The organism is Kutzneria sp. CA-103260 (assembly GCF_018263855.1).
Lineage (GTDB): Bacteria > Actinomycetota > Actinomycetes > Mycobacteriales > Pseudonocardiaceae > Kutzneria.
In genome coordinates this window covers 5,785,735-6,016,420 of the sequence record NZ_CP073318.1, presented here as the reverse complement: position 1 = coordinate 6,016,420, position 230,686 = coordinate 5,785,735, and the positions used below count along the sequence as shown (strand labels likewise).

202 protein-coding genes and 1 tRNA gene (2 of these 203 running past the window's edge) are annotated in these 230,686 nt (G+C 69.6%); 102 read left to right on the top strand and 101 right to left on the bottom strand.

The features are described 5' to 3' along the window. A protein-coding gene (locus tag JJ691_RS26270) for an ATP-binding protein (RefSeq protein WP_211762310.1) crosses the window boundary here: on the bottom strand, positions 1–175 show its 5' end (the start). The gene continues 2,099 nt to the left of window position 1, outside the view; only the first 175 of its 2,274 coding nucleotides appear in the window; it begins with the start codon at positions 173–175; its stop codon lies off the left edge, out of view. 268 nt (positions 176–443) lie between these two features. Here JJ691_RS26270 and JJ691_RS26265 point away from each other — a divergent pair, with 268 nt between their 5' ends. The 3 genes from JJ691_RS26265 to JJ691_RS26255 all read left to right on the top strand — a co-directional run bounded on the left by JJ691_RS26265 (position 444) and on the right by JJ691_RS26255 (position 4,941). Continuing rightward, on the top strand, positions 444–2,879 hold the full coding sequence (locus tag JJ691_RS26265; RefSeq protein WP_211762309.1) for a penicillin acylase family protein: 2,436 nt from the start codon (positions 444–446) through the stop codon (positions 2,877–2,879). A gap of 21 nt (positions 2,880–2,900) precedes the next feature. Next, on the top strand, positions 2,901–3,965 hold the full coding sequence (locus JJ691_RS26260) for an alpha/beta hydrolase (RefSeq protein WP_211762308.1): 1,065 nt from the start codon (positions 2,901–2,903) through the stop codon (positions 3,963–3,965). A gap of 139 nt (positions 3,966–4,104) precedes the next feature. Next, entirely contained in the window at positions 4,105–4,941 is an 837-nt protein-coding gene (locus JJ691_RS26255) for an SDR family NAD(P)-dependent oxidoreductase (RefSeq protein ID WP_249227020.1), read from the top strand. A gap of 537 nt (positions 4,942–5,478) precedes the next feature. Here the strand turns inward: JJ691_RS26255 and JJ691_RS26250 are convergent. The 17 genes from JJ691_RS26250 to JJ691_RS26170 all read right to left on the bottom strand — a co-directional run bounded on the left by JJ691_RS26250 (position 5,479) and on the right by JJ691_RS26170 (position 23,870). Next, a complete protein-coding gene (locus JJ691_RS26250) occupies positions 5,479–6,564 on the bottom strand; it encodes an NADH:flavin oxidoreductase/NADH oxidase (RefSeq protein WP_249227019.1) in 1,086 nt (361 codons plus the stop codon). Further along, complete coding sequence (locus JJ691_RS26245; RefSeq protein WP_211762306.1) at positions 6,561–7,427, bottom strand: hypothetical protein; 867 nt, start codon at positions 7,425–7,427, stop codon at positions 6,561–6,563. The genes JJ691_RS26250 and JJ691_RS26245 overlap by 4 nt, the downstream gene beginning before the upstream one ends. 197 nt (positions 7,428–7,624) lie before the next feature. Next, complete coding sequence (locus JJ691_RS26240; RefSeq protein ID WP_211762305.1) at positions 7,625–8,395, bottom strand: thioesterase II family protein; 771 nt, start codon at positions 8,393–8,395, stop codon at positions 7,625–7,627. 12 nt (positions 8,396–8,407) lie between these two features. Then, entirely contained in the window at positions 8,408–10,141 is a 1,734-nt protein-coding gene (locus JJ691_RS26235; protein ID WP_211762304.1) for a non-ribosomal peptide synthetase, read from the bottom strand. Between the two features lies 1 nt (position 10,142). Then, a complete protein-coding gene (locus JJ691_RS26230) occupies positions 10,143–11,168 on the bottom strand; it encodes a TauD/TfdA family dioxygenase (protein ID WP_211762303.1) in 1,026 nt (341 codons plus the stop codon). A 40-nt stretch (positions 11,169–11,208) separates the two neighbouring features. Beyond that, positions 11,209–11,445, bottom strand: a complete 237-nt coding sequence (locus JJ691_RS26225; protein WP_211771720.1) for an MbtH family protein — start codon at positions 11,443–11,445, stop codon at positions 11,209–11,211. A gap of 43 nt (positions 11,446–11,488) precedes the next feature. After that, the gene (locus JJ691_RS26220) at positions 11,489–12,274 is read right to left on the bottom strand and encodes a siderophore-interacting protein (protein WP_211762302.1); all 786 of its coding nucleotides are present in this window, start codon (positions 12,272–12,274) and stop codon (positions 11,489–11,491) included. A 63-nt stretch (positions 12,275–12,337) separates the two neighbouring features. Continuing rightward, complete coding sequence (locus JJ691_RS26215) at positions 12,338–13,408, bottom strand: proline racemase family protein (protein ID WP_211762301.1); 1,071 nt, start codon at positions 13,406–13,408, stop codon at positions 12,338–12,340. 228 nt (positions 13,409–13,636) lie between these two features. Then, positions 13,637–14,722 carry a thioesterase domain-containing protein gene (locus JJ691_RS26210; RefSeq protein ID WP_211762300.1) on the bottom strand — a complete coding sequence of 362 codons (1,086 nt, stop codon included), beginning with the start codon at positions 14,720–14,722 and terminating at the stop codon, positions 13,637–13,639. Between the two features lie 65 nt (positions 14,723–14,787). Continuing rightward, positions 14,788–16,650, bottom strand: coding sequence for a condensation domain-containing protein (locus tag JJ691_RS26205; protein WP_211762299.1), 1,863 nt, complete (start codon positions 16,648–16,650; stop codon positions 14,788–14,790). Next, positions 16,643–17,416 (bottom strand): thioesterase II family protein, encoded by a 774-nt coding sequence (locus JJ691_RS26200; RefSeq protein ID WP_211762298.1) that lies wholly within the window; start codon positions 17,414–17,416, stop codon positions 16,643–16,645. Before JJ691_RS26200 ends, JJ691_RS26205 begins: the two co-directional genes overlap by 8 nt. Positions 17,417–17,467: 51 nt before the next feature. Further along, positions 17,468–18,697, bottom strand: coding sequence for a cytochrome P450 (locus JJ691_RS26195; protein ID WP_211762297.1), 1,230 nt, complete (start codon positions 18,695–18,697; stop codon positions 17,468–17,470). Further along, on the bottom strand, positions 18,690–19,508 hold the full coding sequence (locus JJ691_RS26190) for a PhzF family phenazine biosynthesis protein (RefSeq protein ID WP_211762296.1): 819 nt from the start codon (positions 19,506–19,508) through the stop codon (positions 18,690–18,692). The genes JJ691_RS26195 and JJ691_RS26190 overlap by 8 nt, the downstream gene beginning before the upstream one ends. Beyond that, the gene (locus tag JJ691_RS26185; RefSeq protein ID WP_211762295.1) at positions 19,508–20,356 is read right to left on the bottom strand and encodes an aspartyl/asparaginyl beta-hydroxylase domain-containing protein; all 849 of its coding nucleotides are present in this window, start codon (positions 20,354–20,356) and stop codon (positions 19,508–19,510) included. The genes JJ691_RS26190 and JJ691_RS26185 overlap by 1 nt, the downstream gene beginning before the upstream one ends. A 256-nt stretch (positions 20,357–20,612) precedes the next feature. After that, positions 20,613–21,326 (bottom strand): HAD family hydrolase, encoded by a 714-nt coding sequence (locus JJ691_RS26180; RefSeq protein WP_211762294.1) that lies wholly within the window; start codon positions 21,324–21,326, stop codon positions 20,613–20,615. Continuing rightward, positions 21,323–22,342 carry a tRNA pseudouridine(13) synthase TruD gene (gene truD, locus JJ691_RS26175; RefSeq protein WP_211762293.1) on the bottom strand — a complete coding sequence of 340 codons (1,020 nt, stop codon included), beginning with the start codon at positions 22,340–22,342 and terminating at the stop codon, positions 21,323–21,325. Before truD ends, JJ691_RS26180 begins: the two co-directional genes overlap by 4 nt. Next, positions 22,329–23,870 (bottom strand): GMC family oxidoreductase, encoded by a 1,542-nt coding sequence (locus JJ691_RS26170; protein ID WP_211762292.1) that lies wholly within the window; start codon positions 23,868–23,870, stop codon positions 22,329–22,331. Before JJ691_RS26170 ends, truD begins: the two co-directional genes overlap by 14 nt. 1,080 nt (positions 23,871–24,950) lie before the next feature. Here JJ691_RS26170 and JJ691_RS26165 point away from each other — a divergent pair. The 11 genes from JJ691_RS26165 to JJ691_RS26115 all read left to right on the top strand — a co-directional run bounded on the left by JJ691_RS26165 (position 24,951) and on the right by JJ691_RS26115 (position 43,274). Beyond that, positions 24,951–27,344: a non-ribosomal peptide synthetase gene (locus JJ691_RS26165; RefSeq protein ID WP_211762291.1), complete on the top strand. Its 2,394-nt coding sequence runs from the start codon at positions 24,951–24,953 to the stop codon at positions 27,342–27,344. 3 nt (positions 27,345–27,347) lie between these two features. Next, positions 27,348–28,151: a DUF6202 family protein gene (locus JJ691_RS26160; RefSeq protein ID WP_211762290.1), complete on the top strand. Its 804-nt coding sequence runs from the start codon at positions 27,348–27,350 to the stop codon at positions 28,149–28,151. After that, on the top strand, positions 28,148–29,311 hold the full coding sequence (locus JJ691_RS26155; protein WP_211762289.1) for a DUF6421 family protein: 1,164 nt from the start codon (positions 28,148–28,150) through the stop codon (positions 29,309–29,311). The genes JJ691_RS26160 and JJ691_RS26155 overlap by 4 nt, the downstream gene beginning before the upstream one ends. 48 nt (positions 29,312–29,359) lie before the next feature. Further along, positions 29,360–30,664 carry an aminotransferase family protein gene (locus tag JJ691_RS26150; RefSeq protein WP_211762288.1) on the top strand — a complete coding sequence of 435 codons (1,305 nt, stop codon included), beginning with the start codon at positions 29,360–29,362 and terminating at the stop codon, positions 30,662–30,664. A gap of 61 nt (positions 30,665–30,725) precedes the next feature. After that, a complete protein-coding gene (locus JJ691_RS26145) occupies positions 30,726–31,331 on the top strand; it encodes an FkbM family methyltransferase (protein WP_211762287.1) in 606 nt (201 codons plus the stop codon). Position 31,332: 1 nt separating this feature from the next. Beyond that, on the top strand, positions 31,333–34,569 hold the full coding sequence (locus JJ691_RS26140; protein ID WP_211762286.1) for a non-ribosomal peptide synthetase: 3,237 nt from the start codon (positions 31,333–31,335) through the stop codon (positions 34,567–34,569). Beyond that, positions 34,566–35,354, top strand: a complete 789-nt coding sequence (locus JJ691_RS26135; RefSeq protein WP_211762285.1) for an FkbM family methyltransferase — start codon at positions 34,566–34,568, stop codon at positions 35,352–35,354. Before JJ691_RS26140 ends, JJ691_RS26135 begins: the two co-directional genes overlap by 4 nt. 104 nt (positions 35,355–35,458) lie before the next feature. After that, positions 35,459–36,787, top strand: a complete 1,329-nt coding sequence (locus JJ691_RS26130) for an MFS transporter (protein ID WP_256449305.1) — start codon at positions 35,459–35,461, stop codon at positions 36,785–36,787. Between the two features lie 39 nt (positions 36,788–36,826). Continuing rightward, positions 36,827–41,374, top strand: a complete 4,548-nt coding sequence (locus JJ691_RS26125) for a non-ribosomal peptide synthetase (RefSeq protein WP_211762283.1) — start codon at positions 36,827–36,829, stop codon at positions 41,372–41,374. Positions 41,375–41,426: 52 nt separating this feature from the next. Continuing rightward, on the top strand, positions 41,427–42,632 hold the full coding sequence (locus JJ691_RS26120; RefSeq protein WP_211762282.1) for a cytochrome P450: 1,206 nt from the start codon (positions 41,427–41,429) through the stop codon (positions 42,630–42,632). A 51-nt stretch (positions 42,633–42,683) separates the two neighbouring features. After that, entirely contained in the window at positions 42,684–43,274 is a 591-nt protein-coding gene (locus JJ691_RS26115) for a DinB family protein (RefSeq protein ID WP_211762281.1), read from the top strand. On the opposite strand, the gene JJ691_RS26110 is transcribed toward JJ691_RS26115, so the two are convergent. After that, the gene (locus JJ691_RS26110; RefSeq protein ID WP_211762280.1) at positions 43,223–43,996 is read right to left on the bottom strand and encodes a hypothetical protein; all 774 of its coding nucleotides are present in this window, start codon (positions 43,994–43,996) and stop codon (positions 43,223–43,225) included. The genes JJ691_RS26115 and JJ691_RS26110 overlap by 52 nt on opposite strands. Positions 43,997–44,244: 248 nt before the next feature. Then, positions 44,245–44,320: transfer RNA gene (locus JJ691_RS26105), tRNA-Leu, on the bottom strand. Positions 44,321–44,486: 166 nt separating this feature from the next. Between JJ691_RS26105 and JJ691_RS26100 the strand changes: the two genes are divergently transcribed. Then, a complete protein-coding gene (locus JJ691_RS26100) occupies positions 44,487–45,098 on the top strand; it encodes an ANTAR domain-containing response regulator (RefSeq protein ID WP_211762279.1) in 612 nt (203 codons plus the stop codon). Here the strand turns inward: JJ691_RS26100 and JJ691_RS26095 are convergent. After that, positions 45,091–46,527 (bottom strand): hypothetical protein, encoded by a 1,437-nt coding sequence (locus JJ691_RS26095; protein WP_211762278.1) that lies wholly within the window; start codon positions 46,525–46,527, stop codon positions 45,091–45,093. The two genes, JJ691_RS26100 and JJ691_RS26095, sit on opposite strands and share 8 nt — an antisense overlap. Before the next feature lie 627 nt (positions 46,528–47,154). Between JJ691_RS26095 and JJ691_RS26090 the strand changes: the two genes are divergently transcribed. The 5 genes from JJ691_RS26090 (at position 47,155) to JJ691_RS26070 (ending at position 52,655) form a co-directional block, all read left to right on the top strand. After that, positions 47,155–48,375, top strand: coding sequence for a branched-chain amino acid ABC transporter substrate-binding protein (locus tag JJ691_RS26090; RefSeq protein ID WP_249227018.1), 1,221 nt, complete (start codon positions 47,155–47,157; stop codon positions 48,373–48,375). 86 nt (positions 48,376–48,461) lie between these two features. Continuing rightward, entirely contained in the window at positions 48,462–49,379 is a 918-nt protein-coding gene (locus tag JJ691_RS26085) for a branched-chain amino acid ABC transporter permease (protein ID WP_249227017.1), read from the top strand. Beyond that, positions 49,376–51,091: a branched-chain amino acid ABC transporter permease gene (locus tag JJ691_RS26080; protein ID WP_211762277.1), complete on the top strand. Its 1,716-nt coding sequence runs from the start codon at positions 49,376–49,378 to the stop codon at positions 51,089–51,091. Before JJ691_RS26085 ends, JJ691_RS26080 begins: the two co-directional genes overlap by 4 nt. Then, positions 51,088–51,900, top strand: a complete 813-nt coding sequence (locus JJ691_RS26075; protein ID WP_211762276.1) for an ABC transporter ATP-binding protein — start codon at positions 51,088–51,090, stop codon at positions 51,898–51,900. The genes JJ691_RS26080 and JJ691_RS26075 overlap by 4 nt, the downstream gene beginning before the upstream one ends. Further along, positions 51,897–52,655: an ABC transporter ATP-binding protein gene (locus JJ691_RS26070; RefSeq protein WP_249227016.1), complete on the top strand. Its 759-nt coding sequence runs from the start codon at positions 51,897–51,899 to the stop codon at positions 52,653–52,655. The genes JJ691_RS26075 and JJ691_RS26070 overlap by 4 nt, the downstream gene beginning before the upstream one ends. Positions 52,656–52,750: 95 nt before the next feature. Here the strand turns inward: JJ691_RS26070 and JJ691_RS26065 are convergent, their stop codons facing one another. Then, positions 52,751–53,149: a hotdog fold thioesterase gene (locus tag JJ691_RS26065; protein ID WP_211771716.1), complete on the bottom strand. Its 399-nt coding sequence runs from the start codon at positions 53,147–53,149 to the stop codon at positions 52,751–52,753. 80 nt (positions 53,150–53,229) lie between these two features. Here JJ691_RS26065 and polA point away from each other — a divergent pair, with 80 nt between their 5' ends. Continuing rightward, positions 53,230–55,932, top strand: coding sequence for a DNA polymerase I (gene polA, locus JJ691_RS26060; RefSeq protein ID WP_249227015.1), 2,703 nt, complete (start codon positions 53,230–53,232; stop codon positions 55,930–55,932). Between the two features lie 58 nt (positions 55,933–55,990). On the opposite strand, the gene JJ691_RS26055 is transcribed toward polA, so the two are convergent. Continuing rightward, positions 55,991–57,328, bottom strand: a complete 1,338-nt coding sequence (locus tag JJ691_RS26055; RefSeq protein WP_211762274.1) for an aminotransferase-like domain-containing protein — start codon at positions 57,326–57,328, stop codon at positions 55,991–55,993. Positions 57,329–57,390: 62 nt separating this feature from the next. Between JJ691_RS26055 and JJ691_RS26050 the strand changes: the two genes are divergently transcribed. Next, positions 57,391–58,002, top strand: coding sequence for a DJ-1/PfpI family protein (locus JJ691_RS26050; protein WP_211762273.1), 612 nt, complete (start codon positions 57,391–57,393; stop codon positions 58,000–58,002). 41 nt (positions 58,003–58,043) lie between these two features. Here the strand turns inward: JJ691_RS26050 and JJ691_RS26045 are convergent, their stop codons facing one another. The 5 genes from JJ691_RS26045 to JJ691_RS26025 all read right to left on the bottom strand — a co-directional run bounded on the left by JJ691_RS26045 (position 58,044) and on the right by JJ691_RS26025 (position 63,089). Beyond that, the gene (locus JJ691_RS26045) at positions 58,044–58,634 is read right to left on the bottom strand and encodes a TetR/AcrR family transcriptional regulator (RefSeq protein ID WP_211762272.1); all 591 of its coding nucleotides are present in this window, start codon (positions 58,632–58,634) and stop codon (positions 58,044–58,046) included. Further along, positions 58,631–60,559: a YhgE/Pip domain-containing protein gene (locus tag JJ691_RS26040; protein ID WP_211762271.1), complete on the bottom strand. Its 1,929-nt coding sequence runs from the start codon at positions 60,557–60,559 to the stop codon at positions 58,631–58,633. Before JJ691_RS26040 ends, JJ691_RS26045 begins: the two co-directional genes overlap by 4 nt. Then, positions 60,556–61,218 carry a hypothetical protein gene (locus tag JJ691_RS26035; RefSeq protein WP_211762270.1) on the bottom strand — a complete coding sequence of 221 codons (663 nt, stop codon included), beginning with the start codon at positions 61,216–61,218 and terminating at the stop codon, positions 60,556–60,558. Before JJ691_RS26035 ends, JJ691_RS26040 begins: the two co-directional genes overlap by 4 nt. Positions 61,219–61,326: 108 nt before the next feature. After that, positions 61,327–62,316: a GNAT family N-acetyltransferase gene (locus tag JJ691_RS26030; RefSeq protein ID WP_249227014.1), complete on the bottom strand. Its 990-nt coding sequence runs from the start codon at positions 62,314–62,316 to the stop codon at positions 61,327–61,329. Continuing rightward, complete coding sequence (locus JJ691_RS26025; RefSeq protein ID WP_211762269.1) at positions 62,250–63,089, bottom strand: class I SAM-dependent methyltransferase; 840 nt, start codon at positions 63,087–63,089, stop codon at positions 62,250–62,252. Before JJ691_RS26025 ends, JJ691_RS26030 begins: the two co-directional genes overlap by 67 nt. Positions 63,090–63,281: 192 nt before the next feature. Between JJ691_RS26025 and rpsA the strand changes: the two genes are divergently transcribed. Together rpsA and coaE are read left to right on the top strand one after the other, a co-directional pair. Continuing rightward, the gene (rpsA, locus tag JJ691_RS26020; RefSeq protein ID WP_211762268.1) at positions 63,282–64,751 is read left to right on the top strand and encodes a 30S ribosomal protein S1; all 1,470 of its coding nucleotides are present in this window, start codon (positions 63,282–63,284) and stop codon (positions 64,749–64,751) included. 135 nt (positions 64,752–64,886) lie between these two features. Then, positions 64,887–66,077 (top strand): dephospho-CoA kinase, encoded by a 1,191-nt coding sequence (coaE, locus tag JJ691_RS26015; RefSeq protein ID WP_211762267.1) that lies wholly within the window; start codon positions 64,887–64,889, stop codon positions 66,075–66,077. Between the two features lie 163 nt (positions 66,078–66,240). On the opposite strand, the gene JJ691_RS26010 is transcribed toward coaE, so the two are convergent. The 3 genes from JJ691_RS26010 to JJ691_RS26000 all read right to left on the bottom strand — a co-directional run bounded on the left by JJ691_RS26010 (position 66,241) and on the right by JJ691_RS26000 (position 68,182). Continuing rightward, positions 66,241–66,759 (bottom strand): DUF402 domain-containing protein, encoded by a 519-nt coding sequence (locus tag JJ691_RS26010; RefSeq protein WP_211762266.1) that lies wholly within the window; start codon positions 66,757–66,759, stop codon positions 66,241–66,243. Between the two features lie 140 nt (positions 66,760–66,899). Further along, entirely contained in the window at positions 66,900–67,448 is a 549-nt protein-coding gene (locus JJ691_RS26005) for a DUF402 domain-containing protein (RefSeq protein WP_211762265.1), read from the bottom strand. An 83-nt stretch (positions 67,449–67,531) separates the two neighbouring features. Then, positions 67,532–68,182: a DUF4232 domain-containing protein gene (locus JJ691_RS26000; RefSeq protein ID WP_211762264.1), complete on the bottom strand. Its 651-nt coding sequence runs from the start codon at positions 68,180–68,182 to the stop codon at positions 67,532–67,534. A 338-nt stretch (positions 68,183–68,520) separates the two neighbouring features. Here JJ691_RS26000 and uvrB point away from each other — a divergent pair, with 338 nt between their 5' ends. After that, the gene (gene uvrB / locus JJ691_RS25995; protein WP_442912428.1) at positions 68,521–70,668 is read left to right on the top strand and encodes an excinuclease ABC subunit UvrB; all 2,148 of its coding nucleotides are present in this window, start codon (positions 68,521–68,523) and stop codon (positions 70,666–70,668) included. A 55-nt stretch (positions 70,669–70,723) separates the two neighbouring features. On the opposite strand, the gene JJ691_RS25990 is transcribed toward uvrB, so the two are convergent. After that, positions 70,724–71,554, bottom strand: coding sequence for an MmyB family transcriptional regulator (locus JJ691_RS25990; RefSeq protein WP_211762262.1), 831 nt, complete (start codon positions 71,552–71,554; stop codon positions 70,724–70,726). 134 nt (positions 71,555–71,688) lie between these two features. On the opposite strand from JJ691_RS25990, the gene JJ691_RS25985 reads away from it, so the two are divergent. After that, on the top strand, positions 71,689–71,895 hold the full coding sequence (locus tag JJ691_RS25985; protein WP_211762261.1) for a tautomerase family protein: 207 nt from the start codon (positions 71,689–71,691) through the stop codon (positions 71,893–71,895). A gap of 1 nt (position 71,896) precedes the next feature. Here JJ691_RS25985 and JJ691_RS25980 read toward each other — a convergent pair whose 3' ends face one another. Together JJ691_RS25980 and JJ691_RS25975 are read right to left on the bottom strand one after the other, a co-directional pair. Further along, entirely contained in the window at positions 71,897–72,427 is a 531-nt protein-coding gene (locus JJ691_RS25980) for an RDD family protein (RefSeq protein WP_211762260.1), read from the bottom strand. A gap of 297 nt (positions 72,428–72,724) precedes the next feature. Beyond that, positions 72,725–73,468 carry a pyrimidine reductase family protein gene (locus tag JJ691_RS25975; RefSeq protein ID WP_211771714.1) on the bottom strand — a complete coding sequence of 248 codons (744 nt, stop codon included), beginning with the start codon at positions 73,466–73,468 and terminating at the stop codon, positions 72,725–72,727. 39 nt (positions 73,469–73,507) lie between these two features. Between JJ691_RS25975 and zapE the strand changes: the two genes are divergently transcribed. Continuing rightward, a complete protein-coding gene (gene zapE / locus JJ691_RS25970) occupies positions 73,508–74,530 on the top strand; it encodes a cell division protein ZapE (RefSeq protein ID WP_211762259.1) in 1,023 nt (340 codons plus the stop codon). Here zapE and JJ691_RS25965 read toward each other — a convergent pair. Then, the gene (locus JJ691_RS25965; protein ID WP_249227013.1) at positions 74,520–75,050 is read right to left on the bottom strand and encodes a PaaI family thioesterase; all 531 of its coding nucleotides are present in this window, start codon (positions 75,048–75,050) and stop codon (positions 74,520–74,522) included. The two genes, zapE and JJ691_RS25965, sit on opposite strands and share 11 nt — an antisense overlap. A 13-nt stretch (positions 75,051–75,063) precedes the next feature. Continuing rightward, positions 75,064–75,735, bottom strand: a complete 672-nt coding sequence (locus tag JJ691_RS25960) for a TetR/AcrR family transcriptional regulator (RefSeq protein ID WP_211762258.1) — start codon at positions 75,733–75,735, stop codon at positions 75,064–75,066. A gap of 51 nt (positions 75,736–75,786) precedes the next feature. On the opposite strand from JJ691_RS25960, the gene JJ691_RS25955 reads away from it, so the two are divergent. From JJ691_RS25955 to JJ691_RS25945, 3 genes are all read left to right on the top strand, one after another. Next, complete coding sequence (locus tag JJ691_RS25955) at positions 75,787–76,743, top strand: quinone oxidoreductase family protein (protein ID WP_211762257.1); 957 nt, start codon at positions 75,787–75,789, stop codon at positions 76,741–76,743. A 57-nt stretch (positions 76,744–76,800) separates the two neighbouring features. Then, the gene (locus JJ691_RS25950; protein ID WP_211762256.1) at positions 76,801–78,435 is read left to right on the top strand and encodes an ABC-F family ATP-binding cassette domain-containing protein; all 1,635 of its coding nucleotides are present in this window, start codon (positions 76,801–76,803) and stop codon (positions 78,433–78,435) included. Between the two features lie 108 nt (positions 78,436–78,543). Then, positions 78,544–79,380 carry a glutamate ABC transporter substrate-binding protein gene (locus JJ691_RS25945; RefSeq protein ID WP_211762255.1) on the top strand — a complete coding sequence of 279 codons (837 nt, stop codon included), beginning with the start codon at positions 78,544–78,546 and terminating at the stop codon, positions 79,378–79,380. A 74-nt stretch (positions 79,381–79,454) separates the two neighbouring features. Here JJ691_RS25945 and JJ691_RS25940 read toward each other — a convergent pair whose 3' ends face one another. Next, complete coding sequence (locus JJ691_RS25940; protein WP_249228272.1) at positions 79,455–80,945, bottom strand: glycoside hydrolase family 30 protein; 1,491 nt, start codon at positions 80,943–80,945, stop codon at positions 79,455–79,457. 154 nt (positions 80,946–81,099) lie between these two features. Continuing rightward, positions 81,100–81,435: a winged helix-turn-helix transcriptional regulator gene (locus JJ691_RS25935; RefSeq protein WP_211762253.1), complete on the bottom strand. Its 336-nt coding sequence runs from the start codon at positions 81,433–81,435 to the stop codon at positions 81,100–81,102. 63 nt (positions 81,436–81,498) lie between these two features. Here JJ691_RS25935 and JJ691_RS25930 point away from each other — a divergent pair, with 63 nt between their 5' ends. Continuing rightward, positions 81,499–82,218 (top strand): SDR family NAD(P)-dependent oxidoreductase, encoded by a 720-nt coding sequence (locus JJ691_RS25930; protein WP_211762252.1) that lies wholly within the window; start codon positions 81,499–81,501, stop codon positions 82,216–82,218. Here JJ691_RS25930 and JJ691_RS25925 read toward each other — a convergent pair. Together JJ691_RS25925 and rocD are read right to left on the bottom strand one after the other, a co-directional pair. Beyond that, positions 82,215–83,039, bottom strand: a complete 825-nt coding sequence (locus tag JJ691_RS25925; protein WP_211762251.1) for a GNAT family N-acetyltransferase — start codon at positions 83,037–83,039, stop codon at positions 82,215–82,217. The genes JJ691_RS25930 and JJ691_RS25925 overlap by 4 nt on opposite strands. A gap of 43 nt (positions 83,040–83,082) precedes the next feature. Then, entirely contained in the window at positions 83,083–84,306 is a 1,224-nt protein-coding gene (gene rocD / locus JJ691_RS25920; protein ID WP_211762250.1) for an ornithine--oxo-acid transaminase, read from the bottom strand. Between the two features lie 279 nt (positions 84,307–84,585). Between rocD and JJ691_RS25915 the strand changes: the two genes are divergently transcribed. Further along, on the top strand, positions 84,586–85,674 hold the full coding sequence (locus JJ691_RS25915; protein ID WP_249227012.1) for a lactonase family protein: 1,089 nt from the start codon (positions 84,586–84,588) through the stop codon (positions 85,672–85,674). A gap of 132 nt (positions 85,675–85,806) precedes the next feature. On the opposite strand, the gene JJ691_RS25910 is transcribed toward JJ691_RS25915, so the two are convergent. From JJ691_RS25910 to JJ691_RS25860, 11 genes are all read right to left on the bottom strand, one after another. Then, positions 85,807–86,430, bottom strand: a complete 624-nt coding sequence (locus JJ691_RS25910; RefSeq protein ID WP_211762249.1) for a maleylpyruvate isomerase N-terminal domain-containing protein — start codon at positions 86,428–86,430, stop codon at positions 85,807–85,809. After that, positions 86,427–87,203: a methylenetetrahydrofolate reductase gene (locus JJ691_RS25905; protein WP_211762248.1), complete on the bottom strand. Its 777-nt coding sequence runs from the start codon at positions 87,201–87,203 to the stop codon at positions 86,427–86,429. The genes JJ691_RS25910 and JJ691_RS25905 overlap by 4 nt, the downstream gene beginning before the upstream one ends. Before the next feature lie 3 nt (positions 87,204–87,206). Then, the gene (locus JJ691_RS25900) at positions 87,207–88,910 is read right to left on the bottom strand and encodes an SDR family oxidoreductase (RefSeq protein ID WP_211762247.1); all 1,704 of its coding nucleotides are present in this window, start codon (positions 88,908–88,910) and stop codon (positions 87,207–87,209) included. Beyond that, complete coding sequence (locus JJ691_RS25895) at positions 88,907–89,830, bottom strand: PDR/VanB family oxidoreductase (protein ID WP_211762246.1); 924 nt, start codon at positions 89,828–89,830, stop codon at positions 88,907–88,909. Before JJ691_RS25895 ends, JJ691_RS25900 begins: the two co-directional genes overlap by 4 nt. Continuing rightward, complete coding sequence (locus JJ691_RS25890) at positions 89,830–90,696, bottom strand: metal-dependent hydrolase (RefSeq protein WP_211762245.1); 867 nt, start codon at positions 90,694–90,696, stop codon at positions 89,830–89,832. Before JJ691_RS25890 ends, JJ691_RS25895 begins: the two co-directional genes overlap by 1 nt. A 152-nt stretch (positions 90,697–90,848) precedes the next feature. Beyond that, positions 90,849–91,943 (bottom strand): S53 family peptidase, encoded by a 1,095-nt coding sequence (locus JJ691_RS25885; RefSeq protein ID WP_211762244.1) that lies wholly within the window; start codon positions 91,941–91,943, stop codon positions 90,849–90,851. Then, complete coding sequence (locus JJ691_RS25880; protein WP_211762243.1) at positions 91,940–93,697, bottom strand: hypothetical protein; 1,758 nt, start codon at positions 93,695–93,697, stop codon at positions 91,940–91,942. Before JJ691_RS25880 ends, JJ691_RS25885 begins: the two co-directional genes overlap by 4 nt. Positions 93,698–93,887: 190 nt before the next feature. Beyond that, positions 93,888–94,880 (bottom strand): TIGR03842 family LLM class F420-dependent oxidoreductase, encoded by a 993-nt coding sequence (locus tag JJ691_RS25875; RefSeq protein ID WP_211762242.1) that lies wholly within the window; start codon positions 94,878–94,880, stop codon positions 93,888–93,890. 11 nt (positions 94,881–94,891) lie between these two features. Then, positions 94,892–96,280: a dihydropyrimidinase gene (hydA, locus tag JJ691_RS25870; RefSeq protein WP_211762241.1), complete on the bottom strand. Its 1,389-nt coding sequence runs from the start codon at positions 96,278–96,280 to the stop codon at positions 94,892–94,894. Next, complete coding sequence (locus JJ691_RS25865; protein ID WP_211762240.1) at positions 96,277–97,119, bottom strand: nitrilase-related carbon-nitrogen hydrolase; 843 nt, start codon at positions 97,117–97,119, stop codon at positions 96,277–96,279. The genes hydA and JJ691_RS25865 overlap by 4 nt, the downstream gene beginning before the upstream one ends. A 14-nt stretch (positions 97,120–97,133) precedes the next feature. Continuing rightward, positions 97,134–98,663, bottom strand: a complete 1,530-nt coding sequence (locus tag JJ691_RS25860; RefSeq protein WP_211762239.1) for an NCS1 family nucleobase:cation symporter-1 — start codon at positions 98,661–98,663, stop codon at positions 97,134–97,136. 148 nt (positions 98,664–98,811) lie between these two features. Between JJ691_RS25860 and JJ691_RS25855 the strand changes: the two genes are divergently transcribed. The 5 genes from JJ691_RS25855 (at position 98,812) to JJ691_RS25835 (ending at position 103,130) form a co-directional block, all read left to right on the top strand. Then, positions 98,812–99,609, top strand: coding sequence for an alpha/beta hydrolase (locus JJ691_RS25855; protein WP_211762238.1), 798 nt, complete (start codon positions 98,812–98,814; stop codon positions 99,607–99,609). A 229-nt stretch (positions 99,610–99,838) separates the two neighbouring features. Then, positions 99,839–100,240 (top strand): hypothetical protein, encoded by a 402-nt coding sequence (locus JJ691_RS25850; protein ID WP_211762237.1) that lies wholly within the window; start codon positions 99,839–99,841, stop codon positions 100,238–100,240. Then, on the top strand, positions 100,233–100,802 hold the full coding sequence (locus tag JJ691_RS25845; RefSeq protein WP_211762236.1) for a hypothetical protein: 570 nt from the start codon (positions 100,233–100,235) through the stop codon (positions 100,800–100,802). The genes JJ691_RS25850 and JJ691_RS25845 overlap by 8 nt, the downstream gene beginning before the upstream one ends. Continuing rightward, positions 100,795–101,961, top strand: coding sequence for an MAB_1171c family putative transporter (locus tag JJ691_RS25840; protein ID WP_211762235.1), 1,167 nt, complete (start codon positions 100,795–100,797; stop codon positions 101,959–101,961). Before JJ691_RS25845 ends, JJ691_RS25840 begins: the two co-directional genes overlap by 8 nt. Positions 101,962–102,062: 101 nt before the next feature. Then, positions 102,063–103,130, top strand: coding sequence for a HesA/MoeB/ThiF family protein (locus JJ691_RS25835; protein WP_211762234.1), 1,068 nt, complete (start codon positions 102,063–102,065; stop codon positions 103,128–103,130). Positions 103,131–103,158: 28 nt separating this feature from the next. On the opposite strand, the gene JJ691_RS25830 is transcribed toward JJ691_RS25835, so the two are convergent. Further along, positions 103,159–104,748: a PucR family transcriptional regulator gene (locus JJ691_RS25830; RefSeq protein ID WP_211771711.1), complete on the bottom strand. Its 1,590-nt coding sequence runs from the start codon at positions 104,746–104,748 to the stop codon at positions 103,159–103,161. Between the two features lie 133 nt (positions 104,749–104,881). Between JJ691_RS25830 and JJ691_RS25825 the strand changes: the two genes are divergently transcribed. The 5 genes from JJ691_RS25825 (at position 104,882) to JJ691_RS25805 (ending at position 110,893) form a co-directional block, all read left to right on the top strand. Beyond that, positions 104,882–106,189, top strand: a complete 1,308-nt coding sequence (locus JJ691_RS25825; protein WP_211762233.1) for an aspartate aminotransferase family protein — start codon at positions 104,882–104,884, stop codon at positions 106,187–106,189. Beyond that, entirely contained in the window at positions 106,186–107,673 is a 1,488-nt protein-coding gene (locus JJ691_RS25820; protein WP_211762232.1) for a CoA-acylating methylmalonate-semialdehyde dehydrogenase, read from the top strand. Before JJ691_RS25825 ends, JJ691_RS25820 begins: the two co-directional genes overlap by 4 nt. A gap of 272 nt (positions 107,674–107,945) precedes the next feature. Further along, the gene (locus JJ691_RS25815) at positions 107,946–108,260 is read left to right on the top strand and encodes an ArsR/SmtB family transcription factor (RefSeq protein ID WP_211762231.1); all 315 of its coding nucleotides are present in this window, start codon (positions 107,946–107,948) and stop codon (positions 108,258–108,260) included. Further along, complete coding sequence (locus JJ691_RS25810; protein WP_211762230.1) at positions 108,257–108,718, top strand: SRPBCC family protein; 462 nt, start codon at positions 108,257–108,259, stop codon at positions 108,716–108,718. Before JJ691_RS25815 ends, JJ691_RS25810 begins: the two co-directional genes overlap by 4 nt. Before the next feature lie 105 nt (positions 108,719–108,823). Beyond that, positions 108,824–110,893 (top strand): S9 family peptidase, encoded by a 2,070-nt coding sequence (locus JJ691_RS25805; RefSeq protein WP_211762229.1) that lies wholly within the window; start codon positions 108,824–108,826, stop codon positions 110,891–110,893. A 95-nt stretch (positions 110,894–110,988) separates the two neighbouring features. On the opposite strand, the gene JJ691_RS25800 is transcribed toward JJ691_RS25805, so the two are convergent. Then, the gene (locus tag JJ691_RS25800; RefSeq protein ID WP_211762228.1) at positions 110,989–111,780 is read right to left on the bottom strand and encodes an SDR family oxidoreductase; all 792 of its coding nucleotides are present in this window, start codon (positions 111,778–111,780) and stop codon (positions 110,989–110,991) included. Between the two features lie 83 nt (positions 111,781–111,863). Here JJ691_RS25800 and JJ691_RS25795 point away from each other — a divergent pair, with 83 nt between their 5' ends. From JJ691_RS25795 to JJ691_RS25780, 4 genes are all read left to right on the top strand, one after another. Continuing rightward, a complete protein-coding gene (locus JJ691_RS25795; RefSeq protein WP_211762227.1) occupies positions 111,864–112,628 on the top strand; it encodes an SDR family oxidoreductase in 765 nt (254 codons plus the stop codon). A gap of 68 nt (positions 112,629–112,696) precedes the next feature. Then, positions 112,697–113,647 carry an LLM class F420-dependent oxidoreductase gene (locus tag JJ691_RS25790; protein ID WP_211762226.1) on the top strand — a complete coding sequence of 317 codons (951 nt, stop codon included), beginning with the start codon at positions 112,697–112,699 and terminating at the stop codon, positions 113,645–113,647. 16 nt (positions 113,648–113,663) lie between these two features. Further along, positions 113,664–114,263, top strand: coding sequence for a TetR/AcrR family transcriptional regulator (locus JJ691_RS25785; RefSeq protein WP_249227011.1), 600 nt, complete (start codon positions 113,664–113,666; stop codon positions 114,261–114,263). Between the two features lie 64 nt (positions 114,264–114,327). Continuing rightward, a complete protein-coding gene (locus tag JJ691_RS25780; protein WP_211762225.1) occupies positions 114,328–114,963 on the top strand; it encodes a response regulator transcription factor in 636 nt (211 codons plus the stop codon). A gap of 211 nt (positions 114,964–115,174) precedes the next feature. On the opposite strand, the gene JJ691_RS25775 is transcribed toward JJ691_RS25780, so the two are convergent. After that, the gene (locus tag JJ691_RS25775; RefSeq protein WP_211762224.1) at positions 115,175–117,625 is read right to left on the bottom strand and encodes a GcvT family protein; all 2,451 of its coding nucleotides are present in this window, start codon (positions 117,623–117,625) and stop codon (positions 115,175–115,177) included. Positions 117,626–117,676: 51 nt separating this feature from the next. Between JJ691_RS25775 and JJ691_RS25770 the strand changes: the two genes are divergently transcribed. Further along, complete coding sequence (locus tag JJ691_RS25770; protein WP_211762223.1) at positions 117,677–118,612, top strand: choline/ethanolamine kinase family protein; 936 nt, start codon at positions 117,677–117,679, stop codon at positions 118,610–118,612. 2 nt (positions 118,613–118,614) lie between these two features. Beyond that, entirely contained in the window at positions 118,615–120,126 is a 1,512-nt protein-coding gene (locus JJ691_RS25765; protein WP_211762222.1) for an amino acid permease, read from the top strand. Positions 120,127–120,303: 177 nt separating this feature from the next. Here JJ691_RS25765 and JJ691_RS25760 read toward each other — a convergent pair whose 3' ends face one another. Continuing rightward, complete coding sequence (locus JJ691_RS25760; protein WP_211762221.1) at positions 120,304–120,909, bottom strand: TetR/AcrR family transcriptional regulator; 606 nt, start codon at positions 120,907–120,909, stop codon at positions 120,304–120,306. A 59-nt stretch (positions 120,910–120,968) separates the two neighbouring features. Between JJ691_RS25760 and JJ691_RS25755 the strand changes: the two genes are divergently transcribed. Further along, a complete protein-coding gene (locus JJ691_RS25755; RefSeq protein WP_211762220.1) occupies positions 120,969–121,979 on the top strand; it encodes a hypothetical protein in 1,011 nt (336 codons plus the stop codon). 10 nt (positions 121,980–121,989) lie between these two features. On the opposite strand, the gene JJ691_RS25750 is transcribed toward JJ691_RS25755, so the two are convergent. After that, on the bottom strand, positions 121,990–122,208 hold the full coding sequence (locus JJ691_RS25750) for a cold-shock protein (RefSeq protein ID WP_211762219.1): 219 nt from the start codon (positions 122,206–122,208) through the stop codon (positions 121,990–121,992). Between the two features lie 137 nt (positions 122,209–122,345). On the opposite strand from JJ691_RS25750, the gene JJ691_RS25745 reads away from it, so the two are divergent. Continuing rightward, positions 122,346–123,671, top strand: a complete 1,326-nt coding sequence (locus JJ691_RS25745; protein WP_211762218.1) for a glycoside hydrolase family 27 protein — start codon at positions 122,346–122,348, stop codon at positions 123,669–123,671. Between the two features lie 126 nt (positions 123,672–123,797). On the opposite strand, the gene JJ691_RS25740 is transcribed toward JJ691_RS25745, so the two are convergent. Both JJ691_RS25740 and JJ691_RS25735 read right to left on the bottom strand, forming a co-directional pair. Further along, on the bottom strand, positions 123,798–125,150 hold the full coding sequence (locus JJ691_RS25740; RefSeq protein ID WP_249227010.1) for a ricin-type beta-trefoil lectin domain protein: 1,353 nt from the start codon (positions 125,148–125,150) through the stop codon (positions 123,798–123,800). 276 nt (positions 125,151–125,426) lie between these two features. After that, positions 125,427–127,265 (bottom strand): ricin-type beta-trefoil lectin domain protein, encoded by a 1,839-nt coding sequence (locus JJ691_RS25735; RefSeq protein WP_249227009.1) that lies wholly within the window; start codon positions 127,263–127,265, stop codon positions 125,427–125,429. A 352-nt stretch (positions 127,266–127,617) separates the two neighbouring features. On the opposite strand from JJ691_RS25735, the gene cspE reads away from it, so the two are divergent. Next, entirely contained in the window at positions 127,618–127,821 is a 204-nt protein-coding gene (cspE, locus tag JJ691_RS25730; RefSeq protein ID WP_211762217.1) for a transcription antiterminator/RNA stability regulator CspE, read from the top strand. Positions 127,822–128,044: 223 nt separating this feature from the next. On the opposite strand, the gene JJ691_RS25725 is transcribed toward cspE, so the two are convergent. The 7 genes from JJ691_RS25725 to JJ691_RS25695 all read right to left on the bottom strand — a co-directional run bounded on the left by JJ691_RS25725 (position 128,045) and on the right by JJ691_RS25695 (position 134,227). Next, positions 128,045–128,839, bottom strand: a complete 795-nt coding sequence (locus tag JJ691_RS25725; protein ID WP_211762216.1) for an IclR family transcriptional regulator domain-containing protein — start codon at positions 128,837–128,839, stop codon at positions 128,045–128,047. Continuing rightward, the gene (gene pcaDC, locus JJ691_RS52475) at positions 128,836–129,921 is read right to left on the bottom strand and encodes a bifunctional 3-oxoadipate enol-lactonase/4-carboxymuconolactone decarboxylase PcaDC (RefSeq protein ID WP_211762215.1); all 1,086 of its coding nucleotides are present in this window, start codon (positions 129,919–129,921) and stop codon (positions 128,836–128,838) included. Before pcaDC ends, JJ691_RS25725 begins: the two co-directional genes overlap by 4 nt. Before the next feature lie 7 nt (positions 129,922–129,928). Further along, positions 129,929–130,483: a protocatechuate 3,4-dioxygenase subunit alpha gene (gene pcaG / locus JJ691_RS25715; protein WP_211762214.1), complete on the bottom strand. Its 555-nt coding sequence runs from the start codon at positions 130,481–130,483 to the stop codon at positions 129,929–129,931. 229 nt (positions 130,484–130,712) lie between these two features. Next, positions 130,713–131,426: a protocatechuate 3,4-dioxygenase subunit beta gene (gene pcaH, locus JJ691_RS25710; RefSeq protein ID WP_249227008.1), complete on the bottom strand. Its 714-nt coding sequence runs from the start codon at positions 131,424–131,426 to the stop codon at positions 130,713–130,715. A gap of 11 nt (positions 131,427–131,437) precedes the next feature. Then, on the bottom strand, positions 131,438–132,619 hold the full coding sequence (locus JJ691_RS25705) for a thiolase family protein (RefSeq protein WP_211762213.1): 1,182 nt from the start codon (positions 132,617–132,619) through the stop codon (positions 131,438–131,440). After that, positions 132,616–133,344 (bottom strand): CoA-transferase subunit beta, encoded by a 729-nt coding sequence (locus JJ691_RS25700; protein ID WP_211771706.1) that lies wholly within the window; start codon positions 133,342–133,344, stop codon positions 132,616–132,618. The genes JJ691_RS25705 and JJ691_RS25700 overlap by 4 nt, the downstream gene beginning before the upstream one ends. A gap of 85 nt (positions 133,345–133,429) precedes the next feature. Further along, positions 133,430–134,227 (bottom strand): CoA transferase subunit A, encoded by a 798-nt coding sequence (locus tag JJ691_RS25695; RefSeq protein ID WP_211762212.1) that lies wholly within the window; start codon positions 134,225–134,227, stop codon positions 133,430–133,432. 145 nt (positions 134,228–134,372) lie between these two features. Here JJ691_RS25695 and JJ691_RS25690 point away from each other — a divergent pair, with 145 nt between their 5' ends. From JJ691_RS25690 to JJ691_RS25680, 3 genes are all read left to right on the top strand, one after another. Then, positions 134,373–135,158, top strand: coding sequence for an ESX secretion-associated protein EspG (locus JJ691_RS25690; RefSeq protein WP_211762211.1), 786 nt, complete (start codon positions 134,373–134,375; stop codon positions 135,156–135,158). A gap of 22 nt (positions 135,159–135,180) precedes the next feature. Continuing rightward, positions 135,181–135,630 carry a GNAT family N-acetyltransferase gene (locus JJ691_RS25685; protein ID WP_211762210.1) on the top strand — a complete coding sequence of 150 codons (450 nt, stop codon included), beginning with the start codon at positions 135,181–135,183 and terminating at the stop codon, positions 135,628–135,630. A gap of 306 nt (positions 135,631–135,936) precedes the next feature. Continuing rightward, positions 135,937–138,186 (top strand): alpha-galactosidase, encoded by a 2,250-nt coding sequence (locus JJ691_RS25680; protein WP_211762209.1) that lies wholly within the window; start codon positions 135,937–135,939, stop codon positions 138,184–138,186. Positions 138,187–138,270: 84 nt separating this feature from the next. Here the strand turns inward: JJ691_RS25680 and JJ691_RS25675 are convergent, their stop codons facing one another. Continuing rightward, positions 138,271–138,795, bottom strand: coding sequence for a PadR family transcriptional regulator (locus tag JJ691_RS25675; protein ID WP_211762208.1), 525 nt, complete (start codon positions 138,793–138,795; stop codon positions 138,271–138,273). 156 nt (positions 138,796–138,951) lie between these two features. Here JJ691_RS25675 and JJ691_RS25670 point away from each other — a divergent pair, with 156 nt between their 5' ends. Next, on the top strand, positions 138,952–139,506 hold the full coding sequence (locus tag JJ691_RS25670) for a hypothetical protein (RefSeq protein ID WP_211762207.1): 555 nt from the start codon (positions 138,952–138,954) through the stop codon (positions 139,504–139,506). A gap of 213 nt (positions 139,507–139,719) precedes the next feature. Here JJ691_RS25670 and JJ691_RS25665 read toward each other — a convergent pair whose 3' ends face one another. The 8 genes from JJ691_RS25665 to JJ691_RS25630 form a co-directional block, all read right to left on the bottom strand. After that, a complete protein-coding gene (locus JJ691_RS25665) occupies positions 139,720–140,541 on the bottom strand; it encodes a MerR family transcriptional regulator (protein WP_211762206.1) in 822 nt (273 codons plus the stop codon). 21 nt (positions 140,542–140,562) lie between these two features. Further along, on the bottom strand, positions 140,563–141,360 hold the full coding sequence (locus JJ691_RS25660) for an enoyl-CoA hydratase (protein ID WP_211762205.1): 798 nt from the start codon (positions 141,358–141,360) through the stop codon (positions 140,563–140,565). A 41-nt stretch (positions 141,361–141,401) separates the two neighbouring features. Continuing rightward, complete coding sequence (locus JJ691_RS25655) at positions 141,402–141,797, bottom strand: DUF5684 domain-containing protein (RefSeq protein ID WP_211762204.1); 396 nt, start codon at positions 141,795–141,797, stop codon at positions 141,402–141,404. Positions 141,798–141,901: 104 nt separating this feature from the next. Further along, positions 141,902–142,354, bottom strand: coding sequence for a MaoC family dehydratase (locus JJ691_RS25650; RefSeq protein ID WP_211762203.1), 453 nt, complete (start codon positions 142,352–142,354; stop codon positions 141,902–141,904). Positions 142,355–142,368: 14 nt separating this feature from the next. Further along, the gene (locus JJ691_RS25645) at positions 142,369–143,460 is read right to left on the bottom strand and encodes an acyl-CoA dehydrogenase family protein (protein ID WP_211762202.1); all 1,092 of its coding nucleotides are present in this window, start codon (positions 143,458–143,460) and stop codon (positions 142,369–142,371) included. Beyond that, a complete protein-coding gene (locus tag JJ691_RS25640; RefSeq protein ID WP_211762201.1) occupies positions 143,457–144,629 on the bottom strand; it encodes an acyl-CoA dehydrogenase family protein in 1,173 nt (390 codons plus the stop codon). Before JJ691_RS25640 ends, JJ691_RS25645 begins: the two co-directional genes overlap by 4 nt. Continuing rightward, a complete protein-coding gene (fabG, locus tag JJ691_RS25635) occupies positions 144,622–145,383 on the bottom strand; it encodes a 3-oxoacyl-ACP reductase FabG (RefSeq protein ID WP_211762200.1) in 762 nt (253 codons plus the stop codon). Before fabG ends, JJ691_RS25640 begins: the two co-directional genes overlap by 8 nt. 110 nt (positions 145,384–145,493) lie before the next feature. Then, the gene (locus tag JJ691_RS25630; RefSeq protein ID WP_211762199.1) at positions 145,494–147,290 is read right to left on the bottom strand and encodes an FAD/NAD(P)-binding protein; all 1,797 of its coding nucleotides are present in this window, start codon (positions 147,288–147,290) and stop codon (positions 145,494–145,496) included. Positions 147,291–147,432: 142 nt separating this feature from the next. On the opposite strand from JJ691_RS25630, the gene JJ691_RS25625 reads away from it, so the two are divergent. Continuing rightward, entirely contained in the window at positions 147,433–148,035 is a 603-nt protein-coding gene (locus JJ691_RS25625) for a GNAT family N-acetyltransferase (RefSeq protein ID WP_211762198.1), read from the top strand. On the opposite strand, the gene JJ691_RS25620 is transcribed toward JJ691_RS25625, so the two are convergent. The 3 genes from JJ691_RS25620 to JJ691_RS25610 are packed head-to-tail and all read right to left on the bottom strand — an operon-like array spanning position 148,023 to position 150,154. Then, a complete protein-coding gene (locus JJ691_RS25620) occupies positions 148,023–148,388 on the bottom strand; it encodes a hypothetical protein (protein WP_211762197.1) in 366 nt (121 codons plus the stop codon). The two genes, JJ691_RS25625 and JJ691_RS25620, sit on opposite strands and share 13 nt — an antisense overlap. A gap of 11 nt (positions 148,389–148,399) precedes the next feature. Continuing rightward, on the bottom strand, positions 148,400–149,200 hold the full coding sequence (locus JJ691_RS25615) for a slipin family protein (RefSeq protein WP_442912427.1): 801 nt from the start codon (positions 149,198–149,200) through the stop codon (positions 148,400–148,402). A 30-nt stretch (positions 149,201–149,230) separates the two neighbouring features. Then, a complete protein-coding gene (locus tag JJ691_RS25610) occupies positions 149,231–150,154 on the bottom strand; it encodes an alpha/beta fold hydrolase (protein ID WP_249227007.1) in 924 nt (307 codons plus the stop codon). 103 nt (positions 150,155–150,257) lie between these two features. On the opposite strand from JJ691_RS25610, the gene JJ691_RS25605 reads away from it, so the two are divergent. Continuing rightward, positions 150,258–151,028, top strand: coding sequence for a crotonase/enoyl-CoA hydratase family protein (locus tag JJ691_RS25605; protein WP_211762195.1), 771 nt, complete (start codon positions 150,258–150,260; stop codon positions 151,026–151,028). A gap of 283 nt (positions 151,029–151,311) precedes the next feature. Here the strand turns inward: JJ691_RS25605 and JJ691_RS25595 are convergent, their stop codons facing one another. Then, positions 151,312–151,878 (bottom strand): TetR family transcriptional regulator, encoded by a 567-nt coding sequence (locus JJ691_RS25595; protein ID WP_211762194.1) that lies wholly within the window; start codon positions 151,876–151,878, stop codon positions 151,312–151,314. A 96-nt stretch (positions 151,879–151,974) separates the two neighbouring features. Between JJ691_RS25595 and JJ691_RS25590 the strand changes: the two genes are divergently transcribed. After that, positions 151,975–152,739 carry an SDR family NAD(P)-dependent oxidoreductase gene (locus JJ691_RS25590; RefSeq protein WP_211762193.1) on the top strand — a complete coding sequence of 255 codons (765 nt, stop codon included), beginning with the start codon at positions 151,975–151,977 and terminating at the stop codon, positions 152,737–152,739. A gap of 612 nt (positions 152,740–153,351) precedes the next feature. Here the strand turns inward: JJ691_RS25590 and JJ691_RS25585 are convergent. Further along, positions 153,352–154,626, bottom strand: coding sequence for an ISL3 family transposase (locus tag JJ691_RS25585; protein WP_211762192.1), 1,275 nt, complete (start codon positions 154,624–154,626; stop codon positions 153,352–153,354). 143 nt (positions 154,627–154,769) lie between these two features. Next, positions 154,770–156,245 carry a glycoside hydrolase family 3 protein gene (locus JJ691_RS25580; protein WP_249227006.1) on the bottom strand — a complete coding sequence of 492 codons (1,476 nt, stop codon included), beginning with the start codon at positions 156,243–156,245 and terminating at the stop codon, positions 154,770–154,772. 132 nt (positions 156,246–156,377) lie between these two features. On the opposite strand from JJ691_RS25580, the gene JJ691_RS25575 reads away from it, so the two are divergent. Both JJ691_RS25575 and JJ691_RS25570 read left to right on the top strand, forming a co-directional pair. After that, complete coding sequence (locus tag JJ691_RS25575; RefSeq protein ID WP_249228270.1) at positions 156,378–157,286, top strand: class A beta-lactamase-related serine hydrolase; 909 nt, start codon at positions 156,378–156,380, stop codon at positions 157,284–157,286. A 94-nt stretch (positions 157,287–157,380) separates the two neighbouring features. Continuing rightward, positions 157,381–158,988, top strand: coding sequence for a GMC oxidoreductase (locus JJ691_RS25570; protein WP_211762191.1), 1,608 nt, complete (start codon positions 157,381–157,383; stop codon positions 158,986–158,988). 157 nt (positions 158,989–159,145) lie between these two features. Here JJ691_RS25570 and JJ691_RS25565 read toward each other — a convergent pair whose 3' ends face one another. From JJ691_RS25565 to JJ691_RS25550, 4 genes are all read right to left on the bottom strand, one after another. Beyond that, entirely contained in the window at positions 159,146–159,658 is a 513-nt protein-coding gene (locus JJ691_RS25565; RefSeq protein ID WP_211762190.1) for an RICIN domain-containing protein, read from the bottom strand. Between the two features lie 299 nt (positions 159,659–159,957). Continuing rightward, positions 159,958–160,911, bottom strand: coding sequence for a LysR family transcriptional regulator (locus JJ691_RS25560; RefSeq protein ID WP_211762189.1), 954 nt, complete (start codon positions 160,909–160,911; stop codon positions 159,958–159,960). A gap of 13 nt (positions 160,912–160,924) precedes the next feature. Next, on the bottom strand, positions 160,925–162,442 hold the full coding sequence (locus JJ691_RS25555; RefSeq protein WP_211762188.1) for an MFS transporter: 1,518 nt from the start codon (positions 162,440–162,442) through the stop codon (positions 160,925–160,927). Next, positions 162,439–163,041: a flavodoxin family protein gene (locus JJ691_RS25550; RefSeq protein WP_249227005.1), complete on the bottom strand. Its 603-nt coding sequence runs from the start codon at positions 163,039–163,041 to the stop codon at positions 162,439–162,441. The genes JJ691_RS25555 and JJ691_RS25550 overlap by 4 nt, the downstream gene beginning before the upstream one ends. A gap of 321 nt (positions 163,042–163,362) precedes the next feature. Here JJ691_RS25550 and JJ691_RS25545 point away from each other — a divergent pair, with 321 nt between their 5' ends. The 13 genes from JJ691_RS25545 (at position 163,363) to JJ691_RS25485 (ending at position 179,584) form a co-directional block, all read left to right on the top strand. Then, positions 163,363–164,166, top strand: coding sequence for a 2-amino-3,7-dideoxy-D-threo-hept-6-ulosonate synthase (locus JJ691_RS25545; RefSeq protein WP_211762187.1), 804 nt, complete (start codon positions 163,363–163,365; stop codon positions 164,164–164,166). Beyond that, a complete protein-coding gene (locus JJ691_RS25540) occupies positions 164,163–165,245 on the top strand; it encodes a 3-dehydroquinate synthase II family protein (protein WP_211762186.1) in 1,083 nt (360 codons plus the stop codon). Before JJ691_RS25545 ends, JJ691_RS25540 begins: the two co-directional genes overlap by 4 nt. A gap of 3 nt (positions 165,246–165,248) precedes the next feature. Beyond that, complete coding sequence (locus JJ691_RS25535) at positions 165,249–166,613, top strand: class I adenylate-forming enzyme family protein (protein ID WP_211762185.1); 1,365 nt, start codon at positions 165,249–165,251, stop codon at positions 166,611–166,613. A gap of 30 nt (positions 166,614–166,643) precedes the next feature. Beyond that, positions 166,644–166,922, top strand: coding sequence for an acyl carrier protein (locus JJ691_RS25530; protein ID WP_211762184.1), 279 nt, complete (start codon positions 166,644–166,646; stop codon positions 166,920–166,922). Continuing rightward, a complete protein-coding gene (locus tag JJ691_RS25525; RefSeq protein WP_211762183.1) occupies positions 166,919–167,164 on the top strand; it encodes a phosphopantetheine-binding protein in 246 nt (81 codons plus the stop codon). Before JJ691_RS25530 ends, JJ691_RS25525 begins: the two co-directional genes overlap by 4 nt. Beyond that, positions 167,161–168,279, top strand: coding sequence for a beta-ketoacyl-[acyl-carrier-protein] synthase family protein (locus tag JJ691_RS25520; RefSeq protein ID WP_211762182.1), 1,119 nt, complete (start codon positions 167,161–167,163; stop codon positions 168,277–168,279). The genes JJ691_RS25525 and JJ691_RS25520 overlap by 4 nt, the downstream gene beginning before the upstream one ends. Beyond that, entirely contained in the window at positions 168,276–168,776 is a 501-nt protein-coding gene (locus JJ691_RS25515; RefSeq protein ID WP_211762181.1) for a hypothetical protein, read from the top strand. Before JJ691_RS25520 ends, JJ691_RS25515 begins: the two co-directional genes overlap by 4 nt. Then, a complete protein-coding gene (locus tag JJ691_RS25510; RefSeq protein ID WP_211762180.1) occupies positions 168,773–170,437 on the top strand; it encodes a class I adenylate-forming enzyme family protein in 1,665 nt (554 codons plus the stop codon). The genes JJ691_RS25515 and JJ691_RS25510 overlap by 4 nt, the downstream gene beginning before the upstream one ends. Position 170,438: 1 nt before the next feature. Further along, the gene (locus JJ691_RS25505; RefSeq protein WP_249227004.1) at positions 170,439–170,936 is read left to right on the top strand and encodes a hypothetical protein; all 498 of its coding nucleotides are present in this window, start codon (positions 170,439–170,441) and stop codon (positions 170,934–170,936) included. Positions 170,937–170,938: 2 nt separating this feature from the next. After that, the gene (locus JJ691_RS25500; protein ID WP_211762179.1) at positions 170,939–171,859 is read left to right on the top strand and encodes an NAD-dependent epimerase/dehydratase family protein; all 921 of its coding nucleotides are present in this window, start codon (positions 170,939–170,941) and stop codon (positions 171,857–171,859) included. Next, positions 171,856–173,727 (top strand): FAD/NAD(P)-binding protein, encoded by a 1,872-nt coding sequence (locus JJ691_RS25495; protein ID WP_249227003.1) that lies wholly within the window; start codon positions 171,856–171,858, stop codon positions 173,725–173,727. Before JJ691_RS25500 ends, JJ691_RS25495 begins: the two co-directional genes overlap by 4 nt. Beyond that, positions 173,724–175,061, top strand: a complete 1,338-nt coding sequence (gene pcaB, locus JJ691_RS25490; RefSeq protein WP_211762178.1) for a 3-carboxy-cis,cis-muconate cycloisomerase — start codon at positions 173,724–173,726, stop codon at positions 175,059–175,061. The genes JJ691_RS25495 and pcaB overlap by 4 nt, the downstream gene beginning before the upstream one ends. 485 nt (positions 175,062–175,546) lie before the next feature. Continuing rightward, complete coding sequence (locus JJ691_RS25485) at positions 175,547–179,584, top strand: carboxypeptidase regulatory-like domain-containing protein (protein ID WP_211762177.1); 4,038 nt, start codon at positions 175,547–175,549, stop codon at positions 179,582–179,584. A gap of 82 nt (positions 179,585–179,666) precedes the next feature. Here the strand turns inward: JJ691_RS25485 and JJ691_RS25480 are convergent, their stop codons facing one another. Next, the gene (locus JJ691_RS25480) at positions 179,667–180,470 is read right to left on the bottom strand and encodes a lysozyme (protein ID WP_211762176.1); all 804 of its coding nucleotides are present in this window, start codon (positions 180,468–180,470) and stop codon (positions 179,667–179,669) included. A gap of 169 nt (positions 180,471–180,639) precedes the next feature. On the opposite strand from JJ691_RS25480, the gene JJ691_RS25475 reads away from it, so the two are divergent. After that, positions 180,640–180,843 (top strand): hypothetical protein, encoded by a 204-nt coding sequence (locus JJ691_RS25475; RefSeq protein ID WP_211762175.1) that lies wholly within the window; start codon positions 180,640–180,642, stop codon positions 180,841–180,843. A gap of 7 nt (positions 180,844–180,850) precedes the next feature. Here the strand turns inward: JJ691_RS25475 and JJ691_RS25470 are convergent, their stop codons facing one another. Continuing rightward, positions 180,851–181,579 carry an SDR family oxidoreductase gene (locus tag JJ691_RS25470; RefSeq protein WP_211762174.1) on the bottom strand — a complete coding sequence of 243 codons (729 nt, stop codon included), beginning with the start codon at positions 181,577–181,579 and terminating at the stop codon, positions 180,851–180,853. Positions 181,580–181,644: 65 nt separating this feature from the next. Here JJ691_RS25470 and JJ691_RS25465 point away from each other — a divergent pair, with 65 nt between their 5' ends. From JJ691_RS25465 to JJ691_RS25455, 3 genes are read left to right on the top strand one after another with little or no spacing between them, the layout of a single operon-like run. After that, positions 181,645–182,412, top strand: a complete 768-nt coding sequence (locus tag JJ691_RS25465; RefSeq protein WP_211762173.1) for a helix-turn-helix transcriptional regulator — start codon at positions 181,645–181,647, stop codon at positions 182,410–182,412. Positions 182,413–182,444: 32 nt separating this feature from the next. Further along, entirely contained in the window at positions 182,445–183,404 is a 960-nt protein-coding gene (locus tag JJ691_RS25460) for an aldo/keto reductase (protein WP_211762172.1), read from the top strand. Beyond that, positions 183,404–184,003 carry a TetR family transcriptional regulator gene (locus JJ691_RS25455; protein ID WP_211762171.1) on the top strand — a complete coding sequence of 200 codons (600 nt, stop codon included), beginning with the start codon at positions 183,404–183,406 and terminating at the stop codon, positions 184,001–184,003. The genes JJ691_RS25460 and JJ691_RS25455 overlap by 1 nt, the downstream gene beginning before the upstream one ends. A gap of 57 nt (positions 184,004–184,060) precedes the next feature. Here the strand turns inward: JJ691_RS25455 and JJ691_RS25450 are convergent, their stop codons facing one another. Beyond that, positions 184,061–188,065 carry a discoidin domain-containing protein gene (locus tag JJ691_RS25450; RefSeq protein WP_211762170.1) on the bottom strand — a complete coding sequence of 1,335 codons (4,005 nt, stop codon included), beginning with the start codon at positions 188,063–188,065 and terminating at the stop codon, positions 184,061–184,063. 200 nt (positions 188,066–188,265) lie between these two features. On the opposite strand from JJ691_RS25450, the gene JJ691_RS25445 reads away from it, so the two are divergent. Further along, positions 188,266–189,144, top strand: a complete 879-nt coding sequence (locus JJ691_RS25445) for a patatin-like phospholipase family protein (protein ID WP_211762169.1) — start codon at positions 188,266–188,268, stop codon at positions 189,142–189,144. Here JJ691_RS25445 and JJ691_RS25440 read toward each other — a convergent pair. From JJ691_RS25440 to JJ691_RS25420, 5 genes are all read right to left on the bottom strand, one after another. Further along, the gene (locus JJ691_RS25440) at positions 189,105–189,680 is read right to left on the bottom strand and encodes an AAA family ATPase (RefSeq protein WP_211762168.1); all 576 of its coding nucleotides are present in this window, start codon (positions 189,678–189,680) and stop codon (positions 189,105–189,107) included. The two genes, JJ691_RS25445 and JJ691_RS25440, sit on opposite strands and share 40 nt — an antisense overlap. 36 nt (positions 189,681–189,716) lie before the next feature. After that, complete coding sequence (locus tag JJ691_RS25435) at positions 189,717–191,003, bottom strand: alkaline phosphatase family protein (protein ID WP_249227002.1); 1,287 nt, start codon at positions 191,001–191,003, stop codon at positions 189,717–189,719. Positions 191,004–191,124: 121 nt separating this feature from the next. Continuing rightward, entirely contained in the window at positions 191,125–192,969 is a 1,845-nt protein-coding gene (locus tag JJ691_RS25430; protein WP_211762167.1) for a glycosyltransferase family 39 protein, read from the bottom strand. A 41-nt stretch (positions 192,970–193,010) separates the two neighbouring features. After that, positions 193,011–194,498 (bottom strand): sensor histidine kinase, encoded by a 1,488-nt coding sequence (locus JJ691_RS25425; protein ID WP_211762166.1) that lies wholly within the window; start codon positions 194,496–194,498, stop codon positions 193,011–193,013. Then, positions 194,476–195,192, bottom strand: a complete 717-nt coding sequence (locus JJ691_RS25420) for a response regulator transcription factor (RefSeq protein ID WP_211762165.1) — start codon at positions 195,190–195,192, stop codon at positions 194,476–194,478. Before JJ691_RS25420 ends, JJ691_RS25425 begins: the two co-directional genes overlap by 23 nt. 155 nt (positions 195,193–195,347) lie before the next feature. Here JJ691_RS25420 and JJ691_RS25415 point away from each other — a divergent pair, with 155 nt between their 5' ends. Next, on the top strand, positions 195,348–195,998 hold the full coding sequence (locus tag JJ691_RS25415) for a DUF5666 domain-containing protein (RefSeq protein WP_211762164.1): 651 nt from the start codon (positions 195,348–195,350) through the stop codon (positions 195,996–195,998). A gap of 145 nt (positions 195,999–196,143) precedes the next feature. On the opposite strand, the gene JJ691_RS25410 is transcribed toward JJ691_RS25415, so the two are convergent. Continuing rightward, a complete protein-coding gene (locus JJ691_RS25410) occupies positions 196,144–197,634 on the bottom strand; it encodes a DUF7405 family protein (protein WP_211762163.1) in 1,491 nt (496 codons plus the stop codon). Positions 197,635–197,901: 267 nt separating this feature from the next. Between JJ691_RS25410 and JJ691_RS25405 the strand changes: the two genes are divergently transcribed. The 7 genes from JJ691_RS25405 to JJ691_RS25375 all read left to right on the top strand — a co-directional run bounded on the left by JJ691_RS25405 (position 197,902) and on the right by JJ691_RS25375 (position 204,184). Continuing rightward, complete coding sequence (locus JJ691_RS25405; RefSeq protein WP_211762162.1) at positions 197,902–198,486, top strand: hypothetical protein; 585 nt, start codon at positions 197,902–197,904, stop codon at positions 198,484–198,486. A 125-nt stretch (positions 198,487–198,611) separates the two neighbouring features. Further along, entirely contained in the window at positions 198,612–199,823 is a 1,212-nt protein-coding gene (locus JJ691_RS25400) for an FGGY family carbohydrate kinase (protein ID WP_211762161.1), read from the top strand. Between the two features lie 44 nt (positions 199,824–199,867). After that, entirely contained in the window at positions 199,868–200,359 is a 492-nt protein-coding gene (locus tag JJ691_RS25395; protein WP_442912426.1) for a GtrA family protein, read from the top strand. 78 nt (positions 200,360–200,437) lie between these two features. Then, positions 200,438–201,622, top strand: a complete 1,185-nt coding sequence (locus tag JJ691_RS25390; RefSeq protein ID WP_211762159.1) for an alginate lyase family protein — start codon at positions 200,438–200,440, stop codon at positions 201,620–201,622. 163 nt (positions 201,623–201,785) lie between these two features. Continuing rightward, positions 201,786–202,535, top strand: a complete 750-nt coding sequence (locus JJ691_RS25385) for a class I SAM-dependent methyltransferase (RefSeq protein WP_211762158.1) — start codon at positions 201,786–201,788, stop codon at positions 202,533–202,535. Next, the gene (locus JJ691_RS25380; protein ID WP_211762157.1) at positions 202,532–203,437 is read left to right on the top strand and encodes a DUF4037 domain-containing protein; all 906 of its coding nucleotides are present in this window, start codon (positions 202,532–202,534) and stop codon (positions 203,435–203,437) included. The genes JJ691_RS25385 and JJ691_RS25380 overlap by 4 nt, the downstream gene beginning before the upstream one ends. A 3-nt stretch (positions 203,438–203,440) precedes the next feature. After that, positions 203,441–204,184, top strand: a complete 744-nt coding sequence (locus JJ691_RS25375; RefSeq protein WP_211762156.1) for an SDR family NAD(P)-dependent oxidoreductase — start codon at positions 203,441–203,443, stop codon at positions 204,182–204,184. Between the two features lie 31 nt (positions 204,185–204,215). Here the strand turns inward: JJ691_RS25375 and JJ691_RS25370 are convergent, their stop codons facing one another. From JJ691_RS25370 to JJ691_RS25350, 5 genes are all read right to left on the bottom strand, one after another. Further along, positions 204,216–205,097: a hypothetical protein gene (locus JJ691_RS25370; protein WP_211762155.1), complete on the bottom strand. Its 882-nt coding sequence runs from the start codon at positions 205,095–205,097 to the stop codon at positions 204,216–204,218. Next, positions 205,094–205,996 carry a sensor histidine kinase gene (locus tag JJ691_RS25365; RefSeq protein WP_211762154.1) on the bottom strand — a complete coding sequence of 301 codons (903 nt, stop codon included), beginning with the start codon at positions 205,994–205,996 and terminating at the stop codon, positions 205,094–205,096. The genes JJ691_RS25370 and JJ691_RS25365 overlap by 4 nt, the downstream gene beginning before the upstream one ends. Positions 205,997–206,011: 15 nt before the next feature. Further along, positions 206,012–206,470 (bottom strand): DUF6328 family protein, encoded by a 459-nt coding sequence (locus JJ691_RS25360; RefSeq protein WP_249227001.1) that lies wholly within the window; start codon positions 206,468–206,470, stop codon positions 206,012–206,014. A 21-nt stretch (positions 206,471–206,491) separates the two neighbouring features. Beyond that, positions 206,492–206,893 carry a DUF6292 family protein gene (locus JJ691_RS25355; RefSeq protein WP_211762152.1) on the bottom strand — a complete coding sequence of 134 codons (402 nt, stop codon included), beginning with the start codon at positions 206,891–206,893 and terminating at the stop codon, positions 206,492–206,494. Between the two features lie 79 nt (positions 206,894–206,972). Next, on the bottom strand, positions 206,973–207,401 hold the full coding sequence (locus tag JJ691_RS25350) for an ATP-binding protein (RefSeq protein ID WP_211762151.1): 429 nt from the start codon (positions 207,399–207,401) through the stop codon (positions 206,973–206,975). A gap of 111 nt (positions 207,402–207,512) precedes the next feature. On the opposite strand from JJ691_RS25350, the gene JJ691_RS25345 reads away from it, so the two are divergent. Further along, positions 207,513–207,779, top strand: coding sequence for a DUF3040 domain-containing protein (locus tag JJ691_RS25345; RefSeq protein ID WP_211762150.1), 267 nt, complete (start codon positions 207,513–207,515; stop codon positions 207,777–207,779). 48 nt (positions 207,780–207,827) lie between these two features. On the opposite strand, the gene JJ691_RS25340 is transcribed toward JJ691_RS25345, so the two are convergent. After that, entirely contained in the window at positions 207,828–208,271 is a 444-nt protein-coding gene (locus JJ691_RS25340) for a YdeI/OmpD-associated family protein (RefSeq protein ID WP_211762149.1), read from the bottom strand. Between the two features lie 17 nt (positions 208,272–208,288). Between JJ691_RS25340 and JJ691_RS25335 the strand changes: the two genes are divergently transcribed. Continuing rightward, positions 208,289–209,029 carry a nucleotidyltransferase domain-containing protein gene (locus JJ691_RS25335; RefSeq protein WP_249227000.1) on the top strand — a complete coding sequence of 247 codons (741 nt, stop codon included), beginning with the start codon at positions 208,289–208,291 and terminating at the stop codon, positions 209,027–209,029. Between the two features lie 121 nt (positions 209,030–209,150). Here JJ691_RS25335 and JJ691_RS25330 read toward each other — a convergent pair whose 3' ends face one another. Continuing rightward, positions 209,151–210,119, bottom strand: coding sequence for a helix-turn-helix domain-containing protein (locus JJ691_RS25330; protein WP_211762148.1), 969 nt, complete (start codon positions 210,117–210,119; stop codon positions 209,151–209,153). Positions 210,120–210,274: 155 nt separating this feature from the next. Between JJ691_RS25330 and JJ691_RS25325 the strand changes: the two genes are divergently transcribed. From JJ691_RS25325 to JJ691_RS25270, 12 genes are all read left to right on the top strand, one after another. Further along, positions 210,275–211,363, top strand: coding sequence for a mandelate racemase/muconate lactonizing enzyme family protein (locus tag JJ691_RS25325; RefSeq protein ID WP_211762147.1), 1,089 nt, complete (start codon positions 210,275–210,277; stop codon positions 211,361–211,363). 54 nt (positions 211,364–211,417) lie between these two features. Continuing rightward, complete coding sequence (locus tag JJ691_RS25320) at positions 211,418–213,478, top strand: fibronectin type III domain-containing protein (RefSeq protein WP_211771195.1); 2,061 nt, start codon at positions 211,418–211,420, stop codon at positions 213,476–213,478. 21 nt (positions 213,479–213,499) lie between these two features. Further along, positions 213,500–214,438 (top strand): carbohydrate ABC transporter permease, encoded by a 939-nt coding sequence (locus JJ691_RS25315; protein WP_211771194.1) that lies wholly within the window; start codon positions 213,500–213,502, stop codon positions 214,436–214,438. 14 nt (positions 214,439–214,452) lie between these two features. Further along, positions 214,453–215,349 (top strand): carbohydrate ABC transporter permease, encoded by an 897-nt coding sequence (locus JJ691_RS25310; RefSeq protein ID WP_211771193.1) that lies wholly within the window; start codon positions 214,453–214,455, stop codon positions 215,347–215,349. Further along, positions 215,349–217,709 carry a glycoside hydrolase family 95 protein gene (locus JJ691_RS25305; protein WP_211771192.1) on the top strand — a complete coding sequence of 787 codons (2,361 nt, stop codon included), beginning with the start codon at positions 215,349–215,351 and terminating at the stop codon, positions 217,707–217,709. The genes JJ691_RS25310 and JJ691_RS25305 overlap by 1 nt, the downstream gene beginning before the upstream one ends. Then, positions 217,703–218,674: an acetylxylan esterase gene (locus JJ691_RS25300; protein ID WP_211771191.1), complete on the top strand. Its 972-nt coding sequence runs from the start codon at positions 217,703–217,705 to the stop codon at positions 218,672–218,674. Before JJ691_RS25305 ends, JJ691_RS25300 begins: the two co-directional genes overlap by 7 nt. Before the next feature lie 3 nt (positions 218,675–218,677). Further along, the gene (locus tag JJ691_RS25295) at positions 218,678–220,039 is read left to right on the top strand and encodes an ABC transporter substrate-binding protein (protein WP_211771190.1); all 1,362 of its coding nucleotides are present in this window, start codon (positions 218,678–218,680) and stop codon (positions 220,037–220,039) included. 52 nt (positions 220,040–220,091) lie between these two features. Further along, entirely contained in the window at positions 220,092–222,209 is a 2,118-nt protein-coding gene (locus tag JJ691_RS25290; protein WP_211771189.1) for an alpha-galactosidase, read from the top strand. 43 nt (positions 222,210–222,252) lie between these two features. Next, positions 222,253–222,930, top strand: coding sequence for a GntR family transcriptional regulator (locus JJ691_RS25285; RefSeq protein ID WP_211771188.1), 678 nt, complete (start codon positions 222,253–222,255; stop codon positions 222,928–222,930). Between the two features lie 68 nt (positions 222,931–222,998). After that, positions 222,999–226,238, top strand: coding sequence for a S8 family peptidase (locus JJ691_RS25280; RefSeq protein WP_211771187.1), 3,240 nt, complete (start codon positions 222,999–223,001; stop codon positions 226,236–226,238). A 106-nt stretch (positions 226,239–226,344) separates the two neighbouring features. Next, the gene (locus tag JJ691_RS25275; RefSeq protein ID WP_211771186.1) at positions 226,345–227,793 is read left to right on the top strand and encodes an aldehyde dehydrogenase family protein; all 1,449 of its coding nucleotides are present in this window, start codon (positions 226,345–226,347) and stop codon (positions 227,791–227,793) included. A gap of 271 nt (positions 227,794–228,064) precedes the next feature. Further along, positions 228,065–228,907 carry an MFS transporter gene (locus JJ691_RS25270; RefSeq protein WP_211771185.1) on the top strand — a complete coding sequence of 281 codons (843 nt, stop codon included), beginning with the start codon at positions 228,065–228,067 and terminating at the stop codon, positions 228,905–228,907. Here the strand turns inward: JJ691_RS25270 and trpC are convergent. Continuing rightward, complete coding sequence (gene trpC, locus JJ691_RS25265) at positions 228,885–229,664, bottom strand: indole-3-glycerol phosphate synthase TrpC (protein WP_211771184.1); 780 nt, start codon at positions 229,662–229,664, stop codon at positions 228,885–228,887. The two genes, JJ691_RS25270 and trpC, sit on opposite strands and share 23 nt — an antisense overlap. A 75-nt stretch (positions 229,665–229,739) precedes the next feature. On the opposite strand from trpC, the gene JJ691_RS25260 reads away from it, so the two are divergent. Then, positions 229,740–230,570: an oxidoreductase gene (locus JJ691_RS25260; RefSeq protein WP_211771183.1), complete on the top strand. Its 831-nt coding sequence runs from the start codon at positions 229,740–229,742 to the stop codon at positions 230,568–230,570. Beyond that, on the top strand, positions 230,570–230,686 hold the start of the coding sequence (locus tag JJ691_RS25255) for an aldo/keto reductase (protein ID WP_211771182.1). It continues 711 nt past the right edge of the window; the window shows 117 of its 828 coding nt (coding positions 1–117); it begins with the start codon at positions 230,570–230,572; the stop codon falls past the right edge of the window. Before JJ691_RS25260 ends, JJ691_RS25255 begins: the two co-directional genes overlap by 1 nt.

The window sequence follows — 230,686 nt, the reverse complement described above, 5'->3', positions numbered from 1 at the left end:
GACCCAGCGCGTCGGCCACCAGCCGCACGGTGGCCATGCGGGCCTCGGCGCGTTCGGCGGTCTCGAACCGGCGAATGGTGCGCACGGACAGCTTCGCGCGCTCAGCCAGCTCCTCCTGGGTGAACTCGGCCTCGATCCGGTGTCGTCGCAGCAACTCGGCGAACCGTCCCGGCATGCCGAGCCTCCCCCGTGCGCCAGCCGCCCCCGCCCACCCGGTGGCGCTCCCCAACCCCAGGGTACTGGGCCGAACGCAGGACAAATAGGCCTCCAACTGGTCACAGCGCCAGCCAGTGCGGGGCACCGGCCATCTTTGACCGGTTCATGACCTGGCCTGCCACCGGTGCCGAAGCTGAGCATTCGTTGGCTGGGCGCGGTGACCCACGCCCAGCCAACGGTCTTGACACAGCAGAAAGGAACGCTCGATGCCGCCAAGCAGGAGACGGATGGCGGGGCTTCCGGTGGCGGCTGCCGCGATGGCGGTCGCGCTGAGCACGGTGGCGGCCACCACGATCGTGTTGCCAGCGGCCGCCGTGACCGCGCCGGACAAGCCGACGATCCGCTACACCGAGTACGGCATCCCGCACATCATCGCGTCGAACCTCACCGATCTGGGCACCGGTTACGGGTACGCCGCGGCCAAGGACAACATCTGCACGCTGGCCGACGCCTATCTGACGGTCAACGCGCAGCGGTCCCGGTACTTCGGGGCGGACGGCAAGGCCAGCCCGGGGGAGAACCAGAACACCACCACCAATCTCAACAGCGACCTGTACTTCCAGCGGATGAACGACAACAAGGTGGTCGAGAAGCTGATCGACCTACCGGCGCCCAACGGGCCGGAGCCGGAGGTCAAGCAGGCCATCAGCGGCTACGTCAAGGGGTACAACCGCTATCTGGCTGAGACCGGGGTGGCCAACATCTCCGATCCGGCCTGCCGCGGCGCCGCCTGGGTCCGGCCGATCACCGAGCTGGACGTCTACCGGCACGCGCACGCCGAGATCATCATGGGCAGCACGGACCCGCTGCTGGACGGTGAGGTCAACGCGACCGCGCCCGGCGCCTCGGCCACCGCGCCCCAGGCCCGCTCGTCCGACGAGGTCGCCGGCAAGATCGCCGACGCGATGGCGCACGCCCGCCAGCAGAGCATGGGCAGCAACGCACTGGCGGTGGGGTCCGACGGCGTCTCCGGCGGCACCGGGATGCTGCTGGCCAACCCGCACTTCCCGTGGCAGGGCAAGAACCGGATGTGGGAGAGCCAGCTGACCATCCCCGGTCGGCTCAACGTGGCCGGCGCCAGCCTGCTCGGTTTCCCCGCGATCAACATCGGGCACAACGACGACGTCGCCTGGAGCCACACGGTGGCCACGGTCGCGCCGTTCGGGCTGTTCGACGTCCAGGTCGACCCGCTGCACCCGACCAAGTACCTGGTGGACGGCACCTGGCAGGACATGACCTCCCAGCAGGTCAGCGTCGACGTGCTGAACCAGGACGGCTCCATCGGCAAGGTCGCCAGGACGCTGTGGTCCACCCGCTACGGACCGATCACCACCTCGCTGCAGGGCGTCCCGCTGCCCTGGGTGGTCAGCGCGCACGCCGTGCGTGACGCGAACATGGACAACCTGCGGGCGATGAACACCTGGCTGCACCTGGACCAGGCCAAGGACGTCAACGACGTGGTCACCACCCTGGAGACCACGCAGGGCGTGCCGTTCTTCAACACCATCGCCACCGACCGCACGGGGCACGCGCTGTACGCGGACATCCAGTCCGCCCCCGACATCACCGACGACCACGCGAACTCGTGCCTGACCGCGACCGGCCAGGCGCTGTTCTACCACCTGCGGCTGCCCAACGTGCCGCCGATCTCCATCTTCGACGGCAAGCGCAGTGAGTGCGACTGGCCCAACGACCCCAACGCGGTCGCGCCGGGTCTGCTCGACCCGCACAAGCAGCCGCGGCTGATCCGCTCGGACTTCGTCAACAACGCCAACGACAGCCCGTGGCTGGCCAACCCCGACCAGCCGGTGACCTACCCCAGGGTGATGGGCGACACCGGCGCCCCCCGATCGCTGCGCACCCAGCAGTTGATCCTGACCGCGCAGAGCCGGATCAATGGCACGGATGGCCTGCCCGGCAAGGGGTTCACGCCGGAGAACATGCGGCAGGCGCTGTTCTCCGACCACAGCCGGGCGGCCGACCTGGCGCTCAATGCCACGGTGCAGATGTGCCAGGGCCTGCCCTTCGGGACGGTCCTGGTGAACAACCAGCTGGTGTACGTCGGGGACGCCTGTCCGATCCTGGCCGGGTGGCAGAACCACAGCTTCACCAACGACAGCAAGGGTTCCTGGCTGTTCGAGAACTACTGGTTCTACCTGCTCGGCGGGGGCGCCGCCGACGGCGTGCCGTGGAAGGTCGCGTTCGACCCGAACGACCCGCTGCACACGCCCAACTCGTTGGACACCGGCAATTCCCGGGTCGGCAACGCCTTGGGGCAGGCGGTCCTCGCGCTGCGCAACGCGGGTGTCCCGCTGGACGCCAAGCTGTCGGATGTGCAGAAGATCACCCGAAACGGCGAGCAGATCCCGATCCACGGCTCGCTCGGCGAACTCGGCGTGCTGAACGTCATCGTTCCCGGCAACGGCGCCGGTGGCCAACTGGACGTGCTGTTCGGGTCCAGCTTCATCCAGCAGGTCGAATTCACCGCGGATGGCCCGCCGCAGGCGTCTTCGCTGTTGACCTACTCCCAGTCGGTCAACCCCAACTCACCGCACTATGCCGACCAGACCAAGATGTTCTCGGCTGGCCAGTGGGCGACCGACCGGTACACCGAAGACCAGATCGCGGCGTCGCCGGTGCTGGAGATCAAGGTTCTCAACTGACATGACCAGGAAAGGAACTCGATGACGACCACAGCAAACCGCTGGCGACCAGCGGTGGCACTGCTGGCCGCGATCACGTCGGTGTTGGTGACCGCAGGCCCGGCCGCCGCAGCACCGGGGCCGCCTACGCTGGCCGACAGCAACGGGCTGACCCAGGTCGGCACGTCGACCGGCACCTCGACCAACTTCGTGATCACCGTGACCACGCCGGAGGTGTCGGGCCAGCACCACATCAAGATCATCCTGCCCGGCGACTACTACGCCGATCCGACCAAGCGCTACCCGGTGCTGTACTTCCTGCACGGCTCGCCGGACGATCCGGCGCAGCAGAACTACCCGGCGCTGACCATGTCCAACAAGATGATCACCGTCATCCCCGACGGCGGCGCGCGCAGCTGGTATGACAACTGGCTCAACCAGAACACCGTGCTCGGCGCCCAGAACTGGGAGAACTTCCATCTCAACCAGGTGGTTCCGTTCATCGACGGCAACCTGCGCACCATCGCCACCAAGAAGGCACGCGCGATCGCCGGCGTGTCGATGGGCGGGTTCGGAGCCTTCCACTACGCGATGGACCGCCCCGATCTGTTCAGCCAGACCGCGTCCCTGTCCGGGGACATCGACTTGTCCGTGGACTCGATGGACCTTCGGCTGGCCGTGGTCGCCTCCCTCGTTGACGCGCTCGGCGTGATCTGCTCAGCCGCCAGCGGCGACTGCTCCGGTGACAAGTACAAGCCCGCCGTGGACAGCGATGCCCTGTGGGGCACGCCCTACCCGGTGTTCAACGGCGACCGACGGTGGAACGAGGTGGATCCGTCACAGCACATGGACAAGCTGTCCGGCATCGGAATCTCGTTCTATGTCGGCAACGGCGGCGGCCAGGCCACCAACCCCGAGTTCTGGCTGGAGGGCGCGGCCACGCACGTCAAGGACCACTTGGACGCGCTGCACATGCCCTACTACTTCGTGGACTACGGCGACGGCTCCGCCTGGGGCAACCAGTGCGACGGCGGCCACGACGGCGGCTGCTGGGAGCAGGACCTGCTTGACCTGATTCCGAGGCTGGAGCGGGCGTTCGCCGCCTGACCTGTATTCCCCACCCCGGGGCGTCGACCGCGGCTGGTCGGCGCCCCGCTCTCGTCCTCGCCGACGGCGCCAACATCACTGGTGTCACCGGTGTTGACGCCAGTGGACCGGATCGTCAGTCTGCTGGGGACCGTCGAGGATGGGAACCAATGACCGTCGCACCCAGAACGACCGTCCGCCGCATGCTCGGCCGCCTGCCGTGGCTCGACCCGGACCGCCTCCATTGCCGGCCAGGACCGCATTCGTCACGGGCGCGAGCTCTGGCATCGGGCGCGCCCTCGCTGTCGAGTTGTGCGCCCGTGGGTACGACGTGTTCCTCGCCGCCCGCAGGACTGCCGTACTGGACGAACTTCGCACCGAACTCGCCGGCGTGTACCCCCAGCGGAAAGTCGCATTCACGAGTCTCGATGTCACCGACCACGCAGCGGTGGTCAGCGCCCTTGACGACGCGGCGGCCCAGCTGGGTGGGCTCGGCATCGCCTTTGCCAACGCGGGAGCGGACACCGAGGGCGATATCGGCTCCGGACACTTTTCCAGCCACCGCGATGTCATAGCGGTCAACCTCATAGGCGCGATGGCCACCATCGACGCCGCGACCGCCCTCTTCCGCACGCAAGGCGGTGGTCAGATCGTCGGCATCTCGTCTGTGGCGGCATCCGCCGGTCTGCCTGGCGGTGCACCGTATTGCGCATCGAAAGCCGGGCTGACGACCTACCTGCAGGCGCTGCGCGCCGAAACATGGAAGAGCGACATCACTGTCACCACCATTGTGCCGGGCTACATCGACACTCCGCTCAACGAGGCCATGGGAGGCAGGCGACCCTTCCTGATAGACACCCGCGCCGGAGTCAGGAAGATCATGGACCGGGTCGAATCCGGTGCCCACACTGCGGCCGTGCCGCGTTTCCGGTGGGCGCTCGTCGCCGGCCTGCTGCGCATTGCTCCGGACTGGATGATCGCCAGATCCACAATGTGACCCGAGCACGCCGCAGGCCGAGCATCGGCGCCCCGGCCTCATCGAGGATTTCCCAGCCGCCGCCGGTCCGAGAGCGGTCCCGACCGCCGGTTCCCCGCGGCGGCCGTCCACACGCCACTGCGGTCCGCGCTTGCCGCGACCACCCCGATCCGCATATGTCAGAGCCTCGAAGTTGGCTCCTGTAGCGCGCTTCTCGTCGGTAATATCGTGGACTTGCGGTCAGAGAGCAACCAGCTACGTTGGATCAACGGTATCTACGCGTTGGCACTTCTTGACGTTTGTCGCCAAATGGCCAACCTTGTGACAAGGCGCCAACGCCGGGCGAACGATCTGCGCGGGCGACCTGTTTCTTCGACAGGAACGCCTCCTCCGCCCCCTGTGGATCAGGTGCCATCGGATGGACCGGTCCGTAGCGCGGCACGAGCGCCGACCACGCACCGCGGACTGTCCATGCCGTAGCAAATCCGGCTACTGCGTGAAGATCGTTAGATCATCACGCAGCTCGGCCAGACGTCACCCGCCATTCGCCACCTCTGATCAGAAGGCGTCGGCGTACTGGTCCGGCCAGTGTGGCTGCCCGCCGAGCTTGGCCAGCGCCCGGCGCGGCCAGTACGGGTCGCGCAGCAGTTCCTGCCCGATCAGCACCAGGTCGGCCTGGCCGTCGGAGATGATGCACTCGGCCTGCTCGGGCTCGGTGATCCGGCCGACCGCGCCGGTGGGCACCCCAGCGTCGCGGCGCACCCGCTCTGCCAGCGGAACCTGGTAGCCGGGGCCGATCGGGCCCCACATGTCGGTGGTTGGGGTCGCGCCGCCCGACGAGCAGTCGATCAGGTCGACCCCGGCCGCGACCAGTTCACGGGCCAACTCGACGGTGTCGGTGACATCCCAGCCGTCGTCGACCCAGTCGGTGGCGGAGACCCGGGCCAGCACCGGCACGTCGGGGCCGACGGCGGCGCGGACCGCCGTCGCGACCGCGACGGCCAGGCGCATCCGCGCGGGGCGGCCGCCGCCCCAGCCGTCGGTGCGGTGGTTGGTCAGCGGGGAGTAGAACTCGTGCAGCAGGTAGCCGTGCGCCGCATGGATCTCCACGGCCTGGAAACCGGCGTCGAGCGCGTACTCGGCGGCCTGGGCGAACGCGGCGATCACCGCGGCGATGCCGGCCTCGTCGAGGGCCTTCGGCGTGCGGTACGCCGGCACGAAGGGCTGCTTACCCGGCCCGACCGGCTGCCAGCCGCCGTCGGCGTCGGGCACCCCGCCCCGCTTCTGCGTGAATGGCCAGTACGTGGACGCCTTGAACCCGGCGTGGGCCAGCTGGATCGCGGGCACCGCCCCCTGTGCGGCGGTGAACGCGGTGATCGGCCGCCACGCATCCACATGCGCCGGTGACCAGATGCCGGTATCGCGTGGTGAGATCCGGCCCTCCGACAGCACCGCGCTGGCCTCGGTTATGACCAGCCCGGCACCGCCGACGGCGCGGGCGCCCAGGTGGGTCAGGTGCCAGTCGGTCGGCAGGCCGTCCGGCCCGGCGGAGTACTGGCACATCGGCGACATCGCGATGCGGTTGGGTAGCGTCACGCCGCGCAGTTCGAGGGGCTTGCCGAGTGCCGGCACGGACCAGGTCATGATTGTTCCGGGATGTAGTAGGGGCGGTTGTGCGCGGCGACTGGCGGCGACTGAACGCTCCAGACGCCGACGGCGGAAGCGCCGTCGAGCAGCGCGGCCAAGTCGACGCAGGCGGGAGCGCCAGGGTCGACGAGCTCGACGGTGACGCGGTCCGCCGTGTCGGGATCGAGCAGGCGGAGCCGGTGGGGTTGGTAGACGTTCAGGGAGCCGGCGAGCAGGCGTCCGGCGGGTTCGGTGCCGTAGCCCGTGATCGGGGCGTGGTTGACTTCTGCTGCGGGGAGCCCGTCCAGCCGGGCGTTCAGAACAAGGATCGGATCGCCCGGCGCGCCGATGCTGCCATCTGCGGTGAAATCCGCGTCGAAGCACGTGATCTGCCAGCTTTCGCCTTCTGGTCCGTTAGGCGATGGCATGGCGGCGGTGAAGCGGGCTGGGCGCTTTGGCTCGGCGAACAGTTTGGTGCCCGCCTCGATGGCGATCTGGTTGTCGCAAAGCACGTGGATACGGCCGATGCCGAGCAACTTGGACTGGTCGACCCCGCGGGCGTAGTCGGCGTAGGTCAGCGCAGCCAGACGGTGCTCCTCGCTGCGCGGGTAAGCGATGATGCTGATCTCGATCTCCTCGGTGATGCCCGAGCCGCCCGCGTACTGGGCGAAGTAGAGCTGGTAATTGATCGAGACGCAGGCTCGGCCGTCGAACAACGCTGAGGTGAGTCGCGGGTGGACACGGCCCAGTATCTTCTCCGCCGGTTCGGGGTCAACCAGGTAGTCGATTCCGACGGTGTGCAGTGCGCCATAGTGGAACGGCAGCAGGAAAGGTTCCGTGATCGGCGGTAGAGGCAGATTCGGTGAACTGGCATCGGTCACGGGTAGGTTCCCTTCGCTAGGATTCAATCAGCCTGATGGATGAGCGTGAAACATCATGTCGGTGTGTAGGTACGGCGGGGCCCGTGCGGCGTGGACGATTTAATGTGGCCGGTCGGCTTGTGGGAGTTCCTTACGTGGCCGTCGGCCAGGTCTAGCTTGTTCCCCGCCTGAACACCTCTTGGACACGTCAAATCGCACTATCGTGCAATGGCGGTTATGTGCGAAGGAAGGTTCCGCCACACGTCAGGGGTGTAGAAGTGGCCGCCGGGCAGCGAGTCGTGTCGGTAGGGCCCCAGTGCCAGCTCTCGCCATTGGGCGGGGGCGGTGGCCTCGATCACCTGGTCGTCGACACCGGAGAGGACCTGCAGCGGCATGCTGACACCAGCGGCGCCGCCGTAGTGGAAAGTATCACGCACGGCGATGTCGGCGCGCATGATCTCGATCGCCATCTCCAGCACGTCTGGATCGCTCAGCACCTGCTCGGTGACCAGTCCGTGCGCGCGGATCCAGGAGAGCAGCTCGTCGTCGGAGTCATGGCATGCCGGGAACATGTCCCGCGGCGTCAGGCCGCGCGCTGGAGCGTTGCACGAGGACACGACCAGCGCGTCCGGGACCGACCTGCCCTGTGCCTCCAGCCGGCTCGCCACCTCGAAGGCCATCCAGCCGCCCATGCTGTGTCCGAAGAGGACGTACGGCTGGTCGCTGACCGCTGAGACGACCGCGCGGGTGGCGTCCTCCGCCAGCTCGTCCCAGGTCGTGGCGAACTTCTCCCGGAAGCGGCCGTCCCGGCCGGGGTAGCAGATCAGCGCCAGGTCCACGTCCGGCGCAACCACCTCGGCCCACGGGTGGTACGGCCCGGTGCCGCCGCCGCAGAAACCCAGGCACACCAACGTTGTGGTCGCGCCGTCGAGTTGTTTCGGCCGAATCACAGCGGTGTTCCGCCGTGCTGATCCCAGTCGGGTCGACATGTGCTGTCCTTTCTACCGGCCGCCGGCCGAGTGCACACCGGCGTGTACCGCCTTGACGAACTCCGCGAAGTCGCGAAGCAGCGGATGCCGGTACATGTCCCGGATGGACAGTGTGACTCCCAGCTCCTTCTTGACGCGGGCCACGACCCGGATGGCCATCAACGAATGGGCGCCCAGCGCGAAGAAGTCGTCGTCAGCGAACACCCTGTCCTGACCGAGGACTGCCGCCCACACGTCGGCGACGAGTTCCTCGTACTCGCCTGCCGGGAGCTGCCCGTCCGCTCGTGCGGCACTGTCATGGGGATCAGGGAGGAGGGAGAGGTCGAGCTTCCCGTTGACGTTCAACGGGAAGGCGGCGATCGGAATGAACCGGACCGGGACCATGTGGGCCGGCAGGTGTGCGGCCACGTGGTCGCGCAACTCGTCGAGATCCGGGTCGCCCACGCAGTACGCCACGAGGTCGTCGGCCCGCACGACCACGACGGCGGCACACCCCTCGCGATATCGGGCGATGGTCGCCTCGACTTCGCCCGGCTCCACCCGGAATCCGCGCACCTTGACCTGGCGATCGGCCCGCCCGACGAACTCGAGCGTGCCGTCCGGTCGCCACCGGGCCTCGTCACCCGTGCGATACATCCGCCGCCCGGCACCGGCGAAGGGGTCGGCGACGAAGCGCTGCGCGGTCAGGCCGGGGCGGTTCACGTACCCGCGTGCGACCCCGGGACCCGAGATGTAGACCTCGCCGGTGACTCCCACGGGCACCTCGGCCAGGCGGCCGTCCAGCACGTGGATCTCAACGGAGGGGAGCGGCCGCCCGATGTGCGGCTCGGTGCCCTCGACCGGCCCAGCGGTGGAGTCCACCGTGCACTCGGTCGGACCGTAGAGGTTGAACGCTTCGACGCGTCCGGACTGCCTGGCCTTGTCGAGCCGCTGCCACAGCGCGGTGGGCACGGGTTCGCCGCCCAGGAACAGACGCAGCGCCGATGTCGTGACTCCCTGCTCCACCGCCTCCCAGTGCGACGGAGTGGCGTCGATGTCGGTGATCGCGTACTTCGACAGCGCGGCGCCGAACCGGGCGGGATCGCGCCGCTGTTCCTCGTCGAGGAGGACGACCGTGTCGCCGCGGCACACCCTGACCCACTGCTGGACCGACGCGTCGAACGACGCGCTCGCGTTCCACCCGACAACGCGGTGGCTGTCCGCGTACGCCCCGATCGCCTCAAGTCTGTGGACCAGAGACGCCACCGCGCCTCTCGTCACGATCACGCCCTTGGGCGTGCCGGTCGAGCCAGAGGTGTACATGACGTAGGCGGCGTCAGTGGATGTCACGGGCACTGGCACGGCAGCGGCCCCCGTGGCAGCGGGCGTGATCACCTCGACGTTCGCGATTCCGGCGGGCAGAGCGTCCGCCGCGATCACCAGCCGCAGTCCGGAGTCCCGCATCATGAAGGCGAGCCGCTCATCGGGGTACTGCGGGTCGAGGGGGACGTACGCCGCGCCCGCGCTCCACACGGCGAGCAGAGCGACGACGAGGTCCACTCCTCGCTCCAGGCTCACGCCCACGTGGTCGCCACGGCGCACGCCGCGGGCGCTCAGCGCACCGGCCAGTGCCGCGATCCTCTCGGCGAGGCTCGCGAACGTGACGGACGTTTCCGGAGATCGGACGGCGATCAGGTCCGGTGCCACCGCGACCGACCGCTGGAACCGGACCAGCAGGTCGTCGCCTTGTGTGTGGGGAGTGTTCATCTCAGACGAACCTCGCTTCGGCCGGCACGGTCGGCTGGCAGTCCCGTACGGACACCGGATCGCCCATCGCGACGACGATGCGCCGGTCACCGCGGAACGGCTCCCTGCCATGTGCGGCAAGGATGTTGTCGACGACCATCACGTCCCCCGGTTGCCAGGACCGTCGCATGGTCGCGTCCACGTACGCCGCGTCGATGGCGGCGAGATCCTCCTTGGTGACCGGTTCGCCGTCGCCGAAGGACGTTTCGAACGGGAGTCCGTCCTGGCCGAACTCGTCCACGAGGGACTCGCGGATCTCCTCGTCGAGCGACCACGAGTTCCAGAACGCGAGGTGGTTGAACCAGACCTCGTCGCCGGTGCGGGGATGGGTGATCAGCCCGGCGCGGACCTGGCTGGTGCTCAGATGCTCGCCGGACCAGCGCGTGGCGATCAGGTTCTCGGCACAGTACTCCTCGACCTGCGCGCTGTGGTCAGCGGCGAAGGCGGTGCGCCAGTCCAGCGAGACCAGGTCCGAATAGTTGCGCCGCAGCGCCCAGCCCGAGGAGCGCATGCGCCGTACGAGGTGTTCCGGCATGTCGCGCAGCACCGCCCTGCAGTCCGCGACCGGGGTCGCGCCGCCCTCCGCGGGTGCGGTGAGGCAGCAGAACACCAGGGTTCCCGGGAAGTCGAGGGTGTAGCTGTTCTCGTTGTGCATCCGGATGGGCTGGGCAGGCGGCAGGTCGGTCGAGGAGAACACGTCGTCGCCGTAGCTGCGCCTCGGCGTGGCCTTCTCGCGGTACGGGGTGCGCCGCTGGATCAGGTGATCGCGGACGGCGCCGAAGTCCTGTACGTCGCGCACTGGCAGGCCGCGCAGGTACAGCACCCCGTGCGACCGTGTCTCAGCACGGAGGTCGTCGTCGGCCCAGCGCAGCCAGTCCAGCGCGTCGGCGAGCGTGGGCAGCTCAGGGGTGACGATCATGGGCGGCGCCCCGGCCTCGAGCTGGACGTCGATTTTGTTCGTGACCTCGTGGTCGGTGGCATTCTTCATCTGACGTCGAACCTTCCCCCGCGGTGAAACCCGCGTTCCGTCAAACTGCCGGCCCGGTTTCCCGGTCGTCGTCACGCAAGGCGTGGATCAGTGATTTCGGCCGCAGGTCGGTCCAGTTCCGCTCGACGTAGCCGAGGCAGGCCTCCCGTGCGTCCGGTCCGTGGACCACGTTCCAACCGGCTGGAACATCGGCGAACACCGGCCACAGCGAGTGCTGCCCCTCGGCGTTGGCCAGCACGGTGAAACGACCGTTCGGATCTTCAAAAGGATTCGTCAACTCACCCACCCCATCGACCGCCGGACTCGCCGGCTGCTCCACATCACCGAGAAGCCTGAGGCAGGCGTTGTTCCTGCTCGGCCTCGACCGCCTCGTTCCACGCCCGTTTCGACGCTCGCCAGCCCTCGTCGTCCTTGCCCTGGCGCCAGTAGCCCGAGACGGACAGCCTTGTCCGCTCAACCTGCCGTTCCACGCGTAGGTAGCCGCGCAGTTCCTTCACGAAGCCCGCTTCTCCGTGCACGAACACCTGCACGTCTCCCGGCAGGACCTCCTGTGATCGCACAGCTTTCACCAAGGCGTCGCCGACAGGCAGATCGCGCCGATGCACCCAGGTGATCGCCGTGTGGGCGTTGGTGCGCAACGGCGTCTCGTCCTCCGGTCCGTCGACCTCCACGAAGACCATCGCGATCGCCTCCGCGGGCATCGCCTCGAGCGCTGCGGCGATGGCGGGCAGTGCGCTCTCGTCGCCGGCCAGGAGGTGCCAATCCGCTTCAGGATCGGGGAAGTATCCGCCACCCGGTCCGAGGAACTGGATCGCATCGCCCGGTGCCGCGCGAAGCGCCCAGGGTGCCGCCAGACCCCTGTCGCCGTGCACGGCGACATCGATCCACAGCTCCACTGCCTCGGAGTCCCATCGGCGCACGGTGTACGTGCGCCTGCGGGGTCGTTCGGCGTCGCTGGTGGGGAAGAGCAGCTTGATGTACTGATCGGTCGCGCTGACGGGGACGAACGCGCGCAGTCCCGCACCTCCCAGCACCACCCGGATCATGTTCCGGGTGAGCTGTTCGGTGCGGAGCACCGTTCCCGTGATCGGCATCTTGTCAGCCATCGTGTTCGCTCCCCAGCTCAGGCGCACGCTTCCGCAACCGCGTGGCAAAGGTGAAGTACTCGGTTACGAGACGGAACTGGTTCCCCACACGTCGCCGACCGCGTATCCACGTGGGAAGGGGTCATCGGGGTGCAGGACGTGCTGGTTGATTCCGGTGATCCAGGCCTGCCCGGCGATGGACGGCACGACAGCGTCGTGGCCGGCGAACCGGACGCGCTCGTGCAGCAGGCCTTCGAACGTCGTGCCCAGGACACCTTGGTGGACGAACGGAACGCCGAGCGCGAGTTCGCCCCGTGCGTGGAGGCAGGCCATGCGGGCCGAAGTGCCGGTGCCGCAAGGAGAACGGTCCAGGGCGCCGCGCCACGTCTCCGGCCGCGCGATGTCCAGTTCGCCGGTGGGCATGACGACGCTGTTCTGTGCGGAGACGCCTGGTGAGTCCGCGGGTCCGTGCAGCATCGCGAGCGAGATCTGGCCGAGGTTCGGATCGTCGGGATGGTGCACCTCGACCTGTGCCCTGGCGGCGGCCAGCAGGGCTGCGCCGGCGCGGACGATCGTCGGCGCGTTCTCCGCTCCCAGCTTGACACCCATGGCGGAAGCCGGCACCAGAACGTAGAACTGGCCGCCGAACGCCACGTCGGCGAGGACGGTGCCGTACTCGGGCATCTCGAGCGGGGTGTCGAGGGCGACCACCCACGACGGCACGTTGCGGACCCTGACTCGCGTCACCTTGCCGCCGGAAACGGATGCGGTGGCCTCGACCAAGCCCGCCGCCGTGTCGATCCGCACCACTGTCTCGGGGCCTCGCATCGGCAACGCGCCCGTTTCGAGCAGGGCGGTCACCGCACAGATCGTGTTGCTGCCAGACATCGGCCGGAAGCCGCCCTGCTCGAGGATGATCAGCGCGACGTCGGCGGTATCGGTGACCGGTGGCAACACCAGGACGCCGCACATCGCCGGATGCCCGCGCGGTTCGCGCAGCAGCAGCATCCGCAGGTCGTCCATGTGCTCGGTACACCACCGCAACCGCTCTGACATCGTCGTGCCGCGCACCTGGAGGTGACTGCCCAGCAGAATCCGGCCGGGCTCTCCCTCGGCGTGAGCATCGACCGACGTGATGATGAGCGTTCCGCTCACGCGGCGCCTCCTGAGTTCGAACGCGTGGTCAAACAGGGCTCAACGGGTTCCCGTCAAAGCTCCGCGAAGGCACGGTCGGTGATGACCGCGTTGTCGAGCTCCGTGACTTGAAGCTGCGGCCGGTGCCGCAAGTCCTTCGCCGATGTCGAGAAGTGAGACGCGTGCTCGGACATGGAGCGCCTCCCGATGTTGTCCCGTAGGAGTGATGTCAATGACCAAGGCCCGAGATCAGATCGAGGTGGGCACAGCGGAGTTGAGCGCGTTGAGTGCGTGGGCGATGTCCTCGCGGAGGAACTCCCGTGCTTTTCGCGTCAGGTCGATGCTCCGGTGGTCGCAGTCCTGCCTGCGCACGAGCGTTTCCGCCGGTATGTACTGAGACCAGAAGCTCTCGTAGACGTTGGTCGCGGTCTGGGGGTCGGAAAGCCTCGCCAGGCCCGCGGGTCCGCAGTCGAACGCCTGGCTCTCGTAGAAAACCGCGTGACCGGTGAACCGGCCCGCTGGGCGGTACTTGTAGGCGGCGAGGACGTTCAGCGCGTGGACCTCCGCCTGCCGCATGAACAGTTCGTCCGAAAAGGACTCGGGGATCTCGCCGGATTCGCGCAACGCCTGCACGCACTGGTCGAGACGGTCCGGTGTGAAGTCGACCTCGCTCACCTTGCACAGCTCGCGCACGTGGTCCTGCACGAAGTACGCCTTGTCCTGCTGGATCTCCCGCATGAGGGGTGGCTCGAACAGCCCCAGAAAGGCGACGTGATCACCACGCTCCTGCCAGATCCTGGCCATCTCGAAGGCGATGTTGCCACTGGTGCACACGCCGACCACGAAATACGGTGGCCGGACACCGAGCTCGTCGAGGTCCGCCACGTGCCTGGCGGCCATTGCCTCGACCGTGGACAGCGGTTCCTCTTCCATGTCCATGCCGATCGAGCGCACGGCCACGATCGGCACTCCGAGATCGGCGGTGAGCATTCGGTCGGAATAGGTCAGTTCCCCTTCGACGGTGTAGAGGTACACGAGCGGGATCGGTCCCGCCGGTGAACCCGGAACACGGAAGGGTTTCTGCGGAGCGGCACTGGCCTGCCTGGCTTCCCGGACGTGGCGCGCGAGTGCCTCGACGGTCGGTGCCGCGGCGAAGTGATCGGCGGTCACCCGCACGCCGAACTCGCGCTCGACGTCCGCCAGCATGGTCCGTGCCGCCGCGGCGTCGCCGCCCAGTGCGAAGAAGTCGTTCTCGATGGGAACCTGCCTGACGCCGAGGATCTCTTTCCACAGGAGGGCCAGGTAGAACTCGTAGTGTTCTCGGTATCGAGCCATTCGGTCTCCCCAGATCGTGGCTTCGGCATTCAGTGGTGGTCGGAGACCCGGAGGTCGAACGAAGGTCAGGTTCTGGGCGGCTCAGGCACCTCGGCACTGTTTCCAGACGCGACCTGTGCGCCTGGGGTGCGCTGTTCGGCGATGATCTCGCGAACTCGGGCGACTGTCGGGTCGAAGTAGAAGGTCCTGACCCTCAGCGTCACCTGGTACTCGGCCCGGATCCGGCTCACGAGCTCGATCGCCAGCAACGAATGTCCACCGAGGTCGAAGAAGTCGTCGTCGACCGCCACGGCATCGACGCCCAGCACGTCGGCGAACATGGTGCACAGGGATTCGTCCAAGGACATCGCCCGGTCCGCGACGCCGACGACGTCGATCTTCGCGTCCGGATCGGACGTCGTGGAATCCAGCACCTCCACCAGCCGCGTGGACAGCGTCGCGATCGTCTCCCTATCGAACAGGTCGGCCGCGTACTGGACGACACCCAGCAGAGAGCCGTCATCCGATGACGGGCGGAAGCGCACCGCCAGGTCGAACCTCGATGTCGAGGCGTTTCCCACGGAGTACCTCGTCATGCTCACCCCGGCGAGGTCCGGTGTGGGACTGTCGGCATCCATCGTCAGGAACACCTGGAACAAGGGGTGGCGCGCCAGTGAGCGCGGCGGTTTGAGCGCCGCCACCACCCGTTCGAACGGAACGTCCTGGTTCTCGAAGGCCTGGTCGTGGGTGCTGCGCACACGGGCCAGCAACTCCCTGAAGGTCGGCTCGCCGGAAGTGTTGACACGCAACACGATCAGGTTGATGAAGCAGCCGATCAGGTCGTCGAGAAGTGGATTCGATCGTCCGGTGGCGGCCGTGCCGACCGGGATGTCGCATCCTGCCCCGGAAGTGCTCAGGAGCACCGTCAGCGCGGCGTGGAGGACCATGAACGGGGTCATGCCCTCAGCTTGCGCCAGCGACTGCACGCGCGAGAACACTTCCGCTGGGACGGTGAAAGGGACGGTGCCGCCGCGAGCGCCGGCGACCGCGGGGCGCGGGCGGTCCCACGGGAGCTCCAACTGCTCGGGAACGCCCGACAGGATCTCGCGCCACGTCTCGGTCTGGGCGACCATGACGCTGGCCGGATCATCTTCGCGTCCCAGGTGTTCTCGTTGCCACTGAGCGAAGTCGGCGAACTGAACGGGGAGTGGCACGAAGTCCGGGGTCTTGCCCGCGAGGCGCGCCGCGTAGGCCCGGCTCAGGTCCCGGCACAACGGTCCGAGCGACCACGGGTCCGAAATGATGTGGTGGGTCACTAACACGAAGACGTGCTCGTCCGCCGAGATCGACAACACCTCGGCGTGAACCGGGATCTCGGTCGACAGGTCGAACTGGGCTTCGTGGGCCTGCTTCACCCGCAGATCCAGTTCATCGGGCTGGATGCGCGAGCGCACCAGGCGGAACGAGACCTCGTCAGGCGGGTGGATGTGCTGGAAAGGCTTGCCCTTGATGTCCGGGAAGGTCGTCCGCAGACTCTCATGCCGCAGCACGACGTCGGCGAGTGCCAGCTCGAGGGCGTGGAGATCCAGGCGCCCCCGCACGCGCAGCGTGAGAAGGGGCAGGTTGTATCGCGAGCTGGGGCCTTCCACCTGGTCGCTGGCCCACAGCCGTTGCTGGGCGAACGACAGCGGCACGTGCTCAGGCCGCACCACGGGCCGCAGCATCGCGCGTGCAGGCTGGTCAGGCGGTGATACGGGGGAGTGCTCGCGCGGTTGCGTGCCAGCCCACGCCTTCTCAACGAAGTCGACGCACTCTGCCCGCTTCGACGGGCCGAAGGCGATCTCCCAGCCGTCAGGCGACTGGATCTCCGCGGGCCACAGCGAGTACTGACCGCCGGGGTTGGCGAGCACGACGTAGCTTCCGTCCCGATCCTGAAACGGGTCAGACATGGGACGTCCCTTCGCGCTCGTAGTGTCGGGCGAGCGCCGAACCGGTGACCGCACGGATCTTCGAGAGGACTTCGCTCAACTGGTCGACGAGGTAGAAGTGGCCTCCGTCGAACACCGCCACCTCGGACGGGCCGGATGTCATGTCACACCACAGATCCAGTTCGGACCTGTGCACGGACGGGTCGCTGTTCCCGCCGAGCACGAGGAAGGGAATGTCCAGAAGTGGCCGCGGCGGGCAGTGGTACGTCTCGGCCGCCGCGAAGTCGGCCCGCAGGATCGGCAGCAGGAACGACCGCATGTCGGGAAAGTCGAGCAGGCCGTCGGACACCCCGCCGAGCGCGATGACCGAATCGAGGAACTCCTCGTCGGACAGCTCGTACGACTGGGACGTGCGCGGGTGCGACTGTGGCGCCGGCGACCCGGAGACGATGAGCAGAACCGGCGGGCGTCCGGCCGCGGTCAGCCGGTGGGCGAGTTCGAACGCGACGAGGGCGCCCAGGCTGTGCCCGAACAATGCCAGCGGTGCGGCCGTCGCGCGCAGAGCCGGCTCCAGCAGACCGTCGGCGAGGTCCGAGATCGAGTTCATGAGCGGTTCCGCGACACGCCGCCCGTGACCGGGCAGGGCAGCCGGGTTGACGGCGACGTCCTCGCCCAGTGCCCGCTGCCAGCTCGAGAAGAACGAGACGTCGCCACCACCGGGGGGAAGGCAGAGCAACATGAGGCGCGGGTCGGCGACCGCGTGAGCGGTCGGGAACCAGACCGACATGTACTTCCTCCAATGTGTCTCGACGGCTCGGCAGGTTTCTCTGCGGAGTGCTCAGCTGCCCAGCGCGATCGGCAGGTGCTTGATCCCGGCAACGAAGTTGGAGAGGAGCCGGTCCGGGGGACCGGCGGGCCGGATGTCGGCGAACGCCTGGCTGATGCTGCCGAGAACGTGCTTCATCTGAATGCGTGCGAGAGCGGCGGCGACGCACACGTGTGGGCCGTGGCCGAACGACAGGTGAGCGTTACCGGTTCGACGGATGTCGAACTCGTCCGGTGCGTCGAACGCCTCCGGGTCGCGGTTCGCGGAGGGGTAGAAGAAGACGACCTTGTCGCCCGCGCTGATCGCCACCTCACCGAGCGTGGTGTCGACAGTCGCGGTCCGCCGGAAGTGGATCACCGGTGGCGCATAGCGGAGGCACTCCTCGACCGCGGTGTCGATCAGCTGCGGCTCGGCTCGGAGCAGTGCGTACTGGTTGGGATGGTCCATGAAAGCGATGAGCGCACCGGGGAGCGCGCTTCGTGTCGTGTCGTTGCCCGCCACGGCGAGCAGGAAGAAGAAGTTCTCGAACTCGGCGTCTGTGAGCCGCCGGCCTTCCACCTCGGTGTGCACGAGCGCGGACAAGAGGTCATCGCCGGGATTGCGACGGCGGTACTCGGCCAGTGATCGCGCGTACTCCATCATGTCGGTCAGCTCGGACGGGCGGCGTTGGTCGACCAGCGCCGGAGGGGCGTCTGGCTGGACGTACTCGTCGTCGTGGTAGCCGATGATGCGGTTGGCCCAGTCGAAGAAGAACTTGCGATCTGTGGCCGGGACGCCCAGCACGTGGGTCAGCGTGGAGAGGGACACCTCGTCGGTCAGTTCGGTGACCACGTCGCACACTTCACGCCCACGCAGCGGTTCCAGCAGCGTGGCCACCCGATCCGCGACGAACCGGTCGAACCCGGCCAGGTTGGCCGGGCTGAAGGTGCGGCTGACGACCTTGCGGTACTTGTTGTGCGTCGGCGGGTCCATGTTGAGCAGCATCGACCGCAGGTAGGGGAGGTCGGCCGGGTCCGGGTCGCGCAGCTGCGTCCCGCCTAGGCTCGCGGAGTAGATGTCCGGGTTCCGGCAGACGAACCGGGCGTCGCCGTACCGCATGACCGCCCAGAACCCCGGCCCTGCGGGCGAGGTCGGCAACGGGGGTTCGTCCTGCCAGGAGATCGGCTCCTCGATCCGCATCTTGGCGTAGGTGTCGTAAGGGATGCCGGAGGCGTAGGCCTGCGGGTTGTAGATGTCAGGCATCGGCTGAGTGCGGGTCGAAGGAGATGGTGCCGGACAGGTAGGAGCGGGTGTGGCCCGCGATGGCGACGCGGTCACCATCGAGGGCGCAGGACGCCTCGATGACGTGCGGCCGGCCGAGCCGCCGGGAGTACTGCCGGGAGGTCAGCTCCTTCTTGCCCAGCCGGTCCGCCCAGAACGGGATGAGCAGGCAGTGCGCGGACCCGGTGAACGCGTCCTCGTAGATCGCCTGCTTGGGCGCGAAGAACCGGGACGAGAAGTCGTGGCCCACCCCTGGCGCTGTCACGGTGACCGCCCGCCGGTCCAGTCCGATCAGCACACCCTGGTCCGGCACGGTCGCCCGCATCTCTTCTTCGGTGTCGTAGAGCGCCACGTAGTCCATTCCCGCGTACACGGCCTCCGGCGCGATCGAGAGACCGTCGAGCAGGCGGGCGGGTGGCTCGATCTGCTCCACCGGCATCGCCGGGAAACCCAGTGCCAGCTGGCCGTCGTCGAGGCGGCTGACCCGCAGCGGACCCTTGCCGGAGTGGAAGACCACTTCGGACAGTCCAGGCCGGAGTTCGTGGAAGACCACGTGCGCGGAGGCCAGCGTCGCGTGCCCGCAGAGTTCGGCCTCCATCGACGGTGTGAACCAGCGGATATCGTAGTCGTCCCCGCGCGGGACGAGGAACGCCGTCTCCGGGAGGTTGTTCTCCAGGGCGATCGACTGCATGAGGTCCTCGCTCAGCCACTCCTCGAGCGGGCAGACCGCGGCCGGGTTGCCGTAGAAGACGCGTTCGGTGAACGCGTCGACCTGGTAGATCGGCGTCTCCATCACGCGGCCGGGCGGGTGTGGAGGAAGTAGGCGCGCATCGGCTCGATCGCCTTGAGGACATCCGGGTCACCCGAACGTTCCGCGGCCGCCTCGAACAGGCTGAAGACGTCCGTCGGCTCGATGTCCCTGGTGAACAGGGCGGTGATGGCGATCTTGAGGAACTCGCGGTGGGTCACGTGCGTCATCAGCGCGCCCGCGGCGACGTACGCCTCGGACTCGGCGGGAGTCATCGGTGGCCGGGAGACGGTGCGGTCCGCCGGGATCCCGGTGACCGCCGGGTCATCGGCCAGGATCTTGCCGATCGAGTCGGCCTTGAAGTCGAGGACGAGGTGGACGCGGTCGCGGTCCCAGCCGGAGAACGCGCTGTGCGGTTTGGTCGCGTCGAGGAACCAGATCTCGCCTAAGTTCATGTGGTAGATGACGTTCTCGTGCGAGTTCAGGCACGAGTCGTCGGTCTCCAGCGGAAGGTGGATCCGGATGAGGTCGGACTCCAGCTCCAGGTAGTCCCGGTGCGGGACGAGCACGCTGCCGGGGGTCAGCCGGGCGATGCGCCCGAAGCGCAGCAGTGAGACGTCGAACAGGCGGTTGACGAGCTCCTCGACGTAGGGCAGTTGCTTCCCGAGGTCGGTCAGCACCGCGGGCCCGTCGTAGGCGTCGAGGCTGGTGTGCAGACCGTCTCCTGAGCCGTTCCAGGCAGCACAGCTCCGCCAGTGACCGCAGGCGAACTCACCGTAGGTGTTGGTGTAAGGAAACGACTCCATCGTGGCGAGGTCGCGCGCGAGCGCCTCAGTGTCCACGGTGTAGGTCGACAACATGCGGGTGCCGGACGCGGCTGTGGCCCGAACCATGCTTCCCCCCAAATCTCAAACAATACGCCGATTGATTGAAGAGACGGCCATCTGTTCGATTGGAACATGTCCTTCGTGGACCCGTCAAGAACTGCATCTGAACCTTGAAGAAGTTCAGTCACGCATTTTTTGACGCGCGAAAGTAGGTGGGGAAGTGTTGACTTCTCCCGCCTCTGCTTTTTCATTTTTCGAGGCGGTGCGTGCGGGATGAGACCGCACGCACCGCCCCTCGAACCGGGCCTTCGAGCCATCGGGGTTACTTGCTTTCCTGGCAAGTCCCGTTCGGTGTTCTCGATCTAGCCCCGGGCCGTCTACTGCCGGCGGGTCGCGGTACCTCGGCCCAGCGCTCGGCCACCAGGTCGGCGTCGCGCAGACGATGTCGCTCGTGCGTGGTGCACAGGGCGACGCACCGCATACCTGCCGCTCGCGCGGCAGCGATTCCCGTCGGTGAGTCTTCGATGACCAGGCAGTCATCCGGTGTGGCACCCAACTCGGTGGCGGCGTGCAGGAACAGGTCCGGCGCGGGCTTGGCCGCGATGCCCGCGCCCGTGGTGAACATCGGGCCGGGAAACCGTGCCTGCAGGTCCGATCCCGCCAGTACCGCGCCGAGCAGGTGGGGATTCATTGACGTGGCCGCGCAGATGTCCGCAGAAGTGGCTGCGGCGGCTATGAACTCCCAGGCTCCCGGAATGTACCGCACTCCACGACTGAGAAGTTCCTTCATGAGTTCGTGGCGTTCGCCGGCCAGTTCGAAGGGATCGTCGTCCAGTTCATAGTGGTCGACGATAACTGAAATGGCCTGAGCATCCCCCAAGCCGGTGATCAGGTGTTTCAGTGCACTTCGGTCGTAGGTGTGCCCGCGTCGTGATAGCAGGATTTCCTGCGCTTTGTCCCACGTTGGCTCGGTGTCCAGGATAACGCCTTCGACGTCGAAAATCACCACCGACGCCTCCGTGACCGCGACGGTCATGAGACCTGCGCGGCGAGCTGCCTAATGGCCGCCGTCGCGTACGAACCCGACGGCAGGAAGAAGCTGAGCTCGACGCGCTTGCGTCCGGGGAAGTACTCGTCGTCCGCGCGGCCGTCCACCTCGATCACCGTCTGGGCCACGGTCGCTCGCACCGACGCCGAGCGCGCCGGCGCGCCGCCGTCGAACCTGTACTTCGTGGTCGGCAGCTCGTAGGCCTTGGCCAGGACGCGCGCCGCGTCCGCGGACTTGGTGACGTAGGTGAAGTCGATCCCGTCGACGGTGATCCGGCGGACATCGGCGCCGGCGGTCGCCGTCGCGAGCTCGGCGAGGTTCTCGTTCCAGGCGAAGGAGGCGTGTGCGGCCGGGTAGAAGGACGTCACCCGTTCGTCGAGCTGGAAGAAGAAGTCGCGGCTCGGTCCCGGCCAGTCCGCGGCGAGCTCGCTCTCCGGGGAGTTCAGCTCGATCAGAATCTTCCTGGCGTCGTCCCAGCGGTCCTCGAGCATGGCCGCGCCGACCAGGTGCGTGAGGTGCGGGCCGTTGGGAACGCCGAACCGCTGGGTGTCGAAGTAGTTCAGGAACATGAAGTTGATCTTCTTGCGACCGAAGAACCCGGTGAAGTGCTCGGGTTCGATGTTGCGCAGCACAACTTTGAAGCTGTTGCCCTCCATCTGACCGACTCGCAGCGATGTGTTGGTGAACCCGTAGTGCTGCGTGGTGTACCAACGGCCGCCGGTGCCCGCGTCCGCTTCGTCGGACGTGGGGATCGGAATGGCCACCGGAGCCGAGATGAGCTGTTCGGTGACGCCGTCCTCGTCCTTGAGCCCGCAGTACCCGATTGAGCCCTCGGTGACGCCGGCCGCGGCCGCGATCGCTCTGACGACCTCCATCGTGGTGTAACCACACTTGCGCAGCAGGAACAACCGATGGGTCGCCGACTCCCTCGGGGTCTGGCGCACCGCCACGCTCTCGCGAACGAGGAAGTCGTCCGGGATGTGCTTCACCTCAAACTCGTTCAACGACCGACTCCATTCGAGCGGTTCCGGCAAGCAGCCTGGCTACGCGCTCACCGATCATCATGCAGGTCAGGTTGGTGTTGGCTCGGACAGAAGACGGGATGATGGACGCGTCCGCCACGCGCAGTCCCTCGGTGCCGAAGACCCGGCACGCGCTGTCGACGACGCCGGAGCCGGGATCGGCCGACATCGCCGCGGTGCCAGTGGGGTGATGGGCGGTCTGCACTTGGTGCGCGACGTACCGATCTACGCTCGCGTCGTCCGCGAACGTGAGCTCGTCGGCCCCAAGCACGCGCTGCACGTGCCCGCGCATCTCCTCGTCGGCCGCGATGCGGTGTGCCAGTCGCAGTCCCTCGCGAAGCCGGATCCGGTCGGATGCCGCCGCCAGGTAGTCGAGCCGGATCTCCGGAGGCCGGACTGGGTCACGGCTGGTGAGGCGCACGGTTCCGCGCGAATCCGGTCGCATGAGGTTGGCCGTGATCACAAAAGCGTGCGAGCTCTCGCACAAGTGCGCGAGGTGCGGTGCGTAGGCGCTCATCTCGACGTGGTTGAGCAGACAGAGCTGCATGTCGTTGGTCGGTCCCCAGCCGTCGGAGGTGTACCGGAGGACCGCCTCGGCACATGGTGCGGAGGTGTCGACGGCACCGGATGCCGGCGCGCACAGGAGCGGGACCTGCGAGTGGTCGGCGAGGTTGGCTCCGACGGCGGGCAGATCGGCGACCACGTCGATGCCCAGAGCGCGAAGGTCCGCTGCCGGTCCGATGCCTGACCTCAGCAAGACGGCCGGGGTGCCCACCGCGCCTGCGGCGACCGTCACCTCGTCGGCTCCGATCCGGTGGGCGCGTCCCTCGGCGATGATCTGCACGCCCACCACCCGGTCCCCGGCGAACAGGAGCGAGTCGACGGTGGCCTGCGCCATGATCGTGAGGTTGGGCCGGAGTCGAGCGGGCTCTAGGAACGCGGTCGCGGCGGAGACCCTCTCAAGGGAGGCGCCGAGGTTCAGGGGCAGGGCGCCGACTCCGCTGGTGCCAGGTTCGTTGTGGTCGTCGACTCGGTCGTGGCCCGCCCGCACACACGCCGAAAGAAAGCTGCGGGACAGCGACGTCATCTGCTCGACGGGTGTCCTGGCCACCGGTAACGCGCCGGACCGGCCATGGTGGTACTCGACGTGATCGGCATCGGTTTCGATGGCGGTGAAGGCATCGAGAACGTGGTCCCATGACCAGGTCTGCGCACCGGATGGCCAGTCGTCGAAGTCACCCGGCTCCGGCCGGAGCGCGATGCAGGTGTTGATAGCCGAACAACCACCCACGATCTTGCCGCGTGGCAGCCACAAATTCCGGTCACCGGGTCCGCGGAGGGTGTACCCCCAGTCGTGCGAGCCCAATGCGGGTGTTCGTCCGTTGCGCAGTTCTGGCGGGAGAGAGCGGGCGTGGTAGTCGGGGCCGGCCTCGACGAGCAGGACACTGCGGTCGGTGAGACAGGCCAGGCGGGCGGCCAGTACCGCGCCGCTCGATCCAGCGCCCACCACGACGTGGTCGTAGTGGGTTTGACGACTTGGCGTCACTCGTATCCCCCCAAGATTCGCACAGATCATTTCCTGACACCCCGGCCCACGCCTATCGTCGGCGTTGCCGTGGACAGCGGTCGCCGTAGTGCAACAAACAGGGCCTTGACGTAAAGAAATACCTGCTGACCAGCTTGGGTCAGCGGAACCTGAATGTCTCAGCAACGCCCATGCCGGTATTCGCGAACGCGTTGAGTGCGAACCTGTCCGGCCACTATCCCGCTGGTTCAGACACGGAGAAGGCCAGATCCGGCCGGTGAAACAGGAAGATCATCTCTGTGATGAGACCGATGATCGAGAAGTTCGGCATGGCAGTGCAGGGCACGCCAGCAGGGGGTGGTTACCACGCCCGTTTGATCCCCCCAGCTGACGACGTTGACGTCGAGCGTCCACATCGGTCATAGGCCGATCATGCACCAGACTCGGTGCTGAGTCCAGCCCTGATTTCACGGTTGGCCACGCTGCTGTCGCAGCAGGCGGTTCGGTGCTCTGCCAGGGAAGTCTGGTAACGGCTGGACAAGTCCGCAGACGCCAGGTATAACGATTATGGCTACGTTGTCGATCAGAGCGGACACTGAGTTCGCATCCAGGCCGCACTCCAGTTTGGAGTTGCGAAGTCGGACAGGGTTGTCCGGATTCGAGGAAGTTTTGACGACCGGGGGGGTCAGTCTTGAACTGCCTGTTGATGAGAGCGCCACGAGTTCTGCCCGGCCATGCTCCGGGAAGCGCGTCGTGCTGACGGGCTCGCTGCCTCGCTGACGATGGAGGCGGTTGCTCGGTGTGTGGTAACCGCACGCCTTGAGCTGCGCGTTTCCCCGGCGGCGTGACCGCCCTCGAAATGGTTCGGCGTGGGCATCGCCCTGTGGGAGCCGGGTCGAGACTCCGTGCGCCGAACGCGTTCGCTTCCTCTGTGCAGGTTTGGCTGACTTGTTTCGTTCAGGCGCGCGGTCCTCTACGAGAGTCGGGCTTTCTGCTGCGCAGCGGAGTACTTCCGCGATGAATTCATCTGGCAGTGAGCCGTGCACTTAGCCAAAGGATGACGAAATGATCATCACTGAAGACGCCGCGAGCGTCGCCGTGCCATCGGCGCTCCCGGCCGGTGCGGTGTGCAATCGCGCAGGCAACTGTGTCAACGCGCACCGGACGCGTGCACTTGCCGCTGACCTGTCCGCTCAGATCGCCCCTGACGCGGACAGTTTTGTTGTTGCGGCCGCTCTGGTCCTCGCGAGCAAGTACTCCGGTGGAAGATCTTTCCGCATGGGTGTTCTCCGCAGCGGATCCATCTCGTCCATCACGGCTGAGATGCCGGCCGACCTGTCGCTTGAGCAGCATCGCGGCACCGTGGCCGTGGAACTCGCCAAGCTGTCTGACGCCACGAGCGCGCCCCATGACGCCAAATTCAACTACTCCTACGGCGAACCCGCCGGCCCAGCTGCGGGTGACCTGACGATCTCGAAAGTGAAGACGTCGACCGGCATCACGTTGCGCGCTGATTTCCATGAGCACGTGCACACCGCGGACTTCGTCGAGCGTCTGTTGTGCCATCTTGAGAACCTGCTGCGGATCGACGTCCTGCAGCCGGCCACGACGATCGGCGAAGCGCAACTGTTGTCCGCCGCCGAACGAGGTCAGTGGACAGCCATCAACGACACCCGCGCACCCTACCCGCGTGACGCTTCGATCTTCGAGCTCTTCGCCGGTGTGGCCATGCGGCGAGCTGAATGCGTCGCGGTGAGCCACGACGACGGGTCGCTCACCTACGTCCAGCTGCTGTCGCGGGCCGTCGAGGTGGCGAGTGCGCTGCTCGCCAGGGGGGTGCAACCCGGTGACCGCGTTGCGCTCCAGCTTCGCAAGTCACCGTCGATGATCGCGGCACTTCTCGGCGTACTGCGGCTCGGTGCGGTGTTTGTCCCGATCGACCTCGGGGTTCCCACCGCCCGGCGGGACCTGCTGGTCGACGACAGCGGCGCGGTCATCCTGCTGGTGGACGACCCGGCGGTGACGGCGCCCGTCCCGACTCTCGATATCAGCACACTCGAGCCGCCGCAGGCCGAGCTGCCCACTCTCGCCGTCCGACCGGAGGACGCCGCCTACGTGATGTACACGTCCGGCACGACAGGGCGGCCGAAGGGAGTTGTGGTCAGTCACCGCGCTGTGGTGAGGTTGGTCCGGAACACCGGCTACGTCGACCTGACGCCCGAGACCACCATCCTGCAGACGGGCGCGATCGCGTTCGACGCCACGACGTTCGAATTCTGGGGTGCACTGCTCAACGGTGGCGAGCTCGTGCTCCCGTCGGACCACACAGTGCTCGGCGCGGCGGAACTCGCCGCGGCGATCACGCGTCACGGGGTCAACACGCTCTTTCTCACCACGGCATTGTTCAACCAGTTGGTCGAGGAGGATGCGTCGGTTCTTGACGGCTGTCAGGTGCTCTTCGGCGGTGAGTTCGCGTCCGCGCGGCACGTCGCCACGGCGGTACAGGCCTGCCCTCGGAGCAGTTTCACGCACGTCTACGGCCCGACGGAGAACACGACCTTCTCGGTCGCGTACCGCGTCACCCACGCCCACGCCCACACCGAGCGTGTGCCGATCGGCAGGCCGATCGCGAACTCCACGGCCTGGGTGCTCGACCAGGACGGCAGTCCGCAACCGGTCGGTGTTCCGGGCGAGCTGCACGTCGGAGGAGACGGCCTGTGTACCGGCTACTTGAACCACTCGGAGCTCGATGCCGCCGCATTCACCGGAGCGGTGGGAAATCCTGGGCGCCTGTATCGCACCGGCGACATCGCGCTGCTCAACGCCGAAGGACAGCTGGAGTTCCTGGGTCGGCGGGATGATCAGGTGAAGGTGCGTGGCCATCGGGTGGAGCTCGGGGAGATCGAGCACCAGCTGGCCCGGCTGCCTGGCGTCCGAAGCGTGGTCGTGTTGGCGCGCAGGGACGAGGACGCGACCACGAGCCTGTGCGCGTTCTTTACCGCGGACAGCCGGTTGGACGTGCCGGCCATTCGCGCGGACTTGCACCTGGAGCTTCCCGACTACCTGGTTCCCGCGTACTTCCAGCAGGTCGACGAGTTGCCGTTGACCGTCAACCTGAAGGTCGACCGGCCCGCTCTGATGGCATGTTGGCCGACCTCGGGCGATTCGGCGGACGCACCGGGGGCCCAGCCTCTCCCACCCGTTGAGGCCGCCGTCGCGAAGATCTTCGCCGACGTGCTCGGTGTCCGCGTCGCGACCGCGGACGCGGACTTCTTCGATCTTGGCGGTAACTCCCTGCGGCTGATGCGACTGCGTAACCGCCTGCGTACCGAGCTCGGCGTGCAGGCTGCCATGAGCCAGATGTTCGGCGCCCCGACGGTGCGCGGTATCGCGGCCATCGTGGCGGAGGCACGAACCAGCGTGACTCTCCCGTCCACTTCCCCAACCCCAGCAAGGTAGTCGATGAGCACCTACACCATGTCGTTCGAGGACCGCATCACCCAGATCATCGCCGATGCGGGCCTGGTCCGCCCGGACAATCGGTTCTTCGCCGACGCCCGGTCCGTCGAGCGCGTGGAACCAGTCGCTGGACTGCGCATCGCGTTGCAGTGGCAGGCGATGACCCGCGCGTTCATGTTCACCACCGTCGCCAGCCTCGGTTTGCTGGCCCGCGAGTTCAGCACCGGTACCGAGCCCGACCGCGAGGTGCTGGGCGCATACCAGACCGCCTACCAGGTCATCGGTGATGACATGGCCAACCTCGCCCCCGAGTTCGCCGCGGTCTCGCCCAAGGGGGCGGACGGTGTGCACTACGTTTGGTGGGCGGACTCGATCGTCGCACCGCTCGCGAACGCTGTTTCGCCGGCCGAGGCCACGGCCGCGGCCGCTACGACCGACGGGGTTGCCGCACTGATCGCGAACATGCGGCGGCTCGCCGAGGAGCCGCTCGGTGCCGCTGTGCAACTGCGTGTGGTCGAGGCGATCGCGCTTGACATCGCCGTCGCTTTCCGCCGCGTCTACACCAAGGTCGACCTGGGGGACACCAAACTGTACGGAGATCCGGGCGCACTGGACTGGATCGACTCCCACATCAAGGCCGAGACCTCGCACGCCAGCTCGGTGAGTGACCATGAGACCGGCATGACCGCCATGGTGGTCACCGAGGATCAGCGAGCGGAGTTCGAGCGGCTGGCGCTGGAGTACACCGGAAACTGGGCCAGGGCGCTCAATGACTTCGACTCCGCACTGGTGGGTGCGCTCAGGTGAGCGCGCGAACGGCCACTACTCAGGCCGACCCCAGCGGGGCCGCTTCGTTCGACGTTGACCGGATCGTCGACGAGGTGAACCGGTTACGTGAGCGGGTGCACGGGCAACGGAGCGATTTCCGCGAGCCGGGTTTCCTCGCCGATCTCGCCGATCAGCTGGCCGGTTCACCCGCGCTCGCGGCGCGCCCGGTGGTGCGGGCGCTCGTCGACGACCTGAGGGAATTCACCCTGGGTGGGCGGCTGTCGCGAACGAAGGCGTTGGTCAACGCCTCAGCCGAGAACACCATCTTCGGGTTGTTCGATGCGTCTTACTTCCCGTCGTTGTCCTTGGAGTACCTGACTTATCGCACGCTGCACACCGACTCGCGCCTGGCCGAGCACTACCCGAGCCCGACTATGCCGGTCGTCATCGAACGGATGTCCACCGGGTTCGCCGCACGGACCGTGGTCGCACTTTTCCCGGAAAACCACCTCGACGGCTCGCAGGAGCCTGAGGACCTGGTCTTCTACTTCATCGACAAGTTCGTCGAACGGCACCTGCGGATCACCCGCAAGCTGCTCGCCGAGATCGTCGACCCTGAGGCGTTCCCGCTCGTCCGCGTCGCGGACGAGACCGCCCTGGAGGCGGCGTCGGCGTGGTGGGTGCACCTGCACGAGTACCACCATCGCCAGGGCGACATGCCGATTCCCGAGTACCTGCCGGCCAAGAAGTCGAAGGCGCTGGCAGGGCTGGAGGAGTTGCGCACGGACGTTTCGTCCATGCTGGCGTGCCTCGACGACGACCGACTCGACCCGCGGATGTCCGCGCTGGCCTACCAGTTCGTCCTCGCCGAGCGCCTGCTGCGGTACTCGGTTGAGGGGAAGGCTCGGCCGAACTACGACGCTGTCGCCTCCCAGCTGTTGTTCACCTATCTGATCGAAGCGGGTGGAATCGCGGTGATCGACGGCCGAATCCACCTCAGGCCGGAGCTGCCCGACGTGCTTCGCGCCTTCCTCAAGGAGATCACCGACGTCGAGCGTCTCGTCCACGCGCACCCGGTGGAACACGTGAAGGCCCAACTCCTCGCCCTTGCCAACCGGTACACCGACTTCGACGCCGAAACCGGGGACTACCGGCACATCCCGTTCTTCGCCGACGCCAAACGTCGCCTGGGCATCTGACCCGAGTCCGGCCGACCGGCGCGCCCACCACTACGCCAGGAGATCTGTATGAGCTCTGCAACGCCCACCAGCACCTTCTGGCGGCCGTGGACGCCGGTCGCCGCGGCGACCGACCCCGTGGTCATGGTCGAAGGGCGCGGCACTCGGGTACGGGACGCGGACGGAACCTGGTACGTGGACGGGATCTCCGGGATGATGAACGCCTCCTGCGGGCACGGCCACCCGCGCCTGCTGCAGGCCGCGGCCCGGCAGCTCGAACAGCTGGCGCACTTCGAACTGAGCGCGTTCACGCACCCCGCCGCGGAGGCACTGGCGGCCGGGCTCGCCCGGCTGCTCCCCGGCGACCTGGGGGAGACGTTCCTGGTCAACAGCGGTTCCGAAGCGACAGAGGCCGCGATGCGGATCGTGAGCCAGTACTGGCGCAACATGGGCGCCCCGCGCGACCGGGTGATCACCTTCCAGGCCGGCTACCACGGCTCGACCGCCTTGGCCCAGAAGCTGTCAGGGCTGCCGTCGAACGCCAGCGACTGGGCCGCACCGTTTCCCATCGACCACGTGCGGCTCCCGGTACCGCCACGCGAGCTGCGTTCGGCCGGGGGCGCGGAGGCCTTGGCCGGCGCGTTCGCCACGGCCCTCGCCGCCGGCCCACCCGCCGCGGCCGTGATGGTCGAGCCACTGCTCAACGTCGGCGGCGGCATCGTGTTGCCCGCGGGCTTCCTCACCGAGCTGCGGCGGTTGTGCGACCAGTACGGCACGCTGCTCGTCCTGGACGAGGTGTTCTGCGGATTCGGGCGCACCGGGCGGATGTTCGGGTTTGACCACGACGGAGTCACCCCGGACCTGGTGACCATGAGCAAGGGGATCAGCGGCGGGTACGTGCCGCTCGCGGCGGTGTCGACAACCCCCGAGATCAAGGGCTCCTTCCGCCACGAACCAATGATCGGCGGACTGCGCTACGGGCACACCACCAGTGGTCACGCTGTCGCTTGTGCCGTCGCCGCGGAGACACTCGAGGTCATCGCGGACGAGGGCCTCGTGGGCAACGCGAAAGTGCGCGGCAGCGAGCTCCTGTCGGGTCTACGGGAGCTGGAGGACCACCCGTCGGTGATCGACGTCCGCGGGCTGGGGCTGGTGGCCACGATCGAGGTGGACGAGCAGGAGACGGCGTCCGCCGTGGTCGCCGAGGCGCGCCGCGGCGGGCTGATCATCCGCTCCCAGGGCACCGCGATCATGGTCATGCCGCCGCTCATCACCACCGCCGCCGACGTGGCGGAGACCGTGCAGCTGATGGCGCAGGCATTGGCTCGTGTCACCTCGTCCGCGGATCACCGCCTCCACGCGGTTCATCAGTGACCTGGACACCGGAGCACCGGTGGCAGCAGTGGTTCCGAAACGTCCCGACAGGACAGTTGTGATGACTCCGTTGGTGGAGCTCGATTCGCCAGACTTCCCGCCGTTCAGCGAAACCCCGCTGTCGCCGCGAGCCAGGGGGTCAGCGTTGTTCTACGACGTCGATGTGCTGGTCGACGTTGGGGCCAACGGCGGCCAGCACACGGCGTGGGCACGTGAGTGCGGATTCGACGGCCGCGGCATCTCGTTCGAGCCGGCGCCCGAGCCGTTCCGCGCGCTCGCGGAGGCCGCCCGGCCGGACGATCGCTGGGAGTGCCACAACCTCGCTCTCGGCCCGGAGGACGGTGAGATCGACCTACACGTGTCCCGCAGTTCGCTCGGCACGTCGGTGTTCGAACCGAACGACAGCCATGCTCATGCGTGGCCCTCCGACGTCGTCGAGGACGTCGTGCGAGTGCCGATGCGCTCGCTGTGGCCCGAACTCGGCCGCGACCAACTCTTGCTGGTCAGCGTTTACCACAACGCTCCGGTCTTCGCGGACGTGCTGCCGTTCCTGGCCGAACGGGGATTCTCCGTGGTCGCCTCAGAACAGAACGGCGGTGACGACGACCAGACCGGGCAGATGCTCATGATCGACGGCATTTTCCGCAGGACACCGGAGGGCAGCTGAGTTGACTACCGGCCGATCGTCGCTCGACGAATTTCCGTTGCTGGTCCAGCAGCAGAACGCCACCGACCGTCCCGTGGACCCGGACCTGGTCATCACCGACCTGGTGGACGCGGCAGCCCTGCGTCATCCGGACCAACCCGCGCTGCGCACCTCCGACGGAGTGGCGGTCACGTATCGTGAGCTGCGCAACCAGAGCAAGCGCATGGCCGCGTGGCTTCGTGCCGCCGGGGTCGGACGTGGCGACGCCGTGGCCGTTCTGGCCGACCACGAGCCGCGGACGATCGCCGCCATCCTGGCGGTCGCGCGGTGCGGAGCCTTCTACGTTCCGCTGGACAGCCGGTGGCCGACCAGCCGCGGGGCCGGAGTCCTCGCCGCATTGCCGGTTGCCGCGCTGGTCGTTTCACCCGTGTATCAGGAGCTCGGCGAGGAGATTGCCCAGGCGGTCACGGGCCTGGACCAGGTGCTGATCATCGGAGAGTCCACGGAGGACACGGGCGGCACGGTGACCGAGCCGCCGGCGGCCGCACTGCCCACTGACCTCCTGTATGCCATCACCACGTCCGGCTCGACCGGAACACCCAAGGTGGTGGGTGTGCGGCACTCCAGCGTGGTGAACCTCGTGCATTGGTTCAACGAGCGTCACGGAGTGAGCCCGGGAGATCTGCTGCTGCAGGTCACCGCCTACACATTCGACCTGTCCGTCTACGACATCTTCGGGGTGCTGGCGGCCGGCGCGTGCCTGCTCCTGTTGCCAGATCGGCGGCTGGCGGAACCGGACGCCATCGCTGGCGCGCTGCTTGCGCACCCGGTCACCCTGTGGAACTCGGCTCCTTCGATGCTCATGTCAGTGCTGCCGTTGGTGCACGGCCGCACGGGTGGAGACCGGCGCAACCTGCGCCGGGTGTTCCTGAGCGGGGACTGGGTGCCGCTGAGCGCTCACGGTGCCCTGGCCGGCGAGTTCCCCGAGGCGACGCTGGTGGCGCTCGGAGGTCCGACCGAGACCACGGTCTGGACCAACGACTTCGTCGTGTCCGAAGTCGATCCGCGGTGGCCCAGCGTTCCCTACGGCCATCCGATCAGCAACGTCCGCTGCTACGTCCTGCGGGAGGACGGCACTCCCTGTGACGTCGGAGAGCAGGGCGAGCTCTACGTCGGTGGTGCCTGCGTCGCCGCGGGATATCTCAACGACCCGGAGCTGACCGCGGAGCGCTTTCTGCCCGATCCCTGGTCCCCGGAGCTGGACGGTCGCATGTACAGAACCGGCGACCGGGTGCGGTGGACGGCGGACGGCTGGATGGAGTTCCTGGGCCGGTTGGACAACCAGGCGAAAGTCGCCGGCTACCGGATCGAACTCGGCGAGATCGAGTACGCGGCGCGTTCGCTGCCCGGCGTCGACGAGGCGTTCGCCGTGGTCGTGGACGGGCAACGGAACCGGGAGCTGGGGCTGGTGGTGCGTGGCGACGCCCGGTTGACAGAAGCCGGGATCCGAGCCGGCCTCGTGGGCGAGCTGCCGTCGTACATGCTGCCGAGCGTCGTGGCTTTCCTCGAGCACGTGCCGTTGACGGCCTCTGGCAAGGCTGACCGCGCGGCACTGGGTGCATTGCTGGCGCGGGGGTCGAGCGGACTCGCGGACGGCGACGCTGCCATCGGACCGCTGTCCGACGCGGCGGAGATGGCGCGGTTGTGGACACGGGTTCTGGGGCGTGCGGTCGGGGTGCACGACCACTTCCTCGAAGCCGGCGGTACCTCTCTGGTGGCCATGCAGCTCATCGGAGCCATGCACAAGGACTACGGCGTTCGCGTGTCCACCGAGTCCCTGTACCGGGCGGGGACTCCGAGCGCGCTGGCCGCTGAGGTTCTCGGACTGACCAACGGGCACGGCACGGATCCGTCCTGGCAGCAGACCGCCGCCGGAGCTCGGGTGCCGCTCTCGGTCCAGCAGCAGGTGATCCTGTTCCTCGAGACGCTGGCGCCGGGCACGGTGGGGTACAACTCCATCGCACAGGTCCGCGTCGGCGGCCCCTTGGACCCCGACCGGCTCCGCGCGGCATTGGGCGCGGTCGTCGCCCGGCACCCCGTGTTGCGGACGAGGTTCGTCGAGAACGTCGCCGACGGCGTCGAGGAGCAGAGGGTCCGCCAGGACGTCGTGGTCGCCCTCGACGTGCTGGACCTGACGGCGGACGACGCCACGACCACCGCTCAGGTGGTACGGCGGGCCGGCAGGCACGTCTTCGACCTGGCCGTCGAGCCCGGTATCCGGTGGCTGCTGGTCCGGGAAGCCGCGGACCGGCACATCCTGGTCCAGGTCGAGCACCACTTCGTGCACGACGGCTGGTCGATGTGGGTGCTGTTGCAGGACACGGCCACGGCGTATCGGCAGTTGACCGCTGGCGAGCCGGTTGACCTTGGCTCCGATCGCGTGTCCTATGCGGACTACACGCGGTGGCAGCAGGAGTGGTCGCACAGCGAGCAGGCGGAGCGGCAGGTCGAGCACTGGCTCCGCGAGATCGGCCCACCCGCCGAGCCCTTGCACTGGCCGTTCGAGGAGCGCAGGCCTCCAGTCTTCCCACACCAGGGGGACACCTGCGACATTCGGTTGCCGGCAGAGCTGGATGCCCTCGTGCACGAGTTCGCGAACTCGGTACGGGCCACGCCTTTCGCAGTGCTGATGGCGGCCTACGCCGTGCTGGTCGGCGAGGTCTGCCGGAACGACACCCCGGTCATCGGCGGTGGACTCCGCAATCGGCGGCTGCCCGGAATCGACCGAACCGTGGGCATGTTCGTCAACACCTGCGCCTTCTCTTACGCGAGCTGGCGATCCCGCACCTTCACCGAGCTGGTGCGATCGACCACGTCCCGCCTGGCTGCGGCGATGGACCACCAGGAGGTTCCTTTCCCCCTGATCACCCAAAATCTGCCGACATCGCGTGACCGATCCCGCAACCCAGTGTTCCAGACCAGCATCTCGATGAACGACTGGCCGGACACCTGCATGGACTACGGACCGGGCACGACGGTGGAGGTGTCGTTTCCGAGCAACGGCGGGGCGAAGTTCGACCTGGACGTCATCGTCCTGCCCGAGCCGGACGGCACCCGGATGTTGTGGCGCTACAGCACACCCCTGTTCACCGCAGCCGACGCGGAAGACCTCGTGGCGCGGTACTTCGCGCTGGTGGCGGACCTCGTGGCGGCGCCGGACGCGCGACTCGGCGCCCGATTCGAGCAGGTGGCTTCGTGACCTCCCTGCGCATGTTGCCCAACGGGCTCAACGTGATCCAGGTCAACCAGGCCGAAACCGACTACCTCTACCACGAGATCTTCACCGATGCGGTGTACCTGCCACCCGGTGGAGTCACGCTGCCCAAGCGCCCCGTGGTGGTCGATGTGGGCGCGAACATCGGCCTGTTCACGCTCTTCGCGGCGCGCGAGTGGCCCGGCGCGCTCGTGCACGCGTTCGAGCCGGTGCCGGAGGTGTTCGACGTGCTGCGGGACAACATCCGCGCTCTGCCCGGGGCCACGGCTCACAACGTCGCGCTGGGCGGCTCGGTGGGAAGGCGCGAGCTGACGTACTACCCCGGCTACACGATGATGTCCGGTTTCGATCCCGACGACGAAGCCAACCTGGAGCTCGTGCGCGCACACGTCGCGAACACCGCCGGTCCCGAGCGCCGCGCCGCGGTCTTGGACGCGGTGGACGCCGTGCTGGCGGAGCGTCTGGTGGGGCACAACGTCGCCTGCGAGGTCACCACGCTTACCCGGTTCGTCGCGGACTTCGCCATCGAGCGCATCGACTTCCTCAAGGTCGACGTGGAGGGCGCGGAAGTCGAAGTGCTGCAGGGCATCGACGGCGACACCTGGCGCAAGATCGGCTTTCTGGTTGTGGAGGTGCTCGATCGCGACGGTGAGCTCGCCGCCGTTCGCCGCATTCTTCGTGAGAGCGGGTTCACCTCGAAAGCGCATCAGGACGCCGCGTACCGCGGTACCGGTCTACATCTGGTTCACGCCCGGCCGGCCGGGCTGTGACGGCATGATGAATTAAACGCGCGGAGAAAGCGGCCGAGTGGAGCAGCGGTCACCCGCTCGGGCCTTTAAGGAGGGGCTGGACTTGGAGTCAACACTGCGGCAGGATGTCTCGTGTGAGTAATGTAGGCGCAAAGGCGTCCGAATCGCACAGCGACAATTCCGAGCGGCGTCGGAGCAAGTCTCTTTGGCGCGACAGGAATTTTATGCTGCTGTGGGCAGGGCAGTCGATCAGCGACATCGGGTCAGCAGTCACTCAGCTGGCGTTGCCGATGGTCGCGGTGCTCGTGCTGAATGCGTCGACACTGGAGGTCGGCCTGTTGTCGGCGATGACGACGCTACCGAACCTCCTGGTGTCATTGCACGCGGGATCGCTCGTCGACCAGCTGCCGAAGCGAAAGATGATGTTGCTGTGCGACATCGGCCGGTTCGTGCTTCTCGCCTCGATACCGATTACCACCATTCCAGGCCTGGGATTGCGCCTCACTTATCCCCACCTGATGGTGGTGGCGTTGCTGACAGGTGTTCTGACGGTGTTCTTCATGATCGCCTACCAGAGCTATCTGCCGATCCTCCTCAATCGCGACGAGCTGCTCGACGGAAACGGAAAGCTGGGGGCCACGCAGTCGTTCGCCCAATCAGCGGGCCCAGCCATCGCGGGCGCGCTGGTCGGCCTGGTCGGTGTGATCCGCTCGATCGTGATCGACGTGGCGTCCTTCGCGGTGTCGGCGGTCTCGCTGTTCCTGATCCGCGAGCAGGAGCCTCCGATCGAGCCTCGGCCGGCCGGGCACAAGATGCGGCACGACATCCTCGAAGGTCTTCGCTTCGTGGTGAAGCACCCGGTGCTGCGCAAGGTCGTAGCTTGCACCGGCACATCGAACTTCTTCTCCTCGCTGGGTTTCGCCGTGGAGATGGTCTTCCTGCTTCGCATCCTGAACGTCGCGCCCGCTCTTGTCGGCCTGATCTTCTCGGTGTCGGCGGTCGGGGGCATAGTGGGCGGCGCGCTGGCGGGCCGCATGTCCAAGCGCGTCGGCAGCGCCAGGATCATCTGGTTCTCGATCCTCGTCCTGGGCCTTCCGTCCCTCCTGATGCCGTTGGCACAGCCCGGTTTCGGCGTTCTCCTGTACGTGGTGGGCCTGTTCTTCTTCATGACCATGGCCGTCATGTACAACGTCGCACAGGTCACCTACCGCCAGGTCATCACGCCGCCGGCACTGCTCGGCCGGATGAACGCCAGCGTCCGGTTTATCGTCGCCGGCACCTCGCCGCTCGGCGCGGCGCTGGGCGGCGTCCTCGGCACGGCGATCGGTGTCCGGCCGACGCTCTGGATCGCCTTCGTTGGGGCGTGGCTGGCCGGACTGTGGGTCTTCTTCTCACCGCTGCGGAAGATGCGCGACTTCGACGACACCCGCGACAACGCCGAGCAGAGCGCATAGCCGCGAAACAGACAGTTCAGCGATTCTGGGGGATCTCGCATGGCTCACCTGTCCTACGCCCAACGCCGGATGTGGTTCTTCGACCAGACGAACGGGCCATCGTCGACCTACAACGTCGCGCGCGTCTTCCACATCTCTGGACCACTGGATCGCGATGCGCTGGCCGCGGCGCTGACCGACGTGGTCGAGCGTCACGACGTGCTGCGCACGATCTACCCGCTGATCGGCGACGACGTCACGCAATTGGTCGTCGACGCGGGCTCGCCCGAGAACCTCTTGCACCGCCGGAGCATCGCTGGACCAGAGCTCGCCGAAGCGATGGACGCGGAAGTGAGCCGTCCGTTCGACCTGATCAACGACATCCCGATCCGGGCGACGCTGTTCGAGCTCGAGAACGGTGAGCACCGGCTGCTGCTGGTGTTCCACCACATCGCGATAGACGACTGGTCGTACCGGCTGCTGCTGCGCGACCTGACCACCGCCTACACCTCGCGGCTGGCGGGGGAGCGCCCGCCGTTCGAGCCCCTGGAGATGCGGTACTCCGACTACGTTCTGTGGCAGCAGGAGATCCTGGAGGCTGCCGGGGGCGGTGACGATGAGGTCCCGGCGGCCCAACTGGAGTTCTGGCGCCGGCACCTGGCGGGATTGCCCGAGGAGCTCGAACTGCCGTACGACCGGCCTCGGCCAGACGTCGCCGCTCACGTCGGAGGCACCGTCGAGGTCCACATCGACTCCGCGACGCACGAACGGCTCGTCGCACTGGCCGCGGCAACGAACTCCACGGCGTTCGTCGTGTGCCAGGCCGCCCTTGCAGCGTGGTTGTCCTTTGCCGGGGCCGGTACCGACATCCCGTTGGGCATGGCGTACGCCGGTCGTGACGACGCATCCCTCGAGGAAATGGTCGGGATGTTCATCAACACGCTGGTGCTGCGTATCGACCTGGCTGGAGACCCGACCTTCGCCGAGCTGGTGCGACGGACCCGGAGCACGGTCCTGGACGCGTTCGACCACAGCACCGTCCCGTTCGACCAGGTGGTGGAAGCGGTCAACCCGCCCCGTTCCTCCAACCGCAACCCGCTGTTCCAGGTGATGTCCAACTGGCAGGAGGACATGGGGGGCGACGGCGGGCTTCGCCTCGACGGCACTCGAGTGGAGGCTTTGCAGACCAGGAACAGCAAGGCGAAGTTCGATCTCTCCGTCTACCTCGTCGAGCGGAAGAACGGCGGTGTTCCCGCCGGCATCGACGTCATCCTCGGCTACGACATGGGCCTGTTCGACCGGGAGACGGCCCAGTCGATGGCGGGCTGGCTCGCCACCGTTCTCGACGAGGTCTCCACCGATCCCGGCCAACGTCTGTCGGAGATCGACTTCCTCGTGCGGGCCGAGCGGGAACTCGTGCTCCGGATGTGGAACGACACCGCGGCCGGACCCGCCACGAAGGACCTTCCCGGCCTGTTCACCGACCAGGTCCGGCGGAGCCCGGACGCGGTGGCGGTCGAGTCCCCGGACGACGTGATCACCTACGCGGAGCTGAACGCCAGGGCGAACCGGCTCGCGCATCTGCTGATCCGGCACGGAGCGGGACCTGAGTCGTGTGTCGCTGTGGTGGTTCCCCGGACGACAGCGTTGCTCGCGATGCTGGCGGTGCTGAAGGCGGGCGCGACCTTCCTGCCCATCGACCCCGACTACCCCGCGGATCGGATCTCCTACATCCTCGACGACGCCGATCCCGCCCTCGTCCTGACGACCGCGACGCCGGACCTCGATCTGGGGGATCGCCGGCCACTGATCCTGGACGGGCGGGATGTCACCGCGGCACTCGCGGACTGTCCCGAAACCGACCCCGGCGCGAGTGACAGGCCGGCCCCGCTCGAGCCGGATTCTCCGGCCTACGTCGTGTACACGTCGGGATCGACCGGGCGCCCCAAGGGCGTTGTCGTCACGGCCAGGGTGCTGATCAACCTCCTGACCTGGCAGATGGCGACGATGGGCGCGGCGCCGGGAACCAGGGTGTCGCAGTTCAGCGCCATCAGTTTCGACGCGTTCGAGCAGGAGATCCTCGCCGCGCTGTTCACCGGGCAAACCGTGGTGGTGCCGTCAGAGGACATCAGGCGTGACCCGAACGCGTTGGCCAGGTGGCTGGAACAACGGAACATCAACGAGTTTCTCGCCCCTGACATCGTGGTACGAGCCACGCTCGAAGCGGCGACCGAGCAGAACCTCCGGCTGGACCAGCTGCGCACCGTGATCCAGGGCGGCGAGCCGTTCCAGTTGACCGGCCACATGCGCGAGTTCCACCGGCAGCGACCCGCGATCACCGTGTTCAACCACTACGGGCCGTCCGAAACCCATGTGATCACCGGGGTGACCCTGCCCGGCGACCCCGATCTGTGGCCGACCGTCGCGCCCATCGGGAAACCGATCTGGAATTGCCAGACCTACGTCCTCGACGCGAGGTTGCGGCCGCTCCCGGTCGGTGTCGCCGGAGAGCTCTACCTGGCGGGGGCGGGCCTGGCTCGCGGGTACATCCGCCGTCCCGGTCTCACCGCGGAACGGTTCGTGGCCAACCCGTTCGGAGCCCCCGGAGAGCGGATGTACCGCACGGGTGACGTCGTCCGGTGGAACCGCCAGGGCGAGCTCGTGTTCGTCGGCCGCACCGACGACCAGGTCAAGATCAACGGCATTCGCGTCGAGCTGGGCGAGATCAACTCCGTGCTCCGTGGGCATCCGCTGGTCGCCCAGGCGGCCACGGTCCTCCGCCAGAACAGCTCAGGCGACAAACAGCTCGTCTCCTACGTCGTTCCCGCCACGTCCGCTCGGCCTGAACCGGCCGACCTGCGACGGCACGCGGCGCAACTGCTTCCGGCGGCGGTCGTCCCGTCCGCGTTCGTCGCGATTGAAGCGCTACCGCTGAACTCGAACGGCAAACTGGACCGGCAGGCTTTGCCCGCTCCCGACGTCTCCGCACTGGCGCGCGCCGGTGGCCGTCCACCACGCTCACCGATGGAGAAGGCGTTGTGCCAGATCTTCGGCGAGGTGCTCGGAGTGCCGTCGGTCGGAGCCGACAACAACTTCTTCGACATGGGCGGGCACTCCATGCTCGTCATCCGTTTGCTGAAGCGCGTGCACGCCGAGCTGGGTGTCGAACTGAACGTCCGGACGGTTTTCGAGCACCCGACGGTCGCGGCGCTGGCCGCGGCGGCCGAGACGATGGACGGACCAGCGCGAGTCGCTCTGTCGCCCGCACCGCGGCCGGACCACGTGCCACTCTCGTTCGCACAGCGGCGACTGTGGTTCATCGATCAACTCGAGGGACCGAGCTCGCAGTACAACCTCGCCCTGGTCAAGTGGCGGATCACTGGCGACCTGAACCTGGACGCGCTGGAAGCGGCACTCACCGATCTGGTCGCGCGGCACGAGAGCCTGCGCACGGTGTTCCCCGATGTCAACGGCCGGCCGTTCCAGCGGATCCTTCCCGCTGAGGAAGTGACCGTGCGCCTGGAACGGGAGCAGGGCGAACCTGGTGATCTGGCCGAATGGACGTCCCAGGTGTGCCGGCACGAGTTCGACCTGGCGAACGAACTGCTGGTGCGTGCGGAGGTGCTGTCGCTGGCGACTGACGAACACGCGTTCCTGTTGGTGGCACACCACATCGTCGCCGATGGCTGGTCGGTCGCCCCGCTGTGCCGGGACCTGGCCACCGCCTACGTCGCTCGAACGCAGGGCCGGGCACCGGAGTTCGTGCCGCTGCCCGTGCAGTACGCCGACTTCACCTTGTGGCAGCACGAGGTGCTAGGGCAGGAGGACGATCCCACCAGCGTCGTCGCCGAGCAGGCCGCGGTCTGGCAGCGAACTCTCACCGGCGTCCCCGACGTGGTCAGCCTGCCGAGCGGCCGCTCCCGCCCGAAGACCGTCAGCGCACGCGGTGCGTCGGCTGACTTTCTCGTCGAGCCTGCTCTGTACGACCGGATCCGGTCGCTCGCCCGGACCGCGAACGCGACACCGTTCATGGTGCTGCATGCGGCCCTGGCGGCACTGCTGACGCGGCTGGGAGCCGGATCGGACATCGTTCTGGGTGCAGCCGTCGCCGGCAGGCCCGATGCCCAGCTGGACGACCTGATCGGCTGCTTCGTCAACACGATCGTGCTGCGCACCGATACATCGGGTGACCCCACGTTCCGGGAACTCCTGGCCCGGACCCAGGATGCCAACCTCCTGGCGTTCCAGAACCAGGACCTGCCGTTCGAGCACCTCGTGCGCATGCTCAAGCCCGCCCGCTCCCGCTCGCACCACCCCCTGTTCCAAATCATGATCACCATGCAGACCGGTGGACACGGGTCCGGGTTGCCCGGCCTCGACGTCGACGAGCTCGCAAACACCACGGCGTCGACATCGATGTTCGACCTGAGCATCGGGTTCGCGGAGTTGGCGAGCGGATCCCTGCACGGGAAGATCCAGTACGCGACGGATCTGTTCGACAGGTCGGTGATCGACGAGTTCACCGACGGCCTGATGGCACTCCTGGAGCGAGTTGTCTCGCAGCCGGACTTGCCCCTCGGCGCCACTCACGTTGCGGCTGGCAGATAGAGGACTTCCTGCCAACAAGCCTTGCATGCAACGTTTGTTCGGAGGTTCCCCAATGGCAACACTCGAGATCGCTGACTTGGACCTGACAGACCCGAAGCTCTTCCACGATCACGATCTGCACGAGATCTGGCGGTGGTTGCACAGTGGACCGCGCGTGCTGTGGCAACCGCCGAAATGCCCACGGGCGGGGTTCTGGGTCGTGGCGAAGTACGCCGATGTGAACGCGGTCTACCAGGACGGCCTTCGTTTCACCTCCACCAAGGGGAACGTGCTGTCCACTCTGTTGCGCGGCCACGACTCAGCCAGCGGAAAGATGCTGGCCGTGGTGGACGGCGAGCGTCATCGGGCTGTCCGTAGACTGATGGTGAAGTCATTCACTCCTAGGGCGCTCGCGCCGGTGCTCGACAAAGTCAAACGCCGAGCACACCGAGTGGTCGGGAAAGCGGTGGAGATGGGCGAGGTCGATTTCGCCACCGAGGTCGCGTATGAAATCTCGATCAACATCATCGGCGATCTGATGGACGTGCCGGACCGCGACCGTGAACAGCTGGCGAGCTGGAACACGCTCGCGCTGGCACGAGCCGAGGAGGACGACAGCGAACTGGACGAGATCGTCGTGCGCAACGAGATCCTGATGTACTTCTCGGATCTGGTCGCGCAAAGGCGTCGTGCGCCCGGCGACGACATAATCAGCACACTTGTCACCGGCACGGTCGGCGGGGAGCCGCTCAGTGAAGAAGAGATCGTCCTCAACTGCTACAGCCTCCTCCTGTCCGACCAGTCCACCCGGATGACCTCCGTCGGCGGCGCGCTCGCGCTGGCGCAGCACCCGGCGCAGTGGCGAGCGCTGAAGGAGGGCGCGGCCGGGATCGACACGGCGACCGACGAGATCCTGCGGTGGACGACTCCGTCGATGCATTTCGGGCGGAACGTCGTCGCCGACGCCGTGATCGGCGGCCAGCCCGTTGCCATCAACGACGTCGTCACCCTGTGGAACGCGGCGGCCAACATGGACGAGGACGCGTTCCCGAACGCCACGGTGTTCGACCTCGGCAGGAAACCGAACAGGCACATCACCTTCGGGTTCGGTCCGCACCTGTGCCTCGGCGCGTTCCTGGGACGTGCGCACCTTGGCGCGGTGCTGAGTTCGATGCGGGAGCTGGTGACCAGGATCGAGGTGCCCGTACCGCCGACGCGTCTCTATTCCAACGCCGTCTCCGGCTACACGAGCGCACCGATGCGTCTTGTGGGCAGCTGACCGAACTGCCCTGTCCGAAGGCGCGCAGGACGCAGTGGGATACTAGGAGCCATGATCGATGAGTTCGCAAAGGAATACCTGCACGGTGACCTCCGCGAGGCGAGGGAGGCGGTTGTCTGGAAACTCGACGGACTCAGCGAGTATGACGTGCGCCGTCCGCTGACGCCCACCGGAACGAACCTGCTGGGGCTGGTCAAACACCTGACGAGGACCGAGGCACGATACTTCGGCGACGTGTTCGGCCGGCCGTTCCCGGAACCGGTGCCCGGTCACGGTGACGACGCCGAGCTGGACGCGGACAAGTGGGTTACCGCGGGCGAGTCTCGTGACGAGATTATCGACCGCTATCTGCGCGTGAGCGCGCACTCGGACGAAACAATAAACGGACTGCCCGTCGACGCCCTTGGTCACGTCGCGCACTGGCCCCGCCCTGACGTCAAACTGTTCAACATCTTGGTGCACGTCCTCACCGAGACCACCCGCCATGCCGGCCACATGGACATCCTGCGCGAGACCCTGGACGGCGCAGTGGGGACGGACCTGGCGACCGCGAAGTACCTCGACCGCGGAGCCGACTACTGGGAAGCCCACTACGTCAAGGTCGAGGAGGCAGCCAAGCCGTTCAGCGCAATCAGCCCCTGAGGCGTACGGCTGCGGCGGTCTCCAGGATCATGTGCATCGATGGCGCACGTGGCGATGAGCCCGGGTGACCTTCTGTGGCCCGCACCAGTAGACGAACGAATCTTGTCCGTCCGCCTTGAGTAATACGACGGCACATGCGGCAGTTGCGGCGTGGTCCTCAGCGCCAACAGGGCGGACTCTAGATACGAGCATCCGCCCTGTTGGTAGTCTACGCGGAGCGCTTCGTTGATGAGTCGCGCGGCTTCGCTCGATGACGGCGGCTTTGGCTCGGGTGGCTTCTTCTTTGGCTGCTTGGCGGTGCTCGCGGGGTTGGTGTCGGTCCAGCCCCAACGCACGGCGGCGGTCATGGTGCCGCTGATGATGGTGTGGATCTGGCGCACGGTGGCCGCCGCCAACGGCCGGCAGACGTGTGCCTTGCGTTCCTTCTCGGCACAGTCATGGCGATCGGTGGTCTTGTGCGTGATGAAAGGCCTGCCGTCACAGCGAACGCGGCAGCGGCGGAGGTCCGCGTAGAACTCCGCCAAGACACGAGCGCTGACTTTGCGGATGGGCGTCAAGCCGAGTGCCGGCACGATGGTGCGGTCGATGTAGCCGACGTAGGTGTTGCGGGTGGTGTCCTCGATCTCGTTGACGCGCATCCATTCGCTGATGGCGTAGGAGAGGTTCACGGACGATTGTGTGGTGCGTTGCGCGTCGACTTGGGCGAGCAGCTTGGTAAGCACCCTATCGGCGCGCTTCTGGGCCGCTTTGTCGGTTCCCTGAACGGTTCACAGGGGTACATGTCTGCCGGTGACGGGGTTCAGACCGGCCTAGACGGAGATCCGGAGGGCGTTGCCTCGTTACTCGATTCCCCCGCGCTGGCGGCCATCCTTGCGCGCAGCACTCACAGCCCCAAGGTTACTCGCACCCGGGGTCGCACCCAATGATCAACTAGTGATCCTTGTATTCGGCTGTCTCCCCTGGTCAGGGATGGTGCCCCCGGTCAGATTCGAACTGACACTGGACGGGTTTTGAATCCGTTGCCTCTGCCGTTGGGCTACGGGGGCTCGTGCAGGGGATCACTCTACGCGACGGGGGTGAGGGGGGTGGAGGCGGCCCCGGGGTGTAGGGCTGATCACGCCGTGGCTGGGGGTGGAGGGTGGGCGCACTGAGTAAACTGCGGTTTCGGTCCACTCGTCAGGGTGGATTCCTCGATCGCACAGGAGGACCGCGGTGACCCAGCCGGCTGCCGAGGCCCAGACGCAGGCAACTGCCCCGCAGCGTCGGGTGCTCGTCGCGGAGGACGAGGCGCTGATCCGGCTCGATCTGGTGGAGATGCTCCGCGAGGAGGGCTACCAGGTGGTCGGGGAGGCGGGTGACGGTGAGGAGGCGGTGCGCCTCGCCGGGGAGCTGCGCCCCGATCTGGTGATTCTGGATGTGAAGATGCCGAAGATGGACGGCATCGAGGCGGCGTCGGTGATCGCCAAGGAGCGGATCGCGCCGGTGGTGATCCTGACGGCGTTCAGCCAGCGGGATCTGGTGGAGCGGGCCCGGGACGCGGGGGCGATGGCCTACCTGGTGAAGCCGTTCGCGAAGCGGGATCTGGTGCCGGCGGTGGAGCTGGCGATGAGCCGCTTCTCGGAGCTGGCGGCCCTGGAGAACGAGGTCGCGAGCCTGACGGACCGGCTGGAGACCCGCAAGGTGATCGAGCGGGCCAAGGGCCTGCTGATGAGCGCCCAGGGCATGACCGAGCCGGAGGCGTTCCGCTGGATCCAGCGCACGGCGATGGACCGCCGCACGACGATGAAGGCCGTGGCGGAGGCAGTGGTCGACGGCATCAAGTGACGGTGACGTCCTTGAGGGTCGAGACGGGCGCCAACGAGCCGTCGACGGGGTATTCCCGCACGTCGACGGTGTGTTTGCCGGGGCTGAGGCTGCCGGCGGAGAACACGACGGTGTAGCGGCCGCCGAGGCCGGGCCCGTTGGTGTCGGTGGGCTGCCCGGCGGCGAGCTGCCCGTCGAGCCACACCTCGAAGCCGGCGACGCCGGTGACTTCCCGGGAGTAGCGGCCGTCGAGGGTCACGTCGAGCACGAGCCGACCGCCGTCCTGGCTGGAGTCGACCTTGACCAGCGGCACCTGCGACACGGGCGGGGCGGCCTGGAGGGCGGCGCCGGCGAAGCCCGGGGGAGTGCCGGTGGAGTGGATCTCCAGGTAGCTCTCGAGAATGGTGGCCTGCCCCCGATCCGACCGCAGCACGTACGGACTGAGCTGATCGGGCCCGTCGGCGCCGAACAAGGAAACCGGCAGGTCGGCGTAGACGGTGGTGACGGAGCCGGCGGGCACAGGACCGGGGACGGCCTGGACCACGGGGTAGCGCGAAGCGCCGAGTTGCACGGACAGGCCGGCGGGGTCGAGGTCGGCGGAGTCGGCCCGCACGGTGGCGACGTACCGGGCGGACGCGGCGCCGATGAGCGGCTTGCGGGAGATGCCGATGCCGGGGGCGAGGTCGGCGGGGCCCAGGGCCCGCACGGTGGCGGGCACGAGCGACACCTCGCTGACCGGCGAGGCGGGCGACGGGGGACCGGAGAAGCCGGCGGCGTCGACGAACACCCGGGATTTGAGCCCGGCCGGACCCTGGAAGCCGTACAGCACGTACGCGGACGTCCAAGACGGCACGACGCCGCCGAACCCGATCTCCTGCCCGTCCTCGAGCACGGTGATGCCGTCGGCGCGGAGCACGACCTCGAACAGGTGTGGCACGCCGACGCCGCGAGGCACGGCCACGGCGGGATGGGTGCCGGGCACCCGCGGCACGTCGTCGGCGGCGAGCACGCGGGCGCCCTGATCGTCCACGACGATCTGCACGGAGCCGGACGGCAGGGTGGGGCCGACCCGGTCGACGGGACCGGGACTGAGATCGACAGTTAGCTGACCGCCGGGTCCAGCCGCGTCGGTCACGACGGCTATTCGGCCCAATTCGCCATTCGACGCGAGTTCGATGCGCGATCGGGCCCGTAACACTGCCTGATCGGCACCGCATTCCAGGCCGATCAGGAGCCCGCCACCGCCGCTGCCTGCGTCGACGCAGCCCTGGTAGCCGGCCAGGTGCCAGCGCCTGGTCAGGGTGGCGACGTCGGAGAAGTCGTCGAACAGCCCGGTCAACGGCTTTTTCCACGAGTTGTCGGGAGTAGCCGAGGGCATCCCGGTGGTCTCCGCCGGGTTGGACCGCTTGCCGTAAGCGTCCACGGCGCGCACTTCGATCGAGTAGGACACGCCAGCCCGAAGTCCACCGAGCCACACTTCGGGCTGTATGGTCAGCATTGTGTGGTCCAGTTCGCCCCCGTGGCGCCAGGTCACCTCGTACCCCGATGCACCGGCATCGGCCCAGTCGGCGCGCAGTGCGCCGACTTCGGAAGTTACCCGCAGGTCGGATGGGGTCGTCGGTCCGTCGATTGGCTGCGGCACGAGAACGTTACGGTTGGTGAATCGGTCCACCCGCCTGATCTCCGAATTCGGGGCGGGTGGTGTGTTTTGGGTCTGCTGAAGCACCCGTAGCGTGACACCCCCGCTGACCAGCAGAAGGACGGCTCCCAGCGCAACCAGCAGACGTTTCGTCGGGGCCATTCGGGCATGGTAGGCGGGTACGTCGGGGCGAAGACAGGCCCGTTGCCGACTTGAAATCGGTATTTCCGTTCGATGTTGTTAGGTAAACAGTTGTGGCGTTGTGCGTCGGTATGGCAACGCAGGGTTCTCGCAACGTTGCGGTCTGGTCACGGAAAGGCCTAGCGCGATGACTGTGGAGCTCTGCATCGCCTAACTTCCGCGCAACCCCCAAATCAGACGGGGTCAGACGGTCGGTGCCTATCCACACCGCCGCGCAGCTCGGAGAAGGGACGTCACGTGCGTAACCGGACGGTGAAGGCCGCAGTGGTGGTGATGGCCGGTGCCTTGGCGCTGGCAGCCTGCGGCACGAACAAGACCGAGAGCGGCGGCGCCGCCAGCTGCGACGTCAGCAAGGGCACTCTCGTCATCGGCACGATCTCGCCGCTGAGCGGCAACCTGTCGGCGGTGGGCCTGGGCATCGAGCACTCGGCCGACCTGGCGGTGGCCCAGGCCAACGAGAAGTGCACGGTCAAGGGGTACAAGCTGAGCCTGGACGGCGAGGACGACCAGGCGACGCCGCAGACCGGCGCGCAGGCCGCCACCAAGATGTCCTCGGACTCCAACGTGGTCGGCGTGGTCGGCACGCTGAACTCCTCGGTGGCCCAGACGGTGCAGCCGATCCTGTCGGGCAAGAAGATCCCGATGGTCTCGCCGGCCAACACCAACCCGTCGTTGACCCAGGGCAAGGACCCGGCGAACGAGAAGCGCCAGTTCGACAACTACTTCCGGGTCTGCACCACCGACACCTTCCAGGGCCCGTACGCGGCTGACTACCTGGTGAAGACGGCCGGCAAGAAGAAGATCGCGATCATCCAGGACGGCAAGACCTACGGCCTGGGCCTGTCCCAGGCGGTCGCCGACCGCGTGACCAAGGACGGCGGCCAGGTCGTCGACAAGGAGCAGGTCGGCGAGAACGACACCGACTTCTCCGGCGTGCTGACCAAGGTCAAGGCGACCAGCCCGGACGCCATCTTCTACGGCGGCGAGTACCCGGCCGCCGGCCCGCTGTCCAAGCAGGCCGCCGGCCTGGGCCTGAACGTCCCGGTGATGGGCGGCGACGGCATCTTCGACCCGAAGTTCATCGCCCTGGGCGGCAAGGAGGGTGACCTCGCCACCTCCGTCGGCGCGCCGGCCGACCAGCTGCAGAGCGCGGCCCAGTTCATCAAGGACTACGCCGCGAAGAGCTACAAGGAGCCCTACGCCTCCTACGGCGCCTTCGCCTACGACGCGGCCAACGTGATCATCGCCAGCCTGGCCAAGACCCTGGGTGACAGCGGCACCTGGAGCGACACCCAGCGCGACGCCCTGATCAAGAACATCCAGTCGTACTCGGGCACCGGCGCCACCGGCCCGATCTCGTTCGACCAGTACGGCGACAGCACCAACAAGGTCCTGACCGTCTACCAGGTGTCCTCGGGCGACTGGAAGCCGGTCAAGTCCGGCAGCGCGGAGAGCTGAGCACTCGCTACTGACTGACTAGGCATAACAGCGGCGGGGGTGGGCGCCTCACGAGGGCCCCGCCCCCGCCGTCTATGGAGGTAGCAGTGGGAATTCTGTTGCAACAGATAACCAACGGGCTCATCTTCGGCGGGCTGATCGCCATGGTGGCGTTGGGTTACACGATGGTCTACGGGATCATCCAGCTGATCAACTTCGCGCACGGCGAGGTCTTCATGACCGGCGCCTTCGGCGGTCTGGCCACCTACACGTGGATCCTGCCCCCGGCCGTCCAGAAGATCTGGTACGTGGCGCTGCCGGCGATGCTGCTCGGCGGCGTCATCACCTCGGTGGTGATCGCCCTGCTGATGGAGCGCTTCGCGTATCGCCCGCTGCGCAACGCACCCCGGCTGGCGCCGCTGATCACGGCGCTGGGTGTCTCGGTGTTCCTGCAGGAGGTGGTCCGGGTCTGGTACCCGGGCGCGACCTCGGCGGTGCCCTTCCCGGGGCTGCTCGACTCGGTACCGCTGCACCTCGGCCCGATCACCGTCAAGCCGAGCGGCCTGCTGATGCTGGTCGTGTCGCTGGTGCTGGCGGTGGTCCTACAGACCTACGTCAACCGGTCCCGGATGGGCCGGGCCATGCGCGCCACCGCGCAGGACCCGGACACCGCCCGGCTGATGGGCATCAACCCGGACCGGGTGATCGTGCTGACCTTCGCCATCGGCGCGGTGCTGGCCGGCGTCGGCGGCGTGCTCTACGGCACCTACATCAACAACGTCGACAACTACATCGGCTTCCAGAACGGCATCTTCGCGTTCACCGCGGCCGTGCTCGGCGGCATCGGCAGCATCCGCGGCGCCGTCATCGGCGCGTTCGTCATCGGCCTGATCAAGAACCTGGCCGACATCTGGCTGCCCGGCGGCACCGCCTACGACTACGTGTGGATCTTCGTCCTGCTGATCGTGGTGCTGGTGTTCCGGCCGCAGGGTCTGTTCGGCGAGGCGGAAAGGGTACGCGCATGAGAACCGCGATCACACGTCCCCTCACCGCCGCCGGCAGCCTGCTGGTGATCATCGGGGCGCTGCTGCCGTGGGCCACCTTCGTGCTCAACGACGGCCCGTACCCGGACAAGGCGACGCTGGAGTTCTTCGACGCGCCCTTCGGCCTGAGCTCCTTCCGGCTGTACCTGGAGATCCTGGGCCTGGCCGGCATCGTGTTCACGTTCGTGCCGATCCGGGACCGGATCCGGGTGCTCAAGGCGGTCGGCTGGGCCGCGCTCGGCGTCGCCCTGATCAACACGCTGTTCATCGCCGGCGACGGCGGCGGCCTCGGCGCGATCACGATGGCCGACGGCGCGCCCGCCTTCGGCGGCATCGTGGCCGTCGTCGGCGGCATCCTGCTGGTGCGCGGCGCGTACTGGCTGCCGGCCGAGCCGCCGATCGTGCTCCGGCCGAAGCTGCCGTGGTGGGCGGAGTGGCTGATCCTGCTGGTGGCGTTCGTCGCGCTGCTGTTCCTGATCACCGAGACGCTGACCGCGGGCGGCCACAGCGGCGTCTCCGACCCGTACATCGGACCGCTGTTCCTGTCCTACCTGTGCGCGACCGGCGGCCTGATGGGCGTGCTGTGGGCGTTCGGCGTCACCAAGTGGATCTCGGACATGTCCGAGCGGCACCGGATCTTCAGCATCGCCGTGCTGGTGCTGTGCGCGCTGGCGGTGCCGTTCACCTCGGTGGGCAACGACTACTGGATGACGATCACCGCCAACATCGGCGTGTACGCCGCGACGGCGATCGGCCTGAACATCGTGGTCGGCCTGGCCGGCCTGCTCGACCTCGGCTACGTGGCGTTCATGGGCATCGGCGCGTTCGTCGCGGCCAACCTGTCCGGCGCCATCGCCTCCGAGTTCGGCATCCGGCTGCCGTTCCTGCTGGCCGCGATCTGCGCGGGCGTGGTGGCCGGCATCTTCGGCGCGGTGGTCGGCTCGCCGACGCTGCGGGTGCGCGGCGACTACCTGGCCATCGTCACGCTGGCCTTCGGTGAGATCTTCGTCCGCACCTCGCAGAACAACATCGGCGGCCTGACCGGCGGCTCCAACGCCATTCCCAACATCCCGGACCTGAGCCTGTTCGGGGCCCAGTTCAGCGACTCGCTGACCATCGGCGGCGTCCAGCTGCCGGCCGGTGTCCTCTACTACCTGCTGACCGTGCTGCTGGTGGCGCTGGTGATGCTGGTCTTCGGCAACCTGAAGAACAGCCGCATCGGCCGGGCCTGGATCGCGATCCGCGAGGACGAGGACGTGGCCCGGGCGATGGGCGTCAAGACCGGCAAGCTGAAGATCCTGGCGTTCATGACCGGCGCCACGCTGGCCGGCGTGGCCGGCGCGGTGTTCGCGCACAAGCTGGCCACCGCCTCGTACGACAGCTTCCAGTTCAACCAGTCGGTGACCCTGCTGGCCTCGGTCATCCTCGGCGGCATGGGCACCATCCCCGGCGCGGTGCTCGGCGCCGCGCTGCTGTTCGTGCTGCCCGAGGAGCTGCGGCAGTTCTCCGACTACCGCCTGATGTTCTTCGGCCTGGCGCTGGTGTTCATCATGCGGTTCCGGCCGCAGGGCCTGGTCGCCGACCGGCACCGGCGGGCCGAGCTGGCCGGGGAGAACGAGTCCGGCGAGTCATTGGACGACACGGCCCTCAAGGCGCCGGTCGCGGTCGGAGCCACCAAGGAGGCCGGCGCATGACCACCCCGGTGTTGCAGGCACGGGACGTGTCCATGGTCTTCGGCGGCCTGTCGGCGCTGAAGAACGTGTCCCTCACCCTGGACGAGGGCAAGATCGTCGGCTTGATCGGGCCCAACGGGGCCGGCAAGACGACCTTCTTCAACTGCCTGACGGGTCTGTACCGGCCGACGACCGGCCAGGTGCTGCTCAAGGGGCAGGTGCTGCCGGGCGACCCGGCGGCGGTCACCGACGCCGGTGTGGCCCGCACGTTCCAGAACATCCGGCTGTTCCCCAGCATGACCGTGCTGGAGAACGTGTTGCTGGGCCGGCACGTGCGGATGAAGCAGGGGCCGATCGCGTCCCTGTTCCACGGTCCGTCGTTCAAGCGTGGCGAGGCCGCGGCCCGCAAGCGGTCCCGCGAGCTGCTGGAGTTCGTGGGGCTGGCCAAGGTCGAGGACGAGCTGGCCCGCAACCTGCCCTACGGCGACCAGCGGCGGCTGGAGATCGCCCGCGCGCTGGCCACCGACCCGGCGGTGCTGCTGCTGGACGAGCCGACCGCCGGCATGAACCCGCAGGAGACCGAGGCGGCCCGGCAGCTGATCTTCCGGATCCGCGACCTGGGCGTGTCGGTGGTGGTCATCGAGCACGACACCAAGTTCATCTTCACGCTGTGCGACCAGGTGTCGGTGCTGGTGCAGGGCGAGCTGCTGGTCGAGGGCACGCCGGACGAGGTGCGCGGCGACCCGCGGGTCGTGGAGGCGTACCTGGGCAAGCCGCCCGAGGAAGTCGAGGCCGAGCTGCAGGCCGTGCAGGAGGGAGAAACGCCGTGAGCGAGCCGTCCGCGGCGCCCGGGGCGACCGCCACCACCCACACCCGACCGCTGCTGGAGGTCCGCGGCCTGTCCGTGGCCTACGGCGCGATCGAGGCGATCCGGGAGATCAGCTTCTCCGTGCAGGCGGGGCAGATCGTCAGCCTCATCGGCGCCAACGGCGCCGGCAAGACCACCACGCTGCGCACCATCTCCGGGCTGCTGCGGCCCAAGCGCGGCGAGATCCTGTTCGAGGGCCGGCCGATCCACACCCAGCCGGCGCACGCCATCCTCGGCATGGGCGTGGCCCACTGCCCGGAGGGGCGGCGGCTGTTCCCGCGGATGAGCGTCGAGGAGAACCTGCTGCTCGGCGCGTACACCCGGTCCGACGACGGCGTCGCCGAGGACATGGAGCGGGTGTACGAGCTGTTCCCGGTGCTCGGCGAGCGCCGGCAGAACAAGGCCGGCCTGTTCTCCGGCGGCGAGCAGCAGATGCTGGCGATCGGGCGGGCCATGATGTCCCGGCCGCGGCTGCTGATGCTGGACGAGCCGTCGATGGGCCTGTCGCCGATCATGACCCAGCGCATCTTCGACACCATCCGCAACCTGCGCGACCTGGGCACCACGGTGCTGCTGGTGGAGCAGAACGCGCTGGCCGCGCTGGCCCAGTCCGACTACGCCTACGTGGTCGACCTGGGGCGCACCACGCTGGAGGGCACCGGCCACGAGCTGCTGGCCGACCAGCGGGTCCGCGACGCCTACCTCGGCGAGAGCTGAACCACCCGCGAGTCCCGCTCTCAGGCAAACATGTGTCGAGTTCCGGAACTCGACATTCAGTTGCCGGAGAGCGGGACTCGCGGGGTTTCACACCATCAGGTGGTCTTGGCGCCGGTGGCCTCGCGGATGGCGCAGGTGAGGCGGGACGTGCAGACCCGCTTGCCGGCCTCGTCGGTGATCACGATCTCGAACGAGGACATGGTCCGCCCCACGTGCAGCGGCGTGGCCACGCCGGTGACGACGCCGTCCACCGCGCCCCGGTGGTGGGTGCAGTTGAGCTCCACGCCCATCGCGATCCGGCCTTGGTCGGCGGCGTGCATGGCTGCGGCGATCGAGCCCAGGGTCTCGGCCAGCACGGCGCTGGCCCCGCCGTGCAGCAGCCCGTACGGCTGCCGGTTGCCGGCGACGGGCATGGTGCCGACCAGCCGGTCCCGGTTCCAGTCGACGACCTCGATGCCCATCTTGGCCGGCAGCTGCTCGGGCAGCGCCGCCATCTCGTCGGCCCGGGTCTGCGCGGTGTCGGTCACCGGCACCTCCAACTCCTATGTCAGACCCTCACCCTAGACTCGCCCCCGTGAACCAGCCGGCAGCCCATCATGACCACCGTCTCCTGCTGCTCGACGGCCACTCGCTGGCCTACCGGGCGTTCTTCGCGCTGCCCGCGGAGAACTTCAAGACGACGACCGGGCAGACCACCAACGCGGTCTACGGCTTCACCTCGATGCTGATCAACCTGCTGCGCGACGAGAAGCCCACCCACCTGGCGGTGGCCTTCGACGTGTCGCGCAAGACCTTCCGCACCGAGGCCTACGCGGAGTACAAGGCCAACCGGTCGGCCACCCCGGACGAGTTCCGCGGCCAGGTCAGCATCGTGCAGGACGTGCTGGGCGCGCTGGGCATCCCGGTGCTGACCAAGGACAACTTCGAGGCCGACGACATCATCGCCACGCTGACCACGCAGGCGGCCGGGCAGGGCTACCAGGTGCTGATCTGCACCGGCGACCGGGACGCGCTGCAGCTGGTCACCGAGCAGGTGACGGTGCTCTACCCACGCAAGGGCGTCTCCGACCTGACCCGGTTCACGCCGGAGGCGGTGGAGGATAAGTACAACCTGACGCCGCGGCAGTACCCGGACTTCGCGGCGCTGCGCGGCGACCCCTCCGACAACCTGCCCGGCATCCCCGGCGTGGGTGAGAAGACCGCGGCCAAGTGGATTCGTGAGTTCGGCTCGCTGAACGACCTGGTGGACCGGGTCGACGAGGTCAAGGGCAAGACCGGCGACGCGCTGCGGGCCAATCTGTCCAACGTGCTGCTCAACCGGCAGCTCACCGAGCTGGTCAAGGACGTGGAGATCGGCGTCGTCCCGGACGACCTCGCGGTGCAGCCGTGGGACCGGGACCAGGTGCACCGGCTGTTCGACGACCTGGAGTTCCGGGTCCTGCGGGACCGCCTGTTCGCCACGCTGAGCAGCGCCGAGCCGGAGGCCGACGAGGGCTTCGACGTGACCGGCGGGGCGATCGCCGCCGGCGAGCTGGCGACGTGGCTGGAGCAGCACGCCCGCACCGGCGAGCGGGTCGGCATGGCGTTCAAGGGCACGTGGGGCAGCGGCACCGGCGACGTCGAGGGCATCGCGCTGGCCACCTCGTCCGGCGAGGGCGGCTACCTCGACGCCACCGCCCTGACCGAGGCCGACGAGCAGGCGCTGGCCGCCTGGCTGGCCGACGAGAAGGTGGCCAAGGCCGGGCACGACTTCAAGGGCCCCGAGCACGCGCTGCGGGCCCGCGGCTGGGACCCGCGCGGCTGGACCAGCGACACCGCGCTCGCCGCGTACCTGGTGCGGCCGGGCCAGCGCTCGTTCGAGCTGGACGACCTGGTGCTGCGCTACCTGAAGCGGGAGCTGCGGGCTGAGGAAGGCGTCGACGACGGCCAGCTGTCGCTGCTGGCCGACGAGGCCGCCGACGCCGAGGCCGCGGCCAAGGCGCAGATCGTCAAGGCCAAGGCCGTGGCGGAGCTGGCCGACGCGCTGGACATCGCGCTTGAGGAGATCGGCAGCCGGCAGCTGCTCGACGAGCTGGAGCTGCCGCTGCTGGGGGTGCTGGGCGAGCTGGAGGAGGCCGGCATCTGCGTGGACGTCGAGCACCTCACCGAGCTGGAGGCGCACTTCGCCGCGCGGGTCAAGCAGGCCGCCCAGGACGCGTACTCGGTGATCGGCAAGGAGATCAACCTCGGCTCGCCCAAGCAGTTGCAGGTCGTGCTGTTCGAGGACCTCGACATGCCCAAGACCAAGCGCACCAAGACCGGCTACACCACCGACGCCGAGGCGCTGCAGACGCTGTACGAGACCACCGAGCACCCGTTCCTGGCCCACCTGCTGGAGCACCGGGACGCCACCCGGCTCAAGACCACTGTGGACGGTCTGCTCAAGTCGGTGGCCGACGACGGCCGCATCCACACCACGTTCAACCAGATGATCGCGGCCACCGGCCGGCTGTCCTCGACCGAGCCCAACCTGCAGAACATCCCGGTGCGGACCGAAGAGGGCCGCCGGATCCGGCACTCGTTCGTGGTCGGCGCCGGCTACGCCGAGCTGATGACCGCCGACTACAGCCAGATCGAGATGCGGATCATGGCGCACCTGTCCGGCGACGCCAGCCTGATCGAGGCCTTCAACACCGGCGAGGACCTGCACACCTACGTGGCCTCGCAGGCGTTCTCGCTGCCCATCGAGGAGGTCACCGGCGAGCTGCGGCGGCGGGTCAAGGCCATGACCTACGGCCTGGCCTACGGCCTGTCGGCGTACGGCCTGGCCCAGCAGCTGCGGATCTCCAACGACGAGGCCCGCGAGCAGATGGACGCCTACTTCGCCCGCTTCGGCGCGGTGCGCGACTACCTGCAGGCCGTCGTGGTCAAGGCGCGGGCGGACGGCTACACCGAGACCATCCTCGGCCGCCGGCGCTACCTGCCCGACCTCAACAGCGACAACCGCCAGCGCCGCGACATGGCCGAGCGGATGGCGTTGAACGCCCCGATCCAGGGCAGCGCCGCCGACATCATCAAGGTGGCCATGCTCGGCGTGCACAAGGCTTTGCGGGAGGCCGGGCTGCGCAGCCGGGTGCTGCTCCAGGTGCACGACGAACTCGTGCTGGAGCTGGCCGAGGGCGAGCACGCCCAGGTGGAGGCCCTGGTCCGGGAGAACATGGGCAACGCCTACCAGCTCGCCGTCCCCCTGGAGGTCTCCGTCGGCTACGGCCGCACCTGGGACGAAGCCGCCCACTGAGTTTTTGCCGCGCGTTCCGCGCGGGGCGAGGCCGCTCGTGACCGGTGCCTCGCGTTGGTTAGCGGTGGATGTCGTCCTCCACCGCTAACCGGACCGTGGTCAGCGTGGGCCGGAGGTCGGCGACCGGGATCGACCCCAGGGCCAGCCGAAGGGCCTGGGGCGCCGGGTCGGTCGCCGCGAACTGCTCGGCCGTGGACACGGAAATGTGTTGCCGCTCAAGGGAAGCCGCGATGCGGTCGGCCCGGGCCGGCTCGGCCAGCGGCAGCCACAGGAAGTACGACGACGGGTGGCCGCGCACCGGCAGCCCGGCGAAGACGTCGCGGGCGATGGCCTGCCGCATGTGGGCGTCGGTGCGCTTGTGGGCCTCCAGCCGGTCGACGGTGCCGTCGTCGAGCCAGCGCCGTACGAGCGCGACGTTGAGGGCCGGCGTGTTCCAGGTGGTCGTCCGGATCACCCGCTCCACGTCGGCGACCCGATCGGTCGGCGCCACCACGAAGCCGACCCGTAGGCCGGTGGCGACGCTCTTGGACAGGCTGCTCACGTAGATCGTGATCTCGGGCGCCCGCGCGGCCAACGGCGGCGGGCTGTCCTCGGCCAGATAGGCGTAGGCCGCGTCCTCGATGATCACCAGCCCGTGCCGGCGGGCGATGGCCACCAAGCGTTTCCTCTTGGCCAGACCCAGAACCCAGCCCAGTGGGTTGTGCAGCGTCGGCATGGCGTAGACGGCACGCACCGGCCGCCGCCGGCACAGTTCCTCCAGGGCATCGAGATCGGGGCCGTGCGCGGTGACCGGCACTGCCGCCAGTTCCAGTCCCAACGTGTGCGCGAGGATCTTGAAACCCGTGTAGGTCAGGGCGTCCACCGCCACCACGTCCCCGTGCCGCAGGAACGACATGACCGCCGCCGCGAGGCCGTGCTGCGCCCCGCTGACGATCAGCACCTGCTCCGCGTCCACCGTCAGGCCCCGTCGCCGCAGGTGCCGGGCTACCGCCGTTCGATCCTCCAGGCGGCCGGCGTGGGGCTGGTAGTGCAGCAACGACTCCAGGTCGCCGGCCGTGGCCAGCTCGCGCAGGGTGTTGCGCAGCAGGTCCGCCTGGCCCGGGATGGCCGGGTAGTTGAATCTCAGGTCGACCGCGTCGGCCGCCACCGCCTGCTCATCGATTCCTTGCCCGGCAAGCAAAGCCGTGTCGCGGACGAAGGTGCCGCGGCCCTGCTCCCCGGTCACCAGGCCCATCGCCGCCAGCTCCGCGTAGACCCGCGACGCCGTCACCAGCGCGATGCCCTCCCGGGCCGCCAGCTCGCGATGCGTCGGCAGCCGCGTCCCCACCGGCCACCGCCCCGCCCGCAGCTGCGCCGCCAGCTGGTCCACCACCCGCTTGTACCGAGGGGTCCGCACCGGCCGATTGTATCCATGACAATTCCTCGACTGTCCTGGATCGCCGTCCCTACGCTGCCGGCATGCACATCGCGATCCTCACCTTCGACGGTTACAACGAACTCGACTCCCTGATCGCGCTCGGCATCCTCAACCGGGCCGACCGGCACGACTGGCGGGTGTCCATCGCCAGTCCCACGCCCACGGTCCGCTCCATGAACGGCGTTGTCATCGAGGCCATGGCGACCCTCCAGGACGCCTGCGCCGCCGACGCCGTCATCGTCGGCAGTGGCTCGAAGACCCGTGAGGTCATCGAGGACCCCGGGATCATGGCCGTCCTCCGCGGCCTCGACCCGTCCCGCCAGCTGATCGCCGCCCAGTGCTCCGGCACCCTCGTGCTGGCCAAGCTCGGCCTGCTCGACGGCGTCCCCGCCTGCACCGACGACCGCACCAAGCCCTGGGTCCTCGCCGCCGGCGTCGACGTCGTGGCCAAACCCTTCTGCGCCAACGGCAACGTCGCCACCGCCGGCGGCTGCCTCGCCTCGCACTACCTGGCCACCTGGCTCATCACCCGCCTGGCCGGCGAACAGGCCGCCATCGACGCCCTGAGCTACGTGGTTCCGGTGGGGGAGAAGGAGGAATACATCGAACGGGCCCTGCGCAACACCGCGAGTCCCGCTCTCGTGCAACCATAAAACCGGTTCATGCTTGCCCGAGAGCGGGACTCGCGAGGGGTTCAGCGTTGCGACACACCTCGCACCAGCATGAGCACGGAGTCGCGGACTTCGCGCTGGCTGCGCTGGCGCTGGAACACCTGCCAGTCGAGGGCGACCACGAGCAGCGTGCCGAACAGGGCCGCCGAGGCGGTGCCAACCGGAACCTCTGGCGGTAAAGCGCCGACGTCGGCCCGGCGTTGGACGACCTGGCGCACGATGGCCACGATGTCATCCCGCAGCAGGCTCAGGGTCCCGTGCCACTGCCCGGGGGTACGCCACATCTCGCTGACCAGCAGCTGCGCGAAGGCGGGGTACTCTGCGAAGAAGCCCAGCGCCCCGTCGACGAGGGCCTCCAGGGCGTCGCCGGTGTCGTCGACCTCCTCGGCGGCCCGCAGCCGCGCGGCCAGCAACTCGACGCCGTGCCGGAGCAGGGCGTCGACCAGACCGTCCTTGCTGCCGAAGTTGTAGTACACGGTCCCCTTGGCCACGCCCGCCTCGGCGGCGATCTCGTCGACGGTCACGCCGGCGGCCCCGCGCTCGCCGACGAGGCGGAGCGCGGCGTCGAACAGCTTCTGCTTCGTCGCCGAGGTACGGGCGGGCCGGGGGTTCACAGCACGAGTTCCGGCTTGAGGCGGGAGGGCGTCCACACCCTCTGCTTGTACGCGGCCAGTGCCGACAACGCCAGCCCCACCACGAGATAGCCGCCGATCACCGACAGGTCGATGCCGAGGCTGTCCAGCGAGCCGCCGTAGAGCAGATGCCGCAGCCCGTCCACCACATAGCCCAGCGGCAGCGCGATGTGCAGCGGCTGCAGCGGCGTGGGAATGGTCTGCCACGGGAACGTGCCGCCGGCGGTGGTCAGCTGCAACACCAGCAGCACCAGCCCGAGGAACTTGCCGACCGCGCCGAGCAGCGCGTTCAGGCCGTGCAGCATGGCGGTGAAGGCGAAGCCGGTGAGGATCAGGAAACCCAAGGTGCCCAACGGGTTCGACGGGTGCACGCCGACCAGCGTGGTCACCACGGCGAACAGCAGCACCACCTGGAGGAAGCTGAGCAGCGCGGCCGGCAGCCAGCCGCCCAGCGCCACGATGCCGGGCCGCTGCCGGGCCGCCAGGGCCCGCCGGGACAGCGGGCGCAGCAGCAGGAACAGCACGAACGCGCCGATCCAGGTGGCCAGGCCGAGGAAGAACGGGGCGAGGCCGGCGCCGTAGGTGTCGGCGGTGGCCTGGCCGACGGCCTGCACGGTGACCGGGTCGCCGATGGTGTCGGCGGTCTTGGTCGGGTCGTTCGGGTCCGGGATTTTGCCGACGCCCGCGTTCAGGCCGTCCCGCAGCTGCGCGCTGCCGTCGGCCAGCTGCTTGGTGCCGCTGCTGAGCTGGGCGGCTCCGGCGGAGAGCTTGTCGGCCCCGTCGGTGGCGGTCTTCAGGCCGTCCCGCAGCTGCGTCGCGCCTGAGTCGGCCTGGGCGATGCCACTGGCCAGCTGCGGGGACGCCGCCGCGAGCTGCGACGCGCCGTCGGCCACCTGGCGCGACCCGGTGGCCAGCTGTTGGAGCTTGCCGTTCACGGTCTGGATCTGGCCGTTGGCGTCGTTGAGCGGCTTGCGGGCGTTGTCCAGCGCCGACAGCACCTGGTTGACCTGGTCCGGCGTCAGCCCGTCGGCCTGCAGTCGGGCCTGGATGTCGGAACGGACCCCGTCCAGGTTGTTGTTGAACGTCTGCGAGGCGGTGGCCAGGGCCGAGCCGCCGGCCGCCACCTGGGCGTTGCCGTCGGCGACCTGCCTGGCCCCGTTGGCCAGCTGCTGGGTCTGGTTCGGCAGGTTGGCGGTGTTGCTCTTGAGCAGGTCCAGGCCGGTGACCAGCTGGTTCGCGCCGTCCAGCAGCTTGTGCTGGCCGGCCGCGAGGTCGGAGCTGCCGCTGGCCAGCTGCTGCGCGCCGGTGTTGGCCTGGGCCGCGCCGTCGGCCAGCTTGGACGCCCCCTCCGCGGCCTGCAGCGTGCTGCTGCGGATCGTGGCGTACCCGGTGAGCAGCTGGTCGGCCGCGGTGGTGCCGACCTTCTTGGCCACCGCCGCGCGCACCGCGTCCACCACCTTGTCCGCGATCGTGCGGGCCAGGTAGTTGTTGGAGTCGTTGGTGGTCAGCTGGATGACGCCCTGCCGCGGCTGGTTCTGCGCCGGCGAGGTGAGCGCCTGGGAGAAGTCCTTCGGCAGCGTCAGCGCGAAGGTGTACTTGTTGTCCCGCACGCCGGCCTCGGCCTCGGCGTCGCTGACCCGGTGCCAGTCGAACTGCCCGCCCTGCAGCAGCTCGTCGGCCACCTCGTTGCCGGCGTTGATCTGCTTGCCGTTCACGGTGGCGCCCTGGTCGTCCACGACGAGCGCGACCGGCAGCGACTTGAGGTTGTTGTACGGGTCCCAGTTCGCGTACAGGTACATCGCGCCGTACAGCAGCGGCACCAGGACCAGCGCCGCGACGGCGAGTTTGGGCAGCTTGCCCGCGGTGATGCGGCGCAACTCGTTGGCCGCCAACCGGATGGGGCTCACTGGTCGTCCTCCTGAACCTGCATGAAAGCCAACGTGTCGGGCAGTTCGCGGTCGCCGAGGCGACCGGCCGGCAGGTCGAGCAGCCGGGCGGAGGTCTCGCTGCACAGCACGACCACGGCCAGGCCGTGCTCGGCCGCCTTGGACGCGGTGGTCCACCACGTCTGCGGGCCGGCGCCGTGCCGGTCGGGCAGCACGAGCACCAGCGCCTCGATGCCCGGGCGCTGGCTCGCGGCCTCCACCATCAGGCGGGTGCGGACCTCGGCCGGCACCGACTCGAAGCGGGTGTTGGCGTGGTCGCGGGAGTCGTGCTTGAGCAGCCAGTCGGCGACGGCCTTGCGGCTGGCGGGTTGCTTGGCGAACGCCAGCTCCTCGCCGATCACCGTGCCGAGGGGCAGCGCCTCCTCGGGGGCCGACACGTCCGGGGCGTCCACGATCGCGACCAGGCGGCGCAGGCCGTCGGCGTCGGCCTTGCCGTCCAGCAGGACCTCGCCGACGCTCGGCTTCATCCGGCCGCCCATCGCCAGCGCGAACGCGGTGTGTCCGGTGCCGGGCTCCCCGGCGACGAGGGCGAGTTCGCCCGTCCGCACACGCAGCGAGGTCGGCTCCAACAGCGGGCCGTGGGCCCCGTCGATGCCGACGCTCTGGACGTGGATCTCCACCGAGCCTCCTTGAACTGACTGGTCAGTTCAAATAGTGCGACAGGGGTGTGCCGAGCCGCAAGTTCGGACGACGTGATCTCGACCCTAGGGCGGGCCGGCGGCCCTCGCTCAGCGAAGCGCGCCCGCCGGGCGCACCTCCCACTGGGTCCACAGCGGCCGGTAGCCCTGCCGGGGCCAGAACACCGACGACAGCGGGTTCGGCGGGTTGTAGTGCAGGAAGTTGCCGACGGTTCGGTGGCCGGCGAAGTGATTGTGCACGACCGCCATCAGCTGCTGGCCGATGCCGGCCCCCCTTGCCCCCGGAAGCACCGAAAGACAGTTCACATAGCCCCACAGGCCGATCGGCAGCTGCCGGCTGCTCTTGGTGACCGGCGAGTTGGCGATCACGCCGGTCTCGGCCAGGCCCACCACCATGCCGTCCCGCTCGGCCACCCAGATGTCGTCGTTCAGGCCCAGCCGGCCGGCGATGGACGCCCGCCGCATCGGCTCGGCCTCCCGCCGCACGATCGCCGAGCCCACCATCGCCGAGTAGCGGACCTCGGCCATGGCCAGTTCCACCACGGCGTCCTCGTCCGACGCCAGGGCCGGTCGGATGTTCACGGTCAGCGAGGGCGGCCGGACCGTGTTCGGCGGCCGCACCGCCGTCACCGTCAGCGGCTGGAGGCCGTGATCGAGGAACACCCGGGTGCAGTCGACGTCCCGGCTCGGCCAGATCACGGTCGACGCCGTGTCCCAGCCGCGGTCGCCGACCCGGTCCAGCCACTGCCGGAAGGCCCGCAGCACCGCGTGCATGCCGGCCGCGCCGGTGTGGCCGATCAGTGGCTGCAACTCATAGGTGTCGGCGGCCGACCACAACCACGGCGGCATGCCCGGCTCGACCACCGTGTGCGCTATGACGCCGGCCACCCGGGAGCCGTCGGGCAGGGCCGCGCTGATCAGCTCGCCCGGCTCCGGCGGCGGCGCCGTGGGCAACACCCGGTCCAGCCGCGCGAAGCGCTCCTCCTGCGCGGCCAGCAGGGTGTCGGTGACCGTCATGCCGGCCGTCGGCAGCGGAAGATCGCCGTTCCCGGGAACAGCCGGCCGCGCAGTGGGCTCCACTGGCCCCACTCCCGCTCGTGCCCCTCCGGCCACTCCGGCTCGACCAGGTCCTCCAGCAGCAGGCCGGCCGCCGCGAGCTGGCGCACGTAGTCGCCGAGCGTGCGGTGGTGCTCCACGTACGTGGCGGCGCCGTCGCCGTCGACCTCCAGGTACGGGGTCCGGTCGAAGTAGGACTGCACGACGGTCAGGCCCATCGGCCCCGGGTCGTCCGGGAAGATCCAGCGCATCGGGTGCGTCACCGAGAACACCCAGGGGCCGCCCGGGCGCAGCACCCGGGCGACTTCGGCGAAGACCGCGCCCGCGTCGGCGACGAACGGCACGCCGCCGAACGCCGAGCAGGCGGCGTCGAACGACTCGTCGGCGAAGGGCAGCTGGTCGGCGCTGGCGCGGACCAGGGCCGGGTGCAGGTCGGTCGCCTCGTTGCCGGCCATCGCGTGGCGGAGCATGCCCGCCGAGATGTCGAAGCTGACCGCGTTGGCGCCCTGGGCCGCCAACCAGCGGCCGCAGGAGGCCGCCCCGCAGCCGACCTCCAGCACCGCGCGGCCGGTCACGTCGCCGAGATAGCCGGCGTCCGCCTCCCGCACACCCTCCGGGCACCAGACGAAGTCCGCGTCGCCGAGGAAGCCGCCGTGCTCGGCCTGGTAGTCGTCGGCATCCGCGTCCCACCAGGCGATACTCGCCTGCCGGGACTCCGCGCCGCCCACCTGGCGCTTGGCCGCGCCGGCCGTGCCGAGGAGATCTTCGGCCCCGGCGTACCGATCTAGCGTGCTCACACTGCTCCTTCTGGGGACCGGGTTTGCCCGGCCGTCACGGGCGCGCGTACGATATGGGCCGCGTAGTAGGTTCTGCGCTGCCCAGAACTTTGGACTCAGAGCTTCTTGACCATGGCCTGGAGTTTCGGTGGCGCACGCAGCTCGACAACTTCAGGCCCACTAAACCCAATCCGTACCGGAGCAACCCACCTAATGTCCACCGACACCACCATCGTCCCGGCTTCGACGACCCCGAAGCAGCAGATCGCCGTCAACGATATCGGCACGGAGGAGGACTTCCTCGCCGCTATCGACAAGACGATCAAGTACTTCAACGACGGCGACATCGTCGAGGGCACCATCGTCAAGGTCGACCGGGACGAGGTCCTGCTCGACATCGGTTACAAGACCGAAGGTGTCATCCCGTCGCGCGAGCTCTCGATCAAGCACGACGTTGACCCGAACGAGGTCGTCAAGGTCGGCGACGAGGTCGAGGCCCTTGTCCTCCAGAAGGAGGACAAGGAAGGGCGACTGATCCTCTCCAAGAAGCGCGCCCAGTACGAGCGCGCCTGGGGCACCATCGAGGCCCTCAAGGAGAAGGACGAGCCGGTCAAGGGCACGGTCATCGAGGTGGTCAAGGGCGGCCTGATCCTGGACATCGGCCTGCGCGGCTTCCTGCCCGCCTCCCTGGTCGAGATGCGCCGGGTCCGGGACCTGCTCCCGTACGTCGGCCGTGAGCTCGAGGCCAAGATCATCGAGCTGGACAAGAACCGCAACAACGTGGTCCTGTCCCGCCGGGCGTGGCTCGAGCAGACCCAGTCCGAGGTCCGCAGCGAGTTCCTCAACCAGCTCCAGAAGGGGCAGGTCCGCAAGGGCGTCGTCTCCTCGATCGTCAACTTCGGCGCGTTCGTCGACCTGGGCGGCGTGGACGGCCTCGTGCACGTGTCCGAGCTGTCCTGGAAGCACATCGACCACCCGTCCGAGGTCGTCGAGGTCGGCCAGGAGGTCACCGTCGAGGTGCTGGACGTCGACATGGAGCGCGAGCGCGTCTCCCTGTCGCTGAAGGCCACCCAGGAAGACCCGTGGCGCCAGTTCGCCCGGACCCACGCCATCGGCCAGATCGTGCCCGGCAAGGTCACCAAGCTGGTTCCGTTCGGCGCGTTCGTGCGGGTCGACGAGGGCATCGAGGGCCTGGTCCACATCTCCGAGCTGGCCGAGCGCCACGTGGAGATCCCGGAGCAGGTCGTCCAGGTCAACGACGACGTCATGGTCAAGGTCATCGACATCGACCTGGACCGTCGCCGGATCTCGCTGTCGCTGAAGCAGGCGAACGAGGGCTTCACCACGGAGACCGAGTTCGACCCCACCCAGTACGGCATGGCCGCCGAGTACGACGCCGAGGGCAACTACATCTACCCCGAGGGCTTCGACCCGGAGACCCAGGACTGGCAGGAAGGCTTCGACAAGCAGCGTGAGGAGTGGGAGCGCCAGTACGCCGAGGCGCACACTCGTTACGAGGCCCACATGAAGCAGATCGCCAAGGCCGCCGAGGCCGACGCCGAGGCCCAGGGGGAGACCAACTACTCCTCCGGCAGCACCGAGGCCCCGGCGCAGAGCGGCGGCACCCTCGCCAGCGACGAGCAGCTCGCGGCCCTCCGCGAGAAGCTCTCCGGCGGTGCGTGAGTAGTAGCTTGACGACAAGGGCCCCGCTCCAACCGGAGCGGGGCCCTTGCTTGTGCCGCGAGTCCCGCTCTCGGGCAAGCATGTGTTGAGTTCATGACTGCCCGAGAGCGGGACTCGCGATGGTTGGATGGCTCCATGCTGCAGATCGGGTTGACCGGTGGGATCGGGGCGGGGAAGTCGACGGTCGCGCGGCGGCTGGCCGAGCTCGGGGCGACGGTGGTCGACTCGGACCGGATCGCCCGCGAGGTGGTGGAGCCGGGCACGGACGGCCTGAAGGAGATCGTCGCGGCGTTCGGGACCGAGGTGCTGGCCGAGGACGGCAGCCTGAACCGGCCGGCGCTGGCGGCGAAGGTGTTCGGCGACGACGGGAACCGGGCCAAGCTCAACTCGATCGTGCACCCCCGGGTTCGGGACCGGGCGGTGGAGCTGACGAGCAAAGCCCCCGCTGACGGCATCGTGGTGCAGGACATCCCGCTGCTGGTGGAGAACGGCATGGCCCCGGCCTTTCACCTGGTCGTGGTGGTGGACGCGGACGTGGAGCTGCGGGTCCAGCGCCTGACGTCCAGCCGCGGCATGGACGAGAAGGACGTTCGGGCGCGAATCGCCGCGCAGGCCTCGGCGGAGCAGCGCCGTGAGGCGGCGGACGTGTGGCTGGACAACAGCGCAACCCAGGACGACGTCCGGGCCGCGGTGGACGACCTGTGGCACAACCGGCTGCTGCCGTTCGAGCGGCACGTCCGCGAGGCGACCTACCCGGACCGCGGCGGTCCGAAGATCGTCGACTACGACCCGGAGTGGCCCCGCGACGCCCGCCGCCTGATCGCCCGGCTCAAGCTGGCCGCGGGCGACAAGGCGCTGCGGGTCGACCACATCGGCTCGACCGCGGTGCCGGGCCTGGCCGCCAAGGACGTGATCGACCTACAGCTGACCGTGCGCAGCCTGGACGACGCCGACAAGCTGGCGGACGCTCTGTCCGGGGCTGGCTTTCCGGTGCTGCCGGACTTCACCCGGGACACTCCAAAGGCGACGGACCCGGACCCGGAGCACTGGCGCAAGCGCACCCACGCTAGCGCCGATCCGGGCCGCTGGGCCAACCTGCACCTCCGGGCAGCCGGCTCGCCGGGCTGGCGCTACGCGCTGCTCTTCCCGGCTTGGCTGCGGGCCGACGACGAGGCTCGCGCCGAGTACGAGGCGGTAAAACGTGAGGCAGCCTCGCGTTTTGCTGACATCCCGTCCTACGGCGTTGCCAAGGACCCCTGGTTCGCCCAGGCCGACGCCCGCGCCGAGGCCTGGGCGAAGCAGGAAGGCTGGCTCCCGCCGAACTGACGCCCCCTGACGCACGTGAGTGGCCCACTTGGCCTCCGGGTCAAGTGAGCCACTCACATGCGACGGACGAAGCTGGTCCCCGCCTAACGGAGCCGCAGGCGTGGCCGGGCGGGGATCGGCCACTGCGACTTCGCCCGGGACGCGCTACCGGGCGAGCAAGTCCTTACAGGGGCGGCCAGACGTCGAAGATGTCCAGGTGGTTCAGCCACGCGTTGAGGTCGTGGCGGAAGTGGCTGATCTCCTCGAGCGTCCGGTGCACGGTGCGCAGCGCCAGGTCGGCGTCCCCGGGGCGGAGCACCCGGCCGGCGACGGCGGCGGCGAACTCCTCGGAGCGCACGATGCGGGCGGTGGTGCCGCCCGGCACGGCCAGCCCTAGCAGCAGGTCGGTGGTGCGCCACGAGCGGGAGTCACGCTGCACCCGCACGGCGGTCAGGGTGCTCGGCGTCGGCCGGCCGTGCCGGGACCGCGAGCGCAGGTGGGTCAGGCGCAGGCCCAGGTCGGGCAGCAGCCAGGTGACCTCGCCGTCGGAGAACGGGTCCTCGGGTGTCGGACATTCCATCCGGAGTCCCCACCGTTCCACCTGGCATGTCGTCAGGTGCCTGGTGCCGCCGGACGAATAGCTCCGGACCCCGGTGAAGGTGTCGACGGTGTCGACCAGCTGCGGAGTGATGACCGTTCCCACGCGACCCGAGGGTAGCCCTAGGTGTTCGTGTGGTGACCGTCCGGGTCGATTCGTTACATCACGCATTGTGGCCGTTTGGATACCGAATGGGTTGCGAGAGTCCTGATCAGTCGAACGGCTCTTGACCTCGAATCCCGCCATCAGCTATTGGCCCAGGTGAGGTGAACGTCCTCGGCGGCCAGCCACCGCTGGATGTCGTAACCGTGCGCAGCGATCCCGGCCACCGCCCGGTAGGTGACCTCCAGGGCCGACTGGGCGTCCTGGGCGCTGAGCACACCCAGCCGGACGGCGGCCATCAGCTCGTCGGTGTCCAGCACCTCGACCTCACGGCCGGTGCGCACCAACAGGTCCAGGTAGAGGTCCACGGTCCGCCACACCCGCTCGCCGGGCTGCACGCGGACCACGTCGACGTAGAAGTCGAAGTCCCGCTCGTGTCCCGGCCACCAGCTCTGCTTGGTGACCCGCAGGCCGTGCCCTGGTAGCAGCCATGACTCGAAGTGCTTCAGCTTCGGGTGCCCGACCACGGCGCGCGACATGTAGAGGCCGTGTTCGGCGCGTCGGTACTCGTCGACCGCCCGCACCTGGCGCTTGGGGTCCGTGTTGGTCATCGCATCCACGTCGAACAGCTCGACCTTCGGCGGGTGGACGTGGGTCTCGGTCCGGACCTGGGTGGGCAGTTCGACGGTCATGCCGACATCGTGTGACCTGCGAGGCTCCGCTGCCATCCTCCGGCAGGGTCATATTCCGTCCGCTGCCGACCGGTGGCGTTCGGTCAACTCGTGGCGGAGGTGCCGACGCTGCTCACGGTGAGCAGCGGGCCGACGTTGCCGGAGCAGGTCGCGCCCGAGGTCGGCAGGAACATCGCGGCGGTCTCGTTCGGCGGGTAGACCCGCAGGCCGCGCACGTCGACCTGCTTGCACTGGTCGGCCGGGTAGGGGTCCGGGTTCACCATGACCAGGCCGGCGTTGGTGCTGCCGCCGGGACGGAGCGTGACGGCCGCGCCGAGGTTGCCGGTGCGGTTGGCGGCCAGGCCGACCTGCTGGCCGTTGTCGCCGGTCACGTAGGAGACGCCCGGGAAGCCCTGCAGCGTGCAGGTGCGCTGGCCGACATTGGTGAACTGGAGCGAGGTGTACGTCTTCTGCATCGCGTGGTCGGAGTCGTGCCCGAAGGTCAGTTTCAGCTCGCCCGACTTGCAGTTCGACGGATTGCTGGACACCACCTGCTGAGTGCCATTGCCGCCCGTTTGCGTCGAGCTTCCGCCGTTGTCGGAGGCCTGCGCGGTGGTGGTCGGCGCCGGCGCGCTGGTGCTGCTGTTCCCGCTGGTCGACGGGGTGATCGTGGCGCTGATCTGGGCACCTCCACAGGCGCTCAGCATGACCGCCCCGGCGGCGCAGACCAACCCGACAGCAATGGTGGAACGCATGAAAGAGCCTCCCGGTTCAACGGTGCGGCGAAATGGCGGATGAATATCGCCGTGCCGTGGTGGATCCGATACATGAAGGATGTTTGCGCGCCCATTAGGTTGGCGGGTAGTGATTTGGATCACGCGCACTGAACCTTGTCGACACGACAGCGCGAGGCCCCGCCGATGCTTCGCCTGGTTGGCGGATTTCGGCCGCCGCCACCCGACGTGCCTCACCAGGTAGCTGGATGCGGCGGGCGAAATCCGGCAAGGGCGAGGCATCGGCTACCCGGGGGCCGAGCCGCGCTGCCGAAGGCGGCGCCATGAAACTGTCAGGGGTGCGTCCTACTCTTGGGGGCGTGGCAGATTCACCTGTGCTCGCGTCCTCGCAGTTCCGGCCGGTCAGCGACATCCCGCGCGCCGACGGGCGGTTCAGGGTGGTCGCCGACTACCAGCCGTCGGGCGACCAGCCGCAGGCCATCGCCGAGCTGGAGCAGCGGCTGAAGAAGGGTGAGCCGGACGTGGTGCTGCTGGGCGCCACCGGCACCGGCAAGTCGGCCACCACGGCCTGGCTGGTGGAGAAGCTGCAGCGGCCGACGCTGGTGATGGCCCCCAACAAGACGCTGGCCGCGCAGCTGGCCAACGAGCTGAAGGGGTTCTTCCCGGACAACGCCGTGGAGTACTTCGTCAGCTACTACGACTACTACCAGCCCGAGGCCTACATCCCGCAGACCGACACCTACATCGAGAAGGACTCCTCGATCAACGAGGACGTGGAGCGGCTGCGCCACTCGGCCACGATGAGCCTGCTGACCCGGCGGGACACCATCGTGGTGGCCTCGGTGTCGTGCATCTACGGCCTGGGCACGCCCCAGTCCTACCTGGACCGCTCGGTGCAGCTGAAGGTCGGCGGCGAGGTGGAGCGCGACCTGTTCCTGCGGGCCCTGGTCGACGTGCAGTACACCCGCAACGACATCGCGTTCGCCCGTGGCACGTTCCGGGTGCGCGGCGACACCGTGGAGATCATCCCGGCCTACGAGGAGCTGGCCGTGCGGGTCGAGTTCTTCGGCGACGAGATCGACCGGCTGTACTACCTGCACCCGCTGACCGGCGACATCGTGCGCGAGGTGGACGAGCTGCGGATCTTCCCGGCGACGCACTACGTGGCCGGGCCGGAGCGGATGGAGAAGGCCATCGCCGGCATCGAGGCCGAGCTGGCCGAGTCGCTGGCCCGGATGGAGAAGCAGGGCAAGCTGCTGGAGGCGCAGCGGCTGCGCATGCGCACCACCTACGACATCGAGATGATGCGCCAGGTCGGCTTCTGCTCCGGCATCGAGAACTACTCCCGGCACATCGACGGCCGCGGCGCCGGCAGCGCGCCGGCCACCCTGATCGACTACTTCCCCGAGGACTTCCTGCTGGTCATCGACGAGTCGCACGTGACCGTGCCGCAGATCGGCGGCATGTACGAGGGCGACGCGTCCCGCAAGCGCAACCTGGTCGAGCACGGCTTCCGGCTGCCCAGCGCGCTGGACAACCGGCCGCTGACCTGGGAGGAGTTCCAGGACCGGATCGGCCAGACGCTGTACCTGTCGGCGACGCCCGGCCCGTACGAGATGGGGCAGGCCGGCGGCGAGTTCGTGGAGCAGGTGATCCGCCCGACCGGCCTGGTCGACCCGCAGGTGGTGATCAAGCCGACCGAGGGCCAGATCGACGACCTGGTGCACGAGATCCGGGTGCGGGCCGAGCGGGACGAGCGCGTGCTGGTCACCACCCTGACCAAGAAGATGGCCGAGGACCTCACCGACTACCTGCTGGAGCTGGGTATCCGGGTCCGGTACCTGCACTCCGAAGTGGACACCCTGCGGCGGGTCGAGCTGCTGCGGCAGCTGCGGCTGGGCGACTACGACGTGCTGGTCGGCATCAACCTGCTGCGGGAGGGCCTGGACCTGCCCGAGGTGTCGCTGGTGGCGATCCTCGACGCCGACAAGGAGGGCTTCCTGCGCTCCGGGACCTCGTTGATCCAGACCATCGGCCGTGCCGCCCGTAACGTGTCGGGCGAGGTGCACATGTACGCCGACAAGATCACCGACTCGATGCAGTACGCCATCGACGAGACCAACCGCCGGCGGGCCAAGCAGATCGCCTACAACACCGAGAAGGGCATCGACCCGCAGCCGCTGCGCAAGAAGATCGCCGACATCCTGGACAAGGTGTACGCCGAGGCCGAGGACAGCGAGGAGGTCAAGGTCGGCGGCTCCGGCCGGAACTCCTCGCGGGGCAAGCGGGCCACCGGCGACGGCAAGGCCGTGTCGCCGGGCGTGCTGGTGGAGCGGGACGTCAAGAACATGCCGCGGGCCGAGCTGGCCGACCTCGTGCAGCAGCTCACCGACCAGATGATGGCGGCGGCGCGGGACCTCCAGTTCGAGCTGGCCGGCCGGATCCGCGACGAGATCGCCGACCTGAAGAAGGAGCTGCGCGGCATGGACGCCGCCGGCCTCAAGTAGCCGACACAACGAGACAAGGCCCCGGAGCGACGGCGGTTCGTCTCCGGGGGCGCGATCAGCTGGGGTCGGCGAACTCCTGGACTCCGATGACCGACAACAGCTTCAGCTGCTCGACCGCCGGGCTGCCGGGCGGGGCGGTGAAGAACTGGAGCCGTTGCCGGCCGTCCTCGCTGAACAGGTTCTGGCAGTGGATGTCGACCACGCCCAGCTCCGGGTGGTTGACCCGCTTGCGCTCGCCTCGCCGCACGGCCACGTCCCCGGTGTCCCACAGCGCGGCGAACTCCTTGCTGGCGCTGCGAAGTCGGGTCACCAGCGCGGTGGCCGATCCGTCGTCGCCTCGTCGTGCCACGGCCGCACGCAGGTCGGCCACCAGGACCTTGGCGTGGTGCGGGTGGTCGGCCTCGGGGTAGATCGACCGGCAGCCGGGATCCGTGAACCACCGCGCCACGAAGCTGTCCGGATCGGCCGGGCCGAGCAGGGCGGTGGCGAGCCGGTTCTGCACCAGCGTCTCGTGCAGGTCGGTGATGATCCGGGCGGGCGTCTCGTCGAGCCGGTCGAGCAGCGCCAGCATGGCCGGGGCGATGTGCGCGGAGGGGCCGCCGCCAGCGGGGGCCGGCCGTCCGGCGAGGCGGAACAGGTGCTCGCGCTCGTCGAAGTCGAGGCGCAGCGCCCGGGCCAGCGCGGCCAGCATCTGCGTCGACGGCTGCGCCCCACGACCGCGTTCCAGCTCGGTGTAGTAGTCGACGGAGGCGCCCGCCAGCTGTGCGACCTCGTCCCGCCGCAGCCCCGGCACCCGCCGCCGCGGGCCGGTCGGCAGCCCCACCTCGGCCGGCGTTATCCGCGCACGCCGCGATTGCAGGAACAGCCCCAGCTCGACAAGGTCCACGGCCCCAGTCTCATCCGACACCCGTCCGCTAGCCAGGGGACGGCGTCCCCCGGATCAACAGCGCCTGGTTACGGTCGGTCGGATCGCGCAGAGTCGACGGTGTCCACAACGGAACACAACCCTTGGAGTCGATCATGCCGTTCGCCAACCTGAAGGTCCCCGCCGGCCTGCTTTCCGCGCAGCAGAAGGAAGAACTCGTCACCAAGGTCACCGACCTGTACGCCGGGCTGTTCGGCGACGCCGCCCGGGACAACACCATGGTCCTCGTCGACGAGGTCGTCGACGGCGGCTGGGGCATCCGCGGCGAGGTGCTCACCCTGGCCAAGCTCCAGCAGCGCTGACTCAGTCGCCGACGACGCGGGTGCCGGTGAGCCAGTCGTGCAGGGCCCGGCGCTGCGGGTGCACGAGGGCCAGGCCGATGCTGACCGGCACGATGACGTAGACGCAGAACAGGCAGAAGCACGCGGTCTGCTCGGTGCCGAGGTGCATCCAGAGGCGGCTGAGCCCGAGATGGGCGAGGAACCAGGGGCTGAGCTTGATGGCCGTGCGCAGGGCCAGCTGCCAGGCGTTGGCCCGGGTGCCGTCGGCGCGGACGACCCGGAGTCCGACGCGGCGCTTGCCGAGGCTGCCCTGGCGGCGGCTGGTCTCGGTGAGCACCAGGTAGATGCCGACCGGCACCAGGCCGAGGGCCAGCGTGACCAGGTCCGCGGACAGCTCGCTGGAGGCTGTCCAGTGCGGTTCGAGGCCTAACTCGCGCAGCCCGATCGCCACTCCGCCGAGCAACAGGAACCAGGTGAGCGCGATCAGGCAGTCCACCAGGCAGGCCTCGGTGCGGGCCATGGACCCGGCCCGTGGCTGGACGTGACGCCGCACTGCTCACCTCCGACCGAACTGCTTCAGCCGACAACAAGATCATTAGATCATGCGGTCGGGTGGAGCGGACCTCGCCGGCGAACCTGATGTTATCGGCACGAACAACCGCCGGGGTCAGCCCGCGAACGGAGGAACCTCGGCCGCCGGATGGCGGCGGTCGGCGGCCGGTTCCCACCCGCGCGGTGAGTGCGGCGACCGAGCCGACCCGACCGGTGGGTGGGAACCCGGATTCGACCCGAATGTTGGGTGGGGAAGCCGAGTTTTCGCGGGTGGGCGGGTCGAACCTCCCGACCTTCCTCACCCCGCTCGGCGGGAGCGGTAGCGGAGCATGAGGAAGCCGTCGTCGGTGAGGACGGAGGCGAGGTCGAGTTCGAGGGGGGCCGCCGGGGGAGGGCCGACAGCGATGCGGCTGGCGTCGCCGCCGGCGAGGCGGGGGGAAACGGTGAGGCAGAGCTGGTCGACGAGGCCGGCCTCGATGAGCGAGCCGAACAGGTGCGGGCCGCCTTCGCAGCTGACGCGGTGCAGGCGGCGGCGGGAGAGCTCGGCCAGGGCGACGGAGAGATTCACGTCGGAGTCGCCGGTGATGACGACCTCGGCCCCGGCGGCGGAGAGGGCCTCCAGACGGGAGGCGGGGGCGGCGGAGCAGGTGAAGACGATGGTGGGGGCCAAGGGGGAGGCGATGAGGTCCGAGGCCGGGTCGAGGGTGGCCTGGCGGGAGACGACGGCGATGGGCGGCACGGGAGCCAGGCCGAGGCGTGCGCGGACGGCGGCCCGGACCTCGCCGGACTGGACGCCGGCGTAGCCCTCGATGGCGGCGGTGCCGGCCCCGACCAGGATGACGTCGGCGAGCGTCCGGCCGAGCATGAAGACCTTCTTGTCGGCCGGCCCGGACAGGCCCTGGGACTTGCCGCCGAGGGTGACCGCGCCGTCGGGGCTGGAGACGAAGTTCACCTGCACCCAGGGCCGGGACAGCTCGGACGGGTAGTCGTAGAGCCGTTCGAGCTCGATGTCGTCGATGTCACGGGCCTCAGGCAGGAGCATGCGCACGGGAGCATCCCAGCACGACACTACGATTCGGGCATGACCACCCCGCGCCTGATCGACCGGCATCCCACGATCAGCGGGGACGAGATCGTGGCGGCGATGGTGCCGCCGCCCCGCTTCGGGGACGTCGGCTTCGACACGTACATCCCGAACCCGGACGAGCCGAGTCAGGCGGCGGCGGTGCAGGCGGGCAAGGCCTTCGCCGACAAGATCGCCAAGGCCAGCCAGTCCAGGTCCTGGGTGAAGTCGCTGTTCGCGGCCAAGGAGCAGGGCAAGCGCGGCCTGTATCTGGACGGCGGCTTCGGCGTGGGCAAGACGCACCTGCTGGCCTCGCTGTGGCACGCGGTGCCGGGCCCCAAGGCCTACGGCACCTTCGTGGAGCTGACGCACCTGGTGGGCGCTCTTGGCTTCATGGAGGCGGTCAAGCGACTGTCGGAGCACCGTCTGCTGGCGATCGACGAGTTCGAGCTGGACGACCCGGGCGACACGACGCTGGTCACGCGCCTGCTCCAGGAGCTGACGGCGGCCGGCACGTACGTGGCGGCGACCTCGAACACGCTGCCGGAGAAGCTGGGGGAGGGGCGGTTCGCGGCGGACGACTTCCTGCGCGAGATCCGCAGCCTGTCCCAGCAGTTCGAGGTCATCAGGGTCGACGGCCCCGACTACCGGCACCGCGGCCTGCCCGACGCCCCGGACCCGATGACCGACGAGCAGCTGGAGAAGAGCGCCGAGGCGACGCCGGGGTCCACTGTGGACGACTTCGACGCCCTGTGCGCGCACCTGGCCAAGCTGCACCCGTCCCGCTACGGACGCCTGGTCTCGGACGTGACGGCGGTGCACCTGCGGAACGTGCACGCGGCCCCGGACCAGGACGTGGCGCTGCGGCTGGTGGCCTTCGCCGACCGCCTGTACGACCGCGCGGTGCCGGTCGCGGTGTCGGGGCAGCCGCTGGACGAGCTGTTCACCGAGGAGATGCTGCGCGGCGGCTACCGCAAGAAGTACCTGCGGGCCATCTCGCGGCTGATCGCCCTGTCCCGCGAGGCCGGGGTCAGGGGTTGACTTCGAAGTCGCGGCCTTCGAGGCCGCGGCCGTGCTTGGTGAAGTGCTCCAGCCCGACCTCGATGAACAGGCCCTGGGCGTTCACCGCGACCTGGCCGTCGTCGGCGTTGAGCCGGCCGACGGCGCTGGTGTAGATCCGGCGGCCGATCACGCCGTCGACCTGGGCCCGGATGTGCAGCACCGAGCCGACCGGCACGGGGCGCCGGAAGTCGGTCTCCAGCCGCCCGGTCACGGCCGGGATGTGGGTGAGCATGCCGAGCATGCCCAGCACCTCGTCGAACGCGCAGGCCAGCAGCCCGCCGTGGGCCAGGCCGGGCGCGCCCTGGTGGTGCTCGGTGACGTGGAACCGGCCGTCCACGGTGAGCCCGTCGCCGGCCCGGGCCCGCAGGTGCAGGCCGCTGTCGATGTCACCGCAGCCGAAGCACTTCGAGTAGTGCACGGGCAGTTCCACGCCGGGCGCGGGCGCGTCGGGGTGCCGAGGCGGCAGCGATGTGCCGTCGGGAAGCTCCACCTTGTTCACGAGACAACTTCCATCATGGGCTCAGTATCAGACGCTGCTCCATGCCGGCGATCACCAGGTCCAGTCCGAACTCGAACTGGACGTCGCCGCCGATGGTGTGGCGCAGCGCCGGGGTGTGCGCGACCAGCTGGGGGAAGCGGTCGGCCGGCAGCCCGGACATGATTTCCCGGACCTTCTCGCGCCGCTCCGGGTCGGAGTTCTCCTCCAGCAGCCGGACCTCCAGCGTGGTCACGCCGACCACGAAGCCCAGCAGCGTGGTGTACGCCCGCGCCGCGTTCTCCTCGTTGAAGCCGGCCTCGACCAGGGCTCGCAGCAGCGACTCCGCCGATTCGGCCGACTCGTGCCCGGCCAGCGGACGCTGCTGGAGCAGCGAGGTCAGGCACGGGTGCTCCAGGATCTGGCCGCGCAGCCGCCGGCAGATGGTGCGCACCTGGTGCTGCCAGCCGCCGTACGCGGTGGTCAGGGCGGCGTTGCCGAGCGCGTGGTCGCGCACGGCATCCAGCAACTCGTCCTTGCCCCGGAAGTAGGTGTACAGCGTCATCGGCGCGACCCCGAGCTCCTTGGCCAGGGCGCGGACGCTGAACGCCTCGACGCCGACCTGGTCGAGCAGCCTCAGCGCGGCAGTGACGATGAGCTCCGCGCTCACTGTGTTGCGGGGCACCCTCGTCCGGGCTGTCGTCGTCATTCCGTACACTGTACCGTACGGCGTACGGAACGGCGACGAAGGAGTCTGACGGTGCGTGCGGTGCAGGTGAGCGAGTTCGGTGGGCCCGAGGTGCTCAAGGTGGTGGAGCTGCCGACACCGGTGCCGGCGGACGGCCAGCTGCTGGTGAAGGTCGACCGGGCCGGCATCAACTACGCCGACACCCACCAGGCCGAGAACTCCTATCTGGCCGACCAGAAGCTGCCGTTCGTGCCGGGCGGCGAGATCGTCGGCCGCACCGAGGACGGCCGCCGCGTGGTCGCCCTGAGCAGCGGTGGCGGCTACGCCGAGTACGCCCTGGCCTACCCGCACCTGGCCTTCGACGTGCCCGACGGCGTCTCCGACGCGGCCGCGCTGGCCCTGATCGTGCAGGGCGCCACCGCCTGGCACCTGCTGCGCACCTCCACCCACATGCAGGCCGGCGAGTCGGTTGTGGTGATCTCCGCGGCCGGCGGCGTGGGCACGCTGGCCGTGCAGCTGGCCAAGCTGTGGGGCGCCGGCCGGGTCATCGGGACCGCCTCGACGGAGGGCAAGCGGGGCCTGGCCGTCGACCTCGGCGCGGACGTGGCGATCGACGCCGACCCCGAGGACACGCTGGCCGAGCGGCTGATCGAGGCCAACAACGGCAAGCGCGTCGACATCGTGCTGGAGATGACCGGCGGCGGCGTGTTCGACGCCTCGCTGAGCGCCCTGGACAGCTTCGGCCGGATCGTCGCCTACGGCGCGGCCTCGCGGTCCATGGGCTCGCCGGTGGTGCTGAACAAGCTGATGGCGCACTCCAAGTCGGTGGTCGGCTTCTGGCTGCAGGACTGCTTCCGCCGACCGGCCATGATGAAGGACGCCATGAACGAGCTGTTCGGGCTGGTGGCCACCAACAAGCTCAAGCCGCTGCTGGGCGGCGACTACGCGCTGTCCGACGCCGCCCAGGCGCACATCGACATCCGCAGCCGCAAGACCGTCGGCAAGCTGGTGCTGGACCCCAGCAAGTAACGATTCGCCCAAGTAACGATTAGCTCCGGGCGGGCCCGCCAGGTCACTATGACCCCCATGGGGTTTCTTGAGGCCGGCGGGCTCGCCTATCAGCTCTCCGACGGCCGGCAGCTGTTCAACGACGTCACGTTCCGCGTCTCGCAGGGTCAGGTCGCCGCGATCGTCGGCGAGAACGGCGCCGGCAAGACGACGTTGCTGCGCATCCTGTCCGGCGAGCTGACGCCGGCCGCGGGCGGTGTGGTGGTGCAGGGCGGGCTCGGCGTGATGCCGCAGTTCATCGGCTCGGTGCGGGACGAGTCCACGGTCCGCGACCTGCTGCTGGCGGTGGCCGCGCCGCCGCTGCGGGCCGCCGCCAAGGAGCTCGACGAGGTCGAGCTGGCGCTGATGGAAACCGACGACGAGCCGACGCAGATGCGCTACGCCGACGCGCTGGCGACGTGGGGCGAGCTCGGCGGCTACGACCTCGAAGTGCTCTGGGACGTCGTCACGGTGGCCGCGCTGGGCATTCCGTACGACCGGGCCCGGTTCCGGGGCGTGCGCACGATGTCCGGCGGCGAGCAGAAGCGGCTCGTGCTGGAGGCCCTGCTGCGCGGCAACGACCAGGTGCTGATGCTCGACGAGCCGGACAACTACCTCGACGTGCCGGGCAAGCGCTGGCTGGAGGAACGTCTCCGCGAGTCGAACAAGGCCGTGCTGCTGGTCAGCCACGACCGCGAGCTGCTGGCCAACGCCGCCACCCACATCGTCGCGCTGGAGGCCCGCACGACCTGGGTGCACGGCGGCGGGTTCGGCACCTGGCACGAGGCCCGCGCGGCCCGCTGGGCCCGGGTCGCCGAGCTGCACAAGCGGTGGGACGAGGAGCACGAGCGGCTCATCGAGCTGGTCAAGGAACTCCAGCGGCAGGCGGCGAGCAGCCCGGACATGGCGTCGCGGTACCGCGCGATGCAGACCCGGCTGCGCAAGTACGAGGAGAGCCCGCGGCCGCCGGAGCTGCCGCAGGAGCACGAGGTCAAGCCGCGGCTGCGCGGCGCGCGGACCGGCGTCCGGGCGATCACCTGCGAGCGGCTGGAGCTGTCCGGCCTGATGAAGCCGTTCGACGCCGAGGTGTTCTTCGGCGACCGGGTGGCGGTGCTGGGCTCCAACGGTTCCGGCAAGAGCCACTTCCTGCGGCTGCTGGGCGGCGGCTCGAAAGGAAGTCAGGAGGTCGCGCACACCGGCTCGTACCGGCTGGGCGCGCGGGTGGTGCCGGGGCTGTTCGCGCAGACCCACGAGCATCCCGAGTGGATCGGCCGCACGCTGGTGGATGTGTTGTGGCACGGGGAAGACGGCCGCAAGGGGCTGGACCGCGGGGCGGCGATGTCGGTGCTGAGCCGGTACGGCCTGGCCGCCAGCGGCGACCAGCGGTTCGAGACGCTGTCCGGCGGGCAGCAGGCGCGGTTCCAGATCCTGCTGTTGGAACTGTCCGGCGCCACGCTGCTGTTGCTGGACGAGCCGACCGACAACCTCGACCTCACCTCGGCCGAGGCGTTGCAGGACGCGTTGGAGGAGTTCACCGGCACCGTCGTGGCCGTGACCCACGACCGGTGGTTCTCCCGGTCGTTCGACCGTTTCCTGCTGTTCGGCGCGGATGGAAAAGTTCACGAGGTGAACGAACCCGTGTGGGACGAGGGCCGGGTGGTCCGGGCGAGGTGACTTTCGGTCACGAGTCTGAAGCCGGCACGCGGTTTGGTCTGGACGGCCTACCGGGTCACCCCCTAAGTTCGCCTGCGTCCTGACGACCTGACAACTGTGTGGTGGATGATGGCGACCAACGCGTGGTTACGTCGACTGCCAGCGCTGCTCGCGGTCGCGCTGGTCGCCGCCGCCTGCGGCAGCGCTTCCGGCAGTAGCGACACCGTGATCGGCAAGGCATCCGGCGGGCACCTGACCATCGCCATCGCCGAGGACCAGCCGGGTAGCAGCCTCAAGGGCCTCAACGGGGACTACACCGGCTTCGACATCGACGTGGCCCAGTTCGTGGCCAAGGAGCTCGGCGTCGACCCCAGCGGCATCACCTGGCGCAGCACGGTCTCCGCGGACCGGGAGACCGTGCTGGAGAACGGTTCGGCCGACATGGTGGTGGAGACCTACTCCATCACCGACAAGCGCAAGCAGGTGATCTCCTTCGCCGGCCCGTACTTCGTGGCCGGGCAGGACCTGCTGACCCGGCTGTCCGACACCAGCATCACCGGTCCCGAGTCGCTCAACGGCAAGCGCCTGTGCTCGGTCGCCGGCACCACCTCCGCGCAGGAGGTGAAGGACAAGTTCGCCGCCCAGACCCGGCTCGTGGAGTACGCGCACTTCTCCGAGTGCATCACCGCGCTGCTGGCCAACATCGTCGACGCCGTCACCACCGACGACCTCATCCTGGCCGGCTACGCCGCGCAGAACCCGGAGCTGCTGCGGGTCGTCGGCAAGCCGTTCACCCAGGAGCGCTACGGCATCGGGGTCCGCAAGGGCGACAACGCCTCCGTGGCCAAGATCGACGACGCCATCACCAAGATGATCAGCACCGGCGCCTGGCAGTCCTCGCTGCAGCACAACTTCGGCGGCACCGGCTACAAGATCCCCTCCCCGCCCCAGGTCACCGAGCGCTGACTTCGCCGCCGGCACCGCTTGGAAAGGACCATTCCTCACGTTGAACGTCAGGAATGGTCCTTTCACAACATCGATTAGTTGACGTGTGGCCATTGGTAGGTTACGGCGCCGCCCGCCGGCAGGGTGACGTCGAACGAGTGGGTGCCGTAGGCGACGGTGAAGCTCTGGGTCGTGGTGCCGGTGTTGAGGGCGACCAGAACCGTGGAGTGGTCCGGGTTGGTGAACGCGACCGTCTCCAGCGGCGCGCCCTTGGTGGACGTGGCGTCGACGGTGCTCCCGATGTGCACCGCGCCAGCCGGTACGAACTTCGAGAAGTGCTCGATGTCCCGGTACTGGTCGTTGTAGGTGACCTCCTTGGTCACCGAGTTGACCGTGATGGTGCCGTTGCAGGTGCCGCAGCCGCCCAGGTGCGGGCCGTGGTTCTCGTCCAGCGCGATGTTCCAGTCGATGGAGCTGCGGCCCCAGTTCCGCATCACGCCGATGATCGTGTCGGAGTCGCCGCCCTCGCACTCGGTCATGAAGATGTCCTTGCCCGGGAAGGCGGCCTTCAGCCCGGTCTGCGCGGTCGGATCCCCGTAGTAGCAGTGATAGGCGGTGCCGGCGACCCAGCGGTAGGCGTCGGTGCCGAGCAGGTCGTACGGGTAGTTCGGCTCCGGGTCCTCGCCGGCGCGCTGGTGCGAGGAGACGTCACCGGGGTGCTCCGACCAGTTGTGGTCGAAGGCAAGGATCTTGGTGCGCAGCCCGGCGTCGCGGATGGCCGGCCCGAGCGCCTCGATCACCTTGGCCTCCTGGGCCCAGGGCAGGTCGGTGCCGGGATAGTTCTTGCGCTCCAACGCCTGCGGCTCGTTCTGCACGGTGAGGTAGTCCACCGGCACGCCGGCCCGCTGGTAGGCCTGGATGAACTTCACCAGGTACAGCGCGTAGGCCCGGTAGATCCGCGGGTCGTCGATGAGCTTGCCGTCGATCATCGAGCCGGAGGTCTTCATCCAGCCCGGCATGCTCCACGGGCTGGCCACCACCTGGATGCGCGGGTTGAGCTTGAGGGCCTGGCGCAGCAGCGGCAGGATCTGCGCTTCGTCGTGCTGGATGGAGAAGTGCTTCATCTGGTAGTCGGTCTGGCCGGCCGGCAGGTCGTCGTAGCTGTAGTCCTGGCCGACGGCGAAGTCCGAGGCGCCGATGGGCTGGCGCAGGAAGTCGATGCCGGCACCGGTCTTCGGGTCGAACAGGTTCCTCATGACGGCGTCACGGTTGTCCGGCGTCAGTCCGTAGAGCACGTGCGCCGAGGAGTCGGTGATCGCCGCGCCGAAGCCGGACACGGACTGGTATCTGACGTTCGGGTCCACGTGCACGGTGACCGGACTCTTGGTCACGGTGTCGTTGAGCGGCAGTTGCACGTCGGTCGGCGTGGTCACGCCCGGCGTGGTCAGCCATTCGTGCACGGTGGTCGGGTTCGGGGCCGGGACGGGAGCGGGCGGAACCGCCGGGGCCGCGGTGGCCGTGCTTGTCGCCGGCAGCACGGCCGCGGCGGCCGCGACGGCGATGGTCAACAGCAATCGGGTGCGCATCACGCGAAAGTCCTTTGTTCACGCTGATGAACCGCGGCGGCGGCTTTTCGGTTGTCACCGGTTCCGGAGACAATCACCCGACTTTGTCCGACACAAGGTTTAACTCGAAGTCAACCGTGGTGGAGCAGTGTCCCTCACCCCGGGTGACCGGGTCTCAGGTGCGTGGCGAGGCGGCATCGGCCGGCGGGTCCACGGCGTTGGCGCCCAGCCACACGACCAGGTCTCGCAGCTTCGGCGAGAGGTCCTGGCCCAGCGGCGTGAGGCTGTAGGTCACCTGCGGCGGCACGGTCGTGGTCGCGGCGCGGTGCACGAAACCCCGGACGGCCAGCGTGCGCAGCGTCTGGGCGAGCATCTTCTCGCTGACGCCGGTCAGGCGGTCCCGCAGCTGGGCGAACCGGTGCGGCCGCTCACCCAGCGCGAGCAGGATCGGCGCGCCCCACCGGCTGGTGACCGTGTCGAACACCGGCTGTCCCGGGCAGTGCGGGGTCATGCCCCGAGCTTACCCAAAGGTACGTACTTCCCCGCGGATAGCGCGTTTCCTACGGTGACCGGTATGACCTCGCTTCACGATCGAACCGCCCTGATCACCGGGGGCAGCAAGGGAATCGGCCGCGGCATCGCGGCGGCCATGGCCGCCGCCGGCGCGCGAGTGGTCGTCAACTACGGCCATGACCGGCGCGCGGCCGAGGAAACCGTTGCCGCCATTGGGGACCGGGCCGTCGCGGTGCAGGGCGACGTCGGCGACGCCGCCGACGTGCGCCGGATGTTCGACACGGCGGGACCGGTGGACATCCTGGTCAACAACGCCGCCGTGTTCAGCTTCCAGCCCATCGGGGACGTCACCGAGAAGGAGTTCCGCCGCCAGTACGACACCAACGTGCTGGGGCCGTTCCTGACCATCCAGGAGTACCTGCGGCAGGCGCCCGAGCGGGGCGGCAGCATCATCAACGTGACCACGGCCGGCGTCGACACCAACAACCCAGGCAGCGCGCTCTACACGTCCACCAAGGCGGCGTTGACGTCGCTGACCCGCATCGCCGCCCAGGAGTTCGGACCGAAGGGCATCCGCGTCAACGCCATCGCGCCGGGGGCGACGGAGACCGAGGGCGCGGCGGCGCTGGGCGTGCTGGACTCCGGGGCGATGGCGGCGCGCAGCGTGTTCGGCCGCGCCGGCACGCCGGCGGACATCGGGCCGGTGGCGGTGTTCCTGGCCTCCGAGGACGCGCGCTGGATCACCGGCGAGGTGGTGCACGCCTCGGGCGGTTTCCGCTAACCCAGCGCCTGCATGAGTGGCGTGAACAGCCGGGACCGGTCACCGGGCAAGTCGTTGCCGTGCACCATGGTCGTCACCTCGAACGCCCGGGCCAGGCCCTGCGTGACGGCCCAGGCGGCCAGGAAGGGGCGGTCGGTGTCCAGCCGCACCGGACCGTCCACAGTGGAGGCGACGTCGGTGACCAGGGTCTTTGCGTCGGCCAGGTCGGCGGCGATCACCGGGCCGACCACCACGGCTTCGCCGTCACGCCACGAGCCGGCGTAGCCGGTGATCACGCCGTCGGCCTCAAGAACCCGGACCTGGCCGGCGAAGCGGAGGTATCCGGTCAGCAGACGCCGGCGGTCGGCCCCGGTGACCTCGGCGTCGAGGCGCTGCACGGCGGGCAGGTCGGCCGGGGTGAACGGGCGGGTGCGGCCGGTGCGGGCGCCGGTGCCGAGGAAGCGGCCGCGATGGGTGGAGACAGTTCCGGTCACGCGGAAGCCCAGCGACTCGTACAGCGGCCGGCCGGCTTCGGTGGCGTACAAGGCGATCGTGCCGGCCCCGGCGCGGTCCATGGCGTAGCGCATCAGAGTGCGGCCGAGACCGCGACCGTTCCACCGCTGGGCCACCAGCATCATGCCGACCCAGGCCAAACGGGGGCCGAACCGGCTCAGCACCACCGAGCCGGCCAGGTCCTTCTCGTCCCGCAGCCCGTACGCCTCGCCGGTGGTGAGCAGGAACGACCACTTGCGCCGCTCCCTCGGCCACTGCCGGTCGGCGGCGAGATCGAGGCACGCGGCCAGGTCCTCGATGCCCAGCCGCGCCACTGATGCCGTGTCCATGCCGTCAACGTCTCATGACGTGGGTCACAAGCGGTACGGCATTTTACCTACCTATAACGTTGGAAATCGCCGCCACGCCCCGGTCGATCTCCTCCTGGGTGATGACCAACGGCGGCGCGACCCGCAGCGTGGTGTCGTGGGTTTCCTTGCACAGCACGCCCTGCTTGGCCAGCGCCTCGGAGGCGACCCGGCCGGCCGGACCGCCGGGGGCGATCTCCACGCCGGCCCACAGGCCGCGACCGCGGACCTCGGCCACGCCGTGGCCGACCAGTTCGTTCAGCCGCCCGTGCAGGTACGCGCCGAGCTCGCGGGAGCGCTGCTGGAACTCGCCGGTGGCCAGCAGCCGGACCACGGCCCGGCCTACCGCGCAGGCCAGCGGGTTGCCGCCGAAGGTCGAGCCGTGCTCACCCGGGCGCAGCACGCCCAACACGTCGGCCCGGCCGACCACGGCCGACACCGGCATGATGCCGCCGCCCAGCGCCTTGCCCAGCGTGTACAGGTCGGCCCGCACGCCCTCGTGGTCCAGGGCCAGCAGCTCGCCGGTGCGGGCCAGGCCGGACTGGATCTCGTCGGCGATCATCAGCACGTTGCGCTCGTCGCACAGCCGCCGGATGCCGGCCAGGTAGCCGGCCGGCGGCACGACCACGCCGGCCTCGCCCTGGATCGGCTCGATCAGCACGGCCGCGGTGTGGTCGGTGATCGCGTCGGCCATCGCGTCCAGGTCGCCGTACTTGACCACGGTGAAGCCCGGCGTGAACGGCCCGAAGTCGGCCCGCGCGGTGTCGTCGGTGGAGAACGACACGATCGTGGTGGTGCGGCCGTGGAAGTTGGACCCGGCGACCACGATCTGCGCGGTGCCGGCGGGCAGGCCCTTGACCTGGTAGGCCCACTTGCGGGCGACCTTGATGGCCGACTCGACGGCCTCCGCGCCGGAGTTCATCGGCAGCACCAGGTCGGTGCCGGTGAGCTCGGCCAGCTCGCGGCAGAACAGGCCGAACTGGTCGTGGTGGAAGGCCCGGCTGGTCAGCGTGACCCGGCCGAGCTGCTCGACGGCCGCGGCGACCAGCGCGGGGTGGCGGTGTCCGAAGTTCAGGGCCGAGTAGCCGGACAGGAAGTCCAGGTACCGGTTGCCGTCGACATCGGTCACCCAGGCGCCGTTGCCTTCGGCGATGACGACCGGCAGCGGGTGGTAGTTGTGCGTGCTCCACCGCTCGTCGAGGTCGACGTAACCGGCGGCCGTGGTGGGGGTGTCGATGGTGGCGGTCATGGTGCAAGGCTAGATGGCCTGTCACGGTGATTTCATCCGGTCTACGTTGCGTATTGCACCTGTTTGTTGCGCTGTTCGAGATTCTGACAGCGATTCGTTGCATGCAGGCTGTGTTGCGCAATATGCAACCTTGGTTGCGCGTCTTGTCTCGGGCCGATGGTCTAGGCCACAGTGGCCGCACGCCGCCGTTGTTTCCTCGAAAGGGGCGTCGTTGTGCCTGGAATGGATCGTCGGGGCTTCCTGGCTGCGCTGGGAGTCGGGGTCGGAGGAGCGGTTCTCATGAGCAGTGGCGTGGCCGAGGCCGGGCCGGACGTCGAGCTCCGGGCCGCGACACGGCCGCTGTTCATCGGCACGTACACCGACGGCAGCGGGGCCGGCAAGGGCATCGGCATCGGCACCTGGGACCCGGCCGCCGGGCAGGTCGCCGCCACGTCCGTGGTCACCGTGTCCAACCCGTCGTTCCTCGCGCTCGCGCCCTCGCGGCGCTACCTCTACGCCGTGGACGAGCAGTCCGGCGGTCGCGTCACCGCGCTGTCGGTGTCCGGCGGGGCGCTGAAGGTGCTCAACAGCCAGTCAGCCAAGGGCGACGGGCCGACCCACCTGTGCGTCACCCCCGACGGCAAGCACGTGCTGGCCGCCAACTACGACTCCGGCAGCGTTGTCGTGCTGCCCGTGAAGGCCGACGGCAGCCTCGGCGCCGCCACCGACCTCGCCCAGCACACCGGCTCCGGGCCCGACCCCGACCGGCAGGAGGGGCCGCACGCGCACCAGGTGCTGCCCGACAACACCGGCGCCTACGTGCACTCGGTGGACCTCGGCACCGACTCCGTCTACGCCTACACGGTGTCCTCCGCCGGCAAGCTCAAGCTCGTGCACCAGGTCAAGGTTCCGGCCGGGCAAGGGCCGCGGCACCTCGCGTTCCACCCCAACGGGCGGTTCGCCTACATCGCCAACGAGCTCGGCAACTCCGTCATCGTCGCCCCGTACGACGCCGCCTCGGGTCTGCTCAAGCCCGGCCAGCCCCAGACCACCCTCACCGCCGCACCCCCGTCCGGCGTCCGCAACTACCCCGGCGAGATCGTCGTCTCCGCCGACGGCCGCTTCGTGTACGTCTCCAACCGTGGGGCCGACAACGCCGCCGTGTTCGCGGTGTCCGACGATGGGGCGACGTTGAAGCTGTTGGCCAACACCCCCGTCGGCAAGAACCCCCGGCACATCGGCCTCGACCCCACCGGCTCGTTCCTGTTCTCGTCCAACCAGGACTCCGGCACCGTCACCAGCTACCGCGTCGACAAGGCCACCGGCCTGCTCACCGCCGTCGGCACCCCCTTGAACACCCCCAAGCCGGTGATGACCCTCCCCCTCTGACCGAGTTCGGGTGTCTCCAAGACCTGCAAACCCGTCGAATTCCGGTCGCTGACCGCCCCAAACCCGCCGAGGGGTTTGGGGCGGTCAGCGACGGCGCTGGAGGGGTTTGGGTGTCTTGGAGACGCACAAACTCTAGAAGGCGGTGGCCAAGTCGTCGGAGCGTTCGCGGCGGGAGAGGGCCCGTAGCACGGGAACGGTGCCGCGTTTGCGGACGGCGATGCGGGCCAGGGTGGTGACGGTGGCGTCCACGACCTCGTCGGAGAACGAGGGGGTGGGGACGCCGATGCTGACGGCCAGGTCGTCGGCGTGGATGACGAGCTCCAGGACCCGGGTCAGCAGGCACTGGTCGAGCGGCATCGTCCAGCGGTTCCACACGGTGACCAGCTGGTCGGACGGCATAGTCGTGAGCCGGTCGGCGATCTCGGTCACGGCGGCGTCGTAGCGAAGAGCGAGATCCACAGCGGCGGGGCCGGCGTTGCGCTCGCTGCGGTCGCGGATGCCACGGGCGTTGTCGGAGTCGAGGTCGACGTCGGCCTGCTGGGCGTAGAACCGCACGGCGTCGATGACGGGCTCGGCCGACAGCGGCGGCGAGTCGAGGAAGAAGCCGACGTTGGTGACCTGGCCGGCGAGGTGGCCGGCCAGGCCGGAGACGCGGAACTCGGCCAGGGCGCTGGGCTTGGACCAGGCGTCGGCGAGCGCGGGGGAGTGCAGCAGCGACGCCGCGGAGCGGGCGGCGGACAGGAACGTGGCGATCACTTGAGGGCCTGCTCCAGCCGGGCGGCGACCTCGCGGTAGCGGGCGACGGGCACCAGGTGCACGCCGTCGAACGCGCCGGACTCGCGGATCCTGAGCACCTGCTCGCAGGTGGTCTCGACCCCGGCCAGGCGGTCGCCGTCGAGGCGGTCGACCAGGTCGGCGGGGATGTCGATGTCGGGAATGGCGGCGGCCAGCCGGCGGGCGTGGGCGGCGCTGGCGATCACCATCACGCCGGCGTAGACGGGCATGTCGACCGGGTTGGCCTCCCGCCACCGCAGCAGGGCCTCCAAGGAGAAGCTGACCTGCACGAACATGAAGTCGGCGGCGTGCTTCCAGGCCGGCAGCGGCCGCAGCCCGGCGGCGGTGCCGACCCGGAACGGCTTGACCCCGGCGAACGCCTTGTCCTCGGACAGGGCCCGCACCTCGTCGATCATCGACCGCACGGTGAGCTGCCCGGTCCGGCTGCCGGCCGCCGGCTTGTCGCCGTACACGAACAGGAACTCGTCCACGCCGTAGGCGGCGGCGGTGAGCAGGTCCCGGCGGAAGCCCAACATGTTGCGGTCACGGGAGTTCAGGCAGGCGATGCTGCGCCCGCCCATCGCCTGCACCTCGTGGGCGACGGCCACGCTGGACACGGTGGCGCGCCCGATGTGGTTGTCGGGGATGAGGAAGCTGCTCGCGACCTTGGACAGCGTGCCGATCTGGTGCCGCACGTGCATCAGGTCGGGCTTGGTCGGCGGTTCGATCTCGCAGACGACCTGGAACTCAGTCATGGGTCAGAATCTAGCGGCAAGACCCCGCAGCACGGACGGGAACAGCCGGCTGGTCACCCTGGCGACCTTGGATTCGATCGTGACCGGCACGACCGCCCGCCGCTGCCGCACGGCCCGCACGATCTCGGCGGCGACCTTCTCCGGCGGGAAGTTGCGCCGCCGGTAGGCCCGCGTGCTGGCCTCCTGCCTGCGCGTCTGCTCGGCCGCGGACACGCCGGAGAACGTGGTGGTGCCGGCGATGTTGGTGTTGACGATGCCGGGGCAGATCGTGGACACGCCGACGCCGGCCGCGGCCAGCTCGGCCCGCAGGCAGTCGGACAGCATGAACACGGCCGCCTTGGAGGTCGAGTACACGCCCAGCAGCTTGGTCGGCAGATAGGCGGCGGCCGAGGCGACGTTGACGATGTGGCCGCCCTCGCCGCCGGCGATCATCAGCTCGCCGAACGACTTGCAGCCGTGGATCACGCCCCACAGGTTGACGTCCAACACCCGCTGCCACTCCTCGGTGGTGGCGTCCATCAGCGCCCCGGCGTGCCCGATGCCGGCGTTGTTCACCACCACGTCGGGAATGCCGTGGGCCGCCGCGACATCGGCGGCGAACTTGGCCACGGCGCCCTCGTCGGCCACGTTCACCTGGTAGGCGTGGGCCTTCACGCCGGCCAGGGCGGCAGTCTCGGCGGCGGTGTCGTGGTTGACGTCGCAGACCACGACTTCCGCGCCCTGCTTGGCGAAGGCCAGCGCGGTGGCCCGGCCGATGCCGCTGCCGCCGCCGGTGACCACCACGAGTTGGTCGGCGAACGGGGCCCGGTGCCGGCCCTCCTCGGCCCGGCGCAGCGAGCGGGTCGCCGGCTCGCCGTCCACGTGCCGGATGAACTCGGTGGCCATCCGGGCCACCACGTCCGGGTGGCTCTGCGCGACCCAGTGGCTGGCCGGGATGGTCCGCCGCCACAGCTTGGGCGCCCACTTCTGCAGGTTCTGCGTCAGCGGCGCGGTCACGTAGCGGTCCCGCTCGGGGTGGATGACCTGCACCGGAACGGTGGTGCGGCGCTCCCGGGGATTGCGCATCACCGGCCGGAAGTTGGCCTTGTACAACGACATCCCGTTGATGCCGTCCTTGGTGATGGTCGGCGCCGGGTGCCCGGGGCGGCGCGGCACGCCGTCGACCACGCTGAGCAGCCGGCCCCAGTTGCGGCCCAGCCAGAACCGCCACACCAGGGTCGGCAGCACCGGCAGGTGGAAGAAGCCGATGTACCAGGAGTGCAGCATCTGCCAGACGGTCTTGGGGCTGGGGCGGCGCGTCCAGTGCGCGATGTGGTCGAGGCACGGCCCGGAGATCGAGGTGTACGAGGCGATCCGATCGGCGTTGGCCGGCTCGGTGACGGCCTCCCAGGCCTGGATCGAGCCCCAGTCGTGGGCGAGCACGTGCACCGGGGCGTTCGGGCTGACCGCGTCGGCCACGGCCATCAGGTCGTTGGCCAGGTGCTCAAGCCGGTAACCATCCAAAGTGGACGGTTTGGTGGTCTTGCCCGAGCCGCGGGTGTCGTAGCTGACCACGTGGAAGTCCTCGGCCAGCCGGGCGGCCACGTCGCTCCACATCAGGTGCGTGTCGGGATAGCCGTGCACCAGCAGCACGGTCGGCTTCGACCGGTCGCCCTGCTCGTAGACGGCCAGCCGCACGCCGTCGGAGGTCACCGTGCTGCTCTTCATCGCTCCTCCAGCACCAAGCGCTCGCCGTCGGTGCGCTCGACGCACACCAGGATGTCATTGCCGTCGACCGTGCGCTGACGGCAGGTGCCGCAGAACCCCTGCTGGCACGAGTACGGCACACTGGGCCGGAAATCGCGCAGCACGGCCAGCGCCGAGCGGTCGGCCGGCACCGGCAGCACCGGCCCGTCGACGCCCAGCTGCACCTCGAACGGCTTGCCGTCGACGATCGGCGGCGGGCCGAAGCGCTCGTAGTGCAGGCGGGTCGCCGGGCAGTCCCGGAAGCCCCGCCGGACGGCGTCGAGCATGCCCGACGGGCCGCAGACGTAGACCGCGCCGCCCGCGGGCGCGTCGGCCAGCAGCTCGTCACGGCCGGGGTTGATGGTCACTTTCCCTTGCGGCAGCTCGTCAAGGAACGGCAGCGACCGTCCTTTATAGACGATCCGCCAGTCCAGGCCGAGCCGGTCGGCCGCGCGGACCATCGGCAGGATCGGCGTGATGCCGATGCCGCCGGCCACGAACAATGCCCTTCCCTGGGCCACGAAGGGAAAGGCGTTGCGCGGGCCGGCGACGGTCACCCGGTCGCCCGGGCGGAGGCCGTGCACCTCGGCCGAGCCGGGCCCGATCAGCCGGGCGGCGATCCGGTAGCTGTGCTCGCCCGGATCCCCGCACAGCGAGTACTGCCGCCGCAGGCCGGACGGCAGGTGCAGGTCGAGGTGCGCGCCGGGGTGCCAGGTCGGCAGGTCCGCGCCGGCCAGCCGCAGGCTGACCACGCCGTCGGCGACCACTTTCCGTTCGCTGACCACGAGGTTCAGCGGGCGTTCCAGCTTGTCGGTCCGCCCGCGGCTGCGCCCCCAGTACGGCAGCGACCGCGTGTAGACGTCGGTGAACCGGGCCAGGCCGCGGATGAACCGGTCCGGCATCAGTTCGCTGCCTGCGCGGCCGGGGACTGCGCCAGGTACGCCACCGCCTGCGCGGTGGAGCCCTCCTGGGTCGGGTAGTAGCTGGGCTTGAAGTAGCGGGACATCGACCGGGCGATCCGCCACGGGCCGGGGATCAGGCCCTTGCGGACCGCGCGCCCGTAGTCGCGCCAGCTCGGCTTGGTGCCCTTCGGCAGCTCGGGATCGTTGGCCAGCAGGAACTTCGCGCCCTTGATCCACATGATCCACAGCGTCGGGCCGGCGATCACCATGGCCCGGGACCGGCGCAGGTAGCGGGCGTCGAAGTACCGCATCACGTCGAAGGCGACGCAGCGGTGCTCCACCTCCTCGGCGCCGTGCCAGCGCAGCAGGTCGAGCATGGTGGGATCGGCCTTGGCCCGGTCCAGGCCGGGGGAGTTGAGGATCCAGTCGCCCAGGAACGCCGTCACGTGCTCGATGGCCGCGATCATGGCCAGCCGCTCGATCAGGTACTCCTGCCGGGCCCGGGCGGTCAGCGCCGGCCGGTCGCCCAGGATGCGCTGGAAGATCCAGGACACCTGCCGCACGAACGGGTCCGGGTCCAGGTCCTTGGCCGGCAGGTGGGCCAGCACGCCCTGGTGGGCCTCGGCGTGCACCGCCTCCTGGCCGATGAAGCCGCGCACGTCCTCGGCCAACCGGTCGTCGTCGATCAGCGGCAGGGCCTCCTGGAAGGTCCGGCAGAACCAGCGCTCGCCCTCGGGCAGCAGCAGGTGCAGGACGTTGAGCACGTGCGTGGCGAACGGCTCCCGCGGCACCCAGTGCATCGGCAACTGCGACCAGTCGAACCGCACGTCACGGGGTTGCAGCACCAGCTTGTCGGGTTCCGTCATCGCCGACCTCCCGGCTTACCTGTTACTTGAGGTAACAGTAAACCGCTGGCCGGACACCCGCAACCCCGGCGAGTCCCGCTCTCCGGCACACCGAACTGCAGGAAACGGATTCACGCATTTCGGTGTGACGCTGGGCGGGACTCGCGGGGGTGTCAGAAGGCGGCGAGGCCGTGGGGGGTGCCGTTGCCGGTGGGGCCGTCGTAGCCGCGGACGGCGGTGCACTGGTAGTCGCCGCCGCAGCTGGTGGCCCGGGCGTTGGTGCCGCCGACCACATCGTGCAGCTGGTTGGCGTGGCTGTACAGGTAGGACGCGTCGCTGAACCGTTCCGGGTGGCCGGCCAGGGCGATCACGCCGGCCAGGTACGGCGACGAGGCGCTGGTGCCGCCGACCACGATCCAGCCGCCGTCGTCATGGGTGTCGTAGACCGCCGGCCCGGTGCGCGGATCGGCGACGGCGGCCACGTCGGCGGTCATCCGGCCGGGGCAGTTGGCGTCGTGCTGCCACGCCGGTTTCGGCACGTAGGCCGAGCAGCCGCTGCCGGCGCCGGCCCACGCGCTCTCGGTCCAGCCCTTGGCGGTCCTGGTCAGGCTGGTGCCGCCGACGGCGATCACGCTCGGGAACACCGCCGGCGCGCTGGGAATGCCGTAGCCGTCGTCGCCGGAGGACGCCAGGACGGCCACGCCGGGATGGCGGTAGGCGGCCTGGAACTGGTCGATCCCGTTCTGCTCGGTGGCGCCGTAGCTGTTGGACACCTCGGTCGCACCGAGCCGGACGGCGGTGTCCACGGCGGCGGCGAGGTTGGCGAACGCCGGATCGTCGGCCTCGACCAGCAGGATGTGGCACGCGGGACAGGCCGCGGACACCATCTGGATGTCCAGCGCGATCTCCACCGCCCAGCCCTGGTCGTCCGGCGGTGGCCCGGCGTCGCCGCGCTGGTTCACCTTGCGGAAGCAGCCGTTGGCGGTCGTGCAGGCCGGCAGCCCGTAGGTCGAGCGGTACACGGCCAAGTCGGCCTCGGCGTTTTGGTCGTCGCCCGCGTCGACCACCGCGACGGTCTGTCCACTGCCGCCGGTGGACGGCAGACTGTACGCGGTCCGCAGATCCGCCGGCCCGTATCCGTCGTGCCCGGCCCGGACCTGGGCCAGGCAGCGGGCGTGCCCGGCCGGCGCGGTCGGGCAGGCGTCGACCGTGGTCACTGGAGCCGGAACCAGCGCGGCGATCAGGGCCGCCGCCACAACGATGTTCACGACTGGCTCCCGACGTAGGTGTAGGCGTTGGCGATGGTCTGGCTGATCGAGTTCCTGGCGGCGTCGGCGGCGCTCACCCGTAGCGAGATTCCCTTGGTGGACAGGGAGTTCCGCCACTTCGCGGTGTACTTCCCGTTGCTGCCGTTCAGGTCTGCCGGCTGCCAGGTCTGGCCGCCGTCGAAGGACACCGAGACCGCCGCCTTGGTGATGCGGCTGTGCGAGCCGACGCCGTAGTAGCTGAGGTGGCTGATGTCCAGGCGCATGGTCTGCGTAGCCGACGTGCTCGTGCCGGTCATGTCGGCCGCGAGGTCGTAGTGCACGGCCAGCGCCGGCAGGATGCGGCACGGCCCGGTGCCCGCGCACGTGCCGCCGGACGGCATGGTGGGGCCGGAACCGGTGACCTTCACGGTGATCTCGGTGTGGGTGGTCGTCGCGTGCACGACGTCGTCGCGACTGGTGTCCATCACCGCTTGCAGCGTGCCCTTGGTGGTTGGCAGTTTCGCCGTGGCCCCGATGTCGTCGGCGTCGGCGATCTTCTTGCCGTTCCAGGACACCGTGATGTGATCCATGGCCGAGTCGGACTGGCCGGTGTGCGTGGTCACGCTGTCGTTGAGCTCATTGAACTGGAGACCCAGCGTGCCGCCAGCGGTGCAGGCCCCGCAGTAGGCGAACGGATCCTGGTGGTTGCCGAAGCCCGGCGCGAGCGGGCCGTGACCCCAGGCGACCTGGTAGGACTGTTTCGCCGCATAGGTCACCGGCTCGCCGTCGTACTCAGCGCCGAGGTTCGGGGTCGCGACCGACTGGGCCCACTGGCCGCCGTCCGCGGTGCCCAGGTACTGGGTGAGCAGCCCGGGCATGGCCTGGCCCTCCTCGCTGCCGACCTCGGTCACCGCATAGCGGTTCAGCACCGGGTCGGCTGCCCCGTTGAGGAACGACCCGGTGTCGCTGGCCGGCCGGTCCAGGTCGAAGCGCTGGGTCACGGTGGCCAACTGCTCGGGGCGGACCGCGAACACGTTGTCGGCGGGAATCCCGTTGTCCGAAGGGAAAGCCACGTCGTACCGGTAGCCGTCGCCCCGGCCGTCCCACTGGTACACGTAGTGCAGGCCGCCGATGATCGCCTTTGGTGTCGGGCTGATGTACAGCGGCGGGTTCGGGCCGCCGAGCTGGGCCAGGGTGGCCAACGCGCCGGAGCCGTGCGCGTCGGTGCGGACCAGTTGCAGCAGCGAGGCGTCCTGCGTGGCCGGTTTCGGCGTGGTGGCACCGGTCAGTGAGGTCGCGGTCCGCTCGTCCACCGTCACCACGTTGACCGCTGGGGCCGGTGCGACCGTGAAGTCGTTGACCACGGCCACCCGGTCGGCGATCTCCTTGCCGCTGGCGTCGGTGTCGACGAAGCTGGCCAGGGCGAAGTAGTGGCCGGCCGGCACGGCGACCCGGCCGAGGCCGCCGGCCACCGGCACGTCGGCCTGCTCGTCGGTCACCACGTCGGTGTTGACCAGGTACACCGAGGTGTCGGCCGGCTGCCCGGCCAGGTCGACGGCGTCGATCTGCAGCGGGGTCAACGGGAAGTGCGGCGTCGCGGTGGTGGGCCGGCGCGTCGGCGTCAGGCGGGTGACCAGCGAGCCGTGGCGGTCCTGGTGGTCCGTCGCCGTGGTGCGATAGGTGAGCCGGTGCCCGGTGATCGTCGCCGCCGATGCCGGCGCGGTGAGACAGGCGGCCAGGGCCACCGCGGCGATCACCGCGGTCGATGCTCTCATCGGTCCTCACAATCGGTTGCCGTGCAAGGGAAATCACCGATTGCGAAGTATGCTCACCGAGCTCGCCGCGGGCATATCCGACGCCCGGGTGACAGCACCCCGGCAAAAACCGCGAGTCCCGCTCTCAGACAACCATGTGTCGAGTTCCGGAACTCGACATTCAGCTGCCCGAGAGCGGGACTCGCGGGGGTTAGACCGCCGGGATTACGCTGGTGCCGTAGGCGGCCAGGGTCTTCTCGCGGTCGTCGTGCATCAGGTACAGGGAGAACTGGTCCACGCCGAGCTCCCTGAGCTCCTGGAGCCGGTCGATGTGCGCCGACTCCGGCCCGACCAGGCAGAACCGGTCCACGATGTCGTCGGGCACGAAGTCGGTGGACGGGTTGCCGGCCTTGCCATGGTGGGCGTAGTCGTAGCCCTCCCGGCCCTTGATGTAGTCGGTCAGCGCCTTCGGCACGCCGCCGCCCTCGCCGTAGCGGGCGACCAGGTCGGCGACGTGGTTGCCGACCATGCCACCGAACCAGCGCAGCTGGTCCCGTTGGTGGGCCAGGTCCGAGCCGACATAGGCCGGCGCGGCGACGCAGATCGTCACGGCCGAGGGATCACGGCCGGCGGCGGCCGCCGCCTCCCGGACGGAGCCGATGGTCCAGCGGGCGATGTCCGGGTCGGCGGTCTGCAGGATGAAGCCGTCGGCCTGCTCACCGACCAGCTTCAGCGCCTTCGGCCCGTAGGCCGCCATCCACATCTCCAGCTTGCCGTCGCGCACCCACGGGATCCGCACCGGCACGCCGTGGTGCGCCACCTCGCGCCCCTCGGCCAGTTCCTTGATGACGTGCATGGCCTCGCCGAGGGTGGCCAGCGACGCCGGCTTCTGCCCGATCACCCGACGCGCGGAGTCGCCGCGGCCGATGCCGCACACGGTCCGGTTGCCGAACATGTCGTTCAGGGTGGCGAACAGCGACGCCGTCACCGACCAGTCCCGGGTGCTGGGGTTGGTCACCATCGGCCCGACCACCAGCTCCTTGGTGGCGGCCAGGATCTGGGAGTAGATGACGAACGGCTCCTGCCACAGCACGACCGAGTCGAACGTCCAGCCGTAGCGGAAACCGTTGTCCTCCGCGGCTTTCATCATCTCCACCACGGCGCTTGCCGGCGGATCGGTTTGGAGCACAACGCCGAAGTCCATTGCTGGGCCTCTCAGTTCAGATACTGGTTCAGTTCGCGGGACAGGAACTTGCCGTGGCCCTTGGCTCCGTGCCACCCGTCGCCGTCGACCACGACCCGGCCCCGCGACAGCACGGTGTCGACCCGGCCGGTGATCTCCAGGCCCTCGTAGGCCGAGTAGTCCACGGCCATGTGGTGCGTGCTGGCGCTCAGCGTCTGGCGGGCGTTCGGGTCGTACACCACGATGTCGGCGTCCGAGCCCGGCGCGATGACACCCTTGCGGGGGTAGAGCCCGAACATCCGGGCCGGCGTGGTCGAGGTGACCTCCACCCAGCGCTGCAACGTCAGCTCGCCGCCGACCACGCCCTGGTAGATCAGGTCCATCCGGTGCTCGACGCCGGGCATCCCGTTGGGAATCTTGGAGAAGTCGCCGCGACCCAGCTCCTTCTGCTCCACGAAGCAGAACGGGCAGTGGTCGGTGGACACCACGGACAGGTCGTTGGTGCGCAGGCCCTGCCACAGCGCGCCCTGGTGCGACTTCTCCCGCAGCGGCGGGGAAGCCACGAACTTGGCGCCCTCGAAGTCCGGCTTGGCCAGGTCCTCGATGGACAGGAACAGGTACTGCGGGCAGGTCTCGGCGAACACGTTCTGGCCGGTGTTCCGGGCCTCGGCAACGGCTTCCAGCGCCTGCGCCGCCGACAGGTGCACGATGTACAGCGGTGCGCCGGTGACCTTGGCCAGCTGGATGGCCCGGTGGGTGGCCTCGCCCTCCAGCTCCGGCGGCCGGGTGAGGCCGTGCTGCACGGGATCGGTCCGCCCGGCGGCCAGTGCCTGGGCCACCAGCTGGTCGATCGCGATGCCGTTCTCGGCGTGCATCATGATCGTGCCGCCGTTGGCCCGGGCCCGCTGCATGGCCAGCAGGATCTCGCCGTCGGTGGAGTAGAACACGCCGGGGTAGGCCATGAACATCTTGAACGTGTTCACGCCGGCGTCGACGCAGGCGTCCATCTCCTTGAGCGTGCCGTCGTTGACGTCCGACACGATCATGTGGAAGCCGTAGTCGACGGCGCAGTTGCCATCGGCCTTCTCGTGCCATCGGTCCAATGTGGACAGCAGGGAGGATCCCTTGGGCTGCACGGCGAAGTCCACGATGGTGGTGGTGCCGCCCCAGGCCGCCGCCGTGGTGCCGGTCTCGAACGTGTCGGCCGACTGGGTGCCGCCGAACGGCATCTCCATGTGCGTGTGCCCGTCGATGCCGCCGGGCAGCACGTACTTGCCGGTGGCGTCGATCACCGTGTCGGCGGTGCCGGGCCAGGAGTCCGGCGCCACCACGGCGGTGATCCGCTCGCCGTCGACGACCACGTCCGCGGCCACCGAGCCGGTCGAGCTGAGCACGGTACCGCCCTTGATCAGCGTGCTCACGGCTTCACCAGCGACTCGTAGCTGTCGGGGCGGCGGTCGCGGTAGAACGCCCACAGGTCGCGGACCTCGGCCAGCAGGCCCATGTCCAGGTCCCGGACGACGATCTCCTCCTCGGTGTCCGACGCCGCCTCGCCGACCAGCTGCCCGCGCGGGTCGGCGAAGTAGGTCTGGCCGTAGAAGTCGTTGTCGCCCAGCGGTTCCACACCGACCCGGTTGATGGTGCCGACGAAGTACTCGTTGGCCACCGCGGCCGCCGGCTGCTCCAGCCGCCACAGGTACTCGGACAGGCCGCGGCTGGTGGCCGACGGGTTGAACACGATCTTGGCGCCGGCCAGGCCCAGCGCCCGCCAGCCCTCCGGGAAGTGCCGCTCATAGCAGATGTAGACGCCGATCCGGCCGACCGCGGTGTCGAACACCGGGTAACCCAGGTTGCCGGGCCGGAAGTAGAACTTCTCCCAGAAGCCCTTCACCTGCGGGATGTGGTTCTTGCGGTGCTTGCCCAGGTACCTGCCGTCGGCGTCGATGACCGCCGCGGTGTTGTAGTAGACGCCGGGCTGCTCCTCCTCGTACATCGGCGCGACCAGCACCACCCCGTGCTGCTTGGCCACCTCGCACAGCAGCTGCGTGGTCGGCCCGTCCGGGATCTGCTCGGTGTAGGAGTAGTAGTCCGCGTCCTGCACCTGGCAGAAGTAGGGGCCGTAGAACAACTCCTGGAGGCAGACGACCTGCGCGCCCTGCGAGGCGGCTGTCCCGATGGCGGCCACCGCGTTCGCGATCATCGATTCCTTGTCCCCGGTCCAGCGCTGCTGGACCAGGCCGGCTCGGACGATCTGTGCCACGAGTGCGTCTCCTTCTAGTTCGTCGCTACGGTGACTGCCGGCGTCGCCGATGTCCTCGGCGCCAGCGCGAGGTACAGCAGGAAGGCCGCGATCAGGCCGGCCACCCAGCTGTAGTCGTAGAGGGGCTTGAGCAACGGGATCAGGCCTTCGGCCGGGAACGGGCCGGTGCCGGGCGCGGAGTACGCGCCGCCGACCGCGATCACCGCGCCGACCACCGTGGCCACCAGCGCCCGCCAGTTCCAACCACCGGTGTACCAGTACTTCCCGTTCTCCAGATAGAGATCCGGCAGGGCCAGCCGGGTGCGGTTGACCACCCAGTAGCCGGCGATCAGCACGCCGGCCACCGAGGCCAGCACGCCGCCGTAGAAGCCGAGCCAGGTGAAGATGTAGATGTGCGGGTCGGAGATCAGCCGCCACGGCTGGATCAGCACGCCCAGCACGCCGGTGATCAGGCCGCCGGTGGCGAAGGTGACGCGCTTGGGGGCGGCGTTGCTGAAGTCGTAGGACGGGGACACCACGTTGGCCGCCAGGTTGGCCGAGATGGTGGCCAGCACCAGGGCGACCAGCGCGACCACCACCAGCGCCGGGCTGTCGAAGCGGGCGGCCAGCTGCGCCGGGTCCCAGATCGCCTCGCCGTACAGGGAGACCGCGCCGGAGGTGGTCAGGATGGCCACGATGGCGATGAACGACATGGTGGTCGGCAGGCCCAGGATCTGGCCCCAGAACTGCTTGCGCTGGCTGCCGCCGAACCGGGTGAAGTCCGGCATGTTCAGCGACAGCGTGGACCAGAACGCGATCATCGCCATCAGCGAGGGCGCGAACACCGCCCAGAAACCCTGGCCCCAGCCCAGCTTGGACGGCTCGGACAGGATCGGGCCGAAGCCGCCGGCCTTGACCAGCACGTAGACCAGCAGGATCAGGAAGCCCACCGACACCAGCGGCGCGGTCCAGTTCTCGAAGCGGCGGATGGCGTCCATGCCGCGCCAGATGATCAGCATCTGCGCCACCCAGAACAGCGCGAAGGACAGCCACAGCGTCCACGGCTGCCCGCCCACCGCCCCGGCGTTGGTCCAGCCGCCGCCGACCAGCTTGCCGACGATCACGTACAGCGCCTCGCCGCCGACCCAGGTCTGGATGCCGAACCAGCCGCAGGCGATGAAGGCCCGCAGCAGCGCCGGCAGGTTGGCCCCGCGCACGCCGTAGAAGCTGCGGGCGAACACCGGGAACGGGATGCCGTACTTGGTGCCGGCGTGGCTGTTGAGCAGCATCGGCACCAGCACGATCAGGTTGCCCAGGGTGATGGTCAGGAAGGCCTGCACCCAGTCCATGCCCAGCGCGATCAGCGAGGCGGCCAGGGTGTAGCTGGGGATGTTGTGGGCCATGCCCATCCACAGCGCGAAGAAGTTGTACGTCGTCCAGGTCCGCTTCTCCAGCGGCACCGGGGCCAGCTCCGGGTTGTAGAACCGGCTGTCAGCGATCGCCGCGTCGTCGGCCAGTTCGACGCGACCGTCCGTGGGGGTGACTGGGACCGGGGAGTGGGCCATGGCTGCTCCTGACGTCACCTGGGCGAGAGTTCAGTATCGTGGGTGGCCGCTGCGGGAAAGGGCAGTGTCACACTGTCCATGGTTGCCGGCCACCGCGCACACTGTGTTCAGTTCGGAACCGGACCGCCCCTTCGGGCGTCTCCTGATCGTGATTTCTCGGCGTGCGCTGCTGGTCGGCGGCGGGGTGGGGACGGCGGGTCTGGCGGTCGGGGCCGTGGTCGAACGGACCCGGCTGCGGCGGATTCTCGGGTGGACCGGGCCCGACGGGGTCGTGCCGTCGGTGCCGCCGGACCCCGTTTCGGTGACGCGGCGGCAGTCCTCGGCCCGAGGATGTTCCGTCGACGTCGTGACGATGAACGGCACCGCCGGGTTTCCGGTGTGTGTCGTGCTGCATGGCCGGGGCAACACCGCCCGCGGCATGATCACCCTGGGGCTGCCCCAGTTCCTTGCCGCCGCCAAGGCCAGGTTCACGATGGTGGCGGTTGACGGCGGCGACTCCTATTGGGTACCGCGCACGCCCTCCGATGATCCCCAGCGGATGTTGCGCGAGGAACTGCCCGGCTGGCTGCGGGACCTCGGGCTCGGTGAGGCGCGAGCCGTGCTCGGCATTTCCATGGGCGGCTTCGGCGGTCTCGTGTACGCCCGCGCCGCCGGCCTGCCCGCCGCCGTGCTCAGCCCGGCCCTGTTCCGGTCCTGGGACGACGCCGCCACGGTCGGCGCCTTCGCCTCCGAGGCCCAGTGGTCCTCGTACGAGCCGCTGCGGCATTCGCCGCCGTCGCGTCTCGGCGTGTGGTGCGGGGAGGAGGACCCGTTCTGCGACGCCGCTCGGGAACTGGCCCCCCACGCCGAGGTGGCGGCCTTCGACCACGGCGAGCACACCGACGGCTACTGGCGCCGGGTGCTGCCGGACGCGATCGGCTACCTGGGCAAGGTGCTCGCGTATTAGGGGATTCGGGCAGGACGCGCCCCCTGGCCGCGTCCTGCCGTCGGTCACGTGGGGCCCGCCGCGAAGTGAACACCCCTCGGGTTCACGGCTGTTCATTCGGGTGAACGCCCCAGCCAGCCTCGCACCCGGTGATGCCGGTGTCAACCACTCTCCGTTTCTTGACATGCGCGTTCCGTGTTCAATAGCGTGGTTGCGGTTTCCTTGGGGGAGCGGCTGGGGGATTGGGCGGATGGCCGAGTCGATCGCGGACAAGATCAACGCGCTGATCGAGGAGCGCTGGCGCGAGCGGCCCAAGCCGCCCGGCAACGCGGCGATCGCCCGCGAGATCCGGCGCGAGACCGGGTTGCCCATCTCCACCGGCTACCTGTGGATGCTGCGCACCGGCCAACGGGGCAACCCGACCGGGGACCGGCTGCGGGCGCTGGCCACGTTCTTCGGCCGCCCGCCGGCCTACTTCTTCGACCACGAGGTCACCAGCGCGGACATGGAGCTGGCGGTCTGCCTGCGGCAGCAGGGCGTGCGGAGGATCGCGCTGCGCGCCGACGGGCTGTCCGAACGCAGCCAGCGAGCCATTCTGGAGCTGGTGGAACGGGCCCGACAGCTGGAGCAGCTCGACGAAGCCGATGACTGATGCCGCCGCGCGGGCCCCGTACCGCCGTTGCCCGCCGCTGCCGACCGAAGAGGCGGAGACCGTGAGAAGACAGCGCCGGCTGCGCGCGATCGCCGACCAGTACGCGACCATCGAGCGGTTCTCCGTCGACGCGCTGTGCCGGGTGATCTCCACCCAGCGCGGCCGGCCGCTGCACGTGCACCCGCTGGACCTGCCGACGTCATCCGGATTGAACGCCTGTGGCATGTGGATCGCCACCGACGTCGCCGACCACGTCTTCGTGGAGCACCGGACCAGCCGCTTCCACCAGGAGCACATCATCCTGCACGAGATCGGTCACATGCTGTGCGATCACGTGACCGAGGACCTGCCGGCCGGGCTGACCGAGGCGTTGCGCGCCGGTGAGGTCGACCCGGGGCTGGCGCGACAGGTGCTGGCCCGGACCAGTTACACCACCGGGCAGGAGCAGGACGCGGAGCTGGTGGCCAGCCTGATCCTGGAACGGGTGGCCCGGCGGCATGCCCGCGCGCTGGGCGACGCCGACGGCCGGATCGGCGCGATCCTGGGGATCAACGGTGACTGACCTCATCCAGACGGTCCTGCTCTACCTGTGCTGGATCGTCGTGGTGGTGCGGGTTTCGGCGCTGCGCTCCCGCAGCCAGCGGCCGCTGTGGTTCGCACTGCTGCTGCTCGCGCTGGGCATCACTATGCTGCAGAAGGACACCAACGCCGCCATCGCCCGCGTCACGGGCGATCCGAACGTGCAGTACCTGATCTCCAGCCTGGCGGCCGTCGGCGTCGCCGCCACGCTGCTGACCTTTGCCGCGCGGGCGGCCGACGTGCGGATCTCGCCGCTGCTGCGCTGGATGTCGTGCGGCCTGACCGTGTTGGTGATGGTCACCTCGTTCGCCATCTTCACCTCCGACGGCGAGACCGCCCGGCCGCGCTTCTTCCCGGTGCCCGGCACGTTATCCGTGCTGGACGTCTACTGGGTCGTTTACCTTCTCTACCAAGGAGTTGTGACCGCGGCGACGCTCGTGTTGCTGCTGCGGGCGTTCGGGCGGGTCCGGTCCTGGCTGGTGCGGACCCCGGTGCTGCTGCTGGTCATCGGCTCCGTCGGCTTCCTGGTGTTCATCGGCAGCCGGTTCGTCGCGGTGTTCGGCGGCGTCGAGTCCGCCGTCGCCTTCGGCACCTACGTCTCCTCCCCGCACACCATCGGCGTCTCGCTGGGCTGCTCCATCGCCGCCTTCGTGCCGTTCTTCCTCGGCCTGTCGGCCTGGCGCGGCGGGAACGCCCTGTACCCGCTGTGGAAGTCGCTGGTGACGGCGCTGCCGCACATCGCCCTCTACCCGCCGCGGTCCCGCCTCGTGGACGCCCTGCTGCCGCAGAACAGCCAGCTCCGGCTGCACCGCCGGCTGGTCGAGATCCGCGACGGCATGCTGGTCATGAACGACTGGGCCCAGCCGTCGGACCTGGCCGCCATCGAGGTTCTCGTCTCCGACGCGCCGCCCGAGCTGATGGCCCCGATGACCACCGCCTGCTGGCTCAAGGTGGCCATCGCCGTGCACGACGCCGGCCTGCCGATGGCCACCGACCCGCTCGACCTGGTCCGCCAGGGCGGCACCGACGTCGAGTCGGAACTCCACTGGCAGCGCGCCGTCGCCGCCGTGTGGACCGATGCCCGCACCGAGGGCTTCGCCGCCACCGTCAGTGAGTCAAGGCTGGCGGCGCATCGCACGTAGGAACCGGGAAAGGTTCCCGGGGTCACTGGGTGTGGGCTCCCTGTCCACCGGGAAGTGCCGTGACGCAAGATCAAGATCACGGTGCAGAAGGTGGATTGTCGATGGCTGTGGTGCCGCGCTTGAAGTCCGTCCTGGTGGTGGCCGAGGCGGGCAGTGTCGTGATCCACCGCCGTGCGCTGGACCGGGTCCGCCTCGACGACGCGGATGGCCGCGTGGCGGTGTTGCTGCGGCTGTTGCGCGAGGGCGGCCGGACCGGGCCGCAGCTGGCGCAGGCCATGGCGGCCAAGGGGTTCACCATGTCCACAAAGGACATCGTGACGACGTTGGTCCGGCTGGACGGCTGGCAGCTGCTGGAGCGGGCCGGCGACGACGAGACTCTGCCGCCTCAGGTCGTCCGGCGACACCAGAGCAACCTGCGCAGCTACGACGTCACGGCCAGCCTCGACGTGAGCAGCGCCGACCAGCACCGAAAGGTCGCGGCGGCAAGAGTGTTGCTGCTCGGTGCCGGAGGGGTGGGATCGGGCGTGCTGCAATCCCTGGTGGGGCTGGGCGTCGGGCACGTGACCATCGTCGACTTCGACGTGCTGGAGCCGAAGGACCTGGCCCGGCAGTTCACCGCCGGCCGTGCCGCCGTCGGCGAGCGCAAGGTGGACGCGGCCAAGACCTGGGCCGACGCCCACTCCCGCGACACAGTCGTCGAACCGGTGCGCGGCCGGGTGGCCAGCGTCGCCGACGTCCACGAACTGGCCTTGGGACACAACCTGGTGGTGTGTGCCATCGACCGCCCCGACGTCCAGCTCGTGGTCAACGAGGCCTGTTACGGACTCGGAATCCCTTACGTCGCTGGCGGATTGGCCTATTCGACGCTGTACTACTGGTCCGTGCAGCCAGGCCGATCACCCTGCCGGCGCTGCCTCCAACTCCATCGCGGCGAGGAGGACGCGCTGTTCGGCTGCGACACCGTCAACCGTGCCACCGGGCCCGCGGCCCAGCTGCTGGCCGGCTTCGTGACCCTGGAGGCGATGCGCTACCTCCGGGGCGCCGAGCCTCCGGTCGCCATGGCCTGCTGTCACTTCGTCGAGCTGGCCGACGGCATGACCGCGCAACGCCATACGTGGCAACGACATCCGGAATGCGAGCTGTGCGGCCCTCGGAGACCCCTTCGGTGAGTGTGCGGGGCCGCCGTCACCGCGCCGCTCAGCCGGGGAGATCCATCGCCAGCAGGGCAACATAGAGCGACAGCATGGACTCCGGATCCTCAAGGGAGACACCGAGAACGCTCTCGATCCGGGCCAGCTGCTGGTAGTAGGCGGTCCGCGACATATGGGCGGCGGCCGCTGCGGCGGATTTGTTGCCGCCGTGCTCGCAGAACACGCGTAGCAGCTCGATGAGCCGGCTGCCCTGGGCGGCGTCGCGGGCGAGCAGTGGGCCGAGCTCACGTTCGGCGAAGGCCGACAGTCGCTCGTCCTCGCGGAGCAGGTGCAGCAGGCCACGCAGGCGCACGTCGTCGAGTCGGTGGTAGCCGCGTGAGCCGGGGGAGCGCAGCGCGGCGTTGGCCACGTGGGCGGCTTCGATCATGCTGCGCCGGCCGTCGGTGATGGTGCGCACGGTGGTGCCGACGCCGACCACCACCGGGATCGCCGTGGGTGAACTCCTTATCTGGGAAGCCAGCCGGCGCAGCGAGGAGTCCACATTGGACTGTGACGGCAGCGAGAGCAGGGCCCGCACCGAGATGTCGTCGACGCCGCCGACCAAGGCCGGGATCTTGGTGCGTCGGGCGGCCGACGCGGTGGCCTCGGCCAGGTCCCGCAGCGCCTCCTGGGTCGCCGCCGGGGCGGTCTCCGGCCGGATGGCCATGCCGACGAGTTGCCGCCCCTCCAACGGAACCCCGAGCGCGCCGGCCCGGGTGGCCAGGTCGACCGGCGGCGCGCCGGTGGCCAGCAGCTCGGTCAGCAGCGTGCGGTGGGTGTGCCGCTCCAGGCTCTCCCGGTCGCGGGCCAGCAGCCGGTTCACCGCCAGCGCCGAGGCTGCCCGCTCGGCCACCACGACCAGCCGGTGCGCCGGCACGTCCGGGCTGACCAGCACCAGCCGGCCCCAGTCGTTGCCCCGCGCGCCGACGATCGTCACCAGCCAGCCGGCCTCCGGGTGGTAGGCGGTGCGCTCGGCGACGTTGACCGCGCGCGACCGCTCGGCCCAGCTCGCCAGCAGCTCCGACACCTCGCCACCGGCCGTGTCGTACGCCAGCACGTCGTGCCCGAGCGTCTCCAGCACCACCGGGGCGCCGGTCATCCGGGCCACCTCGCGCAGCACCTCCGACGGCTCCGCCCCGGACACGGTCAGCGCCGTGAACGTCTCGTGCACCTGCTCGGCCGCCCGCAGCTCGGCCAGCTGGGCGTCCACGATCATCGCCACCACCGCCTCCGTGATGGCCACGAACCGGACCTCCTCGGCCAGCGTGATCACCGGCAGCGAGTGCCGCTCGGCCGCGGCCAGCAGCGGCGCCGGCAACGCGTCGGTCCAGCGCCGGACCAGCTCGAACACCACGCCACTGGCCCCGGCCGCGGCCAGGCCGTCGATGTAGGCGGTCAGCTCGGCCGGGTCGTCGCCGAGCGCGATGCCGGTGGTCAGCACCAGCTCCCCGCCCCGCAGCAGCGGCCCGATGTCGGCCACCTCGGCCACGTGCACCCAGCGCACCCGGCGGTCCAGCCCGGCCGAGCCGGCGGCCAGCCGGGGCCGGCCCCGGCGGATCAGCGGCATGGTCAGCACGTCCGAGACGGACGGGAACACCGAGCTCTTGGCCAGCTTGGACACAGTGTCAGTGTAGGGCGGTAAAGCCGCTACAGGTTGTCCATGGTGGCGGTGGGTCGCGCGGCCCCACACTCGGTGCCGGGTCCGGTCCCATGACGGGAGGAGTAAAGGCATGTCTGCGCACGCTGATCTGCTCGCGAGGCACAAGGCCGTGTTGCCGGGGTGGCTCGCCCTGTACTACGACGAGCCGATCGAGATCGTGCGCGGCGAGGGGCGCCGGGTCACCGACGCCGAGGGCCGCGAGTACCTGGACTTCTTCGCCGGCATCCTGACCAACGCGATCGGCTACGACATCGCCGAGATCGCCGACGCCGTGCGCCGCCAGCTGTCCAGCGGCATCGTGCACACCTCCACGCTGTACCTGATCCGCCAGCAGGTGGAGCTGGCCGAGAAGATCGCGCGGCTGTCCGGCATCCCGGACGCCAAGGTGTTCTTCACCAACTCCGGCACCGAGGCCAACGAGACCGCGATGATGCTGGCCACCCAGCACCGCCGCAGCAACCAGGTGCTGGCCCTGCGCAACTCCTACCACGGCCGGGGTTTCGGCACGATCGCCGTCACCGGCAACCGGGGCTGGTCGGCGTCCTCGCTGAGCCCGGTCAACGTCAGCTACGTGCACGGCGGCAACCGCAATCGCGGCCCGTTCAAGGACTTCACCGACGCCGACTACATCAAGGCCTGTGTGGCCGACCTGCGCGAGGTGCTGGCCACCGCCACCGCCGGCGACGTGGCCTGCCTGATCGCCGAGCCGATCCAGGGCGTCGGCGGCTTCACCACCCCGCCCGACGGCCTGTTCGCCGCGTTCAAGGAAGTCCTCGACGAGACCGGCATCCTGCTCATCTCCGACGAGGTGCAGACCGGCTGGGGCCGCACCGGCGAGCACTTCTGGGGCATCCAGGCGCACGGCGTGGTGCCGGACATGATGACCTTCGCCAAGGGACTGGGCAACGGCATGGCCATCGGCGGCCTGGTCGCCCGCGGCGACGTGATGGACAGCCTCACCGCCAACTCCATCTCCACCTTCGGCGGCAACCCGATCTCCACCGCGGCCGCCAACGCCACCCTGGACTTCCTGCTGGAGCACGACCTCCAGGCCAACGCCCTGAAGCTGGGCAACAAGCTGATGAACGGGCTGCGCCACGTCGGCGACGAGAACCCGGTGGTCGGCGACGTGCGCGGCAAGGGCCTGATGATCGGCGTGGAGCTGGTGCAGCCCGGTGGCGACACGCCGAGCCCGCAGGCGGCGGTCAGGATGATGGAGGAGACCCGCAAGCGCGGCCTGCTGATCGGCAAGGGCGGCCTCAACGGCAACGTGCTGCGGCTGGCCCCGCCGATGACGCTGACCGAGTCGGAGGCCGACGAGGCGCTGCAGATCCTGGCGGAGTCCATCGCTGTCACCAACGAGGAGCTGTCCCGATGACCACGCACTGGATCGACGGCCGGCTCTGGACCGGCACCGCCGAGCGCCAGGGCGATGTCTACGACCCGGCAACGGGTTCCGTGGCGTCCACTGTGGACTTCGCCTCGGTCGACGTGGTCGACGAGGCCGTCGCGGCGGCCTCCCGGGCCTGGCAGACCTGGCGCGAGGCGTCGCTGGCGGCCCGGTCGACCGTGCTGTTCAAGTTCCGGGAACTGTTGGTGGCCAACAAGAGCGAGCTGGCCGCGCTGATCACCGCCGAGCACGGCAAGGTGCTGTCCGACGCGGCCGGCGAGGTGCAGCGGGCCATCGAGAACGTCGAGTACGCGTGCGGCATCCCGCAGCTGCTCAAGGGCGGCTTCAGCGAGAACGCCTCGACCCGGGTCGACGTGTACTCCATCCAGCAGTCGCTGGGCGTGGTCGGCGTGATCTCGCCGTTCAACTTCCCGGCCATGGTGCCACTGTGGTTCGTGCCCAACGCGATTGCCTGCGGCAACACGGTGGTGCTCAAGCCCAGCGAGAAGGACCCGTCGGCGTCGATGTTCATCGCCGACCTGTGGGCCCAGGCCGGGCTGCCGGCCGGTGTGCTCAACGTCGTGCACGGCGACAAGGTGGCGGTGGACCGGCTGCTGGAACACCGTGACGTCAAGGCTATCTCGTTCGTCGGCTCCACCCCGATCGCCCGCTACGTCTACGAGACCGGCACCGCCAACGGCAAGCGGGTGCAGGCCTTGGGCGGGGCCAAGAACCACATGGTCGTGCTGCCCGACGCCGACCTGGACCTGGCCGCCGACGCCGCGGTGAACGCCGGCTTCGGCTCGGCCGGGGAGCGGTGCATGGCCGTTTCCGTTGTGGTGGCCGTGGATCCGATCGGGGACGAGCTGGTCGCCAAGATCGCCGAGCGGCTGCCCGGGCTGTCGGTCGGCGACGGGCGCAAGCCGGACAGCGAGATGGGGCCGCTGGTCACCGGCGCGCACCGGGACAAGGTCACGTCCTATGTGGACGCCGGCGTGACCGAGGGCGCCCGGCTCGTGGTCGACGGCCGGCAGCATACGGTCGACGGCGACGCCGCCGGCTTCTGGCTCGGGCCGACCCTGTTCGACAACGTGGAGCCGGGCATGTCGATCTACCAGGACGAGATCTTCGGCCCGGTGCTGTCCGTGCTGCGACGGCCGTCGTACGAGGAGGCGGTCGAGGTCGTCAACGCCAACCCGTACGGCAACGGCGTCGCCATCTTCACCAACGACGGCGGGGCCGCCCGGCGGTTCCAGCACGAGGTGGAGGTGGGCATGGTCGGCGTGAACGTGCCCATCCCGGTGCCGGTGGCGTACTACTCGTTCGGCGGCTGGAAGCAGTCCCTGTTCGGCGACTCGCACGCCTACGGTCCGGAGGGCGTGCACTTCTACACCCGCAGCAAGGTCGTGACCAGCCGCTGGCTCGACCCCTCGCACGGCGGCATCAACCTCGGTTTCCCGCAGAACACGTGACATGGCGCCGCCTTCGGCGTCGCGGCTCGGCCCCCGGGTAGCCGATGCCTCGCCCTTGCCGGATTTCGCCCGCCGCATCCGGCTCGGGTGGCGGGGCGCGTGAGTGGCGGCGGGCGAAATCCGCCAACCAGGCGAAGCACCGGCGGGGCCTCGCGGTCTGTTAGCGAGTGTCTTCCCCGTTGGGAAGGGGCCCTTCCTGGCGTTCAACGCCAGGAAGGGCCCCTCCATGACATCGCTTGACGTCATGCTCGGTAAGTCGTAGCTTACGGTTCGTGGCGACTTACCGAACCGAGGGGCTCGGGGCGCTCGGGGACCCGATGAGGCGGGCGATCTTCGAGCTGGTGGCCACCGGGCCGAGGGCGGTGGGCGAGCTCGCCAAGGAGCTGCCGATCAGCCGGCCGGCCGTGTCCCAACACCTGAAGGTGCTCAAGGAGGCCGGGCTGGTGGTCGACGAGGCGGTCGGCACCAGACGGCTGTACCGGGTCGACCCGCGCGGGGTCGCCGGCCTGCGGGCCTACCTGGACATGGTGTGGGACCGAGCACTGGCCGCCTACGCGGCCGCCGTCGAGAGCGAGGAGCCGTCATGAGCAGCGTGACCAAGACCGTGACCGTCAGAGCCTCCCAGCAGCACGCCTTCAAGGTCTTCACGGCCGGATTCGGCACCTGGTGGCCGTCGTCGCACCACATCGGCAAGGCCGACATGGCCGAGGCGATCCTGGAGCAGCGCGAGGGCGGCCGCTGGTACGAGCGCGGCGTGGACGGCAGCGAGTGCGACTGGGGCCGCGTCCTGGCCTACGACCCGCCGAACCGAGTGGTCGTCAGCTGGCACCTCAACGGCGAGTGGGCCTACGACCCGGACCCGGCCAAGGCCAGCGAGATCGAGATCCGGTTCGTCGCCGAGGGCCCGGACGTGACCCGGGTGGAGCTGGAGCACCGGCACTTCGAGCGGCACGGCGAGAACTGGGCGGCGGTGGCCCGCGGCGTAGACAACGAGAACGGCTGGGCGGGCATCCTGCGGGGTTACGCCGATATCGCGGCGGCGTGACCAGGGGCGGGCCGGATAGGGTCAGCTTGTGAGCGAGCTTGCGAGCGAACCATTGAGCACAGGGACCTGGGTCGCAGACCCGCCGAGCGCTAGCGAGGTGGGCCTGTGACCGCTGAACTGTCCTTTCCCCGCCAGCAAGCCCGCACCCAGCGCTTCTCGTTGGGTGTGCCCAGGGCGTTCACCGTCGCACCGGACGGATCCCGGGTGCTGTTCCTCCGCTCCGCGTCGGGCGCCGACCGGCGCACCGGCCTGTGGAGCCTGGACGTCGAGACCGGAGCCGAGACCCCGCTGTTCGACCCCTTCGCCGACAACGAGGAGCTTTCGCCGGAGGAGCGGGCGCGCCGCGAGCGCACCCGGGAATCGGCCGCCGGTGTGGTCGGCTACGCCACCGACAAGGCGCTGACCGTGGCGGCGTTCGCGCTGTCCGGCAAGGTGCACGTGACCGACCTGACCGCCGGCACGACAGCCGAGCTGGCCACGCCTGGCCCGGTGATCGACCCCCGACCCGACCCGGCCGGCCGCCACGTCGCGTACGCGGTCTCCGCCGGCGAGCTGCGGGTCGTCGCCGTGGACGGCTCGGGCGACCGGGCCCTGGCCGTTCCGGACGGCGAGGAGGTGACCTGGGGCGTCGCCGAGTTCATCGCCGCCGAGGAGATGGACCGCTTCCGCGGCTACTGGTGGGCGCCGGACGGGGAACGGCTGCTGGCCGCCCGGGTCGACAACAAGCCGGTGCAGCGCTGGCACATCGCCGACCCGGCCAACCCCGGCACCGTGCCGGCGGAGATCGCCTACCCGGCCGCCGGCACGGCCAACGCCGACGTGAGCCTGGCGGTGCTGGGCCTGGACGGTTCGCGGGTCGACGTGGACTGGGATCGGGCGGCGTTCCCGTACCTGGCGACCGCCCACTGGTCCGCCGGCGGCCCGCCGCTGCTGCTGGTGCAGGCCCGGGACCAGCGGACGCAGCGGATCCTGGCCGTCGACCCGGACACCGGCGCGACGACCGTGCTGCACGAGGAGTCCGACCCGCAGTGGGTCGACATCATGCCGGGTGTGCCGGCATGGACCCGGGACGGCAAACTGGTCCGGATCGCCGCCGTCGACGGGGCCTGGCGGCTGGTCGTGGACGGCGAGGTGCTGACCGGCGCTGAGCTGCAAGTACGCTCCGTTGCTTCAGTGACGACCGAAGATATTCTGATCCGGGCTTCCGAGGGCGACTCGACCCAGGCTCACGTGTACCGGGTCGGCAAGGACGGCGTGCGGCGGCTATCGGTCGGCAACGGCATGCACGCCATCGTTCGCGGCGGCGACGTCACTGTGCGGATCGGCACCGGCCTCGGCTTCTTCGGCAGCGTGACCGAGGTGTTCCGGGGCGACACCAAGGTCGGCGAGATCCAGTCGCTGGCCGAGACGCCGTCGATCACGCCCAACGTGCAGCTGCTGGAGCTGGGGGAGCGGGGCCTGCGCGGCGCGCTCCTGCTGCCCACGGGCTACACGTCCGGGAGCCTGCCCGTGCTGCTCGACCCGTACGGCGGTCCGCATGCGCAGCGGGTCGTGCAGACCCGCAACGCCTTCACCGCCTCGCAGTGGTTGGCGGACCAGGGTTTCGCCGTGCTCGTGGTGGACGGTCGAGGCACCCCTGGCCGGGGACCCGCGTGGGAGCGGGCCATCCACCTCGACTTCGCCGGCGCCACCCTCGACGACCAGGTCGACGCCCTGCACGCCGCCGCCTCGCGGTTCCCGTTCCTGGACCTGTCCCGCGTCGCCATCCGGGGCTGGTCCTACGGCGGCTACCTGTCGGCCCTGGCCGTGCTGCGCCGGCCCGACGTCTTCCGGGCCGGCATCGCCGGCGCCCCCGTCACCGACTGGCGGCTGTACGACACCCATTACACCGAGCGCTACCTCGGCCACCCGGCCGAGCGCCCCGAGGTGTACGACGCCAACTCCCTGATCGAGGACGCCCCCAAGCTCTCCCAGGACCTCATGATCATCCACGGCCTGGCCGACGACAACGTCGTCGCCGCGCACACCCTGCGACTGAGCTCCGCCCTGTTGGCCGCCGGCCGCCCGCACACCGTGCTGCCGCTGTCCGGCGTCACCCACATGACCCCGCAGGAGCAGGTCGCCGAGAACCTCCTGCTCCTCCAGGTCGACTTCCTCAACCGCGCCCTGGCCTAGGAACACCGCGAGTCCCGCTCTCGGGCAAGCATGAGTCGAGTTCCGGTCCTGCTGGAACTCGACGTTCAGTTGCCCGAGAGCGGGACTCGCGGGGGTCAGTGGGGGAGTTGGGCGGCGGCGCGGCGCATGCCGGAGAGCCAGCGGTCGACGTCGGCGGCCTTGCGCTCGACGAAGGTGCCGACCTCGGGGTGCGGCAGGATGTGGAACTTCTCGGCGGCCAGGCCGTCCACGACGATGCCGGCGACCTGGTCGGGTTCGAGGATGTCACCGAAGGCGGCCACGGCCAGCGCGGCGGTCTCACCCTGTTCGATGCCGGGCATGAGCATGTCGGTCCGCACGCCCATGGGACACAGGACGCTGACCTTGATGCCCTGGTCGCCGTAGGTGGCCGACAGCCATTCGGCGAAGGCGACGGCGGCGTGCTTGGACACGGTGTACGGGGCGTCGCCGGGGGCCATCAGCAGGCCGGCGGCGGAGGCGGTGTTCAGCAGGTAGCCCTGCCCGCGCGCGAGCATCGACGGCAGGACGGCGTTGGCCGCGTGCACGTGGGCCATGACGTTGACGTTGAGGTTCGCGGCCCAGTCGGCCGGTGAGGCCTCCAGGCCGCGGCCGAAGGCGACGCCGGCGTTGGAGCAGAACAGGTCCACCGGGCCGAAGGCCTTCTCGGCGGCGGCGACGAGGGCGGCCACCTGGTCGGCGTCGGTGACGTCGGCGGGCACGGCAATGGCCTGCGCGCCGATGGCGGAAGCCACCTCCTCGGCCGCCGAGGCGTTCACGTCGGAGACGACAATGCCGGCGGCGCCCTCGGCGGCGAACCGGCGGGCCAGCGCGGCCCCGATTCCCCGGCCGGCCCCGGTCACCACGACCACACTGTCGCGCACCTGCATTCCGTCGACCTCCCAGCTAGTGCCTGCGTACCGACTGGTCGGTATTGTACCGTGGGGGTCACCCGACCACAGGAGCGACGAAGATGTCAGGTCTGACCGGCAAGACCGCGCTGATCACCGGCGCGTCCCGCGGCATCGGCAAGGCGATCGCCTTCGAGCTGGCCGCCCAGGGCGCGAACGTGGTGCTCTCCTCCCGCAAGCAGGACGCCCTCGACGAGGTCGCCGCCGAGCTGCGCGCGGCCCAGCCGGGCGCCAAGGTGCTGGCCAAGGCGGCCCACGTGGGCGACCAGGAGCAGGCCCAGGCGTGTGTGGAGGCGGCGGTCGCCGAGTTCGGCGGCATCGACGTGCTGGTCAACAACGCCGGCACCAACCCGTACTTCGGCCCGATGGTGGACCTGGACATCCCCCGCGCGGAGAAGACCGTGCAGGTCAACCAGATGTCCATCGTGCTGTGGACCGGCCTGGTGTGGAAGGCCTCGATGTCCGCGACCGGCGGCTCGATCATCAACATCGCCTCGATCGGCGGCCTGGCGCCGGAGATCGGCATCGGCTACTACAACGCCACCAAGGCGGCGGTGATCCACCTGACCCGCCAGTTCGCCATGGAGCTCGCCCCCACCACCCGGGTGAACGCGATCGCGCCGGGCGTGGTGCGCACCCACCTGGCCCGCGGCCTGTGGGAGAACAACGAGGAGCGCCTGAACAAGGCGCTGCCGCTGGGCCGCATCGGCGAGCCGGAGGACATCGCCAAGGCGGCGGTCTTCCTGGCCGGCGACGACTCGTCCTGGATGACCGGGCAGACCCTGGTCATCGACGGCGGCGCCACGATCCGGCCGATGGTGGTGTGAAGCATGAGCGAGCTTGCGAGCGAATCATCCAACGCAGAACGCACGCCGAGCGCTAGCGAGGTGTGGACGTGAGTCGTTGGGGAATCACCCTGCCGCTGGCCGGCATTCCGCTGCCCAAGCAGCGTGACCTGGTCAAGTCGCTGCCCGACCTGGGCTACACCGACGTGTGGTCGGCCGAGACGGCCGGCACGGACGCCTTCACGCCGCTGGCCCTGGCCGCGGAGTGGGCGCCGACGCTGCGCCTGGGCACGGCCATCGCCCCGGTCTACACCCGCGGCCCGGGCCTGCTGGCCATGCAGGCGGCCACCATCGCCGAGCTGGCCCCGGGCCGGTTCGCGCTGGGCATCGGCTCGTCCTCGCCGGTGATCGTGCAGGGCTGGAACGCCCGCGAGTTCACCGAGCCGTTCGCGCACGTCCGTGACACGCTGCGGTTCCTCAAGCCGGCGCTGGCCGGCGAGAAGGTGGACGGCGACTTCGGCTCGTTCCGGGTCAGCCGGTTCAAGCTGGAGCGCGCGCCCGAGCAGCCGCCGCAGATCATGCTGGCGGCGCTGCGGCCGGGCATGCTGCGGCTGGCCGCCAAGGAGGCCGACGGTGCGATCACCAACTGGCTGGCCCCGACCGACGTGCCGAAGGTGCGGGCGGAGTTGGGCGCGGACAAGGAACTGGTGGCGCGGATCTTCGTCTGTCCCACGGAAGATGTTGCGGCGGCAAGGGCTTTGGGTCGGATGCTGATCAGCAGCTACCTGACCGTGCCGGCCTACGCGGCGTTCCACGACTGGCTGGGCCGCACCGAGGCGCTGGCCGAGATGCACCGGCTGTGGGCCGCGGGCGACCGCAAGGGCGCGAACGCCGCGATCCCGGACCACGTGGTGGACGACCTGATCGTGCATGGCAGCCTGGACCGCTGCCGCGAGCGCGTCCAGGAGTACGTCGAGCAGGGCCTGGACACTCCGGCGATCATGGTGTTGCCCTCCGGCGCCGACCAGTTCGACGTGGTCAGGGCCCTGGGCAAGAAGTAGAAGTGAGGTGGGGAGCGTGACCAAGGCATCCCAGGGGCGCGGCGAGCTGACCCCGATGGAGAGCCGCATCCTGCGCGCGGCGGTGAAACTCTTCGCGGAAAAGGGTTTCGACGCCACCACGGTGCAGGAGGTGGTGGCCGCCGCCGAGGTGACCAAGGGCGCGCTCTACCACTACTTCGACTCCAAGGACGACCTGCTCTACGAGATCTACCACTCGCTGATCGGGCTGCAGACCGCCGACCTGGACGCGATCATCGCGCAGGACCTGGGCGCGAAGGAGACGGTGCGGGCGATCCTGATGAACCTGGTCGTCTCGACCGCCGCCCGGATCGACGAGACGGCCGTGTTCGTCCGGGAGATGCACAAGCTGAACTCGGAGCGGATGGCCGCCTTCCGGGCCGACCGGCGCCGCTACCAGCGCACCTTCCGGGACGTGATCGCCAAGGCGCAGGCCGCCGGCGAGTTCGCGGCGGTGGTGCCGGCCGACACCGCCGTGCTGATCGCGCTGGGCGTGGTGAACCAATTGCCGACTTGGTATCGGCCGGACGGACCCAAGTCGGCCGAGCAACTGGGGGCCGAGATCGCCGACTTCGTGCTGGCGGCGCTGGCGGCCTGACCGACCGGGCGGAATCGACGCCAAAGTCTGGGTGCGATTCGGGTAGGCATACCATCATTTGCCCATGACGGCTTTGGACAATCCGATCGTCCGCGTCGTGGTCGCCGAGGACCGCGCTCCGGTCAGATCCGGCCTGGACAGCGCCCTGGGGCACTTACCCGGCGTCGCCGTGGTCGGCACGGCGACGCATCACGCCCAGGTCCCCCCGCTACTAGATCGACACCGACCCGAGGTGCTGCTGCTGGGCCTGGCCCTGCCCGGCGGCGACCCGGTCGAGCTGACCCGCACGGTGCGGGCCGAGCACCCGGCGACCGCGGTGATCGTGATCCCGGTGCCGCCGGTGACCAACGAGCAGGTGCTGCCGGTGCTGCAGGCCGGCGCGGCCGGCTGGCTGCCGCCGATGGCCGACCGGGACCGGGTGATCCAGGCCCTGCGCGCGGTGGCCGCCGGCGGTGGCGGCACGCCGCGCCGGCCGGCCGGCCGCGATCACCGGGGCGAGCTGACCGCCCGCGAGGCCGACGTGCTGGGGCTGGTCGCCGCCGGGCTGACCAACGCCGAGATCGCCCGCCGGCTCAGCGTCAGCGAGGCCACCGTGAAGACCCATCTCAACCACGCCTATACGAAGGTGGGATTGCAGAACCGGGCCGAGGCCGTGGAATATGCGAAGCGGCAGGGACTGGGGCCTGCCGAACCGGCGTGACTGGGTGAGTTTACCCATGCCGAGTGGGCATTACCGGGTCTGTCGGCGGCCGGCCGCCGGTCGGGATACTTCTTCCATGGGCGAGCCTGGGGGAGGTTGAAGCCATGGAGGAACCGGAGTTCGGCCGAGTCGCGTGACACGCAAGGGGCTCCCGTTCGGGAGCCCCTCACCTTGTTTTGCTGCTGGGTAAAAGAATTCGCCGCCGAGGGGGCTAGGCCTTGATCCGCAGGCCCTTCGGGTCGAACAGCGGATCCCGCACGACGACGCCGTTCACCCAGTCGCCGAACAGCTCCACGGACAGCTCCGTCCCGATGGCCGTGTCGGCCGGCAGGTAGGCGAAGGCGATCGGCTTGTCCACGGTGTAGCCGAAACCGCCGGAGGTGACCCGGCCGATGACCTTGCCGGCCACCCGCACCGGCTCCCCGCCCAGCGGCACGGCGTGCGGCTCGTTGAGCGTCAGGCAGCGCAGCCGTCGGGTGATGCCCCGTTCCTTGGCCGCGAACAGCGCGTCCCGGCCCAGGAACGGCTGGTCCTTCTTGACGCAGAAGCCCAGGCCGGCCTCGAACGGGTTGTGGTCGGGGGTGAGGTCGGAACCCCAGAGCCGGTAGCCCTTCTCCAGCCGCAGGCTGTCGATCGCCTTGTAGCCGGCGGCGATCAGCCCGTGGTCCTGCCCGTACTCCCACAGCGTCGACCACAGCGCGGCCCCGTACTCGGCGGAAGCGTAGAGCTCCCAACCGAGTTCGCCGACGAACGTCACCCGCTGCGCGGTCAGCGGCACGTCGCCGACGGTGATCTGCCGCGCGCTCATGTACGGGAACGACTCGTTGTCCAGGGCGGCCGGCGTCAGCTGGGCCAGGATCTGCCGGGAGTTGGGTCCCCACAAGGCGAAACACGTGTACTGGCCGGTGACGTCGGTGATCCGCACCGAGCCGTCGTCCGGGGCGTGCCGGCGCAGCCAGGTCAGGTCCCGCGACCCGTAGGCGGTGCCGGTGACGATCCGGAACACCTGCTCCTCCAGGCGGGCCACGGTGAAGTCGCACTCGATGCCACCGCGGGTGTTCAGCGCCTGGGTGTAGGTCACGGCGCCGACCTCACGGTCGACATCGTTGGCGCACAGCCAACTCAGCAGTTCGGCGGCGCCCGGCCCGGCCACCTCGATCTTGGCGAACGAGGACTCGTCGAACAGGCCGGCCGCGGCCCGGGTGCCGCGGTGCTCGGCGACGATCGCCGGCGACCAGCCCATGCCGGCCCAGCCCCGCGGCTGCATGAAGTCGTCGCCGCCGTACATGTTGTGCTGGTAGTAGTCCACCCGCTCCCAGCCCGACTTCTCGCTGAAATGGGCCTGCTGCTGGGAATGCCAGCTGTACACCGGCGAGACCCGCAGCGGCCGGCCGGCCGAGCGCTGCCGGTGCGGGAACGGGATGTCGTAGTACGTCTCGTAGTTCTCGGTGACCCGGGCCAGCGTGTAGGACGGGGACCGGTACTGCCGGCCGAACCGGCGGATGTCCATGTGGGACACGTCCAGCTGGGCCTCGCCGGCCACGATCCACTCGGCCACCACCTTGCCGATGCCGCCGGCGCCGGCGATGCCGTGCGCGCAGAAGCCGGCCGCCACGAAGAAGCCGCCGATCTCGGTCTCGCCGAGGCAGAACTCGTTGTCCGGGGTGAAGCCCTCCGGCCCGTTGATCAGCTTGCGGATGCCCAGCCCGTCCATCACCGGCACCCGCATCGCCGCGTTCTCGCCGATCTCGGCGAACCGCTCCCAGTCGGCGGCCAGCAGCTTTCCGTTGAAGTCGGCCGGAATCCGGTCCAGGCCGGTGTTGTCCAGCGACCACGCCCGCGAGTCGCGCTCGTAACCGCCCATCAGCAGCCCGTCCACCTCCTCGCGCCAGTAGACGAGGTTGTCAGGGTCGCGCAGTGTCGGCAGGTGGGTGCCGTCCCGCTCGCGCACCGGCTCGGTGACCACGTACTGGTGGGACATCGGGATGATCGGGATCCGCACGCCGGCCAGCCGGCCGATCTCGGCCGCGTACATGCCGCCGCAGTTGACGACGATCTCCGCCTCGATGCGCCCCCGATCGGTGCGCACCCCGGTGACCCGGCCCCGGTGCACGTCGATGCCGGTGACCCGGGTGTGCTGGTGGATGCGCACGCCGCCGGCGCGGGCCCCGGCGGCCAGCGAGTAGGCCAGCTGCGAGGGGTCGACGTAGCCGTCGGTCGGCAGGTACGAGGCGCCGAGCACGCCCTTGGTGCTCATCAGCGGGAACAGCTCGCGAGCCTGCTCGGCGCTGATCTCCTCCAGCGGCACGTCGAAGGCCCGGGCCCAGCCGATCTGCCGGCGCAGCTCGGCCATCCGGTCCGGGGTGCAGGCCAGCCGGATGCCGCCGCACGGCACCCAGCCCGGCGGGTGCTCGCCCTGCTGGAGCTCGGCGTAGAGCTGGGCCGAGTACTGGTTCATCCGGGTCAGCGTCGGGTCGGAGCGCAGCTGCCCGACCAGCCCGGCCGAGTGGAAGGTCGAGCCGCTGGTCAGCTCGTCGCGGTCGAGCACGACCACGTCGCGCTCGCCCAGCCCGGCGAGGTGGTAGGCGACGCTGGCGCCGCCCACCCCGCCACCGATGATCACGATCTTGGCCCGGTCGGGGAGTGCCCTGTCAGCTGCCACGACGCCCTTGTTACCGCATTGGGTTGACGGTGGCCAGCCACGGACCGACACTTGCTGATCACGTCCCCGCGGATGGGAGGCCGGTTGCTGGACGAGATCGTCGCCAAGGTCCCGGAGTTCGCCGGGCCGGTGGAGCTGACCGTGATCAAGGGCGGGCTCAGCCACCGGGTGGTGCGGGTCGACGCCGGCGGCGACCGCTTCGTGCTGCGGGTGCTGGACCCGGCCGTCACCGCGGCCGGTCTGGGCGTGCCGATGGACCAGGAGATCGCCAACACCGTGCTGGCCGCCGAGACCGGGGCCGGGCCGCGGGTGCTGCGGGTCCTGCCCGAGCAGCACGCGCTGGTGCTGGAGTACGTGGACGGCGTGACCCTGTCCGTGGCGGACGTGCCGGCGCGGCTGGACGGCATCGCCGCGGCCTGCCGGCAGTTGCACGCCGGGCGACCGTTCGGCAACACCTTCGACATCTTCGAGAAACTGGCCGAGTTCCTGGCCCTGTGCGACCGCAACGATCTCGGACTGCCCGACGGCTACGCCGACCAGCTGCCGCTGGTGGCGCGCATCCGCGAGGCGCTGGCGGCCCGGCCGCTGCCCCGGGTGCCGTGCCACAACGACCTGCTGGCCGAGAACTTCATCGCCGAGGGCGACCGGGTGCGCATCGTCGACTACCAGCTGTCCGGCCAGAACGACCCGTGCTTCGAGCTCGGCGACATCGCCGCCGAGGCGCTGCTGGACGCTGACGGCGTGGCCCGGCTGGCCGGCGCCTACTTCGGCCGGGAGCGTTCCCAACAGCTGCTGGCCCGGGTCCGGCTCTACCTGACCATGTCCAACGTGACCTGGACGCTGTGGTTCCGGGTCCACAGTGGACTGCTGGACGGCCGTGAGGTCGATTTCGACTACGCGGCCGAGTCGGCGGCGAAGTGGGGGCGGGCGCTGAGCGATCTCGGCGATCCCGGGTTGGGAGAACTGCTGGACACCGTGCGGAGGTAGCCGTGAGCGAGCAGGTCGACGATCACACCGACGACGACGCCAGAACGCTGGCGCGACTGGGCTATCGGCAGGAGCTGAGCCGGACCTGGAGCGGCTTCTCCAACTTCGCCATCTCCTTCTCCATCATCTCCATCCTGTCCGGCTGCTTCACCACGTTCGGACAGGCCTGGAACAACGGCGGCCCGGTGGCGATCTCCTGGGGCTGGCCGGTGATCTCGGCGTTCATCCTGGTCATCGGCCTGTGCATGTCCGAGCTGGTCTCGGCGTTCCCCACCGCCGGCGGGATCTACTGGTGGGCCTCGAAACTGGGCAAGCCGGTGCACGGCTGGTTCACCGGCTGGCTCAACCTGGTCGGGCTGGTGGCCGTCACCGCGTCGGTGGACTACGGCTGCGCCACCTTCATCTCGTTCTTCCTGTCCCTGGTGGACCCGAACTGGGAGGGCTCGCTCACCCAGATCTTCCTCATCTTCGTGGTCGTGCTGGTGCTGCACGCGCTGATCAACATCTTCGGCAGCCACCTCGTCGCCCTGCTGAACAACGTGTCCGTGTACTGGCACGTGCTCGGCGTGGTCGCCGTGGTGGTCATCCTGGCCGTCGCGCCGACCCACCACCAGTCCTTCGCCTTCGTGTTCACCCAGCGCATCAACAACTCCGGCTTCTCCGACGGCACCTACTGGTTCTACGTGCTGCCACTGGGTTTCCTGCTCACCCAGTACACGATCACCGGCTTCGACGCGTGCGCGCACATCTCCGAGGAGACCAAGGGCGCGGCCCGCACCGCCGCCCGCGGCATCTGGCAGTCCATCCTGTACTCGGCCATCGGCGGCTGGATCCTGTTGCTGGCCTTCCTGTTCGCCGCCACCAACGTGGACGAGATCAACAAGCAGGCCGGCTTCATCGGCTCGATCATCACCACCGCGCTGAACTCCAACCTGGCGCTGGTGGTCGTCGGCATCTCGGCCATCGGCCAGTTCTTCTGCGGCATGAGCTGCGTGACCAGCACCTCGCGGATGGGCTACGCGTTCAGCCGCGACGGGGCGGTTCCCGGACACCGCCTGTGGTCCAAGCTGAACTCCAACCGGGTTCCGGTCAACGCCGTCATCGGGGCCTGCGTCGCCGGGCTGATCCTCACCCTGCCCGCCCTGTACAAGAGTTCCGCCGGCGTGCCCACCGCCTTCTACGCCGTCGTGTCGGTCGCCGTGATCGGCCTGTACCTGGCCTTCCTCATCCCCATCGCGCTGCGCCTGCGGGCCGGCGACTCGTTCGTGCCTGGCCCATGGACCTTGGGCCGCAACTACAAGTGGATGTGCTGGACCGCCATCGTCGAGATCATCGTCATCTCGGTGTACTTCATCCTGCCCACCGTGCCGGCCGGCGTCCCCGGCGACGGCTCGTTCAGCTGGACCGCTGTCAACTACGCCCCACTGGCCGTCGGCGGCCTGGTGCTGCTGATCGCCGTCTGGTGGTTCGCCTCGGCCCGCAAGTGGTTCACCGGCCCCAAGCACACTGTGTAGATGCCGCGCGTTCCGCGCGGGGCTCGGCCCCCGGGTAGCCGATGCCTCGCCCTTGCCGGATTTCGCCCGCCGCATCCGGCTCGGGTGGGTGGGCGCGTTGGGCGGCGGCGGCCGAAATCCGCCAACCAGGCGAAGCATCGGCGGGGCCTCGCACTCTCCTGGGCTGGCGTCGGGCTGCTACCTGCTCTTCTCGCCGCCGCTGTACCTGCTGCCCCGAATGAGCGGCAGGTAGACCCGGTCGACGATCTCCACGATGACGTCGTCGTCGACCGGGGTCATGCCGCGGGTCATGAACTCGTTGCGCAGCAACGTAAGTGCGACAGTGGCGACCCGTGGGTGCAGGCACCCCGGCGGGGCCTCACCGCGGTCCACGGCCCGCCGCAGCATGGTCAGCCACATCGAGCTCGCGCCGTCGCCGACCATTTCCCGCAGCTGGGCCAGCAGTTCCGGGTCCTCGGCGGCGCTGGCCATCAGGCCGGCGGCCACGTTGGCCTTGGGGGTGGCCAGATCGGCGTTCATCTGGCGCAGCACGGCCAGCACGTCGGCCCGCAGCTCGCCGGTGTCCGGCGGCCCCAACGCCGTCTCCACCAACAGCTTGTACGCGGCAACGCCGAGCGCCGCACGGTTGGGCCAGCGCCGGTAGATCGCGTTCTTGTTGGTGCCGGCCCGGTGGGCGACCCGGTCCATGGTCAGGCCGGCGTAGCCCGACTCGGTGAGCTCGCCGGCCGCGGCCCGCAGGATGGCCTGCTCCAGCACGGCCCCGCGCCGCCTCACCTGCGCCATGGTACGGACGGTACCTTATTCGATTGATTGGGTACTCGATGTACCTTACGGTTCGCGGCATGCGAGCCAACGGCATCACGTACGACACGGGCTTCTTCGCCGGCGGGACCAGCACCCGCGAGCCCTTCGACCCCGACGTCGTCCGGCGGGAGCTGCGGGTAATCCGCGACGACCTGCACTGCACCGCCGTCCGTCTCACCGGCGGCGATGTCTCTCGACTCGACCTCGCCGCACAGGAGGCCGCCGCCCTCGGCCTTGAGGTGTGGCTCTCCCCGTTCACCTGCGACCTCACCCAGGACGAGTTGTTGGCTGTCCTGGCCGACTGCGCCGACCGGGCCGAGCGCTTACGCCGTGGTGGAGCTTCCGTCGTGCTGCTCACCGGGGCCGAGCTCAGCCTGTTCACCGTCGGTTTCCTGCCCGGCGACACCCTCGACGAACGCCTGCCCCTCCTGGCTGACCCGGTCCGTCTGCGGGCGGCGATGGCCCAGGTTCCCTTGCTCCTCAACGCTTTTCTGGCCCGGGCGGTGACCGTCGTGCGGGACCGCTTCGGTGGCCCCGTCAGCTATGCCGCCATTCCGTCCTTCGAGGGCGTGGACTGGGCCCCGTTCGACTTCCTGTCCGTGGACCTCTACCGCTCCGCCCAGGTCGCCGCCATCTTTCCCGACGCCGTCCGATCCCTTGTCGCCCAAGGTAAACCCGTCGCCATCACCGAGTTCGGCTCCGCCACCTTCCATGGCGCCCCCGACCTAGGCGCCCACGCCGGCTCCATCGTCGTACGGGACGGTGTCGTCGCCGTCGGCCTCGACGGCGACTACCAGCGCGACGAAGCCGGCCAGGCCGCCCACCTCGTCGAGCTCCTCGACCTCTTCGAGGAGGCCGGCGTCGACACCGCCTTCGTCAACACCTTCGCCAGCTACCACCTCCCGCACCGCACCGACCCCCGCCAGGACCTCGACCTCGCCAGCTACGGCGTGGTCACCGTCTTCGAGGATCGTCTCGGCACCACCTACCCCGATCTCCCCTGGGAACCCAAGGCTGCCTTCGCGGCGTTGGCCGAGCGCTACCGCTAGTTCGGCGAAGTCAGACCTTGCGGACCCTGGTGGCGACGAAGCGGAAGCTGTCCTGCTGCGCGGGCACGTAGTCGAACTCCACCCGGTCGCCGGGGTCGAGGGCGCGGAGGCCTTCGGCTTCGATGGCGCTGAAGTGAACGAAGGCGTCCAGGCCAGGTGGCAGGTCGGGGGAGGAGATCGCGCCCCAACCCTTCTCACGCTTGAAGAACTTGACGGTGCCGTGGGCCATGTCGGCAGCATGCCGTCCGGACGCTGGTGGGGCCAAGGGGATTAGCGGGGGCGAGGTAGATAGTTGACGCTGGAAATAAAAGCGGGCTACCGTGAGTTTTCCCTGCTCAGCGTGGATCAGGAGAAAAGAGACTGCCCATGCCCAGTCGTCTCACGGTGCTCGCGGCGGTGGCCGCGAGCGTGGCCGTCCTGCTGCCGGGCGCGAGCCCGGCCTACGCCAAGACCAACTTCGGGGTTCCGGCCATGGGCTGGAGCAGCTGGAGCGTCGAATCGTCCACCCGGGCCACGTACGGCACGAGCTGGCTGACCGAGTCCCATGTGGAGGGTGCGGCCGACGCGGTGGCGTCGAAGCTCAAGTCCGCGGGATACCGGTACATCGACATCGATTCCGGGTGGAACGCGGACATGTCGTTCAACGGCCACACCGACGGCAACGGGATCCCCGACCCCGACCCGACGCGGTTCCCGGACGGGATCTCGGGGGTGGCCAACTATGTGCACAACGAGGGTCTGCTGCTCGGCCTCTACACGACCGTGGGGCTGGACAAGGGGGTGTACGACAAGAACGCGCCGATCGCTGGAACCAGCTGCCACACCCAGGACATCGCCCAGCAGCCGCTCACCGCGACCAACGGCTGGGGCAGCTCCTGGAAGATCAACTACGGCAATTCCTGCGCCCAGGCCTACATAAACTCCGTGGTGGACAAGTTCGCGTCCTGGGGCGTGGACCTGGTCAAGGTGGACGGCACGACCACCGACAGCGTGCCCGACATCCAGGCCTTCTCCAAGGCGATCGACCAGTCGGGCCGCGGCATGTGGCTGACCACCAGCGCCTGGCCGGTGCCGCAGTCCATCGAGTCCCAACTGTCCAGCTACACCAACGATGTTCGCATCGACACCGACGTCGAGTGCTACTGCGGCACGCTGGCCACCTGGAGCGGCGCGGTCACGGCCCGCTGGAACGACCTGCCGAACTGGCTGTCCGGGCTGCAACCCGGCTACTTCCCCGACCTGGACTCGATGCCCATCTCCAACAACTCCGGCAGCGCCATCCAGGACGGCATCACCAGCACCGAGCGGCAGAGCGTGATGACCTTCTGGTCCATGGCCTCGGCCCCGCTCTACGTCGGCGGTGACGTCTACTTCCTCGACAGCGGCGCGGTTTCCATCCTCACCAACCCCGAAGTCGTCGCGGTGGACCAGTCCGCGCGGTTCCCGACCCGAATCACCAGCGGCAACCAGCAGAAGTGGCGCAAGCAGCTGCCCGACGGCAGCTGGGCGGTGGCGGTCTACAACCTCGGCTCCTCGTCGGCCGACATCACCGTGAACTGGAGCGACCTCGGCATCAGCGGCAGCCACGCCGTGCGGGACCTGGTCTCGCGCACGGATCTGGGCTCCGCCAACGGAAGCTGGACGGCCACGGCGGTGCCGGCCCACGGCTCCCGCCTGATCAAGGTGACCTGACACACCGCGAGTCCCGCTCTCGGGCAACTGAGATACGAGTTCGGAACTCGACGCATGGTTGCCTGACAGCGGGACTCGCGGGGGTCTGCCCGGTGGTTGGGGCAGACCCCCGGTCACGGGATCACGTCAGTTGAGGGTCCACTGCTGGTTGGCGGTGCCGGTGCAGGACCAGATCTGCAGCGGAGTCTGGTCCGCGGAGCTCTGGTTGGTGGCGTCGAGGCACTTGCCGGAGCCCGTGTTCACGAGTTCCTTCTGCGCGTTGAGGGTCCACTGCTGCGCGGCGGTGCCGTTGCAGTCGTACAGCTGCACCTTGGTGCCGTTGGTGGTGCCGGCCGACGCGACGTCGAGGCACTTGCCCAGGGACTGGAAGCTGCTGCCGGAGTGCGACCAGCTCTGGGCCGCGGTGCCGTTGCAGGTGTAGAGCTGGACCTGGGTGCCGTTGGCGCTGTTGGCTCCGGCGACGTCCACGCACTTGCCGCCGATGCCGGTGATGGTGCCGCCGGTGGGCGGCGGGGGCGGGGTGGTGCCGCCACCGGTGATCTGGTTGAAGATCCGGGAGTACGCGTAGCCAGTGGCCCGGTCGTAGTCCTGCAGCTCCCAGAAGGACAGCTCGGCCACGCCGTTGGAGGCGGCGAAGCTCTCCAGCGTCTGCGCGTCGGCCTGGCTGAACTGGGCGCCGTCGTCGTTGCGGCCGGCGATGGGGGTCAGGCCCATCTTGGCGTACGCCGCCGAGGTGGAGATGCCGTACAGACCGGCGATCTGGTTGGCCGCGTTGCGGGCCGCGGACAGCGCGTCGTTGATGACCGGCTGGCCGTCGTAGAAGTCCATCACCATCAGGTTGATGACGCTGACGTTGACGCCCTTGGCCTTGGCGTCGTTGAGGACGGTCATCTGGTCGCCCTCAAGGCCGTCGGAGCCGACGCCGAGCGTGTAGTCGACCTGCACGTTCGGGTTCTGCGCCTGCAGCGCGGCCAGCGCCTGGTCCCGGCGGGCGATGGACGCGGTGTCCTTGATGACGCTGCCCTCGATGTCGAAGTCGAGGCGGTTGGCGCCGTAGGTGTTGACCACGTTGGCGTACGCCGCGGTCAGGCTGGACACGTTGGTGCAGGTCTGGGCCAGCTCGCCGCCCTCGGCCCCGCCGAAGGACGGGATGACGTTGCCGCCGGCGTTCTGGATGGCGGCGACCTGCGAGGCGAACGAGCCGACGCCGGTGCCGTTGGCCTCCCAGACCGGCGTGCAGCCGGACTGCGGCGTCAGGAACGCCAGCGTGAAGTACTTGGTGCCGGTCGCGCTCATGTCGGCGGCCATCTGGCCCGAGTCCGAGTCGCTGATCTGCAGGTAGGGAGCGGCGTAGTGGGCCGGGAAGGCCCCGCCCGCGGCCGGGGCCGCGATCGCGGCGGGCTGGCCGGCCAGCATGGCCGCGGCCGCCGCCACGGGCAGTGCGGCGGTCAGCGCCGCTCTTGTTCTTCTGATGCGCATGGTCGATCTCCTACAGGTATTGCACGGCCGGAATCGTGCAGGCAGGGGTGAAAATCCGGCATTTTTCGGAAAACGTCCGTGAGCGGCGACGGCGAGGGAGAACGCGGGCGAATTCCGTGCGGTATTTATACCCACCGGATGGCGCTCGATCAATAGTGCGTTCGGGCGCAAAACCGCAGGTGGTGCCTAGTTCTGGGAACGTGAGGACCGCCCCGGTCCATCGCGGGCGGAACGCGCGACGGACCGGGACGGAGCTTTTATCTGGTGATCAGGACGTCAGTTGAGCGTCCACTGCTGGTTGGCTGTTCCGGTGCAGGACCAGATCTGCAACGGGGTGCCGTCGGCGGAACTCTGGTTGGTGGCGTCCAGACATTTACCGGAACCGGTGTTGACCAGTTCGCGTTGGGAGTTCAAGGTCCACTGCTGCGCGGCGGTGCCGTTGCAGTCGTACAACTGGACCTTCGTGCCGTTGGCGGTGCCGGCCGAGGCCACGTCGAGGCACTTGCCCAGGGCCTGCAGCGCGCTGCCGGATTGGGTCCAGGTCTGCGCCGTGCTGCCGTTGCAGGTGTAGAGCTGCACCTGGGTGCCGTTGGCGCTGTTGGCCCCGGCGACGTCCACGCACTTGCCGCCGATGCCGGTGATGGTGCCGCCGCCCGGCGGCGGGGTGGTGGTGCCGCCCTGCGTGCCGCTCCAGGTGAAGGTCGCGCTGGTGGCCGCCGGGACCGAGTAGGTGAAGGACTCGTTGCCCCAGTTGACCCTTACGCTCTGCGCGCTGCCGCTGGGGTTGTAGGCGACCAGGGCCTTGGAGCCGTCCGGGTTGATCCAGGCGACGTTGCGCACGGCGCCGTCGTTGGAGGCGATGCGGGTGGCGCCGGGCTTGACGAACTTGGTCAGTTGGCCCATGTCGTAGTACTCGATGTTGTAGTCGACCTGGCCGCGCTGGCTGTCGTTCTGGTGCACCGTGATCAGGCCGGTGCAGGTGTTGCAGCCGCCGTTGTTCGGGCCCTGCGACTCGTTGACCGCGAGGCTCCACTTCACCACGCTACGGTCCCAGTTGCGGGTGTAGTCGATGATGTTGTTCATGTCCTCGTTCTGCTGATTGCCGATCCAGTTGCCGCCCGAGTGCTCGGTCTCGTACATGTTCATCGACGGGTACTGGTTGTGGACCGTGGTCTGCTCGGAGACGTCGCCCTCGTAGCCGTGCCACGCCACGCCGCCGAAGTTCGGGTCGTTGCGGATCGACGAGTCGGTGACCGTCGGGGCCCCGAAGCTGTCGTAACTGTCCCAGTTCCAGTCCAGCGCCAGCACCTTGGTGGACAGCCCGGCGTTGTGCAACGCCGGCAGCAGGTTGGTCTTGGCGAAGTAGGCCAGCCCGGTGCCGTTCCAGTTCATGCCGGGGTAGTTGCCGCCGACGGTCGGCTCGTTCTGCTCGGACACGTAGTCGACCGGGATGCCCTGCGCCGCGTAGCCCTGGATGTACTTGACGAAGTAGTTGGCGTAGGCCTGGTAGTACTGCGACTGCAGCCAGCCCTGGATATAGGAGTTGTTGTCCTTCATCCACGGCGGCGCGGTCCACGGCGAGCCCATGACCTTCAGCTGCGGGTTGAGCTGCTTGGCCTGCTTGGTCAGCGGGATGACGTCGACCATGTCGTGCGACAGCGTGAAGTTGTTCAGGTTCGGGTCGGCCGCGCCGTCGTCGTAGGTGTAGCTGTTGCGGGCCAGGTCCGAGGCGCCCATCGGGTTGCGCAGGAAGTCCAGGCCGATGCCGTTGACCGGGTCGAACAGCTTGGTCATGGTGGCGTTGCGGGTCGCGGCGGACAGGGCGCCGCTGGAGTTCATCAGGTACGCGGCGGTGTCGGTGAACGACGCGCCGGCCCCCTCGAACTGCTGGTACCGGGTGTTCTCGTCGACCGTGATGGTCTGCTGGCCGGTCCCGGTGCCGGCGGAGAAGCTGATCGGGGTCTGCTGTTGCAGGCCGCGGGTGACGTTGCGGCCGCCGGAGTCGTTGGTGGTGGTCAGCCAGATGTTCACGGACTCGTTCGCGGCGTTCGCGGCCGGAGCGGCCAGAACTCCCGCCACGAGTAACAGGGGCACGACGAGCAGCGTTGGTCGCACGGCAGCACCTCGTTCGACAGGTTCACAGGGTCCGTCGGTGTGTGAGGCTCGATGGCGGTGCGCGCGTCACACCTTATTTCGGGTCATGATTTAAGTGGCGAACTGTTGTCGCGTCAAGAGGCACGGGTGCCACCGGTCACACCTGTACGGGTGGCGGACTTCCACCCCGCGCGTCCGATGTGGTTGACTGTGTCCGGTCGCATTCTGTGTTCGTGTCGTATCCACGCTCGCGGAAGAAGTCGCGGGCGGTGGTCCTCCTCGCAGGGAACCGGGTGAAGTCCCCCGCCCGCGGTCAGACCCGTAGCGTCGTGGTTGCGGCGAGACGTAGTACCTGTTTGAGGAGATAGATCAAGTGGCTCAGGGCACCGTCAAGTGGTTCAACTCGGAGAAGGGCTTCGGCTTCATCGCCCCGACCGATGGTGGCGCTGACGTTTTCGTGCACTACTCGGAGATCCAGGGCAACGGCTTCCGCACCCTGGAGGAGAACCAGCGGGTCGAGTTCGAGGTCGGGCAGGGTCAGAAGGGCCCGCAGGCCATGGGCGTGCGTGCGATCTGAGATCGGCTGACCGATATCGGCTGACATGGTTCGGCTGAGCGAGGCCCGTCACCTTGAGTGGCGGGCCTTTCGTTTGTTCCGGTTGTTTCAGCCGACATTCCGGACGTGTTATTTCCGCCGAACGGCGCATGTCGTTCGCGTTCGGCGGAACGGGTGGTTCCGGGTTTGTGTTCGTTGACGGTGACGAGCACCGGGGTTTGTGGGTCTTGGAGACACCCGAACGTCAGTGGTGGTTGCCGCGGAGGTCGTGTTCGATGGCCAGAGCGGCGGCCCGCAGTGGCGGCAGCAGTTCCACCCGGATGTCGTCAGAACTGCCCCGGCTGGCGTGCGCCGACACGTTCACGGCGGCGGCCACGGTGCCGTCCGGATTGTGCACCGGCACCGCGATGGAGCGCAGGCCCTCCTCCAGCTCCTGGTCCACCAGCGACCAGCCCTGTTCGCGGACGTGCTCGAGGATGGCCCGCAGCAGCCGCTCCTCCACGGTGGTGTACCGGGTCAACGGCCGCAGCTGGACCTCCTTGAGGTAGTGGTCCAGCCACTCGTCGGTCTGCGCGGCCAGCAGCACCCGGCCCATCGAGGTGGCGTAGGCCGGGAACCGGGTGCCGACCGCGATGCTCACGGTCATGATCCGCTTGGTCGGCACGCGGGCCACGTACACCACGTCCAGGCCGTCCAGCACCGACACCGAACTGGACTCGTGCACCTGCGACACCAGGGTCTCCAGGTGCGGCTGCGCCACCTCGGGCAGCCCCATGCTGGACAGGTAGGCGTAGCCCAGCTCCAGGATGCGCGGCCGCAGCGCGAACAGCCGGCCGTCGGTGCGCATGTAGCCCAGCTCCACCAGGGTGTGCAGGAACCGCCGGGCGGCGGCCCGGGTGAGGCCGGTGGCCCGGGCGACGTCGCTGAGCGTCAGCTCGTCGTGCTCGGCGTCGAAGGCGCGGATCACCGCCAGCCCCCGCTCCAGGGACTGGACGAAAGCGCTGCCTCGGGAGGACTCGGAGCCGGGTGTTTCGGTCATGGTGTGTCCAGGGTAGACAGCACCTGGTCAGCGATTCGGAACGCCCGGTTCGCCGTGGGCACGCCCGCGTACACCGCGACCTGGAGCAGCACCTCCTTGATCTCCTCGGTGGTCATCCCGTTGCGCAGCGCGGCCCGCACGTGCATGGCCAGCTCGTCCTCGTGCTGCAGGGTGGCCAGCATGGCCAGCGTGATCGCGCTGCGGGTGCGTCGGTCCAGGCCGGGGCGGGTCCAGATGTCGCCCCAGGCGTAGCGGGCGATGAAGTCCTGGAAGTCGGCGGTGAACGGCGTGGTCGCGGCCTGGGCCCGGTCCACGTGGGCGTCGCCGAGCACCTGCCGGCGCACCGAGGTGAAGTGCTCCACCAACAATGGAGTCACCACATCGGGTGACTCCACCGGGGCCAGATGCGCTCCCGGCACGACCTTCAGCCGTGCGCCCGGGATGGCGTCGGCGATGGCCTGCCCGTGCTCCACCGGCGTGGCCCGGTCGGCGTCGCCGGCCACCACCAGCGTCGGGGCCGTGATCGACGGCAGCGCGGCCCGCAGGTCCAGCGCGGCCAGCGCCTCGCAGCACGCCGCGTAGCCCTCGCGGTCGACGGCGGACATCATGTCCACCAGCCAGGTCCGGTCGCCGTAGTCGGCGGTCACCCAACGGTCCACCACCGCCTCGGCGATCGAGGCGGTGCCGTTGGCCCGCACCGTCGCGGCCCGGTCCAGCCACGACTCGGGGGTGCCGAAGTAGGCGGTCGTGCAGCACACCGCCAGCCGGTCGATCCGCCCCGGCGCGTTGGCGGCCAGCCACAGGCCGACCATGCCGCCTAGCGACAGCCCGAGGTAGTCGGCCCGTTCCACGCCGAGCTCGTCGAGCAGCCGCAGCGTGCGCCGGCCGAGCTTCTCGATGGTGTCGACGCCCTTCTCCGGCACGGTGCCGCCGTGGCCGGGGTGGTCGATCAGCACCAGCCGCATCGTCTCGCCGAGCGCCGGCAGCTGCTCCCGCCACATCCGCGCGTCGGCGCCGAGCGAGCTGCCCACGACCAGCACCGGCCGGTCCTTGGCCTCGGCGATCCACCGATAGTCCGTCACGCGTCCCTCACAGGTCGAAGAAGACGGTTTCCCCGTCGCCCTGGAGGCGGACGTCGAACCGGAGCTCGTCGCCGTCCTGGCGGGCGATGAGAGTGTGGCGCAGCTCGGCCGGCACGGCCGACAGCACCGGGTCGGCGGCGTTGGCGGTTGGCTCGTCGGGCCAGTAGATCCGGGTGACCAGCCGCTGCAGCAAGCCCCGGGCCAGCACGGTGACGTCGATGTGCGGGGCCTCGGCCCCACCGTCGGGGGTGGGCAGCGGGCCGGGCTTGACGGTGCGGATCCAGAACCGGCCCTCGGGGTCGGTGGCCGAACGTCCGAAACCGCGGAAGCCCTCGTCCACCGCGCCGCGCGGGTCGTCGGGGTGGTCGAAGCGGCCAGTGGTGCTGGCCTGCCAGGTCTCGATCACGGCGTCGGGCACCGGCTGGCCGGCTCCGTCGTAGACCACGCCGCGGATGACCACCGCGCCGGGCGTGCCATCGGCCACCACCTCGGGGCCGTCGGGCCAGGGCAGTCCGTCCGGCAGCGCGAAGAACGGGCCGACGGTCTGGGAAGGGGTGGTCACAGTCCCACCTCGCTGGCGCTCGGCGAGTCTGCGACCAGGGCCGCTGTGTTGAATGGTGTCCTCGCAAGCTCGGTCACGGCCCCCACCTCGCTGGCGCTCGGCGAGTCTGCGACCAGGGCCGCTGTGTTGAATGGTGCCCTCGCAAGCTCGGTCACGGCCCCCACCTCGCTGGCGCTCGGCGAGTCTGCGACCAGGGCCGCTGTGTTGATTGGTGCCCTCGCAAGCTCGGTCACTCGTCGTCCTCCTCGTCCTCGAACACGCTGGCGTCGCTGCCGCGCAGCACGATGTCGAACTTGTACGACAGCGCCCACTCCGGCTGGGTGCTGGCCAGCTCGAAGCGGGAGATCATCCGCTGCCGGGCCTGCTCGTCGCGCACCGAGTTGTAGATCGGGTCGAACGGGAACAGCGGGTCGCCCGGGAAGTACATCTGGGTGATCAGCCGCTGGGTGAAGGCCCGGCCGAACAGGGAGAAGTGGATGTGCGCGGGCCGCCAGGCGTTGTCGTGGTTGCGCCACGGGTAGGCGCCGGGCTTGATGGTGACGAACCGGTAGTGACCCTGCGCGTCGGTCACGGTCCGGCCGACGCCGCTGAAGTTGGGGTCGAGCGGGGCGTCGTGCCGGTCCTTGTCGTGGGCATAGCGACCGGCCGAGTTGGCCTGCCACACCTCGACCAGTGTGTTGGGCACCGGCCGGTTGTTGGCGTCGAGCACCCGGCCGCTGACGATGATGCGCTCGCCCAGCGGCTCCCCGAGGTGCTGCCGGGTCAGGTCGTGGTCGAGCTCGCCGATCCGGTCCGGGCCGAGCAGCGGGCCGGTGATCTCGGTGAGGTGCTGGGGGATGAGCTGGAGGGGCCGGTGCGGCGCGCGCAGCATGCTGGACCGGTAGGGCTCGCTGGAGTTCGGCGGGTGCGACTCGCCGTCGTGCGCGTAGTGCGGCAGTTTCACGGCTTCTCCGTTCAGGCTTCGAGGACCACGGCCAGGCCCTGGCCGACGCCGATGCAGATGGCGGCCAGCCCCCAGCCGCCGCCCCGGCGGTGCAGTTCCCAGGCCAGCGACCCCAGGATGCGGGCCCCGGAGCAGCCGAGCGGGTGCCCGATGGCGATCGCGCCGCCGTGGGGGTTGACGATGGTCGGGTCCAGTTCCGGCCATAGCGACAGGCAGGCCAGCGACTGGGCGGCGAAGGCCTCGTTGAGCTCGACCACGCTCAGGTCGGACCAGCCGATGCCGGCCCGGGCCAGGGCCTTGTTGGCCGCCTCGACCGGGCCGATGCCGAAGAACTGCGGCTCCACGGCGTGCGCGGCGCGAGCGGCGACGCGGGCCAGCGGCCGGCCGCCGAACGAGTCGAGACCGGCCTGGTCGCCGATCAGCAGGGCAGCGGCGCCGTCGTTGAGCGGGGACGCGTTGCCGCCGGTGATGGTGCCGTCCGGCCGGAACGCCGGCTTGAGCCGGGCCAGCTTCTCGACCGAGGTGTCGGGGCGGATGGTCTCGTCCCGCGCCAGCTCAGCCCCGGACACCTGGACGATCTCGTCCGCGAACACGCCCTGCTCCCAGGCGGCCGCGGCCTTGTGGTGGCTGCCCGCGGCGAACACGTCCTGGGCCTCGCGGCCGATGCCGTACTTCTCGGCCAGGATCTCGGTGGCCTCGCCCAGGCTGACCGTCCACTGCTCGGGCATCAGCGGATTGACCATGCGCCAGCCCAGGGTGGTGGAGTGCAGCGTCTCGTGCGCGCGGTCGAAGGCGTGGTCGGGTTTGGGCAGCACCCACGGGGCCCGGGTCATCGACTCCACGCCGCCGGCCACGCAGATCGACGCGTCGCCGACCGCGACCGCCCGGGACGCGCCGATCACCGCCTCCATGCCGGAGCCGCACAGCCGGTTGACCGTGCTGCCCGGCACCGACACCGGCAGCCCGGCCAGGAGCGTGGCCATCCGGGCCACGTCCCGGTTGTCCTCGCCGGCCCCGTTGGCGTCGCCCAGCACCACGTCGTCGATCCGGGCCGGGTCGAGCCCGGAGTTCCGTGCCAGCAACGACTTCAGCGTGCCGGCGGCCAGGTCGTCCGGGCGGACCTTGGCCAGGCCGCCGGCGTACTTGCCGATGGGGGTGCGGACCGCGTCCGCGATGAACACGTCGGTGGTCATGACGCCGCCTTCAGGGCCCGGAGCACGGACAGCTCCTCCTCGGTGGGCGCCGCCGACCGGCTGAGGTCGGGGGAGACGCCCAGGTCCCACCCGGTGGCCGCCTTCACGTCGGCCAGCTCCACCCCGGGGTGCAGGTGGGTGAGCACGAACTGGCAGGTCCGCGGATCCGGTTGCAGCACACCGAGATCGGTGATGATCCGGCGCGGGCCGCCGCCGCGCAGGCCGAGCTCCTCGCGCTCGCCGGGGCCGCGGCCGAAGCCGAAGGAGGTGACGAAGTCGACCCGGTCCACGAACGCGCGCTGGTTCTGCCGCACCACCACGATGACCTCCTTGCAGGAGGCCGCGATCTCGGGCGCGCCGCCGGCGCCGGGCAGCCGCACCTTGGGGTTGCGGTAGTCGCCGCCGATCACGGTGGTGTTGATGTTGCCGTACTTGTCGATCTGGGCCGCGCCCAGGAAACCGACGTCGATCCGGCCCGGCTGCAGCCAGTAGTTGAACACCTCGGGCACGCCGATCACCGCGTCCGCGGTCTCGGCCAGGATGCCGTCCCCGATGGACAGCGGCAGCCGGTCCGGCTTGGCGCCCAGCGTGCCCGACTCGTACACCAGCACCAGGCCGGGGGCGTGGGTGCGGCGGGCCAGGTTGGCCGCGGTGCTGGGCAGGCCGATGCCCACGAAGCAGACGACGCCGTCGGCCAGCGCCCGCGCCGCGGCGACGGTCATCATCTCGTCGGCGGTGTAGTTCACGCTGCCTCCTTCGTCGGCAGCCTGAACAGCGTCCCTGTGTTCAATGGTTCGCTCGCAAGCTCGCTCACTTCAGGTCCTCCAGCCAGCGCGTGAACTCGTCGCGGTCCCTGCTGATCGCGTCCCATTCCTGGTAGAAGTCGTTGTCCCGGACCGAATACCCGGCCGCGTAGGACGGATGCGCGCCGCCCGGCACCGCCGCCACGTGCCCGACCGCCCAGGACGGCAGCACGACCGCCCCCGGCACCGGCGTCAGCTCGTCCACGATCTCCTCGACCGTGACCAGCGAGCGGGTGGCGGCCAGCACCGCCTCCTTCTGCACGCCGGTGATGCCCCACAGCTGCACGTTGCCCTCGCGGTCGGACCGCTGCGCGTGGATGACCGCCGAGTCGAGCTTCAGCGCCGGCACCGCGGTGAGCACCTCGCCGGTGAACGGGCAGGTGATGGGCTTGATGTTGTCGGTCTGGGCCGGCAGGTCGGTGCCCCGGTAGCCGCGCAGCACCGCGAACGGCAGGCCCGACGCGCCGGCGACGTACCGGTTGGCCATGCCGGCGTGGCTGTGCTCCTCCAGCTCCAGCGGGGCCGGCCAGTCGTGCTGCACCGCGTCGCGGAACCGGTGCAGCGAGCCGACACCCGGGTTGCCGCCCCAGGAGAACACCAGCTTGCGGGCGCAGCCGGCGCCGATCAGCTGGTCGTAGATGACGTCCGGGGTCATCCTGACCAGTGTGAGGCCGCGGATCCGCTGCCGGATCACCTCGTGCCCGGCGGCGAACGGGATGAGGTGCGTGAAGCCCTCGAACGCCACCGTGTCGCCGTCGTGGACGACCGCCGACACCCCCTCCGCGAGGGTCCCGATCCGAGCCATCTGCGCTCCCCGGTGCTCGTGCTGTCGGTGTTCGTATTGCGCACATCGGTTCTCTGTCCGAACATACTGCGGTCGGGCGTGACCGTCAATGTGAGCCTGTCGTTCCAGCGGTGGGGGCCTCGGATCTGCGGTAGCTTGAGGCTCGATGTCACCGATCGTCACTGTCTCGCTGGCCGCGTTCGACATGCTCTGGGAGGAACTGCGGCTGGGCGCGCCGCCGTACCCCTTCCAGGTCCCCAGCTACGGGGAGACCTATGAGGAACGCTTGCGTATCCGCGCCGCCGTGCACGCCGACCTGGAGGAGCGGGGGGTGACCGAGCGGGGCCGGGTGGTCGGGCCGATCGCCGCCGCGATGGCCCTGGTGGCCCGGCCGCACATCCAGCTGGACACCATCTCCACCGTGGACGTGCGCGAGACGTCGGCGATGCTGCGGGCCACCGCCGCGGCCCGGGGTCGGGACGCCGTGCTGGCCGTCCAGGAGGGACAGACGGTCCGGCTGGAGTGGACCCGGGACACCGCCCTGGCGGCCAGCATCGTCAGCCTGTTGCCGCCGACCAAGGCCGGGCCCGGGCAGGAGGTCTCGCTGCCGGCCGGCCTGGTCGGCGGCGCCGCGGACGGCCGGCCGTCGATGCCGCAGCCGCTGGCGGTCACGCGGCGTACGGCCGAGTCCGCGTCCAAGGACCAGCAGAAGGCCCTGGCCGCCATGCTGGAGCCCGAGGTGCTGCGTCTCGGCCAGATCGGCGTCGGCCTGTTCGACCAGCGCGGCCGGGTGCGCCGGCTGCCGGGCATGAGCTGGTTCGACAACGCTGCCGGCCGCTACTTCAGCGTGGTCTCCCCGGGCCGCGACGGCCAGAACTGGGCCACCGTCACCCCTGGCGACGCCTCGCGCATGGTGTACCGCCTCGGCGAGATGATCCGCACCGCCCGCTGACCGCGCTGGGCATACTGGCCGGATGGGGATCATGATCAGACCGGCCGCTGTCACGGATGTCCCGCGCATCACGGAGTTGCTGGACCAGTTGGGATATCCCACCGACGAGGCGCGGGTGCGGGTCCGGGTGGACGCGTGGCTGGCCGATTCGCGCAGCGCGCTGCTCGTCGCCGAGGTGGACTGCGTGGTGTCGGGCGTGGCCGCCCTGCATGCGATGCAGCTGCTGGAGTACGACGCATCGCAGGGCCGGCTGGCGGCGCTGGTGGTCGACGACTCCTGCCGTGGCCAGGGGGTGGGAAGCCAGCTGGTGGCGGAGGTCGAGCGGGAGGCCCGCCGGCTTGGCTGCTGGCGTATTGAGGTCACCAGCTCCCGGGCGCGGGTCGCCGCGCACAGCTTCTACCGCGGCCTCGGCTACGAGGACATCTGCGACCAGGCCGCGCGCTTCGTCAAGCCGTTGACCGAGCCCTTCTGAGTGGGGGTCTGTGGGGGGCTGTCGACGCAGAAGAGTGCGAGGCCCCGCCGATGCTTCGCCTGGTTGGCGGATTTCGCCCGCCGCCACCCCACGCGCCCCGCCGCCCAAGCCGCATGCGGCGGGTGAAATCCGGCAAGGGCGAGGCATCGGCTACCCGGGGGCCGAGCCCCGCGCGGAACGCGCGGCGAAAACACAGTCTTGACACCCGTGACCCGTTTTGGTGAGCTCTGCCGAGTCGTGTTCGATTCCGTTCGTTTCTGGGCGGAGTCGTGCCGCTTTCACACCGGGGTGGAAGGAAACCGACACATGAGGAACCGCGTCCTGACCGCGGCGTTAGCCGGCCTGCTGACGATCACCGGTCTCGCCGTGACGGCTCCGACGGCCGCCGCCGACAGCTCACCGACGGTCCGGCCGCCGCTGGGGTGGAGCAGCTGGAGCTTCGTCCGCAAGAATCCCACCGCCGCGACCATCCAGGCGCAGGCCAAGGCCATGAAGGACAGCGGCCTGACCCGGCTGGGCTACCAGTACGTCAACATCGACGACTTCTGGTACCAGTGCCCGGGCGCGCAGGGCCCCAACGTGGACCAGTACGGCCGCTGGGTGATCGACTCGACCAAGTTCCCGGCCCAGGGCGCGAAGAACGGCATCCAGGCCACCGCCGACTACGTGCACTCGCTCGGCCTCAAGTTCGGCCTGTACGCGACGCCTGGCATCGCCAAGCAGGCGGTCGCGCAGAACACGGCGATCGAGGGCACGCCCTACCACGCCGCCGACATCGCGACCTCGTCCAGCGAGGCCAACTACAACTGCGGCGGCATGGTCGGCATCGACTACAGCAAGCCCGGCGCACAGGCGTTCCTCGACTCGTGGGCCAAGCAGTTCGCCTCGTGGGGCGTGGACTACCTCAAGCTCGACGGTGTCGGCACCCAGGACGCGCAGGACGTGCAGGGCTGGTCGACAGCCCTGAAGAACAGCGGCCGCCAGATCCACCTTGAGCTGTCCAACAGCCTGGACATCAACAACGCCAAACTGTGGCAGGACACCGCCGACGGCTGGCGGACCGGCGGCGACGTGGAGTGCTACTGCGGCCCCAACGACTCCAGCTACCCGCTGACCACGTGGGCGTCGGTGGCCAGCCGCTTCGACCAGGTCGCGGCCTGGGCCCCGTACGGCGGGCCCAAGGGCTTCAACGACTACGACTCGTTGGAGGTCGGCAACGGCGCTAACGACGGCCTGACCCCGGACGAGCGCAAAACGCAGATGAGCCTGTGGTCGCTGGCCGCCTCGCCGCTGTTCCTCGGCACCGACCTCACGCACCTGGACCCGACCGACCTGTCGTTGCTGCGCAACGCCGACGTGCTGGCCGTCGACCAGGACGCCATTGACGCCAAGCGAATCTCCAGCGACGCCAACACCCAGGTGTTCGCCAAGACTGAGACCAACGGCGACGTGATCGTCGGCCTGTTCAACACCGCCACCGCGCCGCGGGCCGTGTCGACCACCGCCGCCGCGTTGGGGCTGCCCAAGGCCGCCGACTACTCGTTGCAGGACCTGTGGAACCACTCGACGACCGAGTCGACCGGCGCGATCTCCACCGACGTGCCGGCGCACGGCGTCGCCCTGTACCGGGTCAAGGCCCTGCGTCACGCCGACCTCGGGGTCAAGCCCAACACCTCGGTGTCGCTGACCTGGGACCCGGCCCCGTCGGACAGCCTCAAGCGGACCGGCGTGCTGGAGTTCGTGGACAACGGCTCGACTCCGCTTCGGGACGTTTCCCTTGCGCTGCAGGCGTCTTCGGGAGCCACGGTGTCGCCGGCCAACGCGCCGTCGCAGCCGGTGGTGTGGCCCGGCGGCAAGATCCGGGTGCCGTTCACGGTGACGATCTCCCCGTCCGACAAGCTGTTCACCACCTCGTCGGTCAGCGCCAGCGCTGATTTCCGTTACCTGCTGGGCGGTTCCGCCAAGCAGGCCGCCGCCGACTCGACCACCGTCAATCACCCGGTGACCGGGCCGTACCAGACGTTCGCCTCGACCACCGCGCAGTTCAGCCAGGTCGGGGACCGGCTCGGCATCCAGGCCCAGGGTGCGGACCTGTGGAACACCACCAACGAGTACGGCTCGATGTACCTGCCGGGCAAGGAACATGACGGCTCGGAGACCGTGGTGCGGATCGACTCCCAGGACAACAGCAACGTCTGGGCCAAGGCCGGCATCATGGTGCGCAACGACATCGGCGACGCCAACGGCGGCAAGGGCTTTGTCATCCTGGCCGAGACGCCCGGCAACGGCTTCCTGCTCGACTGGGACAGCGACGGCGACGGGCTGCTGGACCAGCAGGCCTCGGTGGCGTCGGCGGTGTACCCGGCCTGGCTGAAGCTGGTGCGCAGCGGGACCACGTTCAGCGGCTACTACTCCGTGGACGGGACCAACTGGACCCTGGTGGGCACCGGAACCGTGCCGTCGGCGGCGGCCACCCAGGACGTCGGCGTCTACGCCATCTCGCACGCCCCCGGCACCACCGCCGAAGTCGACTTCGACGCCTTCACCACCAGCTAGCCCCTCGCGAGTCCCGCTCTCGGGCAACCGAGTGTCGAGTTCCGGAACTCGACACATGATTGCCTGAGAGCGGGACTCGCGGTTTCAGTCGGGGATGCGGGTGGCGGCCCACTCGGACCAGTCGCGGGTCATCTCCATCATGCGGCGGCCCCACTCCATCACGATGGCGCCGTAGCGGAGCAGGTCGTCGTCCGCCCGCCAGTCCCAGTCGATGCTCTCGGTGAGGGCGTCCAGCCGGGCCAGGTCGGCCAGCGTGCGCTCCCGGATCGCCAGCATGAAGTCCTTGGCCTGCGCGCGGTCCAGGGCGCCGAGCAGGAAGACCCGCAGCAGGGTCTCGCTGCGCTGGGTCTCGTCGGGCGTGGTCTCCAGCATCCAGTGGCGCAGCTCGGCCAGCCCCGCCTCGGTCGGCGCGTACTCCCGGCGGCCGCGCGGCCCCTCGGCGGTGACGGTGATCAGCCCGGCCTCGTCCAGCTTGGCCAGTTCGGCGTACACCTGGCTCTTGGTCGCCGGCCAGACCTGGTGCAGGGACTTGTCGAACACCTGCATCAGGTCGTAGCCGCTGGCCGGCCGCTCGCGCAGTAGTCCGATCAGTGCATGCCGCAGGCTCATGCGTCGCATCTTACCTTCCACTGCTGACCGGTTGTCGGAGCAATGTCCTGCCGCCGACCGTCCGAACTTAGACGGTCATATCTAGACGGTTCCAATCCAGACCGTCTAAGTTCGGACTGTCAGCTTTTCCGTGCAGTGTAAAGGAGTTCCGTCGACATGTTGGGAACCAACTGGGCGTCTCGTCGCCGTCTGCTGACCGTTCTCGCCGCTGCGGCCTGCCTTGCCGGCGTGTCCGCGGCCACCGCATCGGCCGCGCCGGCCGCGCCGCCCGGCGCGGTGATGCTCCAGAACGGCGGCTTCCCGGGTTCCGTGCTGTGTGCCAGCCCGTCCAACGACTCGGTCTGGGTGCAGTCCCAGGGCACCGCGATCGGCAACCCGTACTGCTCGTGGATGCAGCTCGGCCCGGACGGCCAGTTCACCCTGTTCAACCTGGGCAAGGCGGAGGTGATGGCCTGCACCGGGGGTGACGTGGGCCCGATCCTGATGGAGCAGCCCGGCACCTCCCCGCTGGGGTCCAACGCGCAGCAGTTCTCCTGGGGCGGTGTGGAGGACTGGGGCTACCGGGCGCTGCAGTGCTTCTACGACAGCGGGCAGAACGTCGACGCCAAGGCCACCGACGGCGACTACCCGCGCACGGACCCGGTGCACGCCCGCGGCTGGCGGCACGGCTACCAGCGGGAGCTGACCTGGAACGAGGTCGCCGCCCAGTAGCTGTCCCGGTCGGAAACCCGCATTTCGCTTGCCTGAGAGCGGGACTCGCGGGAGTGTTAGTACATGACGTGAATTATGTCGTCCGCCAGTTGGTCTAAACCGGTTGGTGAGAGCGCTTCCATCTGGAGCATTGCCGCTTTGTGCCGATCCGGACACACTCTGTTCAGTGGCTGGTCGTGGTCACGTGGCGGCGGGCCACGACCAGCCACCCCTTCAGTTCCGGGCCACCGGGATCTGGAACTCGGTGATCCACCCCTGCTGGTCGACACCCGGCGGGCAGTGCAGGTACACCTCGCGGGCGTACAGCGAGCTCTGGTAGCCGTTCTCGGCCAGCCAGTGCGCCATCTGGTCGTAGACGGGACCGCACTCCGACATCGGACCGTGGTACACGGTGGTGGCGGCCAGCTCCACGCCCGGCAGGTCCACCAGCTTCAGCTCCACATCATTGGTGATCTCGCCGGACACCGTGATCGCGGCATGCACCAGCACACCGTCCGCGACGTCCTCGTAGTACGCGATGCCCGGCCCCGAGACAGTCAGTCCGGACCGGGCCAGTTCGGCCTCCACACGGGCGTACAGCGGCTGGATCACCGGCCCGATGTCCTCCGGCCCGTAGCTGGCGGCCAGGCCGGTCAGCTCGGCCACCCGAACCGGCGGCACCTCCTTGAGCGCGATGTCGATCGACGGCATCTTGCCCTCCCTCTCGATGCTGCGGAGACGGAACTCGACCTGGGCCAGCCGGGCGCTGTCGGCGGCCACCTGGGCCGCCAGCTCGGCGCGGCGCAGCCGCAGCATGCCCTGCAACTGCTCGGCGTTGACGGCGTCGTCGAGCATCTCGGCCACCTGCTTGAGGGTGAAGCCGAGCTTGGACAGCGCGACGATCCGGTTGAGCCGGGGCAGCTGGTCGGCGGCGTAGCGGCGGTAGCCGGTGGCGTCGTCGACGTGGGCGGGCGGCAGCAGCCCGATGCCGTCGTAGTGCCGCAACATGCGGACCGACACGAGCCCCAGCCGGGCGAAGTCTCCGATGCTGAACATGATGCCGTCAGGTCTACGGGCTCACACCGTGTCAGGGTCAAGCGGCGCGAACTTCGGCGGCCGCTTCTCCAGGTGACTCAGCACGCCCTCGCGGAAGTCGTCCTGGGCGAACGAGGCGAGCATCAGCGCGACGGCCTCCCGCCGCGCCGGGTCCAGTTCGGACTCCAGCGCCTGGTACACCTGCCGCTTGATGATCGCCATGGACTGCGGGGAGCAGTTCTCGGCCAGCTCCCGGGCGTAGGCCAGTGCGGCCGGCAACACCTCGTCCACCGGCCGCACGTGGTCCACGAGGCCGATCCGGCCGGCCTCCTCGCCGAGCAGGATTCGGCTGGACAGCAACAGATCCATGGCCCGGCTGACGCCGACCACCCGGGGCAGCTGCCAGGCGATGCCGTGCTCGGCGATCAGGCCGCGGCGGGAGAACGCGGTGGTGAACTTGGCGTCGTCGGCGGCGAACCGCACGTCGCAGTACAGGGCGATCACCAGGCCGATGCCGGCGGTCGCGCCGTTGATCGCGGCGATCACCGGCTTGCGCAGCGACAGCGCGTAGCTGATGGGCTTGCCGCTGGGGTGGATGTCGGCCTCGGTGATCGCCGACGGGTCCACCGCGCCCAGCGCGGTCAGGTCGGCCCCGGCGCAGAAGCCGCGCCCGGCGCCGGTCACCACGATCACCCGCACCGAGGGATCCTCGTCGGCGGTGGCCAGCGCGCCGAAGAACTGCTCCTCCATCGCGGGGGTCCACGCGTTCAGCTTGTCCGGCCGGTTCAGGGTGAGCAGCAGCACCCCGTCGGTGTTCTCCGCCAGCACGACATCGGTCATCGCCCGATCCTACAAAGGAAACGGGCGATGACCGAGGGTCGTCAGTACTGCTGGGCCGGCCGCGGACCCTGGTACTGGGCCGAGCCGAAGCCCAGGATCGGGAAGCCGATGAAGCTGAACAGCCACAGGCCGAGCACGCCGAACCCGCTGCCCTTGCCGAAGTTGCGGGCGATGTCCAGCGAGACGATCAGGTGGATGACGAAGTTGACGATCGGGATGATGTACAGGATCAGCCACCAGCCGGGCCGGCCCGCGACCTTGATCATCAGATAGATGTTGTAGAACGGGATGATCGCGCCCCAGCCGGGACGGCCGGCCTTGGCGAAGACCTTCCAGTACGCCGCGATCTCGAACACGATGAAGGCGACGTAGATGACGCCGAAGATGATGGCGACGGCGGGGCTGAGGCCGCTGGACGCCGTCTGGTCGTAGTTCACTGCTGTCTCCGGTGCTCCGACGGCGGGCGGGTCCCGCCGTCGGAGCACTGTCCCAGCTGCCCACTCGGGCCGCTGGCGGAGTTGCCGATCCGTGACCTAGCTGGTCAGGGCACCAACAGGGCGAGGGACTCGGCCACGCAGCCGGGCTTGTCCTCGCCCTCGATCTCGACGGTGATCAGAACCGTCACCTGCAGGCCCATCTTGTTCTCGGCGAAGTCGGCCAGCTGGCCGTGGGCCCGGATCCGCTTGCCCACCCGAACTGGTTGCGGGAAGCGAACTTTGTTCAGCCCGTAGTTGACGGCCATCGACAGGCCGTTCACCTGCCACAGCTGCCCGGAGAACTTGGCCAGCATGCTCAGCGTCAGGTAGCCGTGGGCCACCGGACCGCCGAACGGACCCTTGGCCGCCTTCTCCAGATCCACGTGGATCCACTGGTGGTCCTCGGTGGCGTCGGCGAACAGGTTGACCTGTTCCTGCGTCACCAGGTGCCAGTCGCTGGAGCCGAGCTGCTCGCCCTTGGCGGCCTTCACCTCGTCCAGATCGGCGAACACGCGCATCAGTGAACTCCTTGTCAGGCCGGCAGGTTGACGAACGCGGCCAGCGCGTCGCGGTGCTTCTCCGGAGTGCCCAGAGCCAGCTCGGAGCTCTTGGCCCGGCCCAGGTACAGGTGCACCGGGTGCTCCCACGTCATGCCGATGCCGCCGTGCAGCTGAAGCGCCTCCTCGGCGGCGTGCACGGCCAGCTCCGAGCAGAACGAGGCCGCCACCGCGACGGCGATGTCCACATCGGACCCGGTGGCCAGCGCGTCGGCCGCGGCTCGGGAGACGGCGACCGCGGAGGACACCGACGCCCACAGGTCGGCCAGCCGGTGCCGCAGCGCCTGGAACGAGCCGATGGGCCGGCCGAACTGGTGCCGGGTGCTGACGTACTCGGCGGTCGTGTCCAGGCACCACTGAGCGACGCCAAGTTGCTCGGCGGCCAGCAGACCGGCGCCGGCGGTCAGCGCCGTCCGCAACGCGGCGACGGCGTCCCCGGTGAGCTTTCGGGACTCGGCGCCGTCGAGCTCCAGCGCCGCGATGCGACGGGTGAGGTCCAGCGGCGTGATCGGCGTGACGGTGACGCCCGCCGACGCCGTCTGCACCACGTGCAGCTCCGGCCCGTCGGCGCCGATCGCCGGCACCACAACGACATCCGCGACCTCGAGGTCCACGACGCTGCCGACGCGGCCGGTCAGCTTGCCGTCCACAACCCGTACCAGCTCAGGGAAAGCGGCCTGCGGCGCGGTGGTCAGCGGCACCGCCAGCGCGCCGATCCGTTGCCCGGCAGCCAGTTCCGCCACGGTCTCGGTGTCGCCGGCGGCCAGCAGCGCGCTGGTGGCCAGCACGGCGCTGCCCAGGAACGGGGTCGGCGTCACCGCGCGGCCCAGCTCCTCCAGCACCACCGCGACCTCACGGGCCGACGCGCCGGCGCCGCCAAGGTCCTCGGGCACGAGCAGGCCGGCCAGGCCCATCTCGGCCGCGAGGGTCCGCCACAGCTCCAGGTCGTAGGGCTTGTCGGTCTCCACCCGGGCCAGCACCGACGTCCAGGGCGAGCGGTCGGTGAGCAGGTCGCGGACCGAGGCCCGCAGATCGTTCTCGACCTCGCCGTACAGCAAGTCGCTCATCGGGGCAGGTCCTTCCACGGGATGTCGACGTCGCCACGCGGTTCCTTGGGCAGCTGGAGGATCCGGTCGGCGATGATGTTGCGCAGGATCTCCGAGGTGCCGCCCTCGATGGAGTTGCCCTTCATCCGCAGGTAGCGGAAGCCGGCGTCGCGGCTGGCCCAGTCGGCGTCGGTGGGCCGGCGCATCGTCCAGTCGTGGTAGGACAGGCCGTCCTCGCCGTGCAGCTCCACGTCGAGACCGGTGATGGCCTGGTTGAGCGTGGCGAAGGTGAGCTTGGCGGCCGAGCCCTCCGGGCCGGGCTGGCCGGCGGCCAGGCCCTGGCGCAGGCGCTCCGCGGTCAGCCGCAGCGCCTCGGCGTCCACCCACAGCCGCAGCAGCCGGTCGTGCAGGCCGGGCGTGCGCAGCTCGGGGTGCTCGCGCCAGGTCTTGGCGGTGATGCCGATCAGGCCGTCCTCGCGCTCGGCGGCGTGCGCGCCGATGGTGACGCGCTCGTTCATCAGCGTGGTGGTGGCGACCTTCCAGCCCTCGCCGACCGCGCCCAGCCGGTGCGCGTCCGGGACTCGCACCCCGGACAGGAACACCTCGTTGAACTCGGCCTCGCCGGTGATCTGGCGCAGCGGCCGGACGTCCACGCCCGGGTCGGTCATGTCGCACAGGAAGTAGCTCAGGCCCTGGTGCTTGGGCAGCGACGGGTCGGTGCGGGCGACCAGGATGCCCCAGCGGGCCACGTGGCCCATGGTCGTCCACACCTTCTGGCCGTCCACCACCCACTCGTCGCCGTCACGGACGGCGCGGGTGGCCAGGGTGGCGAGGTCGGAGCCGGCGCCGGGCTCGCTGAACAGCTGGCACCACACCTCCTCGCCGGTGTATAGCGGGCGCAGGAAGCGCTGCTTCTGCTCGTCGGTGCCGAACTTGAGGATGGTCGGCGCGGCCATGCCGTAGCCGATGACCGGCGCGGCCGGATTGGGCTGCGGCGCGTCCGCGGCCAGGAACGCCTCGTCCACCGCCTGCTGGGCGGAGCGGGACGCGCCCAGGCCGCCCAGGCCGACCGGGAAGTGCACCCAGGCCAGGCCGGCGTCGAAGCGGGCGCCCAGCCACTGCACCGGGTCCGCGCCCGCGGTGGGGTGCTCGGCCAGGAACTGCTCGACCTTGGTCGCGAGGTCAGTCACGGGGGCCTCCGGCGACGTAGATGACCTGGCCCGACACGAAGCCCGCGCCGTCGCTGACCAGGAAGGAGACGGTGTGCGCGATGTCGTCGGGCACACCCACCCGGTTCACCGGGATCTGCTGCGCCGCCATCGTCTTGAAGTCCTCGAAGCCCACGCCCAGGCGCTCCGCGGTGGCCGCCGTCATGTCCGTGGCGATGAAGCCCGGGGCGATGGCGTTGGCCGTGACGTTGAACTTGCCCAGCTCGATGGCCAGGGTCTTGGTGAAGCCCTGCAGGCCGGCCTTGGCCGCCGAGTAGTTGACCTGGCCGCGGTTGCCCAGCGCCGAGGTGCTGGACAGGTTCACGATCCGGCCCCACTTGGCCTCGGTCATGTGCTTCTGCACCGCCCGGGTCATCAGGAACGACCCGCGCAGGTGCACGTTGATCACGGTGTCCCAGTCGCCCTCGGACATCTTGAAGATCAGGTTGTCCTTGGTCACGCCCGCGTTGTTCACCAGGACGGTCGGCGCGCCCAGCTCGGCGGCCACCCGGTCCACCGCGGCCTGCACCTGCTCGGCGTCGCTGACGTCCGCGCCCACCCCGATCGCCCGGCCGCCGGCCTCGACGACCGTGTCCACGGTCTGCTTGGTCGCGCCCTCGTCCAGGTCGAGCACGGCGACCGCGAAGCCGTCGGCGGCCAGCCGCACCGCGGTGGCGGCGCCGATTCCCCGGGCTGCTCCGGTCACGATGGCGACCCGTTGGCTCGTCTCCGGCACGTGCTCCTCCTTGAGCTGGGCGGCGGTTTCCCGCGAGCATACCGACCAGGCGGTATGTCGACCAGTAGAGCCCCGTCACGCCGGTGCGCCGGCTCGGCCCAGGAAGAGGATCAGTCCAGGCGGAGGGTGGCCAGCAGGGCGCGGGCGGTGGCGTCGTTCTGGCGGAAGGCGGGGGCGTTGGTGCGGGGGCGGGCGAAGGCGGGGACGGCGCGTTCGGAGGAGTAGAAGCCGACGCCGAAGCGTCGGGGGTGCGGTTCGCCGGAAGGGGTGATGACGCGGCCGTCGGGGGCGATGCGGAGCAGGCCGGTGCGCACGGAGAAGTCGCCGTCGACCAGGACCTCCTCGACGCCGTCGAGGCGGCTGAGCAGGTCGGAGGTGCTGGCCGAGACGGAGGGCTTGGGCTGGTAGGCCTCGACCAGGGCGGTGGCGGTGACAGTGTCGGAGCCGGTGCCGCCGGCGAGGAAAACGCCGTCGGTGGGGCGGACCCACATGTCGGGGCCGAGGAACTGGACGATGCCGGCGTCGGAGAGGGCCAGCAACTGCCGGAGGCGGTCGTCGGGCGGACCGCTGGCCATGAAGCTGAAGAACCCGTGCCACCAGCCGTCGAGGTCCCGCACCTGGGACTCAGGCCGAAGCGACTTGAGCGACCCGAGCAGTCCGTAGCAGGACAGCAGCCCGAAGAACGCCCCGAGGTCGGCGCTGAACCGGTCGTCGGTGCGGCGGGCGATGTCGGCGGCGATGTAGTCGCGCAGCAGAGCGGGGGAGAAGTCCAGGCCCCGCAGCGGGTGGTCCAGCTTCTCGAAGTCGATCCGGTCGTCGACCGACGGCACGGCCCGACGGATCAGGGAATCGAGGGTGGGGCTGCCCCACGGCAGCGGCGCGAACCAGCGGTCGAAGTCGACCCAGTCCATCCGCACCCGGTCGGGGTGCCCGTTGAACAGCTCGTGGTAGTACGCCCAGGCGACTTCCTTGGCCACCAACGGCCACACGTCGGTGAAGAAGTCGGAACCCGGGGCCAGCCCGTCGACGACCTCGGGGGTGAAGAAGCGGGGCAGCGGCGGACGGTCGGCGAGCAGGCGGTAGGTGGTCTTGGAGTGGTACGGCACGCCGCGCCGCGAACCCACGTGCAGCACGGGTTCCTGGCCGGAGGGCACGTACCGGCCGTCCACGAGGCGGCCGCCGCGGCCCTCGGTGAGCAGCACCATCAGGTCGATGAACGACAGCCCGAACCCGCGCATCACGACGTGTTCGCCCGGCCGGATCACCGAGAGGTCGGTGTCGGCGGCGTATTCCGGCGCTATGTAACGGAGATCGTGGTCGGCGGCGTACCGGGCCAGCTCCTGCTGGGCGCTGGTCGGCACGGAGTCCAGGTGCCCCAGGGCCAGCACGGCGATGTCGGCGACCAGCGTCTCGCCGTCGGCCAGGGTGATCACCTGCCGGCCGTCGGGACCGTCGTCGACGCTCAGGGCGGTGGTCTGGTGCACGGTCACCGTGACGGTGTCCGGCAACTCCTTGACCACGGTGTCGAAAACCCACTCCAGGTAACGACTCTGGAGCTGTCGGGTGGGGAAGGTGGATCCGGTCAGGGCCCGCACCTGCTCGGTCAGCGCCGGATCGTCGAGGCCGGCGGCCCGCACCTGCTCGGCCCACTCGTACAGCGACGGCCCGGGCCGGATCGGGCCCGCACAGACCACGCTGGCGTCGGTGAACATGGTGACGTCCTCGGCCATCGAGTTCATCCGCAGCAGCGGCGACTGCTCGTGCCGCCACACCCGGCCGGCGCCCGGCGGATGCGGGTCGACCAGATGGATGTCCAGCGACTGCGGGAACTCCGGCAGGTTGGCCGAGATGCGCTCCAGCAGACCGGTGGCCCGCGGGCCGGCGCCCACAAAAACCAGCGTGCTCATCTCGTACCCCCATCGGCCTCCGGTCCAGCGTAGCCAGCGCCGACGACCCGTCCCAGCAACTGGGAAGTCCGACGACGGCCGGGGAAATCGGCTGGACTGACGAGGTCTTCGAGCTCCGGCGAATCAGGGGGAACCGACCGTCATGCCTGGTGAGTTCCTGGGAATCGGCGGCGCCTCGCCCGCCGTACCCGCGGCGACCAACATCTGCGCGGCACGACTGTGCACTGTGGACACCGGCGACCGAGCGCGATCGGGAACGGGTGTCGGCGTGAAGTTCGTCTACACCAAGCCGGCCGACCCGGCGGCGGAACCACTGTTCCGCGAGCTGGAATTCGAGTACAGCACCCGCTACGGCCGCAACACCGAGCTGTCCAGCTATCCCAACCAGGAGTTCGAGGAGGCCGACGGCGGCGCGTTCCTGCTGCTGTACGACGGAGACGAACCGGTGGCCGGCGGCGCTTTCCGGCGCTACGACGAGTGGACCGCCGAGCTGAAGCGGATCTGGACGCACTCCGGGCACCGCCGCCGCGGCCTGGGCCGCATCGTCGTCGAGGAGTTGGAGTGGGAGGCGGCCCGCCGCGGCTACACCCGGATCTACCTCACCACCGGCCCGCGCCAGCCCGAGGCCCGCGGGCTCTACCTGCGGGCCGGCTACCGGCCGCTGTTCGACGTCGACGCCGATCCGGCGACGCTGCGCGGACCGCTGCCGTTCGAGAAACCGTTGGGGGACAGTCAGGTGCTGTGAACCCGCGCCGGGGTCATCGGGGCAGCCTCGGCCGGTGCGGGGTCGCGCCGCGTGGGGATCAGCAGTGCACGGCGGGCCACCGTGGCCCGCAGCACGTGCTGGCCGGCGACGAGCAGCATGCGCGCCTCGGCGAATTCCTCGTAGCCGGCGTGGTCGACGGCGGCGCGCAGCAGGCGCGGTGCGTCGCCGATGTCGTCGATCTCGGCGAAGGCGCAGGCCGACAGGGCCGCGGACAGGCCGGGACAGACCCGCTCCGGCTCTGGCTGGGCGGAGAGCAGCTCGGTCAGGGCGGCGTCCACCGCGCTACGCAGGCCCGCGACCGTATCGGGGGATCGAGCTGGGAATGCCGTCACGGCAACCAATGTTAGTCCGCCTTTCCAAGGGCGCCGTCGCTGTCGACGGCGCGCTCGGCCGCCGCCCGGTCGAGGAAGCGCAGCAGCTCCACCGGGAACGGCAGCACGAGAGTCGAGTTCTTCTCGGCTGCCACCTCGACCACCGTCTCCAGCAGCCGTAGCTGCAGGGCGGCCGGCGTGTCCGCCATCGTCGCGGCCGCCTGCGCCAGTTTGTGTGACGCCTGCAACTCGCCGTCCGCGGAGATGACGCGGGCCCGCCGCTCCCGCTCCGCCTCGGCCTGCCGGGACATCGAGCGCTTCATCGTCTCCGGCAGCGCGACGTCCTTGATCTCCACCCGGTCGATGTGCACGCCCCAGCCCAGCGCCGGGCTGTCGATCATCAGCTCCAGGCCCTCGTTGAGCCGTTCCCGGTTGGACAACAGGTCGTCCAGTTCGCTCTTGCCGATGATGGAGCGCAACGAGGTCTGCGCCACCTGCGACACCGCGAACTGGTAGTCCTGCACCGACACGACGGCCTGGACCGGGTCCACGACGGAGAAGTAGACGACCGCGTCCACCCGCACGGTGACGTTGTCCCGGGTGATGCCGTCCTGCGCCGGCACCGGCATGCACACGATCTGCTGGCTGACCTTGGTCATCCGGTCCACGGCCGGCACCAGCATGGTCAGGCCCGGGCCGCGCGGGGCGTCGCGCACCCGGCCCAGCCGGAACACCACACCCCGTTCGTACTGCTTGACCACCCGCGCGCTGCTGGCCAGCCCGACAACGCCGATGCCGAGCAGGCTGACCAGCAGTTCGAGGAAGATGCCCATCAAAAATCCAGGCTACGCCCGGACATCGATTCAGAGCCCCTTCAGGAACTCCACCAGAGCGGCGTTGACCTCATCCGGACGCTCCTGCTGCGTCCAGTGGCCGCAGCCCTCCAGGTCCACCACGCCCCGCAGGTTCGGCGCCAGCTCCGGCAGCTTCTCGATGAAGTCCGGCGCGCCGAAGGAGCGGACCACGTCCTTGGTGCCGGTGAAGTACAGCGCGGGAGGGGTGATCTTCGCCTCGGCCCAGGCCGCGGTCAGCTCCCAGTTCCGGTCGATGTTGCGGTACCAGTTGAGGCCGCCGGTGAAGCCGTTGCGCTGGTACTGCTCGGTGAACGCGTCGAGGTCGGCCTCGGTCAGCCAGGACGGCAGCGTCTCCGGGTACGGCATCGAGTCCAGGAAGCCGGTGTTCTCCCCGTTCGACGGGCTGACCGTGCCGTCGCCGGAGGCGGCGACCAGGAAGCGGCGGAAGGTGTCCTTGATGTCCCGCCCCAGCTCGGCGTCCGCGACGCCCGGCTCCTGGAAGTAGATCTGGTAGAAGCCCTTGCCGAAGCGCTGCTCCAGCAGGCCTAGCGGCTTGGCCGGGGCCCGGCGGGTCGGCGGCACGCTCAGGCCGGCCACGCCGCGGATGATGTCCGGGCGCAGCAGCGCCGTGTTCCAGGCGACGGGGGCGCCCCAGTCGTGGCCGACGACCACGGCCTCCCGCTCGCCGAGGGCGTGGATCAGGCCGACGACGTCCCCGACCAGGTGCAGCAGCGTGTACTGGTCGATGGCCTCGGGCCGGTCGGTGCCGGCGTAGCCGCGCTGGTCCGGGGCGACGACGTGGAAGCCGGCGTCGGCCAGCGGCTGGAACTGGTGCCGCCAGGAGTACCAGCTCTCCGGGAAGCCGTGCAGCAGCAGGACCAGCGGTCCCGTCCCCTGCTCGGCGATGTGCATGGTGAGACCGTTGACGCTCACTTCGCGATGATTGACCACCCGGCCAGTATGCCGGCACTTGCGGAACTCGACCGTCTCGGGTTGAGTATTGAGTCTCAAAGTAAAACCCAGCCGGGAGGGTTCGATGTCGGTCACCGTGGAACGCCGGGAGCACCTGCTGCTGATCGGGCTGGACCGGGTGGACAAGCGCAACTCGTTCACCACGGACATGCTGGCCGAGCTGGCCGCCGCCTACGGCGAACTGGAGCGGGACCCCGACGTCCGGGTGGGAGTGCTGTTCGCGCACGGCGACCACTTCACCGCCGGCCTCGACCTGGCCCAGGTCGCGCCCACCCTCAACGGCTCCGGCCTCACCTTCGCCGAGGGATCGATCGACCCCTTCGGCATCACCGGTCCCGCGCGCACCAAGCCGCTGGTCGCCGCCGCCCAGGGCTGGTGCCTGACGCTGGGCATCGAGCTGCTGCTGGCCTCCGACGTGCGGGTGGCCGCCGAGGGGACCCGGTTCGCCCAGATCGAGATCCAGCGCGGCATCTACCCGTTCGGCGGGGCCACCGTGCGGCTGCCCCAGGTCGCCGGCTGGGGCAACGCCATGCGGTGGCTGCTCACCGGCGACGAGTTCGACGCCGCCGAGGCCTATCGCATCGGGCTCGTGCAGGAGGTCGTGCCGCTCGGGCAGCAGGTCGACCGGGCCGTCGAGCTGGCCAGCCGCATCGCCGCCCAGGCTCCGCTCGGCGTCCGTGCCACCCTGGCCTCCTCGCGGGCCTCCCTCGACGACCCCGCCGGGGCCCTCTCCCGCCTCGCCCCCGACCTTCAGCCCTTGCTGACCAGCGCCGACGCCGCCGAGGGCGTGCAGTCCTTCATCGAACGCCGCAAGGCCGTCTTCACCGGGAAGTAGTCGGCGCGTCCGGCAGGGTCAGGCTCGGCGGGGTAGGCGCTCTGTTTTCGGCCGGCGCTCGCAGAACAGCCACCCGCAGACGACTCCGGCGATCAGCCCGATCAGGTGCGCCGGCCAGCTGATCGTCGGGTCGCTGTGCTTTTGCCGCGCGTTCCGTGCGATTCAACGGTGTCCGCGGCCGGCCTCGCCTCACTTACCACGCGATCATCCCAGGCAGCTCGCTCGTTCTCGTTGATCTTGTCACCGTGCCGGGTCTCTGACCTGCGCGATCACGCCGAACGAATCACGTGACAGGGCGCGCGATGCGGGTCACGGCGGCAACGACCGCTTCGCGGTGTGCGGCGATCCGCCGGGGATCGTCGGGGTTCGCGCCGTCCGCCTTGAGCAGGCCGACCGGTGTCAGATACCAGGCCTGCGACACCGCGTAGATGAAGACGAGGAGGTCGACAGCGGTCAGCGGAGCGGCATCGGCACCGGCCAGCGCGGTGGTCTTGGCAAGGTAGCTCTCCAGTGGCTCGGACGCCGCTTCGGGACGCTCGAGCTGAGCCCACATGTTGATTCGCAGGGCGGCGGGTTCGGCGCGGTGGTAGTCGAACAGGTCGCCCGCCCAGCCGGGGAGATCCTCCGGGCGGGGAGCGACCTTCGCGGCCATCGACTGGATCGCGCTGGTGAGCGCGGCATCGAAGAGCCCGTCCTTGTTGTCGAAGTAGGCGTAGATCATCCGAACGTTGGAGCCGGCCTCCCGCGCGATGCGCTCGATCCTGCCGCCGGCCAGGCCGTGCTCGGCGAACTCGGTCACGGCTGCCTCGAGGATCCGGGCCTTCGTTGCTTGGCTGTCGCGTGCGGGCATGCGGTGGTCCTGTCTCGGCGCGGTCGGTTGACAGTGGGATGAGCCGGCTCCTAGTGTACTAGTAAATCAATACTTACTTACCTTGGGAGTCGGTCGATGTCGGAACAGCGAATCGCGCTGGTCACGGGGGCGAGCCGGGGGATCGGCCGTAGCGCCGCGTTCGCCCTGGCCAGGCGTGGCGTCAAGGTCGTCCTCACCTATCGGGAGGGCTCGGCGGGCGCCGACGAGGCCGTCCGAATGATCGAAGCGGCGGGCGGTGACGCGTTCGCGCTGCCTCTCGACATCAGCGACGCCGAGTCGTTCGGAGCCTTCACGGCGGAGCTGCTCGACGCCCTTCGGCGTCGATGGGGAACCACGAAGCTCGACATCCTGGTGAACAACGCCGGCATCGGGTTGTTCGGCCTGTTGGAGGACGTCACGATCGAGAGCTTCGACGCGCTGGTCGGGACGAATTTCCGCGGCACGTTCTTCTTGGTCCAGGCGCTTGCGCCGCACATCGCCGACGGTGGTCGTGTCATCAACGTCTCCACCTCGATGACCCGCCACGTCAGCCCGGGCACGTCGGTCTACGCCGCGTCGAAGGCCGCGGTGGAGGCGTTCTCCCGCAGCTTGGCCGTCGAGCTGGGCCAGCGAAACATTCGGGTCAATGCGGTCGCGCCCGGCCCGAGCGCCACCGACTTCAACGGCGGCGCCATGCGCGACGACGTGGAACTGCGCGGGACGTTGGCCGCGCGGACCGCACTCGGCCGGGTCGGCAAGCCCGAGGAGATCGGCGACGCGATCGCCGCGATCGCCTCCTCTGCGGACCTCCGCTGGGTCACCGCGGAACGCCTGGAGGTTTCCGGCGGGGCGTTGCTCTAGGCCCGAAGCCGTCGACGGTCGCGGTCGCGGACACCGTGACAGCAAGGTAGGCCCGCGGCTTGCCGGCTGGACCGGGCGGTGATCGCCGGGCGGACGCCGTTCGAGGGCGCGATTGCGCTTGGGCACGAGCGCCGACAGGGTCGTCGACCCTGTGCCGGTGTTCAGCGACCGCCTGACGTTCGACTCCCTTCCGGAGACGTTGCCCGCACTGCCCGAAAAACCGCTCGTCATCTACTGAGCGAGCCAGAGCGCGTGGTCCTTGACGAGGGCGCGGAAGCCGTCGTCCTTCCGCGAGTTCCCCATCGAAGATCGCCCGCACGCCGAAAGGGCGCGGACGAGGCCGGGCACGGTCCGCCGGCTGTGGACAATCCCGGCGAGCTGCGGCGCCATCGGGTCGTCGACCTCGGCGGGCATCAGATGGGCCAAGGATTGTCGACAACGTCCCGGACGTCGGAAACGACCGAGACGGTGAGATCGACTTGCCGGGCGGAGGTGAGGGCGTTGCCCAAGAACTCGGCGGCTTTCGCCACATGTGCGCCACATGTGGCCTCTGGAGTCGAATGTGGGCCACATGTGGCGAAAATGCGGCTCTTGGTAGGGATGTGTGGGTGGTTACCGGCCTGGCAGGGTCGGTCGGTAACCACCCAGAGCGAGCAGTGCCAGCGAGATCAGAGCTTCGGGGCGTTTGAAGCCGAAGGCCATCCGGGTGAGCAGCCGGATCTTGGTGTTGGTGGACTCGACCAGTGCGTTGGACAGCCCGTGATCGAGGCTGGCGTGGATGGCGGCGAGTTCGGCCCGGACGGTCCGCCCGAGCTTGACGAACTCCGGTATCCGGCACCGCGCGACCCAGGACAGCCACCGCCGCAAGGCATGCTTGCCGTCCTGGCCGCCGACCGCGAAGACGTACCGGAGCCCCTCTTTGAGCAGGTAGGCCCGATAGAGCCGGGGGTCGGCCTTGGCGATCCAGTCCAGCGTGACCTGCTGCTTGTCGGTGAGGTTCTCCGGGTTCTTCCACAGCGCCCACCGTGCTCGTTTGAGCCCTCGCGCCGCCCCGGCCGACGCGGCGCGGCCCCGGCGATCCCGACCACTGCCACCCGGACTGCGACGCAGGGCGTTCCACGCTTGGCGCCGCACCGCGTCCAACGCGTCAGTGGCCCACTTGACCACGTGGAACGGGTCGGCGCAGCGGATCGCGGTCGGGCAGCGCTGTTCGACCACGCGGGCGATCCAGGCCGCGGCGTCCGCGGACACATGGGTGATCTGCGCGCAGCGCGCGGGCCCCAGCAGCGTGAAGAACTGGGTCAATGTCTGTTTGTCGTTGCCGGGCGCGGCCCAGACCAGCCGCCCGGTGTCGTGATCGACAACGATGGTGAGGTACTTGTGGCCTTTCTTGTAACTGATCTCGTCGATCCCGATCCGACGCAACCCCGCCAGCCGGTCCACCTCGGCGTCGATGTCGGCCCGGACCCGGGTGATGATCGAGCCGACGGTGGGCCAGGCGATCCGCATCAGCTGCCGCACCGTGGTCTTCGAGCAGGTGGTGGCCAGCCAGGCCACGGTGTCGTCGAAGGCCCGGGTGTGTCCGGCGCCGTGACGGGCCCAGGGCACCGCGGCGACCACGACGCCATGCTCGGCACAGGCCACCCGGGGCGCGTCGGCTTCCACGACCGCGCGCACGGTCCCCAGGTCCAGCGCCCGCCATCGGCGTCGTCCCTGCCCGGTGTCGTACCCGGGGCAGCGGCGCTGGCAGATCCCGCATCGGCCACGATCACGCCTGCGGGCTCGGACCGAAGCGACGAACACCTGCTCGTGCTCGTCGAACGCGACTGTCTCCACGACCGCGGTGGGCAAGCCCAGCAGCCGACCCCATACCCTGGTAGAGGGCACGTCGTTCTCCGTCTATGCAGTTTCTGTTCCTCGACAGCTCAGAAACCTAGACGCTGCACCGGCGTGCCCTTCTGCTACCTGGGCATACCCACCCACACATCAGTACGAAGAGCCGAAAAAGCGGGGGTGGGGGAGGGGGAGAGTCAGCCGGCGAGGACTTCGGCGGCGGCTTGGCCGGTGACCTTGGTGGCGCCGTGGGTGGCGAGGTGGAAGGCGCCGCGGGTGGGGCCGTCGGGCAGGCCCATCTCGACGACGCCGGCGTCGGGACGTTCGGCCAGCACGCGGTCGAGGGCGGTGCTCATCCACGGATGGCGGTGCGCGTCGCGGACCACGAGCACGAGGGGCCGGCCGGCGGCGGGGGCGAGGTCGACGGCGGCGTCGGCGGGGGTGAAGACAGCGACGGTGGTGCCGGGCATGAGCTCCGTCAGGGGAGCGCCGAGGCCCCACGGGGTGGAGCTGTCGACGGCCTGGTTCATCTGGGGCCGGAACTCGACGACGTGCGGGGCGGCGGCCAGCGGCAGGGACCGCTCGCCGGGGGCGACGGTGACGCGGATGGCCCGGCGGGCGGCCTCCAGGCCGATCTCGGGGTCGGCGGCGGAGTCGTCGGTGACGGTGCCGACCCACGACGCGAGGGCGGCGACCCGGTCGGCGGCCTCGCGCAGGCGGGCCTCGGGCAGCTCGCCGGAGACGACGGCGTCGACGAGCGCGTCCCGCAGGGCGGTGGCGGTGTCCTCGTCGCACAGCCCGCCGCCGACGCAGAGGGCGTCGGCCCCGGCGGCGATGGCCAGCACGGCGGCCCCGGTGAGCCCCCACCGGTCGGAGACGGCCTTCATCTCCAGGGCGTCGGTGACGAGCAGGCCGTCGAAGCCCAGTTCGGTGCGCAGCAGGTCGACGAGGATCCGCCGGGACAGCGTGGCCAGCAGCTCGGTGTCGTAGGCGGGGACCATCAGGTGCCCGCACATCACGGCCTTCACGCCGGCGTCGAAGGCGGCCCGGAACGGCGGCAGCGCGATGTCGGCCATCTCCGACACGGAGGCGGCGATCTCGGGCAGGGCGAGGTGGGAGTCGACGCCGGTGTCGCCGTGCCCGGGGAAGTGCTTGACGCACGCGGCGACGCCGGCCGACTGGAGGCCGCGGATCCAGGCGGCGGTCTGCCGGGCGACCAGCGTGGGGTCGGAGCCGAAGGAGCGCACGCCGATGACCGGGTTGTCGGGGTTGGAGTTGACGTCCCCGCTCGGCGCGTAGTTGAGGTTCACGCCCACGGCGGCCAGGTCCTGGCCGAGGCCGCGGGCCAGCTCGGTGGTCAGCGCGGCGTCGTCGACGACGCCGAGGGCCAGGTTGCCGGGCCGGGTGCTGCCGGTGGCGAACTCCAGCCGGGTGACGTCGCCGGCCTCCTCGTCGATGGCCACCAGCACGTCGGGCCGGTGCTCGCGCAGCTGCGCGGTCAGCTCGGCGACCTGCTCGGGGGAGGCGATGTTGCGGGAGAACAACACGGCGCCGCCCAGGCCCTCGTCCAGCCGGCGGCGCAGCCAGTCCGGGGCGGCGGTGCCCTCGAAGCCGGGCTGGAGCACGGCGTCGGCCAGGCGGAGCAGCTCGGGGCTGCGTTGTGCGATGGTCACCGGCGTTGCCTCCCCAGCGGGAATGTCACTGATATTTATTGGACTAGACCAATATTGGCCAGGCTTTCACAGTGTGCCCGGCCCGTCAACATCCACGAGTCACGCGCCCATTAGCCTGCGTACGTGATCCGAATGGCCGCGCGCGCCGGCGCGCTCATGCTCGCTGCCCTTGTCCTCGCCGGGTGCGGCGGCGCGGGCGTGCCCGAGTCCGCGCTGCCGCCGATCACCGCCAGCATGCAGGACGTGGCCACCGCGCAGAAGCCCGCCACGACCACGACCACAACGACCTGTCTGGCCCCGGGCACGGACTTCGACTGCGACCTGCGCCAGCGCATCCAGCAGGTGCAGGACTACATCGCCAAGCGGCCGGGCACAACGGGCATCGTGCTGCGGGACCGGCAGACCGGACAGGTGTGGCGCAACGACAAGGCCGACACCCTGGTCTGGACCGCCTCCACGATCAAGCTGGCCATGACGGTCAACCTGTTCCTGCGGGACAAGGCCGGCCAGATCACGCTGACCGCCGCGGACCGCGACCTGATCCAGCGCATGCTCAACAGCTCCGACGACAAGGCTGCGGACACGCTCTGGTTCAAGTACGCCGGGGCCGACCACATGACGTTCAACAACGCCTTCCCGACCTACGGCATGACCTCGCTGCAGCCGCAGAAGGGCTTCAGCAACTTCTATCCCTACTGGGGATTCCAGAAGTGCACGCCGGACGACCTGGACGCGCTGATCAACTACGTGCTGACCAAGCTGCCGGCCGACACGCGCGACTACATCACCGGGCAGCTGCGGGCGGTCGCGCCGGACCAGCAGTGGGGCGTGTGGGCGGCCGGCCCGGCGGCCCAGCCCGGCAACAAGGACGGCTGGTCGCAGGAGCAGGGCGGCTGGGTGATGAACACCGTCGGCTTCGTCGGACCGGACGCCCGCTACACGTTGGCCGTGATGAACAGCCTCAACGGGCAGGGCGGCTACGACGACGGCCAGGAAACGGACAACCAGGTCGCGAAGATCCTTTTCAACGGCCGGTTCTGAAACACGTTCTTGATCAATAGACGGCGATAAACGGCCTCATATTCATACATTCGGCCGCGTTGGTGAAACGTGTTCTAGCGTCATCATGTGACGCATGCGCACGACAACGATGTCTCGCAGGCGGATGCTCGGGCTGACCATGCTCGGCGCCGCCGCTGCTGCCGGTGCGACCGTCGTCGCCCCACGGGTCGCACGCGCGGCCACCAGTTCCTACGTCCCCGCGGTGGTGGTCGGGAGCGGCTACGGCGCCTCGGTGTCGGCCCTGCGCCTGGGCGCCGCGGGCGTGCCGACCCTGATGGTGGAAATGGGCCAGCTGTGGAACACGCCCGCCGCCGACGGAAACGTGTTCTGCACGATGATCAATCCGGATCAGCGGTCGATGTGGTTCAAGACGATGACCGAGGCGCCGCTGGACAGCCTGCTCTGGCTGCCGGTGATCAACAAACCGATCAGCTCCTACGCCGGCGTGCTGGACCGGGTCGACTTCCCCAACATGAAGGTCTACTGCGGCCGGGGCGTCGGCGGCGGCTCCCTGGTCAACGGCGGCATGGCCGTCACCCCGACCCGCGACTCCTTCGCCGACATCCTGCCCGGGGTCGACGCCGACGAGATGTACTCCACCTACTACCCGCTGGCCAACCAGATGCTCGGCGTGAACAGCGTGGACCAGAACTGGTGGAACACCACCGACTGCTACCAGTTCGCCCGGGTCGGTCGGGACGACGCGGCCAAGGCCGGCTTCGCCACCTCCTTCGTGCCCAACGTGTACGACTTCAACTACATGGAGCAGGAGGCGCTGGGGCAGGTGCCCAAGTCGGCGCTGAACTGCGAGGTCATCTACGGCAACAACCACGGCAAGCGCAGCCTGGACAAGAGCTACGTGCCGGCCGCGCTGGGCACCGGCAACGTCACCCTCAAGACGCTGACCAAGGTGACCTCCATCGGCCGCAACGCCGACGGCACCTACGCGGTCAACATGTCCACTGTGGACACCCTCGGCAACACCACCTCGTCGCAGACGGTGAACTGCAAGTACCTGTTCCTGGCGGCCGGTTGCCTGGGCACCATGCAGCTGCTGTTGCAGGCCCGCGACACCGGCGCGCTGCCGGGGATCAGCGCGCAGTTCGGCCAGAACTGGGGCCCCAACGGCAACATCATGACCGCCCGGGCCAACTGGAAGCCCACCGGCTCGGTCCAGGCCGGCATGCCCACGCTCGGCATCGACGCCCGCAACCAGGCGGTGCCGGTGTTCGCCGAGATCGCCCCGATGCCAGCCAACCTCGAGCTGTACATCAGCCTGTACCTGGCCATCACCAAGAGCCCGGAGCGCGGCTCGTTCAGCTACGACCCGGCCAGCGGGCAGGCCAAGCTGACCTGGGGTCCCAGCCAGAAGGACTTCGCCGAGAACGCCGCGCGCACGCTGTTCGACAAGGTCAACGCGGCCAACGGCACCATCTACCGGTACGACCTGTTCAGCGGCAACCGGGCCTTCGGGGACGACTTCTGCTACCACCCGCTGGGCGGCGCGGTGCTGGGCAGCGCCACCGACCTCTACGGCCGGGTGCCCGGCTACCCGGGCCTGTACGTCAACGACGCCTCGCTGATCCCGGGCTGGACCGGGGTCAACCCGTTCGTCACGATCACCGCCCTGGCCGAGCGGAACATGGCCAGGGTGATCGCGGCCGACGGCCTCACGAGCTAGGCCGACCGCGACCGCGCCTTCGCGAACGTATTTCTCGGCGCGTACCGGATTGCGGTCAGAATTGAGGAGAGCCTACCTGAACGGAAATTGCTCACCTGAACAACGTGAAGCGTGTCTCGCGTGGGTCAGTGGACCCGCGCGAGACACGCCTCTCGGATTATCGGCGGATCCGCCATTGTTGGTTGGTGCCGCCGTTGCACTTGAACTGCTCGATGCGAGTCCTGTCGGCGGTGCTGAAGCCGGGCACGTCCAGGCACTTGCGGCTGTTGACGTTGACTACTTCGTAGGCCTGGCCGACGGCCTTCAGTCGCCATTGTTGGTTGGTGCCGCCGTTGCACTTGAACTGCTCGATGACGGTCTTGTCGGCGGTGCTGAAGCCGGGCACGTCCAGGCACTTGCGGCTGTTGACGTTGATGATCTCGAAGGCCTGGCCGACGGCCTTCAGCCGCCATTGTTGGTTGGTGCCGCCGTTGCACTTGAACTGCTCGATGGCGGTCTTGTCGGCGGTGCTGAAGCCGGGCACGTCCAGACACTTGCCGCTGTTGACGTTGATCGCCGTGGTGGCTGCCACGTCGGGCGGAGCGGCCGCGTTGGCCGCTGCCGGCTGCGCCACCCCGATCGTCAGTGTCGCCAGCAATCCCACCACGAATCCGCCAGCAATAACGAACACTGCTCCTCCTTCGACGAACTCCTGACGCCACAACATGTGTTTCACACTGCAGGGAGTCTCGAAGAAAACAACGGGAAAATCGTCGTACTGTCGTGGTGGACAGTCAAGGGGCCGCAAAGCGGGATGACGCGTCATTGGCGACTACTCGCCATCTCGGTCGTATAAGTCCACGCGGTTCGACCGTTGGCTACTTGATTAACGAATCAAATTTCGTTCGAGCTCAGGGGGCGAGGCCCACTGCCGCCATCGACTCGGCCCGCGGACGGTCTCGCACCGCCCTCCACCCCCACCTGGCGACGTCACGAACCGGCTTCCGCCTCCCACCACGCGGCGTACACCGGGTGGTCGTGCACCAGGGTCTGGTAGCGCTTGACCACCTTGGCGTGCACCAGATCGGCCAGCCCGGCCACCGGCGAGCTGGGCCGCCACACCAGCTGCATGGTGCGCTGCAACGGATTGCCGACCAGCGGCCGCAGCACCATGCCGGGAACCGTGACGGCACTGGGGTAGAACGCGGCGATGGCGTGCCCACATCGGACCATCATCGCCGCGGTCGCCATGTCCGCGCCCCGGTGCCGGCAGCGCGGCGTGAAGCCGGCCTCCTCACAGGCCAGCCGCAGCGCGGTGGTCAGCCCGGACAGCTTCTCGTTGGGCAGCACCCAGTCCTCGTCGGCCAGGTCGGCCAGCCGCAGCGCCATCCGGTCGGCCAGCCGGTGCGAGGCCGACAGCCCGATGTAGGCGGTCTCGTTGACCAGATTGCGGCTGTGCAGGCCGGGCGGCAGCTGGATCGGCACCGAGGGCTGCTGCCCGCACACGGCGACGTCGAAGCCGGCCGTCTCCAGGGCTTCGTTGATGGTCTCGGGAGTGTGCGCGATCTGGGTGACCTGCTCGCGGTCGGGCAGCAGCTCGCGCACCGCGCCGGCCAGCATCGGGGTGATCGGGCCGAGCGGGCCGACCACGTGGATCGCCGCGGCCGGCTCGTCCTGCACGGCCAGCACCTTGGCGCTCTCCACCAGGTCGTCGAACTGGGCCAGCACGTCCCGCGCCCGCGCGACGACGTGCTCGCCCAGCTCGGTGAGCGCGACCCCGCTGGTGGTGCGCCGGAACAGCGCCCCGCCCAGCTCCTGCTCGATCCGCTGCACCTGCGCGGTCAGGCCGGACTGGGCGATCCGTAGCTGCGTGGCCGCCCGGCTGATGCTGCCGGCGTCCGCCACCGACCGGATCACCTGGAGATGCCGCAACTCGACCTGCATGGTTTTGTTCCCCTTAGTCGGATTTGCCACCCAGACACACGGCGATCAGGACCAGCCCGCCCAGGCCGACCACGGCGCTCGCGCCCGCGGTGACCCGCATCGCCTGCAGAAACGCGGAGGTGGCGGCCTCCGCCAGTTCGGGCCGACCGGCCGCGCGGGCGACGGCCAGCGCCGCCTGCGTCGAGCCGAGGGCCTGGTGGGCCTGTCCGTCGGACAGCCCGGCCAGTGCCGGTCTCAGCCCGGATCGGTACCAGGAACTGAGAATCGTGCTGCCGACGGCGGTGCCGAGCGTGCCGCCGAACTGCCGCAGCCCGGACGTGACGGCCGAGCCGGCGCCGCTGCGCTCGGCCGGCAGGTCGCCCATGGCGGCGTTGGTCGCCGGCACCACGACCGTGCCCATGGCGAAGCCCTGGACCAGGATCATCAGTCCGAAAAGGACAACCGGGGTGTGGGCGTCGAAGACCAGATAGCACGCGAGCGTGCCGATGGTGACGATCATGCCGACGGAGGCCACCGACCGCACCGAGAAGCGCCGCACCAGGGCCGGGGCCCAGAGGTTGCCGGCGAGGATGCCGACCGCGGTCGGCGCGATGGCCAGCCCCGCGCCGAGCGGGCTGAGCCCCAGCACGTCCTGGAGATAGAAGGACGCGTAGAAGAGCTGCCCGGTGATGCCGAAGAAGGCCACCGTCAGCACTAGCCCGCCGCCGGCGAACCGCCGCCGCAGGAACAGCCGGACGTCGAAACTCGGGGCCGGGGAACGGCTCTGCTGCACGGCGAACGCCGCCAGCGCGACGATGCCGGCGACCAGCGGGACCAGCACCGACGGTGAGTCCCAGCCGACGTCGCCGCCGATCTGGATCACGCCGTAGACCAGGCCCAGCAGCCCGCCGAAGGACAGCGCCAGCCCCGGCCAGTCCAGCGGTCGCCGCTGCGCCACGTGCAGCCGCGGCACCCACAACGCGATGCCTGCCAAACAGATCGCGGTCACGGGCACGTTGAGCAGGAACACCGAGCCCCACCACAGGCGGCTCAGCAGCAGTCCTCCGACGATCGGACCGATGGCCAGGCCGACCGCGGCCGCGGAAGCCCAGATCGCCACCGCCTTCGGCCGCTGCGCCGGCTGCGAGGCCCGCAGCGCCAGCGACAGCGTGGCCGGCGTGATCAGCGCCGCGCCCACGCCCATCGCGCCGCGGCTGAGCACGAGTTCCAGCGGTGTCACGGAAAACGCCGCCAGCGCCGACGTGACCATGAACACCAGCAGACCGGTGCACAACGCCCATCGCGGCCCGAACCGGTCGGCCAGCGCGCCGCCGGCGAACATCGCCGCCGCGTAGACCACGGTGTAGGCGCTGATCGCCCAGGCCAGCTCGCCGACGCCGGCGCCGAGCCCGGAAACCGGGTCGGCCAGCGTCTTCACGGCCAGGTTGAGCACCGAGCTGTCCATCGCCGCCACCGTCTGCGCGAGCACGGCGACCCCCAGCACGGCCGCCCAGGTACGCGGCCGCACAACGGGATTCTCGGTGACAGTCACCGCACGGGGGCGAGCGCCGCACGGCCGGCGACGAAGATCGTCGCCTGTTCGGCCACGCGTCGGCCCAGGTGTTCGGCGGTGGCCAGGTCGGCGGCGTGCAGCTCGTCGGTCCGGGTGCCCAGCAGCGACTGCGCCGCCGCGCCGTCGTGGAAGCCGAGCCGGTTGATGTCGTGTTCGCTGCCCCGCAAGGAGTTCCAGCCCGACTTCAGTCCCAGGTTGACCCAGGTCATGCCGTGTTGCGCGGCCAGCGTCTGGAAGTAGCGCAGGGTCGAGGACTTGTCGCCGTGCTTGTCGGCCGAGTTGGTGAAGCCGGCGGCCAGCTTGTCCAGCCAGACCTGGCGCAGGAAGCGCTTGGACGTGCTCTCGGCGAACTGGTGGAACGCGGTCGAGGCGCTGCCCATGTAGGTGGGCGCGCCGAACACGATGGCGTGCGCGCCGTCCAGTGCCGCCCAGCCGTCCTCGTCGATCGTGTCCACGCTGACCAGCGTCGATTCGCAGCCGCTCACCGATGACGCGCCCGCGTGCACGGCGCCCGCAAATCCGGCGGTGTGCCCACTGCCCCCGTGGAAGGCCACCGCCAGCTTGACGGAAATTGCCACGATCGACTCCGATCATGTGGAGAATATGTGACTCGTGAGCCCAGTCGGCCCGCGCGCAGCCATGTTAGCGATGCTCGGCTAGGTCAACCATAGGCCGTCTGCCTGCGTGTACTTCCCACATGTTGACACTTGACCAACCGTGCGCCCGCTCATAGCAGACCCTCTTCAAAGTCTCATCAGAGTTCTCCCTAGCGGTCATCGGAACAATCTCTGGGGGTGGACATAACTGCGAAGTTATCGCGAGGTGTTAGTTGTCCGACCCTTCTTTCGGCGTCAACCATTCAATGGATCCCCGAACCGTATGAACAGGAGGTGCGCATCGTGGCCGATCCCGGGAAGGCGTTCCGCACCCGGCGCCTGTCGCGCGCCGGGGACGGCCGGCACCTTTTCGTCCCGCTGGACCACAGCGTGTCCGACGGGCCGGTGGTGCCCATGCAGGACTGGGACGAGCTGATCCGGGCGGTCGTGCTCGGCGGGGCCGACGCCATCATCGTCCACAAGGGACGGATGCGGGCCATCGACCCCAGCCTGCTCGAGGACTGCGCGCTGGTCGTGCACCTGTCCGCCGGCACCTCGCACGCCGCCGACCAACACGCCAAGGTGCTCGTCGGCGACGTCGAGGACGCGCTGCGGCTGGGCGCGGACGCCGTCAGCGTGCACGTGAACATCGGCTCCGACACCGAGGCCAAGCAACTGGAAGACATGGGCATGGTCGCCGGTCAGTGCCACGCCTGGAACGTGCCGCTGATCGCCATGGCCTACGCCCGCGGTCCCCGCATGGCCAGCTCCTTCGACCCGACCGTGCTGTCCCACGTGGTGAACATCGCCGCCGACCTCGGGGCCGACCTGGTCAAGACGTCGATGGCGCTGCCGGCGGAGCGGATGGCCGAGGTGACCGCCAGCTGCCCGATCCCGGTGCTGGTGGCCGGCGGTCCGGCCGCCGACGCCGACCCGGACGGCGACGGACTGGTCGACTACGCCCGCGCCGCGCTGGACGCCGGCTGCGCCGGACTCGCCGTCGGCCGCCGGATCTTCACCTCCCCGACTCCCCGCTCCCTGATGAACAAGCTCGCCGCCGTGCTGCACCCGGCCCAGGCCGCCGCCCGACTCTTGGAGACAGCGTGAAATTCGCTTGGATCGACCTGCGCACCGTCGCCCCCCAGCAGCTGGAGGCCGTGGTCGCGGCCGCGGTGCACGCCCGGATCGCCGGCGTGGTCTCGGACGACCCGGCGCTGCTGGCGACCCTGCCGCCGACCGTGCGGAAGGTGTTGCTGGGCCCGGAATCCGGTGCGGCTGACCTGGTCACCGTGAACGTCGACGACGCCGACCAGCTGGACCGGCTGATCGCCACCGGCCACACCGGCTCGGTGTTCGTCGAGGTCCGCGACGACCGCACGCTCCGGCTGGCCTGCACCGCCGCGGCCAGGCTGCCGTGGACCATCGTCAGCTTCACCGACCCGACCAAGATCCCGCTGGAGATCGTGATCGCCGCGGCCGACGCCGCCGACGGCAAGCTGATCTGCGTGGTCGGCGACATCGAGGAAGCCACCATCGTGCTGGACGTCCTCGAACACGGCTCGGACGGCCTGCTGCTCGCGCCCCGCGACGCCAACGAGGTCTTCCAACTGTCCCGGCTGCTGGAGGCCGGCACCCAGGACCTGACCCTGAGCACGCTGACCGTGGACCGCATCGAGCACGTCGGCCTGGGCGACCGGGTGTGCGTGGACACCTGCTCGCACTTCGAGCAGGACGAGGGCATCCTGGTCGGCTCCTACTCCTCCGGCTACATCCTGTGCGTCAGCGAGACGCATCCGCTGCCGTACATGCCGACCCGGCCGTTCCGGGTCAACGCCGGCGCGCTGCACTCCTACGTGCTCGGCCCGGACAACCGCACCAACTACCTGTCCGAGCTGCACTCCGGCAGCACCGTGCTCGCGGTCAACACCGAGGGCAGGACCCGGCGGGTCGTCGTCGGCCGCGCGAAGCTGGAATCCCGTCCGCTGCTGCAGATCACCGCGCACTCGCAGGACGGCGTCGAGGTGAGCCTGACCGTGCAGGACGACTGGCACGTGCGGGTGCTCGGCCCCGGCCCCAAGGTGCGCAACGTCACCGAGCTGGAGCGGGGCGACGAGCTGCTTGGCTACATCGCCACCGACAAGCGGCACGTCGGCCTGCCGATCGGCGAGTTCTGCAAGGAGAGCTGAGCCATGCAGCTCGTGTCCGACCTGTTGGCCCTGCATCCCGACGACCTGCCGTACCTCATCGCCGATCACGTTGTGACGCATGGGGAACTGCGGGAGGCGGTGGAGCAGGAGACGGCGCTGTTCGCCTCCGCGGGCGTGCGCGAGGGCAGCACGGTGGCGCTGCAGGTGCCGCCCAGCTTCACCCAGATCGAGGTCCTGCTGGCGTTGTGGCGCCTGGGCGCGCAGGTGATGCTGGTGGACCACCGGCTCAAGCCGGCCGAGGTCGAGCAGCTGCGGGCGCTGTGCCGGCCGCAGCTGGTGGTCCGCGCCGGCGCGGCCGGCTGGTCCCGGCTGAACTTCCGGTCGCGGCACGAACTCGTGACGGAGAAGCGGTCCGACGGCCTGCCGGCCAGCACCGCGCACCGGCTGATCCAGTTCAGCTCCGGCTCCACCGGGCGGCCCAAGGTGGTCGGCCGCACCGAGGAGTCGATCGTCGCCGAGATCCGCCGGTTCAACCAGCTGGCCGGCATGCCGGCGCTGGGGGAGCGGGTGCTGCTGCTCAGCTCCACGGCCCACAGCTTCGGGCTGATCGCCGGCCTGCTGCACTCGCTGTACGCCGGTGTGGGCGTGGTGTTCTCGCCCAGGGTGGCGGCCGGGGACATCCTGCGGGCCGCCGCCGAGCACGAGGTCAGCGGGATCTTCGGGGTGCCGTTCCACTACGAACTGCTTGCCACCGCGGAGAATCCGCCGCTGCTGCCGTCGCTGCGGTGCGCGGTGTCCGGCGGCGAGCTGATGCCGCCGGCCGTGGCCGACCGGTTCCACGAGGTGTACGGGGTGCGGGTCGGCGAGTCCTACGGCACCACCGAGACCGGCGTGATCGCCATGGACGTCAGCGGTCGGCTGCGGCCCAGCGTCGGGCCGGCGACGCCGGGTGTGTTGCTGCGCATCCAGAACGGCGAGGTGGAGGTGCGGCTGCCGGCGACGCCGTACCTGACCGAGGACGGCCAGGACCGCTACGTGGACGGCTGGCTGCGCACCCGGGACCGGGCCGAGCTGACCGTGGACGGCACGGTCCGGCTGCTCGGCCGGGGCGACTCGCTGGTGGTCATCGGCGGCCTCAAGGTCGACCTGACCGAGATCGAGGACGTGCTGACCCGGCACGGCTCGGTGGCCGAGGCGGTGCTGGTGCACGGCGAGGTCATCGAGGCCTATGTGTCCACAGTGGACGAGAAGCTGGCCGCCGAGGACCTGGTCCGGTGGTGCGCCGAGCACCTGGCCGACTACAAGCTGCCCAAGCTGGTGCGGGTGCTGCCCCGGCTGCCGCGCACCCCCAACGGCAAGCTCATCCGCGACCGCGGCGCGCTGCGGGCCGCGGCCCTGGTCTCCTGATTCCCTTTGCCCGAGAGGACGAGTACGAACATGACCGCGACCACGCTGACCGAGGCCGACGTGCGCGACTGGGTGCTGACCACCCTGATCGGCGAGATGAACGTGCCGATCGACCGGGACAAGGTCACCGACGACAGCCCGATCGGCACCAGCGGCATCGACCTGGAGTCGCTCAGCCTGGTCGAGCTGACGCTGCGGCTGGAGCGCGAGTACGACGTGAAGATCCCGGACACCGACATCGAGGCGATCGGCGCGATGACCCTGGGCCAGCTGGCCGCCGACATTGTGCGCCGCAAGGCCGCCCAGTGACGGAACAGGACGTCCGGGAGCTGCTGGCCGATCCCCGGATCTTTCCCGACCTGCCGGCGGACCTGGCCGCCGACGCGGAGCTGGTGATCGACTCGATGGCCCTGGTGTGGCTGCTGCACCAGGTCAAGGCCCGCTTCGGGGTCGACGCCGACCCCGAGGACGAGGACCTGGACGAGTTCACCTCGGTCGCGCGGATCACCGCCTACCTGAACCGCGGCCCACAGAACGTCGGTTCGGCATGACCGGCGGGGTCGTCGTCACCGGGTACGGCGTGTTCACGGCGTTCGGCTGGGGCGAGAAGGCGTTGCGGGACGGGGTGTTCACCGGCACCCAGGTGTTCGCGCCGGCGCGCCGGTTCGACCCGACGCCGTTCCGGACGCCGATGACCGCCGCCGCGGCCGGCGACCCCGAGCTGGTCGACGTGCTCGGCGGCTGCGCCGACGACGCGGTGGACATGGCCGGCCTGCCGTCCGGCGCCGATGCCGCGGTGCTGCTCGGCTCGGCCGGCGACTGGAAGTCGGTGACGCGGTTCTCCCGGGGCCAGGCGTATGCGCCGGGGCCCGACATTCCCGGTGTCCTGGCCGGGATGTTGGCCGACCGTGTGGGTTTCCGGGGGCCGCGGATGGCGTTCACCAACGCCTGCGTGGCCTCGGCGACGGCGCTGATCCACGGCTGGCGGCTGATCGCCGCCGGCCGGCGGGAGGCGGCCCTGTGCGCCGGCGCGTACCTGGTGGAGGAGGAGAACATGGCCAAGTTCGACTCCGGCCGGGCCTTCTCGAAGGACGGCGTGATCCGCCCGTTCTCCGGGGACAGAACCGGTTTGCTGCTGGGTGACGGCGTCGCCGCGATCGTGTTGGAGTCCGAGGAGCACGCCCGTCGGCGTGGCGCCCAGGTGCTGGCCCGGATGACCGGGTTCGGTGTCGCCTCGGACGCCTACCACATCGCCAAGCCCCATCCCGAGGGCCGGGGCATCACCTCGGCCGTGCGGCAGGCGATGCGCCGGGCTGGAGTGTCCGAAGTGGACTACGTCAACGCGCACGGCACGGGAACGCCGTTGAACGACGGCGCGGAGACCAACGGCCTGCGGGCGGCGCTGGGCTCGGACACCCCGGTCAGCTCGACCAAGAGCACCACCGGCCACATGCTGGAGGCCTCCGGGGCGGTGGAGTTCGTGGTGTCCCTGCTGGCTCTGCTTGACGGCGTGCTGCCGCCCACGGCCGGGTACACCACCCCGGACCCGGCCTGCGATCTCGACTACGTGACTGAGGGTCCGCGGCGCGCGCAGGTGCGTCGAGTGCTGTCGCTCAATGCCGCGTTCGGCGGCATGAACACCGCGATCCTGCTGGAGCGGCCATGATCACCGTTGCTCGGGCCGTCACGTCCGGCGAGCTGGAGCCGGTGCCCGGCTTCATCGAGTCCGCGTTCAACCCGCTCGTCTACCACGCCGCCGTGGCATGCCTGCGGGGCCGGGAGTTCGACGGCTCCCGGCTGGCCGTGGTCGTGTCCAGCCTGATCGGCGACGCCACCACCACCGGCCTGGCCAGCCGGCTGCTGGTCAACCGCCAGGTGCACAACGCCATCCTGTTCATGCAGGCCACCACCAACGCCGTGCTGGGCTTCCTCAGCCGCGAGCTCGACCTGACCGGGCCGCTGCTCAGCGTGTCCACAGTGGACGAGGATCCGCTGGACACCGCCGAGCTGCTGCTCACCGACCCCGAACTGGACGCCGTGCTGCTGCTCACCGTCGAGCTGGCCGCCGACGAGCGCACCACGGCCGTGTACCGGCTGCTCGGGCGCACCCCACCGACTACCGACGGCGCGTCAGCGCTCCTGCTGGAAAGGGACCCGCAGTGATCACCAAGGAAGAGCGCGCCCGCATCGCGGCGGACACCGAGCTCGGCGCAGGCAACGTGCTGCACCGCATCAAGGAGTACGGGCGACCGCTGGACGAGCCGGTGCTGTGGACCGACGGCACTTGGACGGCCCCGGACGGCAGCCGGCCCGAGGTGCTCACGCTGGGCCAGCTGTACGAGATCGTGGAGGCCTACGCCGGTTTCTACGCCAGCAAGGGCATCAAGCCGCGTGACGTGGTCGGCGTGCTCACCGCCTCCAGCACCGAGTTCGCCGTCAACTTCATGGCGGTCAACTCGCTCGGCGCCATCCCCTCCTTCGCCAACGCCAAGCTGCGCCCCGAGATCGCCCGCGAGTACATCCGCCGGCAGGGCGCGTCCGGCGCGGTCACCGACGCCGACCGGCACGAAACCCTGGCGTCGGGCGAACTCGGCTTCGTGATCACCTCGGCCGACGTCAAGCCCGAGCACCGGGACCACCTGCCGGCCACCGGCTGGCCCTACCGGCACGACAAGACCGACCCGATCATCATCTCGCACTCCTCCGGCACCACCGGCATGCCCAAGGCCGTGCCGCACACCCACGAGACCCTGCTCTACGCGCAGCTGCACCGGCTCAAGCTGTCGGTCGGCGGCTCGATGGGCCGGCTGCTGGTCGCGTTGCCCGGCAACCACAACGCCGCCATGTCGGTGATGATGTTCGGGCTGCTGCTGGGCTCGCCGGTGATGCTGCTGTCCAGCCAGAACGGGCACGACGTGCTCGACGCCGTGCAGAAGTTCAAGCCCACCACGGTGTTCGGCTTCTCCGGCACGTACGCCCAAATGGCCACGGCGGATCTGTCCAAGTGGGACACATCCAGCATCGAGGCCTACTACAACACCGGCGACGCCGCCCACGAGGCCCACATCCGGGTGCTGGTCGGGCTGGGCAGCCACGAGGAGATCGGCCGCGACCTCAAGCCGCACCGGGTGCCCGGCTCGGTGTTCACCGACGGCCTCGGCTCCTCGGAGACCGGGTACTCCATCTTCCACAACGGACACAAGCCGGGCAGCGCCTCGTTCGGCCGCTGTATCGGCAAGCCGATGAGCTTCGCCCAGGCCGCCGTGCTGTCCGAGGACGGCCGGCCGCTGCCGGCCGGGGAGGTGGGGCGGCTCGGTGTCAAGTCCCCGACGCTGACTCCCGGATACTGGAACGACTCCATCACCTGGCACCGGCTGCGGCTGGGCGGCTACTGGCTCACCGGCGACCTGGCGACCCAGGACGCCGAGGGCAACTTCTACCACCTGGACCGGGCCCCGGACGCCATTCGCACCAGGAACGGCATCGTCTTCAGCACGCGCACGGAGGAACTGCTGCTGGCCAACCGGCCGGAGCTGGTGGACTGCACCGTCACCGCGATCGTGGAGGACGGCGTGCAGGCCGACTGGGACGGCGACGGAGTCGGCGACGCGTACGTGTTGCTGCAGTTCGCGGGCGCGCAGGACCCGGCCGAGGACCTGACCGCGTGGGTCAACGACGTGTTGGCGCAGCACGGATTCCCGCCCGTGACGCGGGCCCTGCGCATGGACTACAGCGATGTCACCGTCGGCGTCACCGGTAAGGTGCTCAAGCGCGTCATGCGGGAACGCGCCAAGGAGTTGGTCGCCCGTGCCGAGGAGAAGTGACGTGACCGCTCCGATGGAGGTGTACCGGCTGTGGTGGCTGCACGACGCCCGCTGGTACCAGGGCGTCGCCAGCCGCTTCGGCCAGGAGGTGGCCAACGAGGTCAACGCCGAGGCGATGCGCTTCGTCGCCACCCGGGTGGGGAAGCAGGTCGCGCGGGCCCACGGCGAGCCGTTGGCCCAGGCCGATTCGGCCACCCTGGCCAAGCTGTACGAGCGCTGCGCCGACATCATGTTCCCGAACGAGCTGCGGGACGGCGGTGTCACCGCGCTCGACGACGAGCTGCTGGAACTGACCATGCGGCAGAACTTCGCCGTGGTGATGGTCCGGATGGCCGGCTCGCTCGATGGATATCAGTGCCCGTGCACGGAAATCCACGCCGGCTGGTCCGAGGGCCTCGGTGTGGTGCTGACCGAGAACAGGGCGACCGGCTGCCTGCGGTTCGGGGATCCCGAGTGCCGTCTGCTGATGCGGGTCGCCAGCGCTGGAGAGGGGAACTGACCATGCGGGTGCTGCTGGCCGGCGCCACCGGGGTGATCGGCCGCGAGCTGCTTCCCCTGCTGCGCAAGGCTGATCACCACGTCACGGCATTGGTCCGCGGGTCCGCCCCGGACCTGGAGGCCGACGCCGTGGTCGCCGCCGACCTGCTGGACGCGCCGGCGGTGGCGGCCGTCGTCGCCGCCGCGCGGCCGGAAGTCGTTGTGCACCAGGTGACCGCGCTGCGGCCGGTCAGCGGCGACACCCGCTGGGAGGTGTTCGAGCGGACCGCCGAGGTGCGCCGGGTCGGCACCGCCAACCTGGTCGAGGCCGCCCAGGAGGCCGGGGTGCGGCGGATCGTGGCGCAGAGCATCGCCTTCGCCGCCGCGCCGGTCGGTGGCCCGGTGGTGGACGAGGACGCGCCGCTCTATGTGGACGCTCCTGACGCCACCTGGGCCACCACCGTGCAGGCCGTGGCCGACCTGGAGCGGACCGTGCTCCAGGCCCGGGAGTTGGCCCCGATCGTGTTGCGCTACGGCAGTTTGTACGGTCAGCACACCCTGTACGACGCCAACGGCACGATCGGCCAGGCGGTGCTGCTCGGCCGGCTGCCGCTGGTCGGCGACGGGGCCGGGCTGACGTCGTTCGTACACGTACGAGATGCGGCGCTGGCCGCCGCGCAGGCGGTCGAGCACGCCGCCACCGGCGTCTTCAACATCGTCGACGACGAGCCGTCGCCCGCGTCCTCCTGGGTGCCCGGCTACGCCGAGCTGCTCAAGGCCCCTGAGCCCAAACGGATTCCCGTCGAACTGGGGGAGCGGTTGCTCGGTTGGTACGGTGCGTACCAACAGACTCGACAGCGTGGCGCCGACAACGCCAAGGCTCGGATCCAGCTGGGGTGGCAGCCGACCGTGCCCAGCTGGCGGGATGGAGTGTGCCTGCCGTGAAGATCTGCGTCATCGGCGCCGGCCCGCGCGGGACGTCCGTGCTGGAGCGGATCATCGCCAACGCCGCCGGACCGGTCGACGTGCACCTGGTCGACCCGTTCCCGCCCGGCGCCGGCAATGTGTGGCGGATCAACCAGTCCGACACGCTGCTGATGAACACCGTGGCGTCGCAGGTCAGCCTGTACACCGACGAGAGCGTGGCGCTGGAGGGCCCGGTCGTGCCGGGGCCGAGCCTGTACCAGTGGGCCAAGGCCATCGCCGGCGACCAGTACCCGGACCAGGTGCTCACCGAGGCGTCCCGGCTGGGGCCGGACTCGTACCCGACCCGGGCGATTTACGGCTACTACCTGGAATGGGTGTTCACGCAGCTCGTCGCCAACGCCGGCGACGTGTCGGTGACCGTGCACCGTGGCACCGCCGTCGCGGTGGACGACCAGCCCGACGGCCGGCAGACCGTCCGGCTCAAGAGCGGGTCCACTGTGGACTCGGTGGACGCCGTTGTGCTGGCGCTGGGTCATGGGCCGGTGGCTCTCACCGCCGAGGAGATGTCCCTGCGGGACTTCGCCTCCGAGCGGGCGCTGACCTACATCCCGCCCAGCAACCCCGCTGACCTGGACCTGTCCCGGATCGAGCCGGGGGAGAAGGTCGCGCTGCGCGGGCTGGGGCTGAACTTCTTCGACTACCTGGCCCTGTTCACCGAGGGCCGCGGCGGTCGCTACGAGCGCACCGAGGACGGGCTGGTCTACCACCCGTCCGGCCTGGAACCCGCGCTGTACGCCGGATCCCGGCGGGGAGTGCCGCACCACGCCCGCGGCGAGAACGAGAAGGGCCCGGTGGGGCGACACGTTCCGCTGTTCCTGACGCCGCCGGTGATCGAGCGGCTGCGTCACTCCGGCCGGGTCCGGTTCATGCACGACGTGTGGCCGCTGATCGACAAGGAGGCCCGCGCCGTCTACTACTCGACGCTGCTGGCCGGCCGGCTGCTCCCGGCCCAGGTCGAGGAGTTCTCCCAGTTGTACGTGGAACTTCTGCGGGCCGACGGCGACGAATCCCCGCTGCTGGCCCGGTTCGGCGTGCGCGCCGACGAGCTGTGGAGCTGGGAGCGGATCGCCAAGCCGTACGGCGAGCAGGCGTTCAGCGACCAGGCCGACTACCAGCGCTGGCTGCTCGGCTACCTGCGCTCCGATGCCCGGGAAGCCAAGCGCGGCAACGTCTCCAGCCCACTGAAGGCCGCCCTCGACACGCTTCGCGACCTGCGTAACGAGATCCGCATGGTGGTCGACCACGGCGGCATCACCGGCAGCTCCTACCGTGACGAACTGGCCCGCTGGTACACGCCGTTCAACGCCTTCCTGTCCATCGGCCCGCCGCTGCGCCGCATCGAGGAGATGACCGCGCTGCTGGAAGCCGGCGTGCTCAGCGTGCTCGGCCCCGGCGTTCGCGTCGCGCTGGGCGAGGTGTTCCTGGTCGACGCCTCCTCCGTGCCGGCCCCGCCGATCGCCGTCACCACGCTCATCGAGGCCCGGATCCCTGACGTCGACCTGCACCGCAGCGCCAACCCGCTGCTGCGCTACCTCAAGGCCACCGGGCAGTGCCGGTCGTTCCACATCCCCGACGAGGGCGCCGAGTCCTTCGAGAGCGGTGGCATGGCCGTCACCGCGCGGCCGTACCGGGTGATCGACGCCACCAACCGGCCGCATCCCGCCCGGTTCGCCTACGGCGTGCCCACCGAGTACGTTCACTGGGTGACCGCCGCCGGCATCCGCCCCGGTGTCGGCTCCGTGACGCTGGAGGACTCCGACGCCATCGCCCGCGCGGCCCTGGCCGTCCGGACGACACCGATGGCGGGGGTTGGGAGACTCGCGTGAGCACCGATTCCGGTTTGCTGGCCCCGACCTGGGCCGGCACGCCCGCGGCCGCGGCCACCTCCGACGAGGCATGGCTGCAGGCCATGGTCGACGTCGAGGCCGCGCTGGCCCGGGCCCAGGCCCGGCTCGGCGTCATCCCCGACAGCGCCGCCAAGGCCATCTCCGCTGTCTCCGCTAATCAGCTCGACGTGGTGTCCCTGGCCGTCGCCTCCCGCGGCGCCGCCAACCCGGTCGTGGCCTTCGTGCCGGCCCTGATGAAGCTCGTGCCCGCCGACGTCGCCGAGTACGTGCACCGGGGTTCCACCAGTCAGGACATCCTGGACAGCGCCACCATGCTGGTCGTGCAGCGGGTCCGTGCCCTGCTGCTGGCCGACCTCCGCCGCTGCGCCGCCGCCCTCGCCGGGCTCTGCGTGCAGCATCGGACGACCTTGATCGCCGGCCGGACCCTGAGCCAGCACGCCGTGCCGACCACCTTCGGTCTCAAGGCCGCCGGCTGGCTCTCACTGGTCCTGGACTCCATCGACCGCCTGGAATCCCTTGTCCTGCCGGCTGAACTGGCCGGCGCCGCCGGCACCCTCGCCGCCTACGTCGAATACGGCCGGTTGTCCGAGGTTCAGGCGGGTGTTGAGTTGATCGCCCCCTTCGCCGAGGAGCTGGGTCTCGCCGAGCCCGTCGGCCCCTGGCACACGGCTCGTACCCCGATCATGGACGTCGGCAACGCCCTCCAGTTCGTCGCCGGCGCCCTCGGCAAGATCGGCATCGACGTGCAGGTGTTGTCCCGCACCGAGATCGGCGAGGTAGCCGAGCCCGCCGCGGACGGCCGCGGCGCGTCGTCGGCCATGCCCCAGAAGCGCAATCCCGTGCTGGCCACCCTGATCGTCACCGCCGCCCGCCAGGTTCCGGCCCAGGTTTCCGTGCTGGCCCAGAGCATGGTCGCCGAGGACGAACGCCCCGCCGGCGCCTGGCATGCCGAGTGGCAGACCCTCCGCGAAGCCCTCCGCCTGGTCGGCGGCTCGGCCTTCACCGCGGCCGAACTCCTTGAAGGGCTTGAGGTCTTTCCCGATCGCATGGCCGCCAACCTGGCCCGCTCCGACGGCGCCATCGTCAGCGAGCGATTGAACGTGGCGTTGGCCCCCGTATTGGGCAAGGCCGTGGCCAAGAAACTCCTCGGCGAGGCCTCCCGCGAGGCCGCCGCCTCCGGCAAGGCCCTGCGCGAGGTTCTCGTCGCCATGATCGAGGTCGACCTCCCATGGGACGATCTCCTCGACCCCGCCCAGTACATCGGCGACGCCCCGGCCCTGGTCGACCGCGTTCTCCAGCGCTACCAGGGCTGAGCCGGTCGAACAGCAGGGACCGGCCCTGGTCGACGTGACCGGGCGCGGCCTGCCGCAGCTTCGCCATGCCCTCGCCGACCGCCGCCACCGCGCCAACGCCTGACCCGTGTGTCAGCCGCGCGTCTCCCCGCCCCGCCCAAGATCAAGGGACCTGCCCTGACGTTCAACGTCATGAAGGACCCCTTCACCATGTTCAACGTCAGTATGGGGCCCTTCATGACGAAAGGGGAGCGTCGGCCCGCCGGCTGGTGAAACACGACCTGGCCGTTGGGCCGGAGTCCTTGAACCGGCCGATCCTGAGTGCTGGCAACGAGCTGTTCGAGGTGGTCGCCTACGATCGGGCTGCGTGGCTGGGCCGTTCGGCCCCTTTTTCTGTCAAGCATCAAAAAATTGCGGGGCAGCGTCCGCTTCTTGTCCAGTTTTCCGCAAGGGTGGGGTGCGAAGATCCAGATCGTTGGCCGCCACGCCAGCGAAAGGACACTGAGTTGCCCGCACTACGAACGGTGCTCGCGGTGGTGGCGACGGTGGTCGCGGCCGCGTTGACGCCGGTGGCGGCGGAGGCGGCCGCGCAGGCGCCGACACCGCGGCCGGCCGAGCATGTGTGCCCGGAGAAGCCAAGACCAGGCGAGGTCACGTGCTTCGCCCTGCAACGCACGGACGTCAGGGGAGCGGCGGGGGTGCACGCGGACGCGGCCCCGGCGGGCTACGGCCCGGGCGACCTGAGCAGCGCGTACAACCTGCCGTCGACGACGGAGGGCCAGGGCGAGACGGTCGCGATCGTCGACGCCTACGACTACCCGAACGCTGAGCAGGAGCTGGCGATCTACCGCCAGCAGTACGGCCTGCCGGCCTGCACGACGGCGAACGGCTGCTTCAAGCGGGTCGACCAGCGCGGCGGCACGCAGTACCCGGCCCCGAACACGTCCTGGCAGCGTGAGGAGGCGCTGGACCTGGACATGGTGTCGGCGGTCTGCCCGAAGTGCCACATCCTGCTGGTGGAGTCGGACGACGCGCTGGTGCCGAACATGGGCGCGGCGGTCAACGAGGCGGTGGCCCTGGGCGCGAAGTACGTCTCCAACAGCTACGGCGGCGGCGAGGACCCGTCGGAGCTGCAGATCGACAGCGCCTACTACGACCACCCGGGCGTGGTGATGACGGTCAGCGCCGGCGACTACGGCTACGGGCCGGAGTTCCCGGCCTCGTCGCCGCACGTCACGGCGGTCGGCGGCACCACGTTGCAGCGCGACGGCAGCCCCCGCGGCTGGACGGAGTCGGTGTGGCCGGGCAGCGGCAGCGGCTGTTCGGCCTACGAGCCGAAGCCGGCCTTCCAGCATGATTCCGGCTGTGCCAACCGAACCGTCGCGGACGTCTCGGCGGTCGCGGACCTGAACACGCCGGTCGCGGTGTACGTGCAGGGCGGCTGGGTGGTGATGGGCGGCACCAGCGTGTCCTCGCCGATCGTCGCCGGCGTGTACGCGCTGGCCGGCGCCCCGCCGGCCGGGTCGTACCCGAACACCTTCCCGTACAAGGACTCCCGGGCGCTGAACGACGTCACCGGCGGGACCAACGGCAAGTGCACGCCGACCTACCTGTGCTCCGGCGGCCCCGGCTACGACGGCCCGACCGGCCTCGGCACGCCCAACGGCATCGCCGCGTTCACCGCTGGCCCAACGGGTTCGGTCACCGGCACGGTCACCGACGGCGCGGGCAAGGCGCTGGCCGGGGCGGCGGTGAAGGTCGGCGACCTGTCGGCCAACACCGACGCCGCCGGGCACTTCTCGCTCGACGTGCCGGCCGGCACCTACGACGCGACGGCCAGCAAGTTCGGCTACGCGGACGCCTCGGTGAGCGGGATCGCCATCGGCGACGGCCAGACGGTGACGGAGAACTTCACCCTCAACGCCATCCCGACCACCACGGTTTCCGGTGTCGTGCGGGACGGTTCCGGCCACGGCTGGCCGCTGGCGGCGCAGGTGCAGGTCGCCGGGCAGCCGACCACGGCGGTCCACACCGACCCGGTCACCGGCCGCTACACCCTGACAGTGCCGCAGGGCGCCGACTACACCGTGCAGGTCGACCCCGGGTATCCGGGTTATCTCCAGGATTCCCAACAGGTTCAGGTCGGCAAGGCGGCGGTCGGCCACGACGTGGCGATCAAGGTCGACCCGGTGACCTGCGGCGCTCCGGGCTACGGCAACAAGTTCAGCGGCTCGACGCAGTCGTTCGACGGAACGTCCACACCGGACGGTTGGACCGTGTCCAACAACGTGCCCGGCGCGCGGCCGTGGGAGTTCGACAACCCCGGCCACCGCACCAACGCCACCGGTGGCAGCGGCAACTTCGCCATCACGGAAAGCAACCTGGAAGGCAGCGACCAGGACACCACGCTGACCAGCCCGGTCTACGACCTGAGCGCGGCCGCCAACCCGACACTGACCTTCGGCACCGACTTCGAGGCCTACGGCGACACGATGAACGCCTCGGCCGAGTACACGGTGGACGGTGGTCAGACCTGGACCCCGGTGTGGCGGCACAACTCCCAGGACGCCACCGGCAAGCAGGTGCTGCCGTTGCCGGACGCGGCCGGCAAGTCCGCGGTGCAGGTGCGATTCCACTACGTGGAGCAGAACTTCGGCTTCTGGTGGGAGGTCGACGACGTCTTCGTCGGCGACCACGCCTGCACCCTGACGCCCGGCGGCCTGGTCACCGGCCACGTCACCGACAAGGTCGCCAACGTGCCGCTGTCCGGCGCGACGGTGACCAGCGTTGACCACCCGGCCGACCAGACCACCACGGGTGCCGACGGCTCCTACTGGTTCTTCTCCACGCAGACCGGCATCCACCAGGTCAGCGCAGCGGCGACGAACTACGTCACCTCGACCAAGTCCCCGACCATCACCCCGGACGGCGTCACGCCGCAGGACTTCCCGCTGGACTCGGCCCAGCTGACCGTCAGTCCGACGACGGTCAGCAAGAGTGTTGCCTGGCAAGGAAACGCGACGGCCACGGTCAAGGTGACCAACACCGGCACCGCCCCGGCCGACGTCCGGCTCGATCCCCGGCCCGGCGGCTACACCCCGGCGGCCCAGGTCTCCGCGCCGTTGCAGAAGATCGCCGGCAACTACAGCACAGGTCCGTTGCTGGGCAAGGCGAAAACCCAGGCCCTCAAGGACGCGAACCCGTCGGCCGCGTCCTGGTCGACCGTCGCCGACTACCCGACGAAGATCATGGACAACGCCGCGGTCACGGTGAACGGCAAGGTGTACTCGTTCACTGGTCTCAACGGCACCGACCTGACCACCAAGAACTACGTCTACGACCCGGGAAGCCAGGCGTGGTCGCCGATCGCCGACCTCAAGGAGGCCCGTGAGAACCCGTTCGCGGTGGCGATCGGGACCAAGGTGTACCTCGGCGGCGGCTGGGGCGTGACCGGGCCGCCCAACGGCGACCTGGAGATCTACGACACCGCCAGCAACACCTGGAGCACCGGCGCGCCGATGCCCAAGGCGTACTCCGCGATGGGCAGCGCCGTGGTCGGCGGCAAGGTCTACGTGATTGGCGGCTGTCTGCAGGATTCCTGTGGTGTCACGGATGTGCAGGTGTACGACCCGGCGACCGACACCTGGTCGGCCGGCCCGTCGTTGCCGACCCCGATGAGCTGGAGCAGCTGCGGCATCATCGCCGGCACGGTGTACTGCGCCGGCGGCGCCAGCGGGCTGAACCAGATCGGCACCGGCTACGGCCTGAACGTGACCACCGGCGTCTGGTCGCCGATCGCCAGCCTGCCGGTGTCGGTGTTCGCGGCCTCCAGCACTGTCGCGAATGGACAGTTGTTGGTCTCCGGCGGCATCCAGGACGGCAGTCTCACGAATGCCGGCTACGCCTACGATCCAGCGACCAACAACTGGAGCCCGCTGCCCAACGCCAACGCCACGCTGTTCCGCGGGGCCAGCGCGTGCGGGTTCTACCGGATCGGCGGCTCGGCCGGCGGCTTCAGCCCGACCACGCAGGACCAGTTGCTGCCCGGCTACGACCAGTGCGGCGAGTACGTGTCCATCCCGTGGATGTCAGTCACGCCAACGAATTCCGTGACCATCGCGCCCGGCAAGTCGGCCAGCTTCACGGTGCAGCTGGACGCCGCGTCGCTGGCGCAGCCCGGGACGTACACGGCGACGTTGCAGGTCGGTGCGGTGACGCCGCACGCGGTCGCGCCGATTCCCGTTGCCTTCACGGTGAAACCGCCCTCGACCTGGGGCAAGATCACCGGCACGGTGACCAGCGTGGCCTGCAAGGGCGGCACGCCGCCGATTCCGGGCGCCACCGTGCAGATCGACACCTGGACGGCGTCGTACACGCTCAAGACGGACACAGGAGGGAACTACGTGTTGTGGCTGGACCAGCGCAACAACCCGATGACACTGATCGTCGCGCGGGACGGCTGGCAGCCGCAGACCCGTCAGGTGAAGATCGCGAAGGGCAAGTCGACCACGGCCGACTTCGCGCTGAAGCCGGATTCCTGCTGAGGTGACCGGCGGCCGGCCGGGGTGATCCCGGCCGGCCTTCCGGTAGCGGGCCCCGCCCCGCACAGGGCGGGGATCCGCGGTCTCACGCGGTGTTGTTGGCCAGCGCCAGCAGTCGGGCCGCCGAGCCGTTGAACTGGTCCTGGTCGCCGGGGAACGTGCCGGAGTCCGCGAACTGCCAGAACGTCCAGGTGCCCCAGCCGGCCGGCAGGGTGCCGGGGCTGCTGCTGTAGCGGGCGATGAACAGCGGATTGGTCTGGCTCAGGCCGCTCCAGTTGCCGGTGCACTTGGTCCACCAGTCGGTGGTGGTGTAGACCGTGGCCCAGCGCGTGGTCTTGGCGTGCACCTCGTTGCTGAACGCCTGGATCCAGCTGCGCATCGAGGCCTGGCTCAGGCCGTAGCACTGGTCGCCGCTGGGCGCGTACTCGATGTCCAGCATGGGCGGCAGGGTCTTGCCGTCCTTGGACCAGCCGCCGCCGTGGGCGACGAAGTAGTCGGCCTGGGCCACGCCGCTGGAGTTGTTGGGCCGGGCGAAGTGATAGGCGCCGCGGATCAGGCCGGCGTTGTAGGAGCCGTTGTACTGGTGGGCGAAGGTCGGGTCGGTGTAGGTGGTGCCCTCGGTCGCCTTGACGTAGGCGAACTTCGCACCCTTGGCCGCCACCGAGGACCAGTCCACGTTGCCCTGGTAGCTGCTGACGTCCAGGCCGGGCAGCCCGGCCAGCGGCGCGAAGCCGGCGCCGCCGCCGCCCTCGTGCTTGGCCACCTGGGAGCCGGCCCAGTGCAGGGCCGGGTCGTCGGGATCGGTGGCCGCGTTGGCGTTGACGGTGGTCACAGCGGTGGTGACGAGTAGCAGGCCGGCCAGCACGCCGGCGATTCGACTGGTGCGCATATGCGACTCCCCAGGCTCAGCGCGGCCGGCAGGGGTGTGCGGCCGCGTTGATCGCATGGTGGCCGATGTCCAACCGTCGGACCAGTGTTTCGGTGAATTGGTCACCATTCGGGGAAGGTGATATCTACATGCTAGAGTTGAAGTATCACTCGTCAGTCGAGGGGGTGCCGTGGCCGAGCGCAAGGGCGTGTTGCTGAGGTTGGACCCGGCGGTCCACGACGCGCTGGCCCGCTGGGCCGCCGACGAACTGCGCAGCACCAACGCGCAGATCGAGTTCCTGCTCCGCAAGGCCTTGGTCGACGTCGGCCGGATGCCCTCGGGCGTGGGCGGGATCCCGAGGCGGGGCCGCCCGCCCAAGGACACCCCGGAGTGAGCCGGGCTCAGGCCTGGGCGGTCGGCCGCACGACGATCTCGTTCACGTCGACCTCGGCCGGCTGTTCGACCGCGAAGGCGATGGCCCGGGCGACGGCTTCCGGCGGGATGGCGATCCGGTCGCGCAGGTCGGAGATCTCCGCGCGGACCTGATCGTTGCTCGACGCCTCGGCGAACGCGGTGTCGACGAAGCCGGGGGAGACGGTGGTGACCCGCAGGGAGCCGCCGGCTTCCTGGCGCAGGCCCTCGCAGATGGCCCGCACGGCGACCTTCGTGCCGGCGTAGACCGCCATCGCCGGCACGACGCGGAACGCGGCCGTGGACGCCGTGGTGACGAAGTGTCCGTTGCCCTGTCGGCGAAACACCGGTAGGGCGGCGGCGATCCCGTGCAGCAGTCCCTTGATGTTCACGTCCACCATCTGGTCCCACTCGTCGACCCGGAGATCGTCCAGCGGCGATATCGGGCCGACCCCGGCGTTGCCGACCAGCACGTCGAGTCGGCCGAACTCCTTGTTCGCCAACGAAACCAGCTCGTGCAGATCCTGCCGCTCGGTGACGTCCGTGCGGATGTGCCTGGCCTGGTCGCCGATGCGCTCGGCCAGTTCGGCCAGGCGATCCTCCCGGCGGGCCCCGAGCACCAGTCGGGCTCCCTTCTCGGCCAGCAGCAACGCGGTCGCCTCGCCGATCCCGCTGCTCGCGCCGGTGATGGCCACGACCTTGCCCTTGAGTTCCGACATGACTCCAGTCTGGGCGGCCTCTAACCTGGTATCCAGAGCGAGCTTATTCTGGTACTGGAGGTGTCATGCAGGAGCTCGGCCTTTTCCTGCGCAGCCGACGCGAGCGGATCACTCCGGCCGATGTCGGCCTGCCCGGCACTGGGCGTCGGCGCACCCCGGGGCTGCGCCGGGAGGAGTTGGCGCTGCTGGCCGGCATCAGCGCCACCTGGTACACGTACCTGGAGCAGGGGCGGGACATCCGGCCGTCCGAGCAGGTGCTCACCGCGCTGGCCGAGGCGCTGCGGCTGGACGGGGCCGAGCGCGACCACCTGTTCCGGCTCGCCGGGCAGACCCCGGCCGGCGAGGTCGCCGACGAGCGGCTCACCGCCGAGGAGGCGGCCGTTCCGCTGATGCTGCAACCGAATCCGGCGTACATCATCGGCAACAGCTACGACGTGCTCAGCTACAACCAGGCCGCCGACGACCTGTTCCCGAACCTCACCGCGCAGCGGCCGAACTTCGTCCGGTGGGTTTTCACCGAGCCGGTGGCGCGGCGGGTGGTGGTCGATTGGGAGTCGGAGGCTCGCGGTCTGCTGGCCCGGCTACGCACGCTGGCCGGCCGGCACCCCGACCACCCGCGGTTCACGGCCTTGATCGACGAGTTGCACGCGGCCAGCGCCGAGGTTCGGGCCTGGTGGCCACGCTACGACGTGCAGGTGCGTCAGAGCGGCCGCAAACGCCTTCGGCCGCCGGGGTGTCGGATCACCGAGTTCGCGTACACCGCGTTCCACCTGGCCGAACGACCCGAGCAGACCTTGGTCGTCTACAGCGAAGTGACAAGTTACAAAAGTTGAAATCTGTAACCGGGCAGGCTAGCGTGGTCGGCATGAGGCAACTTGGCTCCCTGAGCGTGTCTTCGATCGGCCTGGGCTGTGCCGGGATGTCCGACAGTCGAGGCGCGGCTGGCGAGGCTGACAGTGTCGCGACGATCCGCGCCGCGATCGACGCCGGCGTCACCCTGCTCGACACGGCCGACTTCTACGGCATGGGCCACAACGAGATGCTCATCGGCCGCGCGCTGCGGCCCGAGGATCGGGAGAAAGTGGCGCTGAGTCTGAAGTTCGGGGCGCTGCGCGGTCCGGACGAGCATTTCCACGGCGTGGACTGCCGTCCGGTCGCGGTCAAGAACTTCCTGGCCTACTCGTTGCAGCGGCTCGGGACCGACTACATCGACCTGTACTTCCCGGCCCGGCTCGACAACTCCGTGCCCATCGAGGAGACCGTCGGCGCCCTGGCCGAGTTGGTCGAGGCCGGGCATGTGCGGGCCATCGGCCTGTCCGAGGTAGGGTCGGAGACGATCCGCCGGGCCCATGCCGTGCACCCGATCGCCAGCGTTCAACTGGAGTACTCGCTGTTCAGCCGGGGCATCGAGCGCGACATCCTGACCACCTGCCAGGAGTTGGGCATCGGCGTCACCGCCTACGGCGTGCTCGCGCACGGCCTGTTGACCGGTGCGTGGCAAGGCCATGGGCCGGCGCATCTGCCCTGGTTCGCGGCCGGCAACATCGCGCAGAACCTTGCCCTTGTTGAACAGCTGCGGCGAGTCGCCGACGATCGTGGCGTCGCTGTCGCGCAACTGGCGATCGCCTGGGTGCTGGCGCAGCCCAACGTCGTCGCCCTGGTCGGGGCCAAGCGTCCTGGGCGGATCCAGGAAGCGTTGCCAGCGGCCGACATCGTGCTCAGCGACGACGATCTGGCCGCCATCGAGCGGGCCGTGCCGCACGACGCCGTCGCCGGCGAGCGTTACGCCCCGGCGCTGATGTCTCTTTTGGACAGTGAACGCTGATGCTCGACGCCGACGGGATTCTCGCCGCCACCGAGGACGTTCTCCGTCGCCATGGTGCGGCCAAGGCCACCGTGCAGGACGTGGCCCGGGTGCTCGGGGTCAGCCATGCCGCCGTGTACCGGCACTTTCCGTCCAAGGCGGCGCTGCGCGAGGCCGTCACCCGCCGTTGGCTCCAGGCCGCCCTGGCCGCCCTCGCTCCGGTCGCCGACGACACCGGCCTGGCGCCGCCGGACCGCCTGCGCGCCTGGCTCCTCGCGATGTTCACCGCCAAGCAGGCCAAGGCCTCCGACGACCCGGAGCTGTTCGCCACCTACGGCATCCTGGCCGCCGAACACAACGCTCCGTCCATCGAGCATGTGGAGGGTCTGCTGGCCCAACTGCGCCGCATCATCGCCGACGGCGTCACCACCGGCGACTTCGCCGCTGTCGACCCCGCCCAGGCCGCCCTCGCCGTTTTCCATGCCACCATGCGTTTCCACCACCCGGCCCTCGCCGCCGAATGGCACAACCCCGGCATGGCCGAGGCTCTGGACGCCGTCTGCACCCTGCTCCTCAACGGCCTGCGAACCCCCGCGAGTCCCGCTCTCGGGCAAGCATGATGCCGGTTTCGGAACTCGACATTCAGCTGCCTGAGAGCGGGACTCGCGGGTTGGGGGTTAGTTGCGGGTGATGGTGAAGGTGCTGGTCGTGTTTCTGATGTCGATGTAGTTGTTGGACAGCTTCAGGTTGGTGAAGGTCGCCGAGCCGACGGCCGGGCCCTGGCCCGCCTCCGGCAACTCGTTGGCCCAGATGCCGAAGCCGGACTTGGCGTTGTAGGCGTCACCGCTCTGCTGCGCGCCGCTGATGGACACGTTGGTCAGCACGGTGTCGGTGATCGGGTTCAGCGGCGCCCCGCCGACGTAGTCGGTCTGGAACATGATGCCGCTGTAGGTCGGGTCGACGATGTCCACGTCGCTGACCCTGATCCCCTGGAACTTCTGGTTGGCGGAGAACATCCATATGCCCGGGAAGGTCTGCGCGCCCCAGAAGTGGCCGCCGGCCCTGACGATCGACACGTTCTGGATCGTGGTGGGATCCGGCCCGAAGTCCCGCATCGGGTAGCCGAAGTTGAGCGAGCTGACGGTGATGCCGGCGTAGGTCAGCATGTCGGCCACGTACAGGTTGCGGAACGTGTTGTCCTCGCCGCCGTACACCGCGAACCCGGCGGCCCGCCAGGTGAGCACGGCGGTCAGGTTCTCGAACACGTTGCCGGTCTCGTTGCCGCCGCCGGCGTCGGTGGCGGCGAACATGGCGAAGCTGTCGTCGCCGGTGGACCGGGCCTCGTCGTTGACGATGTGGTTGTTGGAGCTGCCGTTGGTCATGTTGACGCCGTCGGCGAAGGTGTCCCGGATCCGGGAGTTGCTGATGGTGATGTTCTGCACGTTGCTGCCCCAGAACATGCACATCATGTGCTCGACCCAGATGTTGTCCAGGGTCAGGTTGGAGACCCCGGCCAGGTCGAACACCTTGCCCGGCCCGTCCTGCCGGATGTTGTAGTTGCCGAACACGGCGAAGCCGGACAGCTTGGAGCCGTTGGCCGTGCTCTGGATGGTGAAGCCGAGATCGGTGTTGCTCTGCCCGCTCGGCGCGTCGAACCGGGTGTACCAGGGGCCGGCGCCGACGACGGTGATCGCCTTGCCGTAGATGGTCATCTTGCCGCTGACCGCGTAGTCGCCGGCCGGCAGGTAGACGCCGGTCAGGGTGCTGCTCTGGCGCACCGTGTCGAACGCGTTCTGCACGTCCTGCTGGGTGAAGCCGGCCGGCACGGCGTAGTGCGCCGGGTCCGGGTTCGGCTGCGCGGTGGCCAGTTCCAGGTTGATGAAGTCGATCCAGAAGTTGCCGCCGTTGGCCGCGTCCTTCTGCAGCCGGATCTTGTGGCCGGCCGGCACCGTGGTGCCGAGCAGCACGTTGGCCTCGTCGTAGATGTGCCGCGGGGAGCCCGCGCCGGCGTCGTTGGACGGTGAGGCCTCCGCCCCGTACAGCCAGGAGTACTGCGAGGTCAGGTTGATCGGCTTGAGCAGTGTGCCGTCCACGTAGATGTCCAAAGTGGACGTAGTGCCGTCGGGGATGGAGAACCGGGTGACCAGGGTGTTGGTCGCCTCTCGGGTGGTGAACTCCACCGACGCGCCGGTCTGGGTCAGCGCCACGGCCTGCCGGCCGGACGCCTCGCCCGCGGGGTCGCCGATCGTCCGGTTGGGACTGAGGACTGTCGCGCCGCCGGCCAGCACGCCGCTCTCCGCCTCGTAGGAGTCGTACGGCATGTTGGCGCCGCGGCCCACGAACAGGTTGGCGGTGCTGGTGTTGTTGCCCTGCTTGATGGGCAGCTCGTTGGCGTCGTTGGCCACCGTGGTGGTCACGGTGTAGTTGCCGTTGGCCGCCGTCCAGTTGCCCACGTTCACCGGGCTGGCCGTCGCCCCGGCGTTGATCACGCCGCTGTACGAGCCGGTCAGCGTGGCCACCGTCGAGCCGCTGGAGGCGTCCTTGACCGTCACGGTGATGCCGTGCGCGCCGCTGGCCGACGCGATCGTGCCCTGGTTCTTCAGCGTCACCGAGAACGCGACCGGGTTGCCGGCGGACGGGTTGCTCGGCGTCCAGTTGGTGGTGGCCACCAGGTCGCTGCTCTGCACCGGCGTCACCACCAGCGCGGTCGGGTTGGTGTAGGAGTTGTTGTTCTCGTTCTGCTCGATGACCTTGTTGGACTCGTCCACCTTGGCCGTCAGCTGGTACGACCCGGCTGTCTGCGCGCCGATCGACGCCGACACGGTGCTGGACGCGCCCGCGGCCAGCGCGCCGACCTGCGCGGTGCCGACCTTGGTGGTGCCCAGGTAGAAGTTGACGTCGGTGGCGCCGGCCGGCAGCGTGCCGATGTTCTTCACGGTCGCACTGGTGGTGACGCTGTCGGTCTCCACCGGCGAGGTCGGCGTCCAGGACGACCCGGTGATGGTCAGGTCCGGGTTGGGCGCGGGGACGCCGATCACCTGGAACTCGGCCGCCTGGCCGCCGCCGGCGCCGGAGTTCGCGGTGAACTTCAGCTGCACGTCGGCGACCCGCGCGGACACCGGGATGGTGACGGTGTTGCCGCTGGCCGGGTCGAAGGAGTAGGTGGTCGCCGGCACCAGGCTGGTGAAGCCGGTGGCGCTCTGCTCGCGGCCCAGCACCTCGATGGTCTGCGTCCGCGGACCCCAGATGCTGGCCGGGTTCAGCTTCACCACCACGGAGCTGGTGTCCGCGTTGGACCCCAGCTGCACGGTCAGGGTCTGCGGATACGTGCCGCCCGCGCCCTCCCAGTAGGTGGTGGTGTCGTTGTCGTCGGCGTTGGTGGCGACGAAGTTCAGTTGGGTCGAGGACGCGGTGATCGGCTTGCCCACGGCCAGGTTGGTGCCGGGGTTGCCGCCGCCGCTGCCGGACCTGGTGACGCTGTTGCTGTTGCCGGATTGGTTGCCGGCGGCGTCGTGCGCCCGCACGAAGTAGGTGACGGTCGCGGTGTCCGGCTGGCTGTCGGTGTAGCTCAGCGTGGTGCCGGAAACGCTGGTGCGCAACGCGTTGTTGGCGTAGATGTCGTAGCCGGTGACACCGACGTTGTCGGTGGAGGCGGACCAGGTCAGCGCGATCTGGCCGGAGGCCGGCTGGGTGTAGGCGAGGTTGCCCGGCGCGGTCGGGGCCTGGGTGTCGCCGGACGCCGGGCCGTACACCTCGAACTCCGAGATCTGGCCGGCCGGCCAGCCGGTGTTGCCGGTGATGTTCAGCCGCAGGTACCGGGTGGTCAGCGGGGTGTAGTTGACCGTCACGGTGTTGTTCGACGCCGGGTCGAAGGTGTAGCCGGCGGAGGCGACGATCTGGGAGAAGTTGCTGCCGTCGGTGCTGCCCTGCACGGCCAGCGTCTGGGTGCGGGCGCCCCAGTTGGCGGTCGGCAGCTTGAGCACGATCTGCGTGCTGCTGACCGAGGCCCCGAGGTCGACCTGGAGCCACTGCGGGAAGGCGTTGTTGGTGCTCTCCCAGTAGCTGCTCTGGTTGCCGTCGTTGGCGTTGGCCGGCGTGTAGTTCTGCACGTAGCCGCTGGCGGTCATCGTCTTGCCGGCGGCCAGGTTGGTGGCCGCGACCGCGGCCGGCACGACCTCCAGGTCGGACAGCTGGGCCTGGGAGCCGGCCGAGTTGCCGGTGACCTCGACGCGCACGTACCGGGACAGCACCGCGCCGAAGTCGACCCGGACCGTGTTGTCGGACCTGGGGTCGAAGCCGTACGCCTTGGACTCGACGATGGTGTTGAAGGTCTTGCCGTCGTTGCTGCCCTGCACGGCGAGCGTCTCGGTGCGGCTGGTCCAGGCGGCCGGCACCTTCATCACCACGCCGCCGAACCGGGTGACCTTGCCCAGGTCGACCTGCGCCCACTGCGGGAACGCCGAGCCCGAGCTCTGCCAGTACGAGTTGGGATCCGAATCGATGATCTTGCTGGCGGGCTGCGCGCCGGTGGCGCTGCTGGCCGCCGCCGTGACGGTCGGAGTCATCGTCGCGGCTGGTCTGGCCGCCGGCGCGCCGGCGGCGATGGCCGGCCCGCCCATCGCTAACAGGCCGAGACCGAGCAGCGCCGCTGCCAGTCTCCGCAGGGGTCGGGGAGCGCTCATCGAGTCGTCTACCTCTCGTCTGGCAGCAGGGGTGTGGCGAGAATCTTCCGGACTCATGCCAGAAATTAACGGCAGCCTGTTAAGTTTTTGCGTGACAGGACTCACAGCGTTACAGACCGGCTACACCGCCGTCAACGGCCAGTTAGACCCGTGCCCAGGCCTTCCCGGCGGCCGGACGGCTGAGCTGGCACGATGCGGCCGTGGATCGGATCTGTCTGCCCGCGCCGGTCGGGTTCGTGCTCGGAGGTGGCGGCAGCCTCGGGGCCATCCAGGTCGGCATGCTGCGGGCGCTCGCGGACCGCGGCGTCACCCCCGACCTGGTCACCGGCACGTCCGTCGGCTCCGTCAACGGCTCGCTGCTCGCCCTCGACCCGGCGCACGCCGCCGACCGGCTCGCTGAGCTCTGGGCCGGCATGACCCGGGCGCGGGTGTTCCCCGGCGGGCCGATCGCCCAGCTGCGCACCCTGCGCCGGGAACGGACCTACCTGTTCCCCAACACCGGTCTCGTCGACGTGCTCGTCGAGGGCCTCGGCGGCGTCACCGACTTCGCCGAGCTGCGCCTGCCCTTCGGCGCCGTGGCCGTCGACGCCGTCACCGGCCTGCCGGTGCTCATGACCTCCGGCGACCTCGTGCCCGCGATCCTCGCCTCCGCCGCCATTCCCGGCGTCTATCCGCCCGTGCGCCGGGAGGACAAGGTCCTCTACGACGGCGGCGTGCTGGCCAACGTGCCCATTCGACAGGCCCTCGCCATGGGTGCGAAGTCGTTGGTGGTGCTCGACTGCACCTTCCCCGGCCACCTCCCGGAGGTCCCCGGCTCACTCGCCGAGACCCTCCTGTTCTGGGCCACCCTCGGCATGCGCAACCAGGCCGTCCTCGAAGCCGACCTCGCCGCCGAGGCCGTGCCCGTGCTCTATCTCCCCGGCGCCCCGGTCCAGGCCGTCACCCCGCTCGACTTCGGCCACACCGCCGAGCTCATCGAGTCCTCGTACGCCGCGTCCACCAACTTCCTCGCCACCGTGGAGATCACCGGCCCCGGCCTCTACGGCGGCCCGGCGGGATCGGTGCCCGCGGTCTCCTGATCTCGAAACAGGGCCAAGGCCGCTGCCTCGATGGGCTCGACGTCCGGGGTTTGGTGATCCGAGGTGTCGACCGTGACGACGGCGTCGACGTCGCTGGGCGGCACGAAAATCGACGGCGGCATCTCGCCCCGTTGGAACTGGGCGGCGAGCTGCTGGGCGGTGATCCCCGTACGGGCGCGGAGGCGGTGGCCGATGACGGACGCGTCGGCGGTGACGTGGACGGCGAGCACGCGGGCTGGGCGCACCGCATCGAGCAGCGAGGGGGACAGCACGGAGGACTCCACGACAAAGGTCATCCCCGCAGACGCGAGCAGCCGGGCGGTGTCGACCATCACGGCCTCGGCGCGCACGCTGAAAGGGCCGCCGGCGATGTGGAAGTCCGGAGGGAACCGAATGCCCTCGGCAGTGGCAGAAAGGCCCAGGCCGGTCTTGAGCTCGTCCCGAGACAGCAACGGCACGCCGAGGTGGCGTGCCGTTGCGCGGGCGACGGTGGTTTTTCCGGCTCCGGGGGAGCCGCACACGGCCACGACCAGCATCGGCTGATCGTGCCAGCGCGCCCTGAATCCCTGGGGTCAGCCCCAGATGTCGGTGATGGGGGTGGCGGAGGCGGCGGAGCCGGCGTGGGGCAGGCCGTAGGCGTCCTCGATGGTGCGCAGGACGCTGTAGTGGCTGATGTTCTCGTTGTAGTTGCCGGTCTTCACGCCCGCGCCCGTGATGACGGTGGGGATCTGGTTGGCGGTGGTGTAGTCGTCCTCGTCGAAGGTGAGCACGAACAGGCTGTTGTGGGTCTTGGCCCACTGGATGTAGCCGTCGAGGTGCTGCTTGAGCCAGGCGTCGCCCTGCTGGATGGTGCCGTCGTGCATGTCGTTCTGGAGGTTGGGCACGACGAACGACACGGCGGGCAGCTTGGTGTAGTCGGTGGGGAAGTCGGTGAAGCGCAGGTTGGCCGAGCTGGGCACGTCGGAGAAGTCGACCCACGGGTTGTGCTTGCGGGCGTAGTTGCCGGAGGTGCAGGCCGTGGAGCCGACCGACGGCAGGCTCTCGGAGTAGCCGGCGAAGCCGATGCCCGCGGCCAGCGCCTGGCCGCCGAGGTCGGCGGTGGTGAAGGCCTTCTTGGGGCAGGTGTCACTGGTGACACCCTGCGTGCTCCCGGAGAACAGCGCCAGGTAGTTGGGCTGGCTCGGGTGCGAGATGGCATGCGAGTTGGTGAAGTTGGCCCCGGTCTGGGAAAGACCGGTGATGTACGGCGCGTTGGCGCTGCCGACGATCTCGCCCTGGGCGTGGTTCTCGTCGATGACGACCAGGATGTGGTCGGGACGGGGCACGCTGCCGGCGGCCGGGGCGAACGAGGAGGACAGGCCCACCACGGACAGGGCGGTGGTCCAGTTGGTGGCGATGGCGTTGCGTGCCGCCGAGAGCGTGACCTGGCCGTTGCAGACCGCGGTCTTCAGCTTGTTCTCGACGGAGTCCTTGCTGTACGAGTTCTTCGCGCCGGCGTGCGGCTCGGGCCACAGGTTCTTCGGATCACGGGGCGCGCCACCGAGCTCAAGGGGGACGAGGTGGTCCTCCTCGTAGTCGGACATGTTGGTGTCGCTGTAGCCGTAGTCGGCGATGCCCTGCTTCTTCAGGGCGTTGGTGTACGAGGTCGGCGGCCGCACGGTGGCAGTCCAGCCGGAGACGCAGATCGTGCTGTTGATGGTGGACTGCGTCACATCCGGGTTGAAGGCGCCCGGCGTGCACGAGGCGTCAGGTAAGGGAAGCCTTGCCGTAGAACAGGTGGCGGCGTGGGCGGCTCCGGGTAACGACAGCCCCGCGGCGACAAGCGCGGCGATCAGGACGAGCGGGGAGAATCGGGACATCGAGTGCTCCTCGGGTCGGCTCCCGAGGAACGGTAGGCAGGTCACGCCCGGCTGGGAACCGCCTGCTTTTCACAGAACGGTCCCCAGCCTGTGAACCCGAATGGTCCATTGTGGACGGTGTTCAGGAACTGGTACGCAGATCGTAAACCGTGGTACCACCGACGGTCTGCGCCTTGTAATGCGCGGCGACCCAGGTGGCGATCTCGCTGCTACCGCCGCCGGGACCGCCGCCGCGGCCGCCGCTGACGTAGTAGCTGATCTTGCCCTCGGCCACGTACTGCTGGAACTGGGCCAGGGTGGGGGCCGGGTCGGAGCCGTTGAAGCCGCCGATGGCCATCACCGACTTGCCGCTGGCCAGGGCAAGCGGGGCAGAGGACATGGAGCCTTCGGCGGCGGCGGCCCATTCGGTGGTGGTGGCCTGGAGCAGGCTGACCAGAGCGGAACTGGTCTGCCCGTCCCCGCCGCCGCCGGGACCGCCGCCGCCACCGAAGCCGCTGTTGCTGGACGGACCGGAGACGGGGATGGAACCGGTGTGCGGCACGGCGGCGGTGGCCACGCCGAAGGAGGCGGTGCCGATCATGCCGGCGATGGCGGCGACGACGATGAGCCGGCGGAACTGGTCGCCCTGCAGGAGAACCAGGGCGGCGACGGCGATGCCGGCGACGAGCACGAGCCAGCGCAGCCACGGCAGCCAGCTGGAGTCCTCGGACAGCAGCACGAAGTCCCACACGCCGGTGACCGCGATCATGGCGGCCAGCCAGGCCCGCACCGAGAACAGAGCCCGGCCGCGCCAGAGCTGCCGGCCGCCGATGGCGACGAGGGCGGCGATGGCGGGGGCCAGCGCGACCGAGTAGTACGGGTGGATGGTGCCGTCCATGAAGCTGAACACCAGCCCGGTGACGAGTAGCCAGCCGCCCCACAGCAGCAGCGAGGCCCGGGTCTGGTCGGTGCGCGGCGCCCGCCGCGTGAACCACAGCCCAGCGACCAGCGCGATCAGCGCGGCGGGCAGCAGCCACGAGATCTCGGTGCCGAAGGCCTGGCCGAACATCCGGGTGATGCTGGCACTGCCACCGAACGACAGGTTCCCGCCACCACCGCCGCCGAAGCCCCCGCCACCCCCGCCGCCGTTGCCCTGTCCGCCGAAGATCCGGCCGAGGCCGTTGTAGCCCAGCGCCAGTTCCAGCAGGCTGTTGTTGGTCGATCCGCCGATGTACGGCCGCGAGGACGCCGGCCACAACTCGGCCAGCGCGATGAACCACCCGGCCGACACCACCAGCGCCACCACCGCGCCGCCGAGGTGCAGGATTCGCCGCCACAGCGTGGTCGGCGCGGCGATCAGGTACACCAGCCCGAACGCCGGCAGCACCAGGAAGCCCTGCAACATCTTGGTCAGGAACGCGAACCCGATGGCCGCGCCGGCCAGCGCCAGCCACTTCCAGTTGGCCTTCTCGGTGGCCCGCACCACGCAGTACGCGCCGGCGACCATCAGCAGTACCAGCAGCGCATCCGGGTTGTCGAACCGGAACATCAGCACGGCGACGGGCGTCAGCGCCAGCGCGGCGCCGGCGGCCAGACCAGCGCCGTGGCCGAACCGGCGGCGCACGGCGGCGTACAGCAGCCAGACCGCCAGCACACCCTCGACCGCTTGCGGGGCAAGCAGACTCCACGAGTTGAAGCCGAAGATCCGGGCCGACAAGCCCATGATCCACAGTGCCGCCGGCGGCTTGTCCACGGTGATGACGTTGCCGGGATCCAACGACCCGAACAGCAGCGCTTCCCAGTTCTGGCTGCCGGCCTGGACCGCCTGCGCGTAGAAGTCGTTGCCGTAGCTCGAAGCCCCCAGATTCCACAGGTACAGCACGGCGGTGCCCAGCAGCAGCACCGCCAGCGCCGGCCGGTGCCAGCCGCGTCGTCCGGGCGCGTCGGCCGCCGGGGCAGCCGCGGGCCGGGTCATCGTCGTTGTCATGGGACCAGCCTCGGGGTGGGCGCTGTGCCGGTTGTGTGCGCTCACTGTGCGCCGGCTGTGAGCCGCACCGTGAACACAGTGCGGCCCGGCCGGCTCTCCAGGGCGACCTCGCCGCCGTGCGCGTCGACGATGGCGGCGACGATCGACAGCCCGAGCCCGGTGCCGCCGGACGCCCGCGAGCGGGAGCCGTCGCCGCGGGCGAACCGCTCGAACACTTCCGGTTGCAGCTGCTGGGGAATCCCCGGTCCGTCGTCGACGACCTGGAGCACGACCTCGCCGGGCTGTCCATTGTGGATCCCGGTGACCACGGTCGTGCCGGGCGGCGTGTGGGCGCGGGCGTTGCCGAGCAGGTTGAGCAGAACCTGGTGCAGCGCCTGGCTGTCGCCGAGCACGAACACCGGCTCGGCCGGAATCGCCAGCTGCCATCGGTGATCCCGGCTCGTCACGTGCGCGTCGCTGACCGCGTCGACCACCAGCCGGGACAGGTCGACGGGCTCGCGCGCGAGCGGCCGCCCGGCATCCAACCTGGCCAGCAGCAACAGTTCCTCGACGAGCGAGGTCATCCGGGTGGACTCGGACTGGATGCGCCGCATCGCGTGCGACACGTCCGGCGGCACCTGGCCCTCGTAGCGGCGGGTCAGCTCGGCGTAGCCGCGGATGGACGCCAGCGGGGTGCGCAGCTCGTGGCTGGCGTCGGCGACGAACTGCCGGACCCGGGTTTCGCTCTCCTGGCGGACGTTCAGCGCCGACGCCACGTGGCCGAGCATCCGGTTCAGCGCCGCCCCGACCTTGCCGACCTCGGTGCGCGGATCGGTGTCCTCGTCGGGAACCCTTACCGACAAGGCGACTTCGCCCCGATCCAGGGGAAGCTCGACCACCCGGCTGGCGGTCGCCGCCACCCGGTCCAACGGCCGCAACGCGGCGCTGATGATCACCGCGCCAGCACTGCCGGCGACCACCAACCCGATCCCCGCGATGACCAGCAGCGCGATGTTGATGCTGTCCAACGTGTTGTCGACCTGGTTCAGCGGCAGCCCGGTGAGCACCGCGCCGTTGTTCGTGGCGATCACGCGGTAGTCGCCGAGGCCAGGCACGCTCACGGTGTGCGGATGGCCGTCGGCCGGTGCGCTCGTCAGCGCGGCGATCTGGTTGTTGGCCAGGATCTTCGGGCAGACGTTCTGATCGAGCACGACCGCGCCCGAGCCACGCACGCCGAGTGCCCCGGGGCCGAGACCCGGGGGCACCACGTTCGTCGGCATGCCCGTGGTGTTGCACCAGTTCGGATACGGTCCGCCACGTCCTCCTCCGCCACCACCGCCACCGTCGAACGGGCCCGGGCCGTGATCGCCGCGGTCGACGGCCTGTTGGAGCTGGCTGTCCACCTGGGTGACCATGGTGTCGCGGATGAACACCTCGCCGATCAGGCCGATCGCCAGCGACACCACCGTGAGCAACAGGACGACGGCGACGACCAACTTGCGCCGGAGGGTCCAGCGCCGTCGGCGGTCAGCCCGTGGGACGGAGGACATAGCCGGCGCCGCGCATGGTGTGGATCATCGGTTCCCGGCCGGCGTCGATCTTCTTGCGCAGGTACGAGATGTACAGCTCGACGATATTGGCCTGGCCGCCGAAGTCGTACTCCCACACCCGGTCCAGGATCTGGGCCTTGCTCAGCACCCGGCGCGGGTTGCGCATCAGGTAGCGCAGCAGCTCGAACTCGGTGGCGGTCAGGTGGATCTCCTGGCCGTCCCGGCGGACCTCGCGGCTGTCCTCGTCCAGGGACAGCTCGCCGACCACCAGCTGCGAGCTGGTCACCGAGGCCACCGAGTTGGAACGGCGCAGCAGCGAGCGCACCCGCAACACCAGCTCCTCCACGCTGAACGGCTTGGTCACGTAGTCGTCGCCGCCCACGGTCAGCCCGGCGATGCGGTCCTCGACCGCGTCCTTGGCCGTCAGGAACAGCACCGGCACGTCGGGCTGGTCCATCCGGATCCGGCGCAGCACCTCCAGCCCGTCCAGGTCGGGCAGCATGATGTCGAGCACGATGGCGTCCGGGCGGAACTGCTTGGCCTCGCGGACCGCGGAGCTGCCGTCCGCGGCGCAGCGCACCGCCCAGCTCTCGAAGCGCAGAGCCATGCTCACCAGCTCCGCGAGCGCCGTCTCGTCGTCCACCACGAGCACCCGCGGCTGGCTGCCGTCCGCACGCCTGAGTTCGCCGTTCATCGCTCCATCCTGTTGGCCTCGACTTTGCGGTCGCTGTGTGAATCCTGTGTATCACCTGTGGGCCTTGCTCACAGGATGTGCCCACAGTGCGCACAGCTCGCGCACAGGCCGGCTCGCCAGGGTGGCTGTCACAAGCCCGAACCAGGAGGAAACCGATGGACACCCAGCAGCCCGCCGAAGGTTCCGAGCCGGTCTGGGGTGCAGCGCCGCAGCCGCAGCAGCCGCCGGCCACGCCCGATGGCTCCCCGCAGCAGTCCAAGCGCTGGTCGGCGGGCAAGACCGCCGCCGTGGTCGCCGTCGCCGCCGTCGTGGCCGCCGGTGGTGGCTACGGCATCTCCAAGCTGGTCGACACCGGCACCGCCAACGCCGCCACCCAGGGGCCCGGCGGCTTCGGGGCCGGCGGCGGTGGCGGCTTCGCCGGTGGCCGCGGCGGGGCCGGCGGCATCGGCGGACTGCTGTCCGCCCTGCACGGCGACTTCACCGTGTCCGACAACGGCAGCTACGTCACCGAGCGGCTGCAGACCGGCGAGATCACCGCGGTCAGCGCCACCTCGATCACCGCCAAGAGCACCGACGGCTACACCCAGACCTACGTGATCGACTCGTCCACCCAGGTCGACGAGGGCAATGAGCAGGTCAGCGCGCTCAAGACCGGCACCACGGTGACGATCATCGCCAAGCTGTCCGGCGGCACCGGCACCGCGACCTCCATCAGCGACCAGCAGATGACCGGCCGCGGCGGCTTCGGCGGCGGCGCCCCCGGCCAGACCCCCGGCGGCACCGGCACCGGCGGCACCGGCAACTAACCCAAGAGTTTGGGTGTCTTCAAGACCTGCAAACCACGGTCGCCGCTGTCTCTGACAGCCACAAACCCCCGGGCCGGCCCGGGGGTTTGTGGCTGTCAGAGACCTCCCTCGGCAGGGTTTGTGGGTCTTGGAGACACCCAATCCCTTAGACGAGTTCGGCTAGGGGGAAGGAGCGGTGGCGGCGGGGCGGGATGAGGTAGTTCTGCCGCCGGGTGGCGGTGATGAACCGCTCCAGCCCGTGGTCCTCCTCGTCCAGGTCGTACTTCTCCAGCAGGTCCACCGACGACTGGTTGGCCCGCATGGTGGCGAAGAAGTCGGCACTGGGGAAGAAGCCGGAGAACTGGAGCTTCGGGGTGTTGCGGCCGGTGGTGGTGTCCATGGCGTCGAAGCCGGGGCCGTCGATGCGGATATGGATGGGGCGGCCGTCGGCGGTGCGGGCGGAGCGCTGCAGCGTGGACAGGTGGCCCATGCGCTGGAACTGCTGGGCGCTCTGCTCGGCGTAGCCGGCGCCGTGGAACTGGTTGCGCACGATGGCGCCGCGCATGGTCAGGTTCGTCGGGCCGCCGCCGTTGTAGAACGGGTCGTCGGGGTTCTGCTCCACCGGCGCGGGGGAGTGGAACATGTACTGGATCCGCTCGTCGAACGGCTCCCGGGTGTCCGGGCCCTCGTCCGGGTCGCGCCCGTTGAGGTAGAACTGCTCCAGGTCCAGCAGCACGTGCGAGAGGTGCTGGATCGCGCCGTTGTCGAAGTACGAGCCGGGTGTCGCGGTGCTCAGGTGGATGCCGCCACCGCCGGCGAAGGTCACGTTCTGGGCCGGCGCGGCCGCGTCGACCTGCTGGTCGGCGAAACCCATCCACATCGGCGAGTCCGAGTTCACGAAGGACTGCCACGCGAAGCCGGCGTTGGCCGCGACGTAGCGGGGCAGGCCGATCTGCACGAACATCGCCCGCGACGAGGTGATCCGCATACCGGCGTCGAACCGCGGCGAGTTGATGGTGCGGCCGACCAGCTTGTTGCTGCCGGACAGCCACGACACGACGTCCGCCACATAGGACGGGTCGTCGCCGCGCACCGTGAACAGCAGGTCGTTGTCCTCCATCCGGACCGGCACGTTGAACGCCGGCCGGCGCAGTTCCAACACATGTGCGCCCGGGGCCACGTCAGTGGGCGAGGGCACCGCGCGTTGCAGCACCGGCAGGTCGCCGGACAGGGTGCGTGGCATGGTCGCGTCGACCACGGTCGCCGGGAACCGGGCGAAGTAGTTGTCGCTGTAGGACACGTGCGTGAAAATGCCGCCCGGCGCGTACGGATAGTTCGCCTCGACGGTGCGCAGCGCCGATTCCATTCGCGACTGGTCGGCCCAGCTGGGCCGGCCGCTCAGGGTCGCGGTGAGGAAAACCGTGTGCACCGGCGGCATGCCGACGGGAATGCCGTCGTAGGTGACCGCCGGCGGCATGAACGGGCCGAGGTCGAACTGCACGTCCGGGAACGACGTGGCCGGGTCGGCCATCGCCAGCCGTTGCGGCACGATCGCGCCGTCCTGGAGCAGCGCCAGTGTGCCGAGCGCGCCGGTGAACGCGCCCGCGGTGCGCAGCAGGGTGCGCCGCGAGACGGGTTTGCCAAGGATGGGCGCCATCGGCGCGGCCTGTGCAGCTGATCTCGGGTGGGCCACGGGACAGCGGCCGGGAGCTGTTTTTTCGGACACGGAAACCTCCGCCGCGGAAAGGTCGTACAATTGCTTCCCGGGTGTTGTGAGCAGGGAAATTCGCACCGCCGAGTCTACGGCCGTGGTCGTTAGGGAAAAACCACCGAAAGGTCCGTCGAATGCGTCCGTTCAGGCTGGCTTGAATTACTTAGGAACCGGCGGGGCAAATACCTAGTATTCCTAGGTAGGGTGGTCGGCATGCCTGTCACCGCAGCCGACCTGCACGCCGCGACCGCCGCTCTCGAAGCCGCCCTGGCCCCCGTCGTGGACCGCGACTGGACCGCCGCCGCCGGCACCGGCGACCTGGACGCGTACCGCACCGCCGAGCACGTCGGCGACTGCGTGCTGTCCTACGCCGCCCAGCTCGTGACCCGGCGCGACGACCGCTACGTCGCCTATGAGGCCGCGCTCATGAAGGACGCCACGGTCGCCGACGCGCTGGAGTTCGCCGTCACGGGCGGAAAGCTGTTGGCCGCGACGGTCGCCGTGACCGGGCCCGAGGTGCGGGCCTACCACCCGACCGGCATGGCCGACCCCGAGGGCTTCGCCGGCATGGGCGTGGTGGAGATCCTGGTGCACGGCGAGGACATCGCCCGCGGCCTCGGCGTCGCGCTCGATCCGCCGGCCGACGTCTGCGCGCGGGTCCTGGAGCGGATGTTCCCGGAGGTCAGCGTGGCTGCCGAGCCGTGGACGGCGCTGCTGTGGGCCACCGACCGCGTCGAGTTGCCGGGATTGCCGAACCGGGCAGGCTGGCGGTGGCAGGGCGCGCCGCTCCGAGACTGAGTGCTTTGGGACAGAATCCGGACAGTTCGCTCACAGCTGTCAACTCGTCCACTACGCAGCGTAGAAGACCGCCATGATGAGCAGTGCTAGTGGACATCGGGGAGCGGGCGGAACGGAGGCTGTAGATGACGGCGGCAGGGGCGGTCTTCGGGGTCGAGGTCGGGGCCGACTCGGTTCGGGTGGCCGTGCTGGGTGATCAGCTGGCCGTGTTGGACCACGTCCAGTTGCGCTACCCGCGAGGCACGCTCGACCCGTACGCCGCGCTGGACGTGGTGTTCGCGGCCATCGACCGCTGCGTCCAGCTGTGCGCGACCCGACAGCTCCCGGTGCGCGGCATGGCCCTGGCCGGATCGGGCGACACCCTGGTCGGCCTGGACGAGCTGGACCGGCCGATGACCCCGGTGTTCACCGGCCCGGACCCGCAGACCCGCGCGCTGGCCCGGCGGATCGGCCCGGAGCTGCGGCACGCCACCGGCGTCAGCGCGCACGGCGGCTCGCCGCTGGTGCGGCTGGCCTGGTTCGCCGAGCACGGCCCGGACCTGCTCACCCGCGTCGCCCGATGGTGTGAACTCAAGGACTTCGTGCTGTCCCGGCTGACCGCCCGCGTGCTGGCCGACACCTCGTGTGCCTCGGCCGGCGGCCTGCTGGCCGTCGCCGAACCCGAGTGGTCCGCGAAAGCGCTGGAGCTGGCCGGCATCGGCACCGCCCAGCTGCCGCCGCTGGTCGACCCCACCGACCAGGTGCCGCTGGTCACCGAGGCGGCCCAACTGCTGGCCCTGCCGGCATTGCTGCCGCTGGTCGTCGGCGCGGCCGGGCTGCCGCTGGCGGCGCTGGGCATGGGCGTGACCGACGCCGGCACCGCCGTGCTCTGGCTCGGTTCCCGGCTCGTGCTGGCGGTGTTGAGCCCGCGACCGGTCTCCGACGACGTCCTGTTCACGCAGCGCCTGGCCGATGGCGTCTGGGCCGTCGGCGTCGATCTGACCGACGGCCAGTCGCCGCCGGCCGTGCGGATCGACGGCCTCGGCCGGCTGCTCGTCGCTGCCGGCGATGCGCTGACCGCCGCCGGCGCGCCGATCAGCCGGGTGCGCGTCGACCCGGCCGTGCTGAAGGTGCCGATGGCGGCCGAGGTCGTCGCCGCCGCGCTGGGCGTGCCGGTCGAGATCGCCCCGGACGAGCCGCCGGCCGCGGTCGGGGCCGCCCTGCTCGCCGCCCGCTCGCTGGGGTTCGCGTCCTGCATCCGGTCCGCCGCCCGCACCCGGCCCGCGGTCCGCACCGTTGCCCCGGATCCCCGGCTCAGCGCGGCCGACGTGGAACGGCTGAGCGGGACCACTCGCTGAACGTTTGGCGAACCGCGGGCAACCTTCGCAAAAGCCTTGGCACGATGGTGGGCGTGCCAACACAGACCAACCCGCCGCAGACGCGGGCGGAGCGCTTCGGCAGCTGGCTCACCGGGTGGGCGACCAAGCTGCCGCCGAGGCTGCGCTTCATCACGCCCGAACTGGTGGGGTTCGTCATTCTGGGGACCTTCACGTTCGCCATCGACCTGTCCATCCTGGCCGTGCTGCGGGCGTGGGCCCCGGATCTGCCGCTCTGGGTGCCGCTGACCATCGGCTACAGCTGCGCGTTCGGCATCAACTACGTGCTGAACCGCACCATGAACTTCAAGTCGCACGCCCCGATCGGCGGGCAGGCGCTGCGTTTCATCGTGCTCACGCTGGCCGATCTCGGCCTCACCAGCCTGATCACCACCTGGCTGGACCACGCCGGTCTGCCGCTGCTCCTCGCGCGGATCGGGGCGGCCGCCTGCGTCGGATTGTTCACATATGTGGGCGCTCGGTTCTGGGTTTTCCGGAAAGAGCCAGTGCAAGATTGACGAAAGTGGTCTGGACCTCTAAGACTGACATTCCCCTGCTAGTTCTCGGTCAGGCACCGCCGCCATCCGAGGAGTGTCATGTCGAAACGTGTGACCACGTCCCTGCTCGCGATTCTGTCGTTGCTCGTCTCCCTGCTGGCCGTCGGATCGGTTAGCCAGCAGGCCGGGGCGGCGCCGGCGGCGTTCGTGCATCCCGGTGTGCTGGTCAGCCAGGCCCAGCTGGACTACATCCGGTCCCAGGTCAACGCCGGTGCCCAGCCGCAGACCCAGGCCTACCAGGCCATGATGTCCGACGCCCTACTGTCGCAGAGCCGGTCGCCCCACCCGCGCTCCGTCGTCGAGTGCGGCCCGTACTCCAACCCCAATCTCGGCTGCACCGACGAGCGCCAGGACGCGCTCGCGGCCTACGGCAACGCGCTGGCCTGGTACATCACCCAGAACGCGACGTACGCCAAGAAGGCCATCTCCATCATGGACGCCTGGTCCGCGGTGATCACCAGCCACACCAACAGCAACGCCCCGCTGCAGACCGGCTGGGCCGGCTCGGTGTGGCCGCGCGCCGCCGAGATCATCCGCTACACCTACAGCGGCGGCTGGGCCAACCTCAGCCGGTTCCAGACCATGCTGCGCACCGTCTACCTGCCCGTGGTCATCAAGGGCAGCAACAGCAACGGCAACTGGGAACTGACCATGATGGAGGCCGCCGTCGGCATCTCCGTCTTCCTCGACGACAAGGGCAGCTACGACACCGCCATGGCCAAGTACATGCTGCGCGTGCCGGCGTACGTGTACCTGACCACCGACGGCGCCCTGCCCAAGACCGTGCCCGGCGGCCCCAGCGGCAGCGCCGCGATCATCAGCTACTGGCAGGGCCAGAGCACCTTCGTCAACGGCCTCACCCAGGAGACCTGCCGCGACTTCACGCACACCGGCTACGGCATCGCGTCCATCTCGGACGTCGCCGAGACCTCCCGGATCCAGGGCAACGACCTGTACACCGGCGACATCGGCACCCGCCTGCGCTACGCGCTGGGTTTCCAGGCCCAGTACGAACTCGGCGCGGCCGTGCCGTCCTGGCTGTGCGGCGGCAAGGTCAACAAGGGCCTCGGCCCGGTGACCGAGGTCGGCTACAACGCCCTGGCCAACCGGCTGCCCAACGTCATGGCCAACACCAAGACGCTGGTCATGAACAACCGGCCGGCCGGCGACAACATCCTGTTCGTGGCGTGGGAGACCCTGACCCACGGCAACCAGCCGAACTGACCCCTGTCGCACCTGAGTGGCTCACATGGCTTTTCCAGTGAGCCACTCAGATGCGTTCCCCACGCCACCTGAGTGGCTCATGTGCCTTTCCAGGCTCAAGCGAGCCACTCAGGTGGGCGCGTCCGCTGGAAATGCGCTTGCCCGGCGTGTGAGGCTGGACGGCATGGCCACCTTCGAGGATCTTGTCGCCGAGGGCGCGGCGGCGCCGGTCGACGGCTGGGACTTCTCCTGGTTCGAGGGCCGGGCGACCGAGGCCCGCCCGTCCTGGGGCTATGCCCGGCTGATCGGCGAGCGGCTGGCCACGGTGGAGTCCGCTTTGGACGTCCAGACCGGCGGCGGCGAAGTGCTCAACACCGTCGAGAAGCTGCCGTCGCGGACGGCGGCGACCGAGGGCTGGCCGCCGAGCCTGGCGGTGGCCCGCCGGCTCCTGGAGCCGCGCGGCGTGGAGGTCGTCCAGGCCGACAACCTCGACCCGCTGCCGTTCCCGGACTCCTCCTTCGAGTTGGTGGTCAGCCGGCATCCCACGGAGGTCGGCTGGGCGGAGATCGCCCGGGTGCTCAAGCCCGGCGGCGGCTATCTCTCGCAGCAGGTCGGATCCGGCTCCATGCACGAGGTCTCGGAGGCGTTCCTGGGGCCGCTGGAGGTCGACAACTCCCGTGATCCCGAACTGGCGGCGGCCGACGCCGAGAAGGTCGGACTGGAGGTCGTCGACCTCCGGCACGAGTCGCTGCGCGCCACCTTCAACGACATCGCGGCGGTGGTGCACTTCCTGCGCAAGGTGATCTGGATCGTCCCGGGGTTCACTGTGGACGCCTACCTCCCGCAGCTGCGGGCCCTGCACGACCAGATCCAGCGCAGCGGCCCGTTTGTCGCGCACACCAAGCGTTTCCTCATCGAAGCCCGCAAGAGGTGACGGGGCTCAAGGAGTCCCGGGAGCATTACGAGTCGGAGCTGGCGCCGAAGCTGCAAGGCATTCCGCACGCCGCCGCCCGCATCGGCCACGGCTCGGAGGTGGTGGGCTTCGACACGGACCGGTCCCGCGACCACGACTGGGGTCCGTTCGTCCAGATCTTCGTGCCGGACCCGGACTCGGTGCCAGTACAGGCGTTTCGGCCGGGGGAGTGGCTGCGCGGCCATCTGGGCTTCGATCCGTTGGCCGGGATCACGACGTTCGACTGGCTGGCCACCTCGTCCCAGGGCTTCGCCGAGGTCACGGCCGGCGCGGTGTTCCATGACGACATCGGCGACCTCACCCGAGCCCGGTCCGCACTGGCCTGGTATCCCGACGACATCTGGCGATACCTGTTGGCCTGTCAGTGGAAACGCCTCAGCCAGGAGGAGGCCTTCGTCGGCCGGACCCGTGAGGTCGGCGACGAGCTCGGGTCCGCGGTGCTCGCCGCCCGGCTGGTCCGCGACGTGATGCGGCTGTGCTTCCTGATGGCTCGCCGCTACGCCCCGTACGGCAAGTGGTTCGGCAGCGCCTTCGCTCAATTGCCTTGTGCCGCAACGCTGACGCCGATGCTCCACGGAGCGCTGGGGTCCGATCGCGAGGAGCACCTGGCGGCCGCCTACCGGTTCGTCGCCGGCTGGCACAACGAGCTCGGCCTCACCGACCCGATCGACCCGGCCACCCGCCCGTACCACACCCGGCCCTACCAGGTGCTGCACGCCGAACGCTTTGCCGAAGCCCTGCTCGACACCGTCGCCGACGCCGAGATCCGCCGCCTTCCCTGGTACGGCAACGTCGACCAGGCCTTCGACAGCACCGACGCCCTGGCCGACCGCGACCGATGCCGCGCCCTGTTCCGGAGGTAGACCATGACAAGGCTGCACGGCCGGCGCGCGCTGGTCACGGGTGGCACCGGCGGCATCGGGCGGGCGATCGCGGCCCGGCTGGCCGGCGCGGGCGCGAGGGTGGTGATCACCGGCCGGGACACGGAGCGCGGCGAGGAGGTGGCCGCCCGCCTGCGCGCCGATGGCGCCAAGGCGGACTTCGTAGCGGCCGATCTGGCCGGCGGCGGGGCGGCGGTGCGCGAGCTGGCCGACCGGGCCGGCGAGATCGACATCCTGGTCAACAACGCGGCGGCGGTGGTGACCGGCGACCACTCCATGCTCGACGCCACCGAACAACAGCTCGACGCCGTGCTCGGGATGAACGTGAAGGTGCCGTTCCTGCTCACCTCGGCGCTGGTCCCCGGCATGATCGCCCGCGGCGGCGGGGCAGTGGTCAACATCGGTTCGATCGCCGGCAGCACCGCGCCGCTGATCACCCCGGTCTACGGTGCGAGCAAGGCGGCCCTGCACATGCTGACCAAGTCGTGGGCGGTGGAGCTGGCGGCCAAGGGAGTGCGGGTCAACGCGGTCGCCCCAGGTCCGGTGGTCACCGAACTGGACGACGCGGCCCGGCTGGCCCGGGTGGCGGAGGTCGGGGCCAGCTTCCCCTCGGGCCGACCGAGCACCGGCGACGAAGTCGCGGCGGCGGTGCTGTTCCTGGCCGGCGACGAGGCCGCCAACATCCACGGCGTGATCATCCCGGTGGACGGCGGCGGCTCCGTGATCTAGGCCCTCTCATCACGCTGGGAACCCGCTCGCGTCAGGGCCGGTGGACGCGTAGCCCGAGGCCGCCGGCTCCCAGCAGCACCGCGCCGGCGATCAGCACCAGGATCGCCTCGCTGATCGCGCCGCGGGTCCAGTCCCACACCGCCTCCGGCACCGCGGTGGTCATGCCGATCACCCCGCCGATGAGCAGGATGGGCATCCGGTCGGCGAGATAGCAGCCGAAACACACCAGCGCCACGACGAACGTCGTCGAGTACACGATGAACGCGTGCTCCGGGAACTGCGCGCCGATCAGGGCCAGGGCGGCGGCCACACCGGCGCCGGTGGCACGGTGCCGAACGACTTCCGTGCCGACCAGCACAGCCCAGGCGGCGGCGAGCAGCAGCAGCCCGCCACCGGTCCACGACGGCGACAGCCCGGCCAGGTCGACCAGACCGACCATCGCCGACGCGCCGGCCAGACCGGCCACCGGCAGCGCGAACACCGCCGGCCAGGCGGCGTAGCCGGCGACCGCGAGCACCAGCCCGGCGAGCCCGCCGGCCAGCGCCGGATGCGTGTCGAGGGCGACCGAGCCGGCCAGACCGCCGGTCAGCGCGCCCAGCGCCAGCAGCACGCCGGTGACCCGGTTGCGCAGGGCGACGGCGGCCCCGATCAGCACCACCGTCACGCCGACCAGCAGCCACACCCGCCCGGCGTGGGAGAAGGCGTCCCACGAGGTGCCGACCACGAGGGCGGCCCCGGCCAGCAGCAGCGCGCCGCCGACGTAGCCGACCAGCTCGGCGATCCGCCGGCGCACCGGTGTTGGCTCCGCGTCGGTCAGCGCGTCACGCACGGCGTCGGCCTCCCGCTGGGACAACGTGCCCGCCGAGACCAACTGACCCAGTGCGCGTTCCTGACCGTGCGCGAGCTTCGTCATCCTTGGGGGATACCCGTTCCGGCGATCCGCAACCGCACCACGGTGCCGATTTCGGGCGAGGACCGCACCTGTACCAAGTCGCACAGTTGGTTGACCATCCACATGCCCCGCCCGCGCGGCTGGGCCGGTGTCGGCCGGTGACGTCCGACGAGCGGATCAGTGATCACGCCCTCGTCCCGCACCTCGCACACCAGGTCGCCGTCCTCGGCCCACAGCCGCACCATGCCGCCGCCACCGCCGTGGTCGACGCTGTTCACCATCACCTCGTGCACGGCCAGCGCGAGCCGTTCGACGGCGTCGGCGTCGAGGCCCTGCTGGCGTGCCTTGCCGGCGATGTACTCCCGCACCCCGGTCACGCCGTCCAGGTCGAACCGCAGCAGCGTGGTCGGGCCGAAGGGCTCCGGCAGCGGTTGGGCCAGCGTGCAGCCGCGATGCCGTGCGTCGAAGGCGGGATTCGACGCACCCTCCCACCACGGATGGCTGGCTCGGGCCGGCGCCGGCTCGGGGAGCGCGTACGCGCACAGCAGTCGCCAGTCGGTGTCGGCGAACGCGACGTTCAGCAGCACCTCGTGCTGGTGGCACTCGACCAGCGCCGCCGCCCGTCGCCCCGCGTGCACCGGCTCGCCGACGCCCCGACAGGGCCGGCCCTGGTTGCGGTCCAGGAACTCCCGCCACAGCGGGATGATCCGCGCCGGGTTGTGGCCGACGTCCAGCATGTCCAGGAACTCGACGCCATGGCCGTCCGCGCCCAGCCCGTCCCGGGCCAGGTCCAACCGCTCGGCCGGCGCGATCACCAGCACCGCGGCGTCCTCGGCCAGCCCGGCCCGCGCGAAGGCGGTCACCTGGGCGACGAAGCCCTCCTCGCCGTCGTAGCCGAAGGCCTCGTGCCGGAATGCCACCGCGTAAAGGTATGCCTAGCGCGGCGCGATCCGCATCCAGAGCGGCAGGATGAACCACAGCGTCAGGAACAGCAGCCCGAACCCGGCCGACAGCAGCGCGCCCAGCAGGGCGCCGAACACCATGTAGCCGATCATCAGCACGGTCCCGGTCATGGCCGCGGCCAGCAGGATCAGTCCGACCAGCGCGGACACCGACGCGGTGCGGATGATCTGCTCGCGGTGCCCGTGCCGGAACAGGATCCGGTGCCAGGCGGCCGGCGCGATCAGGAACGCCGCCGAGCCGGCGGCCAGCGAGGTGGTCACCACGTGGGTCACGTGCACCAGGTGGCCGGCGTTGGCGTAGCGATCGGTGAAGGCCAGCGTGAGCAGGAAACCGAACAGCACCTGCACGCCGTTCTGCGCGACGCGCAACTCCTGGAGCAGCTCGGCGAGATTGCGGGCCAGCCGTTCCGGTTCGGTCTCCTCGGGCGCCATCACACCCGGCAGTACACCACGCTAGGCGGTGACGAACTTGGCCAGCCGGTCGGCCAGCCGCTCCCGGGACCGGCAACGCGGCGGATTGGGCTGACCCGGGCAGTTGCCCACGACCACCTCGTCGACGAAGTGCCGGATCCGACCGGGCGTGGGCAGCGGGTCGGGGCCGAGGTAGCTGAGCACCACCGGACCGTCGAGGGTGTCCACCTCGAGCCCGATCGACCAGCCGTGCCGCTCGTCCCAGACCAGCATCAGGTCGTACTCGATGAACAGGGGATGCCGGTTGGGCAGCGCGATGTAGGCCGACGCGAGGTCGCCGACCTCGTGGTACATGGCGTCCGCCGGCACGCCGAGCAGGCGCGCGACCGCGGTCACGTAGCGGCCGAGGCCGAGGGCCGCCTCGCTGTTCGGTGCGACGTTCATGCTTCGCCCCCCGCGGATCAGTGGTAGGTCCAGCGGGGATACCCAGGCCGGTACTAACCCAAACGTGATGTGATGCGGGTCACATGTCAGGCAGGGTGAAAGACACCTCGGTGCCGTCTGACCTGCGGTTCAGGCTCACCTGGGTTGACAGCGCCCGGATCAACGCCAGCCCTCGGCCCCGGTCACCGGGGTCCGCCGGCTGCTGTCGCCACGTTCCGTAGTCGCGGACCCGGCCGTGCACCGCGCCGTTGTCGTCCACCGCCAGCCACAGGTCCACCGACCCCGGCTCGCCCGAGCGGTAGCCGTGCTCGATGGCGTTGGCCGCGGCCTCGCCCACCACCAGCTGCAGGTCCTCCAGCAGCTCGCCGGACAGGCCCGCCGAGGACGCCCAGTCCCGCACCACTTTGCGCATGCCGGCCAGCTCTCCGGGTAGGCCGCTGAACCGCAGGGCCAGCGGGACGGCGTGCGCCCTCGCCCTGTCCACGTCCTCGCGTCTCGACCCGTTCACCTGACCTCCGGCGATCAGGCTATCCAGCACCGGGTTCGGCTGCCAGTGAACCGGGTGCGGGTCGCGCCGGTATATGGGAGCGCAGTCGCCGCCTGGACGAGTGGAGCCGGAATGCTCAGTCAGCACGAACGCCGTCAGCTGGACGAGATCGAACGCGGCCTGACCGCCCAGTACCCGGCGCTCGCCATCCGCCTCGGCGGCAGCATCCTGGACCGGTACCGGTGGACGCTGGAGTTCATGTGGGCGTTCGGCCTGTGCTGCTTCGTGCTCGGCATCGTGGTCAACAGCGGCCAGCTCGGCCTGTCCGGCCTCGGCTTCCTGATCGCCGGCCTGCTGCTGCGCCACCGCAAGTACCTGTTCAGCCTCTTCAGCGGCTGAACCCCGCGAGTCCCGCTCTCCGGCAGCCATGTGTCGAGTTCCGGCAGATCAACTTCCGCCCTTCAGCCGCTCCACCGTCTTGCCCAGCCGGTTCTGCCGGGTCTCGGGCTTCTTCGCCTCCTCGATCCACCGCACGTACTCCTTGCGGTGGGTGAACGGCAGGCCGTCGAACAGGCGCTGGGCCTCGGGGTCGGCGGCGAACACGGCAGCCAGGTCGGCCGGCACCTCGACCTCGCGGGGCGCGGTGTCGAGGGTGACCTCCACGTCGACCTCGTCCCCGGCGGCGACGCCGGCGGCGGTCCGGTTCTCGGCGCTGAGCGGGATGAGGAACTGGCCGCCGCGCACGCCGACGGAACTCCGGTAGGTGTGCCCGCCGACGGTGACCTGCACCTTGGGCTGCCGGCCGGCGGCGAGCGCCTCGATCACCTCGGGCGGTACCAGCAGCCCGGTCGCGGTCTTGCCGCCCAGCAGCACGGTGGTCCGGAATCTCATGCCGGCAGTATGAGCTCATGACCATCTTCACGCCCCAGGACCGTGACCGCCTGCTGACCGTCTTGATCGACCGCGCCCGCAGGGACGGCCGGATCAGTGGGGCGGCGCTGACCGGGTCGGGCGCGTTGGGCGGGGCGGACCGGTGGTCGGACATCGACTTCGCGCTGGGCATCGACGGCGACCGCGACGAGGTGATGGCCGACTGGACTGCATTCCTCTATCGGGAGCACGGCGTTGTCCACCACATGGATGTGCCGTCCCGCTCGGCGATCTACCGGGTGTTCCTGCTGCCGGACACGCTCCAGGTGGACATCGCGTTCGTGCCGGCGGCCGAGTTCGGGGCCACCGCGCCGACCTTCCGGCTGTTGTTCGGGACCGCTGCCGAGCAGCCGCCGGTCACCCCGCCGAGCGCCCGGGCCGAGATCGACATGGCCTGGCTGTACGCCCTGCACGTGCGTTCGAGCATCGAGCGTGGCCGTGACTGGCAGGCCGAATACATGCTGGGTGGCCTCCGCAACGCCGTGCTGACGCTCATGTGCCTGCGCCACGACGTGCCGGCCAGCCAGGGACGGGGACTGCACCTGCTCCCGCCCAGTGAAACCAAGGCCGCCTTGGCAACACTGGTCGGCTCGCTGGAGGAGGCCGAGCTGCGCCGGGCCTTCCGTGCGGCGGTCGAGTTGCTGCTGGACGAAGCGGTTCACTTCGACGCTGACTTGGCCTGGACCCTCGCCGCCCCTTTGCGGTTGATGCTCGGCTGAGCCACCAACCGAGCACTGCTTGTCTCTGCTGTTGCCCCACACCACCGCCGAAATGCCACATGTGCGCCACAGTCGACTCTCAGCGCCACATGTGGACCACATGTGGCGGAAAAGGCGGGGGTTAGCGGGTGGGGAGGCTGCCCAGGTTGAGGCGCTGGTCGCGGGTGTCGGTGGGGGTGCAGCCGAAGCGGGACTTGTACTGGCGGGAGAAGTGGGCGATGTCCGTGATGCCCCACTTCGCGCAGATCGCCCCGATCATCAGGTCGGGGCGGGCCAGCAGGTCGGCGTGGCAGCCGTCGAGGCGCCGGTTCTTGATGTGCGTGGACACGGTCTCGCCGCGCTGCTGGAACACGCGGTGCAGGGTGCGCACGGAGATGTGGTGGGCGGCGGCGATGCGCTCCACCGACAGTTCGGGGTCGCCGAGCCAACTGTCGATGTAGGCGCTGATCTGGGCCTCCAGCGCCGGTGACACGGGCTGGGCCCGTCGGGACAGGGTGCCGACGAGCAGATCCGACACGGCCTCGGAGGCGGCGGCCAGCCCGGCACTGTCCAGACCGGACGCCGCCTTCATGGTGGCGAGAATGTGCTGCACCAGCAGTTCCCCGACGCCCTCCACGGCCAGCGTGCTGCCGACCAGCCGGTTGACGCCGGGCACCTGGCTCTCCAGCCGGGCCGCGTCGACGTAGACGGTGAGCAGCCGGTTCTGCGTGGAGTGCCGGGCCTCCAACGGGTTCACGGTCGAGCAGAGCGCGGCCCGGCCGGGCTTGAGCAGCAGGTCGGCGCCGCGGTGGCGGATCCGGGTGGTGCCCTCCACGCATACGCACAGATAGGTCAACCCGTTGGGGGACAGTCGGATCAGCGACTCGGTCCGCTCGGTGTGCGCGCCGGTGCCCTGATAGGTCCAGTCGAACGTGGTCACGCCGCCGATCAGCAGCCGCGTCACGGTCCGAAAGCCGGTGCCCGGCCGCCCCAGAGTGCCCGTGTACTGGAGGCTCTGTCCGCCGACCGGGAGCGCGAATGTCTGGCGGGCACTGCCCTTTTCGACGACGCCCTCGTCTACCCGATGGTGGAAGGCGGCTGCCGGCGGCATGTCGAGGAGTGTACGCGCGGGCGGATCTTGGGACCCCGACACGGCCCGGTAACGGCTGAAACACGACCCATTGACACCCGGCAAAGCCGCGTTAACAATCACGTACCACCGATCGTATAGGATCCATGAAGACCGAACCCGATGGAGGGCGAGGCGTGGCCACAGTCCGCAAGGCCGAGGCGTTCCTGGTGGACCTCGAGGTCGAGCAGGTGCGCACGGACGCGGTGCAGGCGTTCCTGTCCCAGGAGACGGTCTTCGTCGAGCTGACCACCGATGACGGTGCGGTCGGCCTGGGCTACACCTACACGATCGGCACCGGTGGCACCGCCGTGCTGGCCCTGCTGCGCGACCACCTGCTGCCGCGGCTGGTCGGTGCGGACGCCACCCGTGTCGAGGCCGTCTGGCACGACCTGTTCGCGTCGACCCGGGCCACCACCGTCGGTGCGATCACCTCGCTGGCCCTGGCCGCCGTCGACACCGCGCTGTGGGATCTGCGGTGCATCCGCGCGGGCGAGCCGCTGTGGCGGGTGGCCGGCGGCTTCCAGTCGCGGGTTCCCTTGTACGACACCGAAACGGGCTGGCTGCACCTGAACACCGACGAGCTGGTGGCCGGCGCGCTGAAGGCCAGGGACGCGGGCTGGCGCGGCATCAAGGTCAAGGTCGGCAAGCCCAGCGGGGCCGAGGACGCGGCCCGGCTGGCCGCGGTGCGGGAGGCGGTCGGCCCGCACTTCCCGGTCATGGTCGACGCCAACCAGTCGATGACGCTGGCCGAGGCGCTGCGCCGGGCCGAGTTGTTCGCGCCGCTGGGCCTGACCTGGCTGGAGGAGCCGCTGCCGGCCGACGACGTGGCGGCGCACGAACGGTTGGCCCACGCCACCAACATCCCGATCGCCGTCGGCGAGTCGCTGTACTCGGTGGCGCAGTTCCGCGAGTACCTGCACCGTGGCGCGGCCTCGGTCGTGCAGGTGGATGTGGCGCGCATCGGCGGCATCACGCCGTGGCTGAAGGTCGCGCACACCGCTGAGACGTTCAACGCGGAGGTCTGTCCGCATTTCCTGATGGAGCTGCACGTGAGCCTGGCGGCCGCCGTGCCCAACGGCCGGTTCGTCGAGCACATCCCGCAGCTGCGGGCCATCACCACTGGGGAGATGTCCGTTGTGGACGGCTGTGCCGTCGCACCGGACATGCCGGGACTGGGCATCGCCTGGAACCGGGACGCCATGGACGACCTGCGGGTCGCCTGACCAACAGTGTCCCTTGTGGACAGTCAGCAACGGTGCGACTGAGATGGAGTTTCGATGAGTCGGAGAACGACGCGGCTGCTGACAGCGGCGGCCGCGGCCCTGCTCGCGATCACGGTGGCGCAGGTTCCGTCGGCCGCCGCGGCCCCGGACGCCAAGCCGGCCAAGGCCGACGGCGCCGACAAGCCCTACCTGGGCTGGAGCAGCTGGAGCCTGGAGTCGACGAACTACCCCGGGGTGAACCCGACCGGCCCGGCCAGTTGGCTCAACGAAGCCAATGTCATGAAGCAGACCGACGTCGTGGCCAGCACGCTCAAGTCGCACGGTTACGAGTACGTCAACGTGGACGCGGGCTGGATGGGTGGCTTCGACAGCTACGCCCGGCCGCTGGCCAACGCCACCACCTTCCCACACGGCATGAAGTATCTCGGTGACTACATCCACCGCAAGGGTCTGAAGTTCGGCGCCTACCTGGCCGTCGGCCTGGACATCCGCGCCTACAACAACGGCAACACGCCGATCTACGGAGCCAAGGGCTGCTACACCCGCGACCTGGTCTACCCCGACCTGCGCACCACCAACGGCTGGAACAGCTCGTACAAGATCGACTTCAGCAACCCCTGCTCGCAGGCGTACACCAACTCCATCGCCAACGAGCTGGCCGGCTGGGGTGTCGACTTCCTGAAGCTGGACGGCGTCGGCCCGGGTTCCTTCCAGGGCGGGGCCAACTACGACAACACCAGCGACGTGCAGGCCTGGAACACCGCGCTGGCCAAGACCGGCCGCAGGATCCAGTTCGTCATCTCCTGGGGCCTGAGCCACCGCCAGGCCAGTGTCTGGAAGGCCAACTCCAACGGCGCCCGCGTCGAGACCGACGTCGAGTGCTACTGCGACACCATCGTCACCTGGAACAACTCGGTCAAGCAGCGCTTCACCGACGTGGTGCAGTGGATCCCCGACGCCGGCCCCGGCTACTGGAACAACCTGGACTCCCTCGACGTCGGCAACGGGCAGATGGACGGCATCACCGACGCCGAGCGCCAGAGCTACATGACCCTGTGGGCGATCGAGGCGGCCCCGCTCTACGCCGGCGACGACCTGACCAAGCTCGACTCCTACGGCCTTTCCCTGCTGACCAACGACGAAGTCATCGCGGTCGACCAGGCCGGCATCGCGGCCAAGCCGCTGAGCCAGTCCACCCAGCAGCAGACCTGGTACGCCCGCAACAAGGACGGCAGCTACACGGTGGCGCTGTTCAACCTGGGCGACGCCACCGCGACCGTCTCGGCCAACCTGGCCCAGTTGGGCATCACCGGCTCGGTCAAGGTGCGGGACCTGTGGAGCCGCAAGGATCTCGCCAACGCCTCGGGCACCATCTCCGCGCAGCTGCCCACCCACGGCTCGCAGCTGCTGAAGATCACCCCGACCGGCAAGGACAGCGCGCCGAACCCGCCCGGCGGCCTGCACGCCACCGCCGCGTCCGGCACCACCGCCGCCGGCAACAGCGTGACCCTGGCCTGGGATCCGTCCTACAGCGGCAGCACCGCCGCCAAGAGCTACGAGATCTACAACGGCACCACCCGCCTGCTGACCACCAGTGGCACCTCGGCGACCGTGGCCAGCCTGGCCGCGTCGAGCACGTTCGAATTCACCGTGGTGGCCGTGGGCAAGGACGGCAGGAAGTCCGCGCCCAGCACAACGTTCACGGTGTCCACGGCGGACAAGAACGGGTCGATCAACTACGAGGCCGAGGCCTCGGTGAACACGATCTCCGGCGGCGCGTCGGTCAACGACTGCGGCCCGTGCTCGGGCGGCAAGAAGGTCGGCAACCTCGGCGGCACCGGCGACCTGAGGTTCCCCAACGTCTGGGCCCCCAAGGACGGCACCTACCTGATGACGGTCTCCTATGTGGACGGTGACTCCGGCCGCACCGCCCAGGTGACGGTGAACGGCGTGCCGTTCCGCCTGCCGCTGGCCGGCAGCAACGACAACGACTGGAACACGCCGCAGACCGCGGTGGTGCCGATCACGCTCAAGGCCGGCGGCAGCAATGTGGTGGAGTTCAACGGCCCCACGCCGCAGGACTACGTGGCCGACATCGACAAGATCACCATCTGAGTTGAGAGGGGACATGCCGTGGTGACCGCGACACAGGAGACACTGGCGGTGGCGCCGGTCGCCACGGCACGTCGCCGACGCGTCCGGGGCGTCAAGCGGGGCCACCTGCCGATCGCCCTGATCATGATCACACCCGCCGTCGTCGGCTTCGCGGTGTTCTTCGCCTACCCGACGATCCAGGGCATCTACTACAGCTTCACCGACTTCCACGTGCTGTCCCCGCCCAACTGGGTCGGCCTGGACAACTTCCGCGAGCTGTTCGGCGACGACGTGTTCTGGCACTCCCTGTGGGTGACGGTCTACTTCGTGCTGCTGTCGGTGGTGTTCGGCATCCTGATCTCGCTGGTGACCGCGGTGATCATGCACCGGCTGACCAGGTCCACCCTGATCCGCGGCCTGATCCTGTTGCCGTTCCTGATCTCCGGCGTGGTCGCGGCGATGACCTGGTCCTGGATGATGGACCCGGGGCTGGGCGTCATCAACTCGCTGCTGGTCAAGATCACCGGACATCCGCTGCTGTTCTTCGGTGACAGCGCGCTGGCGGTGCCCTCGCTGGCCGCCATCAGCGTGTGGAAGTCCATGGGATACAACGCGATTCTCATCTTCGCCGGCCTGCAGACCATTCCCGCCACCATCTACGAGGCCGGCCGGGTCGACGGCGCCACCGAGTTCCAGATGTTCCGCCGGCTGACCGTGCCGCTGCTGCGCAACATCCTGGTGATGGTGGTGATCCTGACCGTGATCGGCTCCTTCCAGGTGTTCGACATCGTCCAGGTGACCACCAAGGGTGGCCCGGAGAACGCCTCGCTGGTGCTGCAGATGTACATCTACAACAAGGCTTTCACCCAGTTCGACTTCGGCTACGCGGCGACGATGTCGCTGGCCCTGTTCGTGATGCTGATCGCCATCACCTTCACCCAGCTCCGGATGACCCGCGCCAGCGAGTCCGACCTCAACTGAGAGGAGATGCGGTCGTGGCAACTCGTTCCGTCACCAACCGGCCCTCGGTCGGTCGGGCCCTGGCCTGGATCTACCTGGCCGTGATCATCCTGGTCACGCTGTTCCCGTTCTACTGGATCCTGCGCACCGCGCTGTCCAACAACTTCGCGCTGCACACCGACCCGTCCTCGCTGCTGCCGGTGGACTTCACCTGGGGCGCGTTCAAGCGGGCGCTCGGGCTGGCCTCGGTGGCCGAGGCCCAGGCCGAGGGCGGCTCCGGCGCCTCCCTGGACACCGCGCTGTACCTGCGCAACTCGCTGGTCTACGCCGGCGTGCAGACCGCGCTGGTGGTGTTCTGCTCGGCCACCGCCGCCTACGCCTTCTCCCGGCTGCGCTGGCGCGGCCGCGAGGTGGTGTTCTCGATCCTGCTGTGCGCGCTGATGGTGCCGGGCATCTTCACCCTGATCCCGAACTTCGTGCTGGTGAAGAACCTGGGCCTGACCAACACCTTCGCCGGCATGATCCTGCCCGGCGCGTTCTTCTCCGCGTTCAACATCTTCTTCCTGCGCCAGTTCATGCTCGGCCTGAGCAGCGAGGTGGAGGAGGCCGCGACCATCGACGGGGCCGGGCCGCTGCGGGTGTTCTTCCGCATCGTGCTGCCGATGTGCGCCGCGCCGATCGCCACGCTGTGCCTGCTGACGTTCATCAACACCTGGAACGACTACTTCTGGCCCCTGATGGTCACCACCGACGACACCGTGCGGCCGCTGACCCTGGCCCTGGCCGTGTTCAAGCAGTCCTCGCCCAACACGGCGGTGGACTGGGCCGGCCTGATGGCCGCCACCCTCATCGCCGCTTTGCCGATGCTGCTGCTGTTCGTGCTGTTCGGCCGGCGCATTGTCAACTCCATCGGGTTCACCGGGATCAAATGATGCGACACGACGACTTGGTGCTGTCCTGGCCGACGCCGGCGGCGGAGTGGATCGAGGCCGCGCCGGTCGGCAACGGCCGGCTGGGGGCCATGGTCTTCGGCGGTTCGGGCCGGACCCGCTTGCAGGTCAACGACTCCACGGTCTGGTCGGGCACCCCGCACGGACCGGCCGACAGCCTGGCCGACCTGATCACGCAGGGCGCGGGCCCGGAGCGACTGGCCGAGATGCGGGCCGCGATCCGCGCCGGCGACCACCGGACCGCCGAGCGGCTGCTGATGTCCTTCGAGGGCCCGTACAGCCAGGAGTTCCTGCCGTTCGCGGATCTCTGGCTGACGTTGGGGGAGGGCACGCTCCAGAGTCGGACCCTCAACCTGGACAACGGTGTCGCCCACGAGTTCCTGACCGTGGACGGCCACGAGGTGGAGCGTTCGGTGTGGGCCAGCCACCCGGCCGGTGTGCTCTGCGTGCACGTCGCCGGGCGCACGGATCTCAAGCTGGAGCTGGATTCCCCGCTCAAGGTCGTGCACCGGCTCCTGCGGGACAAGGGATTCCTGCTGGGCGTGGAGATCCCGGTCGACGGCGCGCCCGAGCACGAGCCGCAGGTGATCGAGCCGCTGCACTACGCCGGCGGCCCGGTCGACGACTACGACCCGTTCGGCGCGGTCGTGGTGCAGGTTGACACTGACGGCGAAGTGTCCATTTCGGACCAGACTCTGGTGATCACCGGCGCGACCGAGACTCTGATCGTGCTGGCCAGTTCCACGTCGGCACGGGACTTCTGGGACGGCGAGCCCGCTCGTACCCGCACTGAACACTTCGCGGCCGCCGAGGAACGGGTATCCGCGGCACTGGCCCAGGGCCCAGAGCAGTTGTTGCGGGAGCACGACGCCGACCTGCGGGCATTGTTGGGCGGCACCTCGCTGCGCATCGGCCGCCAGGTCAACGGCCCGATCGATGTGGCCGCCGACGTCTTGTCCGGACGGGACGAGCAGCTCACCGCGACCGTGATGTTCCAGTACGGCCGGTACCTGCTGGCGTCCTCGTCGCGGCCGGGCAGCGGCCCGCCGGCCAACCTCCAGGGCGTGTGGAACGCTGACCTGCGGCCGGCCTGGTCCTCCAACTACACCGTCAACATCAACACCGAGATGAACTACTGGCCGGCCGAGGTGACCGGGCTCGGCCAGTGCCACCTGCCGCTGATCGACCTGCTGGACAAGATGGCGGCCAACGGGACGACGGTCGCCCGCGAGCTCTACGGGGCGCGCGGCTGGGTCACCCACCACAACACCGACATGTGGGGCTGGGCGCTGCCGGTCGGCATGGGCCACGGCAACCCGTCGTGGGCGCTGTGGATGATGGGCGGCGCCTGGCTCGTGCAACACGCCTGGGACCACTACGAGTTCACCGGTGACACGGAGTTCCTGAGGAACCGGGCCTGGCCGCTGCTGCGCGGCTGCGCCTTGTTCGGCCTGGACTGGCTGGTGGAGGGGGAGGGCTGGCTCGACACCATCCCGTCCACCTCGCCGGAGAACCTGTTCATGGTCGACGGCCGGCCGGAGTCGCTGACCTATTCGTCCACTATGGACATAGCGCTGATCCGGGCGGTCTTCACGCGGTGCCTGGACGCGGCGCGCATCGCCGACATCGCTGACCCGGTCCTGGCCGAGATCGAGAAGGCGCTGCCGATGCTGCGCCCGCCGGCCGTCTCCGACGGCGGCTGGCTCCAGGAGTGGGTCACCGACCTGCCCGAGCACGACCCCAAGCACCGGCACATGTCCCAGCTGGTGACCGTGTACCCGTTGGGTCAGATCGACCCCGAGTCGACGCCGGAGCTGGCGCAGGCCGCGGTGAACCTGATGGACCGCCGGGGCAACGGCGCGATGGGCTGGTCGTGGGCGTGGAAGATCGCGCTGCGGGCCCGCCTCGGCGACGGCGAGACGGCGCGTTCCCTGCTGCTGGAGGCGACCCGCCCGCTGGGTTTCGACTGGGACGTCAACGCCCCGACCGACGGCTCGCAGTGGGGCGGCCTGCTACCCAACCTGTTCAGCTCGCACCCGCCGTTCCAGATCGACGGCAACTACGGTTTCCCGGCCGGCATCGCGGAAATGCTGGTGCAGAGCCACAACGACGTGATCCGCGTGTTGCCGGCGTTGCCGAGCAGCTGGCCCAGCGGCGCCCTCACCGGTGTGCGGCTGCGCGGTGGCCTGGCCGCCGACCTCACCTGGCGCGAAGGATCCCTGGCCGCCCTGAGCATCCGCCGGCTGAGCGGCGATCCACTTCGGACGGTCGTGGTCGACTACGCCGGCAAGCGCGAGGAGCTGTTCCTCGCGGTCGGCGAGGAGAGGCGGCTGGCGTGCTGAACGTCTGGGAGTACCGCAGCTCCTACAAGGAACCGGAAGACTTCGACGACTTCTGGACGTCCACCATCGCCGAGGCCCGACAGCACGAGCTGGCCCTGACGATCACGCCGGTCGAGACGCACCTGGTCACCGTCGAGGTGTTCGACGTGACCTTCCCCGGCTTCGGCGGCCACCCGATCCGCGCCTGGCTCCGACTTCCCAAGCATCGCAAGGGAAGGCTGCCGGCGGTGGTGCAGTTCCACGGCTACGCCAGCGGCCGTGGCGCGGCGGTGGAGGACCTGCTGTGGTCCTCGGCCGGCTACGCCCACCTGTTCATGGACGTCCGCGGCCAGGGTGGTGACTGGGCCAGTGGCGACACGCCCGACCCGGTCGGCAGCGGGCCGGCCTACCCGGGTTTTCTCACCCGGGGCATCGAGAACCGGGACGAGTACTTCTACCGCCGGGTCTACACCGACGCGGTGCGGGCCGTGGACACCGTGCGCAGCCTGGACTTCGTCGACCCGGAGCGGGTCGCGGTGATCGGCAACAGCCAGGGGGCCGGCATCGCGCTGGCCGCCGCCGGCCTGGTGCCCGACCTCACGGCCGCGCACTTCCAGGCCCCGTTCCTGGCCGACATCCAGCAGGCGACCCGGGTGGTGCGGACCTTCCCGTACGAGGAAATCACGAAGTACCTGGCGATTCACCGCAACAGCGTGGACCGCGTGTGGTCGACGCTGGCCTACTTCGACGGCATCGCCTTCGCCCGCCGGGCCGAGGCGCCGGCGTGGTTCTCGGCCGGCCAGCTCGACGACGTCGTGCCGGCGCAGGCGGTGTTCGGCGCCTATCACGAGTACTGGGGACCCAAGCAGATCCGGTTGTGGGAGCACAACGGGCACGAGGCAGGCGGCGCCGAGGACTCGGCGATCGCGCTGTCGGCGTTCGCCCGCACGCTCCACTCCGGACAGTCCCATCGAAACGAGGAATAGCCGATGTTGAAGAAGCTGCTCGCGGCCGCGCTGGCGACCGCGTCCGTCGTCGGACTGTCGGCCTGCGGCGGCTCCGGATCCGGATCGTCCACCGGCACGGTCAACTGGTGGACCTGGGACGACAAGCAGGCCGCGGCCTACCAGTCGTGCGCCACCGCCTTCGAGAAGGCCAATCCCGGCGTCACCGTGAAGATCTCGCAGTACGCGGTCGACTCCTACTTCACCAAGCTGACCGCGGGTTTCGTCGCCGGCAACGCGCCGGACGCGTTCCAGAACTCGGTGCAGTTCTTCCAGGCCTACGCCTCCCAGCACCAGCTGCTGCCGCTGGACGACCTGATCAGCAAGAACAACTTCGACCTGAAGAAGTTCTCGGTCGGCGTGGACGCGTGGAAGTTCACCGACGGCAAGCAGTACGCGCTGCCGCTGGACTGGGCCGCCTCGGCCATCTTCTACAGCGCCGACGCGCTGACCAAGGCCGGCTACACGCCGCAGGACGTCGCCAACCTGAACTGGAACCCGGACAACGGCGGCACCTTCGACAAGATGGTGGCCCACCTGACGGTCGACGGAGGAGGCAAGCGCGGCGACGAGCCCGGCTTCGACAAGAACCACGTCGCGACCTATGGCATGGGCCAGTTGGCGGCCAAGGACTTCATCGGCCAGACCACGTGGAACTCGTTCGTGTCGACCACTGGCTGGCGGCAGGGCGACAAGCCGCAGTGGCCGACCAAGTTCAACTACGACGACCCGACGTTCGGCAAGACCATGAAGTACATCAAGTCGCTGACCGACCGCGGCTTCGCGCCGAAGATCAACACGTTCAGCGCCGGTGAAGGCACCGCCACCATCAGCGACGTGGACCTGCTGGGCACCGGCAAGATCGCCATGGAGACCGCCGGCTCGTGGGAGGCGGCCACCTTCGCCAAGCTGCCCGGCGTCAAGGTGGGCATCGCGCCGACCGTGCTCGGCCCCGACGGCAAGACCCGCTCGGACATGTCCAACTCCAACGGCAACAACATCTGGGCCGGCACCAAGAACCCCGACCTGACCTGGAAGTGGGTCTCGTACATGGGATCGCAGGAGTGCCAGTCGCTGGCCGGCGCCTCCGGCTCGTTCTTCCCGTCCATCCCGGCCGCGATGGACTCGGCCGCGGCGGCGATGGCCAAGCAGGGCGTCGACCTGTCGGTGTTCACCAAGGCCCTCAAGGACGGCTCGCTCTACGGCGCGCCGGCCTACGCCAACGGCGCCGACCTCCAACAGACGCTGGAGCCGCTGTTCGAGGCGTACTTCAGCGGCAGCCGCGGCGACGACGTGTTCGCCGAGATGACGCAGAAGGCCAAGGACATCCTCAACAAGAAGAGCTGAACCGGTAGTTCGGTTGCTGGAGAGCGGGACTCGCGGGGTGAAGGGGGACGGGATGCGGTTCGCGCAGTTGCGGGCGGCGGGGGTCGGGTTCGTGGTGGACCTGGCGGCGCTGCCGGTGCCGGTGGTGGTGCACTGGGGGCGCGACCTGGGCGAGCTGGACGAGTCGGGGCTGGCGGCGCTGGCCTTCACCGGTGAGCCAGCAGTGCTGAACAACTCGGTGGACGTGCCGCGCCGGTGCTCGGTGTGGCCATCCGAAGCCGAGGGCTGGGCTGGCACGCCGGCCCTGTCCGGGCACCGCGACGGCGTGGCCACCACGCCCCGGCCGCGGCTGGTCGAGCACGCGCTGGCCGACAACCGGCTGGTGCTCGTCCTGGACGACGCGATCACCGGCCTGCGCATCACGTTGACCTACGAGATGGACGACAGCGGAGTGCTGTCGGCTCAAGCCGCGCTGGCGGCCTCGAAGCACTATGAGGTCGCCAGCGTTTCCACCCTGCTGCCGTTGCCGAGCCGGGCCTTGGAGGTCCTGGACTTCACCGGGAAGTGGTGCCGCGAGCGGTCGCCGCAGCGGACCCGGCTCGGCCACGGCGCGCACGTCCGCGAGTCCCGGCGCGGCAAGCCCGGCCAGGACTCGGCGTTCCTGATGACCGTCGGCGTGCCCGGGTACGGCTTCGGCGACGGCGAGGTGTGGGCCCTGCACGTGGCGTGGAGCGGTGATCAGCGCTACGTGGCCGAGCAGCTGCCGGAGACGCCGCCGGTGCTCGGCGGCGGCGAACTGCTGCGGGCGGGCGAGGTCCGCCTTGGTCCCGGTGAGCGCTACGAAACGCCGATCTCGTTGTTCGCCTGGTCCGATGAGGGTCTGGACGGGCTGGCCGCCCGGTGGCACGCGTTGCAGCGCAAGAAGGTCCGCCCGCCACGGCCGCTGGTGCTCAACACGTGGGAAGCCGTCTACTTCAACCACGACTTGGACCGACTCCAGGCGTTGGCCGACGCGGCGGCCAAGGTCGGAGTGGAGCGGGTCGTGCTCGACGACGGCTGGTTCCGCGGCCGCCGCGACGACACCGCCGGCCTCGGCGACTGGCAGGTCGACACCACGGTGTGGCCGCACGGCCTCACTCCGTTCGTGGACCACGTCAAGGGTCTGGGCATGCAGTTCGGGCTGTGGTTCGAGCCGGAGATGGTGAACCTGGACTCGGACCTGGCCCGCCGGCATCCCGAGTGGATCCTGGGCGTGCCGGGGGAGCCCGGCCCGCCGTCGCGCAACCAGTACGTGGTCGACCTGTCGAACCCGGACGCCTGGGCGTATCTGCTGACGTCCATCGACGATCTCGTCTCGGAGTACGGGATCGACTACATCAAGTGGGATCACAACCGCGACCTGCACGAGGCGGTCACGCACGACGGGCGACCGGCCGTGCACAACCAGACCCTGGCCCTGTACCGGCTGATCGACGAGCTCAAGCGCCGGCACCCGGCCTTGGAGATCGAGTCCTGCGCCAGCGGCGGCGGCCGGGTCGACCTCGGGATTCTGGCCCGCACCGACCGGGTCTGGGCCTCGGACTGCAACGACCCCGTTGAGCGGCAGTCGATCCAGCGCTGGACCGCGCAGCTGCTGCCGCCCGAGCTGATCGGCTCGCACGTCGGCCCGGAACGTAGCCATACGACCAGTCGGCGCGCCGACGTCTCGTTCCGGTTGGCCACGGCCCTGTTCGGCCACGCCGGCATCGAGCAGGACCTGACCGCGTGCTCGCCGGCGGAGATCGACCGGCTGACGGCGTGGGCGGCGCTCTACAAGGAGTTCCGACCCTTGCTGCATTCGGGGCGGATGGTGCGGGCCGACCTTCCTGACGACGGCGGACTTTTTTTCCACGGTGTCATTTCTATCGAGCAAGGATTGTTCTGCCTGGCCCGGATTTCCACCTCGCCTGCGGGACAATCGTGGCGGGTCCGGCTGCCCGGCCTGTCGCGGGGGCGTGACTACCGGCTGCGGATCCGAGGCGACCTCGGACTCCCGTCGATGCGCCAGGTCAGGGCCCCGGAGTGGGTCACGGCGGCGCTGGACGGCTGGGTGCGCGTGCCGGGCGCGGTGCTGGTCGACGCGGGCGTGGCGATGCCTGCGCTCGATCCCGGTCAGGCGCTACTCTTGGAGGTAATCGTAGATCGTGCATGATCCACCAGATCCGGTATTGTATTCCGGGGAGGTTGTGGTGCGGGTGAATGAGACTGGTGGTCCCCGGCTGTCGGCGCTCAAGGGCCGACAGGTGCTCGCGGACGGCGTCTATGAGCAGATCCGGACGCTGATCATGAACGATGGCATCGCCCCGGGCGATCGGGTGAACATCGACGAGGTGGCGCGCGAGCTCGACGTGTCCGGCACGCCGGTGCGGGAGGCGTTGGCCCGGCTGGAGTCCGAGGGCCTGGTGGTGCGGCTGCCGCTGCGGGGCTACCGCGTCACCGAGTTGCTGTCCAAGGCCGAGGTGGAGGACATCTACGGGCTGCGGCTGATGCTGGAGCCGCCGAGCGCGGCGAGGGCGGCGTCGGTGATGACCGACGAGTGGGCCGCCGCGCTGGAGGCCGAGATGGCCAGCTGCCCGGTCGCGCCGGAGGACGACAACTACGAGGACTACAAGGCGCTGTCGGCGCACGACGCCCGGCTGCACGAGCTGATCCTGCACATCGCCGGCAACTCCGCGGTCGAGCAGGCCTTCGAGCGCACGCACTGCCACCTGCACTTCTTTCGGTTGGCCTACAACCAGACCTCGGGCGTGGCGGCGCTGTCCGAGCACCGCGAGCTGGTGGACGCCCTGGTGTCGGGCAAGCCGTCGCTGGCCCGCAAGGCCATGACCAACCACCTGGAGACCGCCCGGGACCGGCTGACCGTTCGGATGTGAACGTCAACGGCGGGACGCTCGCAGGTTCCTGACAAGTTCCTGACACGCATGGGAAAGCCTGCGCATCCATGCGACGAAGGATTGTGATCGCGGGTCTGACCGCGGGCGCGGTGCTGGCCGGCACGGCCGTGGCCGCCGCCGCGCCGGAGCCGGCGGACCAGTCGGTGGTGGTCCTGCTCAAGGACGCCAAGCACGGGGCGGGTCTGCTTCCGCAGCAGGTCAAGGACCTTGCGCTCGGCAACGGGTTCGCGGTCAAGGTGACCGAGGCCCAGCAGCACGCGCTGGCCGCCAATCCCGATGTGGCGGCGGTGATCCCGGACGTTCGGGTGACTCTGCACGGCGAGTCCGCCGGGCCGCCGCACGTCGACGCGGTGGGCCAAGTTGGTGACGCGAAGAACCTCTGCCCGGCCGACCCGGCCAAGCCCCAACTCGAGCCCGAGGCGCTGAACTCCATCCACGCCCAGACCGACGCGACCGGCAAGGGCGTGAAGGTCGCCTACATCGCCGATGGCATCGACCGGGACAACGCCGACTTCACCCGGGCCGACGGCAGCAAAGCCATCGTGGACGTCAAGGACTTCACCGGACGCCCGGCCGATCAGCCCACGCAAGGCGAGGAAGCGTTCGGCGACGCCTCCTCCATCGGCGCGCAGGGCCTGGTCTCGCACGACATCTCCACGTTCGTGAACCCGGCGCACCCGCTGCCGGCCGGCTGCACGATCCGGATCAAAGGCGTGGCCCCCGACGCGGACATCGTCGCGCTCGACGCCTTCGACAGCCCCAACACCACCACGATCTCCAGCGTCCTACAGGCCATCGACTACGCCGTCAACGTGGCCCATGTCAACGTGCTCAACGAGTCCTTCGGCCTCTACGACTTCACCACCACCAGCACCCGGGACGCGGTGGAGCTGTTCAACGACCAGGCGGTGGCTCGTGGCGTCACGGTGGTCACCGCGTCCGGTGACGGCGGCGCGACGAACACCCTGAACAGCCCCGGCGCCGACCCGAAGGTGATCAATGTCGGCGCGTCCACCGACTACCGGCTGTGGGCGCAGACCGGCGCCGACGGCTACGGCCTGGGCAAGGGCGGCTGGCTCGACGACAACATCTCCTCGCTGTCGTCGACCGGCATCAGCCAAGCCGGCGGGACCATCGACGTGACCGCGCCGGGGGAGAAGAACTGGGCCGCCTGCACGGCTTCCGCGCTGTACCGGGGGTGCGTGGACAAGTCCGGCAAACCGGCGTCCGTGCTGCCGTTCGGCGGCACCAGCGAGGCCGCCCCGCTGACCTCCGGCGCGGCGGCGCTGGTGATCCAGGAGTACCGGCAGGCGCACGGCGGCGCGTCGCCGACCCCGCAGCAGGTCAAGCAGATCATCACCGGCTCGGCCCGTGACCTCGGGGTGCCGGTGCAGTACGAGGGCGCCGGCCTGCTCGACGTGCACGCCGCCGTGGACCTCGCTCGTGGCACCAATGGAATCCTGTTGTCCACCAACCAGATTTCCCACGACGGCCAGCCGGGATCGAGCCGTGACGACCAGATCGACGTTTCGAATCCCGGCGGCAAGCCGATCGTCGTGCACGCGGCGACGCGGCACTACGTCGACCGCGGGCCGTCGGCGGAGCACGATATCGCGCTGGATCCCAAGACCGCGCCGACCTTCCGCAGCGACGGTGGTGCGACCATGGCCTACGCGAGCACAACCTTCACCGTTGATCCGGGCACCGATGTGGTGGCCGTCAACGCGGCCTGGCCGGGGTCCTCGGTCGACGGCCAGGACGTGCCGATCACGTTGTTCGACCCGCTGGGACGGATGGCGTTGAACAGCTATCCCGAGGGCCACGGCCAATCGGCCAACTACGCCAACCTGGTCGTGCGCCAGCCGACGCCCGGCACCTGGACCGCCGTTGCCGCCACCGACACCTCGGCGGCGTTCAGCGGGACCGTGCGGGTCAGCGTCCGCCAGCAGTCCGCAGCCCCGGTCGGCAAGGTCTGGCCGGCTGACTTCGTGTTGCTGCCGGGGCAGCACAAGTCCGTCACCGTGACGAGCACTTTCCCGACCACTACCGGGGATTCCGCCAACGCCGTCACGTTCACCACGCCGGCGGGCACCACCGCGGTCGCCGACATCCTGCGCAGCGTGGTTCCTTTGGTCGGTGGCAAGGGTTCCTTCGCTGGGACGATCACCGGCGGCAACGGCCGGGCGTTCGATCCGGCAGAGAGCTTCACCTACGCCTTCGACGTGCCGGCCGGCACGCCGGGCCTGAACGTGGCCGTTTCCCTGGCCAAGCCAGGGAATGTGCTCACCGGCGCGCTGATCGACCCCAACGGCGAGACGCCGAGCGTCGGCACCAACCACTCCTCGCTCGACGATCCGGCGAAGATCGAGCCGGCGCTGAGCCTGAGCGTGGCCAACCCGCTGCCGGGCCGATGGCGCTTCGTGCTGGCGGCTCAGAATCCGGTCGCCGGCGATCTGGAGACACCGTTCACCGGGGCGATCTCGCTGCACTCCGGGCTGACCGTGACCAGTGATCTGCCCAGCGGGGCAACGATTCCCGGCGGGAAGCCGACCACGGCCCACGTGACGGTGACGAACACCAGCCCACAGACCGTCTACGTGCAGACCGACGCCCGAACCCCCGAGGTGCAGGACGTTTCCCTCGCTGGTCGGGTGGGGCCCGGCAACCCGACCGGGCCGACGGTGCACCTTCCCATGCAGGGCTTCGTTTCCCCGTCCTACCTGGTGCCACCGCAGACGTCGGCGGTGACGATCACCAGCACCGCCTCGGTGCCGGCGCAGGTGGAGCTGGCGTCGGTCGGCACCATCGGGCCATGGGGCGCGGTCGACGCGGTCGGCGACCTGAAGTCGGCCCAGGCCGGCAACACCACTTCCACGGCAACGGTTTCCGAGCAGCACGGCTACGTCGGCCAAGGCGACTGGCTGGCCTCGCTGACCGAGATCGGGCCGTTCGGGCCGGCCGGTGTGCCCAAGGCCCAGGGCACGCTCGCCGTCACGGCCAAGACCCTCGGCTTCGACACCACGGTCACCTCGCCGACCGGCGACCCGTACACGGCGTCGACCAACGCCGCCTACGACGGCGGCAAGCCGTTGGCCATCGCGCCGGGGGCGTCGGCGACGATACCCGTGACGATCACGCCGAACGCCGCCGCCGGCACCGTCGTCACCGGCACGCTGAACATCGTTTCCCCTGGTGACGGCACGGAACTCGGCCGAGTCGTGTTGGAGCCGGTGCCGCTGTCGGGCGACGTGTTCGCCTCGGTTCCGTACCGGTACACGGTCGGCTGACCGGCATGGGGGCCATCGCGTGCGCGACGCATGGCCCCCATGCTTTCTCCGCATACTGCCCGGCCGTCGTTGACCGGATTCGTGGCGCAGCGCCACTGTTGTTGGCATGACTGAATATCGCCACTACCGCGGCGGCGAGTGGGCTCCCCACACCGCGACCTTCGAAGTCCACGAGCCCTACACCGGCGAGGTGTTCGCCACCGTCGCCGCGTGCGACCAGAACGACGCCTATCTGGCCGTTCAGGCCGCGGCCGAGGCGTTCCCGGCGTGGGCGGCGTTGTCGGCCGAGGCCAAGGCGACCCTGTTCCTGCGGGCCGCGGACGTCGTGGAGAAGCGGCGTGACGAGATATCGCGGATGCTGGCCCGGGAGACGGGCTGCACCATCTTCTTCGCCAACTTCCAGCAGGACCTGGTTAAGCAGGAGCTGCGGCAGGCCGCCAACTGGGTGTATCTGCCCAAGGGGGAGATTCTTCAGTCCAACATCCCCGGCACCTACTCCACGGCCGTGCGCCGCCCGCTCGGTGTGGTCGCCAGCTTCACGCCGTGGAACGGCGCGAATGTCCTGGCCTGGCGGGCGGTTCTGTCGCCGCTGGCCGCCGGCAACACCGTGGTGGTCAAACCGTCCGAGCTGGCCCCGGTGTCGGCCGGCCTGATCGTGGCCGAAGTCGTTGCCGAGGCCGGGTTTCCGGCCGGCGTGGTGAACGTCGTGACGCACGCGCCGGGCGAGGCCAAGGCCATCGCCGACGAGTTCTTCGAGAACCCCGAGGTGCGGTGCATCAACTTCATCGGCAGCGTGCGCACCGCCCGCATGCTGTCCGAGCGGGCCGGCCGGGCGCTGAAACGGACCGTCATGGAACTCGGCGGCTACAACCCGATGATCGTGCTCGACGACGTCGATCTCGACTACGCGGTGCGGGTCGGCGCCTTCAGCGCGTTCTTCCACCAGGGCCAGATCTGCATGAACGCGCGGAAGATCCTGGTGCAGCGCGGCATCTTCGACGAGTTCGTGGCGCGGCTGGCCGAGAAGGCCCGGTCGCTGCCGCTCGGCGACCCGCAGGACCCGGCGACCGTCATCGGCCCGTTGATCACGCCGGACGCCGTGGCCACGGTGCATGAGCGGATCCAGGAGGCGGTGTCCGCCGGGGCGCGGATCGTGACCGGCGGCCAGAACCACGGGCCGGTCTTCGAACCCACGATCCTGGTCGACGTGCCCGCCTCCTGCACGATGTCGTACGAGGAGACGTTCGGGCCGGTGGTGATCGTGCAGCCGTTCGACGACGTCGACGAGGCCATCGAGGTCGCCAACACGCCGCTGTACGGCCTGACCTCGGCCATCCTCACCGCTGACACCTTCCGCGGTCTCGAACTGGCCGAGCGGATCAAGTCCGGGGCCGTGCACGTCAACATCCCCACCATCGACGACGAGATCCAGGCCCCGATCGGCGGCGTGCGGGACAGTGGCTGGGGCCGAACCGGTCCGTACAGTCTGGCCGACTTCACCGACCTGATCTGGGTGAACGCGCAGAGCGGCCAGCGCCACCTGCCCATCGGCTAAGCTGCCGCCATGACTTCCCCGGAGGCGGACAGACAGTAGCGGCCCAGCCGCTGTTGTCCTGTACCCACACGCCTCCGGAGAGGTTTCTTGCTTCCCCTACCTGTATTTGTGCTGGCCGCTGCCGTTTTCGTCCAGGGCACGGTGCTTTTGCCGCGCGTTCCGCGCGGGGCGAGGCCGCTCGTGACCGGTGCCTCGCCCTTGCTGCATTTCGACCGCCGCATCGGCTCAGTCGTGGGTTGCGCAGGGTAGCGGCGATCGAAATGCAGCAACCGTGCGAAGCACCGGCGCGGCCTCGCGACTCTTTGCCTTACTACAACAGGTTTTGCTGCTGGGCACGCGGGTGATCGCCGCCGTCGCCAACGCCGGATTCCTGGCTGTGGCGCTGGCGTCGTTGCCTTCGTTGGTGCTGCCGGCGTTGCTGGACCGGGCCACGTCGGTGATCCTCGCCGGTGTGACCGTGGCCTGCATCGTCGGCGTGCCGGCCGGCACCGTCCTCGGTCAGCAATTCGGTTGGCACGCCACGTTGTGGGCCGTCGCCGCGGTCACGGCCGGCTGTGCTTTGTTTCCCTTGCGGGTTGGGGGATCTGCGGGCGTCGGCTCGGTCTGGCCGGAATGGCGGAGTGTGAGGTGTTTCCGGCTGATCCTGGTCGGCGTGTTCGTCAACGCGGCGACCTTCGCCGGGTTCACCTATCTCGGCGTCTTCGCGTCCGGGTTCGGCGATGTGTGGGTTCCCGTTGCGCTGGCGCTGTTCGGCCTCGGGTCGTTCGTCGGCGTGCCGGCGGCCGGCCGGGGATGGATCCGCTTCGGGCCGGCGGTGTTGGCCCTGGTGTGGCTGGCCGCGCTGGTCGCGTCGGCCAGCCCATTGGGCCAGCTCGTGGCCGCTTTCGTTTGCGGCGCTTGTTCTTTTGGCGTCGGAGCCACGCTGATCGGGGCGATCGTGCGGACGGCCTCGGGCACAGCGCCCCGCATCGCCGGCGCGCTGGCGACGACGGCGTTCAACGTCGGTGCCGTGGCCGGGCCAGCGCTGGCCGGTCTGGCCGTGGGCCAGGCCTTCCTGGTCAGCGCCGGATTCGCGGTGGCGGCGGCCGTGGTCAGACGGCGCGGAACTTGGTGATGGCCTCGCGCGGGTCGCCGGACTTCACCAGCGCCTCGCCGACCAGCACCACGTCAGCGCCCTGCCGGTGATACGCGGCGACGTCGTCGGGTCCGGCCACGCCGGACTCGGCGACCCGCACCGCGCCGGCCGGGATCAGCGGGGCCAGCCGGCCGAACACCGACTGGTCGACGGCCAGCGTGGTCAGGTCGCGGGCGTTGATGCCGATGACCTGCGCGCCGATCTCGGCGGCGCGGGCCACCTCCTCCTCGGTGTGCGCCTCGACCAGTGGCGTCAGGCCCAGCTCACGGGCCAGCCCGTACAGCTCACCGAGCTGGTCGCCCGCCAGGGAGACGACCATCAGCAGCGCGAGGTCGGCGCCGTGCGCCCTGGCCTCCCACAGCTGATACGGCGTGACGATGAAGTCCTTGCGCAGCAAGGGGACCGACACCTCGGCGCGGACCGCGTCGAGATCGGCCAGGGAGCCGCCGAAGCGGCGCTGCTCGGTGAGCACGCTGATCGCCGCCGCGCCGCCGGCCGCGTACTCGGCGGCCAGCTTGGCCGGGTCGGGGATGTCGGCGAGCGCGCCCTTGCTCGGGCTGCGGCGCTTCACCTCGGCGATGATCGACACGCCGTCCGCGCGGAAGCCCGGCAGCGGGTCGCGCGCGGGCGGTGTGTCGGCGACCCGCGACCGCAGCTCGGCCAGCGGCACCTCGCTCTGGCGCTGGGCCAGGTCCGCCAGCACGCCGTCCAGGATTCCGTCGAGCACCGTCGTCATGCCGCCGAGCCTATCGGTTGACGCCGGCCTCGTCGCTATCTAAACTGAACGTACAGTTCACTTAAGGAGGCTGGGATGAGGACCTGGTTCGTCACCGGGGCGTCCCGCGGGTTCGGGTTCGAGATCGCCCGGCAGGCCCTGGAGCTGGGCGACAACGTGGTGGCGACGGCCCGCCGGCCCGGGGCGATCGCCTCGGCGCTGCCCTCGGAGCGGCTGCTCGCGCTACCGCTGGACGTGTCCGACGAGGACGCGGCCCGGCGGGCGGTGGAGGCCGCCGTGGACCGGTTCGGCCGCGTCGACGTGCTGGTCAACAACGCCGGCCGGGGGCTGCTCGGGGCCGTGGAGGAGGCGGCCGACGCCGAGGTCCGGGCCGTGTACGAGACCAACGTGTTCGGGCTGCTGGCCGTCACCCGGGCGGTGCTGCCGGTGCTGCGCCGGCAGCGGGCCGGCCACGTGATCAACATCAGCTCGGTCGGCGGCTTCAGCGGCAGCACCGGCTGGGGCATCTACAACTCGACCAAGTTCGCCGTCGAGGGCCTGAGCGAGGCGCTGCGGCTGGAGCTGGCGCCGCTCGGCGTGCACGTGACCATCGTCGAGCCCGGCATGTTCCGCACCGACTTCCTCGACGACAGCTCGCTGCACTCGACGGCCACGGCCATCGAGGACTACCACGGCACCGCCGGGCAGACCCGGCAGCGTCCGGCTACCTTCAACCATCAGCAGCAGGGCGACCCGGCCAAGGCTGCGGCGGCGATCATCACCATCGCGTCGGCCGAGAAGCCGCCGCTGCGCGTGCAGCTCGGCGCCGACTGCGTGGCCCGCGTCGAGGCCAAGCTGGCGCACGTCGCCGACGAGCTCGCGCAGTGGCGTGACCTGGCTCTTTCCACCGCATTCGAGGAGCAGTGATGACGTATCTGATCGGCGGCGACCTCGCCGTGAACCGGCTCGGCTACGGCGCGATGCAGCTGACCGGGTCCGGCGTGTGGGGCGACCCCGCCGACCCCGCCGAGGCCGTGCGGGTG

Bases quoted from the DNA above. Each gene is read 5' to 3' on its own strand.
- JJ691_RS25780 (WP_211762225.1), top strand. From the start codon at position 114,328: ATGACGGCTTTGGACAATCCGATCGTCCGCGTCGTGGTCGCCGAGGAC.
- JJ691_RS25625 (WP_211762198.1), top strand. From the start codon at position 147,433: ATGCCTGGTGAGTTCCTGGGAATCGGCGGCGCCTCGCCCGCCGTACCC.
- JJ691_RS25455 (WP_211762171.1), top strand. From the start codon at position 183,404: ATGCTCGACGCCGACGGGATTCTCGCCGCCACCGAGGACGTTCTCCGT.
- coaE (WP_211762267.1), top strand. From the start codon at position 64,887: ATGCTGCAGATCGGGTTGACCGGTGGGATCGGGGCGGGGAAGTCGACG.
- JJ691_RS26125 (WP_211762283.1), top strand. From the start codon at position 36,827: ATGGCTCACCTGTCCTACGCCCAACGCCGGATGTGGTTCTTCGACCAG.
- JJ691_RS25895 (WP_211762246.1), bottom strand. From the start codon at position 89,830: ATGCCGGACCGGTTCATCCGCGGCCTGGCCCGGTTCACCGACGTCTAC.
- JJ691_RS25975 (WP_211771714.1), bottom strand. From the start codon at position 73,468: ATGCTCCTGCCTGAGGCCCGTGACATCGACGACATCGAGCTCGAACGG.
- JJ691_RS25275 (WP_211771186.1), top strand. From the start codon at position 226,345: ATGACTGAATATCGCCACTACCGCGGCGGCGAGTGGGCTCCCCACACC.
- JJ691_RS25685 (WP_211762210.1), top strand. From the start codon at position 135,181: ATGGGGATCATGATCAGACCGGCCGCTGTCACGGATGTCCCGCGCATC.
- JJ691_RS26065 (WP_211771716.1), bottom strand. From the start codon at position 53,149: ATGGCGGCGCTGCCCGAGCAGCTGCCGGCCAAGATGGGCATCGAGGTC.
- JJ691_RS25820 (WP_211762232.1), top strand. From the start codon at position 106,186: ATGACCACGCACTGGATCGACGGCCGGCTCTGGACCGGCACCGCCGAG.
- JJ691_RS25835 (WP_211762234.1), top strand. From the start codon at position 102,063: ATGGCTGTGGTGCCGCGCTTGAAGTCCGTCCTGGTGGTGGCCGAGGCG.
- JJ691_RS25515 (WP_211762181.1), top strand. From the start codon at position 168,276: ATGATCACCGTTGCTCGGGCCGTCACGTCCGGCGAGCTGGAGCCGGTG.
- JJ691_RS25390 (WP_211762159.1), top strand. From the start codon at position 200,438: ATGTCGAAACGTGTGACCACGTCCCTGCTCGCGATTCTGTCGTTGCTC.
- JJ691_RS26120 (WP_211762282.1), top strand. From the start codon at position 41,427: ATGGCAACACTCGAGATCGCTGACTTGGACCTGACAGACCCGAAGCTC.
- JJ691_RS25450 (WP_211762170.1), bottom strand. From the start codon at position 188,065: ATGAGCGCTCCCCGACCCCTGCGGAGACTGGCAGCGGCGCTGCTCGGT.
- JJ691_RS25925 (WP_211762251.1), bottom strand. From the start codon at position 83,039: ATGGACACGGCATCAGTGGCGCGGCTGGGCATCGAGGACCTGGCCGCG.
- JJ691_RS25630 (WP_211762199.1), bottom strand. From the start codon at position 147,290: ATGAGCACGCTGGTTTTTGTGGGCGCCGGCCCGCGGGCCACCGGTCTG.
- JJ691_RS25280 (WP_211771187.1), top strand. From the start codon at position 222,999: ATGCGACGAAGGATTGTGATCGCGGGTCTGACCGCGGGCGCGGTGCTG.
- JJ691_RS25760 (WP_211762221.1), bottom strand. From the start codon at position 120,909: ATGGCGCAGGTGAGGCGGCGCGGGGCCGTGCTGGAGCAGGCCATCCTG.
- JJ691_RS25880 (WP_211762243.1), bottom strand. From the start codon at position 93,697: ATGAGAGCATCGACCGCGGTGATCGCCGCGGTGGCCCTGGCCGCCTGT.
- JJ691_RS25385 (WP_211762158.1), top strand. From the start codon at position 201,786: ATGGCCACCTTCGAGGATCTTGTCGCCGAGGGCGCGGCGGCGCCGGTC.
- JJ691_RS25950 (WP_211762256.1), top strand. From the start codon at position 76,801: ATGGGGTTTCTTGAGGCCGGCGGGCTCGCCTATCAGCTCTCCGACGGC.
- JJ691_RS25535 (WP_211762185.1), top strand. From the start codon at position 165,249: ATGCAGCTCGTGTCCGACCTGTTGGCCCTGCATCCCGACGACCTGCCG.
- JJ691_RS25425 (WP_211762166.1), bottom strand. From the start codon at position 194,498: ATGTCCTCCGTCCCACGGGCTGACCGCCGACGGCGCTGGACCCTCCGG.
- JJ691_RS25930 (WP_211762252.1), top strand. From the start codon at position 81,499: ATGACCTCGCTTCACGATCGAACCGCCCTGATCACCGGGGGCAGCAAG.
- JJ691_RS25460 (WP_211762172.1), top strand. From the start codon at position 182,445: ATGAGGCAACTTGGCTCCCTGAGCGTGTCTTCGATCGGCCTGGGCTGT.
- JJ691_RS25800 (WP_211762228.1), bottom strand. From the start codon at position 111,780: ATGCAGGTGCGCGACAGTGTGGTCGTGGTGACCGGGGCCGGCCGGGGA.
- JJ691_RS26185 (WP_211762295.1), bottom strand. From the start codon at position 20,356: ATGGTTCGGGCCACAGCCGCGTCCGGCACCCGCATGTTGTCGACCTAC.
- JJ691_RS25875 (WP_211762242.1), bottom strand. From the start codon at position 94,880: ATGGACTTCGGCGTTGTGCTCCAAACCGATCCGCCGGCAAGCGCCGTG.
- JJ691_RS25670 (WP_211762207.1), top strand. From the start codon at position 138,952: ATGTTGGGAACCAACTGGGCGTCTCGTCGCCGTCTGCTGACCGTTCTC.
- JJ691_RS26165 (WP_211762291.1), top strand. From the start codon at position 24,951: ATGATCATCACTGAAGACGCCGCGAGCGTCGCCGTGCCATCGGCGCTC.
- JJ691_RS25575 (WP_249228270.1), top strand. From the start codon at position 156,378: ATGGCCGCGCGCGCCGGCGCGCTCATGCTCGCTGCCCTTGTCCTCGCC.
- JJ691_RS26145 (WP_211762287.1), top strand. From the start codon at position 30,726: ATGACTCCGTTGGTGGAGCTCGATTCGCCAGACTTCCCGCCGTTCAGC.
- JJ691_RS25595 (WP_211762194.1), bottom strand. From the start codon at position 151,878: ATGCCCGCACGCGACAGCCAAGCAACGAAGGCCCGGATCCTCGAGGCA.
- JJ691_RS25430 (WP_211762167.1), bottom strand. From the start codon at position 192,969: ATGACAACGACGATGACCCGGCCCGCGGCTGCCCCGGCGGCCGACGCG.
- JJ691_RS25420 (WP_211762165.1), bottom strand. From the start codon at position 195,192: ATGAACGGCGAACTCAGGCGTGCGGACGGCAGCCAGCCGCGGGTGCTC.
- JJ691_RS26005 (WP_211762265.1), bottom strand. From the start codon at position 67,448: ATGACCGTCGAACTGCCCACCCAGGTCCGGACCGAGACCCACGTCCAC.
- JJ691_RS26130 (WP_256449305.1), top strand. From the start codon at position 35,459: ATGTCTCGTGTGAGTAATGTAGGCGCAAAGGCGTCCGAATCGCACAGC.
- JJ691_RS25605 (WP_211762195.1), top strand. From the start codon at position 150,258: ATGTCGGTCACCGTGGAACGCCGGGAGCACCTGCTGCTGATCGGGCTG.
- JJ691_RS25675 (WP_211762208.1), bottom strand. From the start codon at position 138,795: ATGAGCCTGCGGCATGCACTGATCGGACTACTGCGCGAGCGGCCGGCC.
- JJ691_RS25665 (WP_211762206.1), bottom strand. From the start codon at position 140,541: ATGTTCAGCATCGGAGACTTCGCCCGGCTGGGGCTCGTGTCGGTCCGC.
- JJ691_RS26240 (WP_211762305.1), bottom strand. From the start codon at position 8,395: ATGTCGACCCGACTGGGATCAGCACGGCGGAACACCGCTGTGATTCGG.
- JJ691_RS25890 (WP_211762245.1), bottom strand. From the start codon at position 90,696: ATGACGGAACCCGACAAGCTGGTGCTGCAACCCCGTGACGTGCGGTTC.
- JJ691_RS25705 (WP_211762213.1), bottom strand. From the start codon at position 132,619: ATGACCACCGACGTGTTCATCGCGGACGCGGTCCGCACCCCCATCGGC.
- JJ691_RS25520 (WP_211762182.1), top strand. From the start codon at position 167,161: ATGACCGGCGGGGTCGTCGTCACCGGGTACGGCGTGTTCACGGCGTTC.
- JJ691_RS26255 (WP_249227020.1), top strand. From the start codon at position 4,105: ATGGGAACCAATGACCGTCGCACCCAGAACGACCGTCCGCCGCATGCT.
- rpsA (WP_211762268.1), top strand. From the start codon at position 63,282: ATGTCCACCGACACCACCATCGTCCCGGCTTCGACGACCCCGAAGCAG.
- JJ691_RS25690 (WP_211762211.1), top strand. From the start codon at position 134,373: ATGTCACCGATCGTCACTGTCTCGCTGGCCGCGTTCGACATGCTCTGG.
- JJ691_RS25560 (WP_211762189.1), bottom strand. From the start codon at position 160,911: ATGCAGGTCGAGTTGCGGCATCTCCAGGTGATCCGGTCGGTGGCGGAC.
- JJ691_RS25680 (WP_211762209.1), top strand. From the start codon at position 135,937: ATGAGGAACCGCGTCCTGACCGCGGCGTTAGCCGGCCTGCTGACGATC.
- trpC (WP_211771184.1), bottom strand. From the start codon at position 229,664: ATGACGACGGTGCTCGACGGAATCCTGGACGGCGTGCTGGCGGACCTG.
- JJ691_RS25745 (WP_211762218.1), top strand. From the start codon at position 122,346: ATGCCCAGTCGTCTCACGGTGCTCGCGGCGGTGGCCGCGAGCGTGGCC.
- JJ691_RS25355 (WP_211762152.1), bottom strand. From the start codon at position 206,893: ATGAACGTCGCACCGAACAGCGAGGCGGCCCTCGGCCTCGGCCGCTAC.
- JJ691_RS25330 (WP_211762148.1), bottom strand. From the start codon at position 210,119: ATGCCGCCGGCAGCCGCCTTCCACCATCGGGTAGACGAGGGCGTCGTC.
- JJ691_RS25465 (WP_211762173.1), top strand. From the start codon at position 181,645: ATGCAGGAGCTCGGCCTTTTCCTGCGCAGCCGACGCGAGCGGATCACT.
- JJ691_RS25570 (WP_211762191.1), top strand. From the start codon at position 157,381: ATGCGCACGACAACGATGTCTCGCAGGCGGATGCTCGGGCTGACCATG.
- JJ691_RS26230 (WP_211762303.1), bottom strand. From the start codon at position 11,168: ATGAAGAATGCCACCGACCACGAGGTCACGAACAAAATCGACGTCCAG.
- JJ691_RS26180 (WP_211762294.1), bottom strand. From the start codon at position 21,326: ATGACCGTCGCGGTCACGGAGGCGTCGGTGGTGATTTTCGACGTCGAA.
- JJ691_RS25405 (WP_211762162.1), top strand. From the start codon at position 197,902: ATGCCTGTCACCGCAGCCGACCTGCACGCCGCGACCGCCGCTCTCGAA.
- JJ691_RS25755 (WP_211762220.1), top strand. From the start codon at position 120,969: ATGCGAGCCAACGGCATCACGTACGACACGGGCTTCTTCGCCGGCGGG.
- JJ691_RS25500 (WP_211762179.1), top strand. From the start codon at position 170,939: ATGCGGGTGCTGCTGGCCGGCGCCACCGGGGTGATCGGCCGCGAGCTG.
- JJ691_RS25645 (WP_211762202.1), bottom strand. From the start codon at position 143,460: ATGAGCGACTTGCTGTACGGCGAGGTCGAGAACGATCTGCGGGCCTCG.
- JJ691_RS25740 (WP_249227010.1), bottom strand. From the start codon at position 125,150: ATGCGCATCAGAAGAACAAGAGCGGCGCTGACCGCCGCACTGCCCGTG.
- JJ691_RS25435 (WP_249227002.1), bottom strand. From the start codon at position 191,003: ATGTCCCGATTCTCCCCGCTCGTCCTGATCGCCGCGCTTGTCGCCGCG.
- JJ691_RS25940 (WP_249228272.1), bottom strand. From the start codon at position 80,945: ATGCGCACCCGATTGCTGTTGACCATCGCCGTCGCGGCCGCCGCGGCC.
- JJ691_RS25305 (WP_211771192.1), top strand. From the start codon at position 215,349: ATGCGACACGACGACTTGGTGCTGTCCTGGCCGACGCCGGCGGCGGAG.
- JJ691_RS25900 (WP_211762247.1), bottom strand. From the start codon at position 88,910: ATGAAGAGCAGCACGGTGACCTCCGACGGCGTGCGGCTGGCCGTCTAC.
- JJ691_RS25335 (WP_249227000.1), top strand. From the start codon at position 208,289: ATGACCATCTTCACGCCCCAGGACCGTGACCGCCTGCTGACCGTCTTG.
- JJ691_RS26200 (WP_211762298.1), bottom strand. From the start codon at position 17,416: ATGTCGGTCTGGTTCCCGACCGCTCACGCGGTCGCCGACCCGCGCCTC.
- JJ691_RS25375 (WP_211762156.1), top strand. From the start codon at position 203,441: ATGACAAGGCTGCACGGCCGGCGCGCGCTGGTCACGGGTGGCACCGGC.
- JJ691_RS26205 (WP_211762299.1), bottom strand. From the start codon at position 16,650: ATGTCTGACCCGTTTCAGGATCGGGACGGAAGCTACGTCGTGCTCGCC.
- JJ691_RS25290 (WP_211771189.1), top strand. From the start codon at position 220,092: ATGCGGTTCGCGCAGTTGCGGGCGGCGGGGGTCGGGTTCGTGGTGGAC.
- zapE (WP_211762259.1), top strand. From the start codon at position 73,508: ATGACCACCCCGCGCCTGATCGACCGGCATCCCACGATCAGCGGGGAC.
- JJ691_RS25415 (WP_211762164.1), top strand. From the start codon at position 195,348: ATGGACACCCAGCAGCCCGCCGAAGGTTCCGAGCCGGTCTGGGGTGCA.
- JJ691_RS25440 (WP_211762168.1), bottom strand. From the start codon at position 189,680: ATGCTGGTCGTGGCCGTGTGCGGCTCCCCCGGAGCCGGAAAAACCACC.
- JJ691_RS25860 (WP_211762239.1), bottom strand. From the start codon at position 98,663: ATGGCCCACTCCCCGGTCCCAGTCACCCCCACGGACGGTCGCGTCGAA.
- JJ691_RS25700 (WP_211771706.1), bottom strand. From the start codon at position 133,344: ATGATGACCGTCGCCGCGGCGCGGGCGCTGGCCGACGGCGTCGTCTGC.
- JJ691_RS25795 (WP_211762227.1), top strand. From the start codon at position 111,864: ATGTCAGGTCTGACCGGCAAGACCGCGCTGATCACCGGCGCGTCCCGC.
- JJ691_RS26210 (WP_211762300.1), bottom strand. From the start codon at position 14,722: ATGGCTCGATACCGAGAACACTACGAGTTCTACCTGGCCCTCCTGTGG.
- JJ691_RS26075 (WP_211762276.1), top strand. From the start codon at position 51,088: ATGACCACCCCGGTGTTGCAGGCACGGGACGTGTCCATGGTCTTCGGC.
- JJ691_RS25410 (WP_211762163.1), bottom strand. From the start codon at position 197,634: ATGGCGCCCATCCTTGGCAAACCCGTCTCGCGGCGCACCCTGCTGCGC.
- JJ691_RS26220 (WP_211762302.1), bottom strand. From the start codon at position 12,274: ATGGCTGACAAGATGCCGATCACGGGAACGGTGCTCCGCACCGAACAG.
- JJ691_RS25370 (WP_211762155.1), bottom strand. From the start codon at position 205,097: ATGACGAAGCTCGCGCACGGTCAGGAACGCGCACTGGGTCAGTTGGTC.
- JJ691_RS25470 (WP_211762174.1), bottom strand. From the start codon at position 181,579: ATGTCGGAACTCAAGGGCAAGGTCGTGGCCATCACCGGCGCGAGCAGC.
- JJ691_RS25590 (WP_211762193.1), top strand. From the start codon at position 151,975: ATGTCGGAACAGCGAATCGCGCTGGTCACGGGGGCGAGCCGGGGGATC.
- JJ691_RS25530 (WP_211762184.1), top strand. From the start codon at position 166,644: ATGACCGCGACCACGCTGACCGAGGCCGACGTGCGCGACTGGGTGCTG.
- JJ691_RS26080 (WP_211762277.1), top strand. From the start codon at position 49,376: ATGAGAACCGCGATCACACGTCCCCTCACCGCCGCCGGCAGCCTGCTG.
- JJ691_RS25320 (WP_211771195.1), top strand. From the start codon at position 211,418: ATGAGTCGGAGAACGACGCGGCTGCTGACAGCGGCGGCCGCGGCCCTG.
- JJ691_RS26115 (WP_211762281.1), top strand. From the start codon at position 42,684: ATGATCGATGAGTTCGCAAAGGAATACCTGCACGGTGACCTCCGCGAG.
- JJ691_RS26250 (WP_249227019.1), bottom strand. From the start codon at position 6,564: ATGACCTGGTCCGTGCCGGCACTCGGCAAGCCCCTCGAACTGCGCGGC.
- JJ691_RS25650 (WP_211762203.1), bottom strand. From the start codon at position 142,354: ATGCGCGTGTTCGCCGATCTGGACGAGGTGAAGGCCGCCAAGGGCGAG.
- JJ691_RS25615 (WP_442912427.1), bottom strand. From the start codon at position 149,200: ATGGGCATCTTCCTCGAACTGCTGGTCAGCCTGCTCGGCATCGGCGTT.
- JJ691_RS25260 (WP_211771183.1), top strand. From the start codon at position 229,740: ATGAGGACCTGGTTCGTCACCGGGGCGTCCCGCGGGTTCGGGTTCGAG.
- JJ691_RS26195 (WP_211762297.1), bottom strand. From the start codon at position 18,697: ATGCCTGACATCTACAACCCGCAGGCCTACGCCTCCGGCATCCCTTAC.
- JJ691_RS25905 (WP_211762248.1), bottom strand. From the start codon at position 87,203: ATGACTGAGTTCCAGGTCGTCTGCGAGATCGAACCGCCGACCAAGCCC.
- JJ691_RS25345 (WP_211762150.1), top strand. From the start codon at position 207,513: ATGCTCAGTCAGCACGAACGCCGTCAGCTGGACGAGATCGAACGCGGC.
- JJ691_RS25400 (WP_211762161.1), top strand. From the start codon at position 198,612: ATGACGGCGGCAGGGGCGGTCTTCGGGGTCGAGGTCGGGGCCGACTCG.
- JJ691_RS25750 (WP_211762219.1), bottom strand. From the start codon at position 122,208: ATGGCCCACGGCACCGTCAAGTTCTTCAAGCGTGAGAAGGGTTGGGGC.
- JJ691_RS26260 (WP_211762308.1), top strand. From the start codon at position 2,901: ATGACGACCACAGCAAACCGCTGGCGACCAGCGGTGGCACTGCTGGCC.
- JJ691_RS25935 (WP_211762253.1), bottom strand. From the start codon at position 81,435: ATGACCCCGCACTGCCCGGGACAGCCGGTGTTCGACACGGTCACCAGC.
- JJ691_RS25960 (WP_211762258.1), bottom strand. From the start codon at position 75,735: ATGACGACGACAGCCCGGACGAGGGTGCCCCGCAACACAGTGAGCGCG.
- JJ691_RS26265 (WP_211762309.1), top strand. From the start codon at position 444: ATGGCGGGGCTTCCGGTGGCGGCTGCCGCGATGGCGGTCGCGCTGAGC.
- JJ691_RS25660 (WP_211762205.1), bottom strand. From the start codon at position 141,360: ATGACCGATGTCGTGCTGGCGGAGAACACCGACGGGGTGCTGCTGCTC.
- JJ691_RS25825 (WP_211762233.1), top strand. From the start codon at position 104,882: ATGTCTGCGCACGCTGATCTGCTCGCGAGGCACAAGGCCGTGTTGCCG.
- JJ691_RS25915 (WP_249227012.1), top strand. From the start codon at position 84,586: ATGAGCAGTGGCGTGGCCGAGGCCGGGCCGGACGTCGAGCTCCGGGCC.
- JJ691_RS25725 (WP_211762216.1), bottom strand. From the start codon at position 128,839: ATGACCGAAACACCCGGCTCCGAGTCCTCCCGAGGCAGCGCTTTCGTC.
- JJ691_RS26050 (WP_211762273.1), top strand. From the start codon at position 57,391: ATGCACATCGCGATCCTCACCTTCGACGGTTACAACGAACTCGACTCC.
- JJ691_RS25340 (WP_211762149.1), bottom strand. From the start codon at position 208,271: ATGAGATTCCGGACCACCGTGCTGCTGGGCGGCAAGACCGCGACCGGG.
- JJ691_RS25845 (WP_211762236.1), top strand. From the start codon at position 100,233: ATGACTGATGCCGCCGCGCGGGCCCCGTACCGCCGTTGCCCGCCGCTG.
- JJ691_RS25695 (WP_211762212.1), bottom strand. From the start codon at position 134,227: ATGGCTCGGATCGGGACCCTCGCGGAGGGGGTGTCGGCGGTCGTCCAC.
- JJ691_RS25985 (WP_211762261.1), top strand. From the start codon at position 71,689: ATGCCGTTCGCCAACCTGAAGGTCCCCGCCGGCCTGCTTTCCGCGCAG.
- JJ691_RS26190 (WP_211762296.1), bottom strand. From the start codon at position 19,508: ATGGAGACGCCGATCTACCAGGTCGACGCGTTCACCGAACGCGTCTTC.
- rocD (WP_211762250.1), bottom strand. From the start codon at position 84,306: ATGACCGCCACCATCGACACCCCCACCACGGCCGCCGGTTACGTCGAC.
- JJ691_RS25360 (WP_249227001.1), bottom strand. From the start codon at position 206,470: ATGGCGCCCGAGGAGACCGAACCGGAACGGCTGGCCCGCAATCTCGCC.
- JJ691_RS26000 (WP_211762264.1), bottom strand. From the start codon at position 68,182: ATGCGTTCCACCATTGCTGTCGGGTTGGTCTGCGCCGCCGGGGCGGTC.
- JJ691_RS25850 (WP_211762237.1), top strand. From the start codon at position 99,839: ATGGCCGAGTCGATCGCGGACAAGATCAACGCGCTGATCGAGGAGCGC.
- JJ691_RS26160 (WP_211762290.1), top strand. From the start codon at position 27,348: ATGAGCACCTACACCATGTCGTTCGAGGACCGCATCACCCAGATCATC.
- JJ691_RS25810 (WP_211762230.1), top strand. From the start codon at position 108,257: ATGAGCAGCGTGACCAAGACCGTGACCGTCAGAGCCTCCCAGCAGCAC.
- JJ691_RS25295 (WP_211771190.1), top strand. From the start codon at position 218,678: ATGTTGAAGAAGCTGCTCGCGGCCGCGCTGGCGACCGCGTCCGTCGTC.
- JJ691_RS26150 (WP_211762288.1), top strand. From the start codon at position 29,360: ATGAGCTCTGCAACGCCCACCAGCACCTTCTGGCGGCCGTGGACGCCG.
- JJ691_RS26235 (WP_211762304.1), bottom strand. From the start codon at position 10,141: ATGAACACTCCCCACACACAAGGCGACGACCTGCTGGTCCGGTTCCAG.
- JJ691_RS25480 (WP_211762176.1), bottom strand. From the start codon at position 180,470: ATGCGCACCAGTCGAATCGCCGGCGTGCTGGCCGGCCTGCTACTCGTC.
- JJ691_RS25945 (WP_211762255.1), top strand. From the start codon at position 78,544: ATGGCGACCAACGCGTGGTTACGTCGACTGCCAGCGCTGCTCGCGGTC.
- JJ691_RS25395 (WP_442912426.1), top strand. From the start codon at position 199,868: ATGGTGGGCGTGCCAACACAGACCAACCCGCCGCAGACGCGGGCGGAG.